Here is a 230686-nt window from a genome sequence, read left to right as displayed (position 1 = left end):
TTTTTCTTCTTTTCAGATATTCATCTCTATTGAAAAAGATTAATCTACCTTTGTATTCATGACTTTTACAGGTAGATTGCATGGAAAAATATATTTTAAAAAAAGACGAAATTGATGGCTATGAAGGGATTCAAAAAACACATTTTTTAAACTCAAATGCAAAGCGACTAAATAAATCCCTAGGTGATTTAACGGGATTAACAGGTTTTGGTTTTCATATTATTGAAATACTGCCAGGACATGAATCTACTGAAACTCATGTTCATTATCATGAGGATGAGTGTGTTTATATCCTTGAAGGTGAGGCAGAAGCCACTATAGGTAACGAGGTCTATCACGTCAGTACGGGAGATTTTATTGGTTATAGGGCAGGAGGGTCTGCGCATAATTTGCGAAATATTGGCTCATCGGTACTTAAGTGTATTGTTGTGGGGCAGCGCCTAGAGCATGATGTGGCGGATTACCCTAAGTTAGAGAAACGTATTTACCGTCAACAGGGGATGCCTTGGAACTTGGTGGATATGGATTCGATACAGGAGCCGGTAGCGGGTAAGAAAGTTTGATTTCTCACTTACCAGGAATCGATGACTATTACGGGGGGATGCGGTAGCAAGCCGTCATGATTCGGATTGCTACCGCTTATGAAGTTATTTTGTAACCGGTGTTTGATAGGCTTCTGTTCCCCATAAAGGCACAGTAGATAGGCTGTGTTTAAAGCTGCCGGAGGTTTCTTTAGTTGAATAGGATACATACATCAGTGTTTGTGAGTCTTCATCAAAAATGCGGCGGACCTTCATATTTTTAAAGAAAATACTTTTCGACTTATTAAAAATAACTTCTCCTGACTTCGAACGATCGATGTTTTTTATCATGTCTGATGTGATTTTACCGGTTTGGCGACAAGCGATTGAGGAGTCACTAGGATCAGAAAAATCTAAGTCAGCCTCAATACTGGCGACATGGCAAGTTACACCAGTCACGATGGGATCGACTAAGGTGTTGAGTTTGATGTCTTTCGTTGTTAAAAGGCCTAGGCTGACGTCTCCTACTTCATTCTTGTCGCAGGCTATTAATAGGCTTGTCAGGGCGGTGATGACGAATAATTTAACCATGAGATTATTTATCCTTTTGATCTAATAATTGGCTCAGAGCCGCAATTTGCTTTTCTAAGGCTTTTACTTGCCCTTGAGTGGCAGGAAGAGCGTCGTTGCCTGCTTCTTTTTCTCGGGCACTCTGATGTTCTTGCGTCATGATTTCTAAAATCGTACCAACCATCATATTTAAAAATACAAAAGCGGTTAGAAAAATGAAAGTTATATAGTATATCCAGCTTGTTTTGTACACCGCCATTGTCTCATACATTATGTCTGTCCAATCTTCAAACGTGGCAATCCTAAAGAGTGTAAGCATAGATATGGATACATCATCCCATAATACTGGGTTTATATGGGCAAATAACATACTGCCAATAGCGGCATAAATATAGAAGATGACAAACATTAATAAGGCAATATAACCCATCTGAGGAATGGCTTTTAGTAACGAATTTACTAAAAGTCTTAGTTCAGGAATCATGGATACCAGTCGTAGCACTCGAAATATACGCAATAGACGTGCAATCAGCATGGTTGATCCCGCGGCAGGGTATAGGCTGCCGAGAACAATAATGGTGTCAAAAATATTCCAGCCTTTTGAAAAAAAGTGCTTAATTCCTTTGCTGGCGAAATAGCGAATAATTAATTCAACTAAGAAGAATAGAGTAATGAACGAATCCATCCAGTCAAGTGCTAGCTCAACCGAAGGGTGCAGTGCATATGTATGGGCTCCAACGGTTAATGCGGAAATGATAATGACCGCAATGACGAAGGATTGGAAAAATTTACTCTGATCGATACGTTGGAACCGCTTTTGTAGCTGCGATAGCATCATATTGGGACCTTACCTATGTGACTGAATAAAAAATAAGAGAGCATTATAGGGAAAGTACGGAAGAAGAATAGCGTTATTACTGATACTTTACCTAGAGTTAAGAGAAACAATCCAGTAAGACTATGGAGAAAGTAAAAATGTAAATGGCTGAGGAAACGCAATAAAAAAACCCCAGAGATCATATCGATGATGTTCACTGAGGTTTATTGTAACGAGCGAGCCTTTTATTAACCTTTACGACGACGGAAGGCCGAAGTGGAAGCTTTAGAGGTTAAATCAATCTTAGCCATGATTTGCGCCATCTCATCAGCTTGAGCTTGTTGAGCTGATTTCAAACGCTCTTCACGTTCTAGCTTTGATTGTTTTTCCGCTTCTCTCAGAAGCTTTTGAATCGCGGCTTTACTTTTAGGTCTGGTAATAGTGGGAGTCGATGTTTTTTTCTCACTATTTTTTTGTGCAGGGCCATCTAAGCGGTCTTCGCCAATAAGTTCGCCAAAGAACGAAGTAGAAGTCGGCTTAGGTTGGTCCTTTTTTGGAAGTGCTACCGTTTTTTTTGCCGCCGTTTTACGAGTGGCTTTCTTGACGGGGGCTGTTGTTGAGACACCATTCGCATCAAACATCGCTTTCTTACCAAAATTAGCCAGCGTCGGTTTTGCTGCCGATTGGCCTATTTTGTATCCACGAAGACTGACACCGTTATAGATAGCAACATAGTCTTGCTCTAATTCGTATAGTTCTTCTTTGTCATCCGTTTCATATAATTCTTCAACGGAAAATGCATCTGCACCAAACTCACGAATTTCATCGTATAGCGGGAAGTCCAAGCCTTCATTTGCTGCTTCAACGTATTGCTCAAAGCGTTGAAAACCGCTGTTAAAGGATGTGCCGATATAGTGCTTGTTTGTTTCGTTATTAGTGATTTTAAAAACGACCAAAATCGCTGCCTCTTTGAATTTTTTGAATAGCATAAGACACAAGATACTAAAAAGGATTACTTCTTAATATCCATGTGTCTCTTGTAAATGTATTAGTGTTTAATAACTAAGTTTAGACCATCACGAATATTTAGATGGACATTTTCAACGCGACTATCTTGAAAAATACGTTGATTTAATGAATCAACAGCTATATCGCTGTTTTCATTGGGATTGAGTACTCGTCCTTGCCATAAAGAGTTATCTATGACAATCAAGCCTCCTGATCTAACTAATGGAACAACCGCTTCATAATAATTTAGATAATTACGCTTATCGGCATCAATGAAGACAAAATCCAAACCTGCCGGAATGGTTTTAATTGTTTCTAAAGCTTGACCAAAAATAGGTGTGATTTTATGCCCGTATGCACTACGGTCAAAAAATGATTGAGCAAAATCAATTGCTTTTGGATTGGTTTCACAACAGATTAGTTGTCCATCTTCAGGCATGCCTTCTGCGATAGAAAGTGCTGAATACCCCGTAAACATACCAATTTCTAGTGCACGTTTAGGTTGAGACATTGTTGCAAGCAACTTTAAGGTTCGACCAATAGTTTTACCTGACAGCTTATTTGGATACCCCATTTCAGAATAAGTCCTATCTACTAATTCAAGTAATAGTTCTGGTTCTGCTTGAGTAGTATCAATGCAGTAGTTATCAAGTGCGTTATGAGTCATAAAACCTTGTGGAGTTGATTTGCTGTGAAACAGTCGGTAATTTTACCCTGCTGAGCTAGAAAGTCCAAGGGTAATTACAGAAAAAAAATCTCTGTTGATAAAAAAGTCAATTTTTATGAGGTTCTGCTTTTTGCAAGGCTTTTCGCAAGAAAAAACAGTAAATAAATTAGCATCATAGGTGAGTAAATGTTAATTTACTTGCCTTACTTTACATGTGCTCTTTGGTATGGAGCACCACTGACTCCGAATAGGGGAAAAAAATGCCTGAAATTACTTTGCCTGATGGCAGCAAACGTTCGTTTCCAAATCCTGTTACAGTGATGCAAGTTGCTGAGGATATTGGCCCTGGATTAGCAAAAGCAACGGTTGCAGGACGTGTAAATGGCGTTCTGGTTGATGCTTGTGAACTCATCGAAACAGACTCAGAGTTGAGTTTGGTAACGGGTAAAGATGAAGATGGTTTAGAAATCATCCGTCATTCTTTTGCTCATTTGATAGGTCATGCAGTAAAACAATTGTATCCAACTGCTAAAATGGCTATCGGTCCGACTATTGATAACGGTTTTTATTACGATGTTGCCTATGAACGTCCTTTTACAAATGAGGATATGGCGGCGATCGAAAAACGTATGCAAGAGCTTGTGAAGAAAGATTATGATGTCGTTAAGGTAATGACACCTATTCAAGACGCACGAACTCAATTCGTAGAGCGCGAAGAAGACTATAAAGTTGCACTCATTGATGGAATGGATGAATCGGTCACTCATGTAGGGCTTTATAATCACGAAGAATACATGGATATGTGTCGTGGCCCTCATGTGCCAAATACAAAAGTGTTACGCCATTTCAAATTGATGAAATTGGCCGGAGCCTATTGGCGTGGCGATTCAAACAATGAAATGCTTCAACGTATTTATGGAACAGCGTGGAACGATAAGAAAGAACTAAAAGCGTATCTTACTCGTCTGGAAGAAGCGGAAAAGAGAGACCATCGTAAATTAGGTAAAAAACTGGATTTATTCCATGTGCAAGAAGAAGCACCGGGAATGGTATTTTGGCACCCTAAAGGTTGGACTTTATATCAAGTGATTGAGCAGTATCTTCGAGTTAAACAAAGAGAAAATGCTTATCATGAGATTAAAACACCCCAGATAGTTGATCGTGTTTTATGGGAAAAATCCGGACATTGGGGTAAGTTTAATAGTGGCATGTTCACGACTCATTCGGAGAATCGTGATTACGCTATTAAACCAATGAACTGTCCTTGTCATATACAGGTCTTTAATCAAGGCCTTAAGAGTTACCGTGATTTGCCGTTAAGATTTGCGGAGTTTGGCTCGTGCCATCGTAATGAGCCTTCAGGTTCTCTTCATGGCATAATGCGTGTGCGTAACTTTGTGCAAGATGATGGCCATATTTTTGTAATGGAAGATCAATTACAAGAAGAGGTTTCTGAATTTATACGCTTGTTGCATGAAGTATATGAGGACTTCGGTTTTACAGATATTATCTATCGTCTATCAACTCGTCCTGAGCAACGCGTTGGATCAGACGAAGTGTGGGATAAGTCGGAGAAAGCGTTAGCGGATGCCTTAAATGCAGCAAATTTGGATTGGCAAGAATTACCTGGTGAAGGTGCTTTTTATGGTCCAAAAATAGAATTCTCTTTAAAGGATGCTATTGGTAGGGTCTGGCAATGTGGTACTATTCAAGCCGATTTCTCAATGCCGGGCCGTCTGAGCGCTCAATTTGTATCGGAAGATGGATCTAGGCAAACGCCTGTGATGTTGCACCGAGCAATTGTTGGCTCTTTGGAACGCTTTATTGGTATTTTGATAGAAGAGACAGAAGGGAGTTTTCCAGCTTGGTTGGCTCCTGAACAAGTTGTAATTATGAATATTACCGATCGACAAGCGGATTTTTGCGAAGATTTAGCAAAAAGATTCAATTCTAATGGCTTTAGGGCCAAACTAGACTTGAGAAACGAAAAGATCGGGTTTAAAATTCGTGAGCATACAATACAACGTGTGCCTTACCTAATCGTGGTAGGGGATAAAGAAGTTGAGCAACAGCAAGTTGCTGTAAGAACCCGTACCGGCGAAGACCTCGGCGTCATGAGTGTTACTGATTTTGAGGAATTGCTTCGAAAAGAAGTCGCTCGCCGTAGTCGTAAACAAGAATTGGAGATTTCACTATAAAAGGTAATATGAACCGCGGACGTCAATCAAGTAAGCAACGTCCGCTAATCAACGAAAACATACAAGCCACCGAAGTACGTTTAATTGCGGAAAATGGTGATCAAGTAGGTGTTGTTTCGATTGAAGAAGCACTAAAAGCAGCTGAAGAGTCTAAACTAGATTTAGTGCAAATTGCAGATTCTGATCCTATTGTTTGTAAAATAATGGATTACGGTAAGCATATTTTTGAGCAAAAGAAAGCGAAAGCTGCTCAGAAGAAAAATGCTAAGCAAATTCAAGTGAAAGAAATGAAATTCCGTCCAGGGACGGAGGAAGGGGATTATCAGGTAAAACTCCGCAACCTGATACGTTTCCTTGAAGGTGGGGATAAGGCTAAAGTGTCGTTAAGATACCGCGGCCGTGAAATGGCACATCAGGAGCTTGGTATGCAACTTATGAATCGAGTCGCTTTAGACTTAGAGGAATATGGTGCAGTAGAGCAAGCTGCGAAAATGGAAGGTCGTCAATTGACTATGGTGCTAGGCCCCAAAAAGAAGAAGTGATTTTGGTTATCTAAATAGATAGCAGGAAATTACGCTAACATTAACGAATGCGAAGTGGTTTTTAATAATGAACAAAATTAAGTCACACAGTGGCGCAGCTAAGCGTTTTAGACGTACTGCGAATGGTTTTAAGCATAAACAGTCTCATACTAGTCATATCTTGACTAAGAAATCGACTAAGCGTAAGCGTCAACTTCGTGCATTGCACCAAGTTGCACAGAGCGACAAAGCGTTAATTGTACGCATGTTGCCTTACATTTAAGTATTTGGTCATTTTTTAGTTAATTAATTAGTATAAGGTTTATATTATGCCTCGCGTAAAACGTGGTGTTCAGGCTCGTCGCCGACACAAAAAGATTTTAAAGCAAGCTAAAGGTTATTACGGTGCTCGTAGCCGTGTGTTTCGTGTAGCGAAACAAGCGGTTATCAAAGCAGGTCAATATGCGTATCGTGACCGTCGTCAACGGAAGCGTCAATTCCGCGCATTGTGGATTACACGTATTAACGCTGCGGCTCGTATCAATGGTATGTCTTACAGCCGTTTCATTGCTGGTTTGAAGAAAGTAGCAATTGAGATTGACCGTAAAGTATTGGCTGACCTAGCTGTGTACGAGAAAGAAGTTTTTGCTGCAATCGTTGAAAAAGCGAAAGCAAGCTTGGCTTAATTTCTGACGTAGCATTAAAGGTTTCCTTGTTTTTGCATTGTAAAAATAAAGAAATCTGAAGCAGTCTTTAATAGGGGAAGAGCTATGCTCTTCCCCTATTTTATTTTTGGGAGTAATGAATGGAAAACCTGAAGCAAATTCTTTCGGATGCGTTGGGCGCTGTGTCTTCCTCTGAAAGTGAATCTTCCTTAGATGAGATTCGAGTTAAATATCTTGGTAAAAAAGGCGAGTTGACGGCCGTACTTAAGCAGCTTGGTAATGTTTCAGCAGAAGATAGACCTAAAATTGGTCAACTTGTGAATGAGGCAAAAGCACAGGTTCAGTTAGAAATTACAAACAAAAAAAACATACTTGCCGCCGCTGCATTGAATGCGAAGCTAGCAGGTGAGGCGATTGACGTTACCTTATCTGGTCGTGGTCAAGATGTGGGTGGTTTGCATCCAGTAACCAGAACTCAAGAAAGAATTGAGGGCTTTTTTAAAGGTATCGGTTTTGATGTTGTTGGTGGGCCTGAGATAGAAGATGACTATCATAATTTTGAGGCGCTAAATATTCCAGCTCATCACCCAGCTAGGGCGATGCAGGATACATTTTACTTTAATGCCAATACCGTATTGCGAACTCATACCTCTCCTGTTCAGGTAAGAACAATGGAGACATCGCAACCACCTATTCGGATCATATGTCCTGGTAGAGTATATCGTTGTGATTCCGATCAAACTCACACACCAATGTTTCATCAGGTGGAAGGGCTTTTGATCGATGAGAATATTTCCTTTGCTGATCTTAAGGGCACGTTACAGCAGTTTTTAAACGTCTTTTTTGAAGACGATGTGAAGACACGCTTCCGTCCAAGTTATTTCCCATTTACTGAACCGTCAATTGAAGTTGATATTTGGCGTATTAACAGCAAAGGCGAGGGGTCTTGGTTAGAGGTTCTAGGCTGCGGTATGGTGCATCCAAAAGTACTAGAAATGTCGGGTATAGATTCAGAAAGGTACACGGGTTTTGCTTTTGGAATGGGTGTTGAGCGTTTTGCAATGTTGCGCTATCGCGTAGATGATTTGCGTATGTTTTTCGAGAATGACTTGCGATTCCTTAAACAATTTAATTAATTTATAACGGCTCAAGGTACTTTCTATGAAATTTAGTGAGAATTGGCTAAGAGAGTGGGTCAATCCTGCTATTAGCAGTGAAGAGTTAATGGCTCAAATTACAATGGCTGGACTGGAAGTCGATGAAGTTTCTGGTGTGGCAAGTGAGTTTTCAGGTGTTGTGGTTGGTGAAATTACCGAGGCGGAGAAGCATCCAAATGCAGATAAATTACGTGTTTGTAAGGTGTCGGATGGTGTTGATGTTTTTCAAGTAGTATGCGGTGCGCCAAACGCACGAGCAGGGATAAAGGTTGCTTTCGCAAAAATTGGTGCTGTTTTGGGTGCTGATTTTAAAATCAAAAAAGCGAAATTACGTCAAGTAGAGTCAATGGGTATGCTTTGCTCTGCTTCTGAACTTGGCTTGAGCGATGAAAATGATGGTATTATTGAACTCTCGTTGGACGCACCTCTAGGGGAAGACTTGCGTCAGTATTTAGATCTAAATGACGTGATCATTGATGTAGATCTAACACCTAACCGCAGTGATTGCTTAAGCATCGCAGGTTTGGCGCGCGAAGTGGGTGTGTTAAATGAACTGGATACAACGCCCGTCAGCATTTCAGAAAATGCGCTCGATATTGATACCATGTTTCCAGTCAAAGTAATGGATACTGCAGCTTGCCCTCGTTATTTAGGTCGGGTAATACAAGGAGTAGATTTATCTGCAACGACACCGCTTTGGATGGTGGAAAAATTACGTCGTAGCGGTATTCGTTCTATCGATCCTATTGTTGATATTACTAATTATGTAATGATCGAGCTCGGTCAACCTATGCATGCTTTTGATTTGGATCAGTTGTCTGGATCTGTTGTGGTTCGCATGGCATCTGAATCAGAAAAAATTATTTTATTAGATGGTCAAGAAATCGCGCTTAGGCAAGATACGTTAGTGATCGCAGATGAGTCTCGACCGTTAGCTGTTGCTGGTATAATGGGTGGTGAAGGCTCAGGCGTGTCAACAACAACAACAAATGTTTTCTTGGAAAGTGCTTTTTTTGCGCCACTGGCTCTGGCGGGTAAGGCTAGATCTTATGGTCTGCATACCGACAGCTCTCATCGCTTTGAACGAGGGGTGGACTCTCAATTGCAGCGTGATGCAATGGAGCGTGCTACCGCTTTAATTGTTAGCATTGCCGGTGGTCAAGTTGGTCCTGTTGTTAATATGACCGATGAATCAAGCTTGCCAGAGTTAAATACGGTTACACTTCGTAGAAAAAAATTGGATCAGTATCTGGCTGTTACAGTAGATTCTGCTTTAGTAACTACTATTTTGCAGCGTTTAGGTTTGGACGTGGTTGACGTCACAGATGAGCATTGGACGGTTAAATCAGCCAGCCACCGTTTTGATATAGCGATCGAAGCCGACTTGATTGAAGAAATCGCCCGAATTTATGGTTATGATAATTTACCTTCGTCTATGCCGGCAGCGGCTATTGATTTTAGTCCTGTTCAAGAAGCAAAAACTCCTCTTCAGACTTTAAGGTCAACCTTGGTGGCTTATGGATATCAAGAAGCGGTAACTTACAGTTTTATCGATCCTGTCGTTTCTCAGCAGTTCTATCCTGATATTGAGGCGATTAAATTAGAAAACCCCATTTCAGTTGATATGGGTGTCATGCGCCCGGGGATCATTCCTGGTTTGGTAAAAGCGTATTTGCATAACCAAAATAGACAGCAGTCACGTGTTCGTATTTTTGAAACTGGTCGCCGCTTTATTGGGACTGTCGATGCGTTGTCCGACATGGATCAGCAAGAGCGTTTGTCTGGTCTGATAGCGGGTTCTAAGTTACCTGAATCATGGTCACAGGCAAGTGAAAAAGTTGACTTCTATGATATTAAAGCGCACTTGGATGCTCTTTTTGCTTTAAATTCAGGTGAAGTGCTGGAGTATCGCAAAGCAAATGAAGTGTACTTGCACCCAGGCCGTTCTGCAGAAGTTCTGATTGATGGTCATGTGGTTGGTGTTATTGGTGAGTTGCACCCTCAGCTGTCGAAGTCATTAGGTTGTAATCAAAGCGTTTATGTTTTTGATGTTTCCTTAGAGGCGGTACTGAAAGGGAAGTTACCTCGTTATCAGCCAATATCAAAATTCCCTGAAGTAAGGCGAGATTTGGCTTTATTGGTTGATAGAGATACAGCCGCAAGATCTTTGCAAGATGTGATTGAGTCTGTGGCTGGGGATGGCTTCAAAGCGGTTCACATTTTTGATGTGTATCAAGGTCAAGGTGTTGATGAATCGAAAAAAAGTATCGCCTTGGGCTTGACGTGGCAGCATCCTTCACACACTCTTAGTGATGAAGAGATAAACAATTCGTTAGATATTATCGTCAATGAGCTGAATTTGAAGCTAGGAGCGATGATTAGGGGGTAATTTATGGGTGCGTTGACAAAAGCAGATATTGCGGAAAATTTAGTTGACCAGCTTAGTGTCAGTAAGAAAGATGCAAAAGACTTGGTTGAGGGCTTTTTTGATGTGATTAGAGAAACTCTGGTTGCCCGGGAACAGGTTAAGTTATCTGGCTTCGGTAATTTTGAGGTTCGGGAGAAAAGTCAGCGCCCTGGTCGTAACCCGAAGACAGGTGAAGAAATACCAATAACAGCTAGAACCGTTGTGACCTTCAGGCCAGGACAGAAGCTTAAGAGCAAAGTCGATGTTTATATGAAGGATAGGTAAATCATCCCCTAACAGGTAATCCCAAAAGCCACGTAAGCCTACTTTAGATTTTCGTGGCTTTTTTCTTATTATCTTATATTTTTGGTTGTTAAATGAACGATAGCTTACTTATGGCTAACTTCTTGATGGCTATAGAAAGATTGGAAGGGTTATTTTTTAAATTAATCTAAAAAAGTTAAAAAAACTCTTCCCTTTTCAGATTGTTATAGTAATATACGCACCCGCTGGCAACGACAACGTTCGTTTCAGTAGTTATCAGGCGGGGCGTAGCGCAGTCTGGTAGCGCACTAGCATGGGGTGTTAGTGGTCGCAGGTTCAAATCCTGCCGTCCCGACCAAATAGTGTTTTTGCCGCTATAGCTCAGTTGGTAGAGCATCTGACTTGTAATCAGAGGGTCCCGAGTTCGACTCTTGGTGGCGGCACCATTATTTGTGTAGACCATTGAAATGTTTTTTTTGAATGTTTCTATGAAGCCGATATAGCTCAGTTGGTAGAGCATCTGACTTGTAATCAGAGGGTCCCGAGTTCGACTCTTGGTGTCGGCACCACTTAGGTGTAAGCGTAGAAATAAAGAAATGCCGCTATAGCTCAGTTGGTAGAGCATCTGACTTGTAATCAGAGGGTCCCGAGTTCGACTCTTGGTGGCGGCACCATTCAAGAAAACAGTAAGATTTATGAAATGCCGCTATAGCTCAGTTGGTAGAGCATCTGACTTGTAATCAGAGGGTCCCGAGTTCGACTCTTGGTGGCGGCACCATTAAATCAAATAGAAAATTAAGAAATGCCGCTATAGCTCAGTTGGTAGAGCATCTGACTTGTAATCAGAGGGTCCCGAGTTCGACTCTTGGTGGCGGCACCACTTAGTTCTAGGGTGTGTAGCTCAGTTGGGAGAGCGTCGCCCTTACAAGGCGAATGTCGGGAGTTCGAACCTCTCCACACCCACCATCTAAAGCGATGTAAAGGCTTCGTCGTCAGACGCAAAATCGACAAATGGAGCGGTAGTTCAGTTGGTTAGAATACCTGCCTGTCACGCAGGGGGTCGCGGGTTCGAGTCCCGTCCGTTCCGCCATTTATCCTAATGTGATAATTTGGCAAACTGTTTGAATGCGAAAGCATGAAAATGGGTGTGTAGCTCAGTTGGGAGAGCGTCGCCCTTACAAGGCGAATGTCGGGAGTTCGAACCTCTCCACACCCACCATCTAAAGCGATGTAAAGGCTTCGTCGTCAGACGCAAAATCGATAAATGGAGCGGTAGTTCAGTTGGTTAGAATACCTGCCTGTCACGCAGGGGGTCGCGGGTTCGAGTCCCGTCCGTTCCGCCATTTATCCTAATGTGATAATTTGGCAAACTGTTTGAATGCGAAAGCATAAAAATGGGTGTGTAGCTCAGTTGGGAGAGCGTCGCCCTTACAAGGCGAATGTCGGGAGTTCGAACCTCTCCACACCCACCATCTAAAGCGATGTAAAGGCTTCGTCGTCAGACGCAAAATCGATAAATGGAGCGGTAGTTCAGTTGGTTAGAATACCTGCCTGTCACGCAGGGGGTCGCGGGTTCGAGTCCCGTCCGTTCCGCCATTTATCCTAATGTGATAATTTGGCAAACTGTTTGAATGCGAAAGCATAAAAATGGGTGTGTAGCTCAGTTGGGAGAGCGTCGCCCTTACAAGGCGAATGTCGGGAGTTCGAACCTCTCCACACCCACCATCATTTTATCCTCAGTAATTTTCTCATAATCATCTGATTTACAAGATTTTTTCTTACCTTTATGTCACATGATATTTGTGACCAATCTGTGACCATATTTATTTTAAATATGTTGTGTGACTTCAGTGTGACCAATCTGTGCCATAAATGGCAATTTCTATTTTTTAATGCCACATTTCAAAAGCATTTCTTGTATGTTTTTGAGATTCGTACTAATGAGTCACAGATCCTCTAGTTCTGTTTTTCGAGTACCTTATTTCACCTTATTGACTCTTACTATCTCTCTGCTAATTTGTAATCTTTGTTGCTTTTTGTGTTCGCTAGGTTTTGTGTGAATGGATTTATAGTTGATGCTAGTGTGACTAGGGTTTTTGTTAGTCGGTGCTTAAAGTGTCGCTGAAGATGGGCTGTACTCGGTTTTTTCGAGAAGTGTGGGCTTATATAAACGAGAGCTATTGGGTTTTAAGGGAATATCTAACTAACAATCAAGGTACTCTCTAGGATAGAATTTATTTTAAATACGTTATGAGTATATAAAATGGACCATATCATTCGATATATCTGCATACTGGAGCAAATGCCGATTGCGCCTAAGCCTAGTATTTCAACAAAAGATATGCTCGAAAAGCTGGAAGAAAAAGGCTTTTCGGTAACCCTTCGTAGTTTGCAGAGAGATCTTGCTGCTTTAGCAAAATACTACCCTATAATCTGCAACAATAAGGTTCGCCCGAACAGGTGGTGCTTTACTGAAGACTATCAGGGGAGTTTTGCATCAATGGATGTGCCATCTGCTGTAAATACAATTTTAGTTAATGAATATCTGCAAAGCATCATGCCTGCACCGCTTCTGGCGCAATTGAATCCTCAATTAAATAGAGCGAAAAGCTTCTTAAAATCACAATCTGATAAGACGTATGCTAGTTGGATGGATAAGGTAAGAATTATTCCGGATGGTAAGTCTCTCGTTCCTGCCTCTATAGACCCCGATGTCTGGGAATTAATTTGTGATGCAATTATGTCTAATAAGGCTTTAGACGTTGCTTACTGTAGTCATAAGAAGAATGAGCTAAAATCTTTTACTCTGCATCCGTATGGGTTAATGGTTCGTAAAAGTGCCACCTATGTTCTAGGTTCTTATAATGATTATAAGGACGTTCGACAGTATGCTCTTCAGAGGTTTAGGTCTTTAGAATTTTCTCGTGAAAGCTTCCGACCCAACCCAAACTTCTCTGTTAAAAAATATATTGATAGTGGAGAATCTGGTTTTAAATACTCTGATGAGCCAATCCATTTAAGTGCTCTTATTTCTAAGGATCTGGCAAAAAGGCTTGAGGAAACCAAGCTAAGTGATTCTCAACTGATTTTGAATACTCCTAACGTTGAATGGTTTCTCTTACGTGCCGTTGTTCCTGATGACTGTGATACTCGTGTTTGGTTGCGTGGTCAGGGGGCTAGTGTTGTTGTGCATGAGCCAGCATTTTTGAGAGAGGAGATGATGAGTGAAGCAGCGAAATTATTGAAGCTTTCTGATGAATTATTAAGAAGGGGTGTTTGTATTTCATAAATGTTACTTTTAGTGAAAATTGTTAATTTATGTAAATAGGCGTCATTTTATTGTGTTTTAATTTTTATTTTTCCCCAAATCTGTGTAAATTCCAAACAATATTAATGATTTATTGTTCGAATGAAGTGGATGCCGCTTGGAGGTTTAATGATACAAACCGTTTGCAGAATTAACATAAAACTTAAAGATGTCACGTTTGATAAGAAACTGAATGCGATTGTATTTAGCAATATCAGTACGAGCGGGAATAAATCTATAGATCTGATAGGCAGCCTAGTAACTTTACTTGCAAAAGTTGCTAATGGTAAAGGCTCTCCAATAGAAGGTCGTAAGAAGGATGCTGGCTTTAAACTTGATGCGAGAAAGTTTTCAGTCGCCGCGCTTGAGGAGCATATTCAGATAAATTATGACTTTTCAGATAGCTCTCCTGATCTCCTTAATTCTGTAAATGAAATTGTTTGTGATGTGTTGAATCTACATTTCAAGGGTATGACAAAGTCCATCGAACAGCTTAATGAAGTTGACCAACCTGCGTCAGAGTCATATGAAGCATCTGGCTTTTCAAAAGTTCAAGATGCGTTTGAGGCTATTAAAATTCTTCACGAAATTGCATGCAATCAAAGAGTTAAAGAGTTTGGTATTCAAGTAGAGGGGCACGAAGAGCCTCATCAAATAGAGATCCTTAGTCCGCCTGAAAAACCCGATTTTAAACTTGATGCTAAAGAAATTTCATTTCTGAATTATGAAATAAGTGATGTGCACAAGAAAGGACCGAGTATTGAAATTATCCCTAAAAGTGGTAAAGGTAAAAAAGAAGTGCTTGTTAGTGCTGAACAATATTCAGCATTGGAGAAAAGTAAGGGTTTTTCAATTGATACTTATGTGCTGTATGACTTTGTAGTTAAACCGTTGGCTGAGAAAAAATTTGAATTGATTCATTTTTCGTTTAGTAGTACTCAGATGGAAATTACGCATTGAACCGGCATCCGCTACTAAAAAAAGCTCTTGAGAATAGTCTGCCAGAATTTGCAACTGTAAAACTTCAACGGATTGGTGGGGATTTGCTTAGCTACTATCTCGTTAAGTCCGGGAGTTCTGATGCTGAAGCCAATATTACTTTGGATGAATCATGTATCTTAAGTGAAGTTGACTTTGAGGCCACGTTGGATGAAGCCGGAAAAACATGTAAGGGCAGGATCAATCAATATCAGCTTCTTTCTCTGTTGTCTCTAAATTTAAAAATACTCTCTAACGACATTGATCCAATTATTGTTCATAAGTTAATGGCATCTATTTACTATGCTTTACTTTCTCGTGAGGCAAAGTTAAGTTTTGTTACGATTGCTGAAGCGGCTGATAATATTCGGTTAATTTTGTCACATAGGGCTAATAGTTCAAAGATAAAGCAAATCCCTAATCAGTTGACAGTAATTGAAACACTCGAGTATTTCTGTACTGAAATAACCGACCAATATGTGGTTTCGCAGGCTTATTTAAAAATGGTTCGAGATGGCTGGAACCTATGCTCAAATCATAAAGAAGAGACACCTTCAAAGGTAAAAAAAGGATACGTTCAAGACGGCCTGAACTAGGAGTGGAAGAGCCAGTCAGCGTCGAGCCATTTCCTTTTTCTGGGAATGACTTAGATATCGAAGATACCCCTGATGTTGGCAACATCGAGCTAGACCAAAATTCAATTAATCCATCAGCAAAAGCTGAACGTGACTTATTTAGAAATCAAATTCTATCGGCTAAAGAACAATTTGGCCTCACATTTGTTACTTACCGTTTAACGTCTTATGAGCTTAGCAAAGCAATTCAATGGATTAATAGTGCACAACCGACTGTTAGTTCAACACTCGCATTTTTATCTATCTTAACGTCTTTGAAATTGCATGAGGTGCTTGGTTTGCATCTTTCTGTATCAGAGGGGGATACTGATAGCTTCAAAAAAACTGATAGATCTTATGGCATTGTTGACATCGCATCAGGGATATATTGGCGCAAAGAGCTTGATATCGCTGATCGTTACGAGCCTAGTGAGAGAGATTTTAAATGGTTGTTACCGCATACTGAATGGTTGGCTTTACCAATACCAAATCCATTTCTGAAGTTGTTTCGAACTTTCTTTGCCGGATACCAAGCAGATTTAATTGAACAAATTTTACCGGATGAAATTTTACAGAAAGCGAATGATTTGTTAACGAGAGCATGTGCTGAAATAGTTCACTATGGTTGCTTAAATAGACGCCTTAGCCCAAAAGTACTTCGTTATTTGCTTTATGGTTGTGTGGTTTCCAAGTACGGTCGCCATAGAGCGGCACTTATATTCGCGAATAATGAATTTGGTTTGTCTACTTGGCATTACTACATGTCGGACACAGTCCAAAATTCTCAGCTAGCATTTATGAACACCTGTAGCGAGTCATTAGGTTTTGGTTTTGATCATCAAGTGGACCTTGCCGGAGGCAATTCCGTAATCGGTTCTAAGTTGGCGATCAATAAAGCAGCTTTTTCAGAACATTTGGCTGAAAAAGTGTCGGCTTTAAATGCATCTCTCAGAAATGTAAGAGCGAACAACTCTCTTGTTACTTTGCGAGAAATCTATAATCAGCTCGTCTCATACACTGTTTTGATGTTTTGTTCGGTTACGAGTCACCGCCGTAATAAAAGCATTTTTATTGAGCATTATTGCTGGAACGATGATTACACAAGCGTACTGGTAGCCGATAAAATTCATTTTGGTGAGAGCGCGACTCGAATTATCCCAATTCCTGAATTAATGACTAAGCAGATCAATAACACTCTTGGGTGGATTGAACAGATCATTAAAAGGGTTCGCTTACTCGATAAAAAAATGGCTGTGGTGCTGAAGGCGTCTATTCATCGTGATAGTAATGCCTCTTTTCTGGGGTTGTGGTTGGATAATGGTGTATTAGCGGCACCAAGCACTTCGCAAATTGAAGCGTTTATGGGAGGTGAGTGGACTCTACCGCAGAATGCAATGCGTCACCTTTCCTATCATACGCTATTTACTTTCGAAGAAGCCGTTCCATTCTTGGACCATCAAATGGGGCATATTTCTACTGATATGCATTCGTTTCAAAATACTTCTTTGATGCGGTACGGCGGCGCTGAGGTTGAAATACACCGAAAAGTTATTTCAAAATGCCTTGATGGACTCGGTTTTAGCTTACTTGGACGAACAAGTTTTTCTCATTCGAAGATGCACAACAAAGGGCAATTTGTCCCAAGGTCTATTCAGAAAAAGTCTCGCAATCAATCGAAAAATTCTAAGCAAAAAATACAGTCTGACTTGAAGTCTTTATTGGATAAAGCAATTAAGATAAATCAAGACTTTTACGAGCTGCTATCTGAGTATTACAGGGACGACCCATACCTGCATGAACAAGCATTGATATTACTTAAAAAGCTGGAGTTGAGCGATGGTGAGCAGATTGAAATCGACAGTGATGAATTACATTCCGCACTAGGTCACAACTTTAAAAAGTCCCCAGTAGCTAATGCTGTCTTGCCTTACGATGTGATGTTCAATGAGCGAAACTATAGTCAAATTAGCTCGACATTTTATGACTTTGCACAAGCGTTAATAACTCAGCACAAACATGTTTCTCTTGAAACTCTGAGTAACCTTTTATTTTTCTCCATGATACTAGACTGCACGGGATATCTTCGCCCACAAATGCTTCGTTCAACAGTGATCATCAAGTCAGTAAAGTATATGAGCGGTCACCTGACTGCGGTGGTAGGCAAAGAGGAGCTGATTTTCTTTGGTGGGTTATCTGCGTTGCTCCTAGCAATGTTGGTTAAGAGAGCTGACTCACAGAGTGTTTACCTTAATCCACAGAAATTAGAGCTACTAATGAATGGCAATTGCCCTGAATCCAAAGTTGATAAATCAATAGCTAATGGGTTTACAAAGCTGTTAGCTCTGTTTCGACAGATGCATGATAAAAAAATGACTCTTAGTAAGCTTTATCAACTTATTGATCATGCACCTAGGTGGTCAGAGACGGGCGCTCTTTACGGGCTACGCCAAGGAACCCTCAGAGTAAAAGGATTTTCAGAGCATACTCTATTAAGAATGCTAGATCGTAAGCATCGTTACATCATGCCATCAAATGGAGAAGCCACAATGAACGTTATTGCAGAGCGTTCATTTTTTAAGGCAAAGTCACGTACGAACGATTACTTTAAGCAGTTTATGGCAGACTTCCGTAACAAACTCAGTAAGTACCCTGGCACATCAAAAGAGAAAATCATCTGTTTTTGGCAAGAACAAATTTCGTCAAATACATTAGAAAAACTTTCTGATCTCGTAAAGGCTTCCAAGGAATTACCAGAAATTATTGTACTTGTTTTAACATGGTTGTACGTAATTTCTGGGCGAAGAGGGCAGCGTTATGGCGGTTTAGCTCCTTCAACCATTCTAACTTACTTCTCAAAAGTTGTTCCGCGTCTTTTTGAGTTTGCTGCAAACCAATCTTTGACGACATTTGACTACGAAGATTTTTCAGATCTTTATCAAGATATTATTGATGCGGGAGATATTGAAAACCGCGCTGAAAGAGCAAAGATATTGGTTCGTTTTCATTCTGTTATTCATGAGTATTTTGGTGTCGCTAAATTTGATTTTCGTGATTTGGATGTCGAGGAAGATGAAGAGAGTTCGACTGGCAGAATTATCATGCCATGGGAATACGGGCAAGCACTCTCGCTTTTGCTATTAGATAAAGATCTGAACGCAGAAGAGCGGTTTACGAATGCAGCAATTTTGATCTTATGTTGCCGTCTAGGATTGAGGCGAGAAGAAATACGGAGATTAAAGTTAAGAGATTTCTCATGTGAGGAGCAAGTGCTTTATGTGAGGACGCACCGCATATCAAAAGAAACTGTTCGGGTAAAATCGAAAAGCGGAAATCGTCGGATTCCATATTCATTGTTTTTGAACGAGGAAGAGTTGGAAATACTAGGTTCCTGTATCGAGAAAGCAAAAGGGCAGAAAAATAAGTCTGTCCCGCTTTTCTTTGACTCAGTCAACCCGAAAGAAATACGCCATATGGACAGTCAGTTTAGCCGCGTTATTGAGACACTAAAGCTCGTGACGGGTGAGCCAGATATGCGATTGCACGATGGGAGACATACTTTTATCAGCTTTACTGCCTCATCACTCGTTCTCGAGGATCGCCAACAAGATCCGATTTCAAAGGTCGTTAAAGAATGGGTGCGCACTGATACATTTTCTGGTTTTCAAAAACGTTTCATGGAAAGAGCTATCTCCATACCTTCAACGCGCCATGCTTTGTTTCCAGCATTGGCTCTCATGGTCGGCCATTCGAATGCTACAACAACATTATCATCTTATACTCATCTGATGGAGTATTGGAGGTGGCTGTCCGTTGAACTGGAATTTAAAAGAGTTAAATTATTGGATGGTACACTTTCTAAGCTTATTCGTGTTGATCGGAAGCGCTTCACAGAGATGAAGAGTGAACAAGGGCTGTCTACAAGTTATGTCGTACTAAAAAAAACGCAAAAAGAAAGTCCTCTTGAAGAGGAAGCCTATCAAATTGAGTCGTTCGATCAAAAGCCGGCATTAAGCTCTAGGTGCAAAGACGATGTGACTACTCAAGTCCTCCAGATTCAGAAAATTGAAAGAGCGCTAAGATATCTAGAGGACTCAGAAAGACAGTCTAATGAGACGCCTGATGTAGATCCTGTGGGACCGTCCGACCTGCATTACGAGTTAACACATTATTATGTTGAAACTGTAAGGCATGCTTATCAGACTGTTTTAACCAATGATGTTTCATATAGAGCATATCAAATAACATCAAATGAAGAGGGTGTAGAATTTATTGGGCAATCTCGCCTCTATGAAGCAAGAAATTACTTTAAGGATCCTGCTTTTTATAATCTACTAACCCATTTAATTAGTTTTCAACAATCAAATGAACAAGCATTTTCTGAGCTCAGAAAAGTCTGGGCACAATCATGGTATGACGCCAAAAAGAAGATGTATATTCCGCTTTCACAGGTTTGCAATGCAAAAAGTATTTTCTCTACGTGCCTACTGAGCTTTGATTTAGGGAGTGAAAGAGTAAACCGCCGTGTTGCGGGTGTTGTATATGATTCATTACCAATAATAAGGCTTAAGTTAATCGATGAACCTGTTTCAATTCAACAGTTTAGTCACTCGATGTTTCTATTGATGGTTTTGTCAAACCTTATCAACATTGGCTTGCATTTCCAAAATGAACTTCCAAATAAAAGCTAAAATCAGTGCTGACATTGCATGATTGTTGTCTGAAACAGCAGTATGTTACAGCAAATAATTACGCCCACAAATTACAAGGAGTGATTTTGGTTTGAAATTGCAGTACCAGATGATCGGCAAGCTTTATGGTGGGATCAAGGTTATGGCGTGGTTATCGATGTTTGTGAGCCAAAGTATTGGATAGAACTGGTTTAAAAGTGCATCAACCATCGCTGATGATTACCTTGAGATGGTAGAGGTCGGCGATTCGAATTCGCCTAGTCCTACCAAAATTTATACTTACTACTCAGTAAGTTACGAAAGCCGAACCCATTCATCAACTATTGTCAGTGAAAGATCGGCATTCTCTCTACCATCATAAGCCAACATAAAGCTGTATGCTATCCATCACCTACTGTCAGTGAAAGAGGTGGTGGGGAGTAACCGAAGCGGCAATGGGCTTCAAATCCGAGTCAGTAAAGGAGCCATCAAAAAGTTACATAAACAACGCTCAACTCAGCATTCACTTTACAGCCTGACAAGGTTCTTGCTCACCCGTTACCAAGAAGCACAGATCTCGGTAGAGAAGCGGGACGATTGGCTCTCACGTTCCTTCGAAGAATACAGCGTCGATAATGCTACCGTGAGAGAAATCGATGAAGTCATCAATGTGCCAAATATTGGGCCTGTCGTGGTGACTCGTCACGCGCTTGAAACGGCTTTCAGATGGTGCACCTAAGCATCCTTGGAAGGCTTTGTGCTCAAAGTTGCTATGCTCAGAGCTAACTAAAACCCAGTTGCCAGAAAAAGTTGCTACCCAAAAGGCAAAAAAGTATGCACGAGAGGCCGAGTTCTGGCAACATGTGGGAAGCAAGATGTACTTTGTTATGGTTACGGGTGACTCAATTAAAACGTTGGTTACGGTTTTTGCAGTAAAGTGAGCTAATATAGCATTCGAAATTTCTGAATATTACTTACGTGCCAAAAGTAGACCCTCCCGCATAACACGTTTCTGCGCCTTTTTTGTTTAGAGTTGTTACTCATAACATTTCTGAACAATCCCATTTGAACAAAGATTGCTAATGTCGATATAGTGCAACTAAATACATAAAGATGGTTACGTACGGATTATGAGTAACAGAAAAATCGCGGTATTAATTGATTCAGAAAATACTCCACACTCAAAGTTAAACCTGATTATTGAAGAACTGTCTAGTTTTGGGCAGATCATCGTTAAACGTGCATATGGCGATTTTTCTACTGAACAACTTAAAAACTGGAAGCAGCCTTTAAATGAGTTAGCGATTCAAGCTAAACAGCAATTTGCCTATACATCTGGAAAAAACTCGACAGACTCTTTAATGATTATTGATGCAATGGATCTCTTGTATAGCCAAAGGTTTGATGCTTTTGCTTTGATATCCAGTGATAGTGACTTTACAAGTCTTGCGACGAGATTAAGAGAGTCGGAGATACATGTCATTGGAGTAGGAAAAGCGATGACTCCGACTTCGTTTAAAAACGCTTGTGATGATTTTGTAGCGATAGAGAACTTAAACGCTGATGTTGACCTTGGGGAGTCGCAACCAAGCTCTAATCAAGACACAGAACGCGAGTTATGGCGATTAATGCATCAGGCTTGGCAGAACTATCGTGATGAATCAGGGTGGGCAAAACTAGGTGAAATAGGTAAGTACTTAAAGAGACTAAAGCCAGACTTTGACCCTCGAAACTTCGGGCTGAAGAAGTTATCTGACTTTTTTGACAAATATCCAACGCGTTATAGAACCCGTAATACTAAACGTTCTGGCATGGAGTTTCAGCTGATAACAAAGGCAAGCAAGCAAAAATGATGTGCTGCCTTCGTGCATTCGGTAACTCAAAATTGCCCCAAAACGAGTTTAGTCGAGCGCTGCAAATGAGCGAGGAGCAGATCTTCAATGATAGTAAATTTTTTTATTTGAGAGTCTCCTACCTTTCTTAAAATAGACACTGAACTTCTACTCTCTACAAACACCACTGATTGTTAGAAAGTACCCAGATTATTTGAGTCAATTAAGACCAAACTGATGCAACTGACAGCTCTGTAAGTTATTTAAAATTATCATTAAGGGATTAAGCTAATTGAACAAGATCGAAAACAGGTTGAGTTAAGTTCTTTTATAATGCATATTTATTAGCGACTTACGATAGACCGTTATTATAATTTGTCTCCGTTATTAGTGATATTATTAGATTACAAAATTGGCATATAAATCAAATGTTATAAAAAGGAATTGAACATGTGTTTTACAACCAAAATATTGCAAGCTGAACATGGGGATTGCATCCTAATACAAGGCAAATTTGACAGTGGTATCTCGAGAAATATATTAGTTGATGGTGGTACAACTAATACTTACCGTAGATCAAATCGCCCAGGGCCATTAAAAAATGAGTTAGTTAAAATTAAATCAAAAGGACATAAAATTGACTTACTGATTTTAACTCATGTTGATGATGATCACATTGCTGGCATATTAGCTGGATTCAAGCAAAATGAGTTACTAAACGAGCTAACACAGGAAGTTTGGTTTAATTCTGGAAAATTAATTTTTGAACATTTTGGTAAACAACCAGATAACTCTAATTTTGTAGAAGCATCCCAGATCAGAGATGACGTTTCTGGCTTAACTAGTATTGGCCAAGGTGTTACTTTTGAATCTATTTTAGAAAATAAAGCAATATGGCATCAAGAGCTAATATTGGCAGGTCAACAAATAGAACGGTTTGGAGCTACATTTTCCATATTATCACCCACTAAAGACAAATTAGAAAAATTACTCGTAAAATGGAAGAAAGAAACCAGTTCTAATTTGACTTCTGCCGGAAATACGGATTATTCAAAAGGTTTTGCCGAGCTATTAGAAAACGATGAATTTAAAGAAGATAAATCTATTAACAACGGTAGTTCAATTGCTTTTATTTTTGAATATCAGGGGCAAAAAATTATGCTATTAGGTGATGCGCATGATTATGTTGTCGTTGATAGTTTGAAACAGTTATTTGCAAAAGGTTTTACTAATCAATTTGATTTTGTAAAACTATCGCATCATGGCAGTCAATATAACACCAGCAGCGAATTTTTAAATTTAATTAATTGTGATAATTTTGTTGTGTCAACCAACTCATCCAAGCATGGTTTGCCAAATAAATTAACTTTAGCGCGAATTTATCAAGCGAAGCCAAACGTAACTATTTATTTTAACTACCCTGAGTTAGTTATTCCTAAAATATTCAATAATCCACAAGAAAAAATAGACCTAGAAGCTCAAGGCTTTAAGTTATCTAATCAAGGTGCAATTTTTTAATTATGGCTAACCCGCAAGATATAATAAGAAAAAATACTGTAGTAGTTGATGATGGCAGCGGTGTTATTTTGCAGCCGATGACTCAAGAATATAGTTATGTGGTTACAGCAAAGCATGTAATTCAAGTTGATAAAAATGATATTTCTAAAGGTTTTAAATCAAAGAATGATATTGAGATCTATTCGACAGATGATATTAAAATAACTCTTATTGATTTCTACTATCATAGCGATTTTGATCTAGCGTTATTGAAAATTGAATATTTAGGCTCGGATATATTAACAAAACATAATACTTGTCAGTTTGACGAAAGGTTACAATTATGGGGTTTCCCTAAATTTTCAGCAAATCATAGGAATGAAGAAAAGCCTCGTAAAGACTGGATTGAAAATTATGCAGCTACTGTCTGTAGCGTAAGTCCTGATAAACTTGAATGTAGACCTGATGGGAACGTTGAAATAACTGGGCTAGAAGGTTTTTCTGGAGGTGGGCTGTTTGATGTCGCAGATAATAAAATTTATTTGGCTGCTATAGAATATCGGGTTCACAATCCCGATACCTATGTAAATCGTATTTGCTCTGTACCAATTCAAAATTTACAGAAAATTCTAGATGAAAATAATTTATTACCCATTTGTCCTCCATATCTTGGTTCTTTGAGCGAATTAAAATCAGAAGCTTTCCAATCTCTATCTTTTTTTAACCCAAAAACCAAAGAAAAGTTAGCAAAACTATTTACTCACTTATCAAAAGATAAAATTGAACAAGCCTCGTTTACTCCTTATAGTTTAATTAACACAAATAAAAAGTTAATTAATGAGTTAAATAACGAGCCAAAATCAATTGAAGACGAAGAGTTATGGGTTTCTATTTTAGAGTTTTTACAAGTACACGAATTACTTAATCCGCAATTTCAGTGGGATGAAAACTTTGTAAATTACTTAACTCAAAACTTTAAATTTTTATATTTTATTGATGAAAGTTGGAAAAATAAATTAAAGGACATCGTCCTGTTCGATTGTGGCGATTTAGTTAATCAAGGCTACTTAATACTTATACATAATGGGGCAGAAAGACCCGATGAGCCTGATCAGTTAAATCAATATCGAGATCATGAAAAATTGCCACGTTTTATAAGCGATGGATTAGACGATCCAGATTCAATAGCTCATATTCACTCAAAAAAATCGAAAAATATATCAATTTTACACATGGCTAAATTGAATAGATATAGCTTGAGTGACAAGGAAGCTGACTTTGACAATTTAACTTTTGCACATCTAGATCAAATGAAAAATCAACTTATTGATAGTTATTCAAAGTATTTAAGCTGTGGGGAGAAAAAATGATTTCATCATTTGTACCTGAAAATTTAGAAATAAACAGCAAGTTTTTATACTCTAACCAATTTGATTTATCTAGTTTTGTATATTCAATTACACCCCAATCTAGGCTTTCATGTATTTGTATAAAGTTAAACGAAGAAGCAACATTAGATAAACACTGGGAAAGAATTACTAATGAAATCGCGATTGAATTTATTAGCAATTTAAATGACAGTTTTTCTAAATGGAACTGTTATTTAATTTTTATTTGTCCGAAACCAGTAAGTAAAGAAATTAAGTACAAAATTGAAAATGATAAGTTTGCCATTCGTAAAATTGTGATTGACGATGTTAAAGAACAATTAACGGAAGATGGAATTAGTAAGTTACTGAATGAACGAATTTTATCGAGTAATATCCGATTGGCTCAAAACATGACATCCAATAGTAAAGGTGACGTTAGCTTATCGGATGTAGCAAATCGAGTTTTAAATGTAGATATACCTTTAGATGCTAGTGATAATTCAATTAAACAACGAAAATCTTGGATCGGCGAAGAAATAGAAAGGATTCGTATAAATGAAAATCAAACAAGTTAAAATCCAAGCGTTTAAATCTTATCTTGAAGAAAAAGATGGGATATTTGATTTCTCTCATGGCAATGAAAACGATGTTGCTAATATAGTTTCCATTTATGCCCCCAATGGTTTTGGTAAAACATCCTTTTATGATGCTGTCGATTTTTGCATTACTAATAATGTCACGCGTTATATAAGAGATGACAAAGTTCAAAAGAAAAATGATAAGTTGTCTAAAAAACACCCAAACATTTTAAGAAACTCTAAAGCACCTAGTGGATTAGACACAAAGGTTGATGTTGTTACCAGCGATAATCAAGTTTTTAATAAGGTCTTAAAGCATAAAAATGGTAATCAGAGAGATTATTTATTTAGAGATTCAGACACGCCAGAAAATAAAAAGTACTTTCGTGATTTAATGTTATCACAAGAAGCCATAGACGCTTTTTTGCGTGAAACCGATCCTGCTACAAGATATGAAAAATTTGCTGAAAACCATGTAAATGAACTTTCTGAATTAAACAATAAACGTAAACAAATCCAAAAAATATTAGATGATATTAATACTTCGGTTAAAACGGATAACAAAACAAAGCAGGATAAAAATATTGCATCATTAATAGTTAATGTAGATGAAGCTATTTTAACCAAGTTGGACGCACTAATTTCTGAATGTGACAAGCTAGATTTAAATATAACAGCTATTCAAAATAGTTTTGATGAGGCTAAATATAAACTATTGAAGTTGGAAATTAGAAGTTTATTAGACACTTTAGCCCAAGACACTATAAAGAAAAACCTACTTAAAAACGCATATTTAGATTTTACTTGCAATGTTGAATTTGTTAAATCAACAATTGATAGAATCCACAATGCTAAAAAATCTATTCATTTATTTAGGATAAAACAGCAGGTTACTGTCCAAAAAGATGATTTTACAAAGCTTGAGTTCAATTTATCGACATTGGGCAAGCGTTATGAACAGTTATCGGAAATTTGCAATGATGATAATAGCTTTTATAAAACGTTATCGGATAAAAATGACTTATTAGCGAATAATAAAAAATTTAAAAAAGATATAGAGCTAAAAGAAAATGAAAAAAATTGCTTACAGTACAAGTTGAGGAAAGCGAGAAATTACTTCATCAGGCAAAACTTGAATGCAATTCATTTCTTGAAAAAGAAAAAAATAGTCAATCTCTTTTTGCTCAAAAAACGGAACTAGAAAAACGTTTGCAAAAGCTTAAAATTAAAAATGAAGAACTTGTAAAAGAATTAAATAATAAAAATCTCGCTTTTGACAAGCATAATAGCCAACGCAAGTATTTACATGATTTCGATATCAAATCCCCAATTGCAGAAATAGATAGTATTGATGTAAAAATATTAAATCAATTACATGTAGAATTTAAAGAAAATGCTCTTCGAATTGATAAGTTAAAACTAGACCTCTCGACTAAACAAAAAGAAATAGCATCTATTGAACAACACTCAAGTTCTATTGCTGAGTTGATTAAACTGGGTAGTCAAATAATAGAACATACACAAACGAATGATTGCCCTTTATGTAGTCATTCATATGAAAATTTTGAATCACTCAAATCTGTGGTTAAAAATAATAAAGCGCTTGATTCTATTACCAGCACGCTCATTCAATCCCTGTCAGAAATAAAGAATAAAATTAAAGAATTAGATAAAGATAATGAAGTCATCTCGTCTAAGTATGATGAACACAAAAATCAACAGATTCAACCGTGCTTGGATTCAATTGCTAAGTTACAAGCTAATATCGAATTATTGAATAATGATAAATATCAGCTAGATAGCGAGATTAGGTATTGTAATGATGAGTATGAGTTGTTACTAAAAAATAGCTTGTCTATGAATCATACTGATTATAGTGCTTATTTGCGTAAATCAATTAAAGATAGCGAGCGCACTATTGCAGCAACAACCGGCAAAATACAGCAAAAATTAGATGCTATTCAACAAGTAAATGATTCCTTTAAATTGCTACGTGATGAAGATCTCGTAATTTATCAAAGGATAAAAGGTATTGAAGGCTCTGAGTTATATAGACAATTTGTTGATATATGCCGCATTGAAAACATAGATTTATCTTTAAATATTGATATTTTAAGAGACAAATTTAACCAACTGAAAATAAATTATGCAATTAATGTTCAAACAGTAAAAAATAATATTAAGCAATTGGGTGAAGAAATAAAAATCAATGAAGAAAAATTGCCGGATGATTTAAAAAAATTAACAGACGAAGAGCAGCAAAAAATAATTAGTCAGGCAGAACAAATAGTAAAGTCTGAATCTGAAAAACTTAATAAGTATTCTAATATATTTCCTGAAATAGTTGAGAGTTCCGTTTTTGATGTAGAGCAACGATTTATTTATGCAAAAGCACAAAACCAATTAATTGATCAGGATATTCATAAGATTAACGAACAACTTAATTTTTTGAAAGTGTTGGAGAGCTCTGCTGATGAAGCATTAAAGTTAAGTGAATCGGTCAAATTGGAAAATGAAATAGAGCTATTATCTCTAAGAATTAGCTTATTAGAAAAATTACAAACAACTTTGAAAGCAGATATAAAGTTAATTGACAATAAAATCTCAGCTTACATAAATGACTATTTTTATTTAGATGTTATCAACGAAATATACAAGACAATAGATCCTCACCCTGAATTCAAAAAAATTGAATTTAGCTATGAGGCTTCAAATTCTAAACCCGAACTCCATATAAAAGTTAAAGATCAGGACGATAATGAAATTATTGCCCCGTCACTTTATTTTAGCTCAGCTCAAATCAACGTTCTTAGTTTGAGTATATTTTTAGCTAAGGCTTTGAATACTAAAGATTACGATGGCAATGATACACACTGTATTTTTATTGATGATCCCGTCCAGTCTATGGATTCGATTAATGTTTTAAGTGTGATTGATTTATTCAGAAATATTGCATTTAAATTTGATAAACAACTTATTATTTCAACGCATAATGAGAATTTTCATGGGTTATTAAAAAAGAAAATACCGCCTCATTTATTTAAGTCGAAGTTTTTAAAACTTGAATCATTTGGTAAAGTCGCAGTCGAACAATAAATGAAATTAGAGTCTGGTATAGTTTCTTGTTCGCCACAAAATCCGCTTATTATTCAAGTCGGATACAGGAATATTAATATTCCCAGAGTCTGCAATTGGCACTGAGCCGTCCTTCGGCTCTAAATTATTTTTGTCCAAAAACGAGCTATAACGGTGGCCGTCTGCTCTAGCTCAAAGTGGTCCAATTATAAATTTGGCTCGTTAAAGTTAGCTGTTGTTACTGGTCAAAACAGCTAGTCAGAAACACACACGATTTCTGCATCTATCTGTCCAATCGCTCTAACTGTTATCTTTATCATGTTAGCTCTATGAAATTTTCTGGAGCTGACAATGAGAACCCCTTTGTTCCCTTGGTTTATCTTATGGGTGACTATCCCAATCATTATTTTCTTTCTATTCATCTTGCCCGCCCATGCCAGCGAGGGGCCATTCTATCAACAAGGTCATGAAGGCTTCTGCTATATCTAAAGTCTGGTGTATGACTGCGGACAAAGCGTTGAAGTGCAAAACGCTCGAATGGAAACTCAATACAACTGTGAGGGGCCAGTTCGATGTATGGGCACAGATTGTATAGAGCCAGATTCAATCAAGCAGTCTAACTTTGCAGAGGCCGCTGCGATGCTTAATGCGGCGCAGTTTATGACCAATGATATGTCATGTACGGAAGCTGGTGGCCATGAATCCGTCTTCGGCAATCTATGGTTTGTGGAATACGCTTAGGGAACCGATAACGAGTACCTGGAGTGCGGTTAAAGAGCCTTTTATGTCTGCATGGGACTTCTAATGGGGGCTGGGTCATCAACGGCTGCGGCCGCGGTTCTGAGTACGGTTATGACGGCCTACATGATTTATTCATTCACCATGATCCTCATTCAGCTTATCTGGAAATGTGAGCAGAGTGAGTCAGTTAAAGCAGGTAGATTGGAGACAAGTCAATCTGGATGAATGGATAGGTATCTTGTCGATAACAGGCAACTTACCCGAAGTACCGTCACTGGATCTGGAACGACTCACAAGCTCAGGAAGTACGCTAAACGTTGATGGAAACCGTCAAAGTGCCGCAGACAGAGCAATTGAACGGCTAAACGGAATGGATGCCCAGAAACTGCGTCGGGATGCGACGGAAGAAATTTCGGGGAATAATTGATTTGATAATTCATCGTATCCGTGTGTGCTAAATTGTTGTTTGGTTCGGGATGGCCTGAAATAAGAGGCCATCCTTTTTGCTCACAGGAATAGTTACTTTACTGCTAACTAAATATCTAGCCGCAAGTTTTCTTGTATTTCATCTATCAATGTTTTTGGTACATTCCATTCCTCAGCAAGCTGACGCCAAGTTGATACGTGCTCAATCGTTGCATAAATAATATCGTCGATCTTTTTCTTGTTAAAAACAGGGCTAAGTTTCTCTAAACTATAGAAATCACTGCGTGTAAAGTTATCTCTTTTACCATTCAAGCTCATCCAATGGCTGTTCACCCATTTACTGCCTGGTTTATAGCTATAAGCTAAATCATAAGCTGGTGCGAGAGACCATTTGTCTTTTTTCAGAATAAAGGCAAAGTTCTTTGAGTGGTCGTCATGATTTCGAGCAATGATATTAAATGTCATGCGCTTGAATAGCTGCTCAGCTTCAACAGCAGAAAGCTTCAACTGTCTGGCAATGCCAAATAACTCTTCGTAAGAAAATGCCCCCGGCTTTTTATAATCAACGTGGGCAAGCCCGTTTAGCGTTTGTACGTGTACCTTGCTGTTTTTAATTCGATCAAACCGTTGTGTAATAAAGTGGCGTCGATTGCCTTCATGGAGTAAGCGGCATGGCATCATATCGACACCGCATTTGTTAGCCATTAGATGATAAACAAACTCCATTGCTCCATAGCCTAATGGGTCACCGAAGGTTTCTTGATTTTTGTTATGCTCACTAACGCCGTCAAATTTCATCAAATAATGAGTAAAACCAACTGGCACTTTGGTTTGGCCGGAGCGGACTTGAGTAAAATCTTCATTAAATGCCAATACGGCTTTCGGCCGTGCTCCTCCCGCACTCATGCCAACAGATAATAAAGACATCATTGCTTCTTTATCGTCTTGGTCATTTTGTTTGAGTTCTACTTCAAAATGACCTCGTGAATCTAAGATTTCTTGTGCAATTGAAACGAGCGATTGGATTTCTACTTGTTGTGAAGCATTTAAACTTCGTAACTTTGTAGCTGGCGCATACTCAAGAGCTCCCATGCCTCGCTTTCCCGTATATTGGAGGCGTTGAAGTGGTGTAATGTCACTCGGTGAACGACCTTGACCTGCAACCCATGCGTTGAGAACTGCGTTACCAAAATCATCCGGTAAGGAGTCAGCTATTAAACCCGGTAGTCCTTTAAAGGTATTGAAATCCAGTTCGGGAAAGCTATAAATGCGATTCGATAATGGCATTTTGATCGGGGACAGCTCTATCCCTTTTTTTATGAAGCCTGGATCATATTCAAATGACCCAAGTCCCTTTTCAGTGTCAAAACTCACCGCACCAACAACATCGTCTTGGTATGTTATTTTAATGACTTCCATTACCATTCTAGTGTTTCCTCATCTTTGTTACTGCGCTGGCCAGAGGCTCTCTGCCTTTTCTTTCCTTGCAGTTTGGCTAACTGTAAGGGAGAAATTTCTTGTTTAGGGAGAAATAGATCAATCTGTTGCGTGAGGTCTAATGCCATTAATATAGCAATCATGATGTCGAGCTGAACTTTTCCCTTTTCTGCATTTAAAACCGTTTTGCGGGCAATGCCAGCAAGCTCCGCCACTTCAGATTGTGTTAGGTCTCGATTTAGTCGAGCTTGCTTCAATCTGTCGCCGATCTCTTCTGCTAATGCTGTAGCTGTCGCGCCTTTCATTATAAAGTCCTTATTTGGTTACACTATGCGATATATTCCTACCTAATGTTCTTAATCTAGAACTTTAAAATAATATTGTCAAATTGTTCTTTAGTGTTCTTTTTTGGTGACATTAAGTGACTTTTAATCTATTAGAGTAACCATTTTGGGACTTTATGTGGTTTGTAGGAAGCCCCTTCGAGAGGGGCTCGTTGATGGGAGCCTAGTTGGCGGGGTTATCTGTTTCCTCTTCAGTGATATCGTCATCGGTTGAAGGCACCGCTTGCTCAACTTCTGCTTCTTTACCTTTACCTTTAGTTTGAGCTGATTTTCGTGCTCGAATTTCGATATCAATAATGCGTCGTGCAGGTTTGATAATGCGCTGTTGCCATGCGTAGTTGCCACCAACACGTTGCTTGTTGCTAAGCACACTAGATAACCAGAGTGTGTCCCTTGAGATCTGGTATGGACCCACTTTTGTAGGCATCTCATAGCTATATAATAATAGATAAAAATGAGGTGTTTTTTCCGATTGCGTGAGGAATCAGCTCTTTTCACCTGTCATCTTAACGATAGCTTGCAACTTTTCTCCACTAACACCGGAACGAACAATAGATAGATAATCTGTTGAAGACATGATGTCTAAGCTCGGAAATAGACTGTTGATGAGGTCAAGTTGTGATTGAGATGCTAGCGTTTTTATTTTGAACTCCAAAATCATATTCCTTTTTTTGTTAAGTTTAGGAAGTCGTAGAACAGACAGTCATAGACTCCGTTTTTACTGAGCGAGCAAATACCGAGTACTGCGTCCGCCAGATGCAGACCGAACCAAACAACCTTGTTCAACTAAAATCGCTAAATGGCGCGTTGCTGTCGGCTTACTGACTTTGGGAACATGCGATTAAGTCGGTAACATGAGATAATCTCGCCGACTTAAGACAACTACGACGCCTATCGATCATGAACCAGCTTTCCTTCGCCGACACCGAATTTACCAGCAAACGCCGCAAGACTCGCAAAGAACTCTTTCTTGGTCGCATGGATGAATTGATTCCTTGGCAGCAGCTTGAAGCCCAAATGGAACCCTTCTATCCAAAAGCAGGTAACGGACGTCGCCCATATCCTTTGTCTACCATGTTGCGCATTCACTTTATGCAGAACTGGTACAACATGGGAGACCCTGCAATGGAAGACGCTCTTTATGAGATTACCTCTATGCGGCTTTTTGCTGGATTATCCTTAGAAGGTGCGATACCTGATCACACAACTATTATGAATTTCAGGCACTTACTGGAAAAGCATAAGCTTGGACGAAAACTATTTAAAGAAGTCCACAAGTGGCTATCAGACTCAGGTATTTACTTCAAAGAAGGCACCATCGTTGACGCGACTATTATTGAAGCCGCTAGCTCGACCAAAAATAAAGCCAAATCACGTGATCCAGAAATGCACCAAACTAAGAAGGGAAACCAATGGTTCTTTGGATTAAAAGCACATATTGGAGTCGATGCTAAACGTGGCTTGGTGCATAGATTCACCACCACTTCTGCCAATGAACATGACCTAAACCAGATCACTGAGCTCATGCATGGCGATGAGACGTTTGTCTCTGCTGACTCAGGCTACCGTGGCGTAGAAAAACGTGAGGAAACCAAGAATAAGACGTTGGACTGGTTGATTGCGGAGATGCCAAGCAAGGTTCGGGAATGGAAGAAGCATCCCCGTATTAATAAAAAGTCCATTAACACTGAGTACATAAAAGCGAGCATCAGAGCAAAAGTAGAGCATCCGTTTCGGATACTGAAGTGCCAGTTTGGCTTCCGCAAAGTGGTCTATAAAGGTCTATCAAAAAATGATAATAAGCTCGCGGTGCTGTTTGCACTGGGAAACATATTGCGAGTGGATCAGATGATCAGGTCTGCACGGGGTTAATCCGTCTTGATGACGGCAGTTGGAGCTTTTAAGCCTCCAACTAGGGAATAGACACACTAAAAACCGAGGTTTTTAGTGAATTAAAGAGCGAATCAGGCCAGCTGCGACTTAGTGCTAATAATCTGACTTAATCGCACATTCCCTAAGACTTTGGCTAAGTTGGCCAACCATGCGGCGAAGAAGTATCCGGCAACCGGTTCGGTGGTGGATTTGATGGACCCTGATAGACAAAAGCGCTTGCTGGCTTTGGCGGAAGTGGGTGATGTGTGGGGTGTCGGTCGTCGAACTACAGCAAAGCTAAAGGCGAGGGGGATCCATACGGCATTGGATCTTGCTAACGCGGATGCAAAGGCGATGCGGAGCGAGTTTTCTGTGGTGTTGGAGCGAACGATTCGTGAGTTAAATGGTGTGTCTTGTTTAGACCTGGAGTGCATAAGACCAACAAAGCAGCAGATTATTTGTAGTCGATCGTTTGGGCATAAGGTGACAGAGAAACAAGAATTAAGAGAAGCGATTGCTAAATACACAACCCGCGCGGCAGAGAAGTTACGAGGGGAAAAACGCCTTTGTAGAGTCGTGAGTGTGTTTATCCGTACTAGCCCACATATTAAAAACGAACCTTTCTATTCGAAAACTTTATCAGTCGAACTGCCCAACCCAACGGATGATACGCGAGATTTATTGGAAGTTACCAACGTGATATTTAGACGTATTTGGCGTGCTGGCTATCGATACATGAAAGCCGGTGTCATGCTGGCTGATTTCTACGAACACGGTGTGTTTCAACAAGACTTATTCCGAGTCGACAATAATAAGGTCAATTCAAAAGCCTTAATGTCTGTAGTGGATAACATCAACCAAAGCGGCCTCGGCAACGTCTTCTTCGCCTCGCAAGGTGTATCGCCGCAATGGTCCATGAAGCGAGACCATCTATCGCCAGCGTATACGACGAAGTGGGAGGACTTACCCAACGTGTATTAATTGTTATGCTTCCTCTTAGCTTTTTTCATTTGGATCAATACCAGTGCCAGTGCTGCATGGAGGTATAAGTAATTTGGAACACCACTATTTAACTAGGTTCTAACGTTAATAGGTCTAGTAACATCTGGGAAGTCCAGAATGTTATATCTATAGTTTCTGACTTCTTGGGTACTTCACAACAGAAATAGTCAAATGAAGGCGAAGTAGGCTGGCTGGGTATACAAAACTTGAATAGTTAAAGCAGATCTGTATCAAAAAAATTAACTAGGATTATAATTTTTTCTAGCTTAAATTAATTATTTCAAGTTGCATTGCGCTATTTACTTGCATATAGTCTGGTGTATTCAAAGTTGAGTACATTGTACATGCCTGCATTATTTTTAAATAAAGTTAGTATTTCAGCGAGAAAACACGGTTTCGTGTGTTTGTTGCTGTTTTTGCTATCGTTATTTTCGATGGCAATGGCAACGAACAGTATGATGTCACCTTCCTCGAATATGATGTCTATGGAAATGCATGACACGTCAGAATTATCGGATCATGATATGTCTCCTGATAAGGGGGTCTCTTGTATGTCCGCTTCGATGGACGAATGTTCTAGTCTGACATCAGAGCACAATCACCAAAATTGTATGGACAATCATTGCAGTAGCTTTTCAGGCTTACTGGTCAGCTATCATTCTGATTCCGACAATATTTCTTCTGTTCACACGACTCTGTTGTCTGAATTCTACGTTTCTACCCACCCAAATACACCTTATTTCCCTCCTATAGTCATTTCTTAAATTCGCAGTTTCACTCATCGCTTTCATTTGCGTTGAGATTTTATGAATTTAAAAAATGAGTACCTTAGCCAATGTCCAAAAACAACTTTTTGGCATTCTGTTATGTATTACAGAGTGTCTATTGCCGTCAATTTTTAATCGGTAAAACGAATCGTATTGCCTCCGTTTTCCTATTGTCGTTACTGCCCTTTGTTGCGAGCGCAGAAGTGTTAAGCCTGCAACAAGCGGTGGAAAAAGCCATCAATCAAGATGATTGGTTGACTTCCAATCAACAAAAAGAGAATGCCATTCGTGCCTTAAGCCAAGGCGTGACGGCATTGCCTGATCCAAAAATCAATGTTGGTTTATTGAATATGCCAACTGACAGCTTTGATTTTAACCAAGAAGCGATGACGCAACTTAGCGTGTCGGTATCTCAGATGTTTCCGGCGGGAGATACCTTACGTTTAACAGGGGAAAAGTACGCCGTTCAAGGCGATCAAATGCCCTTGATGCGAGGTAATCGTCGTGCAATGCTGGCAATGGAAGTGTCAAATCTTTGGCTAACAGCCTACAGCTACGAAGAAAGTTTCAAACTCGTGAAGCAAAATAGAACCTTGTTCGAACAACTTCATGAGGTAGTGGAAAGTAGTTATAGCTCGGCGTACGGGCGAGCTAAACAGCAAGATTTAGTTCGCTCTGAACTGGAGTTGATTAAGTTAGATCATCGCCTTACGCAGCTTCGCCAAGCGAAAGAAAATGCACTGAAAAAATTGTCCCAATATATTCTTCCTACCATGGTTGATCAGAACACAGCTGATCAAGATATCACCCTGAAAACAACGGGTGAACCCATTAAGGTAACCCCGTCTAATATCCTTTCGTCGCTTTCATCGAATTCATTGGCATTGGCGGCTCGCCTGAGCCTGCATCCGTTGGTTCGAATTGTCGATGTTCAATCCAATACCGCGCAGATAGATAAATCGATTGCCGAGCAAAAGTACAAACCAGAATGGGGCGTTACCTTGGGTTACGGTTATCGCGGCGATGATCTAAGCGGCAAAGATCGAGCCGATCTGGCGTCGATTGCGGTGAGTGTCAGCGTGCCAATCTTTTCGTCTAGTCGACAGGATGCTCAGGTGAAAGCCGCGACCTTACAAGTCGAGTCTTTTCTTTCTGAAAAGCAGCTTGTGCTGAATGAACTCATGGCGAAATATCGTGTTCTGACATCTGATATTAACTTGCTAGATCAACGAATTCGTCTTTATCAAACCAAGTTACTTCCTAGTTACAGAGAAAGTGCGCAAGCCATGTTGAATGCTTATACCAGCAATGATGGTGTTTTCTCGGATGTAGTTCAGGCGCGCATCGCTACATTAAATGCACATATTGAATTATTAAATATTCGTATCGAGCGCTTCAAGCGCTTAGCCGAATTGAATTATGTAATGGCACAAAGTGAAGAGGTGAAACTCAAATGAAAGTAATCGGGTATATCGGTGTATTTGTACTAGGTGGCGTTCTTTCGGCTACGGGTTATCACTTTGGTATTCAAGCATTTAATACTATGAACGGGGAAATGAATGCTGGTGCATCAGTCACGAAAGATGAAAAAGCACCTTTATATTGGGTGGCGCCAATGGACCCAAATTACCGTCGTGACAAGCCGGGACAATCTCCTATGGGAATGGATTTAATCCCTTTTTATGGTGATGACCAAGGTTCCAATAATCAGGGCGCTGGTACTGTAAGCATCTCGCCTGAAGTCGTCAATAACCTTGGCGTGCGAACAGGAAAAGTGTTTGAAGGCGTGCTGAAACCAGACATTCGTACGGTGGGCTATTTGGCTTACAACGAAGACAAGATTGTTCATATTCACCCTCGTGTCGAAGGTTGGATCGAAAAGAGCTTTATTAAATTCAATGGTGATTCAGTTGAAAAAGGTCAGCCTTTGTTCGATTTGTATTCACCAACCTTAGTGAATGCGCAGGAAGAATTTGTCTTTGCGTTAGCGCGCAAAGACCAGCGCATGATCAACGCGGGTGAAGAAAGGCTAAAAGCTCTGCAAGTGTCGAGCAGTTTTATCCAAGCGTTAAAGACAAAGCGCAAAGTGTCTCAAACAGTGCGATTTTTTGCGCCACAAAGCGGCGTTATTGACAACCTTGGAATTCAAGATGGTTTCTACATTAAGCCAGGCACAACTTTGATGTCGATCGCGGATTTGAGTGAGGTGTGGTTGGATGCTGAAGTGTTTGAACGACAAGCGCATCTTGTCGCGGTGGGGCAACCGGTTGAGGCTGTTATGGACTCTCTACCGGGGGAAAACTTTGCCAGTAATGTGGATTTTATTTATCCGACTCTAAATGCGAAAAACCGCACTTTGCGTGTTCGCATTCGTTTAGATAACACTGAGCAACTTTTGAAGCCAGATATGTTTGCCCATGTTCGTATTGAAACCACGGAGCCAGGTAAAAAACGATTGATTCCAAAAGAAGCTCTAATTCGCGGCGGTGAGCAAAACCGCGTGGTACTGGCATTGGGAGAAGGGCGTTATAAATCGATTGCAGTCGAAACCGGTGCGTTCGGCGATGACTACGTGGAAATTTTAGATGGCTTGGTGCTGGGTGATGAGGTCGTTACATCGGCGCAGTTTTTGTTGGATTCTGAATCCAGCAAAAGCTCGGATTTCAAACGCTTGAATATAGGCAGTAAGCAGGTGTCAATGCCTGCCAGCAGCACTGAAACGACTAAGACATCAATGTCTAGTAATGCAATGTCAGCAGCAGAACCTACCAACAATGTTTGGGTAGCTGCACGCATTAATCGTATTGATGCGACAACGCGGATGGTGAATGTGAATCATGATGCTATTACTGATTGGAAATGGCCAAAGATGACGATGGACTTTGAGTTAGCTGATTGGTTGACGCTGGATGAATTGCCAATTGGTAGAGATATTCAGCTTGAGATTACGCGGGAAAGCAGTGTGAAATTCATGGTCACTGACTATTTTGACGCTGACACGGAGTAGGGGAATATCATGATTGAAGCGATCATTCGTTGGTCCATAAACAACCGATTCATGGTGTTATTGGCTACTTTTATTTTAGTGGGCGCTGGCTTGTATTCGTTAAAGAATACACCCGTTGATGCCATTCCTGACTTGTCTGATGTGCAGGTCATCATTAAAACCAGTTATCCAGGACAAGCGCCACAAGTTGTGGAAGATCAGGTTACGTACCCGTTGACCACGGCGATGTTGTCTGTGCCCGGTGCTCAAACAGTGCGTGGTTATTCGTTCTTTGGGGATTCGTATGTGTACGTAATTTTTGATGAAGATACCGATATGTACTGGGCGCGAAGCCGAGTGCTGGAATATTTAAGTCAGGTTGCGCCATCCTTGCCTGGTAACGCAAGGGCGCAATTGGGGCCAGATGCAACGGGTGTTGGCTGGGTGTATTTGTACGCTTTGGTCGATAGAACTGGTCAAAACGACTTGAGTCAATTGCGATCATTGCAAGACTGGTTCTTGAAGTATGAATTACAAACCGTGCCTGGCGTATCGGAAGTGGCACCCATTGGCGGTATGGTGAAGCAGTATCAGGTAAGTGTGAATCCAGATAAGTTACGCGCGTTAAACATGCCATTGAACCACATTCAAAATGCTATCAAACGCGGTAATCAGGAGGTCGGCGCGTCGGTCATTGAAATGGCTGAAGCTGAATACATGGTTCGAGCGTCTGGTTATATACAGAGCGTCGAAGATATTGAAATGATTCCGCTTGGCGTCAGTGAAAGTGGCACACCGTTGACGATCAAAGATGTTGCAGACGTTGGTATTGGCCCACAAATGCGTCGAGGGTTAGCAGATCTCAATGGTGAAGGCGAAACTGTCGGCGGCGTGGTGGTGATGCGTTTTGGTGAAAACGCACAGAAAACCATCGAAGGCGTAAAAGCGAAATTGGAAACTTTGAAATCCAGTTTGCCAAAAGGCGTTGAGGTGGTGACGGTTTATGACCGTTCTGGTTTGATTGATCGTGCCGTGGAGAATTTATGGACCAAACTGCTGGAAGAGTTCTTTGTGGTTGCATTGGTTTGTATGGTGTTTCTTTTTCATGTGCGTTCCTCTTTGGTGGCCATTATCAGTCTGCCAGTCGGTATTTTGACTGCTTTCATCGTCATGCATTTGCAGGGAATTAATGCCAATATCATGTCGCTTGGCGGTATTGCGATTGCCATCGGTGCCATGATCGATGGCGCAATCGTTATGATAGAAAACCTCCATAAGCATATGGAGAAAGTCGAAATGACCAAGGAAAACCGCTGGCAGATTGTGACCGCCGCGGCTACCGAAGTTGGCCCCGCATTATTTTTTAGCCTGTTGATTATCACCGTCAGTTTTGTGCCTGTGTTTACCTTGGAATCCCAAGAAGGGCGAATGTTTGGCCCGTTGGCCTATACCAAAACCTATGCAATGGCTGCATCGGCGGCATTAGCCATCACCCTCGTCCCTGTTTTGATGGGGTACTTTGTGCGAGGTAAGGTTTTGCCTGAGCATAAAAACCCTGTTAATCGGGCTTTGATTGCGGTGTATATGCCGGCGTTAAAAGCTGTGTTGAACTTTCCGAAAACGACCATTTTGGTAGCGATTGCTATATTCGCCATTGGTATGTGGCCGTTAAATAAGTTGGGAAGTGAGTTTATTCCTAACTTAGACGAAGGTGATTTGATGTATATGCCAACAGCGTATCCGGGGATCTCCATCGGACAAGCACGTCAGGTATTACAGCAAACCAATAAACTGATTGCGACCTTGCCAGAAGTGAAAACTGTCTTTGGGAAGGTTGGCCGTGCAGAAACCGCGACAGACCCAGCACCTTTGACGATGATCGAAACCTTTATTCAACTCAAGCCTCACTCTGAATGGCGAGACGGCATGACCAGCGACAAGATCAAGCAAGAGCTTGATCAGCTGGTCAAGATCCCTGGCATTACTAACGCTTGGGTAATGCCGATCAAAACACGAATCGACATGCTGGCAACGGGCATCAAAACCCCTGTGGGTATAAAGGTTGCAGGTCCTGATCTGAAAGTGATTCAAGAAATTGGTTTGCAGCTAGAGAAAATCTTGAAACCAGTTGAAGGCACGGCATCGGTTTATTCTGAGCGTGTGGCCGGTGGTCGTTACGTCAATATAGACATTAATCGCGCGAAGGCATCGCGTTATGGGTTGAACATTCAAGATGTTCAAGAGCTTATCTCTTCGGCGGTGGGTGGCATGAATGTCACTAATACTATTGAGGGGCTTGAGCGCTATCCCATTAATGTTCGCTATCCACAGGAATATCGTGATTCACCAGAGCAATTAGCCCTTTTGCCAATCGTGACTCCGAATGGTTTACGAATTGCTTTAGGGGATATTGCTGATGTTTATGTGGAAGAAGGTCCGCCAGGATTAAAAAGTGAAAACGCGCGTTTAAACGGTTGGACCTTTGTGGACATTGAGGGTGTAGATATTGGCCGTTATGTCGAAAACGCACAAAAAATCGTAGCAGACCAAGTGCAATTACCAGCAGGTTATTCATTAAATTGGTCTGGTCAATATGAGTATATGCAACGGGCAAAAGAAAAGCTGACCTATGTCGTGCCGCTTACATTGGCCATCATTGTTGTCCTCTTGTATATCAACTTCCGTAATTTCTTCGAGGTGGCGATCATTATGGGCACCTTGCCATTTGCTATGGTGGGCAGTATCTGGCTGATGTATTTGTCTGGCTTCAATTTCTCGGTTGCGGTGGGGGTTGGCTTCATTGCGCTGGCTGGCGTGGCCGTGGAAATCGGCGTCATTATGCTGATGTATTTGAATCAAGCTTGGACTGAGACACAAAGTAAATGCGCTGAAAAAGGCGTCTTACCTCGCGCGGACACGCTTTATCATGCGGTGCTTCACGGCGCTGGCATGCGAGTTCGTCCGGTGATGATGACGGCGGTATCTATCATTATCGGCTTGCTGCCAATTTTATATGGTACTGGAACGGGATCGGAGGTGATGAGTCGAATCGCTGCACCTATGGTTGGCGGTATGGTGAGCGCGGTCGTACTGACGTTATTAGTTTTGCCTGCGGTGTACTTTATATGGAAAAAATCTTCATTGAAATGAGTGTTTGTTTCAATCGATGTAAAACGCGGTTTTTCAGAGCCGCACAAAATGCTGGTACAGGTGGGCTCCTCTTTGTGCCAGTGCAAACAAATATTAAGCTCAAAGCAATTAAACTTTAAAGGATCATAGTATGAACAAAATCAAATTAGCGCTTTCTGTATTCGCAATGACAGCTGCTGTAAACGTATATGCACACGGCATGATGAAAATGACATACCCAGAAGATGGTTCCATGCTAATGGCACAAGCTGAGCGCGTAGAAATGCATTTTCAACAGCCCATGCAAGTAGTGAGTTTGAAAGTGATTGGGTCGGATAATAAGCCCGTGGCGATTAAATATGACCGTAAAGCCGCAGCAACGGAGCATTTTAAAGCCATGCTGCCGAAACTGACGCCAGATACGTATTCTGTTCAGTGGAAAGCCATGGGGGAAGATGGGCACATGATGAAAGGGTCGTATAGCTTTATGCAGCATTAATGGTTCGCGGCAGTTCATTTGAGTAATAGAGCAAAAAATAACGGGAGGCGGTATGGCGTTAACGAGTTGGGAGGTCGCGCAATTATTGGCACGTTGGATGTTGTACTTTGGTGTATCCAGTGTTGTTGGTGGTTTGTTTGCGTTCAATTTGCTGCGCCATCAGCCTGTTTTATTGCTCTGTATAAAAGGGTATATAAAAGTCGGCGTGCTGGTGGGAAGTGCGGCTACGGTGGCGTATTTCTTTATTCTGGTTGGCGCTGCAATGGAGGAAGGTCTTTGGTCTATGTTTGATCCAGAGATGGTTTCTATCTATTGGGATTCCGCTGCTGGCAGCATTGTGATGGTTAATTTGTCCGGCTACGTTATTGTGGCGCTGGCTCTGATTTTATTGGGGCAGGCAAGTAGCGAGAATGTTTGGCCGTATTCCCCTTTATCATTGCTGGTCGCTTCTTTTGGTATTGCTAGCTTAGTGTATTCGTTTTCTCTTTCTGGGCACTCGATGAGCCAAGCTTGGTATTATCAAGTGATATTTTTCATTCACATCTTAATCGCTGCATGGTGGTTGGGATTGTTGTTTCCATTGTGGCTAACGGTGCGCCACGCAACAGTTGAAGAGTCCAATATAGTATTAGAGAACTTTGGTAAGCTGGCGGTTATTACCGTGTCGATTTTATTACTTTGTGGCGTCTGGATGAGCTATGAATTGACAGGATGGCAAGGTTTACTGTCATCAGACTATGGCTTTTGGTTGATGGTCAAGCTTGCTCTGGTTGCCGTTATTCTTGCGATGGCAGCGTATCATAAATTGTATCTTGTGCCGCTCATTTTAGAGCGTGGCAATGCGAATGTTATTCAAAAATCCATTTTAACCGAAAAAATTGTCGCGGCTGCGATCTTGGCGGTCACTGCCATGTTTACCACCTTCGTTGGGCTTCCAATGCATTGATTGGAGTTCTATTAATTTTCGTTGTTTTAGTTGGTGAAATGGTAGAGGAAGAGTCAGACAAGAGCAGATATTAACGCCTTTTTATTGATAAGACATTTATTTCATTAGGCAGTCTAATGGCGTGACAGCTTGGATTTAAGCTTTTTTACAAGAAATAAAGGATGAGCGGTGAGGCGAAAAATAAAAGCTTCACTCGCATCACCATTAATTTCAACAATATAAAAGAAAGGACAATACCATGATGAACGAAAGTATGTTTGGTAGCACAATGTGGGCAGGACACTGGTTATGGATGTTAGTGATTGCGACCTTAGTCGTTATACCTGTCTATAGAATATGCAAGCGAGCTGGATATTCTGGCTGGCTGGGACTGCTGATACTGGTCCCAATGGTCAATCTGATTTTGTTGTATTTCATTGCTTTTTCTGACTGGCCCGCGAGTAAAAAAGGAGCACAATATGAGTGAACACACGAATCATCATGAACATAAAAGCCATGGGGTGCATGACCCTGTGTGCAAAATGTCGGTAGATACTCGAACTGCAAAATATAGTAGTCAGCATGTCGATAAGACTTGGTATTTCTGTTCTTCTGGTTGTCAGTTGAAGTTCGATAATAATCCAGAGAAGTATCTCAACGAAGAAAATGAGCAAACAGAGCCGGTTGCGGCCGGAACCATGTTTACCTGTCCTATGCATCCAGAAGTCCGTCAACATGGCCCCGGTGACTGCCCGATTTGTGGCATGTCGCTGGAACCTGAGGAAGTAAGCCTCGACGACGGCCCTTCAGTAGAGCTCGCCGACATGACTCGTCGATTCTGGATTGGTCTGGCTCTGACACTTCCGGTTTTTTTGATCGAAATGGGAGGCCATCTCTTTAAGGTTGACCATATTGTGTCGCCACAAATATCCAATTGGATTCAGTTGGCTTTAGCTACTCCAGTGGTCGTTTGGTGTGGTGGACCATTCTTTGTACGCGGTTGGAAATCTGTACTTAATAGTAATCTTAATATGTTCACACTTATTGCCATCGGTACGGGTGTTTCTCTGTTGTACAGTTTTGTCGCAACCTTGACTCCGCAGATATTTCCTGACGCTTTTCACGCTGACGATGGCTCAGTCGCAGTGTATTTCGAAGCGGCCGCTGTCATTGTTGTGCTGGTATTGTTGGGTCAGGTACTTGAACTTCGAGCTCGAGAAAAAACCTCTGGCGCTATCAAAGCTCTATTGGATCTAGCTCCGGCTACGGCAAGAAAACTGGACGATGACGGCAGTGAGTCTGATGTGGCGCTCGATCAAGTTAAGGTTGGCGATCGATTGCGAGTTAGACCTGGCGATAAGGTGCCTCTAGATGGCGAAGTGCTTGAAGGCCGTTCCAATGTTGATGAATCCATGGTCACTGGTGAACCCCTGGCAGTTAGTAAAAAGACTGGAGATCAAGTAGTTGGTGGTAGCATTAATCAGCAAGGCAGTTTTATTTTACGGGCTGACAAAGTAGGTCGTGACACAATGTTGTCCCAGATCGTCCAGATGGTTGCCAGTGCACAGCGAAGTCGTGCGCCTATTCAGGGAATGGCTGACAAAGTGGCTAGTTGGTTCGTTCCGGTGGTTCTGTTGGTCTCTATCATTGTATTCGGAGTCTGGTCTATCGTCGGTCCAACGCCACCCATGGCCTTTGGTCTGATCGCAGCTGTGAGTGTGCTGATTATTGCTTGTCCCTGTGCCTTGGGTCTGGCGACTCCTATGTCGATCATGGTCGGTGTTGGTCGTGGGGCTCAGATCGGTGTCTTGATCCGAGATGCTGAAGCATTGGAGTGGATGGAAAAAGTAGACACAGTGGTAGTGGATAAAACCGGGACCTTGACCGAAGGTAAGCCTCAGGTGACAAAACTGGTCTTGGCAAACGGTTTCAGCGATGAGGATTTGATGCGTTATTCCGGTAGTCTTGAAAAAGGCAGCGAGCATCCGTTAGCTCATGCCATTTTAGATAAAGCTAAGACCATGAATCTAACTCTGCCAGACGCCATAGATTTCGACTCACCGAACGGCAAAGGCGTTACCGGTGAAGTCGATGGAAAAAGGGTTCTGCTTGGTAATCGACTGTTAATGCAGTCAGAAAATGTTAATACTTCAACTTTTGAGGAAGAAGCTAACCAACTTCGAGAAGACGGTGCCACAGTAATCTTTGCCGCGGTTGACGGGAAGGTTTGTGGTTTGCTGGCAATTGCAGACCCTGTCAAGGATACCTCCAAAGCGGCAATAATCGCTCTGCAGAAGGAAGGAATTCGGGTGGTGATGCTGACTGGAGATAACCTTACTTCCGCTGAAGCCGTAGCCCGCAAGCTCCACATTGATGAAGTGAAAGCAGAAGTGTTGCCGGAAGATAAAGGCAAGGTTATTCAACAACTTAAGAATGAGGGGCGTGTTGTTGTTATGGCTGGAGATGGTGTAAATGATGCGTTAGCCTTGGCAACTGCTGATGTAGGTATTGCGATGGGCACAGGAACCGACGTGGCCATAGAAAGTGCGGGCATTACTTTGTTGCGTGGCGATCTGATGGGCATAGTGGAAGCGCGACGATTATCCCGAGCAACCATGCATAATATTCGGCAGAACCTGTTCTTTGCATTCATTTATAACATGGCAGGAGTACCGATTGCTGCAGGAGTACTTTATCCGTTTACAGGTATTCTCTTATCGCCTATTTTTGCCGCTGCAGCTATGTCGTTGTCCTCGGTGAGTGTCATATTAAATGCTTTAAGGCTGCGGGCGGTAAAATTATCAGATAGCCAAATTAATAGTAAATAGCTAATTTTGAAAGAGGTGAATATATGAAGGTAATAAATAAAAGCATTGCAGCTTCAATCTTAACGTTAGTCAGTGCAAGCGTGTTTGCACAACCTATAATAGATCTCTACAAGTCTCCGACATGTGGTTGTTGTGTTAAATGGGGTGAGCTAATGAAGGCAGAGGGATATACCGTTAATTATCATCACACAGAAGACTGGTCCTCTTTAAAGAAAGATGCGGGTATGCCCATGCAACTACAATCGTGTCACACCGCTGTAATCGACGGTTACTTAATTGAAGGGCATGTGCCAGAACAAGATGTGGCACGTTTAATACTTGAGAAACCTGAAAATGTATCAGGGTTGGCTGTGCCTGGAATGCCAAGGTATTCTCCTGGCATGGCTGCAAAAGGTCAGCGATACAAAGGTTTTAATGTGGTTCAGTTTAGCCAACAAGGAACGATGACTGTCTATCAACAGTATTGATAAACGATAAATCCATCAAATCCAACAGGTTATCAAGCTGAAAGGAAAAAGCCGAGCTAGTAGCTCGGCTTTTTCCTTTATTCTTTCGAGCCTGATCCAGTAAGAACTTAGGGAGGAATTTTTACTGCTAGAGTTTGAGCGCCTCAATTGCGCTTGAGTTCACGATGTTAGCCAAAAGTGTATTGAGCTTGTTTTGCTTTTTATCATGGGATTGACTGGCCATCTTACCCAATAGTATTCCTTGGTTAAGACGGGCTTCTCTTAACATTGGTTCTACAACGTTTTTATCCCATATAAAGTTAGGCAAATTTTCTTGCTGCCATATCCACATAACACACCCTATGATTTGAATAACATGATTAATCTAATCATAATTTGATGTGAATGTTGTAGGCAATCACATTCTAGTCGTTGTGAAGAGTAATTAAATGGAAGTGGCTAAGGGGAAATTGAGAGTGAATAGGCTAGTTTCCAGAAAATTATTCTGTAAATTGGTCTACAAAATAATACATTATAGGTTATTTTTTGTAGACCTTTTGTGGTGATGGGAAGATTGTAATCTCACGAAAACTCACGTTTACTACGAATCAAAGTAACAAAAATGTCCAAAATCATGCTTTGATTCAAAGAAATCAAAACCATGTATTTATGGGTGTTTTTGCCTTTAAGTCATGAACTATTTGAAATGCTTTGATTCGAAGGGTAGAGGTCATGGGCCAAGATGGGATCAAAATGGGCCAAAATCCTAGTAAATAGAGCTTTCTTGCTTAAAGTTGCTTTGATTCAAAGGGGAGGTATTTACTAAGGCATTGAATATGTTATATAAAGTCGTTGCACACCATGTAGGGGAATATTCATCATAACCTTGAGATGATAAAGATCAACTCTAAATACTTAATGGGAGTAGTAGACCGCATCAAGCACAGCCGCTTTGGTAGCTAATTCTTCGCCGCTCAAGGTACAACGCCGTAATGGTCTATGAAACGAGAGCGTTTATCATCAGCGTACACGACAAGGTGGAAAGACCTACCGAGAGTATGGTGAACTGATGTTTAAAGTAACTGAACATAAAAAACCTGTAGAGAGAAATTATTGCAGTGTTAATTTAGAAATAATTGTTAAGCGTGTTTATCAAGAGAATATTTTGATTTTCTATGGATGAATTACCACATAAAAAATACAAGAGTTTGTCACTACAAACCACCATTTAACAAGCATAAAGACGTTATACCTTCTAATAAAGTTTTATGCATTTGTTATCGACAGTGATTAGTTGACTTCAATTCAGGTATTTAGTTAAAGTAGATGAATCCAAGTTATCCTGATAGGGTTACCGAAAGACTTCTCAATCTTTCGAAACAAAAAGGCCGCAACTAAAGCGGCTTTTTTTATCTCTGCTTTTTATCATGGGATTGACTTGCCATCTTTTTGCAGGCCTCTGGTAATGCTGAGAGGTTTTTAATCCCACGAAAACTCACGTTTGCTTCGAATCAAAGTAACAAAAATGTCCAAAAGCATGCTTTGATGCAATTGAAATCATGCATTTGAGGGTGTTTTTGCCTTTAAAGCATGGGCTAATTTGAGATGCTTTGATTCGAAGAGTAGGGGGCATGGGCCAAGACGCTATCAAAATTAGCCAAAATCTTCTGTTATAGAGCTTTATTGCCTTATATTACTTTGATTCAAAGGATAAGACGTCACTAAGGCTTTGAAAATAATAGATAAAGTAATAGTTCACCATTTACAGGAATATTCGTCATAACCATGATATGGTAGCGGTCAGCAGTTCAAATCCCCCTAGTCTTACCAGATTTTACTTACTACTTTTTTGTATCTGAAATTGGCCCATTTTGCCCCATGTTATTTAATACTGGTAAAAATTCTGCTCTTTACGCTATTTTTCTAATGATGTACTTTACGGCAAACTGTAGTAGTCTCTGTTCTTATTAAGCAACTGTGTTTATTAGGGATGTGTTTATGGTTGAAAAAGTGTTGGTGTCATGGATAGGCGAAACAGATTTAAAAGCGGCTATTTCTGATGCGCCATTAGATGCTCCGATATCATCTACGTTATCTGATTTTTCCTTTGATCGCGTTATTCTTCTTTGTTCATACCCAAAAGTCAGGAGTACTCCCTACATCGAGTGGCTGAAAGGCCAAACTGTTGATCCAATAGAGAGCCATCAAGAAACATTAGTTTCTCCTGTTGATTTTGAATCCATATTTCATGCCGCCGATAAGCACCTGAGTGCTTTTAAAAAAGCAAACGCTGAGATCTCTATTTTACTGAGTCCTGGTACACCTGCCATGCAAGCCATTTGGATTTTGCTTGGGAAGACGAAGTACTCTGCTCGCTTTTATCAATCCAGCAAAGAGCAAGGAGTGCAAGAGGTACAGATACCTTTTGAAATTTCTGCTGAATACACACCGCCAGCCACCAAGTTAACCACTACACAATTCACAGAGCTTACTAATGATGGCGTAAGTTCCAATGCTGCATTTGAAAACATCATTACTCAAAATCCCGTGATGCAGCGTTTAAAGTATCAAGCTGAAATTCTTGCAAAGCGTGAAGTACCTGTATTAATTCAAGGTGAAACAGGGACGGGGAAAGAACTTTTTGCAAGAGCGATTCATAACGCAAGCTCACGATCAGACAAACCGTTTGTAGCTGTTAATTGTGGTGCGTTTCCATCAGAACTGGTGGACTCTATTTTGTTTGGTCATAAAAAAGGCGCGTTTACGGGCGCATCAGCTGATCGACGAGGGTATTTCCAGCAAGCCAATGGTGGAACACTTTTCTTAGACGAATTTGGTGAGCTAGAGCCCAGTGTGCAGGTAAGATTGCTACGGGTTCTACAAGAGGGCGTTATTACGCCTGTGGGCGCGATCAAAGAGGAAAATGTGAACGTTCGTATTATTACGGCCACACACAGAAACTTGATGCAAGCTATCCATGACGGACGTTTTCGAGAAGATCTTTTTTATCGTGTTGCTGTTGGGGTTCTTTCATTGCCACCACTTCGAGAACGACAGGGAGATATTACTTTATTAGCTGATGCATTATTAGTGGATATGGCAAAGCAAGATATTGCTCTGAGAGGTAAAGAAATTTCTGTGAATGCAAAAAATATTATCCTTTCACAATTGTGGCCGGGTAATATACGTGAGTTACGATCGACTTTATTGCGAGCTTCTCTATGGAGTAGTGAAGACGCAATATCGGCTGATGACATCAAACAAGCCATGTTTGATAGACCTCAGGATAATACCAGTTTATTAGATAAGGATATTTCACAAGGTATTGATGTTCAAAATATTATTTCTGATTTGGTAAGGCATTACATTCCTAAAGCATTAGCTCATTCAAATGGCAGTAAGTCCAAAGCGGCTGAGTTATTAGGACTTAAAAATTACCAAACACTCACCAACTGGATGGATAAATACGACGTGAAATAGAAGTTGGCACAGCTTTCGCTATAACACGAGTATGAGAACAATATTATTTATGAAATCACAAAACTTTGAGTTTCTTCGTCCTGAAAACGAGGTATTAGCCAACCTAGCAGGTTTGGCTGAGGCTGTGTTGCATATTGATCCAGGTAGTGCCTTGACTCGTCTTCGTGCCTTTGCTGAAGAGCTAACCAAGGCCATTTATAAAGAAGAGTGCCTGCCTCGTTTACCTGAATCAACCTTGAACACCATGGTACGTGACACTGTGTTCCAAAACTGTGTGACAAAACCACTGGTTCATCAGTTGAATTATCTACGTGCCCAAGGCAATGAAACGGCACATGGCGGGGAAGGGGACTTACGAACCGCGCTTATGGCACTGGGGACGGCGCATCAGCTCGCCTGCTACCTTGCCATCAAATACTACATGAAGAAAAAGGCAAGCATCCCTGCGTTTATTGACATAAAAGACAATCGTGCCGATGCCATTGCTTTGTCTGGATCCATCAATAAATACAAAGAAGAACTGGATAAGCAGAAACAGCTCAATGACGAACTGCTCGAACAGATTGAAAAAGAACGCACTAAAAACCTAAAGTACCTCGATGCGCCAGCGTTTCCTGATCAACAGAAGCGTAAGCAAGAAAGCGAAGCCGTTGCCGATAGCCTGCAATGGAACGAAGCGAAAACCCGCAAGCTGTTAATTGATGCCATGCTGGTGCAAGCTGGCTGGAACGTTTCTGATCCAGACAGTGTCGGTATTGAAGTGGAAGTCGCTTTTCCAAATAACCCATCCGGTAAGGGCTACGTCGATTATGTGTTGTGGGGCAGCGATGGCAAGCCTCTTGCTGTCGTCGAAGCGAAGCGCTCTAGCAGTAGCTCGGATCAAGAGGGACGTGAACAAGCTCGCCTGTATGCCAATTCACTTGAGCAGCAATTCGGTCAGCGCCCAGTGATTTTCTACACCAATGGCTATGAGACCTTTATTTGGGACGACGCCCAATACAATTCGCCGCGAATCGTCTATGGCTTTTACAGTAAAGACAGTCTGGATTATCTGATTTACCAACGCCAATACCGTGATAACCAGCTTGAGCAAAATAACCCAAACCTAAAGATCGCCGATCGTTTATATCAGATCAACGCCATTAAATCGGTAGCCCATACTTTCCAAGAACAGCGCCGCAAAGCCTTGATTATCCAAGCGACAGGCACAGGCAAAACCCGTGTTTCCATCGCGTTGGCGGATTTGATGTTAAACGCCGGTTGGGCCAAGCGCGTACTCTTTCTATGTGACCGCAAAGAGCTGCGTACCCAAGCGAGTGAAGCGTTCAAAACCAATTTGCCCAGCGAGCCCCGCTGTGAAATCGGCGAAACCAATAAAATCGACGAAAACGCGCGTATTTACGTGTCCACTTATCCTGGCATGATGAACCGCTTTGCTCAGCTCGATGTGGGCTTCTTTGACCTCATCATTGCCGATGAAAGTCACCGCAGTATCTACAACCGCTATCGTGATATTTTTGATTATTTTGATGCGTTACAGGTGGGTTTAACCGCCACGCCAGTAACGTTTATCAGTCGTAATACCTTTGATATGTTTGGCTGTGAAACCACGGACCCAACGTATCAGTTTGGCTTAAAAGAAGCCATCGAACATGAGCCACCTTATTTAGTGGATTTCAAAGTCAAAGACGTCACCACAGAGTTTCTTCGTGATGGTATTCACTACAACGACTTAACCGATGCTCAAAAGCGCCAGCTAGAAGACGACCTGGGTTCTGACGAAGCGCAAAATGCCTCGTACCAAGGCAAAGACATAGGTCGTAAAATCTTCAGTGAAAAAACCGACCAAGAGATTCTTGAAAACTTGATGAATTATGGCATCAAGGATGAAACTAACTCCCTAGTGGGCAAAACGATTGTCTTTGCGAATAACCAAAAACATGCAGAACATTTAGAGAAATTATTCTGCAAGCTCTACCCACAATATGGCAATAAAGTCTGCAAAGTCATTCACAACAAGGTTTCCCACGTCGAGAGCTTGATAAAAGAGTTTAAAAAAGGCGACAACGATTTTCGTATCGCCATTTCGGTCGACATGCTGGATACGGGTATCGACGTGCCTGAAGTGGTAAACCTGGTCTTTGCGAAAACCGTTAAATCATCGGTCAAATTCTGGCAGATGATTGGCCGAGGAACACGTTTATGTAAAAACTTGTTTGGTAAAGGCAAAGACAAAACGGAATTTTTGATTTTTGATCACTACGGTAATTTTGACTTTTTTGAACAAGAATACAAAGAACCTCAAGATGTGGGTGGCAAGCCCTTACTGCAAACCTGTTTCGAGGCTCGTGTCAATCTCGCGATTCAAGCCCTTAAGCATAACCACCGAGAAGGCTTTGATAGCGCGATTGAACTCATTAAAGCGGATATTGCTGACTTACCAAGAGACAGTGTGGCGGTTCGTAAAGCGTTGCGACAAGTAGATACGCTTCTGCAAACCGATAGCTTGCAGAAGCTGAATGCCACTACGCAGCATGTATTGTCTGACACCATAGCGCCACTAATGGCGGTTCGCCCCCTGAAAGATAAGCATGCAACGCAATTGGATCGTTTGATGGCGGCGGTGGAAACCAGCTTTATTGAGCAGTCGGCAAGCTTTGAAGATGGCCGCGACACCTTAATCGAGCAAATATCTACCTTAGCGGTAAATATCCAAGCGGTTCGCCAAAAGCAAGCCATCATCGACGAAGTGAACAGCGCTGAATTTTGGCAAACTCCTAGTGTCGCTAAGCTAGAAAACGCACGGACTCAGTTACGCAGTATTATGAAGTTCCGCCAAAGCGAATCCACAGCGGGCAAAGATCCACTGAAAACCCGCACTCAAGATGGCAAAGTGGTGACAGAAGTGCGCGAGCATAAACTGTACAACAAAGACGAAGTCAGTGTTTACCGTCGCCGAGCCAAAGAGCTGCTAGACAATTTAGTCGCGACGAATCCGATTTTACAAAAAATCAAAGCCCATGAGGCTGTTTCGGAAGATGACCTAAAAAATCTAACCTCAACCATTTTAACCACGCACCCGACCGTCAGTTTGGATACCCTGAACGCGTTTTATGGTCGTACAGCGGATCAACTGCACATCACTTTGCAAGAGTTGGTGGGACTTGAGCCAGAAAAAGTCAGTGAACACTTCACCGACTTTGTGCATCGCCACCCGAATCTTACCTCGCAGCAAGTGCGGTTTATGGACTTGCTCAAAACCTACATCACCAACTACGGCTTCATCGACATAGCCAAACTCTACGAAGCACCGTTTACCAGCGTTAATCCCAATGGCGTCGATGGCGTATTTAAAGACACCGACGTAGACGACCTTGTATCCGTACTACGACCCTTTATCAAACAGGATGTTCAGCATGACCGATAAAGAGCTTCTCCCCGGTAATCTTTACCAAGCTATCACCACCGTTATTCAGCTGGCGCGTCAACACGTCAAGCAAGTCGTTAACCACCAAATGGTGTCGACCTATTGGGAAATTGGTCGTTTGATAGTGGAACATGAGCAACAAGGCCAAGCGCGGGCGGTATATGGCAAACAGCAACTGCAACAGCTTTCCAAACGATTGACAGACGAGTTTGGTAAAGGTTTTGATGCTCGTAATTTAAGAAATATGCGTATGTTTTATCAGCAAAACCCAATTTGGAACGCAGTGCGTTCCAAATTGAGCTGGACGCATTGCAACGTGCTGATACGCATTGAAAATTCATCAGCGCGTATGTGGTATGCATAGACCTTACCCACTGAAGAAGAATTGCAACAAGAGCTTGAACGAGAGCGCGAGCTTGTACTACGAATCCAAGAGCAACGCGCGTCGTATCAATCGACTTCCGCTTAAAACACGATATACAAGAGAGACCTTATGTTAACTGGACCAATCCGTAACGACATCGACAAACTATGGGAAAAATTCTGGACAGGGGGCATTACTAACCCCTTGACCGTGATTGAACAGATCAGTTACCTCATGTTTGCCCGTATGCTCGATATGCAAGAAGAAGCGGAAGAACGCAAAGCCAACCGCACTGGCAAAGCCTTTGTCCGTCTTTTTCCGGATACCAAGGAAGGTCAATTACTGCGTTGGAAAAACTTCAAAAACTTATCCGGCAAAGCGCTGCACAAACACCTGAAAAACGAAGTCTACCCGTACTTTTCCAAACTGGGCGACGTGGCCGACATAGACCAAGCCGAAGAGAACTCCCCAGTCAAAGCCATGGGCCACATCAGTGACTACATGGAAGACGCTGATCTAGAAATCAAAAACGAATCCGTGCTGGTGGCCGCATTGGAAATGGTCGATTCCTTACCGCTTAACCAAAGCGACGTAAAAGGCGACATTTACGAATACCTACTTAGCAAGCTCACCACAGCGGGCATTAATGGCCAGTTTCGTACCCCGCGCCACATCATCGACGCCATGATCGAAATCATCGATCCGCAACCCTGGGACACCATTTGTGATCCGTCATGTGGTACGGCCGGGTTTTTAGCGCGCACCATGGAATACCTCAATCGCCAGCACACCAGCCCAGAAAGCATCTGGACCGACGAAGAAGGTAATAAACATTACCCAGGCGACAAGCTAGAAAATTATCGAGAACACATCAGTGATGACATGTTCTGGGGGTTTGACTTCGACACCACCATGCTGCGCGTTTCCAGCATGAACATGATGTTACACGGGGTAAACGGCTCTAATGTGGTGTATCAAGACACTTTGAATAAATCCATCCGTGAGAACTTCCCCAAACAGGAAGAAAACTACTTTGATATCATCTTAGCGAACCCGCCCTTTAAAGGCAGCCTAGATGAAACCAACACCAACCCCGAACTGCTCAGTATGGTGAAAACCAAAAAGACCGAGCTGCTGTTCGTCGCACACATTTTACGTTCCCTAAAACTTGGTGGCCGCGCCGCCGTCATCGTACCCGATGGCGTATTATTTGGCTCCTCCAAAGCCCACCAACAGCTACGCCAAGAACTGATTGAAAACAACCAACTCGAAGGCATCATCAGCTTACCCAGCGGCGTATTTAAACCCTACGCCGGCGTCAGCACCGCCATTCTACTTTTTACCAAAGGCGGCACCACCGAACGCGTCTGGTTCTACGACTTACAAGCCGACGGCTATTCCCTAGATGATAAACGCGCCCCATTAAAAGGCGAAGGCAGCAACGACCTGCCAGACGCCATCGAGAAATGGAAATCCTATCGTCAGCTGGTACTCGACAATGCCACCGTAGAACAAATAAACGAGCAATTTGGTACTAAAACAGAAAAAGCCTTCGTGGTCGATGCTGCTGACATTGCTAGCAACAAATACGACCTCTCCATCAACCGCTATAAAGAAGTGGTGTATGAAGAAGAGCAATACGAAGACCCGAAAGTCATCCTCGGCAAACTCATGGCGTTAGAAAACGACATCATGGCAGACCTGAAAGAACTGGAGGAGATGTTATGACATGGCCGATGGTGAAGTTGGGGGGGCTAGTTATCGCCCATTATGGTAAAGCTTTAAAAAAAGAAAATAGAAACGAATCCGGAATATTTGACGTATACGGAAGTTCCGGTCTGGTGGGGAAGCATGATGGTGCTCTTACTTATGAAAGCACCCTCATTGTTGGTCGTAAGGGCTCTGTAGGTAAAATAGTATGGGCTGAAAATGGTGGATGGGTAATTGATACAGCATATTATTTGCAGGTTTTACAACCTGAGAAACTGGATTTGCGCTACTTATTTTATGCATTAAAAAAAGCAGATCTAAGAAGTAGAACCATTACAACATCTATACCTGGGCTCAATCGTGATGACTTTTATGGAGCCGTAATCCCACTCCCTCCACTGGAAGAGCAAAAACGCATCGCCGCCATCCTCGACAAAGCCGACGCCATCCGCCGCAAGCGCCAGCAAGCCATCCAACTCGCCGACGACTTCCTACGCTCCGTGTTTTTAGACATGTTTGGTGATCCCGTCACCAACCCAAAGGGCTGGGAAGTTAAAAATATTGTTGAATTAGCATCAAGCGATAAATATTCACTGAAAAGAGGTCCTTTTGGTGGAGCCTTAAAGAAGGAGGCTTTCGTTGATAGCGGTTATTTAGTATATGAGCAGTACCATGCGCTAAATAATGACTTTACATTTGCTAGATACTTTATTGATGAGGAAAAATATCAAGAACTCAAGGCATTTGATGTAGGCGAGGGTGACATTATTATTAGTTGTTCAGGTGTTAATTTAGGTCGATTGGCAATTGTTCCAAAAGGAAGCCCGAAAGGAATAATAAATCAAGCATTACTTAAAGTTAAATTGGATGAGTCTAAAATGTTAAACGAAATGTTTGTCAGCATTTTTACCCATCCTAATTTTAAAAGAGAATTTTTTGGTGACAACAGAGGAAGTGGTGTACCAAACTTTCCACCAATGAGCACCTTCAAGGAGTTTGGTTTCATTGTTCCTCCATTAGAAATGCAGCAACAGTATATTTCGTTGGTACACAAAGTAGAACAATTAAAAGTTAAAGTTAAAAACTCGTGTGAGTTAAGCGACACAGAATTCAACTCACTAAGCCAAAAAGCCTTTGCAGGCGAGTTATAACGCTATTTATAAAAATAATAACAAGGACGTTTAAATGAATGTTAGTGGTTTCTCAGTTAATGAAGATTTGTGGCAAAGTCTTAGGCACTGCCAGCAAGAAAGTATTCAAACGGCGCTAAGTTACTTAAAAAAACCGCTAAATGAAAAAGCGAACTCTTGCCTGATTAGCTTACCAACAGGTGCAGGGAAATCAGGTGTAATAAGTATTGTAGCTCACAAAGCAACACAAAAACGGGTGTTGGTTTTATGTCACCGACGTGCTGTGTGTGATCAACTTTTTAAAGAAATAGACGGAAAGTTCTGCAGTGATCGTGTTGAAGGCGAGGTAATAAAACGTAAGACTGTTTACAGCGATGTGAACGATACATCTAAAAATGGTGTTTACGTTTCTACATTCCAAAAATTGCAAACCTTTGATAGCAATCAACTTGAGCGATTAAAGCAAGATATTGACCTTATTATTGATGAGGGACACGCTGAACCTTCTCCAGTATGGAGCACATTGGTGCGTGGAATTGATGCTCATAAAGTTGTTATAACAGCTACTCCTTACAGGAATGATTTATACCAATTCGATGTTACCGAAGACGCGAGTTATATTTATACCTTTGAAAGAGCACTTACAGATGGTGTTTTAAAAGAACCAACTTTTGAATCGATAGCCTTAGCTGAATTAAGCCAAAAAATCACACAGTTCTTAAAAGAGAATGACGGCACAAAGTGCATTATCAAGTGTGAAAAGTTCGAAGCTATTAATAGCTTTTACGATTTGCTAAACGACGACTTTTCAGTTTTAGCAATACATGAACAATTCACTAAAGATGAACGAGACAATGTAAGAGTTTCCGTACCAGCGAACCTTAAAGGTTCAGATTATCAAGTCATTATTCACCAGCGTAAATTGGACGAAGGAGTCGATATTCCTGAAGCTAAATTATTGGTTTTGGCTTATGCCGTGAATAGTGGAAGGGAGCTAGTTCAAACAATCGGAAGAGTAGTTCGTCTATATGGTGATATTGAGCCTATAATTTTGGAAATTGAGAGTGATGCAAATAGCCAAATGTGGCAAAACTACCGAAAGTTTGATCGCTCACTAGATAGTGCTGATTCAGTTAAAAAATTCATAGCATCACTAGACAGTAATAAATTGATTGAGCGTTATTTAGAAGCATTTCCTGATGTTAGTTATTACGGTAACCGCTTTGTAAGTAAGTTTAATCTGAATACCTTCGAGCCGGAAAGCTCTCTGAATATTCCAACGGCATCAATTTGTTTCTTGAATCAGTCTCAGGGATTCAGCATTAAGCTTTTATCAGATCATTTATATTGGCGATGTAATAATGCTGGTGAACTCGCGAGAGTGTTTTCTACAGAATCAGGTATTCATGGTGTTATATCAATCGCATTCAACAAGTCTCGGTTTTTAACCGACCAGTTTTTCTTTGAACCTTCACTTGAAATAACATTGTATAAACAGCTCTCGAACAGCGTTGTTGCAATTTATGATAGCCGAGGCCGAAGATTTAATGGTGAGAAAAAATTAAAATTCGGTTCTGCGGTGTCTCTCGATAAACTGCTTAACGTAATGTCATTAGGTGAATCATCTTCGACTAAAGAAGCGAGTAGTAAATCGATTAGCTCTGCTAGAAAACGTCCAGAAAGCATTGCAGTAAAAGGACGAAATTTAGAGCAAATGGCTGACATGCAAGCTAATGCCTCATATCGGTCAGCCACAATGCGTTGTGATACCTATGACCAATATAATAAACCGAAAGGTAGTTATTATGTAGGCGCGGATTCTGGGCGAATTTCAGATCAAAAGGAGTCATCGTTTACTTTGGATGAACTTAATGATTGGCTTACAGAAATGGATAGCGCTATATCTGCGAATATTAATATAAATAACGCCTTGGTACATTCATATGCAAAGCCAATATCTGTTGATGAAAACTTTGAAGCTCAAAGTTTGATTTTTGATTTAACAGAGTTTGAGTCTCCGATAAGTATTTTGATAAACGAAGAGCTATATACAATCGATAACTCGTTTTTGTATTTAAATTATGAAAACGGCGCTTTACTTGTTGGTGGTATTGAAGAAAGTAGAGTCTTAGTTAACTTTAAGCAAGATGAACCTTGTCTAGAAATTACACCAGAAACGGAAATACTATACTTACTTGAAGGTGAGGAATACCAAGACATAACTGACTTTCTTAACGAGCATTTACATAAAGCTCTTTTAGCCAATGGTATAAGTTTTTCAAACGGTAAGTTCTATCAATTAACGCTTCCTGTGGCTGATAGTTTTGAATTAGGTACTTCCAACCTTGCCAATGTTGTTATCGGGCTAGAGTCTCTTATTGGTGAAGGTTTAGATGAGAAAGGATATCAAAATGGTGCCCATCAAGTTGTTAATGGAGACTTTAGTCCGGACTCAATTTTCTATTTAGTGGACCAAATAAAAGCTAATGGCTTAGCCAACCCAACAAAAAATCAATTAGGTCCATTTGCTTCCTACATACCCGAAGCCGATTTATTGATTAACACGGATATGGGAACTGAGCCTGCTGACTTCATAGTTTCGTCAAAAAATAAATTGGCTTTCGTTCACGCTAAATGTGGCAAAGCTACAAAAAAACCAGAATCTTCGGCAGGTGCACTTGCAGAGGTTGGCTCCCAAGCCATTAAAAACATTGAAATGCTAATCAGTGGGAATACTGAACTGAAGCCTTCAAATTGGAGTAGGCTCCATACACCATGGCCTAGTCCAAATGATCCCCTAAATATTCCGGAAAGAATTAGAATTTTCCAAGGTGCTACGTTTACGGCTCAAAATGGGCAGGAAAGGCTAGAAAAACTAAATGACCTATGGGATACAGTTGCTGCAAGAAGGCGCTCAACAGCAGTAAAAAAAGAAATTTGGATCGTCGCTGCAAATAGCTTTTCTGCGAGTCATTTTGAGCGGCAATTAAGATTGGGCGCGCAGGCAAATGGTGAAACTTTACAAGCTTTTCAATTATTAAATAGTTGGTTGGCGACGGCACATAATAATGATGTTGAACTGAAAGTTTTCGTTTCAACGTAGCGTTAATAATTGTAAGACCCGCAGCATTTTTAATTTAAAAAATGCCGAATTAAGTCACTAAAAATAGAAACTGGAGTGAAGAACTTAATGGCTGTACAACATGGAATTTGGAAAATAGGGCAGCAACCAGAAGCATTACAGTCAGTGATACTTGAGTCGGAGGCGCTTCTAGAAGAGTTGATTGCTAAAGATATGTCCATTTTAAATACTGGCTGGCTGTTAATTGGTAAGCAGGTGTATACAGACTTTGGTAAGTACATTGATTTATTGGCAATAGATTCGTCGGGGTCTGTCATTATTATTGAATTAAAGAAACACAAAACACCACGAGATGTGGTGGCACAAACCATTGATTATGCTTCGTGGATAGAAGCATTACCTGTAGAAAAAATTGCTCAAATCTATGCGAAATTTGCAGCAGATAACGTCCTACCTCTATCTACCTTTGATCAAGCTTTTGAAGCTAAATTCGGCGTATTACCCATAGAAGAAGAGATTAATAGTTCTCACCAAATGGTTATTGTAGCAGGTGAACTAGATGCCAGTACGGAACGCATCATCAACTACCTGAACGACAAAGCGAGTGTCGCCGTTAATGCGGTGTTCTTCTCCGTCTTTCAGGATGGGGCGAACCAATACCTGAGCCGCTCATGGATGATCGACCCCCATGAAACCGAAGATCATGCCGTAAACGCCAACCAGAAAAATGACTGGAATGGCGAGTTTTATGCCAGTTTTGGTGTTTATCCAGATCGTCGTCATTGGGAGGACGCGTATAAATACGGCTTTCTATCGGCTGGCGATGGACGTTGGTATAGTCAAAAATTGTTTCAGCTTGGTTTAGGGGATCGTGTTTGGGTGAATATTCCAGGTATGGGTTATGTTGGCGTGGCTGAAGTGACAGGTAGAGCGACGATAGCGGATGAATTTATCACCGCTGAAATGCAATTATCTGGTCGTTACCCATTGGCGGAGCAGGTGGGTGAAGATGATGCGGAATATTTTGTTCCAGTGAAGTGGTTACATAAAGTGCCACTGTCTGATGCATTTGGTGAAGTCGGTTTGTTTGGGAATCAAAATATAGTTGCTCGACCTAGAACCGCAAAGTGGGAACACACAATAAAACGCTTAAAAGACGTTTGGAGAATACTTGAATAGAGGTGTAATTTTCTACGTAAATTAATTGGGTTAAGGAGAATCTAGTGGCATTTGATTTAAGTAATACCTTGGTAGTGGGAATTTCTGCTACGGCGCTTTTTGATATGAGCGAGTCAGATCGAATTTTTACAGAGGCTCGTAATGCTGATCCTGCTACCGCCATAGAGGTCTATCAACAGTACATGTTAGAACGCGAAGATGAGCCTTTAGCCCCAGGTACTGGCTATCACTTAGTCAAAGCACTATTAGCATTAAATGAACATAAGCAAAAAGGAGATGCATCGCCTTTAGTTGAAGTGGTGGTTATGTCCCGTAATAGCCCTGATACTGGCTTACGAGTACTGCAGACCATTAGACATGACAAGTTAAACATTACACGATCAGCCTTTACGGCTGGAGAATCTGTACCGGATTATTTGGATGCGTACGACGTAGATTTATTCCTAACCACCAATGTAGAAGATGCTCAAAAAGTTATCGATTCACGCCAATGTGCCGCCGCTATTTTAAGGGAACCACCTAAAGATGCGCCAAAAATTCCAGAAGGGCAGGTTCGTATCGCCTTCGATGGTGATGCCGTGCTTTTTTCCGACGAAAGTGAATTGGTTTATAAAACTAAAGGAATGGAAGAGTTCCACGCACAGGAAGATGCAAAGCAAGATATTCCAATGGAGGAAGGCCCTTACGCTAGCCTTCTAAAAAAATTATCTAAACTGCAAGACCGTCTTCCTATTCGTGTTGAATCTTCTCCTGTTCGAATCGCCATAGTGACTGCTAGAAACAGCCCTTCAGAAATGCGCGTTATTAAAACACTTCGAGCGTGGGGCGTTTATGTTGATGAGGCATTTTTTCTAGGAGGCGTTGGCAAAGGTAAGGTATTAAAAGCCTTTAACCCACATATCTTTTTTGACGATCAAGATATTCATTTGGATGCTGCTTCTCAGTTAGTACCTTCTGCAAAAGTACCTTATTTAAGCTCGTCCAAATTGAGTGAAAAGGGTAATGAAACGAAGGGCAAGAAAAAGAGAAAAGCATAATAAATTTTATAAAAGATAAAAAAAATATAAATAATAAAATAATGTTTTTTTAAGTTATTGAATTTAAAGGGTAAAATAATTGGCACGCTCTTCGCAATTCCTCCTTTAACTTATTATTAAAGAGGAGATCGATATGGGTTACGAAATAGATTTTATGGGCGTTGGTGAAGAGTCTAAAAGTGGAGATGCTATCGCTCTAAGGTTTGGTAATCTTTATGGCAGTAGAGAAGAGCAGACGGTAGTTATCATTGATGGTGGCTTTAAAAGTACTGGTGCCGAATTAGTTAATCATATTCGAAGTCATTACGGTACGGATGTGGTTGATATACTTATTAACACTCATCCAGATCAGGACCACATTAATGGCCTAGAAACAGTAATGAATGAATTAGTTGTTAAAGAACTATGGATTCATAAACCTTGGGATCATAACCAAGGTTTAGCCAGTAAATTCAAGGATGGACGAATGACAGATAACAGTGTCAGTGAACGCTTAAAGCAGAACTTGGAAAAAGCTTGGTTCCTTGTGAAGTTAGCTGAATCTAAGGGAATCGTTATTCGAGAGCCATTTACTAATCTTGTCGACTCTACTCATTCGCTTAAAGTTCTTGGCCCCTCTGTTGAGTATTATGAGTCATTGGTTCCTGATTTCGATGGCATGCCAAAGCGAGTTTCTGCTGTCGATTCTCTTGAAAATCTTTTTGAAAAGGCATCTTCAGCGATTAAGCGCTTTTTTGCCACATGGGGTGATGATCAGATTGGCGATGAGGGAGTGACATCGGCTAGGAATAATTCTAGCGTCATTACCCAATTAGTTATCGATGGAAGACGTCTATTGTTTACAGGTGATGCTGGAATAGGTGGCCTGTCGTTAGCAGCAGATCAAGTAGAGTGTTGTTCAAGTAGTGCAGAGCTTAGATTCATTCAAATCCCACACCATGGTAGCAAGAGAAATATCGGTAAAACGGTACTTAATCGTTTGGTTGGTGAGCCAGTGGATGAAGGTATATCTCGTGGTATTACCGCAATTGCTTCAACAGCGAAAGCAGGTGAGCCTAAACATCCGAGAAAGGCTGTGATGAATGCTTTTACTCATAGAGGTGTTAACGCTATAGCAACTCGAGGGGGCAATATTTGCCATCATCATGATGCTCCCGTAAGAGATGGATGGAATAGTCTCAATCCAGAACCCTATCATTATGAATATGATGAGGCTGTTTAAAATGACAACAATATCCTTAAAAACTCAAAATATAGTGCCTTTATCAATACTTATAGGGATACAGCTTATAGTTGTCTGGCTAGTTAACCAAAAAGAGCTAGATCTTAGCCAATTAAGCTCTCTAAAAGAAACCGGTATTTTAATGGGTGTTATTGGTGTGTTAGCGGGGTTCCTGAGTAGTCTTCTTCCAACAGGTCTAAAAAATACTTTGGTGTTTCTTCGGTGGCGCCATGCCTTGCCAGGACATCGTTTTATACAGCTAGCTGAAAAAGACTCCCGTATTGATAATGCCGCCCTTAAGACCGCTGTTGCAGACTACGAATTTCTTAAAACAGATCATGAGACTCAGAATGGCTATTGGTATCGGAAAATTTATAAGCCGTTATCAGACCAGAAAGATATTGCGTCGACACATAAATCTTATTTGCTATATCGAGATGCAGTAGCCATTTCATTTCTAAGCACAATAATTTTTATTATAGCTAAAATCCTGATACCAAATCTTATGGTTGATATTAACTTTGACTCCGTTTTTGTATTTTTTGTTGGAGGTGGTGGCTTTATTGTAGCGGCAAATAATTTAGGTAGAAGATTAGTAACAACTTCAATAGCTGTCTATATAAGCATGCTTTAAATGTACTCTTAAGATTAATATATTTACAATATAAGCATGCTTTAAATGTACTCTTAAGATTAATATATTTACAATATTAGAATGATTAATAAGGAATTTATCAATGTCAGAACTTAAAAAGTTTCAGGTTCAAACAGCTCGTCCACTTCCAGTTATCGTATTAACAGATACGAGTGGCAGTATGTCGGTTGATGGAAAAATCGAGGCAGTAAATAAAGCATTGAAAGATATGCTCAGTACCTTTTCAGAAGAGAGTCGATTAAGAGCAGAAATACAACTTAGTATTATTACTTTTGGTGGTGTTGCAAATTTACATTTCCCATTAACCGCTGCATATAAAGTTGAAAGTATTACTCCTTTACTTGCAAGCGGAGGTACTCCAATGGGAGCCGCATTTAAAATGGCAGCGGAAATGATCGAAGATAAAGAAGTTATTTCTTCTAGAGCTTATAAACCTGTAGTTGTTTTAGTGTCGGATGGGTACCCAACAGACGATATAACAGGATCTCTTAAACAATTAATGAATGGTGAGCGCTCTAGTAAAGTCACTCGTTTTGCTATGGGTATTGGGGCTGATGCAGATTTATCACTGTTAAATGATTTTGCTAATGATTTAGAAGCGCCAGTTTTTAGTGCTGAAAATGCGCGAGATATACATCGATTTTTTAAAGCAGTAACCATGAGCGTGACTACTCGTAGTCGTTCTACTACACCAAATCAATCAACGCCTTTGGAGCTTCCAAAGGTAAGTGATTCTGATGATGAATTTGAAGAGATTGGTTTTTAATGAAAATGACAGCAACAGGCTGCTCTGTAAAAGGACCTGCACACTTTCAAGATAATACCCCAAATCAGGATGCGGTTTTAGTTCATGGTGTTCGTAAAGGATGGTGTGTTGCGGTGTGTGATGGCTTGGGTAGCCGAGCGTTAAGTCATCAAGGCGCTCAGTTAGCCGCAAAAATTGTTCGCTTAATAATCAGAGAGCAGAAAGATAAAAATTTATACGCACCTTTATTAATTAGCCAAAAAATTCAACAGAAATGGATAAATAAAGTAGGTAAAGATTATTCATCTTATGAAACTACTTGTGTTTGGGCTTGGATTAATGAACGGGGTCAAGTTCAAGCTGCTCAAGCTGGTGATGGTTTGTTACTTATTCGAAGTAAGGGTGTATTTTCCGTTATCACACCTCAGCGAGATGGCTTTGGTAATCAAACACAAACATTAGCTAAAGCTGAGGAAGGTGATTGGTCAACTATTGAATGTACGCTGACAATGGCTGGTGATGGTGTGTTATTAATGACTGATGGCATTTCTGATGACTTGCTACCAGAGCATTTGGAGGCTTTCTTTGAGACTATTTATCAGAAGCTAAAGAATAGTAATAAACGTCATTGTAAGCGTTGGTTGACTAAAGAGTTAATCGATTGGAGCACGCCAAAACATGGCGATGACAAAAGTATTGCAGGCATATTCAAGGTTGAATAAATAATGACTACAACACAGAAAAAAAGAAAAAGCTACCTATTCTCGAAGACATTCATGGTGCGAAATACTCGCTCATTGATGAATTGGCTCGCGGTGGTCAAGGTGTTGTGTACAAAACAGAACACCCTACGGTATTGGTGAAAGGGTTTACCAACAAGGACCTCGTAGCGAAAAAAAATGGCGAGATCATATTGAATGGCTAATTCGTCAAGATATTGCGGATTTGAAGCTGGCACGACCTTTAACTTTGTTAAAAGAACCTCGTATGGGTTATGTCATGGAATTGATGGATGGTTTAGTTCCACTGCAAAGCTTAATGGATAGCTTTATTGAGGCAACGGACAATCAGTCAGAAGAAAATGAAACACCACATATTAAAGATTACATTAAACAAGGTGGTTTGCGTCGTCGTATTCGCATTCTGTGCCAACTAGCTCGTACGTTAAATCAGTTGCATAGTCGTGGTTTGCTGTATGGGGATATTTCACCGGATAATATTTTTGTGTCTGATGACTCCAACTATTCAGAAGCTTGGTTGATTGACTGCGATAATATCAGTATCGAATCTCATTGTGGTCTGACAGTACATACTCCTGACTATGGCGCTCCTGAAGTGGTTCGAGGGGAAGCAATGCTTTCCAGCTTAACGGATTGCTGGAGCTTTGCTGTTATTGCTTATCAACTACTGACTCATAACCACCCATTAAAAGGCGGTTTTGTTAATGACTCTGAGCCAGAAGTAGAGGATGAAGCGTTGTGCGGTGAACACCCTTGGATCAATGACTCTGACAACTCAGATAATGAATGTTTTACCAACTTACCAATACAGCTTATTGAGAACAGCAAATTACCTAGTTTATTTCAACAGACATTCGGTTTGGGAAAGGTGTCGGCTGTTGCTCGACCTAGTATGTCGGAATGGCTTGAAGCGTTAACAGAAGTAGATGAAAGGTTATTTGTTTGTCATGAATGTAATGGGCAAACAATATTATCACTCAGTAATTCTGATTTAGAAGGTGCTAGTTGCTTTTTCTGTGATTCCGCTATTGATGAGAACCTGGTTATATTTGAAGAATATATCAAGGTTTCAGAGCAGGAGAAACAAGACAAATATCCTGAACTTGATGGCAATATAATTTCCACAGAACGTAAGATTTGCCTTCAAATTGGCGATCAAAAGGAACTGAAACGTCTTATGCCCTCTTTTAGTTATGACAAAATACCAACAGATCATATTCAGGTTGAATATACGGACACTATGTTGATTATTACGCCTGTTGAGCCGTTAAATATTTCGCGTGGGGAAGACAAGATTAAAGAATTCAAAAAGAAAATACCTCTAAAAATTACAAATCGTGGGAATAATAATGAGCCTTACCGTATTCATTTGGGCGATCCACAGCTGACTCATACTTTTTGGCAATTTCGGTGGTGATTTATGCAGTTTAATGAATTTCCTTATTTTACAGACGATCTAATCAATCTGACATCAAATGATAGTCTGTCTCAGTTGCAAACAGACCAGCCTGTGCAAATGATGGAATACAATGGCTTGTGGTTATTACAACAAGCAGATCTACGGATTACAGTTGCTTGCGCTAAGATTGACGAGCCGCAATTAACCAGCTTAATGCGAGGTGAGCAAACGCGTTGGTTATTGACGAAAGTGCATAATAAAACCTTGCAGTTGCAATATATGTCTCCAGTTGAGGCATTGAAATTGGATTTAACACTGAGCGTAGATGCACTTATTGCGGATGATTTGTTTACTAAGAATGAAATCCGTGAAAACAGTATTGATTTGGCACGGACGTGGCTTTATGAGCACTTTGTTGTTGAGGTGATTTCTGCTAATGGAACTAATCCGAATGAAACGAAGGAAAATTGGCTGACAATTTCACGTTTTAGCAATGCTGCAGTTGGGAAGAGCTTCCAATTATTAGGCAAAGGCTGGCGCGTAGATGTTGAGCCACAGCCTGATAAAGGTTATTTGATTAAGCGCATTACTCGCCACCCTCGGCGTGACAGCAATTTCTCTCTTTTGATTGGCTCGTTTTTATTTGCTGATATAAGTGTGGCTGCGGTACTGGATAGTGGTGCTCATCGAGCGATATTGGATGCAGCGTTACGCAATAATGGTAGCTACTTAGAATTGTGGAATCTCTATAATGATAAGGAATGGGGAAATGCATTGAAGACAGCTGAAATGCTAAAGGCATTGCGCTTTACTCATGCGGAACCCTTTGAAGATGGGCGTGTTAATCGTTGGCGTATCTGGCCTAAATCAACAGAGGCGTATAAAGAATTTCGGGATCGTTGGGTGTCCCAAGAAATACCACAATCCGATCAAGTTGATTTGGCTAACCAACCGCCAGACTGGTCGGAAGAGCTGAGTACCGAGGCTGAAAAACAGCAGCAAGGATCCCGTGGTAATATTCGTTTCGAAGACGATTATCTTGTTTTTACATCTTCTTCTGATAAGAAAAGTGCGATACCTCGTTTTGATGAAAATGGCAAAGGAGGATGGCTCTATTTATCGTTGGCGGGCCAGCGTGTTGCAGGGAACAGACGGGTGACTGCGCGTCAAACGATAGACTCAGGCAAGCGCATGCCGCAATTAAAATGGCTATTGGAAGGTAGCTCTGTTCCATTTGAACGCCGCCGTACAATAAAAGGTATAACGCCTTACGCAAAAGAAACCTTTAAAGGTGGTAAGCCAACGGATAAGCAGTTACTGGCGTTGGAAACCGCTCTCAATACACCTGATATTGCTCTAATTATCGGTCCACCCGGTACAGGCAAGACTCAAGTCATTGCGGCGTTGCAGCGACGTTTAGCCGAAGAGTTTGAAAACCAAAACATCAGTGGCCAAGTATTGGTCAGCAGCTTTCAGCATGATGCGGTTGACAATGCACTTGACCGCAGTCAGGTTTTTGATCTGCCTGCTACACGTGTGGGTGGCAAAAAGGGCGCGGCCACAGAAGATGGTTTTAGCCGTTGGATAGACGATCAAGCAACGCATTTGAAAGAACAAGTCCAGTTGCAATACGAAGAGCAACCAGTATTGCAGCAACTTGATGAGGTGGTTGAAACAATGACTCTGTTACGGATGAGTCAATATTCAAGTGCCCAGCATCGTGATCAATTACAACACTTGTTAAAACAGTTACGTGCTCTTGACTCTAGTATGCGAGTGCCTGCACGTTTAATCAGCGATTTGGAGGATTATGTAAAAGAGCAGTGTGTGACAGCCGTCAGAAATGACATGGTTAATACTGTTTCTACTTTACGCGGCATTAGAGCCTTGCGTACGACCAAAATCAGTTTTTTTGACGATGGTGGTGTCAGAGCAGAGGAATTGTTAAGGCAATTGCGACGTGGGTTACACCAGTTTACAGGTAAGAGTAAAGCCTTATTGCAACAGGCCTCGAAGACGACTCTGGCAGAGGATGAGTTATTAACTGCCTTAGTTGAGCTGAAAAACCAATTGTTAGATGAGTATTTACCCGATTATCGACCACCCGAACTAAAACAGGCACTTGATGAAACGGGAATATGCTTGTTAAACAAGCTTGATCGTTCGTTGGCGCAATACAGACAAGAGCATAAGCAAGGTGTCGCTTGGGCTCTTCAAGAGCTTGCTAACAGTATAGATATGGATCGTCAGGCGGCGCTATCCACCACTGAAGAATACGCCATGGTGGTTGGCGCCACCTGCCAACAAGCTGCAGGCAATAAAATGGCCAGTTTAAAGTCAGTCGTTGGTTTGGGTAGTTCAGATATCGATTTTGATACTGTCATTATTGATGAAGCGGCTCGGGCGAACCCGCTGGATTTGTTTATTCCTATGTCGATGGCGAAACGCCGTGTGATTCTAGTAGGTGACGACCGTCAGTTACCTCATATGCTAGAACCAGATATAGAAAACCAATTGCAAGAGGAGCATTTACTTACTGAGCAGCAGTTAGCTGCGTTTAAATTGAGTCTTTTTGAACGTTTGCGATTACAACTAGAAGCACTGCGCAGTGAGGATAATAATCCACGAATCGTGATGCTGGATACACAATTCCGTATGCATCCGATTCTTGGGGATTTTATCAGCCAACAGTTTTACGAAGCTAAGGGAATGGACAAATTAAAAACCACTCGCCCAGCAAGTGACTTTGCTTTTTCTTCCGACTTTATTCAGGCACTTGGAAGTGAAGGGCAGTATTACTCTGGCAAGGTATGTCAGTGGGTTGATGTGCCCTTGTCTGAAGGGAAAAGTAGTAAACGTGGTCCTAGCCCTATTCGTAATGCAGAAGCAAAACGCATAGCCACAGAAGTTCAGCGTTTACTTGAGGCTGATGGAAAGAGTTTGTCCGTTGGGGTGATTACCTTTTATGCTGCGCAACGAGATTTGATTATGGAAGAGCTCGCCACGAGAACGGTAAAGGGGATTCCTTTGATGGTAAAACGGGAAGGGCAATACGAGCCAAGTGATGAGTTTAAATGGGCGAGTAAACAAAAGGGAGATGGCAGTACCGAACGCGAAGAAGGGTTGCGAGTTGGTACGGTTGATGCATTTCAAGGTAAGGAATTTGATATTGTGCTTTTATCTTGCGTACGAACGTGGCATCAGCCAAAGCGAAAATCTTTAGGATCAGAAAGTAAGAATATTTCGTCTAATGACCTCAAAGAAGCATCGCTTAATCGCATGTTTGGTTTTTTACGTTTACCCAATCGTATGAATGTTGCCATGAGTCGGCAAAAGCAAATGTTGATTTGTGTTGGTGATGCCGCATTAGCCACCAACAAGTATGCAAAAGAAGGCGTTCCTGCTCTGAATGCTTTTCATGCACTGTGTGGAGGTGAGCATGGCGAAGTTCGTTGATACTGGTGTGTATTTGCAATATGGCGATAAACCAAGAGACAAAGCAAGCGCGGTTCTTTGGCCTGTGTGGGTTCATCGAATAGTTTACCCAGAGGTTCAGCAAGCAAAGATGAACTTGTTTCAAAAAGCCGTGATGCGTTTGATTCGAGCCCAAACCCATGAAGCTGATGCCATTGCTAAATTAACTGGGCTGCATATCAATTTGGTTAAACTGGTACAGGCACAGCTAGTGAGTCAAGGCTGGATTAATAACAAGGCCACGGAGCTAACAAATAAAGGTGTCACGATTATTGATGAAGAAAGTGAGCAAAGTGAAAAATTAGCCGTAGGCTACCTTTTTCAAGATGGGCTTACTGGTCAGCTGTGGCCTAGAATAGACAACAGCTTAAAGGTCATAGAGCCGAGTAATCCTGAAGAAAAATTTCCGCAGTTTGTTCTCAATCGGGGCACAGGAAAGTCAATGAAGCCGTTTAAACCTTCATTTAACGCGTCGAGCTTTTCTATCCCGAGTAAGACCGATACTTTACGTGCTTGGCAAGATTACCGCAGTGATTATAGGGCTGCGCAGCAGTTGTATGGCTCTAATGAATTGTCGGAAAAGGTAGCATTATCTAGTTTACTTTATCAGTCAAAAGAGCCAGATTGTGCCTGGATGTTGGTGTGGATTACAGCCAGCCATAATGACAAATTATGGCGTATTACAGACCCTTTTGATATTCGTGATGAAGCGTGGTGGCTCACCAAATGTTTACCGACGTTACTTGAGCATAATAAAAACTTAACCAAAAGCCTTTCTACCTTAATTGGTGAGCCAGAACCTGATAATCAAACGGTTACAGAGTGGTTGGCTAGTTTGCAGGAGAACGCTAACTTACAGATTTTACTTGAATACCCTTGGGTACAAAAAGATCCGGATATAACCTCGGCGTTGACCGTAGTATTAAAGCGTCATGAGTTAATAAATCAAAGACAAAATGATAAAAACGATAAAAACGATTTAGACAATGCCATTACAGAATGTCAGAAACTATTAGAAGTAATCATGCAATGGCTGATTAAAACTTTTCCATCAGCTCAAGGGGCGTTGCCTAAAGTAGATAAAAATAATGTTGAGTTGAATAAAAAAGTGTTAGTTGCTCTGAAACTTCCAGCTTTTACAGATCATGTCATAGCCGTTTTATCAAGGCAGAGCTTGAAATCGGCAATTAAATTACAGAACAGGCCTTCAAGCTCATTAAAAGGCTTGGTGTTTGCTGCAGCGTTAGGGTCCATTGGAAATGATAGTCATCCTTTGAAGTTACTTAATAGTGATCAACTTCGACTCGATGAGTTGTTATCACTAGCTAATCTTCGTAATCAAACCAGTCATGGCGAAAGCCAACATACTGGGAATAAATACACAGAAATGACAGTGGAAATAGCGCAGCACTATATTACCTACACATTGAAATTCACGGAACAGTTTAAGGAATGGATAAATGGCGAAGCCTAAAAAAAACATTGGTAAGCAACCGCAAGGACGCAATAACACTGTGAATCATCCAAAAGACAAGGCTGAGTTAGAAAAACAAATTCCAACTTGGTCAGCTTCTTTTGAGAATGCGAGCAAAATTTATAAGGCGTTCGGTCAAGAGTTAGAGATCAATATTGAGCAGAGTCAGCTTGAAAATGTTGTAAAACACATTAGTGAAGAAGGAGCCAAAACAGTCTCTGATTGGGTGAGTCAGTTTGCCAAACTTTGTTCAGACTTGTCAAAGTATTACGATAGCCTTAATGGTGAATACGAAGAACGTTGGGATATATGTAATTTGCAAGGGCAAGTGCAAGAGGAAGAAAGATCCAAAATTAGTGCTGAACAATTAAGCCTTAAAAGCCAATCAGAAGACATGATTCAACAAAAAGAGGAGCTGGAACAGCAAGAGAAAAAACTGGGCCAGTTACAATGTGAGCTGACAGATCGGGAGAGTGACATCCGTCAGCGAGAGTTAAACGCTGAGTCGGGTTTTGAAAAAGAAAAGCGTAATAACTTGGAACAGCTTATATCTGAGCAGGATGCAGAACGTCATCAATATCGTGAAGATATCAGCAATTTGAGCCAACAGAAAGCTGAGCTTGAGCGAGCGGTGGGCGTTGCTAAGATCAAACTGACGGAGGCGGAACAGCAATGTAAAGCGGAGCTAGAGGAAAAGAACATTACGTTAATGCAGCAGGAGGCTGAGCTTAACTCTCAAAGGTCTGACCTTGAAAAAGAGCAGGAACGTCTTGAATTAGAAAAAAAGAATTTAGAAGAAGAGAAGCGTGTTTATACAAGCAATCTTGATTTGAAAAACCATTATGAACAAGAGCGAATAAAGAAACAGCACGCAGATATTCTGGAAGGCTTGAATATTGAGAAAAAACGACTTGATGACGATTGGGAAGATTTATCTCATGCCAGAAAAAATCACGACGCTTTGCTGGATGAGTCTATGGAGCAGGAGCGAGAATCTCATTGTAATCAAGTTAGTCGACTGGAGAAAAAGTGTGATACAGCTTGGGCGGAAGTGGATGTATTAAAAGAGAAGCTTGAAGATATTCGGGAGCTAGAAGCTTCTTTAGGTGACCTTTCTGTATCTGATTTCTTACAAAAATTAAAAGATCTAGAACAAGAAAATCGTGGTTTGAAGCGACAGTATTCAGAATCGGATACCGCTGGAATGGAAGAAGAAAATGCCTCGCTACGTGGCAAAGTAGATTCGTTAGAGCAAATGCTTCGAGAAATGGGTCCAGAACTGGAGCATGCTCAAGCAGAAAACAGACATAAGCGTATAGCCGCTACTGAGTTACAAGCTAGCCAACAGGAAAATAGGGTTTTAGTGCAACATAAAAATACCTTGAGCGTACATATTGATGACTTAGAAAGTCGTATCAATCAACTTACAGATGCTCATAAAACGCAAACGCCATTTCCAGCCATGTCAAAAATGGATAATGACAAAAACTTTGTTGCCTCGATTGAATTGGAATTTGTGCCAGATTTGGCTGAATTCGCCAAAGAACTCCAACAGCGAATTGCTCAAGCTGAAGATAATGTAAGACTTTACTACCCATTAGAAGATATACGGGTGTTGTTAGGCGGTTTAGCTATGAGTCAACTTCACGTATTCCAAGGTATTAGTGGAACAGGTAAAACAAGTCTTGCTAAAGCTTTCGCAAAAGCTATGGGCGGCTTTTGTACTGATATAGCTGTTCAGGCTGGTTGGCGTGATCGTGATGACTTGCTGGGTCATTACAATGCATTTGAGCGTCGTTATTATGAAAAAGATTGTCTGCAAGCATTGTATCAAGCGCAAACACCGAGGTGGAATGACACTTGTAACGTCATTCTATTAGATGAGATGAACTTATCTCGTCCTGAGCAATATTTTTCTGAGTTTTTATCCGCGTTAGAGAAAAATGATGCTAAGGAACGCTTAATTAGTCTTTCAGAAACGGCGTTACCCAATGCACCTAAAGGGCTGAAAGAAGAGCGAAAAATTCTTGTGCCTAATAATGTTTGGTTTATTGGTACGGCCAACCACGATGAAACGACAAACGAACTGGCCGATAAAACCTATGATCGCTCGCATGTGATGACGTTACCAAAGCAAGAAGAAAGCTTTGAGATTAAAGACCTAGATAAAACAAGTTATTCTTATGAGTCTCTTCAAAAAGCATTTCAACACGCGGTTAAAAAACATGAGGAAGAGGTGGAAAAGCTACTTTACATGTTTGCCGAGCATGATATATGCAAACAACTTTCGGAAAACTTTGGGCTAGGTCTCGGTAATCGTTTTGATCGCCAAGCCAAACGTTTTATTCCTGTTATGTTGGCTACCGGGGCTACAAATGGCGAGGCATTAGATCATTTACTTTCTACAAGAGTCATGCGTAATGGCAAGGTGACAGGACGTTACGATGTTAGCTCTAATGATATTAATCAGCTTTCTATTGCATTAAAAGATTTTTGGGAAACGTCAGAACTTCAAGGTGAACCTATAAAATCGTTAGAATTATTAGAGGTAGATATTAAACGGATGGAGCATGGCTAATGTGGTTTGATCGACTGAACCAAAAAAATTATTGGAGTTGCCTAACTCCATAGAGCCTTCCCGTTATCAATGGGTAGGAAATTTTAATCATAATTTAAATGGGCATACGGAAATTAGTAAAGATGGATTGCTTTTGTGTGATGGTAGCGAACGCTGTCAATTAAATGAAAAAAATCATTCTTTTATAGTACCTATTAATTCTGAAATAGATTTATTTAATAGATCCATTGAAACGATAGGTGAGGAAGCAATTGACTCTTGTAGTTCGACATTATCACCAATGCTTCCTGCTGTAGTTATAGACTCGGAAAGTAAGTTATTACCTTTTGAAGAACTATTACTTGAGGTTCTTGATAGAGGTCATTTGCATCAAATATCTATCCGGCCAAGAATAGATATTCGCTACGATGATGAAGTTGTTGATATAGCACGAGCTAAACGTTTAGGAAAAGGCGCTTTAGTTCATTTAGCATCACACTCTGAGGATTGGCAACGCCAGACTCTTAGTGGTGTAGTTCCTAAAAAAGTATTGGCTCGGTTTAGTGAAGATGACCATAATATTTATGAAAATCGCATTTATGCGCGCTTATTAGATAAAATTGATGAGCATCTGAAAAGACGTTTATCCTCGCTCAAATCGTTACAGGTGACTCTGGATCATGCTAAAGAATTTTATCAGTCAGAGAATATTGATTATAGGTTGGCGAATGAAATATGTCGTTTATGGGGAATAACTTTTAGTGAAAGTAGTACTTCAAAAGCATCAGAATTACTAGATGGAGTACTTACTTCACTTCAGTTTTTACATAAGTCAATTCGTGGACTGAAGCAAAGCGGTTTATACCTGTTGATTAGCCGCAATACAAAAGTTGGCAATACATTATATCGAACAAATATTCTTAATCATGACGCTCATTATAGAAATTTATTAATACTTTGGGAGCAGTTAAATAAAGTGTCATTGAAAGTTTCACCTAAAGAACAGTTTGAACATAATGAAATGCTAGCTAACGCTTATTCAAATTATGTAGGACTTGTTTTAAAACATGCGTTACAGCCATATTTAAATCATGAAAATGAAAAAGAGTGGGCAGGTAGAAAAATTAAACTTCAGAAAAATAATTTAGAATGGGAATTGTTGAGCGAGTCGGATAATGGTTTAGAAAGTGAAATTTTATTTACATTAATCCCTTGGTTAGCTTATGTACCTAAGCCTGAAAATCTTATTAAAATCCCGCAAAACATATTTATTGCTTGGCCTGGTTTAGAGCAAAATATTAAAGAGGCTGCATATCATGAAAATTGGATCCCAGTCTCTCCTTTAGATATGTATTGTATAGAACGCTTGGGCTTACTGGTAGATAAAATAATGTGTGGAAAAGTAATTTCTACTTTTTCAAAACCTATCACTAAAATACCCAAGCAGTCATTAGCTTTATCGAGACGTCTATCTCATATAGCTGTTGATAGTGAATCATATCAAGTGGAAGTTCAGGGTGAAGTTCTTAAGGAAGATTTAGACAAGCTGCAGAGTACTTTAATGAGAGAAAACGCTAGCAGTCAAGCATATGATTTAATCTTAAGATCTGAGGAAATATTATTTCTTATAAAATGTCCCGTTTGTAATTCTAGAACAAAATTATATTTTCAAGAAACTGGGTTTAAAATAAATTGCAATAATTGTAAGACAGGCCGCTATTTCCGAAAAGAAAGAGAGTTCTATGAATTTGAACAGGTTTATATGAATTTATCTGAAAAAAATGATTTTTTTAAATACGGTAGGAATTCTTATTCCTTTAAATATATTGATAATGGCTTATACTTTTAGTGCTGTGTTCTGTAGTAAGAAGGCACAGTCTATTTAACTCTAAGTAGTTTGCATATTTTTTAATTCCCTCGTATTGATTAGATCTGGATTTTTAACAGAATATTACATATTAGACTGGTACGGGCGTACCACTCATCAAGTATTTTAGCTAATGATACTCAAGCGAGGTAAATATTGATTAGCTTTGACAAAAACTATCTGAAGGTGGTTGGAATACATCTAACTTTGTATTGCTGAATTATGATAGATAGCCGTTTCTTTGAGCTTCAAAGAAGCGGCTGATCTGATTACTCTCCTAATAGCTGTTGCTCCCATATTTGATAAAGCTTCGTGTTATGCAATTGGCTTAACAATATTCCAATAGAACTAATATCGTGGCTATGTATTTCGGCTAGATTGACTAGTTCAATGATCAGCTGATTGTCGTTTAAGCTAGGCAGTTTTTGCCATAATGCTTGAATGCTATAGGTTGATAGCGCATTACTGAGTTTATTGAGAATACCTAAGCACAAAGATTGTTCTGAGTTTGAAGGCAAATTTAATATTCGATTCTTTAATGTCTGTAAGTATGAATCTCGGTTGATTTGGCTGACAACAGTTCGATTCTTAGTCTTTGTACTTGATAGTTTCAATAAGCGTGTGACAGGCTCATACCAAGCAAGGTAATAAAAGTAACCATTTCTGTAGCGCTTGATAGCGGCTTCCAGTTGAACGTAGTCACCAAGGAACTGATTGAGGGATTTGAAATTATTGCCAAGTAGGCGAAGTTCTATTAAGTCATGTCCTTCTACATCTCTAATTGTCGCTACATGAATTGGCCAGCCAGTCGAACTAATCTTCTCTTCTACGGATTCTAATAAGTAACAACCTTTAAAGCGCTTTAGATTTCTTGCTTCTTCTAAATTTGGTTGAACATTTAAACTATGCATATTTCACCCCTAATTTTTTTTGTAATAATTTCTCGATTGCTGAACCGTCCATACGAGTTAAATTCGGAACATACCGTGAGTAAACTCGGAATAACATCGAGGTGTTTGCGTGCCCCATTTGACGAGCAATCCACTCTGGTGATTCGCCTGAAGCAAGCCATAAAGTTGCGGCTGTGTGACGTGTCTGATAGGGGCGTCTCTTTTCTAGGTTTAGCCGCTTTAACAGTGGATACCAAACTCGCTGAGTGACATTGTTGTGATTGATTGCTTCACCATTACGATTGCAGAAAACAAATTTACTCAAATGTGCGGAGTGCTGCTTTTGACGAATAAGAGCATGATAGACAGGCGTGCTCATGTGTATGTCGCGAACTGAAGATTCGGTTTTGGTTATATCTTCTTCACCAGCGACTATAGTTTCACGGATTTTTATCACTTTATGGTCAAAATCTACGTACTTCCACTTTAGTCCGTCAATTTCACCAGTACGCATACCTGTAAAAAATCGGATTAGGAAGTAATCACGGTAATCTATACGCATGGTATCGAGGATCAAATTTACTTCTTCGATAGTAAAGGGATTTGCATCTGTTTTTGGGCTTTTAAGTGGTTTGATACGGATGTATGGCGTGGTAAAGTTATATTCATCGGCGGCGTCCTCGAAAATACGTTTCAAAGGGTTTATTACTTTATTGATACGTGTGTTTGCTAGGCTTTCTTTGCCATTTCGACCTGGGACTTTGGCGAGTACAGTGCGAAATTTTAAGATGTCATTACGGGTGATGTCGTCGACTTTTACCTTTCCAAAAAATGGTAAGTAGTGTTTGGACACAATGCTTTCGATATTAATGAGGTGAGATCGGCGCCAAGCAACTTTATTACGCTCAATCCAGCCTGCGACGAATTCTGCAAAAGTTGGCACTTCAATATGCGCCTCTTGGCTTTTCCATTCATCCGGCTGATGCAATTGCAACTCTAAATCGGTAAATTGCTCAACAGATTTACTGTCTGGGAAATGTGATTTATAACGAAAAGTTCCTGCTATTATTTCTGATTCAATGAGAACAAGTGCTCGTTCTAATTTTTTTCGATTCGCTGAAGTTGGCTTTAAGGTTGTTTGCTCACGACAGCGTTTACCCATGTAGCGAAAATCTAGATACAGGGTGTTGGTTTCTTTACGAATATTGATACTAGCCATAATTATGCCTCCTCTGTATAAGCCATAGCTAAGTTGTCATCTTGAACCAGCATGTCTTCTTCAATTGCTTCCCAAATGAATAGAATTTTTCTTCTATTGAACGGGCGAATATAGTGGCGCCCTTCTAATAGGCATGAGTCCAATAGCTCATTTCGAATAGTGCGAGCTGTGTAATGTATTCTCTCTGATAACTGTTCTGTGCTAAGGTATGTGTTCATGTCATTGTCCTTTTATTTAGTGATTCAACTATATTGTTAAATATGTTTAACAATATACACATACTAAAATGTAGGTTGATGTCTGTCAATGTCTTTTTGTTAAACATATTTAACGTTTGAGTGGTGGTGGGTTTGCTTAGGTTTAAAATTAAAGACTTAATTTCTAAAAAGTCGTTTGACGAAGATAGAAGAATTACAATTGGAGAAGTTGCTGAAGAGACTGGAGTGAGTAGGGTCACTCTCTCTAAAATGGCAAATCAGAAAGGCTATAATACAGTTACCGATAATTTGGATAAGCTTTGTATTTATTTCGAGTGTGATATTTCAAGTTTGGTTGAATTTATTCAGATAGAGCATGAATAGTTATATAAGATGTAAACACGTTCTTCTCATGAGAAAATTCACTTTTAATCTTCGGGGTTGACCATGCCGCATCTGAGAATAAATAAGCAGCCCATCCGAATACCTAAAAGCTTGGGATAATGCGAACAAGTCATTTCAATAAGAAATCACTTGATTTATCTAATTGAAAATACAAGAAATTTTATATCCACAACTGTTGAATAGCTGACTTATTCGCACCTTCCCTAAGCTAAATACAATAGTTTAGTATGTCGCAGGATGGGGTAGTCTACTAGCTCATTGACCTTCATAAGCTGAAAACCGTTGGCTCCCTATTTATTCAAGAAAAGTGGCTCCCGCAACAAATTAAAATCAGTATAGTTTGCTCACAGTGTCGTGTTCATAGAGTCGATAAAAACCCAGTTGGGCAATGTTATCGCCTCCATCAATTAATCCAAGCGAAAGCAAAGCCAGTTGATGTGCGCCTATTGCTGCTCCCGCTAACGACGCGTTATCCGGAGCCTGACTTAATTGAATGTTTATGTTTGGTAGAGCCTTGTTAAGTTGTGCGACAATGGCAAAATAACTTGTAGGATCAGCGGCAATTGGCCCACCTAATATCAACGTTTCGGGGTGTGTTATTTGGCACGTTAAACGAATTGCCTCATTTATTTCTTCAACCAGTTGCCTGTCTAAATTTCCCGATTTTAATAGGGCGTTATTGATTGTCATCCCCTGATAGCGGCTTTCCAATAAATGCTTACCGCTTTTTAGCGTTACATAGCCAATTTCTCCTGCCATGCCGTTGTCTCCTCGAATTAGAGTGCGCTCAAAAAACAGTCCGCAGCCAATGCCTCGTCCAAGAAATACGTAGATGAAATTGTCCAATTGGGTCATCTCTCGTTCAGATAGGGTTGCCCAATTTACATCGTTGTCGATTACAACCGAACAATGAAATGCATTTTCAAGTTGCTGGATAAAATTGATATCTTGGGCAACTGGAAACGGAGAGTTGGGCATTTTCACGACACTGCCATCTTTTGGGTGAATAGGGTCGGCAACAGATAGGCCAATAGATAATAAAGGCGGTGTTGTATTTGTCATTATTCCTTTGATGGCGGTCAGTAAATCCCTTGTATATTCGGCTGAAGTTCGTCCTTCAGAGTAGGTTAAGTGGCGTGACTGACATTCATTTCCTTGCAAGTCGGACAGTGCCAATTGTATGGAAACATCGTCGAGCACAATGGCGAGTGATGCACCACGTTGTTTGTTTATTTCGTACAACACCGAGGGTCTTTTGGATGATTTGGTGTCCTTTTTGTGGCATTCGACAATCACTTGGCGTGCCAGAAGCCGTTGTGCTGACTCTGAAATGGTGGGCTTAGATATTCCTGTTTGACTAGCAATTGCGGCTCTGGACAGTATGCCTTGATGGCGAAGACAGTCAATAAAGGCGCGGTCGGTATTTATCGCTAAACTGCTAGGTTTATGTGCAATTGTCTTTGGCAATGAGGTTGTCCTTGATGTTGATAAAAAGATTTTACTTTACTTGAAGGTTACTCAAGGTTAATCTGAATTAACAAGTTAGGAAACTTTACTTATTTATTCTGAGGTTTGTCATGACAACAATAAAAAAGCTCCCATATTCCTCGCATAGCGTATTACCAAGTGATGTGCAGCAGTCCATACGAGAAATGAAAGTCAAATGGCGAGAGTCAATCGGAGATGTGCCTGCGTTGATGGCGAAAATTATGGCGGACTTAGAAAATGAGATTGAAGACATCGAACGCAGTCAGGCTCAAGGAAAGAGTGTTTGGCCAGAAATAACCTACGAACAAATTCATCGGCAAACGGTGCCAGAGTCAATAACAGCGTTGATCAAAAAACGGGGATGCGCTGTTATTCGAGGGCATTTTTCACCTGAACAAGCTAAGCAGTGGGACGAGGCTTTGGTGGAGTACGTAGAGATAAATGATTTCGACAACCAATATCGTGGCCCAGGCGATGATTTTTTTGGAACATTGAGTGCGTCGAGACCAGAGATTTTTCCCATTTATTGGTCACCTTCGCAAATGGAGGCTCGACAAAGTCCTCGCATGCATGAAGTGCAATGCTTTTTGAATGGATTTTGGAAAGTTGAATCCGAAGGGCGGCGATGGTTCGATCCAGCGGTGAGCTATATTTACCCTGACCGTGTACGTCGCCGTCCACCGGGGACAACGTCAAATGGTCTTGGGCCTCATACCGATTCTGGAGCATTGGAACGTTGGTTATTGCCCGCTTATCAGCGGGTATTTCGTCACATTCTGGCTGGTCAATACGAATTGTATGACCCTTGGGATGCAGCGTATCGTCCTGATGTTAACGAGTACGAAGGGGGGACAACTAAGTGTTCTGCGTTCCGCACCTTTCAAGGTTGGACAGCATTGTGTGACATAAAACATGATCAAGGAGTTTTGTTTACCATTCCATTGCCTGCCGCGATGGCGTATTTACTGATACGCCCTTTGCTGGATGACGTAGCAAAAGATGAATTATGTGGTGTTTCGCCACATCGAGTTCTCCCTATTGATGAAAAATGGCACAGTTTACTGTTGCGCGCTAAAGCGTTAATTCCGGATCTGACAGCGGGAGATTCAGTGTGGTGGCATTGTGACTTGATTCATGGTGTTGCCCCTGTCAAGGATCAACAAGATTGGGGGAATGTTATGTACATACCTGCAGCACCAGGTTGCGAAAAAAATCGTCGCTACGCTCAGCAGTGTGCGGAAAATTTTAAACAAGGGTATTCACCGGATGATTTTCCAGAAGAACATTACGAGGCGAATTGGCAAGGTCGTTTTCAATGGGGGAGTTGAGTGAGTTCGGTAAAGAGGGTTTTGGGTATTAAATGAAAGCAGAGGTATGAATATTTATGATGTTATATCTTCCAGTAGCTTTAGTAGTTGTTTGCCTTTTGTTGTCAGTTTTATTCGTCGGTTGCGGCCTGTGTCTGCATACTCTACTAATCCTAGGCCATCATTAGAGCGATATTTACTACCTGAAGAAAGCTTTCGAAATTGTCCTAAAGCAAATTTATATTCAGCTGAGGTTGCATCGTCAGTAGAGGCTAGGTCGAGAACGGAAAGAGCCGCTTCTTTTTCCTTGGCTATTACTAGAAAGAAAATTATCTGATTTATACTAGTAATACCGAATTCTTGGGCTATATGCAGAGCTTTTATGAGTTCCTGGTGTTCATTCATTTCTATCTAGACTCTTTCGCTTTATGAGTATTTGGATTGTCGATTGTAATAGTTTCCATTACAAAGGTTATTTCGTAAAGTTATCAATTGAGCTTAACAAATATTCAAGTTATTCAACCGGCTAATATCAGCATAATCAATAGCCCTGATGGACTGCCTGCCCCTAACTCTGGGGTATCCTGGCAGTTTTCCTAGAGCTGTTTCCCTAATTTTTCTCTTAGAGTTTGGGATTTATCTTTTTGCGAGAATTAACTTGGCTATTCGTACTCTCTAAACGTATACTGTATATATATACAGTATTTTGGTGGATTATGCGTGTAACTTATTTAGGTGTATCTGAATCGTCGGAGTTTATCGCAGCAAATAGTCTGCGAATTCCGCTTTATGTTGATTCTGTGTCAGCTGGGTTTCCTTCTCCGGCGCAAGATTTTGTTGAGCGAACGCTGGACCTTAATGACTTTTGTGTCTCTCACCCTGCATCCACGTTCTATGTTCGTGCACAAGGTGACTCCATGATTGAAGCTGGTATCTTATCGGGTGATGTTCTGCTGGTAGATAAGTCATTAACCGCTCGTCATGGTGATATCGTAATTGCCTGTATTCATGGAGAAATGACAGTAAAGACCTTGGAGTTACAGCCTAATGTACTTCTTCGTCCTAGAAATCAGGCTTATAAAGCCATTGTGATAACAGAAGAGTCAGAGTTCGAGGTTTTTGGTGTAGTAACCAGTGTGATTCGTAAGTATGAGCGTGGCTGATGCAAACAGTTTTTGCTTTGGTGGATTGCAATAACTTCTATGCGAGTTGCGAGAAACTGTTCAGACCAGATTTAAAACATACGCCTGTTGTTGTGTTGTCGAATAACGACGGTTGCGTGGTGGCGCGTTCAAAGGAGGCAAAGGTGCTGGGACTGAAAATGGGCGTGCCGATGTTTCAAGTTAAAGATGAGATAAGGCAGCACGGTATTGTGTGTTTTTCGTCGAATTATGTTTTGTATGCGGATTTGTCGAATCGGGTGATGACGATACTAGAAGAAGAGGCGCCACGGGTTGAGGTGTATTCCATTGATGAAGCGTTTATGGATTTAACCGGCGTTGATCATGTAACGGATCTGCTGGCGTTTGGTAAAAAGGTGAAAGCGAAGGTCGATCAATGGACAGGTATTACGGTCGGTATTGGTATTGCACCAACTAAGACTTTGGCTAAGTTGGCCAACCATGCGGCGAAGAAGTATCCGGCAACCGGTTCGGTGGTGGATTTGATGGAACCTGATAGACAAAAGCGCTTGTTGTCTTTGGTGGAAGTGGGCGATGTGTGGGGAGTTGGTCGTCGAACTATGGCAAAGCTAAAGGCGAGGGGGATCCATACGGCGTTGGATCTTGCTAACGCGGATGCAAAGGCGATGCGGAGCGAGTTTTCTGTGGTGTTGGAGCGAACGATTCGTGAGTTAAATGGTGTGTCTTGTTTAGACCTGGAGTGTGTACGACCAACAAAGCAGCAGATTATTTGTAGTCGATCGTTTGGGCATAAGGTGACAGAAAAACAAGAACTAAGAGAAGCAATTGCTAAATACACAACCCGCGCGGCCGAGAAATTACGAGGGGAGAAACGCCTTTGCAGAGTCGTGAGTGTGTTTATACGTACCAGTCCACATGTTAAAAACGAACCTTTCTATTCAAAAACTTTATCAGTCGAACTGCCAAACCCAACGGACGACACTCGAGATTTATTGGAAGTCACCAACGTGATATTTAGACGTATTTGGCGTGCTGGTTATCGATATATGAAAGCCGGTGTCATGTTGGCTGATTTCTACGAACATGGAGTATTTCAGCAAGACTTATTCCGAGTCGAAAATAATAAGGTTAATTCAAAAGCCTTAATGGCTGTAGTGGATCACATCAACCAAAGCGGCCTCGGCAATATCTTTTTCGCCTCGCAAGGTGTATCTCCGCAATGGTCCATGAAACGAGAACATCTATCGCCAGCTTATACGACGAAGTGGGGAGAGTTACCAAAGGTTTTTTGATTCAAGGTGTAGAAAATAGAAATCATCGATTAATTAAAAATTCAAACGACAGTGACTGAGAGGTGCTTCATGAACGATGAAGGTATCAAAGAAAATGCCAGTAATTTGCCAGCAGACAAGATAATAGCAGCGGTTGTATTGTGGCTAGATGAGCAATGTCCACAGGAGCGTTGGGACTTATCAGATGAACAGATGTGCGTTCTTCTAGGTGGTATTACGGTTTCAACTTGGAAGCAATGGAAAGAGATCGCACAGACTAATGACAGTCTTCAAGTAGACCAAGAAACTATTGATACACTGGCGATGCTGGTAAGTATATACAAGATGATTCACCTAAGTTCACCACCTGGATTTAAGTATGATTTTTTCAAAAGGTCAATAAATCATCCGACATTTAATGGCAAATCAGCTAGAGAATTTATGTTGGAAAACCCTTCACTTGACGATTTTCTCAAGGTAAGAAATCATTTTCGGAGTAAGGTTCTCATATAAAAATAACTTATCCTTAATTACGCTTTTAATGTTAGTTATACTTAACAAATATGTTGGGAGAGAAGTATGAGCACTAAACAAAAAAATCATACTGAAAAAAGTATTGATATTAATGATATCGAGAAAAATCTTGATCTCGTTATGAGTGAGTCTAAAGATGCCTCGGTTGCCGTATTGAAGAACGGCGATTCGGTATTTTACTGTGTTCCAGCTGACACCTATGCCGAAATCTTAGAGTTAGTTGAAGCATCTGAAATGAGAGAGTTGAATGAAAAGGTTCATCAAACGGGTTTAGGGCTGTTTGGTGATGAAGACAAATGGAAATCATGGATTAAAGCACCTGCATTAGCGCTAGATGGTAAGTCTCCAGAATCGATTATGTTTACCAACGAGGGAATAAATCGGGTAAGCGATCTTTTGGGCCAAATTAGCCACGGAATTGTTGTTTAAGTGAGCAGTGTTGTTGTCTGACTTAAAGGGTTGATATTTAGTTCTTAAATATTGACTAGACATCCGCTCAATCAATTTGTATCAAACCGCCCAATGTCTTCAACGATACCTTTTCGGTCTGTCATAAAGTTGGGGGCTGCTTTTGCCTAGAGCGGTTTGCTCCGCTTTCAGTGTGCCTCTTAAGTGCCTTTACGAGATCGAACAATAAAAGGTAGCTCTAATTCATTGAGTTAGTCGATTAAAGCTTCAGCGAGTTCGTAATCCACATTGAGGAATAGTTCATCTGCGTGAGCAGTGTAAGAGTCTAGCCCTTCAAGTAGTTCTGCTTCACTTAGTCGATTGTCATTTACTTGGCTTTTCGCTTGCTTAATCATAATTCTGTTTCCCTCGGCACAGACCTTGATATTTGACCAACCATTTTTAGCCGCCATATCACGGATCACACCAACTATTTCTGCTTGAGCCTTTAGGCTCTCGTTTGCAGCCATCACTTCAAATATGTTTGAAAACTTGATCGAGTTCATAATGTACTACCTTAAAATATTATTGATTTGCAGTATAGCTTAGATCTGTCTGGGATGTTGATAGCAGTCGAAAGTCGGCTTTATCAGAGTTCTCTAATTTTCTAAACCCTGTTGTTTTAGAGGACATAGTTTTATGGTCAAAGTATTAGGTTGGTATATATGTGCCAAAAATCAGCTTTTCCCTTATAAAAATCTGTATAAATCAATTATACATGCAGTTTTTAGGAGGCGTGGCTATGTTGTTGTATGCTGCTCATATAGAGGAAAGTAGCCAATTATAAGAAAAAATATAAATAACTATAGACATAGGGAATCATTGCTGTATTATCTGCGCCCGTTGTCGAGCGAAGATCATCTAGTTCGTAAAGATCTTGTTGTTCTCGCAAAGTAATTTTGTGACCATTTTTTTTCAAAAATTGGTTCAATGAAGCTATGCGAAAGCATTTAACTTTTATTTTTATTCAATAAATTTTTCACTAAGCTATTGATTTTTAATGAGAGTTGGTTAGAATCGTCATCGTGGTTAGTTGAAGTAAGTTAAAGTTCTTTTGATTTATCGCCCTTACAAGGCGAATGTCGGGAGTTCGAACCTCTCCACACCCACCATCTAAAGCGATGTAAAGGCTTCGTCGTCAGACGCAAAATCGATAAATGGAGCGGTAGTTCAGTTGGTTAGAATACCTGCCTGTCACGCAGGGGGTCGCGGGTTCGAGTCCCGTCCGTTCCGCCATTTATCCTAATGTGATAATTTGGCAAACTGTTTGAATGCGAAAGCATGAAAATGGGTGTGTAGCTCAGTTGGGAGAGCGTCGCCCTTACAAGGCGAATGTCGGGAGTTCGAACCTCTCCACACCCACCATCATTTTATCCTCAGTAATTTTCTCTTAGTCATCTGATTTACAAGGTTTTTTCTTACCTTTATATCACATGATATCTGTGACCAATCTGTGACCATATTTATTTTGAATATGTTGTGTGACTTCAGTGTGACCAATCTGTGCCATAAATGACAATTTCTTTTTTTAATGCCACTGTTTAAAATCATTTCTTATGTGTTTTTGAGATTCGTACTAATAAGTCACAAATCCTCTAGTTCTGTTTTTTCGGGTACCTTATTTCACCTTATTGACTCTTACTATCTCTCTGCTAATTTGTAATCTTTGTTGCTTTTTGTGTTCGCTAGGTTTTGTGTGTGTGGATTTATAGTTGATGCTAGTTAAGAATTGCCAATATCCTCAAATAACATTTGTAAACGCAAAATCTCTAATTCCATTTTGTTCAAGTAAGACCGTTTCAACACCATAAACTTTTTGTAATATTTGATAGCCAATTTGGTTGCTATGACCAGAGTAAGCGATTTCACCATCATGAAGTAGCAGAATGGTATCGACATGCTGCACCGCAAGATTAATTTCATGCATGGTACTAATGATGATCATACCTTCAAGTTCCTTCATACGATTAATGAAGATAAGTTGGTTGCGGACATCAAGGTGAGTACATGGTTCATCGAGCAGTAACACTTTAGGTTGTTTTATTAAGCACTGAGCAAGCAAAACTAATTGACGTTGGCCACCACTTAGCTCATTAAGTTTTTTTTGTGCTAAATTTTTAATATCTAGCTGTTTTTCAAGCTCATAAATTGTGTCTTTAACACGTAAATTCTGCTCTTTACTTATTCGCCATTTTAGTTCGTTATATAACCCAATCAATAATGTCTGTTCTACTGTTAACGCTGAATCAGCCCCTTGATTTTGGGGAAGATAGCTAAGGTTGTCCTTTATAAACTGCGCATTCAGCTGTTTTTGGTTAAAGAAGGATTCACCTTGCCAATTTAAGTCATGTTTATTACGAAGTGCATTTAGTAATGTGGATTTTCCTGCCCCGTTTTTTCCTAGGAGCCCGTAAATTCCTGGCGTGAAACTATAAGTTATTGACTTTAATATTTCTTTACCATCAAACTTAACTTTAATATCTTTTATTGTCAGTTCCATAGCTCCCCCCGGTTACGCACTAATACTACAAACATCAATGGGATGCCAACTAATGCCGTCACTATGCCGATCGGGAATATTGCTCCCGGGTTTATAATTTTGCTTAATATTGATGCAGCAAGCATCATGCTAGCACCTAATAACATAGAACCTGGGATTAAATAACGATGATCTTCTCCAAAGGTACTACGAGCAATGTGTGGAGAAATTAGTCCTATAAAGCCAATCACTCCAACGAATGCAATCGCTGTTGATGCTAACAAAGAAGTAATTAGAAAAATTGTAATCTGATTTTTTTTAGTGGTATCCCGTTAGCTTCAGCTCTTTCATCTCCTTGCCTCAACCCTGTAAGTGCCCAAACTCGTGTAATGGTAAAAATTAAGCAAAATATGATTACAGTGGATACAATTATTACTTTGCTATAGTTAGCTCTTTCTAATGAGCCAAACATCCAAAACGTAATTTGGGCTAAATCCTCTGGAGAAGCATAAAATTGAACTGCCGATAATCCAGATTGAAAAGCGAAGTTAATTAGGATTCCCACGAGTATTAAGGTTGCCCCACTGGCTCGAGTTTTAGATACAAACCAGAATAAGAGTAACGAAGATATGCAAGCCGTGATAAAAGCGCTGCTTGCAACTGTTAAATTTGCAGATAACCATGGGAGTGAAAGTGAACACAATATTGCTATTGCAGCACCAAAAGCGGCAGCAGAAGATATACCTAAGCTGAAAGGGCTAGCCATCGGGTTATTCAGTAACGTTTGTAGCAAACAGCCGGCCATTCAATTGCCATGAGAGCTTTTGGTAGCCTAATCTGATGAAGAACTAATGCTTTCTGAGCATTATCTTCGCTGCCTGTAATTGTACTCAATATATCTGACAATGAAATATCAAACGTCCCTATCTGGAGGTCCAATGAAAAGAGTACAAATAGAAGGGCGGATAAAAATAAGAGCCCATATATTGGACTGTTTATAGTTCTACTTTTGAGCATATTTTATAACTTAGAATTGAGCTTTAAACAACCAAGTACCTTGGTAGTTTACAGGTAAGAATTTTTCATGGAATTCGATGAGGTTAGCCTCTGGGTTGATTCCTTGCATTTCATCAGGATAAAACTTAGTTGCCATAAATTGAATTGCAGAGAAATCCATCAAACTGCGCGCTAGACCATGATGCATTCCATAAATTTGACCTGATTTTAATGCACTAATATCTGACCACCCTAAACGCTTTTTGTATGAAATAAGGACATTATTAACGTCATACTGGTTGATGCCATACCCCATAGATAGAGCTTCAGGATTTTTAACCCAGTGTGAACCAGTAATGAATATATACTCAGGATTACTATAGAGGACTTTCTCGACCGTTAGAGTCCCATTCTTGCCAGCTTTAATCACTCCATCCGCGATATTTTTTCCTCCGGCAGTATCTCCTATTTGTCCCCAAACAACTTTTGACCAAGTTTCATCTTGATGTAAAGCTCCTTTTTGTCCTTTTTCTATGTAGTAACTTGGTTTAGGGTGTTTGTTGTTTAATCTTGATGTAACGTCTTCGATTTGTTTTTGATAAAAAGCTACTATTTCTTGGGCTCGTTCTACTTTTCCAAGGGTATATCCGATGGCAAGTGTACTTTTAATGTGACTATCTAGATTTTGGCTAGCGTAGTCAGTGACAACGAGTTGAATGCCTAAATCATTTAGTTGTTTTTTTGTACATCACTGACAGCTTCGTATTGCCACATTGGAAGTATTATCACTTCTGGTGCAAGAGCTATTGCTTGTTCCATGTAAAAGTCACCATAACGAAATATGCCAATATCAGCAATTTTCTCTATTTCTGGACAAGCTTCGACATAGTGATTCCAAATCCCATTGCGCCATCCATGCCAGGCTTTCTTACCAATACCAACAACTCGCTCAAAACACTCATTCCCAGCAACAGCAGCGTAATCTGTATAATTGTATAAAATGGCAATTTTTTCTGCTGGCTTGCTTAAAGTGATCTCCCTATTTGCAGCATCTGTAAACATAATTGAATTTGCATTACAATTAAGACTTAGTGAGACTACAAGTAGTAGTGTTTTCTGAAACATTAAAATTCCTTCTAATTATCATTATTAATTTAGTGTCGATTACTGCTTGTTTACAAAATCTATATTTCTCTTAATTCCAGTAGAACTACTCGAATAATTTCGCTATTTCTTCCTGGAAAAAATAATAGATGAGAATATCATATCTTTAACAGTCGTAGAACAGACAGTCATATACTCCGTTTTTACTGAGCGAGCAAATACCGAGTACTGCGTCCGCCAGATTCAGATCGAACCAAACAACCTTGTTCAACTAGATTCGCTAAATGGCGCGTCGCTGTCGGCTTACTGACTTTGGCAACTCTATGATACTGAGTCGTGTTAATACCTTGTTCAAAATCTCCATCGAGCATACGATTCAAGACTTTGACCTGCTCCGACGTTAGCTTTGTTTGGTCGATTTTTCGCCAGTAGTTTGATTTCAAAATGGTCTGATCTATTTCTCTTAGCACGTCATTAAAGGTTTCGTTTAGTGTGCTAAGAAACCACTCTAACCATGCGGTGATGTTCACGCTTCCCTTTTGTGTCTGTTCAAGTATTTCATAGTAGCTTTTACGCTTTGCCAATATGCTCACTGACATGGCGTAAAATCGAACCGATTGGCTCTCAGCTTGAGCTAATGCTAGGTCTGTAAGCAATCGAGTTATACGACCGTTTCCATCATCGAGTGGGTGTATAGTGACAAACCAAATATGAGTGATGGCGGCTCTTAGTAATGGATCTAGTGAAGCGTCTTTTTTTGAGTCATTAAACCATCGGATAAAATGGTCTAATTCTGTATTAAGCACTTCTCGTGGAGGGGCTTCAAAGTGAACGGTAGGACGGTCAATACGACCAGAAACAACCTGCATTGGTTCATTTCCTCGTAATTGGCCTCCCATGATAGGGCTGATCATGCCATAGCCTTTAGGAAGTAGTTTTTCATGCCAATTTAGAACTCTCTTTAGACTTAATGCTGAATCAAGGTTCTCAATGGCATCGATCATTATCTCAGCGATTCCATCGGTTTGCTCGGTAGTAGGAAACGAGTTTTCTTCTGTCAGTCCGAGTTTATTTGCTAGTGACGAGCGTACAGAAAAGGCATTCAGTTTTTCACCTTCAATGGCGCTTGAGTTCACGATATTGGCCAAAAGTGTATCCAGCATACTTTGCTTTTTATCACGGGATTGACTGGCCATTTTACCCAATAGAACCCCTTGGTTAAGGCGTGCTTCTCTTAACATGGGCTCTATAACGTTTTTATCCCATGTGAAGTTAGGCCAATTTTCTTGCTGCCATATCCACATAACACACCCTATAATTTGAATAACATGATTAATCTACTCACACTTTAATGTGAATAGTGTGGTTAATCAAATCAAAGTTTAAGTTGAATGATGTCGATAATCATGTCATAGGTGTTGTGAAGAGTGAGTAAATGGAAGTCGCTATAAGGAAAAATTGAGCGTGAATAGGGTCGTTTCCAACAAACTTTTTTGTAGACTTTTGTGGTGATGGGAAGATTGTAATCCCACGAAAATTCAATTTTACTACGAATCAAAGCAACAAAAATGTTCAAAAGTATGCTTTGATTCAAAGCAATTGAAATCATGTATTTATGGGTGTTTTTGCCTTTAAGGTATGTGCTAATTCGAGATGCTTTGATTCGAAGGGTAGAGGTCATGGGCCAAGATGGGATCAAAATGGGCCAAAATCCCCTGCTATAGAGCTTTATTGCCTTATATTGCTTTGATTCAAAGGATGTGTGTTTACTAAGGCATTGAATACGTTATATAAAGTCGTTGCTCGCAATGTAAGGGAATATTCAAAGTAACCTTGACATGGTAGAGGTCAAAAAGAAGAAGTAAGCCTGATTTAAGGGCTAAAAATAGCAAAAGCAACGCTCATTGAGGCCAATATGAGTGTATTAGACGATTGTTGTGATATATTGACCTAAAGTTCCGGTCAAGTGGTTTTTTACAAGCTAGGTCGAGATTTCAATAAAAGTGTCACTGTAAGGAAACGTGTTGGCTTCAAAGTTAATTTTTCTACAGTCTGATTAGTTAACCTTGGGGGCTCAGGTAGTATAGATGAAATATACGAAGACGTTGTTGAACTTGAGACGTTTGATGACAATATTTTTGCTGTTCTGCACAATCCAAAAAAGTGGCCAAACTGAGGCTGGATATCGATTACCTTGGGCTAGAACTTACCTCAAAATTTCATTTGCTAATAACAAAGTTTGTGGTGCGGGTTAGTGTCGCACACAAAATAGATGACAAAGGATCTGTTCTATGAAAAAGGATTTAACCCAAATCAACCTTAAGCTTTGGCTTGCCTTAATTGTTAGTGGTTTTATCCCGCTTATTTATACAACTACACGCATTCATTTTATTGGGAGTATGCCGGATAGCTGGTCACTTAGCATTGCTGCGCAGGTTGCTTGGTTAAATATTGGCTTTGAGGTTATTAGTGAAGCTCTCATGCTCCCCTTGGCCTTTATACTTGGGCAAGCTATCCTAAACCCCATAGAGTTTAGAAAGAGGGCCGTTTCATCTTTAGTTATTATTGTTTTTATTTATGCCATCATGACGGCTTTTGTCGTTCAATTTACTCCTCAGCTCGTCACAGCCATGAAGCAAAACAATGTACTGTTGCAGGACACTATTGTTTATATCCGCTTAGAAGCACTCGCCATTTTTATTTCTAGTGGGTATATATTTATGAACTTGCTTCTAGTACTTCATAGTAATTACAAAGCACTTTATACGCTTTTGCTCATCCAAACAGTGCTTACCGTGATTTGCGATAGTTTTCTGGTTAGTCAACTACCGTTCTCTTATCAGCTTGGTGTAAATGGCATTGCGGTGACAAATATTTTGGTGAACTCAATATTAATTATTGTTGCTCTGCAGTTGCTTAAACGTAGTAGTATTAATCTGTCTTACAAAGACATACGTTTTAAAAAACAAGCCTGGTTAAGGTTGTGGTTCAACGTAGGGAGCAAATCAGGTGTAGAGTCTTTTGTTAGAAACACCGCATTTGTGGTTATGATTCTTCAGTTGATGAATCAACTTCAGCAGGCAGGGACATTTTGGGTTGCGAATGGATTTATTTGGGGGTGGTTGCTATTGCCTATATTGACCCTAGGGCAAGTAGTGAAGAGAGACACAGCAACGAACAATGGGCTTAGTGAAGAGCGTATTAATAGCTATTTAATGATTACTCTAGGTGTTGTTGCGCTGTGGTTACTGACAATACCGTTTTGGGAAATCTTTATTCATGACGTCATGGGCGTAAGCAATGCTTCCGAAGTGACTCATTTAGTGATGGTTATGATTGGTTTCTATGTTGTCTTTGCCTTCAACAATGTCATCGATAGCTACTTTTATGGTATTGGTCGAACGGACTTAATGCTCTATCAATCGTTGATCGTAAATACTCTGTTTTATGGTGCTGCATTTATCAGCTACCAGCAAGGACTGTTTATGCCTTCTTTGAACAAAATCGCGATTATGTTTGGACTAGGCATCACTCTAGATGCAGCTATAACTTGGTTTTTATATCGTATGGTAAGAAAGCAGATGAAAACAATGGATAACGCCAATGACCTTTCAGTATCTTAAGATTAACTATATATAATAGAGATACAGAATACTGTAATGGTCAATTAAAACTGGAAAGATCTTAAGCCATTTTTTTCAATTCATTATATTTCTGATGTGGTGTCATATACTCAATTCCTGAATGACGACGTTTATAATTATAAAATCGAATATGATTTTCAACTTCATTGACTACTGATTTGTTATTGATAAAACTAAGCGGGTTAAGCCTTTCCGTTTTTAAACTTCTAAAGAAACGATCCATTACGGCATTGTCCCAACAATTTCCTCGTCGGCTCATACTTTGCGTAATATTGAGTTGGGTTAATTTATCCCTAAATACTCTGGCTGAATATTGAACGCCTTGATCTGAATGAAACATTAATTTGTTCGTATTTGGTTTTTGCCTACTTATAGCATTAAGTAATGCTTTATTTACTAAGGCTGCGTCAGGTGTTTGAGATAATGCATAGCCAATTATTTCTTTGGTTGATAAATCCAATACGCAAGCAAGATAGCTCCAACCTTGATGGGTTTTTAAATAAGTAATGTCACCCACCCAATGGGTATTCACTGAAGCAGGGTTGAATTGTCGTGTGAGTAAATTAGGTGCGTATTTATGTTTTTTACCAGGCGTTGGATAATGATGACGCTTTTTAGGGCGAATAGCCTTTATATTCAATTTCTCCATCAGAGAATCTGTTTTGTGTACATCAATGACATGTCCTTGCTCAGTTAATTCAACATGCACCCGACGTCTACTGTAAGTATTACCAGAATCAACAGAAATCGATTTGATTAATGTCATCAGGTTTACCTCCTCCAAACTAGCAATAACAGGTTTGTAATAATAACTGCTGAGACTAATACCAAAGACTCTGCATAGTTCATTCACTTTATATTTAGGTACTTTCGCTTTATGAGTATTTGGACTGTGGATTGTAATAGTTTCTATTACAAAGGCTATTTCTAAACCTATCAATAGAGCTTAACGAATGCCAATCGAAGTTGTTCAAACGGCTAATATCAGCCTAATCAGTCGCCCTGATGGACTGCCTGCCTCTAACTCTGGAGTATGCTGGCAGTTTGCCTAGAGCAGATTCCCTAATTTTCCTCTTAGCGTTTGGGATTTGTCTTCTTGAAAGAATTCATTTGGCGATTCGTACCCTCTAAATATATACTGTATATGCATACAGTATTTTGGTGAATTATGCGTGTAACTTATTTAGGTGTATCTGAGTCGTCGGAGTTTATCGCGGCAAATAGTCTGCGAATTCCGCTTTATGTTGATTCTGTGTCAGCTGGGTTTCCTTCTCCGGCGCAAGATTTTGTTGAGCGAACGCTGGACCTTAATGAGTTTTGTGTCTCCCACCCTGCATCTACGTTCTATGTTCGTGCCCAAGGTGACTCCATGATTGAAGCTGGTATCTTATCGGGTGATGTTCTGCTGGTAGATAAGTCATTAACCGCTCGTCATGGTGATATCGTAATTGCCTGTATTCATGGAGAAATGACAGTAAAGACCTTGGAGTTACAACCTAATGTGCTTCTTCGTCCTAAAAATCAGGCTTATAAAGCCATTGTGATAACAGAAGAGTCAGAGTTTGAGGTGTTTGGTGTAGTAACCAGTGTGATTCGTAAGTATGAGCGTGGCTGATGCAAACAGTGTTTTCTTTAGTCGATTGCAATAACTTTTACGCAAGTTGCGAGAAGTTGTTCCGGCCAGATTTAAAACACACGCCTGTTGTAGTGTTGTCGAATAATGATGGCTGCGTTGTGGCTCGATCCAAGGAGGCAAAAGTGCTGGGACTAAAAATGGGCGTGCCGTTATTTCAGGTTCAGGACGAGATAAGAAAGCACGGTATTGTGTGTTTTTCATCGAATTACGCTTTGTATGCGGATATGTCGAATAGGGTAATGACAATCTTAGAAGAGGTAGCACCTCATCTGGAGGTGTATTCCATCGATGAAGCCTTTATGGATTTAACCGGTGTTAATCATGTGACGGATTTGCTGGAGTTTGGTAAACGAGTAAAAGCTAAGGTTGATCAGTGGACAGGCATTACAGTGGGGATTGGTATAGCTCCCACCAAAACATTGGCTAAGTTGGCCAATCACGCTGCAAAGAAATATCCCGCGACGGGCTCGGTGGTGGATTTGATGGATTCAGATAGACAAAAGCGTTTGCTTGCATTGGTCGACGTGAGTGATGTATGGGGCGTTGGCCGTCGTACTACAGCAAAGCTAAAGGCGAAGGGGGTTCATACCGCGTTGGATCTGGCGAATGCTAACCCAAAAGCCATTCGACGTGAGTTTTCTGTGGTGTTGGAAAGAACCATTCAAGAATTGAATGGGGTGTCCTGTTTGGATTTAGAATTGGTTAGGCCAACTAAACAGCAGATCATTTGTAGTCGGTCATTTGGTCATAAAGTCACTGACAAGCGAGAACTACGGGAAGCGATCGCCAAGTACACAACCAGAGCGGCCGAAAAACTACGAGGGGAAAAGCGCCTCTGCCGTGTGGTGAGCGTGTTTATTCGCACTAGCCCATTTATCCCCAACGAACCTCAATACTCGAAGACGCTCTCCGCTGAACTTCCCCATCCCACAGACGATACGCGGGATTTACTAGAAGTCGCCATTGTGCTGTTCTGTAGTATCTATCGTGCAGGCTACCGCTACGCTAAAGGCGGTGTCATGCTTACGGATTTCTATGAGCGTGGCGCTTTTCAACAAGATTTATTTCGAGCAGACAATACGAACATTAACTCAAAAGCCTTAATGAATGTCATAGATAAAATTAACCACAGCGGACTAGGTAATGTTTTTTTCGCATCACAGGGTGTATCTCCTCACTGGTCAATGAAGCGTGAGCATCTATCTCCAGCGTATACGACTAGATGGGAGGAGCTGCCCAAGGTATATTAGTTATTGGTGTAATCGCCTCGTTCTCTAAATGTAGATTACCAATGTTAAAGAGCACAAGTAAGTTGGAAGTTACAATATTTTCTATATTATATTGGTGGTAGGAGTTACTGATAATATAAGGAGATGTATTTTATGACTGCAATTGCAAAGGCTGTTGAAGTGGTTGGGAGCCAGACTGCTCTGGCAAAAGTCCTAGGAGTGAAACAAGCGTATGTATGGAATTGGCTGAAGCTACATAAGCGAGCCCCAGCAAAATATATCCGTAGAATTGCTCAAGCAACAGACTATCAAGTAACTGAAAGTGACTTATTGATAGATCACGAAGTTAAATAAAGAGTGTGCTGTGTATAGGGTTTGGCTTATCTTTATTTAGTATCACAATTAGAGAGAAATCAGTATCAAATAGCTTAGTAAGTGAGTTTGTACTTTAAAGCAATTCTCTTGATGACTTTTATAAGGCTAGGAATCACTTTCGAAGCAGAGCATCATTGAGCACAATTTTTTATGTTGGTTATAATTACACTTAATGGACGGATTAAGGAGCGATATGGGCACTGAACAAGATAAATGCATAGAAAAAAGCATCGATGTTAATGATGTTGAACAAAATCTTGAGCGAGTCTTGAAGGAATCTAAAGGTGCACCTATTGCGGTCTTGAAAGACTGTAGTCCGTTGTATTACTGTGTTCCTGCTGACACCTATGCAGCTATGTTAGAAGCAATTGAAGTATCTGAGATGGAAAAGTTGAGAGCAAGGATTCATCAATTAGGCCTGGAGGTGTTTGGTGATGAAGAAACATTCAAGTCATGGATGAAAAAACCTGCAATAGCTTTAGAAGGCAAATCGCCAGAATTAATGATGGCGACTAAAGAAGGAATTCAGCAGGTAAGTGACCTTTTAGGGAAAATTGACCACGGCTTTATATTCTAAATTGTACTAGCTCAAGCCTGATCTGTATCTGCTATCCCTGATCTAACAAGACTTTTAGTTTTGCGGTCACCGGGTTTATATCGGCCTGTCGTTTATTGAAAGCATCAAACTCCTTTGCCTCATCATCATATCTTGCAATGACATTGCTTAAAGCCTCAATAGTAATCAGGTTTTCGTCATAATTCTCTAACAAACCTTCTAAAAGTATTAGAGCTTGTTGGTGCTCATCAGAGTTTTCTATACCATTCAGAATAGGTAACTGGGCTAGGATTGCTCTGGCCATTTGTATTATCTCATTGGTAACTAGCATTTCATTTGCCTATTGAGATTGAATGAGTTGGAGTAGTATTTAAATTTAGCATCCTCGTGAGCAGTAACGCCATACAAGATACAATTAGTAACGTGTAAGGAGTTATTCTTCAGCAGTTACTGCGAGTAACTCATAGAACGATACTCATTAGAGCTTTGCGGTTTCTTTCATAGTAGACTTTCCAGCGTTGGTTATAATTGTACTTAATAGCCATGATCGGGGGGATATGAGTACATTCCAACTTGAGGTTAGATAATCAAATAAGCTAACATTAGGTTTCATACACTTTGCCCTTCTTTTTACACAAGGGCTTAATTATTTTATATTGATAAAAACTAAATATGGATATTTTACAAGAAGTTACCCAATCTAAAACTCTCATTGATGAGTTATTACACAACCTAAACTTATTAAGTTCTGACGGTGAGGGAAAAATATCTGAAGCATTGCCAGATGAAATGTGCTTAAAGCGAAATTATGTTGAAGAAACCCATAAAAAACTACTAGAAAATGATGACTTCTCGCTGTCAGAAAAAGGGTTAAATACCTTTAGAGAAGAGTCTCAATCACTTCTATATTATCTTAGAGATCAACACCAAAAACGTGAGTTATCCGATGTTGCTTCTAAAAAAAATAACAGATTATTTAATTATAAGAATCATGTTTTAACTTGGGAAGAGCCTATTGGATGGACGGCTTTACTTTTTCACGGTATATTTTTGATTGTTGCAATACTATTATCAGCTGCGTGGACGTTACTAGCTTTTGATATATCGGACAAAAATAGTTTGATATTAGTATCAAGCCTTGTTCCAATAATTTTTATATTATCTCCAAATCCTCCTGCAATTAAAGAATTAGGCATCAAGAAAAAATTCACATTGATATCTGCTAATTTTTTGTTTTGGAAATCACTTTTTCGAACTATCCCAATAATGATCATATGCATAGCAATCGCTATAAAAAACCACTATTGGAAAGACGATGCGCTAATTATTTTCTCTGTAGTGCTCTCTATCTCAATTTTATTCACTCGAAACAGAAGTCAATACTGGCTAGCTACTCCCAAAAATATTGACTTAATAGATAACCCCACTAACTCGGGTGATAGAGATGCTTAAGTTTTTTATTGCAGTTTTATTTGGGATGTCATCGAGTGTATATGCATTAAACATTGATAAAGCATGTGAAGAACACCAGGAACAAAAACAAGCATTGCTATCAAATCTGAGCACTTCGTATATCGAAGCCAATATGGCTGGACAATGCATAGGATACAGAGAAATTCAAAAGGGAAACGGAATCAAACTAAAGGAATACTGTTCTGAATTTATCGAACAGAAGGAGAACTTATTAGGCCGTATGAGCACATCTTTAACAGAAGCAAATATGGCTGGACAATGCATAGGAGCAATTTATGCAGTGTGCAAAGATATCAATTATACAAGAGCCGCAAAAAACATAATAAGTAACTCCAATGACTCACTCACAATGTCTCGCTCTAATATACAAAGCTATTTAAGATGCTATGACTAAGAGCATAAGAAAAGAAACAGCCATTGCTCTTGGGATTGACCATTCGTTAATACCTGAACGACTTAGGAACCGCTTAAATGGTTATTTAAAAAATGGGACTATTCCCAAGTCCATGATTAATGATGTGCCTGAAACATCCGAAAGCCATCAATATACACCTAGACCAATAGCCAATGGTAATCAGGTATTCCTCAGAAATCTTGTGTTTTTAGACACTCTTTTCGATGATACTAAAGCAGTAAAATGCTTCATCCATAATAGCTATACGCCTTCTCAGCGTGCTGACTTTTTGAATATCTTTCAACGGGAAAGCATTGCCAAACTAGAGCTCTTTAAATCATTAATTCCAATGTTGGACACTGTATTGGAATTTCTAAAGCAGGATAGTATCGACTGGAATGTAGATGAATTACCCTGTCCATACAAAGACTCCAAGTTGATGGTAGCCAATCTATCCCTTAGGCATGACCTCAGTATTTATGACCAAGCCTTGAAGTTTTTATTGAACCAAGACCTAAGAAATGCATACCAACTTCTTCATGACAACCCTGAGCAATTTTCAAATGCCGATGCTATGCATCTGAAGGTATTGATAGAGCAACGTTATGCCGAATATTCAGAATATGCGGAATATCTGAAAAATTTTGAGTGATTTGCCTTTTTTGTGAAATTCACAGTTTCACACTAGCTCCTGTTGCCACAATTCGTGGCTTTAAAAGGAGCAGACTATGTCATTCAATACAAACGCCAATATAAGAAATATAGAAGCATTGCTTCTGCAGCAGTATCTACGCTCAAGCAAGCTTACTCAGTCTCAAAAAAAACTCAAGCAAGAGTTAATAGGACGCATTTCACCAACATTCTATCGCAGCACCCACCACGTAACTGCCTCAAGTGCTGGAGGTATGGAATGAAAAAGCTGAGAAGAGAAATAAGGCTTGGCGAACACCAGGTACGATCGTCCATATCTCTATCAGATAAACACCTGAGTCGCCTGAAAGTATTACTTCACGCCATATCTACTGGGCAATGTAGCGCAGGTCACAAAATAAAACGATTGAACAGTGACTCAGATTGGCTTTTAGTTCGAATGGGGATAGCAATACGAGTCTTAATACTTCTGAATAGTCAGCCGCGTGAGGTTTGGGTCATTCGCAGACAAGAACTTGACCGTACTGCTAAAGCAGTAAAGCTCCACTCAAAACAAAAAGGGGGTACTCATGCATTCATTAACAAAAGCAGTTATGGTCACTTTCGACTACAGTCAGCGTGGAAAGAGCGGAACAGGTCTTGCTGCTGCTAGTTTATTAGCTGCATGTAAGCATCATAAAAGCTATAAAAGTGAATTTTCCATTAAGCACCTCGCAATCCAAATGCCGAATGAAAATATACAGCCGTTGACTTCAGAAGGTGTTTTCCAGCAACTTGATGCCGCATACAGTGTGAAGGACATAGATCGACTGATTTTAGCCTGTTATGTATGGAGCACACACTTGATTGAGCCTCTTATTAAACTCTGCAAAGAGAGTGGTTTTCGAGGTAAAACAATTCTTGGAGGCTATCAAGTTGTAGAAGAGACGTGTAAGGAGTTATACCCTAGTGCTGACTATTATATATCCAGCTACGCAGAACTAGCATTGCCCTTAGCTATATTACACAAAGAAAAAAATACCATATTAAGTACCGGTAAGGTTATAAATAAAAATATGGATAAAGATGAAGATTTTCAGAATCTACCATCGCCTTATCTTGACGGCACTTACCCATTGGGCCAAAACCAGGAAATGATCCATTGGGAAACTCATAGAGGCTGCATATTCAAGTGCAACTTCTGTCTTCATCGAGATATCAAAACCAATCGGGTTTTTGATTTAGAACAAAGCCGAATCATGCGTGAATTAGAGCTATTTAAAAAGCTGAGTATACAGAAAATCAATATACTTGACCCTGTTTTTAATCGTGGTCCACACCATAAAGAAGTATTAAAAAAAGCGATTAGCATAAAACTTAGCACTCTACTTTGCTTGCAGGTCCGTTTTGAACTTATTGATGAAGAGTTTCTCTCACTGTGTTCTCAGCTTAATGTTCATATGGAGTTCGGCTTACAAACTGCGATCAAAGAAGAGTATGTCACGATCGAACGTCCGAATAATCTGAAAAAAGTCAGCGCAGCTATCAAAATGCTCAACGAGTACAATCAATCATTCGAAGTCAGTCTTATCTATGGATTACCGAACCAGACGCTAGATAGCTTTAGAGAAAGTATTAATTTCCTGACACACCAAGGCATTACAAATATAAAAGCCTTCCCTTTGATGTTACTGGAAGGTACGGAGCTGAAAGAAAAGAAGGCTAAATTTGGTTTAAAAGAAGGTTTCATCGATAAGAGTGGTATCCCTCATGTAATCGAAAGCAACACATTTAGTCATGAGGACTGGCGCTCGATGCACCGCATCGCAACAAACCTAGGTAAACAACAAACACAAGGAGGGTCAGCGTAATGCTTATTGTCATTGAAGGTCTGGACGGCGTAGGTAAATCAACAATTGCGAAAGCTTTATCAACTCGCCTGAATGCTGAGCTTTTAAGCACACCAGACCCTGCCTTAAAAAAAGCTCGTCAAATTATTGATGAAGGGTACAGCGGCACTCCTCTTGCTAGGCAGTTGTTTTATGCATCTAGCGTAGTGCATGCATCTGAAAAAATAAAACATTTAAAGGAGCAAAGAAAGATTGTAGTAGTAGATCGCTACTGGCTATCTACTCAGGTCTATCATAACTGGAAATGCGGCGGCTCGCATTTTCAATTGCCCGAGGTTGTAAATCTGATACAACTCCCTGACTTTACTATTTATCTCTCTCTACCTTTATCTATAAGAAACGCTAGATTACGGTTACGAAAAGACAATACTATAGAGGACGATTTAACGTTATCAGATGATACAGACTGCTGGTTAGATAGCATTTATCGATCATTTAAATCAACGAAAATCGTAGGACATTGGGTAGATATTAATGCGTTTGGCGATGTTAACCAGATAGTCGATACGATAATTGAAAACTTACAAATTCAAAAATAAATAATTCACGCATTAAACTAACCGTCACGTCAGTCTTAGAAAGAGAGCCTGACCGGCTCTCTGAATCGACCAGACTTCTAAGAACACTTTATTGGTATACAGTTAAGTGTTCTTAGAAGGAACAATGGTAATCAACAATTTACTGAATAATTTAAAATCCAAGCTGTTAAGCAAGTGACTGATCTGCTAATTAAGCTGAATTATTTGAAAACCGTTTACATACTGTTCAATAGCACCATATGATTCATTGAGTCTCTATTATGATCTACCCAAATGCGTTTAGTTTTGTAACCCGGAGCAGAAACTTCAACATCATATTGACCTTGTGTCAGAGGCATTTTTTTGATAAACAGGGGCAATGTTCATGATTCTCACACTTGCATTCTCAACATTAGTTGTAATTGTAAATGGATAAAGAATGCTGCCATTCTCATCGAGAATATATGGAATTCTTGGGGGATTGCCACTCCATTTAGCTGCTATTAATGTATAGTAGCGATTATCAAAATCTTCTAGGGCATCCTTTAACTTGTCTTCAAATTGAGTTGATATACTCGTTTTACGATCAATAAACATACCAATAGGCTGTATAATCGGCTGAGTATTAAGAACCCACTGAATTGCAAGTGCTTCAGCTTTCGAGAAATGGCCATTCTCTGTATTAATAAGCTGATGAAGTGATGAGTTCTGTTGCGTAAATTTAGATGATAAAAATTGAATTGGTAGATAAAAGATTACTGTAATAAAACATAAAGAAAGCAAAACACTCATTGCTTTGCGCTTTAAAGAAGAGTGCATATGCTTGTCATAATTCAGTAGTACAAAGAACTTGAATGGTAATTTCAAGACCGTTAGTAGCACTAGAAACAAAGAAATAGCCATTGAAATAGGTGGTACTAGTATCGATCTTAAAGCCTTTTTTCCTTCCTGCTCAAGAGTCCCACCATCAGCAAATTGTACTTGCGAAGCATGTATATAATTTAACCAGTATTCACGCTCACGAATAACATTAGGTTTTATAATATAGTCATAAAACTCTTTATTGTTCCAGGTCGCTAATACAGGCTTCACATAGTAGTTGTCGCCCATTTGAGTACGTATTTTTTTTTGTATCATGGCTGATTCCTGAAAATTACTCCAAGAAAGATTAGGAGCAATATCGTACCCATTCATACGAGCATTTTTCTGCCAACTAGCATCCGCTTCATGTCTTACCTTTTTCTGAACGGCTTCTTTGAAGGAACTGATTTGATCTATTCGCCAGCTCGGAGGCAATTCGATGCCTTGTTTAGCTTTAATGTCTTGTCTCACCTTTTCTGCTGTATATGGGTGCGCTCGAAACTCTCTCACATTTGAAATGTCTGTTTCATATCCTGTTTCTTTCTTAAAATCATCAGTCATTAACGTGAAAACTTTAGTTGTGTAAAAGTTGACGTTCTTCACTCGAATATAGTGTTTCTCTATTTCGCCTGACTCCCCTGCAAGAACTTCAAGGCCTGCTACTAATGCAGAAGTACCTAAAGTAAGAGCCGTCTCTAAAATACTTGTCTTGCCTTTCTCTCTCTCTCGGACTTCTGCGAAATAAGTCATCGGAACATATGAAATACTGCTTTTTTCTAATAATCTTGCATAACGTTTATCGACGTTACGAATACAACTATTGTGACGTTCAGCGTTATTGTGATAGCGTTTGTCGCAGGAGCTGTAGTCACCCCAGTAGTCATAGATTGGTTGAGCTATTACTTGTGCTCTTGCCTCAGCCCTTGCCAAATAGTTAAGCTCAGCATTTCGGTAATCGTGATACCCTTTAGCAATGATGGACTCCACGGATTCCCATGCTTTATCAGAACGTTGCTGACTTGATGATATTAGAGAGTTATAGCTAGATACCTTCTTTTGATATGTTTTCCATGAATTTTGAACGCTATCACGAACTTTTTTATAGCGAAGATAGTGCTCTTCAAAATTCTCATTCGCTTTACTTGTAATATAGCTATCTAGAATTTTTGTTTTCTGACTCTCTAAACTGGTTAAAAAATCGCTATTTGCGTAAGCTAATCCACCAAGCATGGTTAAAAATGTCATATCAGAGGGATTTTCTGAATCATTGACATTGTAAGATAGCCCTTCAATATTAATGACATCAGACGCAAGGCTAGATTTTAATAAAGAGCTGAAAAATGCCTCTTGACGTTGACTGGGAGAACTCTGATCAATCAACAGCTTATCAACTAGTAGTTTTTGTCCAAAAAATACCAAAGGCCAGACTATCAGTGTAATAACGACCAGGCTTAACAAAGCTTTAAGCCTACTTTTTGCGATGCGTCCTTTTAGTAGGGCATCGGCAATGAGCAGGCTAAAACCGACTCCAGAAACTGAGCGACCAAACAATTCAATGAGATGCATGTTCTCGGGCGTGCTATTTGGACTGCCTGCTAACGCTACTAACCTTGCATTGAATACCGCTTCCGGAAATAGATAGATTACAGAAGCTATAAAGAAGAAAACTGCTAACCATTTTGGCTGGCTGTGTGATGTTTTGGCCCTAACTTGATGTCGAGAGTTTTCCGTTGACTTTGTCATTGCGACGTTCCTTTAGGTATTGAAATTAAGATAGGGGGTGTATTGATATAAAACTCTTCATCTTTAATATCAAATTTTACAGGTGTTGCTTTAGCTGTCTTATTTGTAACAGGGTTAATGTTAGAGGCTTTAATACTTTGAATATTACCTAGATAATTTATATACATATGATTACTGAAATAGAGTTTTTGATCCTCTAAACGATCGAAGTCAGCATCATTAGGTAATGAAGAAACTAGCTTTCCTATTGATGTGGAGGGTGTATAGCTCTGATTGGGAATATGTACTAAATCCGGATTAAGCTGACGACAAAGCTGAAATTTGGAATTATCCATAATTGCTTCATCCGGCAACGAACGATCTTGTTTGAATAAGTTCACTAGCTCCTTTTGGTGATACTCTGAGCCATTGATTGTGTAAGTGGCGACTCTAAGTCCTAGGTTATTAGCTCTACTGTATATTGTTGGATATTTAACAAAGCTCCGGATATCAACATGTAATCCACTATTCCAACCAAGCTCTTTTTTAACTGTCGCTGCCGATAGCTTGCTGTCTTTATAACGTCGTCTATAGCGGGTTTCTATGCGGTAAGCATCTTCTATACGGTCTTTATTCTTTTGATAATATAGATCCGAACTCAAACCGCGATCAACGTCTTGTTTCAGAATGTTTATTGACTTCTGATCAGGGGCCCAGACATAACCCAGATAAACATCTTTATTTAATTCCCTGATCTTCTTCAAGGAATCCATCGACATTGAACTAAAAAAGAAATTTTCTGATGGTATGTAATGCTTTGCTAAAGCATTCAATTTATATAAATCTTGAACATCAGTTTCAGACTTAACTTCGATATTCAACATTTTCTCTGGGGAACTATAACGCCCCCACATTTGAAATACTTGCCAAGCATAATTGGCATGAGTGGAGGTCAATTCACCATTGGGGCTACGAAGGTACAGCGTATTCCATTCTGATGATTTCATGTGACTGACACGATATCGTTTACTAGTTGAAGTGGCTACTGTTCGACCAGTTTGACGATCGTGGTGAATGACCCATTTTCCATCACGCAGCATCATGACATCGATTTCAACACCATCGAACTGCCCCATACCTGCGAGGATAACTGCAGGAAGTGAGTTTTCAGTGAATCGGCTACTGCCACGGTGGGCAACAACGTTTACCGGACAGGAGCCTTTGTCGTAAGCAATACTTTGATCAAAGTCTTGTTTTAAATTCCGGACTGCTAATGCAGCACTAATATTTTTTTCTTCTTCAGTTAATTCAGTTGTTTTTTTGGAGTTATTATCATTTTTTGACAGTGAGGAGCATCCAGATACAGTCAAAATTAAAAAGCCTACTAAAGCTATCTTGTTAAGCTCTTTCATATTCATGGTTATTCGACCTTACAACTACTACCATAAGTAGGTAGTCTTAGGGAGCGCTACTTTAGCGTGAGCAATTCTATTGATTTATGTGTGTGGACTTGTGGTAGGTGTAAGCTTTCTAAAAGCCAGAAACGTCCATGTCCTCATAATAAGATCACCAAAACGTGAGACCATCATTACTTTTTGGTAACAGAAAAGTAGTGACTGCCAAAGTTAATTTTTATGGTTTAAAAAAGGGTATCGCGTAAAGCTTTTGTAAGCAATAGCGTAGTCACATATTGACTCTGGGGCAGGTGGTGAGGAGAGATGCTGCATCGACAAACGGGCTTAGTGAGGAACGTGTTAATTGTTATTTAATTATTACGCTAGGTGTAGTAGTGCTTTGGTTACTTACAATCCCCCTTTGGGAAAGCTTTGTTCACAACATTTTAGGTATAAATAACGCTTCAGAAGTGATTCATTTAGTGATGATCATGATTGGTTTCTATGTTGTTTTTACTTTAAACAACGTCATCGACACCTATTTTTATGGCATCGGGCGAACTGACTTGATGCTCTACTAGTCTTTGATTGTAAATACTTTTTTTATGGTGCTGCTTTTGTTAGTTATCAGCAAGGCTTGTTTGTCCCTTCCTTAAATAAGGTGGCGATCATGTTTGGGTTAGGTATTGCACTTGATGCAGCGATAACTTGGCTTTTATATCGATTGATAAGGAAGCAGTCGAAGACGGTAATAGCGAACAGAGCTGATCATAACCCTAACCCAATTTTGCAATAAACTGTCTGGTTGGAGCGGTTCAGTGGAATGAGTTTTAAAAAAACTTATTCAGTACTAGACATATAAAATAAATAAGGTATTATCTGCGTCCGTTGTAGAGCGAAGCTCAAAAGTTGGTGTCAGCGCTAATGGGTCAAGCAAATAGAAATGTGACCGTATTTTTTTAAAAAATTGGTTGTTAGTCTAGATGCCTATATCCAGCTTCACTAAAATAAACCAATAAATTTTTTCTAAGTTATTGATTTATATTCTGATTAAGTTAAAATTCTCTGCAATGTTGGTTGAGGTGAGTTAAAGTTTTTTTGATTTTTCGCGCCTTACAAGGCGAATGTCGGGAGTTCGAACCTCTCCACACCCACCATCTAAAGCGATGTAAAGGCTTCGTCGTCAGACGCAAAATCGATAAATGGAGCGGTAGTTCAGTTGGTTAGAATACCTGCCTGTCACGCAGGGGGTCGCGGGTTCGAGTCCCGTCCGTTCCGCCATTTATCCTAATGTGATAATTTGGCAAACTGTTTGAATGCGAAAGCATGAAAATGGGTGTGTAGCTCAGTTGGGAGAGCGTCGCCCTTACAAGGCGAATGTCGGGAGTTCGAACCTCTCCACACCCACCATTCATATTGTCAAATTTGTTATTCTGTTAATTATTGTAACTCATTGATACATATGCATTTGACTGTTCTAGTCATTATTTATTCTACTAAATTCAATTCTTATTACCTACGCATTAATGTCTTAAATTATCATGTGGCGAATCTGTGACCATATGATGACCATCTTGAATATCCCATATTTTTGTTCATGCATTAAAATATCATTTAAAGCTCCTATCTCTTCATTTTTTGACCTTCGGTCTTTTTACTTATACGATAAAAATCGATATTTCTGGTCACGAAATTTTTGTGACCACATGTGATGTGCTGAAAGATATGTCATAGATATATTAAAGCGGGATTAGATGGTTTTAAGTAGGATATATCGGGAAGGATCTGTGAAACACTGATAAATAAAAGGCTGGAGCATGATCTCTGGCTTTTTTGCGTTTTGGGGGATGGAAAAATAGCGCTTCGCCTATTTAGCGCTGAAACTGGGTATTTACCGAATCGTTTGTCATAGTGTTAAAAGGATCTAACGCTCTAAGTTGCAAATTTCTAACGCTTGTAACGTCCGACCCTAATTAATGAAATCGGACGTCATGTACTAAACGTTTTTACCAATCCAAACAACTTTTCCAATCACTGCTAAATCAAGGGCTTCGTTGGGTTCTCAAGTAATACGAGACACCCATTATTTTATTGATTTATAGATGAAGGTGTCTGGCAAAATGGGTATGAAGATAAGTACCAATCGTTGGTCTCCTCTATGGTGCTGGGGGAGAAAATTGCCATTAAGTCGGCTTATAGTGTAAGTACAACTGCCGTCAAGGTACATGACATTACAGAAACAGCACACTTGCTTCATGGTGAGTTTTGGTAACTGGATTGGATTCAAAAAATGGTCAATTGGTTCAAGAGAGTGCAGTAAAGTTAAAATTTTGTTATAACAGTCTGTAAGTTACTTAATGTATTGCCGTTACGCGTTAATTTTATTCAAAGATCGAGGCTATCATTTCGTCTACTACAAAGGTGCTATGCATAATCAAACAGGTGATGAATGATTGATTCATACGAATTCCTGAAAGCTGTTATCGATACAATTACAGAGCACATTGTCGTTATAGATGATAAAGGGGACATCTTATTTGTAAATAAAACCTGGAAATCATTTGGCCAAAACAATGCTTGCCTAATTGACGAGGCGTGGAGTGTCAATTATTTAAGTGAATGCGATAAAGCGGCTAACATGGGAGATGATTTTGGTAGCAAAGCGGCCATTGGCATTAGGGCCGTAATAAGTGGCAGTAAAGAAAATTTTTATCTTGAATATCCTTGTCATAGTTTAGATAAAAAACGCTGGTTTATGATGCGTGTTACTCCTTTCACGGCATTGGGAGGTCGGTGCTTTGTTATATCCCACCAAAACATTACAGAGAGGAAACTCGCTGAAGAAGAAGTTCTCAATTTATCCCGTATTGACGGACTGACGGATATACCAAATCGTCGATATTTTAATGAGTTTTTAGATAGCGAGTGGAAACGTTGCCATCGTCTTAGAATACCAATCACTCTTGTTATTCTTGACCTTGATTATTTTAAGTTTTTAAACGATACCTATGGGCATCAGGTAGGAGATGATTGCTTAAAATTGGTTGGCAAAATTCTAAAAAAGTATATTCGAAGACCAAGTGATATCTGTGCTCGATATGGTGGAGAGGAGTTTGCTATAGTTTATGGTAATACTAGTCTAGAGCAGGCGAGTATTTTATCTGAAAAAGTATTAAATGAAATCCGTTTGCTCAATATTCCTAATGAAAATTCACCAACACTTCCTATTTTAACGGCAAGTATAGGATTGGCTACTATGCAGCCTGACAATAGAAACAATAAGGTTGATTTGATTAAAAGATCCGATGAAGCACTTTATTTAGCAAAAGAAAATGGCAGAAATAGACTGTTTTTTTGAGTTTTTGACTCCGCAATTAAGATGGAACCCTCATTATTTTATTGATGTTTTTTGTAAGTTAGCATAATCTCCAGAATAGGTTGAGGTAAGTTAAAGTTCTATCTTTTACAAGGCGAATTTCGAACCTCTCCACACCCCATCCATTTGATTTTATTTATTCATAAAATTTCTTCATTCATTACCGATTACAATGCCTCGATTATTTTAGGTCAATATTAACATAATGGTCGTACAAGGGTGTTAATCCAGCAATACACCTTTAGTAAGCGTCAGTGTCTGGGTTTTGTACTTGAGGATTTTGGGCGAGCACGACTTAAAAACGGCGAGAGGCATCAATTAGGCTTTTTTGATTAATGATGGATAAGAGGCAAACACAACCAATCTATCTTCAAGGGTCTTAAAGATCCTTATCGTATTTTAGGTAAGAGCCTGTATAGTTTATTTAGCGCTCATTAAGCTCGAGGTACCCACCATCGTCTCGGGCTTAATGATCTAAAAACGTTTACGGTAGATCTTGGAATGATCATATATCAAGACTGAGATCCGTGTTTTTAACCTGATCAACTTCGTCTAACAGCCAGGCTCGAAATAATTCGGCATGGGGATGCTCAAGCTCTCGGTTAGAGCTTACTAGATAGAACGCCTCATTAGTTGGAAGTTTTTGTTCAAATGGTGCGACTAATTGACCTGAGGCGATCATTTCTTTAATCAAAGAGCTTCTTCCTAATACGATACCTTCTCCTGATTTCGCGACTTCGAGTGCTGAAATTAATGTATCAAAATGAATGCCCTGAGAAGAGTCGATATGTTGGAGACCTGTTTTGTTTAGCCAGTAAGCCCATCCTTCGTTATAGCCATCTACATGTAGAAGAGTATGCTCGGAAAGTTGATTGGGTGAAATGAGTGGTACCGGAGCACTTAAAAGAGCAGGGCTACACACTGGAATTAGGTTGTCCCATGTGAGTCTGTGGCAATTTGCACCGGGGCGGTCATTTATTCCGTAACGAATTTCCATATCAGACTCTTTGTCTAGCTCTTCCACCCAAATATTAGTAGGTAATCGTAGCTTTACATGAGGATGCATTCGTCGAAAGTGTCCGAGCCGAGGTGCTAGCCAATTTGTAAAAAAAATCAAGCTAGAGCGAACGGTTAACGGCCGAGTCTGCCCTTGACCAAATAGTTCATCTGTCACCTCAACAAGTCGTTCAATAGATTCGTGAACTATAGGGATGTAAGCACGCCCTGATTTAGTCAGTTCTAAGCCTCTTGGTAAGCGTTTAAAAAGTACTGTGCCTAACTGGGATTCTAGCCCTTTTATTTGTTGGCTGACGGCCGCCTGGGTCATGTTAAGCTCTTGAGCCGCTTGTGTGAAGTTTAGACAGCGAGCTGAAACTTCAAATGATCTTAGCCAATTAAGGGGAGGAAGTTTTTTTTTCATTTTTATTCTTCTTAAGTTCAATAGTCTAGAGCGCCGAATGATGCTCATTACAGATCGTTTTTACCTTTAAAAAGGGTCCTTATTACCGCTTTTATTATCTTGTTCCTTGCTAAGTGATTTGAGCAATAATACTTATTTAAAGCGTCTGGTAAACCCCCGAATCAGCCATTTATTCAAGTGAGTTAAAACAAGAAATAGGTCAGTACAAATACTGACCTATTGAGCTCTAGCGAATAGGTTTCCTAGCTAGGGAAAGCAAAAGACACACCTTCACGCACACCACTAGAAGGCCAGCGTTGTGTGATCGTTTTGCGTTTAGTATAGAAGCGAACGCCATCAGGTCCATAAGCATGAAGGTCACCAAACAGAGAGCGTTTCCAACCACCAAAGCTATGGTAAGCAACCGGAACCGGGAGAGGCACATTAATACCGACCATGCCCACTTGAATATGTGTCGAGAAATAACGTGCCGCTTCTCCGTCACGAGTGAAGATACAAGTCCCGTTACCGTACTCATGATCATTAATTAGTTGCATCGCCTCTTCCATCGTTCCGACACGAACGACTTGTAGAACGGGACCGAAAATCTCTTCCTGGTAACTTTGCATAGAAGGGGTTACACCGTCTATAAGTGTTGCTCCCACAAAGAATCCATTCTCATAGCCAGAGACGGTTGGTTCTCGACCATCAACCACCACTTTAGCACCATCTTTTTCAGCACTGTTAATATAACCTACAACCTTTTGCTGATGTTCACGAGTAATCACGGGACCAAAATCATTATTTTTGTCACTGTATTCACCCACAGTTAGATTCTGCATAGCCGTTTGCATTTTGGCTACCAAAGTATCGGCTGCTTCGTCTCCTACTGCGACCGCAACGGACAAAGCCATGCATCGCTCACCTGAGGAACCAAAGGCGGCACCTAGAAGCTGGTTAACGGCATTGTCCATATCAGCATCAGGCATCACAATCGCATGGTTTTTAGCTCCTCCTAATGCCTGGCAACGCTTACCATTGGCACAGGCCGTAGAATAAATATATTCGGCAATCGGCGTTGAACCTACAAAACTAACGGCCTTAACTCGGTCATCAGTCAGTAAGACATCAACAGCTTCTTTATCCCCGTTAACAAGGTTTAGTACGCCATCTGGCAAGCCTGCTTCCTTTAACAACTGAGCAAGAAATAGAGTTGAACTAGGATCTCGTTCTGAAGGCTTTAGAATGAAAGTGTTACCACAAGCAATGGCAAGCGGAAACATCCACATAGGAACCATAGCGGGGAAATTAAAAGGGGTAATTCCGGCAACGACACCCAGAGGTTGAAACTCACTCCAAGCATCAATATTTGGTCCCACATTTTTACTAAACTCACCTTTTAGTAGTTCTGGCACGCCACAGGCAAATTCCACATTCTCAATACCTCGTTGCAGTTCACCGGCCGCATCGTGGCAAATTTTACCGTGTTCTTGACCAATCATTTTGCAAATTTTATCCGCGTTTTGTTCCAGCAATTCTTTATAGCGGAACATGACTCTGGCTCTCTTAATCGGTGGCGTATCTCGCCACGCAGGGAAGGCTGCTTGTGCGGCGGCAATGGCTTCTTCTACCGTCTCTTTAGGTGCTAAGGCAACCTGCTTTGAGACTTCGCCAGTCGCTGGATTATAAACATCTTGCATACGCTGAGCAGTCATGACTAATTGACCATTAATTAGGTGTCCGATGGTGTTCATTGTTATTCCTCAAATATAGTTGGCATTTCACTGAGTGATTCAGATGATCAAGTTATCCTGTGACAACTCACCAAAGTTGTTTATAAATGTAGATGATTTGCTCTGGAGTTGGCACGATGGGGTTATTGTTCGGAGAGCCAGACGCGAGAGCTTGCTCTGCCATAGTTGGCATTAGATCAAAGAACTGTTGTTTATCAATACCAAAGTGCGATGGTGTCGGCACCTTTAATTCTTCATTTAGCGCACGCAGTTCCGCCATCAGTTTATGATTGGACTCTTCATCTGTATCGGCTTGAGTCGCAACGCCAATCGCTCGTGCACAATCTGCGTATCGTTCAACTGCACTAGGAATGGAAAAGTCGGTAACAGCAGGTAATAACATGGCGTTAGAAAGCCCATGAGGAACATGAAAAGCGGCACCAATAGGCCGACTCATACCATGTACTAAAGCAACGGACGCGTTAGAAAAGGCGACCCCCGCTAATGTAGAGCCTAACATCATAGCTTCTCGAGCTTTGCTATCACTACCATCATGATATGCGCGACGTAGATTAGGTCCGATTAACTTCATAGCGGCAATGGCTTGACTATCACTGTATGGATTAGCTTTTTTGCTGACATAGGCTTCCATGGCATGTGTCAATGCATCAATACCTGTATCAGCGGTAATGCGCGCAGGCAAACTTAGAGTCAGTTTGTAATCGACAACAGCCGCTACGGGCATAAAACCAACCCCGACACATAGCATTTTTTCATCATTCGTTTCGTCTGTAATGATAGTGAAACGTGTCACTTCTGTGCCTGTACCCGCAGTGGTTGGCACTGCAATGATTGGTAACCCTTCTTCATTTACTATTCGAGGGAATTTATAATCGCGCATCACGCCACCAAATTTCCCTAAGATACTAATGGCCTTTGCACTATCGATTGGGCTACCGCCCCCTAGTGCGATAATACTGTCATAGTTGCCATTACGAACGGTTTCAACTCCGGCTTGAATCGAGCTAACCGTCGGTTCCGGCACAGTATCATAGAAGACTTCTGAGTTGATTTGATGATCTTGTAAGCAAGATTGAACCTGTTGAGCATAGCCAAGTTCAACCATCATTTTATCTGTGATGATGAGAGGGCGAATACACCCTAAACTTTCCAGAATGGTAGGAATCTCTAAACTGGCATTTTCTCCTACTTGTAGAATACGAGGCAGGATGATTTGGTTAGACATGTCGGCTCCACTTATTGTTATTTTCAATTTGTCCTTGATGATCTCCTAACACTTTTAATGCGGATATTTATCGTGTTAGGACACACCCTCAATTACCGCAACCTAAGGCCACGAAACTACGCCATTGTTATTAATAAGTTGCCGCCTTTAAAGCAATAAAAAACCACCCTCAGGGTTTGATTTTTTTATAGGTGTTGTCTTGGGATTTTAGGATTTATTTAATATAGTCATATATATCAATTGGTTATGGTAAAAATTTTTCTTGCTAACTTAAAGGTATAAAAAAAATTCACCCATTGGTCTTGTTTTTATTGCTAGTAGCGGACTAGGGGCAATTTTAGTATTCACCACGTGCTGATCTTTGCAGTACCTACGAAGTGGTTTTGCCCTAAAAAAATAAACATAAACATTATTCGTGCTGGTTTTCTTTATTCCGTTAGACGAAGCTTTTTACACAGGATCAATAGAGATGAATAATAATAATCAACTACCTCTTGTCGGTGTTCGGGTCGTGGACTTTGGACAACAAATTGCAGGTCCCGCTGTGGCCATGACGTTAGCTGATCTGGGGGCAACAGTGATTCATGTTGACCCACCACAAGGCCCCCAGTGGGTTAGTCCTGCAAATGCGGTTTTAAATCGTAACAAACAATGTATCAGTTTAGATCTCAAAACCTTGAAAGGACTCACTCAAGCAATGCAATTGATTGATCAAGCCGACATTGTTATAGAAAACTTTCGTCCTGGCGTTCTAGCTAGACTAGGTATTGATTTTGATAAACTTCGAGCTCAACGCCCTGAACTGATTACGTTGTCGATACCAGGTTTTGCGAGTAACGATATGCTAAGGCGTGAATGGAAGGCGACTGAAGCCATCATAGCCGCCACTTCAGGCTCTTTTACGGATATGGGGTTTAACCGTGTTCTTATGGGTATTGAACCCAGTTTTTCCCCCGTTCCATTAGGCTCATCCTATGCAATATCGCTTGCCACAAGCTCGCTTATAATGGCCCTATATGAACGCGCTCATAATGGACAGGGGGATCATATAGAAGTTCCTGTGGCCGCGGCTTTAATGGAAGGACTATCTTACAACTCTTTTGTTATTGAAGGGCTGCCTGAGCGTTATAAAACTATGCGTGAGCATGAAATTGAATATCGCCATGAAAACGACATAGAAATGGATCTGACGTATGAAGAATTGCAGGAATACTTAGACCCATTCTTTCGTACATATGATTGTGCTGACGGCAGAAAATTCTATTGTGTTTGCCCATCACATCGAAACCATGCCAAGCGAGCTCTAAAAGTCCTAGGTGTTTATGATGAGTTAATGGCCGAGGGGTTTCCTGAAGTCGAAGACCTACATGCACCTATTCATGAATGGGATGGCGAGACGTCTCTCGGTGTTTATCCACTACCGCCAAAATGGGCCAAGGTGATTTCAGGGAAAATGAAGCAAGCCTTTCTCACCAAGCCTGCCAGTGAATGGGATCGTATTTTTGGTGAAACAGGTATTCCCGGTGCTTCACAACGTACAACGAAAGAATGGTTGAATGACGAGCATACGAATAAAGCTGGACTCATTATTGAAGTATACGATCCAGAATACGGTTTGATGAAGCAGCCTGGACCATTGGTTTGGTTTGAGCACAATGCGTCTGCCTTTATGCAAGCAAAGGGTAGAGAGTTTGTTGATTTTGACACCGCATTGGATCGATTATGCGGGGCGATATCGCCACTTACACAAGACTTACCTCGAAGAAATCAAACAACGAGTCAAGAAGCGAAAGGCTGGTTAGATGGTAAAAAAGTGCTTGATCTGACCAATGTGATTGCTGGCCCACACTCAGCCGCTTTTTTAGGCAGATTCGGTGCAGAGGTTATTAAGCTTGATCCAGTTAAACCGCTTTATGATCCTCTTATTGGATGTTTTTACAGCTTTCAAACAGATATGGGCAAAAAGAAGGCACTGGTTAATATCATGACAGAGAAAGGTCGAGAGGTGTTTAATCGACTCGTTCAATCCGTAGATTTGGTCCTTATTAATGCCCCTGAACGTCAGCTTGAAACACTCGGTCTTGATTCAAAAAGTCTACTCGAGGTCAATCCGAATGTGCTCTTTTGTCGTTTGGATTGTTTTGGCGGCCCATTGAAAGGACCTAAGTCTGATTATATTGGCTATGATGATATTATTCAGGCAAATAGCGGCATCATGATGCGTTTTGGTGGAAGTGACACGCCTGAGGAGCATGCCCATGTAGGCACTCTAGACGTCAACTGTGGATTTGCAGCGGGTATGGGAATGGCACTTTCTATGTACCATCAATTAGTTACGGGTCAAGTCAGCCGGGTTAGAACGTCTCTTTCTGCCGTGACAAATATGGCGCAAATCCCCTTCATGTTTGATTATGAAGGAAGGGAACCATTTAACGAGGCATCTGGTCGCGACGCATTAGGTAATCATCCTTTGTCGCATTTTTACGAAACCATGGATGGTTGGATCTTTTTGGATTCTGATCAAAATGAGTTTGATAAATTAAAATCACTAGAGGGCTTAACGGGACTTGGTGATACAGTGGACCGGCATGAATTCTTAAAACATGCGTTTAAGCAAGCCGCTACGTCTCATTGGCTAAACCTACTGAGGATGGCCGATATTGCTGTGGCTGAGCCAAATTCGATTGAGACTTTGCGTCATGATTACAGTCGTATATATGATGGTGAAGTAGGAACGCATTTCGGTAGCTACGCATTCTCAATATATCCGGATCACCCTAGTGGACATTGTTTCACCCAAATTGATCACTACTCCATTCGGCCCAGTAGAGCGGTAATTCGAGCGATAGCCCCAACTGAAAAATTCGGTCATTCAACCAAAAAAATCTTAGCGAGTGTCGGTTACAGTGAGTCTGAAATAGCCACGATGATTGAGTCTAATGTTGCAAGCTTAGGTTGGGCCAAGGAATATTTACCCAGCTAGTCAAACAAAGATTAAAAAAGGGTATTAGTAGGGTGGATTCGATAGTCCATAATTGGTGAGCCATTAATATCATTATGAAAAGACCCTATTTTTCTAGTTTGTTATCTCTATTTTAGATTCATAGAATGACATTAAGACAATAAAAAAAATAAAGAGGTTACTAATGCTTAAAGATAAAGAGATCGATGCCCTCATTGCGCAGCGGGGAGTACTAAAAGGGCTTAATGCCACTTTGGGGATAACAGCCTTAGTTATGGTTGTTGTGTTTATTCTCTATACCGTATTGCTCGGTGAGACGGCTAGTCAGCAATTTATTGGTTTGAAAAGCTGGATAGAAGAAACGTTGGGATGGTATTACATTCTTGTTATGCTGCTTGCGTTCCTTGTTTGTACGATGTTAATGGTTAGTAAAGTGGGTGCCATTCGATTAGGGAGAGATGACGAAAGGCCAGAGTTTTCAAATTTCGCTTGGTTTTCGATGCTTTTCGGTTGTGGCACGGGTGCAGGTATGCTGTTTTTCTCCATGTCGGAACCCATGATACATTTTGCCAGTGGCTGGAGTGGTGGTAACCCTTTCATGAGTACCGAAGTGAAAGCCGCAGTGAGCAGTTTTTTCGAAGCAAAACAGGCCGCACTTGCCGCTGGCGTGCAGCCAGGGGATGCGGGTTTTCCTGTACCTAATGATTTAGTGGCTGAAGCAGCGGTGGGGGGTTAACGTTAACTGTGTTCCATTGGGGCGCTGTTGCTTGGTCCATGTATGCTATTGTTGGTCTGTCCTTGGCTTATTTTTCTTTTCGTAAAGGTCTTCCTCTTTCGATTCGTTCTGCACTGTACCCATTAATTGGTAATAGGATTTATGGCCCGATTGGTCATGCTGTTGATATATTGGCCGTTTTTGGAACCATCTTTGGTATTGCCACCACACTCGGATTGGGGGTGGAACAGATTAGCTCCGGACTCATTTCGCTAAATGTGTTAGCAGAAAAATCCACCATGGTAACGGTTCTTTCTATTGTCTTTATTACCTTAATTGCGACCTTGTCTGCCACCAGTGGTGTTGCGAAGGGTATTAATATGCTGTCTCAATTTAATAGTTACATCTGTATCGCTATTATCTTGTATTTTCTTTTTGCCACTAACGCGAATTACTTGATTGCAAGCAGTTTGACGACATTAGGAGACTATGTTTCTCAATCGCTTTCAATGACGCTTTGGACGGCTCGAAGCAGTGACGAGCAAACGTGGCAGGGTGGCTGGACTATCTTTTATTGGGGCTGGTGGATTGCGTGGTCTGCATTCGTAGGTATGTTCATCGCACGCATTTCTCGTGGCCGTACTATCCGAGAATTTGTTATGGGTGTGGTGTTTATTCCAACGCTAGTCTCCTTGGTATGGTTTAGTGTGATTGGTTCAGCGGGCATCCATGCATCCATATATGGATCAGACATGTCCATTTATAACACCTCTGTCAATAATTGGGATTATGCGGGAACCTTGTTTACCGCTTTTGAAGTACTGACTCCTGGTGTTGCCGCGACGATTGCTAAAGTCTGTGCGCTAGTGGTTGTTGTGGTCTTTTTTGTTACCGCCGCAGACTCAGGCACACTGGTATTAGGTCGACTGTTGTCATTTGGTCGTCGTCCTCCAATCCAGCAACGTATTCTTTGGGGTAGCTTACTTGGAGTTGTCACTCTGATGATTCTGTTAATGGGCGGAAATGAGGCATTAAAAGCGTTGCAAGCTGCTTCAATAGCCGGTGCATTACCTTTTACCTTTGTCATCATTGCAATGATATTTGGCTTAATTAAATCGTTACATAAAGACAGCGAAAGCTTTGTTGCGGATGAAGAGCAAGTGAGGAAAATAGTGGAAAGAGAAATAGCGGATCTTTCTTAGAAAGGATCATTACACACCTAATATTTCTGCTAGATATTTATTACATAGTTTACGTGATATTAAAGGACTACAGGAGGCCTAAAAATATTGTTTACATTCCAAGGACGGAATATAAACAATATTTTTATTTTAGTGGCATAAATTAGGTACAAAATCATTTAACACTTTTAAAAAAGAGGAACGCTATATGAAAATGTTTGCGAAATTTTTTTCGGCTCTAGTGATTGTTTTACCTTTAACGGCTCAAGCGCAAACAGTTCAACTGACAACAATGAACTGGCCTCCATTCTTCGGTGAAAGCCTAGACAAAGGGGGATTCATCACGGCCATTGTTGATGAAGCTCTGGCTCAATCTGGATACGATAGTACGATTGAGTTTACGGCCTGGCAAACCGCACTATCCACAGTTAAAATAGGTGATAAAGATGCCGTGGTCGGTGGTTACTATTCAGAAGAGCGTACTAAAGAATATTACTACTCTATTCCAATCTATACAGTACTAACTGGTCTGATTAAAAAGCCCGATTTCCCTTTAAACAACTACAGCTCATTTGAATCTATAGATCAATACAATATAGGTAAGCTAAAAGGATTTGTGGTCGGCGGGTCCTTTGATAGTTTCACCTTTTCTACGATAAAAGAGTATCAAGAAGTGTCTGATGCCGTTAAAGCATTAAATACCGGTGAAATACAACTTTACGCAGACAACCTCGCGGTAGCTAAAGAGGCGGCTAAAGCGGAAGGTATTGATGCATCTCAATTTCAAATCCTAACTCCACCACTTGAGGAAAACGATTTATTCCTTTTGATCTCTAAATCTATCCCAAATGCTGAAAAGCTTCGTGATGCATTTAACGACGGTTTGATTGAACTTCAAACATCCGGTCGTTACAACGAGATTCTTACTGAATTTAACCAGCAATAATTAAAGGGGTTTATGATTGAATCGGTTTTGAATTGTGGATGAGCCCTTTGCGGGTGAGTGAGATAGCTTAATTGTGCCCATAAATTTAAGTGAAGGTGTATTTTGTCGAATATAATTACCTCAAGGAGATAAGTTTAACAATATCCGTACAGCCATAAAAAAGCCCCTTTTGGATCAAAAAGGGGTGTTCTTTAATGGAAAGCGGCTTTATTTAACAAGGATAATGGTGGCGCAGCGCTGTATCTACCGTGCGTGATGTTAAAAATTATCTTGTTTGGTTATTCTCGTAGACTGTTGTGCAGGGCGATGACAATACAGTAAATAGCTCGGAACTATTGAACCGGTGTTTGCAAAGAGCCTATATGGTTAAACCATACCTACGACAAAGTAGGATTTTAAGCATTTTAAAAGGGTGCGACATCGTCATAATTTTCAGGGGGCAAGCTCCATCGTACATTTGGACTCACTCTCTTTAGCTGGTTTTGTGAGCTCGGTATTTGCATTCGATCTCCATATAACCAAAGTACAAAATTCGAACGTTTACCGCTTGTTATTGGTTGTGCTGCGTGTGCCACATTACCTCGATGCAGCATTGCCATGCCAGGTTTGAATGTTAGCCTATTTACTTCACCTTTATGCGGGTCGTAAAAATCAACTTCTGAGCCAGTAAACGCTTCATCCGGAAGGTTTATGTTTACGTTTAGTGTTGCGGCTGAAGCATCAGTATGAAGTCTAAGTGAGGTGTCCATTTCTGCTTGATATTGAATAGAGAAACCGAATGTTTGTGTATCATAGCCTACTATTTCTGGAAATAGGAGACGTGCAATAGGGCGCATATATTTGTTTAGCAATACACGATAGAAGGTCTGAAAGTTTGGTGCGGCAAGGTACCCCTCAGATCGAGGATCAAGCATGGCACCATGGCGATTTAATACAATTCCATAGGGTGGGCGAAGAGGTATTTCAGCATTCGCTACGTTATCTAAGTAATGGCGCAAATCCGCTAGTCGTTCAGGATCAAAAAACGGACACTGGAAAACGCCTGGGGAGACTTCCTGCCATAAATCTTGTACCGTCAACTCTTTAGATGGATCTTCCCATGCTTGTTCAACGGCATTACGCAAACGCTCATCAAGCAACGAATCATCAGGAATAAAGAAAGGATCATTGTTGCTCTCTTCCCACTCTTTCCATGCCTCTTGTAATAAAAGCTTATTGCCATCCCAAAATTGTTTTACTGAAGGAGAACGCTGTAACATGGCTTCTCTTGAAGGAAGCGTTAAGTCACGTGCACGTTGCAGCATCAAGGGAGGTTTTTCAGTTTCTGTATGTTTCATAGTGTCGTCTTCTAAGGTTGATGTAATTTGAGCCGTAAGCTTAATAGGGAGATTAATTTATTACATATCTTATTGTTAATAAACGAGGTGAATGAAGAATCAGAATCAATATTATCTATATAATGGCTCGAGATTACTCGGATAAGAAAATAGTATGGGTACGGGCTAGTATCGAAGGGGATTTGATTTCTCTTAATACACACACTTAGAGACTAAGCTTGGCTAGGTAACGCAGAGTGTTAAACAACGGGGCTCTTCCTGTTCGATATAATGGAAAAATCATAGCGCACGGGAACTCCATACCAGAGACTCCAAGTGAGTTTAAAAAATGGCCATGCTATGTATTCAAACGGTCCTATTGTTTCCTTAGAGTATCTGTTTCCGCCTACTAATAAGAAGGTGTTCACCTCTTGAATTAGTCCCAGTAAGGGGTATCCCCAAAGTGCTCGGTGAAGTAATCAATAAATGCTCTCACTTTTGGAGCCAATAGCCTAGAGCTAGGGTAAACCGCCCAAATAGCGGTGTTCGTAGCGATGGGGTATTCGCTGAGTATTTGAATAAGCTCACCACTTTCAAGATGTTTATAAACACTCCATTTAGAGCTTATGGTAATGCCTAAGCCATTAATACAAGCATCTCTTACTGCTTCTCCATTATCGATCCTTAACGGACCTTTAACTTTAATGTTTACCTGTCCTGTAGGGGTATGGAATGCCCAGTCATCTAAACCTAATAAGGTAATGCATTGATGAGAGTTCAGTGCGTCTGGAGAGTTTGGCTCGCCATGTGTGGCTAAATAGGCTGGAGATGAACATAATATTCTCGTGTCTGGTGCTAATTTTCGTGCAATTAAACTCGAGTCCTTCAATGCTGAATTACGAATGGCAATATCAAATCCCCCTTCAACCAGGTCAATAATGGTATCAGAGAGTTTTAAATCCACTTTTAAATCAGGGTATAACGCAAGAAAATCGGTTAATGCCGGCAGTATATGCATTCGGCCAAAAGAAGCCGGGGCAGCAATACGTAATGTTCCTCGGGGAAATGCGTTACCCGCACCAACTGAAGCACGCGCGGCTTCAATACTAGAGAGCACATCTTCGGCATAAGGAAGAAATGCTTTCCCCTCTTCCGTAAGCGAGACTTTTCGAGTCGTTCGATGAATTAGTCTCACTCCTAATTCTGCTTCTAATTTATTGATATGTGAACTCGCCACCGCTGGAGACAGCCTTAACTCACTTCCCGCCAAGCTAATGTTGTGAGTCCCTGCAATTCTAATAAAAAGTTTAATATGTTCAATATTCATAATTATCAATAAAAACCATAAAGTCATTCTTCTTTAAAGTCTATTATCAAAATATTAAGTAGTAAATATACTGAATGAAGATAATCAAGTGCCGCATATACATTACAAGGGAGAGGGTAAAGCTCATGACCGTCTTGCAAGTGCCCAAGACATGAGGACAGTCGTCGTAGAAATTTAAGGTTAATGAATATTCGATAGAGGAAGTTAAAACAAGTCCCTCATTCACTTAAACATTAAAAAGACGGTTATTTTTATAGTATAGCTTATTACGATTTTAAGGAGAAAGAACATGAAAAAAACAATTCTAATCACTGGAGCAACTGACGGTATTGGCTTAGAGACCGCGAAACTTTTAGCAGCCGAAGGGCATGATGTATTAATACATGGCCGTAGTATTGAAAAACTAACCTCTGTTAAAAACCTATTAGCTGCACTACCTAATTCAGGTCGTATCGAAGGCTACTTAGCGGATTTATCGATTTTTTCTGATGTGAAAAAACTGGTCGAGTGTATTAAGAGTGATAATAAAACGCTTGATATCCTCATCAATAACGCAGGCGTATTTAAGACAAGTAACTCAATCACATCTGAAGGGTTAGATGTACGCTTTGTCGTAAATACTATTTCGCCATATATATTGGCTCAAGCGTTTTTGCCTTTACTTGGTCATTCAGGGCGAATGATCAACCTTTCTTCAGCGGCTCAAGCGCCAGTTAATCTCCAAGCACTGCTGGGAAAAACACGATTGAATGACATGGACGCTTATGCTCAAAGTAAATTAGCCATTACTATGTGGAGCAAAGTGCTTGCCGACAAACTTGATGAAAAAGGGCCAACCATTATTGCCGTAAACCCTGGGTCTTTACTGGCTTCAAAAATGGTAAAAGAAGGGTTTGGTTTTGAAGGGCATGATTTAAGTATAGGCGCTAAAGTAATAGCACGCATGGCATTAGAAGAAGGTATTTCTGAATATTCAGGTCAGTACTTTGATAACGATATTGGGCAGTTTTCTCAGCCACATGTTGATGGGGTAAATCTAAAAAAATCTGCAGAGGTTGTAGAAGTGATAGAGTTTATTATAGATAAATATAGCGGTTAGTTTCTGGTCGTTAGCGGAGATGTTGCGCCCTCTCCTGATTAAGGGGAGGGCGAGAAGAGGTTAACATAGGTTATAGATGGCGAAAATTCTTTATAACCCAGAGGCATTGTTTCTTTCGGGATTAATGATTTTAACCTCACGTTGAGGGAAGGGTATTTCAATGCCATTTTCTTTCAGTGTTTCCAGAATAATAAGCATGAGATCTCCACCAACTCGGTTTTTTCCATCATCCACGCCTATCATCCAAAACTCGACAAACATATTGATACCTGAATCACCAAAGCTGTCTATTTCACAATCAGGTCTTTCTTCAAAAGGGACATCAGGGCCGCTGATAACTTGTTCATGTTCAGACACGGCGACTTTAATAAATTCCACCATACTGCGAACATCTGTTGAATATGGAACAGAGAAATCAACACGATAACGCTGCTTTGGGTCTTTATGGGTCCAGTTGATCATTAATGATGAGATGAACTTTTCATTCGGAACGAGAATGTCTTTGCCATCGTAGGTTTCTAATACCGCATAGCGCATCTTAAATTCTCGTACAAACCCCTTTTGGCCGTCATCAAGCTCAACAAAGTCACCAACGGTAAGGGATCGATCCAGTAAGATAATGATGCCAGAGATAAAGTTAGAAGCAATCGACTGTAGTCCTAAACCCAGCCCGACACCGAGTGCACCACCAAATACGGCTAAGGTAGTTAAGTTAATTCCCATCACATTTAATAATAATAAAACGATGATGCAGAATAAGCTTACTTCAAATAGCTTGCTGAACACTTCTTTCGTGGGAATATCTAAAGAGGTTTGTTTTCTGATAACGGCTTTACCAAAGTTGTTTGAAGTGCGACCTAGCCAAAATAAAAAACTTCCAAAGATAATGACTCTGGCGACGCCGTAGGCTGAAATACTGACATTTCCTACATCGAGCGAAATCTCTTCTAGTGCACCAATAACAGTCGGTAAAAAATTTAATAAGTGGAGCAATAAAATAGGTAAACCGATCCAGCGGAATAAAGAAGCGGCAAAAGCATGTTGCACAAAGGCTCGTATTAATGAGTTGAAGAATAATAAGACGGCAATGGCTAAGGCGGTTTCGATGAGCCAAGGGGTATATTCTAATGTCTCACCTGCTTTTTTTGAGACTTGCAATAGCAAGATAGCCAATAGAGGAAATAATATTCCGCCAATTCTAAAGACAAGTTTTCTTAATGGATGGGCACTGTCTAAAGGTTCATTATGAGTGAGATCAATGCTATGACGTATTTTATAAGAAACGGCAAAGGCAACTAGGTAGATAATGGCGATCGCTAAAAGTTGCAGGTAGGTACTAGGGTCGCTTAAAAGCGATTGAATTGGCGGTAAATAACCAGTTACAAAAGTGTCTGTTTGTTCTGTGTCCATAACGGCTCTCGTTCTTTTAAAATAACTATTAAATAAAAGGTGTATTTATGGGTGTGACGTTGTGGTGTTACTCGTCGCTTTGTTTTTTTTATATTGGGTAATAATAACTAAGAAAGGCGCTCTACTTAGGTTGTGTCGGCGTTGCTTTTCAATATTGTTACTTCTGTCCGATTAACTGCGTTCTATTATTAATGTCGTACTGAGAGTAGAGGTGGCGCTGCCTCGTAATCCACCAGAAACGGGCATGGTGTTTTCGGGAGTGGCACCGGAAGCAACCGAAAAGTGCGTATTTCCAGTCAAAATGCCATGGCTTGGATCAAAACCTAACCAGCCTATACCAGGTATAAAGACTTCAACCCATGCGTGTAATTCATAAATAGGCCTCTCTGTTTCAAAATAAAAATAGCCACTGACAAAGCGGCTTGCAATACCATAATGGCGAAGCATGCTAATTTGCATCCAAGATAAATCTCGGCAAGAGCCTTTCTTGATATCAAATGTTGCGTCCGGCGTCAGTGGTGGGCCATTTTCTCTGTATTCTACGATAAAGTCATTGTGTATCTGTGATGTTAAATGAGTCACAAATTCAATGGTATTGTAATGGACGTTATTTAGAATCTTTTCAGCATAATTTATTAGGTCTGGTGTAAGTGCTACTTTTTGTAAATAAGCATAGAGTATTTGATACTGGGAGTCAGAGTAGATAAAAGGAGTACGGCTGAAGGAGTCTGGGTAAATAATAAAATCAAAAGGGTTGTAGTCGCTTGTTTGTAAGTGACTTTCTACTGTTAGGGTAAGGTGAGAGGTTAATTTTTCAAACCAGCAGAAATCTACGATATTGTGTTCTTCATCTTCTATGACCTTATGACCAGCTGCTTCAGGGGTTAAATGAATAGAAAAATGGGTAAGGTTGATAAATGGTGTTTTCTTAGGACGAAACCTTAAATGATGCGGCTCTAGAAAGACTTTGTCACTGAACAAGTAGGTTGTCTCATGGACTATCTTGAAATTCATAGGGCTCTCATCATTAAAATACATGTCTGTTTCATTCATATGGCATGGTTGGCAGGGGCGAATATTGACATGATTATAGGATTGTTAGCCGCCCGCACCGTGAGTAATGCCTTAAGTCTAATGGTGATTTGCTAAAAAACAAATTAAATAAGAGTGGAATGTATGAATGTTATTGAAACAGTGGCGTGTTTAGATGTTTTGTTTTTAAGTATTGCAGTCGACACCCTAGATCATCAATATTTCTAATGATGTCGACCTTGTTTTATATTTTATCGAAGCGTCCAGTTAATCCCATTCAACATTAAAGGTCCTGACAATATTTTTTATTTGTGTTTCATCCAGCATTTTCGGATTCATGCCCCGTAACATCATAGCAAGCTTAGCGGTTTCTTCTAATTCTTCAATTGCATACACAGCGGCTTCTAGCTCTTTCGCGGCGACAACAGGGCCGTGATTCGCTAACATAATGGCACTTCGTTTTCCTGCAAGGCCTCGAATAGCGTCACCGGTGGCTGGGTCTCCTGGCTGAAAGTAAGGCAATAATTTTACTTTTCCAAGCTTCATTATTGAATACGGTGTCAGTGGTGGAAGCATGTTCTCAGGATCTACTTCGGGCAACATGGACATAGCAACAGAGCAGGTTCCATGTAGATGCACGACGGCACCGGCGGTAGAACGAGTTTCATAAAATGCTTGATGCAATGACATTTCTTTTGTTGGCTGGTGGCCGCTAATTAATAGGCCCTGTTTATCAAAGCGACTTAATGTGCCTGGATCGAGACGACCAAAGCAGCTCCCAGTAGGGGTCACTAGTAAGCCTCCGTCTTCAGTTCTTGCGGAAATATTGCCAGAAGAGCCACATGTTAGGCCTCGATCGAACATGGATTTGGCCATTAAACAGATTTGCTCTCTAAGTTGTATTTCTTCAGATGTCATGATTCTTTCCTGCATGGATACAATGGGTTTTAAGCGGGAGATGATTTTACTTTTAAATAGTAGTGTATTTTCTATGTATACGTAAATGAATAACTTATTTTTTTTGCCTATTAGGTCATTTTGTATATTAGTCTTGATGTGAATAGAAAAAAACAAGGGATATTGTTGGGTGAATTTCTTTTATTTGATTTTTTTGAAGACGCATGATTTAAAATAAACTCTTTATAATACAGTAATATAGATAGATTTTAGAAAAAATCTAATAAAATTATTGAACGTCCGAAACGTTTTGGGTAGTATTTATCCAAATCGTTTCGGATCAATTTAGAAACGTAAGAGGCCATGATGAATAAGAAGAAGAAAACAACGTTAAAATCCATTGCAGAGTATTTGAATATCTCAGTAACAACGGTATCTAGGGCCTTGTCTGGATACAACGACGTGAATGCTGAAACGCGTTTACAGATTCAAGAAGCGGCAAAAACATTGGGATACGTTCCAAATTTAGCGGCGCGTCGGTTAGTTACAGGAAAAAGTGATGCTATAGGGATTTTGTTACCTGTTCCATACGGTGATATGAGAGATCATTTTTTAAGTCATTTCTTACTGCATTTTGGTCGTTCTTTGCATGCGCATAACCCTAATTTAGATTTGATTGTTTCCTATGCGCCAGAGGGTGAAGAAGAGCTATCGACCTATCAGCGTTTTATTGATGGTCAGAGGGTAGATGCATTTGTTGTGATGAGAACAAGAAGAAATGATGTTCGTGTTGATCTTTTGCAAGAACAAAATATTCCTTTTGTCACTCATGGTCGTACCGAAACCTGCGAAAATCATAACTGGATAGATACGGATGCTGTCGCTGGTTTTGATTTGGCCACACAAAGCTTAATTGATAAAGGGCATAAGGACATTGTGTTATTAAATTTGCCTGAAAGAATGTACACCTCTCAAATGAGAACGGAAGGGTACAGTAATGCGATGGCGCGTTCCGGCTTAATTCCTGATATTCATACCACGGAAGTCATTGATGACATTCCATATAAAATTTCCTTAGATCTTTTACAGCAAAAAAATCCCCGACGGGCTTTATTTGTGCTTCTGATGTGATTGCGCACCAAGTCGTTAAAGCCGCAAAACACCTAGGAATTAATCCCTGTACAGACATTAATATTATTGGCTGTGATGACCTTCCTGTTTCCTATCTAGGTGATCCAACAATCTCTACTTTACGATCCTCATTTGAAGCCCATAGCCAGTCCATTATTAGCATTTTGCAATCTCAGTTAAATGGGCAAGTTTTTGTGCCTAGAAATAAGTTAATTGATTACGAACTCGTTGAAAGACAAACCAGTAACCAAGATTGTTTTATGCCATGAAAAAGTTTTAAAGCGCAAGCATCGCACTAATGCTTGTAATAACGAATCGTATCATTGCGATTTAAAAATAAGATAGTAGGACGTTAAACATGATAAAAAAAATAATATTGCCAATCTTATTAGGCTCTTCCATTGCTTCTGCAAGTGAAGTTGTTTTTTATTCGACTCAAGCAAACCCTCTGAAAGAAGCGGATGCGATGAGAAATGATGTGCTTATAAACTTTGACGGGGAAGTTAAATTTCTTCCTCAAGAAGCGGGCCCGTTTTTTTCTCGGATTGAGGCAGAATCAAGAGCGGGTTCGGTTACGCTCGGTGTATTAGGGGCATTGCATGGCCAATTTCCTCAAATACAAGATTCATTGGATTCCATCGATGATGTATTGGGCTCAGTGCCTGAAATTAAATCAAATAAGACCATGAGTGAATTGGGTAAGTTGGGGTCTCAAAATCAAAAGTACATTCCTTGGATGCAGGCAACTTATATCATGGCGGCAAATAAAAAAGCCTTACCATATTTGCCAGCAGGGGCCGATGTTAATGCTCTGACTTATGATGAATTAGCCGTTTGGGCCGCCAATCTTAAGGAAGCCACAGGAGATGCTAAATTGGGTTTCCCCGCAGGTGAAAAAGGCTTAATGCATCGATTCTTACAAGGATATTTATATCCCTCTTTCACTCATTCCGTGGTAACCGATTTTCGTGGCGATGATGCAAAAGCCATGTGGGCGTGGTTTCGAGATCTTTGGCAAGATGTTAACCCAAGATCGACCGCTTATAGCCTGATGCAAGAACCTCTTTTAACAGAAGAAGTATGGGTGGCATTTGATCATACAGCTCGTCTTAAAGATGCATTTGATCAAAGGCCTGATGACTTTATTGCCTTTCCAGCACCATCAGCGAAAGCCGGTCGTGGTTTTATGCCCGTTATTGCGGGGCTAGCGATTCCTGCAGGAACACCAGATAGGGCAGCGTCTGTTGAGTTGATTAAATACCTTTCTCAGCCAGAGGTGCAAGTGAAAACATTAAAAGCAACAGGCTTCTATCCTATTGCCAATGTTGAATTGCCTGCCGACCTACCAGCCAATGTGCGTATCGCAGGGAAGGCGATTTCCATGCAAGCGAATGCGGCTGATGCATTGCCATCTATGCTGCCTGTTGGTTTGGGTGATATGAGTGGGCAATTTAGCAAGGCATATAAAGATACCTTCCAACAAATTGTGTTACGCAATGCTGATATCGATCAAATTTTAGATCGACAAGCAATGGTGCTGAAAACTATTATGGTCAGTGCGAACGCGCCTTGTTGGGCTCCTGACAAGCCAAGTGATGGTGTTTGTCCAGTAAACTGATATTCGATAATGGCCTGTAACAGAGTTGCAGGCCATACGTATAATTTTTTCAGCAGTTTCAGGACGCTATATGAATATTAAATCTTACCCATATATCTTGATCGCTCCCAGTATTTTATTCCTGTTAGCGTTTTTTGTTTACCCTTTTATCGAGGTTTTCTCTCAGGCTTTCACCACTTCTAATGGTGAAATCACGTTGAAAAATTTCGATACCATTTTTAATGATTTTAATTTTTTACCTTCTTTGAAGAATACCTTGCTGCTTGCTTTGGTTGTTGTGCCTGTGCAGTTGTGCATGGCTATTGGCATGTCATTGATGATTTCCAAAATGAAGAAAGGTCGTGACACCGTTCTCTATATTTGGACTATTCCTCTTGGTATTTCAGATCTCGCGGCTGGTATTATTTGGTTAGCCTTGCTTGATCAGAATGGATTTTTAAACAGTTTTTTATTTTCGGTGGGCATTATTGATGGACCGGAGAGTTGGTTAAATTACAATAATCCCGTCGCTATTTTTGCGGCTATTGTATTTGCTGAGATTTGGCGTGCTACGGCTATTTTGTTGGTTATTTTGGTTTCTGGTATTGGCTTGATTCCCAAAGAATATTATGAAGCCGCTGAAATTTTTGGAGCCAACGCTTGGGTTCGCCTTTGGAAAGTAACACTACCCTTATTACGTCCTAGTCTGCAAACCGCCCTTATTTTACGAACCTTGTTAGCATTTGAAGTGTTCGCTGTAGTGATGATTTTAGGTGGCACCAATATGCCGGTATTAATGGGCGAAGCGTTTAACTGGGCTTTCTCCTATCGAGATGCGGGTGCTGCAGCCGCTTATGCTGTGGTTATTTTAGGCCTGTCTGTTGCTTTCACTTTATTTTATCTCAAAGTATTGCACGTACCTAAAGAGGCACAAATATGAGTAATTTAAATCAAGATGTTTCTTTAGAACAAGAAATTCAAGCGGCGGACAATAAAAACAAAGTCTGGAAATGGCTATTCATAAGCAGTGCTGCGTTCATGATTTCATGGATTCTATTTCCCATTTATTTATTGATTGTGAGCGCATTGAGCTCTGCAGAAGTGGTGAACGGTTGGCCAAAAGCATTTGTTCCTGAATTTGATATGGAAACACTGCAGTTCTTTATGAATTATTACGGTGTATTGGGGGCGTTAAAAAACTCCTTGATCGCCGCTGTCTTTACTATGGTAATTTCGATTGGCCTTGGAACGCCAGCTGGCTATGCTTTGGCTCGTTTTGAGTTTCGCGGTAAGGAAACCTTCAGAATGATGATCCTGCTGACTCGAGCCTTTCCAATGCCTTTATTGGCGCTGCCACTGGCGGTGATATTTATTAATGTTGGGTTAGACGATACTTTATTTGGCCTGTCTCTTGTGCATGCGGCTCTGGCGCTTCCTTTTGCGGTTTTAATCACTTCTAGTCTGTTTCTTGGTATCCCTGTGGAGCTGGAAGAAGCGGCTTGGGTGCTTGGCTGTAATCGTTGGCAAGCATTTATGAAAGTGGTTATGCCTTTGGCTTTACCTGGTTTAACCGCATCTGCCGTATTCGCTTTTGTTATTTCATGGAATGAAGTATTTGCCGCTGCGGTGTTGACCATCAATAACCAAACATTAACCGCTTTCTTAGTGCAGAGTCTTTCATCTTCGCCTGCAGAAGTGAAATTTGCTGGCGGTTTGATCTTAATTATGCCTGCGATTTTGTTCTTGTTTGTGGTGAGAAAATATCTATTCAGTATGTGGGGGATTGCAAACCGTTAATTTGGAAAAGTGTAAACCTACATTGATATTTATTTTTAGGAATTATTTATGACAACTATTTCAATTGAAAATGTTAAAAAATCTTTCGGTGATGCCCACATACTAAAATCGGTTTCTTTAGACATTAAACATCAAGAATTTACCGTACTTTTAGGCCCATCTGGTTGCGGTAAATCGACTCTGTTAAGAATTATTGCTGGTTTAGAAACTCAAGATACGGGAGTGATTAAAATAGGTGATAGGACAGTGTCTCACTTGCCGCCAAAAGAACGCAATGTGGCAATGGTGTTTCAAAACTATGCGGTGTTCCCTCATATGACCGTATTTGAAAACATTGCTTTTGGCTTACGAATGAAAAAAGCGCCAGAGCAAAAAATAAAAGAAAATGTTGAGCGTACAGCGACCTTGATGCATATAGATCATTTGTTACATCGTTATTCAGGGCAACTGTCCGGCGGTCAAAGACAGCGTGTAGCGGTGGCTCGTGCTTTAGCGGTAGAACCAGATGTATTGTTAATGGATGAACCCTTGTCTAATTTGGATGCGCTCTTACGTTTGCAGATGAGGGCTGAGCTGAAAGCGGTCCTGGAAGCCTCGAAAACAACCACTGTGTATGTGACCCATGATCAAGTTGAGGCGATGAGTTTAGCTGACCGAATAGCTGTGATGAATGCAGGTCGAATTGATCAATACGATTTACCGGATGAAATTTACAATAATCCTGCTACTGAGTATGTGGGCAGTTTTATTGGAAACCCTCCAATGAACTTTATTTCTCCTACCTTTCAGAGAGGCGATATTCCTGAAGGAGCCACTCAGTTAGGGATTCGCCCAGAAGACTTCGATGTGTCTACTGAGGCTAGAGAGGATTACTGGCCAATTACTATATTGACCAGAGAAAGGTTGGGTTCTCATCAACAGCTTTCTGCTGAATTAAATGGTCAATTATTTCGTGTAAACATAGCAAACGAAATTGATGTAAGCAGCGGTAATACCCTTTATTTAAAACCTAAAGACGATAAAAAGCGTTGGTATAGTGAAAGTGGGAAAATTATTTTATGAGTCAGTCTGAGCGTTTAATTACAGAAGCTAAAAAAGTTCTGCGGGACAATGATCTAGGAGGATATACGGTACCAACAAAAGGTTTATACCCTTTTCAATGGAATTGGGATGCCGGCATTACGGCACTGGGGTGGTTGTATATAGATGAATTGAGGGCTTGGACTGAGTTTGACACCTTATTTAAAGGGCAGTGGGAAAATGGCATGGTACCTCATGTGGTTTTTCATCAGAATTCAGATGATTATTTTCCTGGTCCGGATCAATGGGGGGTTACAGGCACACCGCCGACGACCTCTATATCTCAGCCGCCCTTATTGGCAACCATGATTAGAATTATTTATGAGCAATGTCAAAACAAAGCATTGGCTCAAGATAAATTGGATGAGTTGTTTCCAAAGTTGGTAGCCTACCATGAATGGTGGTATCGAGAGCGAGATCCAGAAGCAACTGGTTTGGTATCAAGTTACCACCCTTGGGAGTCTGGCATGGATAATAGTCCAGCTTGGGATGACATTTTAGCTAGAGTTCCTCAAGTTACGAGAGCCTATCAGAGACGTGACTTGAATCATGTGGATAGTGATCAACGCCCTTTAAAAGAGCAATATGATCGTTATATCTATTTGGTGGACTTTTTCGTAGTAACGAATTTGATTATCAAAAAATTTATGAAAATTGTCCTTTCCATACGCAGGACATTAGTTTAAATGCCGTCTTGCAACGAGCCACTAAAGATTTGATTTATCTGAATACCTTAGTGTCGCAGCCAATGGATCTAGGGTCATTAGACGCATCTGTAATTAACGCCGAGTCCGCCTTTACAGGGCAGTGGGATCAGAATTTAAAGGTGTTCTTGAATCGAGATCATGCTCTGGCAAAAAATATTCCTGTAAAAATTTCAGGTGGACTGATGCCTCTGTATAGCCATTCAGCGACTGTTGAGCAGGCCAAAATCATGGCTGATGAAATTGTGGAGTGGATAAGGTTGGGGCCAAAAGGTTTAGCATCAACACATCCATTAGAAGATCGTTTTGATGCAAAACGTTATTGGAGAGGACCTTCCTGGCTGCATATTAACTGGATGATAGCCGATGGGTTAAGTCACTATGGTCATGACGATGTAGCAGAACTATTAAGGCAGACATCTCGTTCAATTGTTGATCAATCGGGTTATTGGGAGTATTTTGATCCCATAACGGGTGAAGGTTGTGGTGGCCCACATTTCTCTTGGACGGCGGCGATTGCATTGCATTGGTTGCTTTAAACGTAAAAAAAACGCCATTTAAAAGACCAAATGGCGTTTTTCTTTTAATACAAACTTGAAGGTAGAACGTGTTGAACCCAGAAAATTTTTTAAAAGAATTATTTAATGTGGCCGTGCAGAAGGCGCATCCAGATGATGGGTTACTGACGGCTCTATCAGTTGTGGCTAAGAAAATTAATGGGCGGACCATTATTCTTGGCGCGGGTAAAGGGGCGGCGGCAATGGCAGCCGTGGCTGAAAGCTATTTTGAAGGGGACATTGAAGGAGTTGTGGTGACGCCTTATAAACATGGGTGTCCCACAAAAACGATTGAGGTCATCGAAGCCGCTCATCCGGTTCCTGATCATGCTGGGCAAGTTGTGGCCAGAAAAATGCTTGCTATGGTAGAAGATTTAACGGCGAATGATAGGGTGATTTTCTTAGTGTCAGGAGGCGGCTCTTCATTATTGGTGCTACCTCCAGAGGTGATCGAATTGTCTGAAAAGCAATTCATTAATAAGCAACTGCTGCGATCTGGCGCTAGCATAGATGAAATTAACTGTGTTCGTAAAAAACTCTCTCAAATTAAAGGTGGGCGTTTGGCTTTACGTTGCGCTCCTGCAACAGTTCATACCTTTGCGATTTCTGATGTGCCAGGAGATTCTCCGAGTGTTATTGCGTCGGGCCCAACGGTTCCTGATGATACCCGCATTGATGATGCCCGCGAAATTTTAGCCCGTTACAATATTCAAGTGTCTGATTCGGTAGATTTGTATTTGGACGAACAAAGCTGCCGTCAACCGGATTGGGCGACGCTACCTGAAACAAATACATTCACCACGATTAGAACACCACAGATGTCATTGGATGCGGCGGCGGAGTATGCACTATCAAAAGGCATTAGGCCGATTATTTTGGGTGACCTTGAGGGAGAGTCTCGGGAAGTGGCAAAAGTACATGCCGGTATTACTCGACAAATAATCAAATATGATCAACCCTGCAAAGCGCCTTGTGTGATTCTATCAGGAGGGGAAACGACCGTGACAGTCAAAGGGAATGGTCGAGGTGGTAGGAATGTAGAGTTCTTACTTAGTCTGACCTTAGAACTTAAAGGGTTGAAGGGCGTTTCCGCCATAGCTTGTGATACAGATGGCATTGATGGAACCGAAGATAATGCTGGGGCCATTATGCTGGAAAATACCTATCAAAGAGCATTGCTGAAACAGATGAATCCAAGAGACTACCTAGAGAATAATGATGGATACTGTTTTTTTAATGGATTAGACGCTTTGATTTTTACCGGCCCAACACGAACTAATGTGAACGATTTTAGAGCGATTTTCATTCAGGTATGAATTTGCTTAGTTGAAAAAAGCGAATCTGATAAATATTAGATTAGAGATGAATATAGAAAAGAATCGAATAAATGCTGTTTAATTTTGTAAAAAGGTTGCGTCGATGAAAGGGATTCTATAGAATGCCTTTCATCGAGTGAGGGCGGTCGTTTGTTAACGCAAGTGATTGATCTTGTTGATAAATGGAGCGGTAGTTCAGTTGGTTAGAATACCTGCCTGTCACGCAGGGGGTCGCGGGTTCGAGTCCCGTCCGTTCCGCCATTTTTCACTTTGAAGTATTCTCTTCTAGTTCAAATATATGATTTATATATCATCATGTGATGAATGTTATTCATCGTATTCTCTAATACTTTTTCAGCATTTCAGCATTTCAGCATTTCAGCATTTCAGCATTTCAGCATTTCAGCATTTCAGCATTTCAGCATTTCAGCATTTCAGCATTTCATTGCTCAAGTTACAACAAATGACATGAATGCTACACTCATTGCAGCCTGATTTAAATTAATGCGTATTTAGGGATAGAGATGAGTGTAAGATGATGAAAGACAAGATGGCATCGGTTCTGAAAGTATTAAATTATACTAAGGCGGATGAAGTGGGGGTTGATGAAGCAAGCTTTGTTGCAGATTATAATGCCGCTTGTATTCAAGACGAGACCTTTTTATGGCATCGAAGCCCACAAGTAGACTTGCTGCCGATACGCTATGACTTTTCAGGTAAGAGGGCTTTAGATCTCGGCTGCTTAAATGGAGACTTGTTGCATAGGTTAACCCATACATTATCGTTCGGTGTTGGCGTTGATGCTAATTCACGTCGTATAAATGCCGCGAATGCATTGAAAGCGGTTAGTCAAGCTGAAAATATTCATTTTTATACTTTTGATCTAAATACCGAAGACTTATCAATGTTAACTTCCTTTGCATTAGGTGAGTCGTTTGATATTTGTCTTTGTGCCAATGTGCTGCTAGATGTAAATCGTTGGAAGGAATTGTTGCTGTTTTGTTCTACTAATTCGGCGGCATTGTTTGTTGAAACGTATGGAAACGCAGATGAACAAGAAAAACAATTTAATTTTATTGAATCTCTTTACCAAAATATTAAATTGATTGCTTATTTCCAGAATAGTGAGTCAATGGATCTGGATCGCAAAATGTACTTTTGTGAGGATCCTGTTGAAAGTCATCTCATTCCTATAAAGTTTGATTGTGAAAAGTTCTTTGATGCACAGGATGAACTGTCTATCAAAAATGTATATGAAAATACTTTTCTTGATTTAATCGTTAGTCCCATTCTTTTTTTATCTCATAATAAAGATCATATTGTTGTAGAGATTAATAATAAATACATCCTCAAAATGCCTAGATCAAGTAAAGGGTCTAAAGCTTTAGCATCAGAGCGGGCTATTACTGATCTTATGCGTGATCAGGTGGCGCTAACTTTGCCAAAATTCGATATTAAAACGCATCCAGCGTTAATTGGACGTTATCAAAAAATATCAGGTGGTGGCTTTAATTTAGAGCGTTTTGAGGCGCTTTCGACTCAGGATAGAGTGTCTTTTGTTACCCAGATAGTCGATTTTTATTTTGCATTTCATTCTATCAATCTTAATGAGCTGGCAATAAAAACAATACCCCTCGTTTCTACATCTTCTATTGCAGTGGACTTAATTAAAGAACGGCTTTCACATGAGCGTAGCACCAGTGTTGTCTCTTTATTAAATGAACTGTCTTCTATTTCTTTTGCTCTATCGGTTCCAGAAAAAAATAAGGTCTTTGGGCATTTTGATCTTCAGGGTGATAACTTTATCCTCAGTTCCGATCATAAAAATATTATCTCAGTCATCAGTTTTGGCAAATGTAAGCTGGGTGATATTCATCAAGACTTTTCAGTGCTGAATTTGAGCTCTACAGATCTCGCTGAGGAAGTGTTTTTAAAGTATGAAGTTAAGACAGGTCGACCTTTAAACCGTCACTTGATTCGACAATATACTACATTGCATTATCTGAATTTATTGGTAGAGCTAAAGCAGAGTAATTCGAATCATTACGACGATGTGCTAACGAGAATTGAGAGTTGGTATTATTATGCTTTACGTGAGGATGCAAGAGAGGATTTATTGTCAAGCAAGGGTGAGTCTTTGCTTCCTGATGTTTGGAGGCGTTGGTTGGCGTCGAACCTTATCAAGGGCGTTAAGGCGGGTGATTTACAACGAATACTCATTGAGCAGGGTTTTCCACCAAAAGAAAGTGCAATGGATGTATTGGTTGCAGAGAATCATCCTTATATTCTTGCTGGAAAAGATATTTTTCATTCTCTAAATAAGAGGAATTGGTTGTTACAGGTATGTGATGAACTCGCTTCATTGGATCATCGTTATAATGCTTTGATAGAAAGGCGTCATGTCCCTGAGTTTAGTGTGTTTATAAGAGAATATTATAGTAAACATTTACCTGTAATATTAACTGGGGGAATAGATCATTGGCCTGCTTTAGGTAAATGGTCGCCAGAGTTTTTCCTAGAGAGCCTTGGTGATGAGGCAATTGAAATACAGCAAAATCGTGAGCAGGACCCTTTATTTGAAAGAAACTCTGTGAGGCACAAGAAAAAAATTCTCATGAGAGAGTTTATTCAACTTATTAATAAAGGGGAAAGTAATGATCATTATATGACAGCAAATAATATGAAAAGCAGTTTTTCTAGTCTTGCTCCCTTATTTAAAGATATCGCTGATTTTGGTAAGGGTTATCGTCAAACACATTCAATTGAGTCAGGAAATTTACTTTGGTTTGGGCCAAAAGGCACTTTTACACCTCTGCATCATGACTTAACAAATAATATGTTGGTGCAGATATATGGGAGAAAAAAGGTGACTCTTATTCCCGCAATGCAAGTCCCTAATTTATATAACGATAGAGGTGTATATAGCAAAGCAGATTATCCTCATTTTGACCCTTTGCGCTATCCTGAAATGAAGAAAATCACACCAGTTGATCTTATTTTAAATCCAGGGGACGCTCTTTTTATCCCATTAGGTTGGTGGCATTGTGTGGAAAGTTTGGATGTCTCTATTAGTGTCAGTTTTACTAATTTCAATGCACCTAATATGTTCTTTAAACGATTCCCACGAAACTAAATATAGAGTCTTAATCCTATTGGGGTAAGTGATACTAAAGTTGGTTTTGATTTTATTCTATGAGTTTTTTATCTAGTGCGTATTTGATCAGTCCAGCGGAAGTGTGAATCTCTAGCTTATTTTTTATGTTTTGTCTGTGGGTTTCAACAGTGCGCACGCTAATATTGAGGGACTGGGCAATTTCTTTATTGGATAATCCTGTGGCCACTTCTTTTAAAACGGCGGTTTCTCTTTTTGTAAGAGGCTCTTTTTGATTCGCCGCGGGCATGTTTCCTGTGAAAAGAGAGGCCGATGCTCCCGAACTGAAATAGGTGCCTCCTTGGTGGACGGTTGAGATAGCGTGAATTAATTCTTCTGACGACACATCTTTTAACACATACCCATTGGCTCCTGATTGAATTAAAGACAGAATATACTCTTTTTCATTGTGCATGCTTAACATGAGAATCTTTACTAAAGGTTGCTCATCACGAAAGCGTTTTGTTGCTTCTAACCCATTCAGGATTGGCATAGAGACATCCATCAGAACGACATCGGGTGACAGCGCTTTGGCTTTGTTTAATGCTTCAAGACCGTTGCAAGCCGTTCCTATGACTTCTATATGATCTTCTAGCTCTAGGCGGGCTTGTAGGCCGTCTAACACTAATACATGATCATCAACGAGTAACAGTTTTATGGTATTGGCTAGATTAGACATAGATGGCCTTTTATTGTTGTTATTTGATTAAAGGGTTTGCTCAAGAGGAAGCTTTGCATAGATTTTTGTGCCGGCCCCTTTGTGAGACTCTAGGGTAAAATCGCCTCCTATCAGTTCCATTCTTTCTCTCATATTGATAAGGCCAATGCCTGGTAACAGCTCTGTGTTTTGAGAGAATCCTTTGCCGTTATCAAGGCATTCCAGTTTGACGGTAGTTTTGTCTTGCCAGATATTAATGGTGACTTTATTGGCCTGTGCGTGTTTTTCGATATTGCTAAGGGCTTCTTGAATCAATCGATAAATGGTAATTTCGATCTCATCTGGTAAGTCATTGATCAGTTTCCCTGAATAAAAAATTTCTATACCAGTACGCTCGCTAAATTGACTGGTTAGGGATTGAATAGCGGCATCCAAACCTAAGTCATCTAACAGTGTAGGGCGTAAGTTATGGGAGATTTGTCTGACCTCATTAATGGTTTGATTAATCAGTTCTTCAGCTTTATCTAGCTCTCCTTCGATAACCTTAACGTCATGGTTACGCTTTAGCTTATTTGTTGCCAGCTCAACCCGAAATTTACAAGAAACTAACAGTTGATTGATGCCATCGTGTAGCTCTCTAGAGAAGCGACGGCGTTCGTTTACCTGAATACGCATAAAGCGCTGAACTAATTCTTTTAGTCGTGAGTCGGCTAGTCTGTGTTCATGGAGGTTAATGGCTAAGCCCAGTAATATCACCAAAATAACGGTGACAATGACAATAACAATCACGCTAAAGAAGCTTTTTTGAATATTAGAGTTCATTATTGCTTGGGTTTTGGCTAGCTCATCGTATATGTCATCTAAATACAGGCCCGTCCCAAGCATCCAGTCCCAGCGTTCAATCATAATGGAATAGCCAATTTTGTCTTCTTGAATCATATAAGGTGGCTTTTCCCAGATGTAGCGATGAAAGCCGCCACCTTGTCGTGCAGCCGATATAAGGTGCTGTATTAAGTAATTACCTGATCTATCTTGAAAGTTCCAGAGATTTTGGCCAACAAAAATTGGTTGGGTAGGGTGAACAAGGTTAACACCATCCATGGTATAAACAAAAAAGTAGCCATCATCGTCATAGGTTAAGCGAGTCAGAATTTTTTTTACTTGTTCTTGAGCGACTTTGTCATCTAGGGAGTAATCATCCAAGATGGGTTTGATGGCCGACATGGCAATGCCAACATGACTTTTTAATGCTTGCTTTTTAACGTTGATTAAATTGAATTCGTAAATGGCCAATTCTTGTGCGGCAAGGTCTTTGGCTGATTGTAAACTTAAATAGGTGATAATGGCGGTCGCCACAATGAGCGGCACAACGGCGAGTAAGATGATTTTACTTTTTAAATTCATGTGGCCACCAGTGATATTGTAAAGATAAAAAAGCAGGACTCAATCCTGCTTTTTTATCATGTATTACTAATTATTGAAGATAATACAAGGTTAGTCCATACCATAAAGTTCAGGGAAGGTAATAATGCTAATTAACACAAGAACTTGTATCAAGATAAAGGGCAATACACCTTTGTAGATGTCTGTGGTCCTGATGGATCTTGGGGCCACCCCTTTAAGGTAGAATAGACTAAACCCAAACGGTGGAGTTAAGAAAGACGTTTGTAAATTCATGGCAATCAGGATGGCAAACCAAACCATATTGATACCAAGCGCTTCAGCAACAGGTGCTAAAATGGGGACGATAATGAAGGCTATTTCGATAAAGTCGATGAAGAAGCCAAGAATTAAAATGGCCAACATCGCTAAGGCAATGAACCCCCATTTCTCTCCAGGTAAATCCAACAGGATTTCTTCTACTATGTAATCTCCGCCAGTATAGCTAAATGCCATAGAGAAAGCGGTTGCCCCCATTAGAATGGCAAATACCATCGCGGTTACCTTGACGGTTTCAACGCTGCTGTCAAACAGCATTTTCCAACTAAATTGACGATAAAGCAGAGCCAGGATGATGGCGCCAACGCCACCAAGTGCAGATGATTCAGTCGGTGTCGCGATGCCAGTAAAAATAGAGCCTAATACCACTAATACGAGTGTGAGTGGCGGCAAAATGGCTTTTAAAGCGCTGCGAATTTGCTCACCACGAGTTTCAGTTAAATCATCTTGAGGGATAGGTGGTGCCATCTCAGGATTCATGTAAGTTAAAATGAGAATGTAAATAATATAACAAACAATCAGAACGATGCCAGGTAGTAAAGCGGCTTGGAAAAGGTCGCCTACAGGAATTCCAAGTACATCACCTAATATGATTAAGATGATTGAAGGGGGATGATCTGTCCCAAGGTGCCAGAAGCACAAATGGTTCCGCATGCTAAAGATTTATTGTAATTGTATTTGAGCATTACAGGTAATGAGATTAATCCCATTGCGACAACGCTGGCTCCGACAACCCCTGTTGATGCGGCAAGTAAGGCACCAACTAGAATAGTGGAGATGGCTAGCCCGCCTCTCACTCCACCAAATAATTTCCCCATGGCTTCTAATAACTGCTCAGCCAATTGTGTTTTTTGTAACACAATACCCATAAAAACAAATAAAGGAACGGCCATCATGACCGTGTTTTCCATGTAGCTCTGTATGCGGAAGGGCATAAAGGCAAACATGTCAAAACCTTCTGCGAAAACACCAAAAATTAGTGCTACGCCACCGAATGTAAATGCAACTGGAAAGCCTAATAAAAGCATAAACAGTGCAACAAAGAACATTATGATACCAATCATAAAAAACCTACTCTAAAACGTTAAATAAATTGAGGTTAGTGTTGTATTGGAGGGTGGTTGAAACCTTCCTCACTCACACCGCGAATGGCGTTAATAGAGCGCAAAAGCATCCCCACACCTGCGATTGCCATAGAAAAGAAGGCAAAAGGAATGACGGCTTTTATAATCCAACGATAAGGTAGTCCACCCGGGTCGCCACTGGTTTCGCCTAATAAAAAAGCTTCGTGAGAGAAGAAAACTCCGTAATAAGCAACCAGTAAGGTAAAAGGTAAAAGAAAAAAATGCTGCCGAATAAATCAATCCATGCTTTACCTTTGATGGATAGATTTTCATAAATTAAATCGACACGAACATGGCCACCGTTTTGAATGCCATAAGGAATACCAATTAAAAATATGGATGCGTATAAATGCCATTCTAACTCTTGCATACCAATAGAGACGTCGTTAAAGGCATAACGCATCAATACGTCATAAAACACATTAAAAAGTAGCAGAATGAAAAGAACAGCAGAAAGCATGCCTAATAGATTGGTAAAACGAGCAATGCCGCGTTCTAGGCGAATTAATAACATAAGGAACTCCTAGACATTAAGGCATGGCAGGCAAGAGGGGGCCTGCCATGATAGAGGGTTATTCTGAAATGGTTTCTAAGCTGTCTAGATACGCTCTATCAGAAATGTTGGTCCATACACGTGCTGTTTTTAGGTATTCAGCTTGAGAGTCTAGGATCTCTTTTGCTAATGGATCAGCAGCGGCTTTCTCTTCAAGTAGCTCTTGATTGGCTTTTTTCATTGCTGCAAGAACGTCTTTCGGGAAGGTCTTCACCTGAACATTTGGGTATTCAGATTTCATGGTTACCCAGTTTGTACCACTTTCATGATATGACTGCACATACATTTCATAAGACGCCAGTTTCATTGATGTGGTCAGTATTCGTTGTAGGTCTTCAGGTAGACGATCGAATGAACGTTTGTTGACTAGGAACTGCAGTTCTGTTGCAGGTTCATGCCAACCAGTGTAGTAGTAGGGCGCAATTTTGTGGAAGCCCATACGTAAATCAAGTGACGGTCCAACCCACTCAAGTGCATCAATGGTGTTACGCTCTAGAGCTGTATAAAGTTCGCCAGAAGCGATATTTGTTGGTTTAGCACCGAGTTTTGCCAGTACTTCACCAGCGAACCCAGGAATACGCATTTTTAGACCTTGAAGGTCATCAAGAGAATTGATTTCTTTTTGGAACCAGCCCCCCATTTGGTTACCCGTATTGCCACCAGGGAAAGACATCAAGCCAAAAGGTTGGTAGACTTTTTCCATTAACTCCATGCCGCCGCCGTGATAGAACCAACCGTATTGTTCAGGCGTAATCATGCCAAATGGCATGGTGGTAAAATAAAGCGTGTTAGGTACTTTACCTTTCCAATAATAAGAGGCGGAATGACCCATGTCATATTGGCCTGAGCGAACCATATCGAAAATACCCAGTGGGGCTTTGTGTTTGTTAGAAGAATCGATTGTGATTTTTAGACGGCCGCCGGACATTTCTTCAGCCATTTTTGCCATATTTCGTGGCGCTTCACCAAAAATAGGGAAGTTGGAGGCCCAAGTCTCAGCCATTTTTAAGCGGTACACTTTGTCTGCCGCCATGGATGGCATGGAAAAAGCGGTAAGAGTCACTGCGGTCGCAGCAAGTAACGTCGTTGTTTTAAAGGACATCATTGTTTTTATCATCCTGCATTGTTGATTATTATTGTTTGTTGTTAAAGCCCTTACATAATCGCGTGTAAAGCCCTTGTAAACTATTCGTATGAATACCGAAGTTTTGCTCGGGAATTACGTAGTTGGCATACGTATTACTACGTACGGCAGGATGAAAAAAACCAGCGATAAGGCTGGTTTTTTGTGAGTAGTGATCTTTAGGTTGATTTGAAAATCTTAGAAAGTCATATTCATACCTACTGAGAAGACATCTGCAGAGGTTTCATAATCAGCATCTAACCGGCCTCGAACTGAGTCTTCAGGCGCGCCATTACGGTTTACTTTCACATCATCGATACTAACGTTAGTATAGGCGGCGGTAAGAGTCATCTCTTGATTAACTTGATAGCTTGCACCAAGTGAAATCCAAGTACGGTCACCGTCCGGTGTTCTCGCTGAACGATATTGATCTGTTATTGGAGAGTTATCAACGGCATAGCCTGTTCTAAGGGTGAGTTTCTTAGAGGCTTTATAGGTTGCGCCAATGGAGTATAGCCATTGGTCTTCAAAGCCAAAAGTAAGTACCGAATTAGGCTGCTTCACATTGTCGTCGCCTAGATCAAAGGCGATGTCTAAGCCATCCATTGTCCCCCAGCCTGTTCGTATTGCGCTGGCCCCAAGGGTTAGTTTGTCGTTAATATCTTGCTCGAAGCCAAAGGATAGAACGTCAGGGAAGGAGATCTCATCAAAAACATAGGCATTATCAATGCCTTTGCTGAGAAGAGTTGAATTGACATTGTTGTATTTAACATCCCCTTCAAAGCTAAAGTCTATTTCTGAGCGATAGCCAATACCGATACGAGTACCTTTTTGAGGTTCAAATTTGATACCAAGAGCATAGCCAACAGCCAAATCATCTGCTTGGATGTTACCGAAGCCATCTCCCTTGGCACTGTTACCACCTTGGAAATCCGTTAACGCTGAATCTAAGATAACTTCCGCGCTATGTAATTGAACACTGGCGCCAACAGAGAGTTTGTCGGAGTACTTGTGAGCAACAGAAAATGCAAAAGCAATGTCAGACACTTCTGATTTAGATGAGTGGTAACGCCCCGCCCAGTTAGGTCCATATTCTCCTGAAAGTCCAAAAGGAACATTAAGTGACGCCCCCAGTACGGTTTTCTTTGATATCGGGTGTGCATACACAATAGAAGGAACAAGAGTCGTATCTACAATGTCACCCGGAGAACTTGCGCCCGTTAAGTCGTTGCCTGTTGCATCCGTGGCTGAGTTTACGGTCACTTTCATATCCGGAATGACCAGGGCTCCGGAAATATAAAGCGTCGGTTTATCTGTATTTGCGAGATTCGCAGGGTTCCAAAAACTGGTAGAGATATCTTCATTGCTTGCAGCAACACCTGCAAGCGCGTTGCCTGATGCTGTCGCACTGTGATCATTTAAAGCAAAGCCGGCTGCATTTACAGTTTGAGATGTTATAACCAAAGAGGCTAAAGCAATACCAGTGCTCAATTTTGTATATTTAAACATATTGTTCTCCTAAGTCGTTGAGTGGTAAGGCTATTATTGGATTGTACTTGATGGATCTGAGGTTGCCGATTGAACTAGACGACCTTCAGATTTCAAGAAACTAATCACTTGAGATTGCATCTCAGTAGTGGCACGTGCAGCGGCTTCAACGGTGAGTCCAAATTTAGCTTGCTCTGTGTCGCTAGCCGTATTACTTAAAATACTGGTGTGCTTACCAACTAGGAAATTAGTATAGACTCTTTGTCCGGCTGCAGAAGCGGCTGTACCGGATATTTTTGTAAGATTTAGTGACTCAATAACCCCTTTGGTGCCTGCTAATGGAAATCCATCTTCAGTTAAGTTATTTGGTATTGTTTGATCGCTTAGATTAACACCATTACCTACAATTTGAGTAACCAAGGTTGGTGTCGTCGTTGTTTTAGCGGCCCAAGCAATAGAGTCTCCGCCATCAACAACCGTTTGTGCGCCATTGACGAAAGCTGAAATAAAGCTGCTGTAGGACAAATTAACGATTTGATTAAAGGTTTCATTAGCCACAGGATCTGTGCTGTCTCTAAAACCAATCACTTCGGCAGGTGTATAGCCTACTGCTGAAGCAACCGATCCAGCGAAACCATTAGTTTGCGTTAGTGTGCTTTTAACAATGGGTCCAAAGGTAGGAGAATATCCCATTATTGCGGCAGTCTGTGCTCCATTAACCGTAAGCGCTGATGCGGTATAAAGGAATGGGTTTTCTGTGCCAGTCACAGGGGTTGAGCCTGAGCCATTATAAATTTCGGACATCCCTTGAACCATGGTTCCGATAATCGAGCCTAAAGAAACACCTAGTAAACTGGTTTTGTCTTTATTAACGGTTAATCCTGTTGCCGTGTTAAGGGCAGACAGATCTGAATTGCGAATAGCATATTTTAGTGCGAGCTGATCACTGGCGGCTTGTCTTAAGTTGTCACGGGCCGTTAACAAGCTAGCTAAGTTACCAAAGACGGCTGCGCTGCCGTTTTGGTAAAGACTGCCGTAGCTTGGGTCTGTTGCTGTTACTTCATATTCAGAGTCTGCATCGACATTGGCAGAACGCGAACCGTGTAACGGTTGATCTATGGCAATGGTTATCATGCCTTGACTTGCAAATGCAGGAGCAATAGGGAAGACCGTTTCTTTGATTGCGGTGATTCCATGAACGAATTGTACAATCGGAATTTCAGTAATAGGAGCGCTTGGATTTTGAGCATTCATCGCAGCAATCAATGTTGCGCTTGGAACAGTAATTTGTACTTTTACAAGATTAGGTTGGCCAATTACTTGAGTTGGTTCAACCGGTTCTGGGCCGCCTTTCCAAACAGCTTGTCCAGCGCTGTTCTGCCAGTTGCCACATAAAGTGATGCCAGTTGCACAAGTGTTTAGTCCAGGAATTGTCACTCCAGGATAAGGTAAGAAGTAAGGCAGATCTAATTCAGCCTGATAAACAAGGGTGTTATCTGCGACAAAAGCGGCAGACGAATTGTCATCTAGAGTAACACCAAAATTGGCGGCTAATATTTGTCTAGCCGTTAAACCGGTATTGACAAGGTTTGTTAATAAACCATTGTCCGCAACAATTTTGTCCATTACAGCTTGAGCAACCGGTTCAATAGACTGGGTTGTGAATGTGGCAGAATAGGTAATGTCGGCCGCTTCTATTTGAGCTAAGAAAGCGCCCGTTGTATTCATACCTTGAATCAATGTACCTAGCGCTGCATTAGCACCAAGGTTTGCCACGGGTGTTTCACTTAACGCATTAAATGTATCAGAACGAGTAACGGCTTGGCCGAAATTGTCTTTGGTTTTATTAGTGACTAAATAGAAGTAACTGGTATTGCTTTTTAATGGTTTTAATGGGGTTACAACAATGCCAGAAGTGCTGGCAGATGTTGAGTAATCTGTACCATGAACCAACTGCGTTATCGATGCGGGATTTGCGGTACAGGTGCCTGATGCAAAGCTGGTTCCTTGTGCGCATTCAAATAGTAATACGGAATCACTTTGGCTAACGGAGCTTGCATCTAGTGTAGAAAGCGTTTTTTCTTGGTCTGGTAGTTCTATCGCAATGGTAAATGGGCTACTTATACCCCAGCCATCAAGTTGAGCGGTAGAGGAATAAACATCAGCGGAAGCTTGGTTTGGTATGCGTGATAGTCGACCGGCGGTTACTGGGTCTAATGACCCATCTTCCATTAATATATCATTCGGCGTAGATAGGACGCCATTTGTAGGATTAAAGCTAACAATAGGGTCATCAACTGTTGCAGCAGTAGGGTTAGCGGTCTTTGAAATATCATCATTATCAACCAATTTTTCCGCTTGGTTACACCCAGTTAAAGCTACTGTTGTTGCAATTAAGGTAGCGAGTACGGTTTTATTCATCTTAATCTCACTCTTTTTTTGTTTTCGAGTTAAAGCGTTATTTTTAAACTTAGTATCTTGATATTACCGATATGCATTATGTATAACTTACTTTATGTTTATTTGGTATAAAAATAAATAGCAAAATCACATTAAAAACAGGTTTTCAGAAGATTAAATGGATATTTTACTGAAATGGGTTCGTCATATTTGGAAGGGATATATATGGTATAAACTTGGAGAATAAAATTTCGGTATTTTACAAAACTGTCCATTGTTTATTTTCCCTATTTAGACTTAGTATACCATTCTTAATTCTTTTGCTTTAGCGTGATTGTTGTCAGTCCACTCTTGGCTAGGAGTAGGCTTTCCATAGTAGTACCCTTGAAGAGTAAGGCAACCTAGTGAAATGAGCAAGTTAGCTTGTTCTTTTGTTTCAATTCCTTCGGCAATAACTTTCATATTAAGGGAGTCCGCCAACTGTATGGTTGATTTTACAATATCAAGATGACGGGCATCATCTGGTAAGGGCGAAATAAAGCGTCGATCAATTTTTAAGATGTTGGCAGGGATATCCACCAGTTGCCCTAATGAAGCTTGTCCTGTGCCAAAGTCATCAATGGCTATGGAGAAACCATATTGAGATAAGGCTCTTAATCTCTTATGGATTAATGGATGTGTCATGACTTCACTGGTTTCAGTTATTTCAAGTTCAAGCATTTTTGACAGCCAGGGATAATCGGCGTTCATTGACATAAGTAGAGCAAAGAAAGAGTCATTCATTAGCTCTTGTCCTGCTAGATTAAAGGCAACAGGCGTATTAATTTTCTCGCGATGCCAAACTTGCAAAATAGAAAAAAGTTCACGAAGCAAATTTTCGGCTAATTGGGGGAGCAAACCCAATGTTTCAGCAATACGGATGAATATCATTGGAGAAACAAATGTGCCATCTTTTTTCTGCCATCGAGCTAGCGCTTCGAAGGATACAATTTGACCAGTCGGAGAAACCTGAGGTTGTAACCAAATTCGAATGTCATTTCTTTTAATGGCGGCATTTAATTCCATGCCTAGCTGGTGTTCTTCAAATAATTTTTCTTCCAGAGCATGATCAAAGTAGGAAACCCGTTCCGCCTCGTTGGTATACTCTAAAGCCATTTCGCAATGCTCTAACAAGTCTTCGGCGCTTTTTCCATCCGCCGGGAAATAGGTTACACCGATTTGATATTGCATCGTTAACAGATCATTCTTGATTTTTAGCTGTTCAGGTAAAATAGATTGAATTAAGGAAGAAAGATTACGTTGTATAAAATAAGTATGGCTAAGAGGAACAAAGCAGGCAAATTTCACCCCTCTTAAGCGACCAATAATGGCTTGATCAGACATTTTATTCTGCAATGATTTTGCAAAAGCCAGAATGATTCGATTAGCTTGATCTTTACCATAGCGCTTATTCAGTAGTTTAAATTGGCTAATACGAATAATAAACATGGCACCCGTACCCATTTGGTTTGATGCAGAAAGGCGTTTATTGACTTGAGAGCAAAAATGACCGTGGTTCGCAAATTGAGTTAACGCATCAAAACGCACAATACGGCTATTGGTTTCTTGTGTATTAACCAGCTCTAACTTCAATGCTTTTAAGTGAGTGATGTTTTGTAAGTGCAATACATAATGATCATGGGTCGTTAGGTTGGATCGATGCAATTCTAAATGTGTATCTGGAGAAAGCTTAATAGAACACTCTGTTGAGTTAGACTCCCAAAAGTAATGACCTGATGAGTTTTTACCAAGCGGTGACATCCAAGTGTTGATCATAGAGTTTTCAATAGAATTGGTGTTATTTTTATCAAGCAACTCTTTTGCTTCTTTATTGGCCTTGAGAATCTTGCCATGACGATTACACAAAAGAGTAGGTGTTCCTGTATGCTCAAAAATCTCCTCATAAAGAGCCGAGTTATGATTTAGGCGTCGATAAAGTGATTGAACGTGACGTGAATTAGACTCTAATGCAAAGAAAACACGAGATACCGCGAACGGTAATGCCACATTGAAGGCGACGAATATGAGTATATGTAAATAATGAGATGAAAACGGCAGTGAAATATCGACAGTAGGGAAAAAGTTAAAGTTTGTCTTCGTTAGAATGACGGCAAGGGTTATTAAGTTGAAAAAACTGGCGTAAATGGCGTATTTATAATTAAAGAAGATTCCTGTAAAGGTTGGCAATATATACATGAGTATTAACGCAACTTGCAGTATGCCTTCATTTTTTATAGTGGCGGCAAACACGAACCCACTGGAGCCAACGATAAATAGACAGTAGCGTGCCGTGTTTTTAGGGAGCATTTTATTAAAAACGAGGGGAAGCAATGCGCCAACTAAATAAAAGGCATTAACAAGTAAGGCCGCTTGGTTGCCTTCTTGGATCGCATACCAAGAATTATGTATGACTATACCTGAAATCGATACAAATCCACATACCACCATAATGCGTAGAGCACTCAGTTGGAAGGTCTTTGTGTCGTATCGAGACAATTGTTTAGAACTGATTAAAAAAAAATCTTTTATAAAATTTTTAAACATATAGTCGCTTTACTTATAAAAAGATCGCGAAAAATAGACAGAAGCGATCACGAGTGACTTCAACAGTAACGAAAAAAATCGAATTAGCCAATACGATTTCGAGTGAAAGTGATACTTTTCTTACGTTAAATGGTTATCCCACTGTAGGTCGTTGAATTTTTGTACTAGTTGCGCCTTTTTTTCCAGTGCGTTGATATGAAAAAACTTTCCTCTCCCAGTTGAAACCATAAACTCGAAAGCCTTAGAGGTTTCTTTTAAACCACACACGTCCATTAAGACGGTGTTATTTAAAAAGGCTTGTTGTTCCATTGACCAAAATGCAACCAAACCTCCTCTTGGTGTTGTTACGGCTAATACTTTTCCTGACGCATCGAAGCGAACGCTGCCGCAATATTGTTTGAAGCGCTGACGAATGGGTTCGGGCATGGTGAGGTATTGGATGTGATCCGACTTAATATCTGTAATGCCTACTAAGGGAACCGTATCCCATTTTGGACCTTGATACTGAAAAGCAACAGCTACTTGACCCTGTTGGTTGACATGCAAATGACGAATGCTCAGTTGATGCAGCTCTGGTGGGTGGGTAACTTGGTGCATAAGGCGACCGTCTTTTAAGGAGATAAAAGAGACGTTGGGTTGCATACTGTCAATGTTTTCTATTTTACGATCATTATCCGGGTGTGTCTTGAGTCCTCCGTTGGCGATAACAAGCGTGGTTTTATCCATTAAGCAGGACTGATGAGGGCCGATACCATAACTTGGCCACTCGTGAAGGACAGTGCCAGTTTCCCAATCGCGGACAAATATTTTCCCGTCACCAGAGGCATAATGATTTTCCTGAGTGATTAATGTCTTACCGTCTATGGAAAATAGAGCATGACCATAGAAATGATGCCCAGAAGTCGGTTGTAATTGTTTTAGTCGCTCACCTGTATCTGTATCGAAAAGGTCCAGGTAAAAACCAGGTCGTCGGGCTACAATCGCGACTATGGGCTTGTTCGGATGGAAAACGGGGGCATGAGCGCGTGCCTCAAGAACGTGTTTCCAAACAAGAGTGCCATTATTTTTAAGCAATGCTAGGTGATGTTGTTGATGTTTATCAGTAAAGGCCGACGCAAAGTGCTCTTGATGAAGACTACTCACAGCGGGTGCCGTAGCCGTTGCAAGGGCTTTCGTAGACCATAAAGGTGAGTTAACCATACCCAATAGTGACATATTGAGTCCGGTCAATTTAAGAAAGGATCGACGATTCACCGCGATTAATCTCCATCCCGGCTGTTAAAGCCAATGTTAAATCCAAGTTTCACAATGAGTTGTTGCAGTTGTGACTGGCTTTGGGAGATGGATTTTACTAATAGAGCCACCTGATGCTTACTGGCTTCCGTATTCGCGACGGTTTTATTCATAAATAGATCAGACGGTAACGTTTGTGCAATATTGAGGCTTGTTAAAAACTGATCGTCTAATGCTTGAGACTGTTCTGGATATAACTTGTATGATAAATCATATAAAGACGGTGTACCTGAATGATACAGATCAATATACGTTTGTAGGTTCTGCTTAATAGCATTCAATGACTGCTTACTTTGATAAAACTCGGCCATTTTTGGTTTGGCTCTATCGTTATATCCCAGAGGCACTTCGATCTTACTGTCTTTTAAGACGGACAAATGTTCTAGCCATTGCTGCAACAGCTGTTCAAGAGCCAAGGTATGTAAGTCGGTATCACTGTCTTCTTCCGCAAAAACCCATTCTTCAACTGTGTGGTTTTGCCATTCTCCGGCAATATCCCCTGTTGTGTCCGCATGATGTTGAGCAATTTGGTAAAGCAGATTGCAGTTGACGCTATCGTTTATAGGATTGAAACTGTCGCGATAGAGTATGGCTTCTATCGCTGTTAACCCTTTGACAGCAATACTGGCTTTTTTCCAAAAACCGTCTTTATAAGTTGAATCAATATTTTGTTTTAACGTGCGTAGCTGCCTAGTGGTGATACTTTTCTTATCTGGCCAGAATTGAAACCCATAGAAACGCATAAAATAACTGACTGGACCAAAGTTAAGCCATTGCACTTCTTGCCAGTCAAGCATGTTGTGTTCAAACGCCGTACGAGTGGAGGAGAGCTGCTGTTCATTTGGTACGGCGCACAATTGTTGGATTTCATGAGACAGGGTTTCTGCGGACTCATGATATTCTTGATATTTTGGTTTTAGAAAGGTGTTTTGAATACCTTCAAGAGGCCCTTGCCATTGGGCTGCGCTGGATACAGAAGAAAACAGCAAAGAGGAAATAAGCAAACCAGAAGAGTAAAGTAGATGTGTAGTATGAGCCATTTATAAAGATTCCAAAAAATAAAGTAATGCGTTGCGATCCTTTAATGATGAAGACAAATAAGCCGCTTGCGACGCTGAGGCTTCACCTCCATGCCATAGGATGGCTTCATTTATCGTTTTTGCACGTCCGTCATGTAAAAATCCTCCTTGAGGGTTTTTCGCTAGACGCTTGCTCATTCCCCATAAAGGCGCTGTACGCCATTCACGGGCAGAGGCTGAGTATTCAGTAAAGCCGCTGGCTAATGCGTCTCCCATGTCGTGTAACAGGAAATCACTAAACGGGAGAATAACGCGATTCTCGAGCGTAGAAGACAGAGTGCTGGTGGCCGTTGTGTATTTAGGTACATGACATGCTATGCAATTCAACGCGATAAATTGTTGTTTCCCCTGTTCAAACGCCGCGGTTGCGGTATTTTGAATTCGTACCACAGGTAATGTGCCAAGATAAATATTAACCCAATTTACTTGTTTTTGGTTAATTTCAAGGTTGTCTAAATGAGGAGAATTACCATTAGGTGCGTTTAAACAGGTGATTTGTTGTTGGGTACAATCCCCAGAAGCAGTTTGAAAAAGCGGTGTTGATAAGCCTATGTCTCCATTAAAGGCACTTTGATTCTGTTGATCTAATGTTGGCTGAGTGGCTTTATAACCAAAGCGGCCAATTTTCCAACTGGCTGTTTTTCTATCCCAAACAACGTTAGCTCTACCGCTTATACCGTCTTTGTCTTGATCATCTGGATCGGCATTCGCCAAAATAGCCTCGTCAGAAAGTGCATCAATTAGCCCCATCCCTGTTAAATGAGGTGATAGACGGGCTGATAAGCCGGTATGCTGATGGATACTTGAAATGCCCTTGTTTAACTCTTCGTTCATTTCCAACTTATAGCTAGGAACGGACAGCTCTATTATCGTCCCATCATCAAAACGTACGTTTTTAGAAGCGTACATAATGGCAAAGCTGGGCTCTGCGATGAGCCCTTGCACGCTTCGGGTTTGCAGCTGATGACCATAAATGGGATCAGGCCACACGGAGTGTTCAGACTTGAGTTCGTCAGGCGCTTGAGTTAAACCTAAGCGTATAAAAAAGGTGCTGGTATTGCGAGTGGACTCTCCTGCATTCGGTCTTTTGCCTCCCCCTTCATTTAAATGGCAGGTATGGCAGGAGCGAGCATTGAACAGTGGCCCCAACCCATCGCTTGCTAACGTTGACGATGGGGAACTTGCCCATAGTTTTTCAAAAATGGCTTCTCCTAATACAGATGAAAAATCAGCGTCTTGATTAGATGCATCAGATATAGGTGAGGAGGAAGAGGGGCTGGCAGCAGTTAAAACGGGTATAAAAAGAAGGCTGGCACAGATGCCAGCCTTTAACTGTGTGTTAAAACAGAAATGTGATGTCATTTTAGATCGAATTCTCAATAAATGGTTCGATTTAATGGATCTTTATATTAAAAAACGCTGTCTGGGTTATCAAGGCTATCAGATCCTTCAAGGCTGATTCCCTGTAAATCCAATAGGCGAATAATTTCTTCAGTTGTACGCGTTTCACTTACTAAAGAATCAATGAAATTATTCACAACTTGATTGCCAGCCGTATTGTTCATACCAATTAGGACATCAAAAGTGTTGCCCTGCATTGCTTGGTCAACCATGACTTGAGCGGCCGCTTCAGTCGCCATTAAGCGCGCTTTCATTGTCACGTCAAGGCTTGGTTGCGCTTGTTGAACGAGAGTAGACAAAGACGGTCCTTTTACTAATGTGCCATCTATGCGAGTGTATTCACCTAAGTAGGCGTTTTTAATACCTTTTGCATCGTAGTAATGTGAGTAGTGGGTATTATCAGAGAAGCAATCATGCTCTTCTTCTGGGTCATGTAACAATAAGCCTAATTTGGTTCTTTCGCCACCCAGCTCGCCATAAGCTAAGCTGCCCATGCCAGTTAAAATAGTCGATAAACCTTGATCACTGGATTGTTCTAACAATGCCACACGAGCTGCACCGGCGTGTTTCCAATTTTGGGCCATTTCTTCTAAATCACTGATCAATAGATCCGTCGCTGCGAGTAAATATTCTCTACGGCGTTCGCAGTGACCGTTTGAGCAATTTTGCAGATCGTAATCGGATGCTGGACGTTCACCCGCACCCTTGTTTGTGCCATTTAAATCTTGACCCCATAGTAGAAACTCAATGGCATGATAGCCACTGGCCACATTTGCTTCTACACCATCGGCCTCGTGTAAATGTTCGGCAATCAACTCTGGCGTTATCTTGCTTGCATCAAGCGTGGAGCCGCCGATAGTTAAAGTTTTATTGGCAATGATATTCGCGCTGTAAAGAGAGTTAACATCGGACTCTTCGCCATAAGCGCTCGTATCCACATAATCGATTAAACCTTCATCAAGAGGCCACGCATTTACTTTACCTTCCCAATCATCAACGATGGCATTACCAAAGCGGTAAACTTCACTTTGTTGATAAGGGACACGAGCGGCAATCCACGCTTCTTTCGCTTTTGCTAGGTTGCTTTCAGTCGGATGATCTAAAAAGACCTGAATTTGATCACGCAATGCCATCGCGGTGATAAGAGAATCTTCATATACGGCTTCAGCAATATCGGCATATTGAACAACAACCGCACTTTTTAAGCTCTCTATAGGTACGGCTGTGTGTTCTTGAGTTGGGTTCTGGCTACAGGCAGACAGTAATGCTGCAGCCACTATAGATACTGCAAAAATCGGTGCGGAAGAAAGTTTCATTTTATGGGCTCCTTTAAAAGTTAAAGGATACAATAATGTAAATGATAATGCTTATCAATAATTTAAGTGAAATTATTCCACCTATTTTGAAAAAAAGTCTTTAAGAAGTGAGTTTTTGATTATATTGCGAGTGCGTATAAATATTGCTTATAGAAGGTAAGGGGGCTTTGAAAATAATGCCATATTAAGATAAAGCTAGGGTTGTCTACATAAAGGAGGGGCGAAAGTATTTCGAATATAAACGATGCGGTCGCGTACCTTATCGCTGTACGTATCTCATAGCCGTGCTTACCTCGTCATATACAAGGCAAGCATTGATACGAAACCGACATCAGTGAACAGTATTAGAGGCAGGTTTTAGAAAAAGAGTTCAAGCTTGAATTGCTTACACTGTAATTACACGCAGAGTTTCTCAATAAGTTTTCTCCTTCCCATGAGACAGTCACACTTTTAGGGGTGCTGTTTGGGTAACTAGGAATAAAGCGATAAGAGGCTAAGACACTTATTGAGCTATTAGGACCTAATTCAATAGAGCGGCCAACCAAACGAGACCGTGTTGTCATATCGTAGAGGTTGTAGTCAGTCGTATATTCAAGTGCGCCATTTTCGTGCTCGAAGTTAAGCCAGATATCACGATAAATGACGGTTTTGTTCGTCGGATTAGTAAACTTTAACTTGGTATAAATAAGTTGCGGTGTACTTAAGGTGTTGGTCGTTGATACTTTTTGGTAAGCACTCTTAGACAGGCTTTCTTGCCAAGGTAAGACTCCGCCAAATGAAATATTTGTCAGCTCTATAGTGTGCTGTTTAAGAGAGTCACTAATGAGGTTAATAATGTCTTTCATCGGTGCATAAAGAGCCACAATTAAAAGCAGTCCTATTATATGCTTCATCGAATTAGGTACAGCGCGATTAATCAAAGAGGTCATAAGGGTGTCCTTGGTCAATTTTCAGTGTATGGATATACAGTACTGTACAAAACAACAGTAGTCAATAAAAAGATATCCACAGCGTACTTTCGAAATGCGTGTTTATTTCTGAATAAGTGATATTCATTATGACAAGCGAGGAAATTTAGTTCGCACTATCGTTGAATAAGACTTGTTTTATAAAATTACATAAAAAATTTAAGCGTAAAGAATGTAAATTTTTCTTGTAGTCCTATTGACATGGTTGCTAAAAAAATAAGAAAGTAATTGTATCGGCTTTGTAACTTATTGTTTTAAAAGTAAAAATTGACAGTTCCCACAGTGTTTTTCACGGTTTTTGTGGACAGAATCAAAGTCAATATCTTTTCTCATTTAGTTTGGTCGGGATCAAAAAAATATTTCTCAGAAAGAATCTGTTTAGCGTATTGACAAATTTAGCACATGAAAAAATTGAGGTAGAAGACAGGTTTTTTTAACAGAAAATCAAAAAAGCATTTTTTTAACAGGGATTCAACGGTTTATAATGCAGCCTTATTTTTAGATGTGAATGATTGTGAATAAAGTTGACGTAGTAATTATTGGTGCCGGTGCTTCTGGTTTAATGTGTGCCGCCACAGCAGGTTATCGAGGTAAATCTGTGTTGGTTTTAGACCACGCAAATAAGGCCGGTAAAAAAATCCTGATGTCTGGAGGAGGGCGTTGTAACTTCACTAATATGGACGCCTCGCCAAAACACTTTTTATCCTCCAACGCGCATTTTTGCATCTCTGCGCTGAGGCGTTATTCACCGCAAGATTTTGTTGACCTTGTTGATCGACACGGACTGGAGTATGTGGAAAAAACACCCGGTCAGTTATTCTGTGAACACTCGGCTAAAGATCTATTGGCTATCTTACTGACCGAATGTGAATGGGCGGGTGTGACCATTCAGTTGAACACGAATATTGAACAGGTCGAAGACATTCCAACCGATACCAATTCAGAGCAAGACAGTCTCCATTCCGTCAAACGCATTCACACTTCCAACGGAATAATAGAATGCGATTCCTTGGTGATAGCCACCGGTGGGTTATCTATACCTACTATGGGTGCTACGGGTTTTGGTTATAAAGTAGCGGAGCAATTTGGACTAACCGTGTTGCCGACTCGTGCAGGCCTAGTGCCATTAACCTTGCAACCTAGTGACAAAGAGCGTTTTGCTGAGCTTTCTGGTGTCAGTAGTGATGTCACCGCTTCCTTTAACGATACTCACTTTACTGAACCCATGTTATTTACCCATAGAGGACTCAGTGGCCCTGCTATATTGCAAATCTCCAATTTTTGGACACCCGGTCACCCGATATTCATCAACTTAATACCACAACAAGATATCAAAGCTCAGTTAATACAACTACGCCAGGATTCACCCAAAGCCACATTAGAAAAATGGCTAACGAAACAGCTTCCAAAGCGCTTAGTACAAGTATTAGTCGAAGAAAATGAGTGGCAGGGGTCTTTCAGTGAGTTAAGTAACGCTAAAATAGACCGTATCTCTGAACAACTCAGTAACTGGATCATCAAGCCCAACGGTACAGAAGGCTACCGCACCGCTGAAGTGACGCTAGGAGGAGTCGATACCGAATTTGTCTCCTCAAAAACCTTTGAAGCCAAAAATGTACCAGGCTTGTACTTTATTGGTGAAGTACTGGACGTCACCGGTTGGCTTGGCGGCTATAACTTCCAATGGGCATGGGCCAGTGGCTACGCCGCCGGGCAGTTTGTTTGATTTCATTAATAAAAGGGGTCAGTGGTTAAGGGTTCTGACCCCTTTTTATAAATATTGCAGGCTTCGGGTTATCAATGGAACTAATGGAACCCGCATAAGTTGCAATAAAGGCATAAGGCACGGTACTCGCTAGCCAAGTGCTTAAAAAGGTTCTAAATCGAAGCCTCATCATGCCAGCCAGACACGCAGAGACCTCTGGTAAAATAGGAATGGCTCTGGATAGAAGTATGGTCACCAAACCGTGTTTTTGAAACAGGGTAATCGCTTCCATAAAAGGGGTCAGAACCCTTAAAAATACTATAGCGTTTAGCATCTCAGCGGTGTGAGTGTTTAAGGGTTCTGACCCCTTTTTAAATCGTGTGGATGCGATTAGTTTTTTGGTTCCCAAGTATTCAGAACGTCTTTACGCATTTGAGATTTCTCAGCAGGTGATGCGCCCCAGTTGCCTTTGTACACTTTGCCTTCCCAGTCGCCATAAGAAGGGTTTGGTAATACGATGAATTTAGTACCAAACAAATCTTTGTTTTTCTCAACGGCTGCGTGGCTTTCTTCAATCGTTTCTACGCGGAAGTCGCTTGAGAAATCGTTTAAGTTATCACCAATAAACAAGGCGATGTCGTGGTGTTCTGCGATGATTTCACGACGAGGTTCTTTGTTGCTGGTGGAGGTTCTTAGCATTAGGTGTGTATCGTCAACATATGGAAAACCTAGTTCAATAAGGTTTTTACGAGTGCCTTCTAAGCCAACGATTTTGCGGTTCGTCACGTAAAACACTTCACCGCCATTGTTTGCCACGTAATTTAGGAAGTCTTTTGCGCCTGGCATGGCTTTGGCTTCGCTGGCGTCCATCCATTTCGCCCACGTTTTGCTTGAGTAACCGAAGTCTTTATCGATTAACCAAGTTTGGTACGCGCTGTTGTCGATAACCGCTTCATCTGCATCGACGACAACGGCAATTTTTTTGCTACCTGTGTAAGAATCGGAGAAAGTGTCGAATTGCATTTTCGCAAGGTTAAAGGCTTGGTAAGACAAGGCTTTAAATTCGCCAGAGGCTTGCATCCAAGTGGCGGCTAAAACGGACTGCTCATTTAAGTTTTTCTGAGAGTACTCGGCATCATGAGCTTGTACAGATAAGGAAAAGCTGCCGGCTATAAATACGGCTGATAAAGCCAAAGTACGTAAGCTAGAGTGACGCATTTTAGAACTCCTAACATATTAAGATTTGGGGTTATCGAACTTACAAAAAACATCCGCAATCAGATGATTAGCCGATGATAAGTGCATGATCTGCTTGGGAATATAATATCAGGTTTTCTCCTAATAAAGGGAAAGAAACACTGTAAATGTAAGGCGATATTGAAGGAAAAAGCGTCATTGCTCGTCTTTATTTTTTAGGAGTGTTTTCCCCTTAAAAAGGCTTGAATACAGCAAGGACAATAATAGAGATGACAACACTCAATAAAGTCGTACAGGCTTTGCTCATATTGAATGACACCTTGTTTTCAGATGAATGAGTCATACGTTTGATCTTCCCTGAATGCATTCCGTGTATGGTGACTAGGATAACGATTAAAGGTATTTTAACGTGTAACCAAGCATGATCGAGCCAACCAAAATTCATTGCCATGAATAGGCCACTTCCTATGGCCATGAACATCGCCGGCGCAACCATAAATCGATCATAAATAGTGAGAAGACGCAGTCTTGCCACTTCTTGCGGTAAAAGTGTCCCAGGTAACATCTTACCCAAATGCAAGGACAAGATTTGCATGGTCATGCCAGATAACCACATAAACAAACAGATTAAGTGTAAGGATTTAACGAGAGAATAGATCAATTCTATAACTCCTTTTTAGCGTTGGCGGATTGGCGTGCAAGGCGACTGACAATAAAACCCCCAAATGGAACAAAGGCGGCGCAACAGATTTTGATCAAATACTTTTTACTCCAGTTTTCTTCCGCGGCCGCATTGAACGATGACCAGAGATATAAAATAAACGTCATTCCATGAATAGGGCCCAATAACTGAACCATGAGAGGCATGTGAGCCAAGTGTTTCAATGGTACGGCAATACCAATAAGTAAGAGTAAAGTAATTCCTTCGATCATCGCGATTCTCTGAAGGGAAGTAAAATGATCAGTACTTTTATTGTTTATCATCGCGGCACCGGATTTAAGTGGATTAAAAAGGTGTTCATTATGATGAGTCGTATTGATTACACCTATAGGCTAAAATATCTATAATCGAAAGAAAACGGCCAAAATCATTTAAAACCCATTATTGAAAAAACCTATGCCTACTATAAAGCCTCATAAAGTTGTCATCCTTGCCTTTGATGGGATGATCGCCGTAGACCTCACAACCGCGTATGAATTATTTCAATCAGTGGAACTAGAATCTGACCGTCCTGGTTATGAAAATTATGTCTGTGCGCTCACTCCAGTGGTTAAAACACAAGGCTTTGACCTAAAGGTAAAGTGGGGAGTAGATCAATTAAAAGATGCACAGACGTTGATTATTCCAGGCTTAGTCGACCCAAGTGAGAAAATACCCGATGCCCTTTGCGCCGTGATTCATAACGCGTTTTTGTCAGGGATGAGAATTGTCTCTATCTGCACGGGTGCATTCGTTTTGGCTGCTAGTGGTGTGCTTGAAGAGATGGAAGTCACGACACATTGGAAAGCGGTCTCGTTATTTTCATCTCTTTATCCCAACATCACTCTGCTTCCCAATGTGCTGTACACAGATAATGGTCAAATATTAACGTCAGCTGGTGCCTCAGCAGGCATCGATTTGTGTTTGCATATAATTCGACGAGATTATGGCGCAGCCATTGCTGCTAATTCCGCACGCCAAGCGGTTGTGCCATTAGAACGAGCGGGTGGACAAGCTCAATATATACGCCACAAAACACCCTCTTTATCGATCAGCTTAGCCCCTTTATTACAATGGATAGAAGAAAGGTTAGATCAGACGATCACGCTCAAAAACATGGCGGACTTTGCGTCCATTAGCGTTCGCACTTTGAATCGTCGATTCCAAGAACAACTTCAAATGAGCCCATTACAATGGATCATCCAAGCGAGATTAAAACGCGCCCAATGCCTACTTGAAACCACAGACCAATCGATTGAATGCGTCGCTGAAAACGTTGGGTTCGGCTCATCAACATCACTCAGAGAACACTTCAGTAAAACCTTCGGCAACAGCCCCAAAGGGTATCGCCAGCTATTTCGTAGAAAATAAACCTTATCTGTCGGTCAAGAGGCGGGAGGGAAAAGATGTTGCATATCACTAAAATGGTAACTGCGTTAAGCGAACAAGCGTTGTAAACAGATAAAAGGAGTTTGAACCCCTTTTATCTTATCATCAATTACTGGATTCAATATTAGATACTAGATTTTCAACCTTATTATAGCCCTGTTGCATGTGCTCTGTAACGTGTTCAAGCATGTCTTCCAAACTGTCTCCTGATGCCAGGTTAACATATTTGTCATATCCGCATTTTTTGTTTATCTTCCCTGTGCGTTGTTAATTAGCTTTATTGCCTTGTATCAAAGGAAGCGCAAATCGCTAACGGCTTAATATGATTATAAAAACATCATGAAAACAGTATTAGTTGGGGATGACCCAACTTAAAGTTTATGTCCGTATTAAAATCCGTTCGACTCTTGAAGTTGGAATGCACTCTTTTGAGCATCAGCTTGAGGCGGACGTTTCGCAGATGGAACTTAATGGGCTTGTTGTCGCTCTGAACGAGAATCCAGAAGTTCACGATATCTTAGTGCAGTTACCATTACCCGTTCATTTAAATGAAAGCGAAATTATTAAAGCCATTGACCCAAGTAAAGATGTTGATGGTTTTCATTTATTGAATGTGAGGGGCTCTAACGTCAGGAAAGCCAAGGCTAGACTTTGTACTCCGCAAGGTTGCATGATGATGTTGAGGCAAACGTAAGATGATTTGACTGGGAAGTATGCGGTTGCTTTTATAAACTCGCTTAATTTCTTCTTCGTTTAAACCGCTCCCATGTCTGGAGTCAGTAACATGGCACTGCTATACTTGAGTGCCGTTCTTATCGGGTGATTAATAAAATAGGGTAATATTTGAACTGAGTATTTATCGTGCCCTGATTAATTATTTCATTTTTAAGTCATACTGAAGGACATGTTCGTAAATCTTAGTGTTGCTTCGGTTTCATTTCGTGTATCTATTCAAAGTGCGATTAGCTAGATAGAGGTTTACCGTGATTTCAAAATTGCCCCGCTGGGTAGAGTATGGTTCATTTTTGCTGGCATTAGTGGCTGGACTGGTAAATTCCATCGGCCTATTGGGATTTAAGCATCAATCCATTTCCCATTTGTCCGGTACGGCGACATTGCTTGGCACTGGTATTATTAACTCAACATTGACAGATACATTGCATTTAGCCGCGATTCTAATGAGCTTTTTAGTGGGAGCGTCTGTTTCTGGTTATTTCTTGCGTAGCGGGTCTTTGAAATTAGGTCATAATTACAGCGGCTTACTTTCTTTGGAGGCGGTGTTTCTTTTAATTGCGCTGTATTTTTTATCAACAGATTCTTTTAGCGGCCATTATTTTGCCTCGGCCGCGTGTGGCTTGCAGAATGCTTTGGCGACGACCTTTAGTGGGGCGGTTGTCAGAACGACTCATGTCACGGGGATTTTTACGGATTTAGGTATCATGTTGGGCTCGAAACTAAGAGGTGTGCCGTTTGATAATCGCAAAGCATTATTGTTTATGTTAATCATCACTGGATTTATCTGTGGTGGCGCATTTGGAGCGTATTTCTTCAGTCTCTTCCAGTTTCAGGCGTTATTTATACCCGCCGCTATATGTTTTCTATTAGCCTTTTCTTATTCCATGTACATCGCGAGATATGCTAATAAGACCAATAAAGTGGAAGTGTAGTCATTACTCTTTCCATTCTATTTGTTTGAAATCACTCATCTTCCCATCGCTGTTAAGTCGATAAGCTAGAGCAACTAATAAAGTTTGAGCCAATGTCATTGAAGAGGTGAGGGAGCGAAATCCCATTACTTCTGCTTCTTTAATATCAAAGTACACATCGGACAGTGCTGTTAATGGACTAATTTTACTGTCGGTAATCGCGATGACTTTTGCCCCTGCTTTGAATGCATAGTCACTGACATTAACGGTTTCTTTTGCATAGGGACTAAACGTGGTGGCAATAATAACATCGTTTTTACGAATGTTGCTGGCTTGCTCAACAAGCATGCCACCACCACCATCAATGAGGTGAGTGGTTTTATTTAAGTGACGTAAACTGTAGGCGAAGTAACTTGAAATGGGGTAGGCTCGACGTAAACCAATTAAATAGATATTCTGCGCATTTTCAAGCAAATCAACCGCTTTATTTAGCAACTCTTGAGAGAACTGATGATTCATTTGTCCCATAGAGAAAGCGTTTCCACTGGTAAACTCTTCTAATATATAAGACGCATCAACTTTGGTATTGGTGTTGCTTTTGCTGAGTTTGACACGCTCACTGTAACTAGACGTTTGTTCGACTAGCGACTGGCGAAATAAATTTTGCATTTCGCTAAAGCCATTGTATTCAAAGGCCGCCGCAAACCGAACCAGTGTAGAAGGTGGGACGTCACATTGCTCTGCAAGACTGGCCACGGTTTCTAGAGCGACCGTATTCGGGTGTTCCAGTAAAAAACGAGCAACTTGTTGTAAACGTTTACTTAAGCCGTTGTAGTTTCGGCTAATGGTTTGTTGTAATTGATCAAGAGAAGTAGGTGCGCCCAAAAAATGGCTCCAGATATCGTAATTTAAAGATGGCATTAACTCTGATTATTATAGCGATATTTTGTTAAAAATACTTGTATGTATCTTCCTAAAGGTAAAGAAGGCAAGACCAAAAGAGGTATTGCCTTCGAATGTAGAAACCATGTTTTTCTATGGCCTCCAAGGATGCGTTTTTTAACGCCGCTAATAATGTCGTTGATTAACGGAATTCACCGGCGTATTTTTCAACTAATTCGATGTTATCTTTAGTAATAAAGCCTGGACCTGAATTGACATTATTACTTGGGATCAAACCGTAGCGCGAGTACAGGGTTAAAAAGCTGACAGGTAAATAACCTTGTAAGTAGGGTTGTTGGTCAATGGCAAAATCAATACGACCATCTTTAATAGCCTCAGAAATTTCTCCACTTAAATCAAACGTACCAAAGTAAACATCGCTTAAGTTTCTGTTTTTCTTAATAGCACGCAATGTCGGGTGAGCAGAGGTTGGCCCCAAGGTTAGGATGGCTTGAGTATCTGGGTGCTTACGTAAATAAGCGGATACTTTTGTTTCTACGTTGGTCGGATCCGATCCTGAGTCAATCATTTGGCTACCAAGCTCTACACCTAAGCCTTTTGCAAATCCCATACAGCGCTCTACAGAAGCTGGGTTGGTAATATAATGGTTCACACAAAGGAAAGACTTAACCCCTTCTTTTTTCGCACGCTCACCGGCGCCAAGACCCGCTGCAAATTCAGGTTGACCAATATGCATTAATGCTCCTAGCGCTTTTGACTGGGCTTCAGTACCTGAGTTCATGGTAATGAATGGGATACCCTTGCGAGAAGCCTTTTCCAAAGGACCCTCTAATGTATCGAAGTCGGCTATAGACAAAACGATACCGTCGGGGTTCGTCGCTACGGCCTGTTCAACAATACGTGCCATATCGGCCAAGTCACCTGTTGGTGGATTACGGTATTCCACAGTGACATCCATATCATCGCCAGCTTGCTTAACGGCATTCTTAATGACATTCCACCATGAATCCGAATCCGGTGCATGGGAGATGAATACAAAACGTTCGCCCTCAGCGTGTGCTGTTGTGGCAACAGACATGGCGCCTAAAGTGGCTGCGCTTGCGACTAATATGGCGGTACTTTTCTTAAGAAATTTTTTCATTAAAACTATCTCCGCTTTGCTTAATTATTTTTGTTATGACTTTTTTGGATTTAGTAAACACTTCTTCTGATTCATTATTGATCAGAACGAAATCGATAATAGAATGTATGTTTCATAATTGCAAGGTTTTGGAATTTTTCATTCCAATTGAATTTTGTTTATTTAATTTATTGTTTTTTAAAGGATTTTTAAGGTTTTTATACCTTATAAAGAGATGTTTTGTTAAAAAATTAATAAAAAAATAAAAAATATTTATTTTATTTCTTGAATAAAATGAAATAAATATTCTATTATGGTTTCATTGTTGAAACGAAGAGATGTAAAGCTCTGTTACGTTAATTGGTTTGCTCTAATGTTTGTTTGTGCAAATACGTTATAAGGCTAGAAGGTAGTCTAACGTACCGCTATCGCAATATTAGGGTTCACAAAAATAAATATAATAAGTAAAGGTGAGATGTTATGACTGAACCAACTCAATTAGTTGAGAAGCCAGAGTCGGCAAGCAATGTGTCTTCAGGGGATGAGCGGGTTCGAAAAGTGCCCGCTTGGAAGCGAATGTTGCATCGACCTGAGCTTGGAGCTATGTCGGGTGCATTATTAGTATTTGTATTTTTCTTCTTAACGGCAGGGGACTCCGGTATGTTTGCCTCTGATGGCATCATGAACTGGACAACCGTTTCGGCGCAATTAGGGTTGATCGCTATCAGTGCCTGTTTATTGATGATTGCGGGTGAGTTTGATTTGTCGATTGGTTCCATGATTGGTTTCGCTGGCATGATGATGACTATCCCTGCGGTGTATTGGGGCTGGCCAATATGGTCGGCTATTATCTTTGCTTTTGCGGGGGCATTATTAATAGGTTATCTAAATGGCTATATCGTGGTGAAAACAGGCTTACCTTCTTTTATTGTCAGTCTGGCCTTTCTCTTTATTTTAAGAGGGTTAACAATTGCATTATCCATCTTATTCACTAACCGTACGATTGTTGGTGGTGTAGACAAATTTGCTGAAGGTGATTGGTTAGCGGCAGCGTTTGGCGGAACAATCGGTAAATGGTTGTTCGTATGGCTGGCGGATGTTGGCATTATAAGCAGCTATAAAGATGGTACGCCTGTTGTTGAAGGGTTACCTATGGTGGTTGTTTGGTGTTTTCTTCTTGCGGTCGTGGCGAGTTGGGTTCTCTTGCGCACATCTTATGGTAACTGGATATTTGCTACTGGGGGCGATGATAAAGCCGCACGTAATGTCGGTGTACCAGTGGATAAGGTTAAAATCTCTCTTTTCATGTTTACGGCTTTTACAGCTACTGTATACGCCGCTTGTCAGGTCTTTGAATTTGGTTCTGCGTCCGCTGATCGTGGTGTTCTAAAAGAATTTGAAGCGATTATTGCTGTGGTAATAGGTGGTGCTTTGCTTACCGGCGGTTATGGTTCTGTCATTGGTGCTTGTTTCGGTGCATTGATTTTCGGTGTAGTGCAAATGGGGATCTTCTTTACTGGTATTGACTCAGATTGGTTCCGTGTTTTCTTAGGCGCCATGTTGTTAATTGCTGTTTTGTTCAACAACTACATTCGTAAAAAGGTCACAGAAGCTCGACATTAGTCCTGCTTTTTGAATACGAATTTACTTTTTATATTAAGAATTTAGGAGAACAAAATGAGCGAATTTATTATTGAATTAAAAAATGTGAGCCGCTACTTTGGTTCAGTTATTGCCCTACAAGGTATTAATATGCAGGTGAAACTAGGAGAAGTTCACTGCCTATTAGGGGATAACGGCGCGGGTAAATCCACACTGATTAAAACCTTAGCTGGTGTACATGTTCCAAGTGAAGGTGAATACCATTTGGAAGGCAAACCAGTTGTGTTTAAATCACCTGTTCAAGCGTTAGATGCGGGTATTGCCACCGTGTATCAAGACCTTGCGCTAGTGCCTTTGATGAGTGTGACACGAAACTTTTTTATGGGGCGCGAGCTTACAAAAGGTCGAGGTCTTTTTAAACGTTTTGACCTAGAGAAAGCCAATGACATTGCCCAAGCGGGCATGGCTGAAATGGGTATTAATGTTCGTGATCCTTCTCAAGCAATCGGCACTATGTCCGGTGGTGAGAAACAATGTTTGGCCATTGCTCGAGCGATTCATTTTGGCGCTAAAGTTCTAATATTGGATGAACCCACTGCGGCGCTAGGGGTGAAACAGTCTGCGAATGTCTTAAAGGTTGTTGCTAAAGCGAAGGCTCGTGGCTTGGCCGTTATCCTGATTACCCATAATGTTCACCATGCTTATCCAATTGCAGACCGCTTTACCTTATTAAATCGTGGTCAAAGCTTAGGTTCTTTCTTGAAATCAGAAGTGAGCCGTGAAGATGTGCTGGAAATGATGGCTGGTGGTCAGGAGCTGGATGCATTAACGGCTGAACTAGAAGAGTTTAGTCGCTTAGATGCAACAGCCTAAGAATGACATACCATTGTGGCCTGATTTTAGCGCCGCTACACAGATAAATATCTTCCTTGACAGCGTAGTAGAATCTTACGAAAAAAGTACGTGGGTTGAGGTGGAGCAGTACGATGGGGAACGAGAATGAATAATAAAACATTAGATGTTATTTGCTTAGGACGCGCAGCAGTCGATTTATATTCAGAGCAGATTGGTGCACCCTTAGAAGACGTAAGCAGTTTTAAAAAATACCTAGGTGGGTCTTCTTGTAATATTGCTTTTGGTGCCGCTCGTATGGGCTTGAAATCAGCCATGTTAACGCGAGTGGGTGATGAGCACATGGGACGTTTTGTACGTAAGGAATTAGCCCGAGTCGGTGTGGATGTTTCACATGTGGTTACTGATGAGGAGCGCTTGACTGGATTGGTTCTATTGGGAATTAAAGATAAAGACACCTTTCCATTGATTTTCTATCGTGAAAATTGTGCCGATATGGCCATCCGAGAAAACGATTTTGATGAGGCTTTTATTACCTCCTCGAAAGCCTTACTTATTACGGGAACGCATTTCTCTACCGAAGGCACAGACTTAGCGGCAAGAACGGCGATTCAATATGCCAAGGCCAATAATACAAAAGTCGTCGTTGATATTGATTATCGTCCTGTTTTGTGGGGCTTAACGGGGCGAGGTGAAGGCGAAAATCGTTTTGTTTCAAATGAATCAGTAACTCAGCATCTTCTTTCTATCATGCCTTTATGTGACTTAGTAGTAGGTACAGAAGAAGAATTCCACATTGCTGGTGGCTGTGAAGATACGATTGAGTGTCTAAAGCGTATTCGTAAAGTATCAGCCGCTGAACTGGTGGTTAAGCGTGGGGCCTTAGGTTGTTCAGTGTTTAAAGAGGCGATTCCAGAAACCTTGGATGAAGGCGTTACTCGATATGGGGTAACCGTTGACGTGCTTAATGTACTGGGCGCAGGGGATGCATTTTTAAGTGGCTATTTACGTGGTTGGATTCAAGGGGAAACGACAGAAAATGCCTGTGATTACGCCAACGCCTGTGGCGCTATAGTGGTCTCTCGTCATGGTTGTGCTCCAGCAATGCCGAGCCGTGAAGAGTTGGATTATTACTTAATTCATAGAAATGAGATTCCAAGACCGGATCTTGATCCCGTTCTCAATTATCTGCATCGAGTAACGACACAGCGATTAGGGCGTCAAGAAAATACTAAAGAATGGCAGGATATGTGTATTTTAGCCTTTGACCATAGGCGCCAATTTGTGGATATGTGTCGTGAAGCAGGTGCACCATTGTCAGAAATCGCTAAAGCGAAAAACTTGATATTAGAAGCGGCTTATCAAGGTGCCGATGAATTAGGTGATCAAGTCGGAGGGACGGGGATTTTAGCCGATGGCACCTTTGCGCAAGATGTCTTGAATGATATTACCGGCAAAGATCATTGGATTGCCCGCCCAGTAGAAATGCCGAGCAGTCGTCCGTTGCGCTTTGAATTAGGCAATAATGTGGGTCAGGCAATAGCGACTTGGCCTGCTAATCATATTGTTAAATGCTTGGTTTTCTACCATCCAGATGATGAAATTTCTTTACGTAATGAGCAAGAACAAAAAGTGATGGATCTCTATCGAGCTTGTTGCACCACTGGCCATGAATTGCTTGTCGAGATTATTCCTCCAGTAGGTACCAAGATTGCGGATGATACCTTGTCCCGTTCGATCGAGCGTTTCTATAACCTAGGTATTTTCCCTGATTGGTGGAAATTGCCATCACCAAGTAAAGCCGCTTGGAAGCAGATTGGAGATCTTATTTCGATGCGCGCGCCATCTTGCCGTGGTGTGGTGTTGCTGGGACTAGATGCATCGGTTGAAGATCTCAAAGCGGGTTTTAATGCGGCCGCTGGAGAAGATATTTGTAAAGGCTTTGCGATTGGCCGGACCATTTTTTCGGAACCCACTAAAGCGTGGTTAAGAAAAGAGATTGATGACGTTGAATACATTGCTAGGGTGAAAGCGAATTATTTGGAAATGAGTAGCTTATGGCAACAGCGTCATTGTGAGAGTCAAAACGATAGCTCAGCTAAGCTGATGGAGGCATAGAGATGGAGACATTACGTTTAACCATGGCACAAGCTCTAGTCAAGCATCTGCAAATGCAATTTACCCTAGTTGACGGTGAAGAAGTGCCGTTGTTTGGTGGTGCATGGGCTATTTTTGGTCATGGTAATGTGGCTGGAATAGGAGAAGCCCTAGCCCAGGTAAAAAATGAGTTCACAACCTTTCGAGCACACAATGAACAAGGGATGGGGTTAGCGGCTTGTGCCTATGCAAAGCAACATAGGCGTCAACGTATTATGGCCTGTACCTCTTCCATTGGGCCTGGTGCTATAAATATGGTAACGGCGGCAGGGCTTGCAATGGCTAACCGTTTACCTGTGTTGTTCTTACCTGGTGATGTGTTTGCTACTCGTGCACCTGATCCAGTACTGCAGCAAGTGGAACATTTTAATGACCCAACCATGTCGGTGAATGATTGCTTTCGTCCAGTGTCGCGCTATTTTGATCGTATTAATCGTCCTGAGCAGTTGATTACTAGCTTGCCCGCGGCGATTAATACTATGCTGGATCCCATCACTTGTGGCCCCGCTACCTTGGCATTACCACAGGATGTTCAAACCATGGCGTTTGATTTTCCTGTGAGTTTCTTTACTAAAAGAGTGCATAAATTACGTCGTAATCGAACGGATCTAAATCAGTTAACAGCCGCCGTTGAAGCGATTAAACAAGCTAAAAAACCATTGATCTTACTTGGCGGTGGTGTGCATTACAGTCTGGCTGTTGCTGAAGCAAAAGCGTTTATTGAGCTCTTTCAAATTCCAGCCTGTGAGACGCAAGCCGGTAAAGGCGTGCTTTCTTGGGATCATTCATTAAATATTGGGGCTGTGGGTGTGACGGGTTCAAGTGCCGCGAATGGTGCCGCACAAGAAGCGGATTTAATCATTGCTATTGGTACCCGTCTGCAAGACTTTACCTCTGCATCACGTACCTTATTCACGAATCCAGAACATACCTTATTAAGTATCAATGTGACGCCATTTGATGCGGAAAAACACAATGCAATGCCCTTAGTAGGGGATGCAAAATCGACCTTAAAAGAGTTAGCAGGGGTATTGACTAATTCAACCGTGCCTAGCTGGAAAGCACCTTCTGTTTGGGTGAAGCAGGTACAAACCTTAAATCGACAATGGTTAGCGGCGGTAGATAATGCAATCGCGTTGCCTGAACAAGCGAGTGACGTGAATTACTTGCCGACTGATGCCAATGTGATTGGTGTGGTGAATCGCTTTGCATCGGCTAACACTACTATAGTGCAGGCCGCGGGTGGTTTACCGGGTGAGTTGCACAAGTTATGGCGGACATCATCGGATTTAGGTTATCACGTTGAATATGGCTTTTCCTGTATGGGGTACGAACTTGCGGGTGGTCTGGGGGTGAAAATGGCCACGCCAGAGCGTGATGTGATTGTAATGGTAGGGGATGGCAGCTATTTAATGCTGAACTCTGAAATTGCGACTTCGGTGATGTTGGGGTTAAAAATGACAGTGGTTGTTCTCGATAACCGTGGTTATGCCTGTATCAACCGTTTGCAACAAGCATGCGGAGGCGAGCCCTTTAATAACTTACTAGATAACTGCCATACAGTGGAAGCTGGCGCACCTAAGACGGATTTTGCCGCGCATGCAAAAGCGTTAGGAGCTGAGTCGGAGCAGGTAAATTGTTTAGCTGGTTTAGAAGCGGCTTTAGCAAGAGCCAAAGCCAGTAAACAGACTTATGTTATTGCGATGGATACCGATCCTATGCCAAGTACACAAGATGGTGGTGCTTGGTGGGATGTGGCGGTGCCAGAAGTATCGATTCGTGACGAAGTCGTGCAGGCCGAGCGTCAGTACAAGGTGTCAAAACAACAACAACCTTATTAATTTTTAGATCAGAGCTTGGAGCCATCCTATGAATGAAAATAACACTATGACACCGATCGCTAAGGTTCAAATCGGTATTAATCCATTAACTTGGACCAACGATGATTTGCCTTCTTTAGGCGCGGACACCCCACTTGAAGTATGTTTAAGTGAAGCACGTCAGGCAGGCTACAGTGGCATTGAACTGGGGAATAAATTCCCTAGAGAGGCTTCAGTATTAGGACCGATTTTACAACAACACGATATTTCACTTGTTTCTGGTTGGTATAGCGCACGTTTGCTAGAACGCAGTGTAGAAGATGAAATAGAAGCTATGCAAGATCATCTCAATTTGTTGAGAGCATTAGGTTCAAGTGTAATGGTGGTCGCCGAGGTGAGTGGTTGTATCCATGGAGATCAGTCTGCCCCTTTATCTCAACGTCCACGTATGACAGAGGCTCAATGGGTGGAATACGCCGCCCGTATGACGCAGCTAGCTGACTATATGGCAGGAGAAGGCGTAAAAATGGCGTATCACCATCACATGGGGACCGTGATTGAAACGGAAGCGGAAGTAGACAAGTTAATGGCTATGACAGGAGATAATGTCGGTTTACTACTGGATACGGGGCACATTACGTTTGCTGGCGGTGATGCGCTGGCTGTAGCGAAAAAACACGCTCAGCGAATTAAGCACGTGCATTGCAAAGACATTCGTCCAGGGGTTTTAAAAGACAACCTAAATCGTGATAGCGCTTTTTTGAATGCCGTTTTAGAGGGGGTCTATACGGTTCCTGGTGATGGCAGCATTGATTACTTGCCCATCTTTGAAGTATTGAAAACGGTAAATTATAGCGGTTGGATAGTGGTAGAAGCAGAACAGGATCCAGCCATCGCGAATCCATTAACCTACGCTAAAATGGGTTACGAGTATTTATCTTCGAACCTTACGAAAGCCGGTTTTGCGTTTTAATTTCACGTGAATACTATCCTACTATATTGAAGAGAGAATAAAATGTCAGATTTGAATAAAGTGATGGGCAATTTTGTTGATAACCAGCTTGTTGCTAGCCATTCTACTCGTACCGCAAAGGTGTTTAATCCAGCAACAGGAGAGGTGTCTTTGTCGGTATCGTTAAGTACCATTGAAGAAACACAAGCCGCAATTACGTCAGCACAAACCGCGTTTGTAACCTGGTCAAAAGTGACTCCATTAAATCGTGCTCGTGTGCTATTTAAATTTAAAGCGCTGGTTGAAGAAAATCGTCATGAGTTAGCGGAATTGATTGCTAGCGAGCATGGCAAAGTGTATTCCGATGCCATGGGCGAATTGACTCGAGGTCTTGAAGTCGTTGAGTTTGCTTGTGGTATTCCACATCTACAAAAAGGTGAGCATAGCTTAAATGTTGGTCGTGGTGTTGATAGCTATAGCCTCATGCAACCCCTTGGTGTGTGCGCAGGTATCAGCCCATTCAATTTCCCTGCTATGGTGCCCATGTGGATGTTTCCAGTATCCATTGCCTGCGGTAATACTTTCGTAATGAAACCTTCTGAAAAAGACCCAAGCACCATTATGCGTCTTGCTGAATTATTGAAAGAAGCGGGTTTACCAGATGGTGTTTTCAATGTGATTAATGGCGACAAAGAGTCAGTAGATGTCTTGTTAACCGACGAGCGAGTACAAGCGGTGAGTTTTGTTGGCTCCACACCAATAGCGCAATACATTTACGCAACCGCAAGTGCTCATGGCAAGCGAGTACAAGCACTTGGTGGTGCGAAAAATCATATGTTGGTGATGCCTGATGCTGACCCTAATCAAGTGGTTAACTCCCTGATGGGAGCGGCATACGGTTCGGCAGGTGAACGTTGCATGGCGATTTCTGTAGCCGTTTGTGTTGGAGATGAGGTGGCTGACAATTTGATTGCTAAAATTCAGAGTGAAATAACGACTATGACCGTTGGGCCAGGACTTTATAAGCAGTATGGCATTGAAAATGAACCTCATATGGGGCCGTTAGTAAGTAAAGAACACGCTCAAAAAGTACGTGACTACATTACCTCTGGTGTAGACGAAGGGGCCACTTTGGTGGTTGATGGACGTGACTTTGTCGTAAAAAATCATGAACAAGGTTACTTTGTTGGTCCAACACTTTTTGACCAAGTGAAAGCGGGCATGAGAATTTATGACGAAGAAATTTTTGGGCCTGTATTATGTGTGGTTCGAGTTGACTCTTATGAAGAAGGTTTGGCATTAATCAATCAGCACGAATACGGGAATGGTACAGCGATCTTTACCCGTGATGGTGACAGTGCACGTCAGTTTACCGAAAATGTTCAGGTGGGTATGGTTGGTGTAAATGTGCCCATTCCAGTACCAATGGCATTCCATAGTTTTGGTGGCTGGAAGCGTTCTTTATTTGGGCCTTTGCATATGCATGGACCCGATGGTGTGCGTTTTTATACGCGTATGAAAACGGTGACTGCCCGTTGGCCAACCGGTTTACGTGCTGGCCCTGAGTTCTCAATGCCCACTATGAAGTAATTGGTTACGAGGTTTTTGAACATGTCACATTTACTAAGTAAAAATGGTCTAAGTAAAAACAAACAGGCTGGACAGACTAAAGTCCAGCATGTCACACCTGAAAGTGCGAATTGGAAGTATGTTGGCTTTGAAGCACATGACTTAACGGCAGGTGAATCTATTACTATTGCGACAGGAACCGATGAGGTTTGTGCGGTGATTCTATCCGGTAAAGCCAATGCCAGTACCCAGCATGAAGCTTGGTCGGATATTGGAGATCGTATGAGTGTCTTTGAACAGAAAGCCCCATATTCTGTTTATGCGCCAGCACAGGACGAGATTCGTATCGAAGCCATTACGGATGTAGAAGTGGCGTTCTGTAAAGCACCTGGGAAGGGGGGTTGCAGCAAAACTGATTACACCAGGGCAGTGCCAATATGAAACCCGTGGTGTTACCAGTAATACACGCCATGTGTGTAATATTTTATTCGGCAATGAACCGGCCGATAGCCTATTGGTATGTGAAGTAATTACCCCAAGTGGTGGTTGGTCGAGTTATCCGCCCCATAAACATGATACCGATGCGGCCCCATCTGAAACTCAGTTGGAAGAGACCTACTATCATAAAGTAGATCCACCACAAGGGTTTGCCTTTCAACGTGTTTACACAGATGATCGCAGCCTTGATGAAACCATGGCGGTGGAAAATGGTGACCTTGTTATGGTGCCGAAAGGTTATCACCCTGTCGGTGTACCTCATGGTTATCAATCTTATTATTTAAATGTAATGGCGGGCCCAAGCCGAAACTGGATATTCCATAATGACCCTGATCATGAATGGATTATTGAGCGTGATAAAAAAGGGTAAAATTCATATATTTTAATCAAAAAAATTGCTGTTATTAAAAGCACTATTGATGATGTATCACCAAATGCCTACTCCCTCCTTTTAAAGATAAAGGGTGGGAGCCAAGTGCCAGACCTTTCCTGCTATGAGAGAGGGTTGGATGAGGACATAAGGAGAGTAGGTCAATACTGTATGCGAGAACAGTTAAAAATAACATTGAAAGGATAAATCATGCTTAATTTTGCTTTATTTGGTGCGGGTCGAATTGGAAAAATGCACGCACAAAATATTCAAGCGTTTGCTCAATCGAATCTTAAATACGTATTTGATGTATATGCACCGGCCGCGGAAGAGGTGGCTAAATCCACAGGTGCTCAAGTGGTTGCCAGTGTTGAAGAAGCCTTGTCTGATCCGGATGTGCATGCGGTATTAATCGCAACCAGTACCGACACGCATGTTGATCTGATTGTAAAAGCCGCAAAGGCAGGCAAAGCGATTCTTTGTGAAAAGCCGATTGATTTGGATACCGCGACGGTTAATGCGTGTATGGAACAGATTAAAGGTTGTAATGTGCCTATCCAAATTGGTTTTAATCGTCGTTATGATCCTAGTCATGCTGCGATTGCCAAAGCAGCTCAAGATGGCAGTATTGGTAAACTAGAACAAGTGATCATTACGAGTCGCGACCCTGGAATGGCGCCAGTGGAGTACCTAAAATCCTCAGGTGGTATCTTTCGTGACATGATTATCCATGATTTTGATATGGCGCGTTTTGTCTTGAGCGAAGAAATTGTTGAATTACAAGCTTTTGGCGGAGCCATGGTCGATGAAAAAATCACTGAAATTGGCGATGTTGACAGTGTTATGTTGATCATGAAAAGCCAATCTGGCCGCTTAATTCACATAAATGGCTCTCGTCGTGCGATTTACGGCTATGATCAGCGTGTGGAGGCGTTTGGTTCAGAAGGTATGGTGATTTCAAACAATCAGACACCGACTTCTGTTAGCCGTTTTACGAAAGCAACAACGCAAGTACAAGATCCTCTTTATAACTTCTTTATTGATCGTTATGTTGACGCTTATAACTTGCAATTAACGTCTTTCATCGAAAATGTGATTGCCAAACAGCCTGTTACACCAAGTTTTGAAGATGGGCGTCGTGCTCAAATATTGGCTGATGCGGCGCAGCAATCGCTAGAGACTGGTAAGAAAGTGACCCTCAATTGGTAAGGCTTAATTGAAACGCTTCGACGCTAGCTATCGAACAAAGGGGGTTGTTAATCAAGTCCTGAAGATCGAAGTACCCTTCAATAGTTGGATTATCCAAGTATTGAAGGGTTTTTATTTGTAATCCCGTGCTCTATAAGAGGATTAAAGTTCGACAGCAAGAGACTCATCAAACCCTAACATGATATTGAGGTTTTGGACGGCCGCGCCAGACGCTCCTTTACCTAGGTTGTCGAACTTAGCTGCCAATAAGCAAGATTTGCCATCTGCGGAACCAAATACAGACAATTCCACACGGTTGCTGTTATCGATGTTATGGGGGGTTAGGAAAGGCGCGGCATCATCGGCAATCACATTGTAGTCATTCACCGAAATAAAGGCCTCTTTTCCATACACTTCTGCCAATTTTGCATGCAGCTGTTGGGCGCTAACATCTTCGCTTAATTCAACGGGGACAAAGGTCAACATGCCTTGACGGAAATTGCCAACACTCGGAATGAAAATGGGTTTTTTCGACAGGCCAGACCACTTTTCAAGTTCAGGTAAATGTTTATGGGCAAAGTTTAATCCATAAACACCGTATACCGGTGCGTTTGGTTCTTTCTCGTAACTATCGATCAGTGCATTACCGCCTCCACTGTAACCTGAAATGGCATTGATCGCATAATTGCCATCGACTGGTAATAAGCCGGCTTCAATCAAAGGTTTCAATACAAGAATCACACCAGTAGGGTAACAACCTGGATTGGATACAAACTGAGCTTTAGCAATCTTGTCACGCTGAGACACATCTAATTCTGGCAAGCCATAAGACCAACCTTCTGCAACACGATGAACTGAGCTGGCATCTAGGATACGGCAATCCTCTTCTTTTGCTAGAATAACGCTCGCTTTCGCGGCATCATCGGGAAGGCAAAGCACTGTTACATCCGCCGCTTTCATTAGGCGACGTTTTTCCGACTCGTCGCGTTTTTTCTCTGGATCAATACTAATGATCTTAATGTGCGGATGATTAAGCAGGCGCTCTCTTACTTGAAGGCCTGTTGTGCCTGTTTCGCCATCAATGAATACGTTTTTCACGGCCTAGCTCCTTAACTTTGGGTCGTAAAACAAAGTAGGTAAACGATTTTGTTATACTACTTTGTATGATTAGATGGCCGATAGTTTAAAGCATACAGTGTCAGCTGAATAGTTGAAATCTCTGAGGGGAACCGGAATTTTTTAGACCCTAACGTGTATTTTACTAGATGGCGAATTCAGAATCGAGACCGGTAGAATAGAATCGCCCCTAGTTTTTGAGTCAAGGGGCGAGGGTTTCTGATAACTCAATGATAAATTAAGAATGGCTCATCCTAGGAAAGTAATTTAATTCACTGGCCTATTTTAACTAAAGTGTTAAGGACAATTAAACAATAGCCGCTTCTATTTTTTGTCTGTAATCATCCGGTAAAGGGACCGCGGCTTTTAATTCTTTGGAAAAACAAACATAAGTCACGTCTGCTTCTGCCACTACGTTTTGGTTTTGCGTATTAATAATGCGTTGTTTCATGGTAATACTACGGTTACCAAGCTTAGAAAAGTGTGTCTGTACGGCTAATACATCACCAAAATTTGCTTCTGATTTGAAATCAATATTAATATTCACTACCGCCCATGCGATTCCCTGTTGCATTAGCTCTGTCCCTGAACCGAAATCGTCAAAAAAAGCCCAGCGACCTTCTTCTAAAAATTCTAAATAACGAGCGTTATTTACATGTTGGAAAATATCGACATGGAAACCTCTGACTTTGATTAGAACGGAGTTGATCATTGCCTTTCCTTCTGTAATAAATTAAGTGAAAAAGGTTACGATGCTTTAGAAGAGATGCATATAACAAAAACGCTCGAGTTTACTGACATTCCTATAAAGAGAATCTATGTTTAGGGGCTTACTAGGTTTACATTCTACTTTTTATAGGCTTTTTACTGTATAAAATGAATGCTGAAAATAGTGAGGTGATTAAAAAATGCATAAACTTCCTGCCCGTGCACTTGAGTATCTTAATGCCATTGCTCGTTATAAGACCCTACGAAAAGCGGCGGCAAGGCTCAATGTTGATCCTTCTGCAGTGAGCCGGTTGCTTTCTCAATTAGAGGAAAATTTATTGATACCAATATGGGACAGGACCAATAATCGCAATCCTATTACCCCGGCGGGTGAAGAGTTGTTGCAATACTATCGTAAAATGCATGCAAGCGAACAGGCAACGTTGTCTAGGATAGATGACTTGTTAAATTTGCGTACAGGAGAAGTACGTATTGCGGTTGGAGAAGGTATTATCGGCGACCTTATCTCATCCTCCCTACAGTCCTTTTTAGAAAAACATAAAGATATCCAACTCACCGTTGAGATGGCAGGGGCTCAAGATGCCGTAAATTTATTGCAAGAAGAACATATAGATTTTGCATTAACATATGCCTCAGCTAACCACCCTAAGCTTCATTGTCATTTAGAAACGACACACCCTTTAGAGTTGATTGTGCCTCCAGGGCATGATCTTACTAACTATAAAACTCCTATTACTTTTGATTCTGTAGCGGAGTATCCGATTGCACTAATTGATAAATCAACGGGAATGGGGCGTCTAGTAACTTTAGCTGAAGAAGTAAATCACCTTAAACTGACTCCTAGGTTACGAACTAACTCTGTTGCGGCACTAAAGAACTTTGTGGTGTCAGGTCTCGGAGTCACTTTTATGCCTTTACTGACGGTATGGGAAGAGATCGAAAATAAAAAAATCATGGTTGTGAAAATGGATAATTTCATTTTTTCTCAAGCGAAAGTACGTGTATTAAGCATAGAGGGCCGAGAGCTGACGCTGGCTGCACAAGCGCTTTTGGACCATCTTTCAGAAACCATGACTTTTTTAGCGCCCAACTCACCCTACACTAGATAGAGTCTATATTGACGATTGCGCTATGGTAAAACCTGGGTGTTGACTATAATGCAACGCTTTGCCTATTGTGATGTCAACATCTCAAGTATAGCTTGGTAGGTGTTAAGAAAAAACAATTACAATATTTAATAAAAACGTTAACTCATAAAGGAAACACATCATGAACCTTGTTAATAAAATGTTTGCCACAACTCGCTTATTTAAGGCATTGGCTCTTGGAACCGTATTGTCATCAGCGTCTTTAGCTATTAATGCTCAGACGATTAACCTTAGTTACAATGGGGCTCCTGATGCTGATAAAAATGCGGTGCATTTATTTGCAGAGAATCTTAAAAAGTTAGTTTCTGAAAAAACGGGTGGTGAACTAAACCTTAAACTTTACCCAAACAGTATGTTAGGTGAAGAAGAAGAGCGTATGGAACAAGTATTAAATACTCCCAGTTTAAATGTGGCCTCGTTCGGAGGTATTTCTCCTTTATTCCCTGAGATTTTTGTAAGTGCGATCCCTTTTTTATTCGCCGACTTTGATGAAGCACGAACTTTTTTTGACGAAGGTGAGTACTGGAAAAAAGCGCAAAGTGCTTTTTACGAAAGAACCGGAGGTCATTTATTAGCCGTGGTTGAAGAAGGTGGTTTCTTAGCCTTTACTAATAATAAATTGCCGATTAAGTCCCCAAAAGATTTTGATGGTTTACGCTTCCGTGCAATGGATAAAAGTCAAGTTGCTCTTTATAACGCCTTTGGAGCATCAGGAACGCCTATTCCATGGACAGAAGTTTACCTTGCTCTAAAAACCGGAGTGGCGGATGGTCAAATGAATCCCCCAATGTACATTATTTTGGGCAGTTTGTTTGAGGTTCAAAAATATGCAACTTTAGCTAATATTCAATACTCTGATCAGTTCCTAGTAGCGAATGATGAATTATTAAAAGATTTGTCTGCGAGTGATAAAGCCGCACTTTTGGAAGCAGTTAAAGAAGCGAATGCACTTAATCGCCGTGCAGTAGAAAGCCAGGTTGAGTCACGTATTACGTATTTAGAAAACAATGGCATGGAAATATATCGCCCAACTGCAGCTGAATTAGAAGAATTCCGTCAAGTTGGACAACCTTCTTACTTCTCTTGGTTACAAGAAGAAGGTATTGGCCAGGAGTGGGTGGACCTTGCCCTAAAAGACGCCGCGTTTAAAAAATAAATAAAACGTAATCTGTTTGGCGCCCTCGGGCGCCTTTTCGGGGCTATCTATGACTCTAAATCAAATTCGTACGGCCTTGTATCGCGCCATGCTATGCATTTCTGCGTCGATACTGGCTTTAAATGTACTGCTTATTCTCTATAGTGTTTTTACTCGCTATATATTAAATCATTCTCCTATTTGGTCTGACGAGCTTTCTCGTTACGCAATTATCGCCTGTGTCATGCAAGTTATGTCCTGTGCTTACATGGATTCTCGACATATGAAAGTGTCCTTTGTCGAGCAAATTGTCAGCGCACGATTGAGAAATATGATTCAAATGTATCAATGGTTAGTGGTATTAGGGGTGTCACTATTTTTTGTGTATGTCAGTGCGCGCTATTCACTTTCAATGGGGAAATTTTCCAGTATGGGGTTAGGCATAAGTAAAACCATTCCTTTGTTAGCTATTCCCATTGGTTTTACTGCCTTGTTCTTTATGGCTCTGACTAAAGGTCCTTATTCATCACCTGAGCAAGTAAGGGGAGACTTATGTTAGCCGCTATTATTGGGACTTTTTTAGTCAATATATTATTGGGTGTACCACTATTTATCTGTTTGTTGTTAGCCGCATTGATAGGGTTTGTTTTTGTCGACTTTTCGTTGGCATACCGGATGATACCGCAGCAATTTTATGGAGGAATTAATTCTTTCGCGTTGATGGCTATCCCTCTATTTATTTTAGCGGGTAACTTGATGAATACATCAGGACTTACATCTCAGTTGATTCGACTAGCCAATTCTTTGGTAGGTCATTTACGAGGTGGTTTAGGGTACGTCAATGTTGTATCCAGTGTGTTTTTTGCCGGTGTTAATGGTTCTGCGGTAGCGGATACGTCAGCATTAGGTTCCTTACTTGTACCCGCGATGAAAAAAGAAGGCTATGCAACCAGTTATGCCGCGGGGTTGACGGCTGCCAGTTCGTTGATAGGGCCCATTATACCACCTAGTATTTTTATGATTCTATATGCGTCATTAACGAATACCTCTGTTGGCGATTTGTTTTTAGCCGGTGTGATACCTGGATTATTACTGGGCGGTGCTTTTCTTGTTATGAATTATTTATATGTGAGAAAAGTGGGCATTCAAAGTCAACATGCGCGGGCGAGTCTGAAAGGGGTGTTATCGGCATTTTGGTATTCTGCACCAGCATTAATTGCGCCTTTTATTATTGTATCCAGTATTGTGTTTGGTTTTGTTACACCGACAGAATCGGGCGCTTTAATTGTTGCTTATGCTCTTATCTTAGGGTTGCTTAATCGAACCCTTAGTGTGCGTAAACTCATTGAAGCGCTAACGGATACCGCTATTTTGACGGGAACAATTTTTGTCATTATAGCCGCCTCATCCGTGGTTAGTTGGTTGTTAGCGTATGCACAGCTGCCGGCACAATTAGTCGTTTATTTAGAGCCATTTAAAAATAATCCAACGATTGTGTTGTTGATCTTGAGTGCGATCACTTTCTTCATTGGGATGTTGATGGAAGAAGTATCTGCATTGATGTTATTAACGCCAGTATTCTTTCCTGTAGCGATCGCCTCTGGGGTAGATCCCATTCATCTTGGCGTGGTGATTACTGTGAACATTACAATTGCCCTAATTACACCGCCGATGGGGGCGTGCGTTTTCGTTGCCGCAGCTGTGAGTAAGTTGGAAATTACGGAAATGTTTAAAAGTATTTGGCCGTTTGTGTTGGTGGCAATCGTTGCGCAAATTTTTGTAATTTGTTATCCCAATTTAACGTTATTCTTACCAGGTATCTTTAAGTGATATGAAAAGCTTACATCAAGTGTTAATTCCAAAATGTGATGAGTTTTCTTGGGATAAATACAAAACAATTCCTATTGTAGAAAGTGGTGAGGCACTGATTCCACTCAGCACATCGAATCTATTAGTAACGTATCCATTTTACGCAAAGATGGGTATTGCTAATGCGATTCCAGAGTGTTTTGTTAGGGAAGGGGTGTTTGAGAAATTACATCAAGTGACCAAATTAATACCAGAAGGAAAAAAGCTGGTTGTGCTGGATGGTTGGCGCCCCTTTTCGGTACAACAGCATCTATTTGATACCTTGATCAATATTTTGAAAAAGTCTTTCCCAACTCACTCAGAGCAACATTTGCATCACAAGGCGAAAAGTTTGGTTTCGCCACCAAGCAGTGATGTAGGGGCTCCAAGCCCACATTTGACTGGGGGCTCTGTGGACGTGACCTTATGCGATGATATGGGGCGGTTTCTTGATATGGGGACCCATTTTGATGAGGCTAGCCAGTTATCTTGGACAGCCGCGTTGGAAGGCCGTTCTTTAGAGTATACTCAGGCAATAGAAAATCGCCGGATTCTCTATAATGCCATGAGTGAAGTGGGTTTTACGAATCTACCAAGTGAGTGGTGGCATTATGATTTTGGTAATCAATTGTGGGCCTATAGAACGTCTTCTCAACGGGCGCAATATGGGGTAACTCGCCCAAGAGATATAATTAAGCAGTGGGAAAGTGAAATTTTAGAAAATAAATTTATTTAGTTAACATCGATTGAAGTGTTAGTGGAATCCATTCTTATTGAGTGATGTTCTTTATGAAAAGCAGATGTTAACCTTGCTGATTTATGGCTTTTAGAAAGAGGATGTCCGTTGAAACATGAACTTATGAATGAGTCGTCATTTTATAACAGAGATTTTAACGACCTTTTTTTAGAGCAAGAAACGCTTAGTGATAAGGTATTTGAATCCTGTGTGTTTAAATCGTGTGATTTTACTGAGTCTTTATTTGATGCTTGTGTTTTTAAAGAGTGTCAGTTTATCAAATGTAAATTGACGGCTGTGAACATCAGAAACAGTAAGTTTTCTGATGTTCAGTTTCATGCCTCTAAAGTATTAGGTGTTGACTGGACTAAAGCGTATTGGCGAGGAATGGACTTGGGCGCTCCATTGTTGTTTAAAGAATGTTTACTGGATGCGTCTTCTTTTTATGGACTAAAGTTACCCGGTATTCTATTTGAAGACTGCCGAGCGCGAGACGTAGATTTTAGAGAGTCAACACTGACAGGGGCTCAGTTTACAGGGACAGACCTAATGAACAGTTTGTTTGTAAATTGCGATCTTTCTAAAGCGGACTTTAATGGTGCTTTTAATTATAATATCAACGTAAAGAGAAATAACCTTAAAGACGCCATTTTTTGTCGATATGAGGCGGTGAGTTTACTGTCATCATTAGGTATTAAACTGGTTTGATTTGTTTTCTTTAAGTTTTTAGAAGACGATGGTTTTAGTCGAGCATTTTTTTGAGCTTGACAAGGGATGGTGGATATCTGAATAAAATAAGGGACTGACTGCTTATAATCTGCCCCTTATGATGGATTTTTTACCAGCTACCAGCTACCAGCTACCAGTGTTTTCCATTGATGCCCAAGGTTCTTGAGGTGGCAGATTGTCACCTTCTTGAAGCAGTTCAATTGAGATGCCGTTTGGATCCTTGATGAATGCCATATGACCATCTCTTGGAGGGCGTAAGATGGTCACTCCTTGATCACTTAGTGTTTGGCATACTTGATAAATATCACTTACTCTAAATGCTAAATGACCGAATTGGTCTCCATTTGAATAATCTCTATGGTCCCAGTTATGTGTAAGTTCTACTTCTGGTGCGCCCGCTTCTACAGCGTAATAAATTAAAGAGAAACGACCATTCTCACTGTCGTATTGGCGAGTTTTGATTAAACCGAGTCCTTTAGTATAGAAATCGTGACTTTCTTCAGGCTTGTTGGTACGTATCATTGCGTGTAAATAACTAATAGACATGGTTCTCTCCCTATATTAAGTACTGAATATGGTAGCGTACTTTCAAGGAAAGCTGAATTTTCAAAGAAGGAAAAAGTTAGGTGATTTTTGGGCAGGGGTGAATGCTGGCGAATAGTGAGCCGTTTTTTTAAAAATTGAAGGTTATCTAAAAGAGTCAGCGAGACTTTTGAACTAATCTTCCCAGACCCAACGAATTGGGTCGCCGAAATCATCGTATATGATTTTTTCCTTGGACCGCTTCGAGTGGGTTTGGTTGGCGGTTTAACGTGTTTCTGTTGCTTGCGTTGCTCTAAGGTAGCGACAATGTAATTTAGCGGTGTTCTTGTTTGTTTTGGTTCATTAAATCCAACATGGCTCGTGTTATACTTACCGTCCACTAATCCAGATTCACCCATTTCAGCTTGAGTGATCTCTCCTTTAGATTTTAAATACGCTTCGATTTGAGAGTTTATTTCATCGCGTGTTTCTCTTTTGGTTGTTGGTAGTTTAGTCATAGTGTCTTTGCTTGTTATTCCAAAATTAGTTAAGAGTGTTGGGGTAACGTTTAACAATACAGCAAGATTTTAGAAATTTGTACATATTTTATTCGCTTTTTTAGAGGGCTCCCATGTCAATTGCAAACTTAATCGTACATGAAGTACAAAAAAATATAGGTTCAACGAAAGCCGTATTAGTCGCAAGACCTACAGAAAATGCGGTTGATGAGCAGGCAGAGAAATTGGCGGAGCAAATAGGTAACTTATTTAATCGATCAGGAATGAATACAGGGCAGTTCTCTAACCCTGAAGGCAGTGAGACTGGGGCTAAGTTACCAGGTTTATTAACACAGTTTTATGGTAATGATGGTTTTAACGATTTTGCGGCATTTTCAAAAGCATGTGCTTCTGATTTCGTTACCTGCATTGGGGAAGTTGAGGATGCTGAAGGGGGGTTGTTATGGTTTAACCATTATGAATTGCATGATACGCATTTTTTGTTTATTGCCCTGTTAAAACGTAAGCACGGCATGGTACTGAATGCTGATCTAAGTTTGTCACAAATTGAGCAGATAGAGCTCGAAAAGTTGCACATGGCAATGCGCATTAATCTAACGGCTTGGGCTGAACGTGATGAAAGCCGCTATATCTCTTTTCGCTTTGGGCGAGCGGCAAAAGTAGAAAGTGATTATTTTACTCGTTTTATTGGCTGTGATGAACCAAAAGTAACCTCTAAAGAGACGCGAAAGCTGGTGGATGTGACGTCGGCTTATTGTGATGTGAAAAAATTATCCGTACCGAAAGCCAATGAGTTAAAGCGAGTAGTGGCGGAACACTGTTTGGAAAAAGCGGAAGAAAATGAGCGCATTGATCTCGTTCAAATAGCAAAAGAAGTGGAAGAGCGTTTTTCACCTGATGAAGCTGGGCTTTTTATGGAAATTGCGGAATCGGAGAGCTTTGCTTTAGATAGAGACATGTTTGTTGAAAAAGCCGCGTTAAAAAAATTAACTCGTTATTCCGGTAGTACTCGAGCATTAACATTGAGTTTTGACAGTAGCTTACTGGGTAATGAAATTCGCTTTGATGAAGAAACAAATTCACTCATTATTAGTGACCTTCCTAAGACATTGCTGAAGCAGTTGAAGAAATAACATTTTTTAAAACTGGATTCAGCCTATCTGTATAGAGTGTCTACTCGTGAACTTTTCAGGGACACATTGGTTTTATAGATTCAGCAAAGATTCCAGTTCTTTCATCGTATTGAAGGTGAGAGTTGCTCCGGCATTTAATTGTGTTTTGGAATCGACAGATGCACTGTATGCATACACCGTCATGCCGGCAGCAACCGCCGCTGTGATGCCGGCAACAGAATCTTCAATTGCAATGCATTTACTAGGATCAATGTTTAGTGCGTTTGCGGCTTTAAGGTATAAATCTGGTTTAGGTTTTGGATTTTCCACATCTTCAACACAGAAGCGAGTGTGGAAAGTTTCGAGTAAACCAATTTTAGTAAGTTTAAATTTTAGAGACTCTGTTCTTGAGTTGGTGGCCATGGCAATAGGGTGCTTTATTTTGTTGAGTACATCTACGATGCCTTCAATTGGAACTAGGTTGTCTTCCATGGCTTTTCGAAAGCGGAGATCAACCGTTTTGCTGAAGTGTGAAGGGACTGGTTTTTTTAACATTTTTTCAATAGTAATCAAATTTTCAGAGGCGGCATAACCGCTAAAATAGTGATCCAGCTCTTCGTGGGAGAATTCTAATCCAAGTTTGGATAGTTCTTCTTTAAAGATCTTGTTCATCATATTTTCGGTATCGACAATTACGCCATCGCAGTCGAAGATTATGGCTTCGTACATAATACACTCTCTGAATATTCGAATTACACATTAGGAAAATTTCATAGTAAGTGACTAATGTTACGTTAATTGTATTGGAAGTTGAAAGGGAATCTAGATTAAGTATGTGGTTTTTTTACAAAACCATAATAGAAAATGATGTAGATGAGGGGCGATAGGATGAGAGAGCTTATTTTGGGGCACTTAAGTGGATTGAAAAAGGGTGTGTTATTTTTTTCTACCCTATCAATAAGAATAATCGTTAGAATTGTGTTGTAAAACGGTTTGTTACGGTATTTTCAGTGGCTGATGCACGGGCTTTTACTAACCATTGGATCGCTGTTTTACTGATTTTAACAATAACAGCATACGCTTTTTTGGTATATTTAAATTCAGTACCGTCATAGCCCCATTGAGCTAATAATGCATCATATTTGTCTTGAGTATCCATGATTTTCTCCTAAAAAATTGTTTTAAAATAAAATGTTGTTTTATTACAACAAGTAAATCATAGGTGATGTGTTTCTAAGGAACAAACGATGCTTTCTCACCTAATAGATTAGATTAATTCACCTATTATTTATGGTGCTATGTGAAGAGTAACTAGGTGGTTATCGATAGTGTAGGGCGGCTCGTTTGATAGTTAATGTTGCATTCTGTATGGTTGCAGCAACTCAATGCTTTAAAGGTAAATGATTGGCGTCTTAACAGTGCCGTTCGATAAGCGCTTTAAGGTAAGATAAAAAATTAATATAGTGAAGTATAAAAGTTTTATGCAGTATTCTGATTTTAATGGGTTTAAAAAAGCGTGGGCCTTTAAGCGAGAAGACCCTAGCATCCCTTCTGAAGCGTTAGAAGAAATTCGTGTGTTATCTCCTGACTTTGCAAACAATATATGGCGTGACTATGTCAGTAAGAAGCAACTTCATCCAGACAATTTTACTCAAGATGATTGGCTTACTCAAGAAAGTCATCAGCAAGGTTGCGTTCATTGGGAGAAAAGTTGGGATTCTGAAGAAGCCGCTTTACCGGATGAAGTGTTAGATCACGTCGGTCATTGGGGGGGATACAGTAATTTATTTTTGTTATCACAGTGATGAAGTTATCGAAACTACCTGGTTTGTGTTTTCTAATTATTGGAAGAATTTTTTATTTTTTGATAATGGCCCCATTCTTTTTGGCAAGAAAAAAAGCAAGCTGTACAATTTTTTAGTGATGGTCAATGTCAGTTATTAACGCGCGCTTAAGCGATTTCATACAAGGTGTGCGTGTCATTATTCTTGGGTGATTCTGATTGAGTTGTTGCATTCATACTTCTAATTAATTTAGATAATGCCAATTAAATAAGTGAAATAAATCAAGATTATGGCAGATATTGATACGAGCAAAATAAGTGCATGGATGCACTATAATTATGCTCTATTGGTTTATCTTCTTGTTAATTATGCAAATAACAAGGAATCAAAGTCAAACCACAGTGCTAGTACTTTTAAGTGTCTCACTGCGGGTATATTGTGGAGTTATTCTTATTAATAATGAGTTGAATATGAGTCGATATATCTCTCCGATATTATATATTTCGTTATTGTTGCTTGGTTGCTTGGTGTTTGCATCCATAGCAGGAGTACGTGTCGGTTTTCTTGAACCTGTTACAGGCTTTTCGTTGTTAATGAAAAGTGTGTTCGCATCTATTGTTTTATCCTTAGCGGCTTTCCTTTCTGTTTTTCGTTGTCCATGCGAAAAAGGATCGAATAGTAAGTTTGTATTTTGCCTCGCTGCTTTTATCCCGCTTCTGTATGGTTTGTTTTGGATTGGTTTCTACTTTTCGAAATCCGGGTTACCACAGCTGTCCGATATTTCAACGGATATCGAAACACCTCCAAGTTACATCCACGTTCCTATGATTCGAACTTTATCTGAAAACTCAACTTTTTATGATGAGAAGACCATTCGAACACAGCTAAAGCATTACCCAAATGTTAAGCCTGCTTTTTCTGTACTACCATCAGCTGAAATTTTTCAAGAAGTACTGCTTTTGATAGAGGAAAAGGGTTGGGAGTTAGTTGAAGCGTATCCTGAGGCCGGAGTGGTGGAAGCGACGGCCAGAACCCCTGTTTTTGGTTTTAGAGATGATGTGGTGTTGCGTATTAGAGAGGAGCATAACTTAACGCGTATTGATATGCGTTCAAGCTCTCGAGTGGGTAAAGGCGATTGGGGGATGAATGCAGAACGTATAAAGACATTTATGCTGGAACTTGAAACTCGATTACATGCTCGAGTAGAAGATAAGTTTAACTAAATTGTTCCGTGATAAGGGGGGATTTAGCTTGCCTTGGTAAGAGACTTTTCTGTCGGCTCTTTTAAGGATACACTTTGATCTAAGTTTAATGATGAGCTTGGTCTATGAATAGTTTGCGGCAAAAGAAGAAACTGGTTACTCGAGAGCGAATTAAATCGACGGCTAAAAAATTCTTTATTGAAAAAGGGGTGGCTGCGACTAATACACGAGCTATTAGTAAAGAGTGTGGTGTTGCAGTAGGCACCTTTTTTAGTCATTTTCCAGATAAGTTATCTCTTATCAAGGAACTGTTTTTTGAAGAAATGGATCTGGCGTTACAAAATTCAGCGGATGAATCGTATATAGAGAGCCGCCACCCAGTTACCTTTTTTGAGTTTTATACAGACATACTTTTTAGCTTTTATGGAAATAATATTGAGTCTACCCACTTAGTATTAATGGACAGCTTAATTAATGGCGGTTTCTTTACTCAGCAGATGCAGGTATTGCAAGGTAAATCTATTGATAAATTTTGCAAAGTTGGGGTGGATAGGAGTGTTGCTCAAGTCTTTTGTGAGAATATGGCTGCGAATTTTCTCCATGTTTTATTGGGAGAGTTATCAAGCTCTCATTATTCCGCGCAAAATGCGCAACAGCGGTTAACTGAGTTAAATAAGCCTTTTTTCGTCTCTTATCAAAGTGCGCTTTCTTCATTCAATCGACAAAAGTTAAGAATAGATTAATTGAGTTGGTTGGCTTTTCTATAGGGACCTTCGTAATCAAATAAACGTTCTGTTACTTTCCAAAATTGCCCTTTTTTTCTGGCGATCACGAAATCAGGGTGGGGCAAAAAAACTAGAAAGGGTTTAACCTCGTCTATATGGTTAAAGCTAATAGGACGAGTGCCTTGCGCTAGCCTTCTAGCAAAGTATTCATTAAAACGTACTAATGCCGCTTTTTTGCTAAAATCAAAGTGTTCTTTTAAATCATTGCCATCTTCATCGAAATATCGTACCGAGAGGATGCTTTGCTTTATTGACGATTCCATTCCCGCGCAACGAATAACCTTCGAGTCTTTTAGGTTGAGGGCTTTTTTTAATAAATCGTCTGGATCAATTAGACGGCCTTCGCAAGCTTGGCAATGTCGAGCTGCGATATCATTTTCTTCATTACAAAGGGGGCATACTTTGAAGCGAAAGCGGTAATCACACTGTACCTCACCTGTTTCGAAACTTTGCCTTAGGTGTGTTGATCTTGAGAGTGTATTAGGAACTAATCCATGGCAGCGTCGCCCAAAATGTTCAATAATATCGCCATCATTATCGACCTTTCCCCAAAATACATTTGCAAACTCACAGATTGGGCATTCAACTTGGACAGGGATCGAGTCGCTTGTCGGTTTTTTCTCACCAATTTCCGGCATAAATAGATCGTAACCATTATTGGCATAATCCAGTATCAAGCAGTCTTGTTTATTGTCACTCAGCCGCAAGCCTCGCCCCACAATTTGTTGGAAAAGGCTGATGGATTGTGTCGGTCTTAAAATGGCGATGACATCTACATGTGGCGCGTCGAATCCAGTGGTTAGCACTGATACATTTACTAGATATTTAATGGACTTAGCTTTGAATTGTTGAATGATGTCATCTCTTTGAGAAAGAGGTGTACCACCATGAACCAGTTTTACTTCATTGTCTGGGTCTTGGTTTTCTATGTATTGGGTAATTTCTTGGGCATGTTGTACTGTAGAGGCAAAAATCATGATGCCTTGCCTGTCTTGTGAAAGCGCTATTATTTGTTCAACGATCGCTTGTGTGACACGGGGGTATTTACCTATTAATGTGTTGAGGGATTTTTCCTGATTGGTGGTTTCTTCATTGGCAATAGAATTGGCTTCCAATTTTGAAAAGTCATAATGGGCGATGGCGGCATCAAATAAAATGGGTTTGGTTAGGTAGCCTTCTTTTATCATTTGTCTAAGGGGTAATTCATAAATGCACTTTTTAAAAAACTTCGTTTCTGCTGAGCGTACAAACCCATAGTAGTGTTGTTCATAAATCCAGCCAGACCCTAAGCGAAAGGGGGTTGCAGTGAGCCCTAAGATTTTTATAGATGGGTTCATTGTTTGCAGGTGTTGGATAACTTGTTGATATTGGGTGTCTGTATTATCAGAAATTCGATGGCATTCATCGATAATCAAGAGGCTGACCTTCTCAGAGAATTTGTCTAAGTTAGGGGCGAGAGATTGTACACTGGCAAACGTGACCTGTGCCGATGAGCACTTTTCTCCTAGGCCAGCTGAAAAAATGCCCGCTTTCCTGCCGGTCATTTCAAACTTAGAGTGATTTTGTTCAACCAATTCTTTTACGTGCGCTAAACAAAGTACTCTCCCCTTAGCAAGGCGACTGAGCTCTGCAATTACAAGACTTTTACCGGCGCCAGTGGGTAATACTATCGCAGCAGGAGTGAGCGAGGTACGAAAATGAGAGAGCGTTGCCTGAACGGCTTTTATTTGATAGTCGCGGAGTTTGAATTGAGTCATATTTTCGAAAATAAGTGATTTAATCGTACGTCAAATGGGTTTATTACAGTATCATGCCGCACGCTTTATTTGTGGGTTTTTGAGAAGTTTTATATGAACGCATTGACTGATCTAGATAATTTTTTTACTGCTTCTTCTTTGATGATCCTTACTAATTCCCTTCGAGACAAGGGGTGGTGTGTTTTAGATGATTTTTTCTCTATAGAACTAGTGAATTCCTTGATGAACGAAGCGAATAGCTTGCCTGATGTCGTTCTACAGCAGGCAGGAGTAGGGCGTAAATTGAGTCATCAAGTTAAGTTGGATACTCGAAGAGATTGTATTTTTTGGATTGATGGTGATACTCAAGCGAGACGAGATTTTTTGATCGTGATGGGGGCATTAAAAATAATTCTTAATCGGTCCTTACTTCTGGGGTTGTTTGATTTTGAGGCTCACTTTGCCCGTTATTATGAAAATGGGTTTTATGATAAGCATTTTGATGCCTTTGTCGGTGAAAGCAATAGAGTGCTATCGACCGTGTTGTATCTCAATGATACTTGGTTATCAAGTGATGGCGGTGAGTTGGTTATTTTTGATGAGTATGACTCAGAAAGGGAATTGATAAGGGTTCTTCCTGAAAAAGGTCGCTTTGTTGTATTTTTAAGTGAAAGCTTTGCACACCAAGTAAATGCATCGAAAGCTTGTCGGCATAGTATCGCTGGCTGGTTTCGTGTAAATGCGACGAATGGCACGGTAATTGATCCAGATCGTTAAATCGATCTCATTAAGGTAATGTTATTTGATTAGGCTCAATGAAAAAAAGAAACGGGAAGGTCGAAATCCGGCTTGATTTTTTTTATAATGCTCAAGCAAAGTTTGTGGCCAAAAAGGTGTTCTTATGTGGCCAGTTAATAAATGTGTAATTAATGCTCTGGTTTTACGTTCCAGACCGCAGAGGAGATATTTGTGTCCGTTGTTGTATGTGCTTTATATAAATTTGTTACCTTAGAAAATTATCAAGAGTTGCGTGAACCGTTACAAAAAATGCTTGAAAATAATGGTATTCGTGGCACCTTATTGCTGGCCACGGAAGGTATTAATGGTACGGTGGCAGGCAGTAGGGAGGCCATTGATACTATGTTGGAGTGGTTGTCTAAGGTTCCCGGCTTGGATAATTTGTCATACAAAGAATCCTTTGATGAAGATATGCCTTTTTATCGCACCAAGGTAAAATTAAAGAAAGAAATCGTGACTATGGGGGTTGAAGGTATTGACCCTAAAGAAGTAGTGGGTACATATGTGAAACCAAAGGATTGGAATGCATTGATTTCTGATCCTGATGTGGTCTTGGTCGATACTCGTAATGATTATGAAGTTCAAATCGGTACTTTTAAAAATGCGGTTAACCCAAAAACAGATACTTTCCGTCAATTTCCCGATTTCGTAAAAGAAAACATGGATCCCACTAAGCAAAAGAAAGTCGCTATGTTTTGTACTGGTGGGATTCGTTGTGAAAAGTCTACCGCTTATATGAAAGAGCAGGGTTTTGAAGAAGTCTATCACCTTGAAGGTGGGATTCTGAAATACCTTGAAGAAGTGCCTTCTGAGGAGACGATGTGGGAAGGCGAATGTTTTGTGTTTGATAATCGAGTATCGGTTAATCATAATTTAGAGAAGGGCGAATACGATCAATGCCATGCTTGTCGTATGCCAATTACGGCAGAAGAGAAGCAAGACGAGCGTTTTCAACAAGGCGTTAGCTGTGTCCATTGTTTTGATAAGGTGTCCGATCAGCAGCGTCAGCGTTTTATTGAACGTGAAAGGCAAGTTCAATTAGCTCGTGAGCGTGGTGAAGAACATATTGGTGCAGATGTGTCTCAGGCGGTTGATAAGCACCGACAAGAAAAACAGCAAGAAAAAGAACGTCAAAGAGCATTGAGAGCCACCAAATAGGTGCGGCTCTTGTAAGCTGTTTTCAAAGAAAGACACTTGGTTAATCTTCTATTTGATGGTTGGTTAGGTGTCGAATTCCATTATTTTCAAGTATTTGCGGTGTTTAGTTTAAGATACTCTTTGGTAAATTGTTCCCTAAAGGGTATCTGTGCCGTACAATAACTCATCTCACATAAATAGCCAGTGCGGATTATGAGTTATCAAGTTTTAGCCCGTAAGTGGCGACCACAAACCTTTATCGAAATGGCTGGGCAAGATCATGTCTTGCAAGCCTTAGTCAATGCGCTACGTCAGCAACGTTTGCATCATGCCTATTTGTTTACCGGAACACGTGGGGTCGGTAAAACGACGATTGCGCGGATTTTTGCGAAATGCCTAAATTGCGAAACAAACGGTATTTCTCCTGAACCTTGCGGTACTTGTTCAAGTTGTACTGAAATTACGGAAGGGCGTTTTGTCGATTTGATTGAGGTAGATGCGGCATCTCGGACAAAAGTAGAAGATACCCGTGAATTATTAGAAAATGTACAATATGCACCAACACGAGGCCGTTTTAAAGTGTATCTCATTGATGAGATCCACATGTTATCAACGCATTCATTTAATGCCTTGTTGAAGACGCTTGAAGAGCCTCCTGCACATGTAAAATTTTTATTAGCAACTACGGACCCACAAAAACTGCCAGTTACTGTGCTGTCTCGTTGCTTGCAATTTAACTTAAAAAACATGTCTTCCGCTAGAGTGGTCAGTTACTTAACTAAGATATTGGGTGAAGAGAAGCTTTCGTTTGAAGAAGCGGCCTTATGGCAAATAGGGCAAGCGGCTAACGGCAGTATGCGTGATGCATTAAGCTTAACCGATCAAGCCATTGCGTTTGGTGACGGGATTATTTCAGAAACGGGTGTGACCTCCATGTTGGGCTTGGTCAATCAAAGCCAGGTGTTAACCTTGTTAGAACAGATTGCCAGTAATGACGCTCTTGCAGTCTTAAATAAAGTCAATGAACTGGCTGATTATCAACCCGATTTCGTGTCGATTTGCGCCAGCCTGATGGATGCTCTGCATCGTATTGCTATAGAGCAGCAAGTGCCAAATGTGTTAGAAGATCAGATGGGTGATTTGGCGCGTATCAAGACATTAGGTCAGCGTATTGCACCTCAAGAAGTCCAATTATTGTATCAAAGTTTATTAATTGGTCGCCGAGACTTGCATTTAGCTCACTCGCCAAAATCCGGGTTTGAGATGCTGATGTTACGGCTTATTGCTTTTAGACCAGCCCCTCCGGTGACAATCGAGATGTCTTCGGAACCTTTAGTGCCAGTTTCTGTACCAACGGCTACGGCTCAAAAACCGTCTTATCATGAAGAAAATACCGAACTAGACAAAGATAACACGGCAGAGGTTCAGTCTCAGAGTGTACCACAAGAAATGCCTAGGCCCCTTGTGTCTTCAGAAGTGCAAATCGCTTCAAAATCACGCCCTTTAGAGTCTCAATCTGCCGATGTGTTACACGACAGTGCACAGGTTAACAAGAGGCAAGTTGGCAAGGGCTGTCAATCTTCACAGGAGAATGTGAAGATTGATAATGTGGTGACTAGTGCGAATGTTTCTGCGGAGCGACCTCCTTGGGAAGATCCTGTTGTTGAAGCGGCCCTCTCAGAACTGGATGATACCTCTATAAATGCGAATGGTTTAAATGCGTCTTTAGGTCGTGATGGGCTCAACCCTGACCCGGATAAAACGCTCTTGGTTGGCGTTCTGAGTGCTGTTGATAATATTATAGATGGGCGCAATTCTTTGGATTCTACAACCGCCCGTGAATCAGGTAATGAAACAATTCAACAGGTTGAGAGTGAAGTATTAGTACCTTCTCAAGAATCTCAGCCGCAAGGGATTCAGCATGAGGTTGAAGACGAACCTGAAAATGAGTCGGATGAAGAAGAGCAAGCTATAAATGAATCATTAGACCCTCATTTTTCGATATCGGATATGGTCGCGGCCCTGTCAGATAATGAGAGTAACAGCGAGCACTCAGAAACGAATAAACCAGAAGTTCAGTTATCACAAGCTCAAAAACAAGTGATCGATACGGTTGCTCAGCCGGCTCTAGGAATGCCGTTGCCTTCAATTGTGCATTATTCAGAATTGACAATGCAAACTTGGTGGTTAGTCGCACCAAGACTTGAATTAACAGGATTAGTCCAAAATATATTAATGAATTCAAGTTTAATCGAGGCGACGCATGCCGGCCTTAAAATCCAAGTACCATTAGAATATGGTCATATGCTAAACCAGGTTCGTTATGAACAAATAAAGCAAGCATTAGGCGATTTTTTTGATATTGATGTGCCTCTCATTATTGAGACTGTTGAAGACGTTTCTGGTGTGACAGCTGAAGAATTTGCCGCCAGTAAACGTGCGGAGGCTTTACAAGCCGCAATCAACCACTTAAATACTCATCCGGTTGTTAAAGGCTTAGGAGAGCGTCTTGGTGGGCAACTAATTTATGAATCAGTAAAAGTAAAAGCGTAACGGAGAGAGAGATGTTTAAAGGTGGTATGGGCAACATGATGCGCCAAGCGCAGAAAATGCAAGAGAACGTACAAAAGGTACAAGAAGAAATTGCCAATATGGAAGTTGAAGGCCAATCCGGTGCTGGTTTGGTGAAAGTGACTATGACAGGGCGTCATGATGTAAAACGCGTTCATATAGATCCAAGCCTTTTTGAAGATGACAAAGAGATGCTTGAAGACTTAATTGCCGCTGCTGTAAATGATGCAGTACGTAACATAGAGTCAACTCAGAAAGAAAAAATGGATCAAGCCACGGCGGGTATGCAATTACCACCAGGCTTCAAAATGCCGTTTTAGGAGATAATACGTGTTCAGTCCGCTCATTGATGAATTAATAGAATCGTTGCGCTGCTTACCTGGGGTTGGCCCAAAATCGGCGCAGAAAATGGCATTGTATTTACTTGAGCGTGAGCATAAGGGCGCTGACCGTTTGGCTGGCGCTTTGCGTTCTGCATTAGATAAGGTGGGCCGCTGCTCTTCGTGTCGTACACTAACGGAAGAGCCTGAATGCAGTATTTGTAGAAGCGAAAAACGCAATAATGGTGTTATGTGTATTGTTGAGACTCCAGCAGATGTGATTGCAATTGAATCATCTGGTTGTTTTTCTGGGCGTTACTTTGTATTAATGGGGCATTTATCTCCTATTGATGGTATTGGTCCGGATGAATTGGGTTTGGATAAGTTAAAGAACATTGTTGAATATAATAACATAACAGAAGTTATTATTGCGACGAACTCCACTGTTGAAGGTGAGGCAACCAGTTATTTTATTGCCGAGTTATTGAAAGACTTACATATTGATGTCAGTCGTATTGCTCATGGCGTCCCTATGGGTGGAGAATTAGAATATGTCGATGGAAATACCTTGGCATTAGCATTAGATGGGCGGAAAAAACTCTAGTATGGAACCCTCAATAGAAAACTTAGACATCGTTTGGGTAGAAGACAATTCACATTTACAAGAATGGTGTGACTATTGGGCTGACCTGCCAGTAATAGCTGTCGATACTGAATTTATTCGACGTACTACTTATTTTCCTATCACTGGCTTGATTCAAGTAAGTGAAGGTGAGAAAGCCGTATTGATTGATCCGTTACAGATCAGTGATTGGTCCGCCTTTTCTGCGTTGATGGTAAACACCAATGTTATGAAGGTTTTTCATGCTTGTTCAGAAGATCTGGATGTGTTTGAGCAATTAATTGGCGTGCTGCCAGCGCCATTTTTTGATACCCAAATAGGGGAGGCTTACGCAAGCGGGCAATGGTCATTAAGCTACGTTAAGTTGGTTCATGCTTACACGGGGATTGAAGTGGCAAAAGATGAAACTCGTTCAGATTGGGTAAAACGGCCATTAACGGATGCTCAAAAGCGTTATGCAGCGTTAGATGTTGTGTATCTGGCGCAGGTTTACCCAAAGCAAAAACAGATTTTGGAAGACAAAAAAATACTCGATTGGGCTATTGAGGACTGTGAAGCGTTGAAGCAGCAGTATCGTATTAATACAGACCCTGAGCAAAATTGGGATGGAATAAAGTCGGCTTGGCGTTTGTCGCAACGAAGCCTAACCTTTTTGCGATTAATCTTTATTTGGAGAGATCAGCAAGCTCGTAAAGAGGATATACCTAAAGGTCAGGTGTTAAAAGATCGAACCTTATGGTGTTTGGCCAAAATAATGCCTGAAAGTGCCCATGTTATTTCAAGTGCGGAAGAAATTACGCATAAACAGCAACGTTTATATGGCGACGTTATTTTAGAGTTGGTGTCTGTTGTAAATTCTCTTTCTACTGATGAGCTTGTGGAGGCATTACCAATACCGCTTCCATCCAGTGCTGGAGACTTATCAAAAGCGGTTAGAGCTTATGTCAAGCAACGTGCAAGTGAGCTGAAAGTGGCACCAGAAGCGGTTTTAAAAAGAAAATTGCTTGAACCTATTTTGAGTCATTTGTTTAATGGCTCACCATTGGATTATAGTTCGATATCTATGTCAGGGTGGCGCAAAGACGTCATTATTAACCCTATTATTGAAAAGTTTGGTAAGTCATAAACTCACCATCAAGAGAATTTTATGGAACATTTAATTATTGAAATTTTTCGCTCATCTAATAATGATGACATGTACCTTTATGTAAAAAAGGCCGATGGATTGAAAGTCGTCCCCGATGCTCTTATGGCGCGTTTTGGTTCTGGCGTAAGTGTTATGACTATGTTGTTGAAAGAAGGGCAGAAGCTTGCGAGGGCTGATGCAACCACAGTTATTCAATCATTGAAGACACAGGGCTTTTACTTGCAAATGCCAGCAGCTAAAGATGAATGTTTTTTAAACCTTTATAAAACACCAACAGAAGCGGCGTATTAATGATAGCTAAACGTTATGAACCTTTTTGGGTAACAACTAAATTGGAAGATATGTCTCCAGAAGAATGGGAGTCGGTTTGTGACGGTTGTGGTAAATGTTGTTTACAAAAAATTGAAGATATCGAAACAAGGGAGATATTCTTCACGACCTTGTCTTGTTCTCAGCTTAATACGAAAACGTGTCAATGTAAGGTTTATGACACTCGTCAAGAGGCGGTGCCAAACTGTATCACACTAACACCTAAGAGCATTGATGAGTTTGAATGGTTGCCTGATACGTGTAGTTATCGAGTGCTCCAATCTACAGGAACGTTGCCTAACTGGCATCCCTTAATTGTGGGAAGTCAAAAAGAGATGATACGTCAGGGATTAACTGTTTCTAAATATGCTGAAAATGAGTCGACAGTGAACGAAGATGACTGGGATTTGCATGTGATTCGCTGGGTGCATGGATTGCCCCAATCCTATCAAATAGATTGATTCTTTCTTGTCTTCGAGTGAGTGTAAATTAACCAGAACGGTCACCCTAGGATGAGTGTTTCTAGTGTTAAGTGCTTTTGATCTAAAGTGATAGAGTGAATTCATACATCAAACATAATGGAGTGGATTTTTGTGTATATCAAGTTAGCTTTTAAGTCTTTTATTTTATTGCTCGCTTTTGTTATTAGTGGGCCTATGTATGCGGCCACGCAATTTAGAGTCATCGTTGATGCTTCTGGAAGCATGGTGATCAGCGATCCTGATAAGCTAACGGCAGAATCATTACGGCTGATTGCCGATTTGGCTCCAGAAAAAGAAACGACTCTGGGTATTTGGTTATTTGGTGAAAAGCCTAGAGTGTTATTGCCTGATGCGGCTATTACTCCCGACAATCGAAAAAAACTCGCTTCCTATGTTGATTCTTATGTTACGTCTGATGTAAAAACGGATTTAGAAGCGATTATAACTTTGTTGCTGCAAGAGGAAGAAGTTGGTGACAATGTTCAGCAGCATTGGATTCTAGTAACTGACGGTATGGTTGACATCAGTTTGGATGAGAAAATTAATGAAGCATCTAGGCAGAGAATTAAAGGGGATTTACTGGATGCATTAGTTGAAAGAGGCATTCATCTCCACACAGTTTCTATGACGGGCTATACCGATAAAGCACTGCTTGAGTCCTTATCCAGTAAAACGGATGCAAGTCATACAGAAGTGGCTCTTCCAGAAGATTTATTGCCAACCTTCAATAAGATTTTTTCACTTAGTTCTGAGTCTGATCAAATTCCATTTGAAGGGAATACATTTTTTGTTGATGAAAGTATCGATGAATTTACTTTGTTGGTATTTCATGCTCCTGGACAAGAACCTATCCTAATAAACTCTAAAAATATACAAATAGATCTAAATGATGCGACTCAAGCACGCCGAGTTAATGGTTCGCATTACTCGTTAATCACTGTGACAAATCCACTCGCAGGTACATGGAAGGTTGATAATATTAATATCGATCAAAGTACGATAAGAGTCATTACCGATTTAAGTGCTAAGGCCAGTAAAGTGCCTGCTGTGTTATTTCAAAATGAACCTTTTTTCACGGATATCGGTTTATATCAAGAAGGAGAGTTGATACAGGACACCGATTTTTTGAATTTAGTCAGGGTTAAAAAAACATTAAATAAAAATAATGGCGAAGTGAATGAGTTGATTCAACAGTTTGAAAGTGTGCCTTTATTAGATTCTAAATATAAAAGTCAATTTAATGGCTTATTAACGATTGGTAATTATGAATTGGATAGCTTTGTGGATGGTGGTAGTTTTGCTCGTAAGCTGATTCAACATTTTTCTGTTGTCAGCCCTGTTAGCTTGGAAATCCAAGTGAGTGATGTAGGTATCATGACTTACTCGGTAAAGCCCACAAACTTACGTTTAAACGTTTTGCGCAGCCGATTGATGTTAGAGGTGACTTCCTCTGACGGTGTAATTAGTGAAGAAGAACTGCCTGTCATTGGTCAGGGTTACTGGCAAAAAGTGGATTTTAATCCTGAGAAAGTGTTTTCTGCCCGTGTTAGGTTAGAAGCGATTACGCAAACGGGAGTAAACTTTACTTACTGGTCGAATTACTGGGATATTGACAGTACGAATACGGAAACCCGTATTGTAGAGCGCTTAGATGAATTAGGTAAGCAAATATCCATTGCGCAATTTGAATCAGACAGCCGTGATGTGATGTCTGTTTTTTCGCCTTCAGAGCTTATAGTAAGTGAGACAGTGGTCGATGATAATGAAAAAGAGATCATTCCTGTAGAAAATGAACTTACCGAGCCAGATAAGGATAAGAAGCAATCCGATAATCAAAACTCAGAAACAGACGAGTTGATAACAGAAAAAGATGTTATGTTTTATGCAGGCATCAACCTGGTTGTTATCGTTTTGATTGGGCTCGGGTATTTTGTTTATCGTAGAAGAAAAAATGCGAAAACAGCAAATGCACAAGATGGAAACCATTAATTTAAAAGTGTTGTAACCTATGTGTGAATTACTAGGAATGAGTGCAAATGTTCCGACTGATATTTGTTTTAGTTTTGCTGGCTTAATGGCAAGAGGTGGTCGTACTGGTCCACATAAAGATGGCTGGGGTGTGGCTATGTATCGACATGGTCAAGTGTGGTCTATCCATGACCCTAGGCCTAGCGCAAACTCCGATATGGCGGATGTGATTAGTCGAACTTCTTTAAAATGTGATGTTGTAATTAGCCATATACGTCAAGCCAATGTGGGAGAGGTATGTCTTCCTAATACGCATCCTTTTTCCAGACAGCTATGGGGGAAAACGTGGAGTTATGCACATAATGGTCAATTAGAAAGCTCGGATTCTTTGCCTTTAATATCTTTTATTCCTGTTGGAACAACGGATTCTGAGCGTTCTTTTTGTTGGATCTTAGAGAGTCTTGCCAATGAATTTGGTGATACTATGCCAGATGAAGCTACTTTGTCTAAAGCTCTATGTCGTTTAGCGCAACAGCTTAAGTCAATGGGCGTTTTTAATATGATGCTATCGGAAGGGGAGTTCCTCTTTTGTTACTGCAGTACTAAATTGCATTGGATTACGCGCCGCGCCCCCTTTAAAAAAGCGACGCTTTCAGATGAAGATATCACGATTAATTTCTCTGAAGTAACGACAGATAAAGACGTTGTTACTGTTATTGCGACTCAGCCTTTGACGACGAATGAGACATGGCAACAAATGCAAGAAGGGGAGTTTATTGGCTTTCGTTCAGGGGAAGTTATTTATAAATCAATGCATTAAAATGATATATGAATGCATTAAAATGATATATGAATGCATTTTAGTTGTATAAAACGTAAGAGAGAGATGTCTATGCCACATTTTGTTATTGATTGTTCCGAGCGTATTTTATTGACACATTGTGAAGAAAAGATTAATCAAGAGATTCATAAGGTTGCGCATTTAACAGGCTTATTTGATGAAAAGGATATTAAAGTAAGAGTTAATCCCTTTAAACATTACAGCGTCGCTAATAGAAAAGAAGACTTTATTCATGTTTTTGCGAATGTAATGGAAGGCAGAACCACCACTCAAAAGGCTGAGCTTTCAAAGGCCGTTGTGGCGAAATTGAATGACTTATTCCCAAGTGTTGAGAATATTGCCATGAACGTTAGGGGTTTTGAAAAAGCCACATACTGTAATAAGTCGATGCTTTAACAGCAATAAATAAGCCTCTCTTGTGATGAAGTCTGCTATAGCCATAATAGCTACGTTTAAACTCTCCTATGATTATTGCGTTTGTTACGATTGCCAAAAGTATCGTTGTTGGTGGAGCGTTTTAATCTAGGCAAAAAGACTCTCGGGCTTTAAAGCTCAAGAGTCTTTAGAAGGTTTAAGTTGGTTGACAAATAAAAAAAGAGAAAAGTAAATAAAATAAATTATTTACTGAACAGTTTCGTTTTCTGAAAACTCACCTTCAAAAAGTGCTGTAGACAAGTAACGTTCTCCTGAATCAGGTAGTACAACAACAATTTTCTTATCTGCAAACTCGTCTAACTGAGAAAGTCTTTCCGCGGCGGCAACGGCTGCACCACAAGAAATACCGCATAAAATGCCTTCTTCACGCATTAAGCGTTTCGCCATTGAGATAGCGTCTTCATTGGTGACTTGTTCAACACGATCGACCATATCAAGGTCAAGGTTTTTAGGAATGAAACCTGCACCAATGCCTTGGATTTTGTGTGGTGACGGTGTTAAATCTTCGTTATTCATCGCTTGCGTAATAACAGGAGAAGCTGTCGGTTCTACAGCAACACTCAAAATGGCTTTTTTCTGGGTGTTTTTAATGTAGCGACTGACTCCTGTAATGGTGCCGCCAGTACCCACGCCCGCAACAAAAATATCGATTTCACCGTTGGTATCATTCCAAATTTCTGGCCCGGTTGTTTGTTCATGAATTTCAGGGTTAGCAGGGTTTTCAAATTGTTGTAAAAGAATAAAGTTTGGGTCTTCTGCAATTTCTTTCGCTTTTTCAATGGCGCCTTTCATGCCTTTTGCCGGTTCAGTTAACACAATCGTTGCGCCCAGTGCTTTCATTACTTGGCGTCTTTCTAAACTCATACTGGCAGGCATAGTAATAGTGATTGGGTACCCACGGGCTGCAGCAACAAAACAAAGGGCAATGCCAGTATTACCACTTGTAGGTTCAACTAATGACTTGCCTTTAGTTAAGATACCCTTTTTCTCCGCATCCCAAACCATGTTAGCACCGATACGGCATTTTACTGAGAAGGCTGGGTTTCTTGATTCCAGTTTTGCCCAGATATTGCCATTACCGATACGGTTTAATCTAACAAGAGGTGTATTACCAATGGTTAGGGAATTATCGTCAAAAATATTATGTGACATGTTCTTTTATCCTTAAGGTAATTGTATTGATTGTTTATGAAATAAATTGAGGCCAGCGTTTTGTAATGCTAAAACAGCAGTCCAAATAGGGTTATTTCAAGGATCTTAGTTCCTTGTTTTTCTACACTATAACCTCTTGGTTGGGTTTAGTGATAGAATTTGCAACCATATCCATATAAGAATGCTCCATAACAAGACTATTTTATTTATCAGTCAATATGTTATGACGTCAAATTGAGCGCAAGTACACACAGGATTCCATTTTGTTAAACCATGAAATAGAAAATTTGATGACACGTGACCGTCATTTTATAAAGCGTAAACAACAGAACCTTGAGAAACGAAAACAAACAGGAGCGCCTTGTGATAAGTTAGAAAAGGAGCTACAAGGACTGATTGAGAAATCCCAAACGACTTTTTTACAAAGACAATCTTTTTTACCCACCATTAAGTACGATAATGATTTACCCGTGGCTGAGCGGTCAGAGGAAATCATTGAGGCCATTTCTAATAACCAAGTGGTGATTATTGCCGGTGAAACGGGATCGGGTAAAACCACACAGTTACCTAAGATGTGTTTGCAGGCGGGTTTGGGTGTTGCTGGGCTCATTGGTCATACACAACCAAGACGAATTGCCGCGAGAAGTGTGGCAGATAGAATCAGTGAAGAGTTAGGTGTTAATTTAGGCGAGCAAGTCGGCTTTCAAATTCGTTTTAATGACGAAAGTAGTGATAAAACCTTAATTAAATTGATGACGGACGGTATTTTACTGGCCGAAATTCAAAAAGATCGATTTTTACAAAAATACGATACCATTATTATCGATGAGGCCCATGAACGTAGCTTAAACATTGACTTTCTATTAGGTTATTTGAGTCGTATTTTACCTTCTCGTCCTGATTTAAAAGTAATAGTAACATCGGCGACGATTGATGTTGAACGTTTCTCAAAGCATTTCAATAATGCGCCAATTATTGAGGTGTCAGGCAGAACCTACCCGGTTGAGATTCGTTACCAGCCTTTATTAAGCAAGGGCGATACCGAAGAATTAGATGCAGACCAAAGTATGGAGCAGGGCATACTTGATGCGGTCGAAATGCTAATTCAAGAAGAAAGAGCATCGTCTTATCGGGGCGCTGGAGATATTTTGGTCTTTTTACCCGGCGAAAGGGAAATTCGAGAAACGGCTGAGATTCTTCGCAAAGCAGAATTAAGGAATACTGAGGTATTGCCTTTGTACGCTCGATTATCCAGTAGTGAACAGCAGCGAATATTTAAACCCCATTCTGGGCGTCGAATTGTGCTTTCAACTAACGTCGCTGAAACCTCTCTGACTGTGCCTGGTATTCGGTATGTTATTGATCCTGGGTTGGCTCGAATCAGTCGCTACAGTGTGCGTTCAAAAGTCCAGCAGTTACCTATAGAGAAAATTAGTCAAGCCAGTGCGAATCAAAGAGCGGGTCGTTGTGGTCGGGTGGCGGAAGGTATTTGCGTTCGTTTATATGATGAAGAAGATTTCGCTAATCGTAGTGAATTTACCGACCCTGAAATTTTCCGTACTAACCTGTCGTCAGTTATCTTAAAAATGGCCAGTTTGAAACTGGGGGAAGTAGAAAAATTTCCTTTTGTTGAAATGCCAGATCAAAGATTAATTAATGATGGTTATCAAGCTCTGGTCGAGTTGGGGGCCTTACAAGGTGATAAGTTAACCCATATTGGTCGTCAGTTGGCCACATTACCCATTGATCCAAAATTAGGTCGAATGTTGATCGCCGCCGCTGAAAAAAATGTACTTAAAGAAGTCGCTATTATTGTGAGTGCTCTTTCCGTGCAAGACCCTCGCGAGCGCCCGCAGGATAAAAAAACGCAATCTGATCAAGCCCATGCGCAAGATAAAGATGCCGATTCGGATTTTATTGTGCTGCTGAATGTTTGGGAGCGCTATGAAAGTCAGAGAATTGAGTTGTCACAGAATCAATTGCGCCAATATTGCCGTAAGCAGTTTCTCAATTTCATGCGTATGAGGGAGTGGCGTGATATTCATCGACAGATCCATTTAGCCTGTAAGGCATTGGGTTTCAAAGAAGTTACGCGTGAGGAGAGAGATTATGAATCGATACACCGCTCCTTATTGGCTGGTCTTTTTACCCAAGTGGCTCAAAAACTGGATGAAACCAAAGAATTTCTAGCTTGTCGTGGGCGTAAGTTGCATTTATTCCCTGGTTCTATGTTGTTTAAAAAACCACCTCAATGGGTCATGTTGGCTGAAATGGTGGAAACATCTAAACTATTTGGACGTGTTGTCGCCAAGATTGATCCAAAGTGGATAGAAGAATATGCGGCTCCATTTGTGAAGAGGCAGTACTTTGATCCGCATTGGGAAAAGAATCAGGGCCGAGTTGTGGCGAACGAACAAGTGTCTCTTTATGGTTTGATTTTGATTGCCAAGCGCCGCATAGATTATGGCCAAGTGGTGCAGCATGAAGCACGTGAGATCATGATTCGATCAGGGTTGGTTGAAGGAGAAATGCGAACTAAGGCCGCTTTCTTTAAGCACAATCAACGTTTGATTGAATCCGTAGAAAATCAAGAGGCAAAACTAAGAACTCGAGATATTCTGGTGGATGACGAAGTGTTATTTAACTTTTATAACCGTCGTGTGCCAGAAACGTATTTTAATCAGAAAGGGTTAGAGTATTGGATTAAAAAGCACCCAGATGAATTGAAATTAACCCGTGAAGATTTAATTAATCAAAACATGGAAGTCGATGCATTTGCTTTTCCGGATGCGTTTAAACTGAACGATGTCAAGCTGCCGATCGATTACGCTTTTGAACCTGGCCAAGAGAAGGATGGGGCGACGTTAAAAGTGCCTGTAGGGCTATTAAGGCAATTAAATATTGATGAATTAAGTTGGGCTGTACCTGGTTTTATTAGGGAAAAGTGTGAAGCGTATTTGAGGGCTTTACCAAAAGCACTACGACGACGCTTTGTGCCTATTCCTCAATTTGTGGACCGTATTTACCCAAATCTATCTCAAGATAAGGGAGACTTGCTTGATCAATTAACATTGCAGATAAAGCGTGAAACCCTAATTGAAATCCCCTTGAGTGAATGGAATGCTGAAAGGCTTGATAAGCACCTCACATTGAATGTTGAAGTGATTTCTGAAAAAGGCAAAGTGCTGGGTAGCGGAAAAGATCTGGCAAGCTTACAAGAGCAGTTCGCGAAAGAGGTGGATGCCAGTTTTGCTAAATTTGGAACTAAGGCTCATGAGTCCGAAGGGCTAACCCGTTGGCCTGAACAGAATGTGCCTGAAGAGCAAAAACTTTCGCAAGCTGGCATTAAAGTTGTTGCTTACCCTGCATTAGTTGCTCAAGGTGAAAGCGTATCTGTCAAGATGTTTGACGATAAGTACACGGCCCAAGATGAGCATCGAAAAGGGGTAATTTGTTTACTTGGTTTGTATTTACACAAAGAATTGAAGTATCTTCAAAAAAACATGCCTAATTTGCAAAAATCGTTATTAATTTTTGCACCAATTGGGAAAAAAGAGGTCTTATTGAATGATTTACTTCAGGCTGTATTAGATAAAGTGTTTCTTGATGGTTTACCTTTGCCGAGAACTGAGGCGGAATTTTTATTTCGAATTGAAGATAAGAAAAATAGCTTGATTACTGAAGCAAATGAGATGGCCAAGCAACTTTTTGACGTACTTTCATCCTATCAAAAAGTAGCAAAACGTATGAAGGGAAATATTCCTTTACCTTGGACGCGCATATACGGCGATATTCGAGTGCAATTAGGGCATCTAATTTATCCTGGGTTTATCAGTGAAACCCCCTTGTTTTGGTTGGCACAATTTCCTCGCTACTTCAAAGGCATTGAAACACGACTGGAGCGATTCCAGAATCATTTAGCTAAAGAAAATGCGGGTGTTACCGAACTAGAAACGTTGTGGGATCGTTATACAAAGCAGAAAAATGCCCATTTAGCGAAAAATCTTTATGACCCTGAATTGATGAAGTATCGTTGGATGATGGAAGAATATCGAATTTCATTATTTGCGCAAACAGTAGGAACCTTAGAGCCAATATCAGATAAACGTTTATCTAAACAGTGGCATCTTGTGAAAAAATTAGTTTAAAGAGGTTTTATGAATCCCCATTTTAGGTCTCGCTATCGGTTGCTATGTGGTGCCGCTATATTATCTTTGACATGCTCACTGGCGACAGCGGAGACGCCAGAAGATCCTTGGGAGGGTTACAACCGGGCGATGTTTAGTTTTAATTCCGGACTAGACAGTGTCTTGTTAAAACCCATTGCAAAAGGTTATGAAAAAATTGTTCCTAATCCAGTTCAGCGAGGTGTGGGCAACTTCTTTTCGAATTTAGGTGAATTAGGTAATTTAACCAATAACTTACTCCAAGGTAAGCCCGATGGTGTAGCGACGTCATTTTTTCGATTTGTGATTAATAGTACTGCCGGCTGGGGGGCTTTTCGATATTGCCACTGAGCTTGGTCTAACCGAAAAAGAAGAAGACTTTGGTCAGACATTAGGTTACTGGGGCGTAGGGTCTGGGCCTTATGTTGTATTGCCACTTTTTGGTCCTTCAACTGTTCGGGATACTGGTGGTTTAGTTTTAGATTTTTATGATTATGATTCTGTTGAGTTGCTCGAGTTAAGTAGCCATGGTGAGCTTGGTTTAACGGCCTTAGAAATCATTGATTTGCGGGCCAGTTTTTTAGCCGCAGAGTCACTGATATTTGGTGATCATTATACTTTTATTCGTGATGTGTATTTACAAACTCGGGAACGTGCCATCCGCGATGGCGCACAAAGTAAGATGAAATCAGAAAAAAGCGCGGATGATGCTAGTTGGGGAGAGGAGAGTGATAGTTGGGGAGAAGAAACGGACACGGATAGTTGGGGTGAGATTGATGAAGAGCCCGAGACCATCTAGTTAATATTTTCTATACAACAGTAGATCTTCAAATCATAAGACCATTTAGATTGAGCTTATTTTGAATAGGTTGCAATAACTAAATGGTTTTTTTACTTACAGTAGGGATTTTCGATAAGCACTGGGTGTCGTTTGCTCAATGCGGGTAAATTCCCGATGAAAATTAGATTTTGTTTGAAACCCTGAATTGAGGTAAATCTGCGTAATAGGGTCCTGTGTATTTTTCAATAATTCCTTCGCTCGTTCGATCCGATACTCATTGATGACTTGTGAGATATTCCTCCCGTAGACATGATTAATGGCTGCTGATATCTGACGAGAAGGGATAATCAGCTTTCTAGCAAGCCGATCAAGTGTTAGGTCTGGATCAAGAAATACTTCTTTTGTTTTCATTAATTCATCCAATTTATGCACAATATTGGTAGCCTCATTATGATCAATCGATGACTTATTTAATGCACTATTTCTATCCTTGCTTGATATCTGAGAGGAGAAGTCAGGAGTATTTTCTTCTCTGAGAGTCATGCTTTGATTATCGGTCGTGTCCTTAAACATGTCATCTTCATTATCGTATTGGCGAATGCTTAAACTTAGCATAATGACCGCAAGAGACAGTACGGGTAGTAACACAGCATGCCCTATCATAAGGATATGGATCGCGTGGGAGCCATCATAGAAGGCAAAATCGAGAGCAAGAGAACCATCAATGGCAGCCGCGAATATTAACATACTACCGGCAACGCGCTTTGCTTTGAGTGCCTTGTCTATTTCAGAAAGGCTAACTTTTTCAGGAATGTTATTATTTAATGAACTTTTAATTAAGGCGATTCCATACCCTAAATACAACAATGTCAAAATGGGATCGATCGGTAAACGCCAGATAGGGTAACTAAAAGCGGCCAGTAAAATAAATACTGGAGCGATAAAATGAGCGAGGTGAAAGCGTTTTTTTGAATGCGCCTGAGAGAAGCAATACCAAGCAGCTAAGGGGATAAATGAGGCACTTAATGGTTGCAAAAAACGTAATAAAGTGAAGTCAAATGTCCATCTCATACCTACAATGGTGGTTGTAAGAGTACACAAGGCTAAAAAAATAAACGCCGGCTTTTCTTTTTTTCACGACGTATATAAAGCAAGGTTGCCAATATACCAAGGAGTAAAGAGATAACAAAAGGTAGAGGGATTGATATCATGATGATTCCATTTTTTGTTTAAGCCAGCTTTTATTGAAACCCTACTTATTACCAGCAGAATAAATTAAATAGATGTCGTAAGTATGTCCTAAATGAGGATTTAAGACATCCTATATCCTGTTTGAGGACGCTATATCACTGAAACTAAAGCATATTAGACGAACTTTCATTAGCCAAGCGCTAATTGAAAGACAATGTCTATTATTTATATGAGCTCGAAAAGCTCTTAAGGTGAAGTGTATGTTTTGGTATTTAGATGCGCTGAAAAAGTTCTTCGTATTCTCTGAAAGATCGTCAAGAGAGGCGTTTTGGACTTTTTTTATGATCAATTTTTTGATTTCCATTTTTCTTATTGGTCTTGAAGTGTTATTAGGCCTTCCTGGGATTTTAGAAGGGGGTTACAGTCTCATCATTTTGTTGCCTATGATTGCGATTACAGTACGTCGGTTACACGATACGAATCGATCTGGCTGGTGGCTAGCTATAATCTGCATTCCTATTTTTGGGTGGTTTCTGCTTTTGTTTCTTTTGCTTCAGGAAGGTGAGTCGAGTCAAAAAGCTCGTGGTTACGTATTTTCAAGCAGCCAGAAAAGGGAGAGATAAGATGTCAAAAATCATATTTCATCCAAAAATATACTTACACAATATAATCATTATTTTAGGCGCTTGGAGCTTAGTTGCTTGCGCGAATGTTGATAAAGATGGTGTGATTAATGAATTAACATTAAGCGACAGTCGAGAGTCGTCTCTTTATTTGTTACCCGATCAGGCCTATGGCGTCATTTATGTGGAATCACCGAAAAGCGGTAATTTGTTTCAACTCCATGGGACGGTAGGTAAAGGGGTAGCGGTTCTTCGAAAGCGCAATCAAACACGCTGTTTTGTGAAAACCATCAAAATTGCGGCGGGAGGATTTGATGGTAAAGGCATATCGATTAATAAAAGTGAACCAATTCGATTGATTGTTTATAGTGAAAACCTTGCCGAAACTTTGCTATCAGGGGAAGAAGTAGTGAGTGATACGATAACAGTAAAGAACAGGTTAACGTTATCGGATCCTGGTGATATCCTAATTGAATCTGGGTTAGGGGAAGAGCAAGGATTTGTACTGAATCCTAGCGAGTGGTCTTTATTTAACCTCTTTGGAACGGCGGACAATAGTACTGTATCTTGTGTTGCAGAAAATGAAATACAAAGTTGATAATATATCAATATACACAAAATGAAACTTATTATAGAGTGGTGTCCAAGTTAGCCGCTGAGTCAGGGTGACTCAGCGAATATTATTTGTATTTGCCTTTTTTGCAATTACCCTTAATCAAAGTGGAATCAATTTATTATGTCTCAAAACTATTTCAATACTTTACCTTTACGTGAGCAACTAGCTCAATTAGCAAAATGTCGTTTCATGCATATGGATGAATTTAGTGACGGCGTTGAAGCGCTTAAAGGCAAAAAAATTGTGGTAATCGGCTGTGGTGCTCAAGGCCTTAACCAAGGTTTAAACTTACGTGATAGTGGCTTAGATGTTTCCTACACTTTACGTGCAGCGGCTATTGCTGAAAAACGTCAGTCTTGGAAAAATGCGACTGAAAATGGTTTTGTTGTCGGTACTTATGACGAACTTATTCCAACGGCTGACGTTGTATTAAACTTAACGCCTGATAAGCAACACACGCCTGTTGTTAAAGAAATTATGCCTCTAATGAAAGAAGGCGCTTGTCTTTCTTATTCTCATGGTTTCAATATCGTAGAAGAAGGCATGCAGATTCGCGAAGATTTAACGGTAATCATGGTTGCGCCTAAGTGCCCAGGTTCTGAAGTTCGTGCTGAATATGTTCGTGGTTTTGGTGTTCCAACGCTTATCGCGGTTCACGAAGACAACGATCCTAAAGGTGAAGGTCTTGCTCTAGCAAAAGCCTACGCGGTTGGTACTGGTGGTCATAAAGCCGGCGTACTTATGTCGTCTTTTGTTGCTGAAGTGAAATCTGACCTTATGGGTGAGCAAACAATCCTTTGTGGTATGTTGCAAACAGGCTCTATTCTTTGCTTCGATAAAATGATCGAAGAAGGCATTGATGCAGGTTATGCGTCTCGCTTAATTCAGTACGGTTGGGAAACCATCACTGAAGCATTGAAATACGGCGGCGTGACTAACATGCTAGATCGTCTTTCAAACCCTGCTAAGATCAAAGCATTTGATCTTTCTGAAGAGCTAAAAGTTATCATGCGTCCGCTTTATAACAAGCACCAAGATGACATCATGAATGGTACTTTTTCCCGTGTAATGATGGAAGACTGGGCTAATGATGACAAAAACCTGTTAGGTTGGAGAGCAGAAACAGCTGAAACAAACTTTGAAAAAACACCAGCAGGTGACGTTGAAATTTCTGAACAAGAATTTTTCGATAACGGTATCTTGATGGTAGCGATGGTAAAAGCGGGTGTTGAACTTGCATTCGAAACGATGACCGCGGCGGGTATCATCGCTGAATCGGCTTACTATGAGTCATTACACGAAACACCGTTAATTGCTAACACTATTGCCCGTAAGAAGCTTTACGAAATGAACGCTACTATCTCTGATACGGCTGAGTACGGTTGCTACCTATACAACCACGCTTGTCTACCATTGTTAGCGGACTTCATGAAAGACATCAAAACGGATGTAATTGGTAAAGGCCTATCAACAGACGACAATGGCGTTGATAACGCTCGTTTGATTGAAGTAAATGCAGCACTACGTAATCATCCAGTTGAAGCGATCGGTGGTGTGCTACGTGGTCACATGGCCGACATGAAAAAAATTGTTTAATTAACATTGTCGTTAACACGACCCGATTAAACTTTTTAAAAACCGAGATCATTTTTAACAGAAGGTCTCGGTTTTTTTGCATTTATATTTTGATTTATTAGGAAGAAACGAAATGGGCAAAAAACTTCACTTAGACCGTATTCATTTAGACAAGTTGACCGTTAACTTTGATGATCGATTCACTCTGAGTGATGTAGATTGGACCATAGAGCCCCAGCAGCATTGGGTGATTACCGGTACTAATGGATCGGGAAAATCGGCTCTTGCTGCGGTACTTTCCGGTGTCGGAAAAATAGAAAAAGGAGGTATATCATCTCTTCCTGACAATGTGGGATTGGTGTCTTTTGAAGCTCAAGCTGAATTAATTGCTAAAGAGTTAAAAAAAGACGATGCAGATATCATGGATGTAATTTCAATTGGCACACCGGTCCAGGAAATGATTTTTGCCGACTGCAAAGACCCTGAACTGGCGACGAGACTGATTGAAAAATTTGGGCTTACAAAATTGCTCGAGCGTGCATTTCGTAAGCTTTCTACAGGAGAAACTCGAAAAGTTATGCTAATTAGGGCGCTCTCTAGTAAGCCAGAGTTGTTGATTTTAGATGAGCCCTTTGACGGGTTGGATGTGGATACGTTGGCCATGTTACAAGAGCATTTAATCTCGATTAAAGAGGTTACTCCAATGATAATGGTGCTTAATCGTTTTGATGAAATGCCAAGCTTCATTACACATGTGGCTTATATGGATAAAGTCGGCATGCATGAAGGCCGTTTGTCCTTAACGGTTGATCGTCAAAACGAAGGCGCTTTTAATGAGCTGTATCAGTTGCTACATTTAAAGACATCGGATTTGAGTATTCCTGCAGCGGACCCTTCATCGGCGTTACCTGATCTTGACCCAAGCCAGCCGTTAGTGAATTTGAAAGCCGCTACCATTCAATATGGTGAAACAGTGATTGTTGATAAGCTTAACTGGGTGATTCAGCCTGGAGAGCATTGGCAATTGAGTGGTCCTAACGGCAGCGGTAAAACCTGTGTTCTATCCTTGATTACTGGAGATCACCCTCAATGCTACACCAATGATATTTTTGTTTTTGGCTATCAGAGGGGGCAGGGGGAAAGCATTTGGCAAATCAAACAATTTATCGGCTATGTCTCTACTGCATTGCAATGGGAGTATCGTGTCAGTACGAGTTGTCGTAATGTTATTATCTCTGGTTTTTATGACAGTATCGGAATGTACACTAAATCAACTGATCAGCAAAAGAAAATAGCCGATGATTGGCTACATTTGTTGGGTATGAAAGATCGTGCGAACCAGCCGTTTAATAAACTGTCTTATGGTGACCAGCGCTTATTGCTTATTGCCCGTGCTATGGTAAAACATCCGCCACTTTTGATTCTTGATGAACCTTGTCTTGGCCTAGACGACATGAATCGCCAATTGGTGCTCGCTCTCATTGAGAAAATCTGCGCAGGCTCCGAAACGACGGTTCTTTATGTCAATCATCATGCTGAAGATAAAATTAAAGGTATAGAAAACTATTTGAGACTTGAAAAGAATAATTAGTGGAGGTCAGCGCCTTATTGTTGTGTCTCTACATGCTTCAGTAGTGCGACGATAAGAAAAATAGCCTATATAAAGATAGGCTATTTTTTGGAGGAGTGACGGCTTAGTTGCGGTTCATATCGGCTATAAATTGGTTCGATTCATCAATGGATTTATTCATGTCCGTTAATAGAATCTGAATGTCTCGTTTGAGATTAGAAAATTCCCCTTTTATTGCCGCGACAGCTTGCGCATTTAAGTTATGTTTTAAATACAGAACATTGTCTTGTAGAGAAGCCAGAACAGGCTCCATTTTGCTTTCAGAGCTGCGCATAGAGCGAAGCAGCTTACTAAATTGACGTTTTGTTTCTGTAAGTTTTTTGGCACTTTCTCGTTTTAGTGAAGCGTTTTTATACAGATCTAATTCTTCCGTCCACTCAGCAAATAAGGCTTCGGCGACATCTTCTACTTTATTAATATTATTCGTGACGTTATTTGCTGATTCTAAACTGGCTTCGTAATCATCATTTAACTGTTCATATACCTCTTTCAGCTCGCCACCATTAAAATTAACGAGTGTGGTTAAGCGTTCCAAAGCCGATTGAAATTCTTCTTGTGATGTTTCTTGCGCCTCTTTGGTTTCTTCAACACGGTCGACCAGAATATCACGTTTATGGATACCAACGGACTCCATGGCTGAATAGTAAGCGGTTTGGCAACCCGTTAATGCCAGGGTCAATGCTATTATTGAGGCATTCAGGAAAGTACGTTTATTCATTGAAAGTCCTATGTTATCAATGTCAAATAGAGGAGATTAGCTCAATTTTAGCATTACTAAAGGGATTTATCAGGTCATGTTTGTTAAGTGATGTTAAGTAGCATGTCTTTAGCTGATGTCTTTTAATATCATAATATGATTAAAGTAATATCGAGAGATACTAATTCTGATACTCCATTAGACATGTCTCAACATGTTGGTGCAATGTTCATCGTCAATCTATTGAAGCAAGGTATAGACATTAGGGAGGCTGTCTATAATAAATGGACGGGGGAACAATTCGGTGATGGTCCGCGCTTTTTTAAAGTGATTACAAAAAATCAATATGAAGAAAATGTAACTGAATGTATGTCTTTCTTGATTGCGAGAGCAACGGTATTTGAAAAATTTAGTACTCCAATTACGAGGTTAGAGGTCGATTTACACCCATACTTCAATCGTCTTAAAACAGTAAGCAATATTGTAATAGATTGTTATAGATGATTGCTCTGCTAGAAAATTAACGCTATGTTTAAGCCTGTACAGCAATAATACTGACTTGGGGTCAGCTGTGTTTGCTTTGCATTAGCATGATATAAGGCTAATTTTTCATTACTATTGATTGTAAGAGTTTGATTGGATTAGAAAAGTGCTTGAACGGCTTGGAGATCTAGAGCACCATTTGGTTTTCTATGGACTGTGCGGATTCCCGATATTGCAGGGTTAAATTATGAATAACATCAGGAGTATTTAAAGGCAGAGAAGTGTCATAGTATGTTCTCTTCTCTTGTTCAAGGAGCTTTTCTTGAAGGGTTGAACTGTTTAATGGATCATAAATACTAGTGTCGCAACGGTTAATTATAGATTCCATTTTCTTTCTCTAGAGCTAAGTGTTTTGTATAAGAGTCGCCGAGGTATTGTTTTTAATTTTGCTGCACGTTGCGTCTATAATAAAAAAATGTGTTATTACACCTCTGTAGGTTTCAAATGAAAAAAATAGTTGTTTTCCTGAGCGTTACCATGGTTCTGTTTTCTTCGTCTTTATTTGCGAAAGATTTAATTTTTACACCGAAGGATATTAGTAAGTGGTCGGTAAGATATTTTCTAGATAAAACACATTATTCGATAGTGAATTCTGAAAACGAAACGTTTGATGATATTCCTAGTGATGGGGCCTTGCTGGCGAGCAGTAATGGGGCTTCTTCAGCGTTATTTTATAAGTCTAAAATTGATTTATCCAAGACTCCTTGGCTTTCTTGGTCATGGAAGGTAGAGCAATTTCCAACAATAAATAATGAAAGAAGTAAAGGCGGGGATGACTTCGCTGGACGTGTTTACATTGTATTTAATCAAGGTACAGTCTTTTCAACAAAGGGTGTGAGCTATGTTTGGACTCAACAAGCAGAAAAAGGCGATGTTTGGGAAAACCCATTTGCAGGTGAAAAAATGTATATGTTCTCCATTGAAACAAGTGAAGACACTGGTGTTTGGAGAAATGGACAGCGTAATATAAGGGAAGATCTGAAAGCGATATTTGGAGAGGATATACGTCATTTAGCGGCGATTGCGATTATGACAGATGCAGACAATAGCTCATCAAAAGCGCAGGCGCTATATGGCAACATTCGTCTAACTAAAGAAAAATATGTATTCCCCAGTAAGTAATATGGCCTTAAGAATCATTTATGCACTGATAATTTGAGTTGGAGTGATGAAGTAATGTCCCGTTTAGAACTGAAAGAGCCAGATCAATGGGTCTTGTTTATCGCCATGACCATTGCAACAATTAATGGCGTAGTAACTGGTAATTTTTTTATATTACTAATAGGCGTACCTTTTATACTGTTGTCGATTTTAGTCGTAACTAAACTCACGTTACTGTTATGGATCTTGTTTATTAGTGGGGCTATTATTAATGTGATTTTACCCATTGTTTCCGTACAGGATTATTTTTCAGCCGCGGTTTATTTATTGTTAGTGGCTTATGGCGGCTACGAATTAGTGAAAATGGTGAATACAGGGAATCGATAATAAAAAACCATTCTGTTGGTCGTGAAATCAAGTATAAAAAGCAATGCGTGTTCATTGCTTTTTATAATGTATCTATTCCTAGCTAAACCACTAAATGTTGTTGCAGGTAGTCTTTCATATATGAATTCGCTTTCCAAATATCCGTTAAATGGGTCTGAGTGATAGGGGTGGTATGGGCATAAGGGAAGGGACCAAATTCAGGTGTAATGGTAAAGGATTTTTGGTTCCGAAGCTGGGCTTGTTGGATAACTTGTTGCCAAATACGAGTGTGATTTTCTAAATGAGTCTTCCAGATCGGATCGCTTGGATCGGTCACTTGCGGACCTTCTTCGTAACCCACACGAGCATGTATGTGATGCACGCTCTCTGCTAACGCATTGACTCTTACCATTTGATCACTTAGGTCAGATTCATGTACAACCATCCAATGGCTAACATCTAAATTGAGCTTAAGTTCGGCTCGTCTTCTCAGAATCTGTTCTGTTGTTAAGGTGTTAAAGGTTGGTCGGAAACGGTGAGTTTCATGAGTCACTTTGATGCCATGTTTTGCTTCAAATTCCAACGCCATATCGTAAAGCGCCAAATTTTCTTCCAGGCTAAAAATGTCTCTTCCAGTATGGCTATTTATCAGTACAGGATTGAACTCAAGAGCATATTCTAGTTGGCTCTTCATGCTTTCTAAATGCTCTTCTAGTGTATTGCCTTGTGTTCCTATGCCCGTAATGATGGCTAAATTAACTTGATCATGTGCTTTGAGAGTTTGCTCTGGAGAAATGCCATAGAAAGGTAGAAAAAGTTCAGTGCCCTGATAGCCTTCTGATTTTACTTGCTCAGTAAGACTGACCAACTTTTTTTCATTGCTGCAGTCTGTTTCCCAAAAAGATTTATGGAAATGTAGTTTCATATCGTCCTCTAAAATTTTTGTTTCAAGTGGGTACAAAGTGCCACAAGGATACGTATGCTTTACATGAATACAAGTAGATATTCCAATTTGGAAAATTATATTTTATAAATATTCATTATCGGAAATCGATTGTTTTCTTTATAGTGTTTGAAGTGAATTAGATAAATAACTTCAATCAGTAAGGGTTTTATATGCTAACGAAAGAACAGGTTCAGCAGTATCATAAATTAGGCTATTTGGTTTTAGATGAGCTGTTTGATGCAACAGAAATTGAAAAAGTAAAAGCGAGAGCCGATAAAATCATTCGTGAATGGGATGAAGGTTCAACAGATCATATTTTTACGACTAAAGATAATGACCGTACGGGTAATGATTTCTTTTTGGATTCTGCAGAAAAAATCCGTTGCTTCTTTGAAGAGGAAGCGTTTAATGAAGCGGGGGAACTTAGTCAAGAACGAGCGCTTTGTATCAATAAAATTGGTCATGCTTTACATGAGCTAGATCCTATTTTTGAGCGTTTTAGTCATTTGCCTGTATTAGGCGAAATTGCACAAGCCATTGGCTTATCACAGCCTCAGATACGACAGTCCATGTACATTTTTAAGCAACCCAAAATAGGGGGAAGTGCATTGGCATCAAGATGCCAGTTTCTTTTACACAAGTCCTCAGAGTGTCGTCACCTATTGGTTTGCAATGGAAGATGCGACTTTGCAAAATGGCTGCTTATGGGTTGAAGACGAAGGGCATAAGGGGCCACTTAGGGAGCGTTTTAATCGTGATGGTGATGTTACCACTATGGTGACATTGGACGAAACGCCTTGGCCTACAGAAGTTAGCGGTACGCCGGTGGAAGTAAAAGCTGGAAGCTTAGTGGTCTTTCATGGCTATCTGCCTCACTACAGTGCCCCAAATCGCTCAGATAAATCTCGTCAGGCGTATACCTTGCATGTCACTGATGGTACAACAGACTATGCAAAAGAGAATTGGCTACAATCAGTAGAATTGCCATTACGCGGTTTTAATGGATGATATGAGAGAGATGCTTGAAAAAATAAGCGTGTTATTATGCTGTCGCTACAAGATTAGTGGCGGCATAAATAATTTGCTCTTTCAACCAAGTATGTGCCTTATCGGATTCGCTTCTCTGATGCCAAATAAGAGAATATACAACGTCTGAACTGGGTAATGGCATAGATAGCTCGGTCAAGTGTCGCACTTTACAACTATAAGCCGCCCAAGTTGATGACGTTGTGAAGACTAGGTCTGATTGACTACACAAGCTTGATGCAGAGTGAAAATCGGGCACTTGTACCGCAATGTCTCTTTCTAACCCTCTCCTGGCCAATGTTTGATCGAATATTGGTGTTCCAAGTTCATTGTCTCTAACGTGTATATGGCGGCAGTTGAGGTAGCTTTCTTGATCCCATTTTTCTTTTAGGACAGGGTGATTGTCTTTCACCAAGCATACTAGGTGATCTCTGTAGAGCTCATGGCTATTTAGATAATTACCAAGATTCGGTGTCTGTCCTACATCATGTGGCAGGATAACAAAGTCCAATAACCCTTGATTTAGATGCTCTAGACTTAAAGTGTCTTTGAACCAAGTATCTAGGCGAATTCCTGGTGCCTGAGTGAGTAAATTATTTAAAAGCTTCGCAGTAATAAATTCAAAAGCACTTTCCTGCATGGATAATCGAAACGCGCCTTTATACTCAGATAAATGAAAGTCATTTTGTGTAAACAGAGACTCAATAGCTTCGATGGCGGTAGACAGTTTGGGCTCAATAGAGAGAGCGAATGCGGTTGGCGTTAAGCCATGTGCCGTTCGATGAAAAAGAGGATCTTTAAAAATATGCCTTAATTGAGATAGGTTTTTACTGATACTAGATTGGCTCAAATTTAATCGTTCTGCGGCCATCGAAGCACTTCGCTCTTTAAGGAGTGCCTGCAAAGTAACCAAAAGGTTAATGTTAACACGGGATAATTTTGCAAAATCCATTTTTAGCCTTAAACTATTGTTTTGATTATGTTTAGTCTGTGAGAGTATAGCTGTAAATAGGTTTTTGTAATTACTCTCAACGCGGACCTTGTTTAAATGCAAGATAACAAACTATGCTATATAGTATGTCACAAAGTTATCTTGTTAGTGCTATAAATTGTTGATTCTAACAGTATAAAGGGAAGGGCGAATGCAAAAGGTTGCACTGTTTCTATTGTTGGGTTGGTTTTCTTCATTGGCCCTTGCTGAAAAAGCGATTACCTTCCATATTGGAGAGTGGCCACCTTATACATCAGAAAATATTCTAATGCATCGTTTGGCTGAGAAACTAGTAGAAGAATCTTTTGCTAGTCAAGGTTATAAAACACTATTTGAATACCATCCCTGGAAAAGAAGTTTCACTAATGTGAAGTTTGGTAATGCAGATGCGACTTTCCCATGGTATGAGACAGATCAAAGAAATAAAAATTTTGTCATCTCTAAAGAGGCGTTGTTTCGAGAGAATCAGGTCTTCTTCTATCTAAAGAAAAAGGCGTTTGATTGGAATACTTTTGAAGATCTAAAGAAATACCAAATTGGTGGTACTATTGGGTATAACAATGTCAATCTCCTTGAAAAGAATGATATTCGTGTGTTTGTTGTGAGTGAGGAAAGCTTTAATTTTAGAATGCTGTTGGCTGGCCGAATTGATGCCTATCCAGCGGGGGCTTTAGTAGGCTATGAAATAATTCATTCATTATTTACACCAGAGCAGGCGGCTCTTTTTACAACGCATCCAAAGACCCTTAAAGAAGGTGATATGCACGTGTTGTTTTCTAAAAAAGTTAAGAGGGCTCAGGAATATGCGGATGCTTTCGATCGCGGGCTGCTGACTTTGAAATCTTCAGGGCGATATGAAGAAATTATGAATTCATATATGGATTAATGCCTTACTGTAAAAAGTGCTAAAAGTCTCCCCTCAATACCAGAAAAATCAATTGTAGTTACTTGTATTGGCAACTTCGGGTGAGTTGCTATCACGAAGAAAGCATCAGCAACTAATCAATACTATAGTCCCAGATGATACAGTTCAGTTGAAATATTTATTTTACTATTTAAGAACAATTAGGCAGCGGATGGAAAACGAAACTTCAGCCACCACTGTAGTAATAATAAATAAAACAAAATTTTCTTCTGCGCCAATTCGTTTACCACCTGCAATATAAGAACAAATGCGCATTGTTGATAAATTGGGTTCAGTATTAGCCAAAGTCGAAGTGGCACTAGCATGTCTCGACAAAACCCCAACCTTCTTAAAACGCTTCCGCCAATCTGTCCTCGCTGCCGCTACTTCCGATGAACTCGCCAAATACTGACGTGAGGGAAACAGCTTTGTTTCATCATATCTAGGAAATATTGATTGGAGTGTGCTTGATGGAGAGGTAGCACCATATTCAATTCCATCAAATTGGACGTGGCAACAGGTTGAAAATGAGCTTGAACAGTCTCAATGCGAGACAGCTGCAATTTCTGGTATGCAAAGCAGAAAATTAATTTAACCAATGTTCACTCGGTAGACTTTGTTGTGGTATAAGCTGATATCTCCACTGAAAATAATTGCGTTGTTTCAGCTAATACAAAAAAACGAGCCATTTGGCTCGTTTTTAGTTTTAGTTACAACGTTTTAATCTTCATAGCTCTCAATAGGAGGGCATGAACAAATTAAGTTACGATCACCATAAACGTTATCAACACGAGCAACTGGTGGCCAGTATTTACGCTCAGTAATCCAGCTTAATGGGTAAGCCGCTTCTTTACGTGTATAGCTGTGAGGCCATTCGTCAACGAGTAAGCTATCCGCTGTATGTGGCGCGTGTACAACAGGGTTGTCTTCAAGCGTCCATTCACCATTTTGAACTTTACTGATTTCTTTGCGTATTTGGATCATAGCATCACAGAAGCGGTCAATTTCTTCCTGATTTTCTGATTCTGTCGGCTCTATCATCAAGGTTCCGGCAACAGGGAACGACATGGTTGGAGAATGGAAACCAAAATCAATTAATCGTTTCGCTATGTCTTCTTCAGAAATGCCAGATTCCGCTTTTAAAGGACGAATATCAATAATGCATTCGTGAGCTACGGTATTGTTAGCACCCGTGAACAGAATTGGATAATGATTTTCTAATCGTTTCGCAACATAGTTAGCGTTCAATATAGCGTGGAAGGTGGCTGATTTTAATCCTTCGTCTCCCATCATTTTCATGTACATCCAGGTGATCACTAGGATGCTGGCACTACCATAAGGAGCGGCAGAAACCGCGCCATTTTGCACGCCACTGACTAAATCGAGAGCCGCTACTGATTTTACAGAGTGACCAGGTAAAAATGGTGCTAAATGAGATTTGACGCCGATAGGGCCCATACCTGGACCACCACCACCATGAGGGATGCAGAATGTTTTATGTAGGTTAAGGTGTGAAACGTCGCCGCCAAACAATCCTGGAGGAGCAATACCTACCACCGCATTTAGGTTGGCTCCGTCGATGTAAACTTGACCGCCAAACTTATGAACAATGTCGCATACTTCACGAATGGCTTCTTCGAAAACACCATGTGTTGAAGGGTAGGTTGCCATGATACAGCTTAATTGATCGGCATGCTTTTCTGCTTTTGCTGCTAAGTCAGCAATGTCAATGTTGCCTTCACTATCGCATTTCACAATAATGACTTTCATTCCTGCAAGTGCCGCGGATGCTGGGTTAGTACCATGAGCAGAGCTTGGGATTAAGCAGATATTGCGGTTATGGTCACCACGTGATTTGTGATAACGATCAATAGCAATTAGACCTGCATACTCACCTTGAGCGCCTGAGTTAGGTTGTAATGACATGGTGTCATACCCAGTCGCCTTAGACAGCATTGCAACCAGGTCATCCAATAATGCTTGATAACCCGTGACTTGATTTTCAGGAGCGAATGGGTGGATGCGACCAAATTCAGGCCAAGTAACAGGCAGCATTTCAGATGCGGCGTTCAGTTTCATTGTACAAGAGCCTAAAGCAATCATACTTTGATTTAAGGCGATATCTTTCACTTCTAGGTGGCGCATGTAGCGCATTAGTTCCGTTTCGCTGTGATGTGTATTGAAAACGGGGTGAGACAGTATGTCGTCTTTTCTCAACAATTCAGCATCAAATCCAGCGCCACCAGTAAAGCTTTCAACCTCTACTTGGGTAAGAGAGAAGCCAAAACAACTGGCTAGATCAACAAGGTCTTTTGTTTCTGTGGTTTCACTGAATGAAATCGACACTTCTGTATCTGACATGCGATAGAAGTTCATTAGTTTATCGACACCAGCTTGCATAACCTTGTCAGTGTTTGCACGGGTTTCAATCACCAAGGTATCAAAGTGAGAATTATTCAGTGTAAAGCCGTTCTTCTTAGCGGCCTCTGCAAAGCAATGAGTTAAGCTGGCAACTCGATTTGCAATGCGTTTTAACCCTTTTGGACCATGATAAATAGCATAGAATCCTGCCATCATTGCAAGTAGTGCTTGAGCGGTACAAATGTTAGACGTCGCTTTTTCACGGCGAATGTGCTGTTCGCGTGTTTGCATTGCCATACGTAACGCTTTGTTACCGTGTCTATCAATGGATACACCGATAATGCGGCCAGGCATTGAACGTTTGAACGCATCTTTAGTGGCTAAGAATGCCGCATGAGGACCACCAAAGCCCATTGGAACACCAAAACGCTGGCTTGAGCCAAATACAATATCCGCACCCATTTCGCCAGGTGACTTTAATAACACAAGAGATAAAAGATCAACCGCCACACTTACTAGCGCTTTTTGTTCATGGCATTTAGCAATAATTGGCGTTAAATCTTGAATGACACCATCTGTACCTGGATATTGAATGATGGCACCAAAAACATCGTGCTTATCTATGTTTTCAAGACTGTCGACAACAAAATCAATTTCAAGCATTTCAGCTCGTGTTTTGATGACATCAATCGTTTGTGGAAGGCAATTATTTGCAACAAAAAGTAAGTTAGATTTCTTTTTGTTCGATCTAGCCATCAAGGTCATGGCTTCAGCCGCCGCCGTGGCTTCATCTAGCAAGGAGGCATTTGAAATTTCCATGCCTGTTAAATCGATTATAACCTGTTGGAAATTTAGCAAGGCTTCTAATCGACCTTGAGATATCTCAGGTTGATAAGGTGTGTAGGAGGTGTACCAACCTGGATTTTCTAACAAATTGCGTAGAATAGGAGAGGGAACTAAAGTGTCGTGATAACCCAGTCCAATAAATGACTTCGCGATTTTGTTCTTGGACGCAATGGCTTTTAATTGTGACAGCGCTTCGTTTTCTGTTACCGGCTGTTGACTCATATCTAATGTGTTTTGACGTATTGCTTGAGGAATCGTTTTCTCAATTAAAGCGTCTAAGCTATCAGCGCCTATGGTATTCAGCATAGACTGTTTTTCTGCCTCATCAGGGCCGATATGGCGAGCAATAAACTCATCAGTTCCAAGAAAATCACGAATGCACGAAGTCATGGTAATTAAACACCTTTATATATAAATGGGGGAAGAACCTTACTTAACAGAAGTCGTTAAGTAAGGTTTATACTCGCTAGAAGTTGATGGGTTCAAACTAGAAACCATCTGACTTCAAATTTATTCAATGATGGCTTCATAGCCAGCGGCATCTAATAGGCCGTCTAATTCAGATACTTCACTTAATTTTATTTTGGCAATCCATGCACCTTCAAAAGGGACATCATTGATCATTTCTGGTTCATCAGAAAGGGCTTCATTTACTTCAACAACTTCACCTGACACGGGTGCATAAATGTCAGAAGCGGCTTTTACTGACTCAACAAGAGAGAATTGTTCAGTAGCATTTACTTCAGAGCCTACTTCAGGAAGCTCAACGTAAACAACGTCGCCTAATAGCTCTTGAGCGTGATCTGTAATGCCGACAGTTACTGTGCCGTCACCATTATCTAGAACCCATTCATGTGATTCAGCGTATTTTAAGTTTGCTGGGATATTGCTCATAATTTAGCCTCATTCAAGGTGCCTAGAGAGCGGTAGAGTACAGCGCTCTAGGCAGTGTTTTATTTAACGGTAAAGTGGGAAACGTTTGCATAGGTCCATAACTTCGCTACGTACACGAGCTTCAACTTCTGCGTTACCTTCTGGTTTTTCGATCAAGCCGTCCAAGACGTCACTGATTAAGTGACCAACTTGACGGAATTCTTCTTCACCGAATCCACGAGTTGTGGCCGCTGGTGTTCCTAAGCGAATACCAGAAGTTACCATTGGTTTTTCAGTATCGAATGGAATACCATTTTTGTTACAAGTAATGCCTGCACGTTCCAGTGCTTGGTCAACAACATTACCTTTTAATCCTTTTGGACGAAGGTCAACAAGCATTAAATGTGTATCTGTACCGCCAGTAACAACATCACAGCCACGCTCAATCATAACGGCGGCTAAAGTTTGGGCGTTTTTAACGACTTGCTTAATGTAATCAGTAAATTCAGGGCGGAGCGCTTCACCAAATGCTACTGCTTTACCAGCAATAACGTGCATTAATGGGCCACCTTGGTAGCCAGGGAATACCGCTGAATTGATTTTCTTACCTAGATCTAAGTCATTCGTTAAGATCATGCCACCACGAGGTCCACGTAGTGTTTTGTGAGTAGTAGTGGTAACCACATGAGCATGCTCAAGTGGTGAAGGGTGTACGCCAGTAGCAACTAAGCCTGCAATGTGAGCCATATCAACCATTAGGTAAGCGCCAACTTTATCGGCAATCTCACGGAAGCGTTTGAAATCAATTGTGCGAGGAATGGCTGAACCACCAGCGATGATTAGCTTTGGCTTGCATTCGATTGCTTGTGCTTCAACGGCATCATAATCGATATTCAATGTTTCTTTTGATACACCATATTGAACTGCATTAAACCATTTGCCAGATTGAGCTGGTGGCGCGCCATGAGTTAAGTGGCCACCGGCAGAAAGAGACATACCTAGGATGGTATCACCAGGTTGTAATAGAGCTAAAAAGACCGCGCCGTTTGCTTGAGCTCCAGAGTGTGGTTGAACATTTACGAATTCACAATTAAACAATTGTTTTGCTCGGTCAATGGCAAGTTGTTCTGTAACATCAACTTCTTCACAGCCGCCGTAGTAACGTTTTTCAGGATAACCTTCAGCGTATTTGTTTGTTAATACAGAGCCTTGAGCTTGTAAGACAGCTTTTGAAACAATGTTTTCAGAAGCGATTAGCTCAATACCAGTTTCTTGACGTTCATTTTCTTTTACTAAAGTCGAAAATAACTCAGCATCGCTTTGGGATAAGTCTTGGCTGAAAAAGATATCAGTATTAGACATTCGTAAATTTCCTCTCTATTTATTCAAGTACGCACAAGTGTGCAAAATTGCCGTGTATATAATATCACTTGCTTTACTTTAAATAATGAAAAAAGATCAAGTTTCTAATTAGTTCTAGTCATTATTAAACCGTGCTGCAATGAACAAATAGTAAAACAAAAGTTTCCGATTGGAAACAAGCTTTTTTTGAAATATTTTTTTCTTTTAGAAATTTATGTTCTTGAGTTGTGGCTTTTCCCACCTTTACTGTAGCGTTATTGGGCTTGATGCTTAATGTGAAAAAAGTCACTTTAGGTCAAGCTTTACTGCCTAGAGGATATTTTTTTCTTGTAATTTGGTGTCGAAAATAGTTACTCTGTTTCCGATTGGAAACAAAACTAAAGTTTATGAGGCAATATCATGAAAAAAACACCGTTATTTGATTTACATCTAGAAGCTGGCGCTAGAATGGTTGAGTTTGCGGGGTATGAAATGCCTGTTCAATACCCATTAGGTGTAAAAAAAGAGCACTTATGGGTGAGAGAGCATGCGGGTTTGTTTGATGTATCTCATATGGGACAAGTGATGTTGTCAGGAAATAACGTCAAACAGAAACTGGAAGAAATTTTACCTGTTGATGTGCTGGGGTTAGCGGAAGAAACGCAACGATATGGTATGTTCACTACGCCTGAGGGCGGTATTTCGGATGATTTAATGTTCGCTAATTGGGGCGAGCGGGTTTTTGTTGTCGTGAACGCAGGTTGTAAAGAACAAGACATTGCTCATATGCAATCTTCTCTAGAAGGATGCACGGTTGAGCCGATTGAAGACAGAGCCTTGTTAGCGCTTCAAGGGCCTTCTGCCAGAAAGGTAATGTCAAATTTAGTGCCAGAAGTGGCTGATATGGTATTTATGCAAAGCAAAAGATTTGCTTGGAATGGCGTAGAGCTATGGGTAAGTTGTTCTGGTTATACTGGTGAAGATGGGTACGAAATTTCTGTACCAGCGGATCAAGCCTCCGTACTATCGAATGCATTGTTGTCTTCTGAAGAGGTTGAGTGGATTGGATTAGGTGCTCGTGATTCTTTGCGTTTAGAGGCTGGATTATGCCTTTATGGTCATGATATTGATGAGTCAACATCTCCTGTTAGTGCGTCATTGAATTGGGCGATACAAAAAGTGCGTCGACTCGGTGGTGAACGTGCGGGTGGTTTCTTAGGTGCCGATAAAATTTTACCTGAATTCGATCAAAAGCCAGCTCAAAAACGCGTTGGTTTCATTGTGGATGGTAAAGCACCGGTAAGAGAAGGTGTTGAAATTGTGAATGCAGACGGCATGGTTGTTGGAAATGTGACGAGTGGCGGTTTTGCTCCTTCTTTATCTGTTCCTATTGTGATGGCTTATGTTCAATCTGAATTATTGGATGCTGAATTGTATGCTGTTGTGAGAGGGAAAAATATCCCATTGAAAAAAACGGCAATGCCTTTTGTGCCGAGCCGTTATTTTAGAGGTTGATATTTATACAAATCGTGGCTTCTGCTGGGATTATAGTGAATGCATAGAAAGCCCTAAGTGAAATCACTTGGGGTTTTTTTATAGGTAAATTCTATGAGTTATGGAATAATTACCGTTTTTGAGCGTGGGGAAGTGTGCTGACCGTTAATGATTTAATTGCTTGTTTTAATGGATGCTTTAAAGATGAGTATCATGTTGTTTTGGTTGGCGGTGCGTTGGAGCCTCTTTACACCCCTATTCAATATGATGAAGCTCCTGCAAAAATACATTTTCGCTTAGACTATATTTCTAGTGCTCTACATGAAATAAGTCATTGGTGTATTGCGGGCCTTGAGAGGTTGAAGCTGGAAGATTATGGGTACTGGTATGAAACCGATAGTAGAACGCTGGAATTGCAGAAGAAATTTGAAGTGGTCGAAATTAAACCCCAAGCTATCGAGATGGCGTTCCATAAGGTGTTAGGTCTGCCATTTAGAGTCAGTGCAGATAACCTAAGTTTATTAGACTATGACACATCAAATTTTGAGCGTGCGGTAAATTCGCAATTTCATACGTATTTAAAAGTGGGTTTTCCGGCAAGAGCGCAAGCATTTTGTGAGTGTTTACTCAAGTATCAAGGGATTAATAGATCGTTATATGACTACCTTAAATAAAAAATTACGCATCGTTGCCGATGAAAATATGCCAAAAGTAAGAGCGCTGTTTGCTGATTTTGGAGATGTTTCTCTTGTTGATGGACGTAGTTTAACTAATAAACAAGTTATTGATGCAGATGTGTTGTTGGTAAGGTCTGTAACAAAAGTGAATGAATCCCTATTAAAAGGGGCGTCTGTGCAATTTGTAGGCACGGCGACCATAGGAGTGGATCATATTGATCAGGATTATCTGCAAACAAAGGGCATTGGCTTCTCTAGTGCTCCTGGTTGTAATGCGAATGCGGTTGCTGACTATGTCGTGAGCTCTTTATGCTACTTGCATTCAAGCAAGGGTGTGGATTGGTTAACTAAAAAAATTGGAGTGATCGGCTTTGGTAATGTAGGTAGTACGGTTTATAAACGTTTGAGTTCCGCTGGTTGTGATGTAAGCGTATTTGATCCATTCAAACAGGCGGAGGTCGAAGGGCCATTTGTCTCATTTGAAGAAATTATGCAGAGCGAGATTATCTGCTTACACGCACCCTTGACGAAAGAAGGAAGTCATCCAACGTATCATATGATCAATTCGAAAATGCTATCTTATTTAAAACCTAACGTCAGTATTATTTCTGCGGGGCGTGGGGGAGTTATTGATGAGGTTGCATTGGCAAAGCGTTATTCCGAATTAGATGAGCAACTGAATTTGATTTTCGATGTTTGGGAGGGTGAACCTGAAATTTCCCCTACAACGTTATCAATAGTCGATATCGCGACACCTCATATTGCTGGATACAGTAAGCAAGGTAGAGAAATTGGTACCTTCATGATATATGAGGCCTTTTTATCACATTTTGGCTTAGATTCTTCTAAATTTTACAAAGATTGTGTTTCAAAAGGGTATATTTCATCTATAGTATCGGGGCATGATAGTACTCAGTTAGATGTCTTATCAAAAATTGTTCATTCAATATACGATGTGATGCGAGATGACAGTTATATGCGGTCAGCTTATAAGCGTTGTTCTCAAAAGAAAGTGCCATTTGATGATTTACGGAAAAACTACATTGAGCGCGATGAGCTAAATACATGTTATGTTAGTGAAAAAAACATTTTTACGGCTTTAGGTTTTTCTTGCCGTACTTAAGAAAGAAGGTGTCATGGCTGAGCTAATTGAGTCTCAATTAAACGATTTAAGTATAAACCTCGGGGAAAAGGCTCAGATAGAGTTTATATCTCCACCATCTCGACATATGGTAAAGATAATAGGGTTTATTCCTAGTCGATCTTTAATTGTGTCTTGCCCAAAAGTAAATGGTAAAAATATTATCGTCCGTGACAGTCAAGTTGTTAATGTGCGGCTAATGTTAAATACCTCTGTCTCTGCTTTTTCAAGCAAAATTGCCAAAAGTTATTTAGAACCTGCTCCTCATTTACATATAGCCTACCCTAGGCAGGTTGAAACGTCTGTTGTACGTCAGGCTATGAGGATAGAGACAAAGCTAATTTGTGCCTTGGATGTTTTAGCCGATAACGAAAATAGCATTGCAACAGCTGCAAATGGTATCGTGATAGATTTAAGTGTTGGCGGAATAAAGCTTATTTCAAGGGAAGATATTGGCTCAGTAAATTCGGTCATGAAAATGGCTGTTAATATAAAAGTGGCAGGCTATCCACAGTTATTAAAGCTTGATTGTGAAATACGTTCTCAAGAAATACAAATGCTTGATCAAGTACAAGCAAGTATTGTTGATAATGACTTTCTTGCGAGAATGGGGGCGGAGTACTTTTTTGTTTATGGTGTTAGATTCATTAACATGACGAAGGAATCGGCTATCATTTTAACGGCCTTTATTCTTGAAAAGCAGAAATATAATTTATAGTGTTTGCAGTCCATAGATAGATTTTAATAAAACGGCCGCTTAGGATCATGGAGCGGCCGTTTTTTTTGATGTTAAAGTGCTTGAAGTGCTTTAATGCGATCATCAAGGTCAGGGTGGCTTGATAGTAATTGACCGAAGGTTGGTTTGCGCCCTTGTCTAATGCCAAAGGCCATCATGGATTCTGGCATTTGGGATTCTTCTTGCTCTTGTTTTAGTCGCAGTAGAGCCGCGATCATTGCGTTTTTACTGGATAATTCAGCGCCCGCCTTGTCTGCTTTAAACTCTCTGTAGCGCGAAAACCACATTACAATCATAGAAGCTAAGATTCCAAATAGAATCTCAAATATAAATGTGGCGATATAGTAACCCCAGCTAGGTGAACTGTCTTCGTCATTGCGCCTTAGGAACTGATCAACGGCATAACCTGCTATCCGAGCAAAGAACATGACGAAGGTATTAACCACCCCTTGAATGAGTGACAGAGTTACCATGTCGCCGTTGGCAATATGACCTATTTCATGTCCTAGTACGGCTTCAATCTCATCTGGAGAAAAACGTTCTAACATTCCACTGGAGACAGCGACTAAGGCGGCGTTTTTATTCCAGCCTGTGGCGAAAGCGTTTGCTCCATAACTTGGAAAGACAGCCACTTCAGGCATGCTTATACCTGCCTTTGTAGAGAGTTTTTCAACCGTACTTAAAAGCCAAGCTTCTTTATGATTGCTGGGAGAGGTAATGACTTTGGCTTTAGAGCCCATTTTCGCCATCATTTTTGACAAAAATAGCGAGATGAAGCTGCCAACAAAACCGAACACAGCACAGAAAATAAGTAGGGATGTAAGGTTGAGTCCAGAGCTTGATAGGTATCTTTCAACACCGAGCAGATTTAGAACAAGGCTAGCGACAATAATGACAGCTATATTTGTAGCCAAGAAAAGTAGTATACGCATAATGGTTATCCCATGAGTTGATTAATTAAATGCATCATGGTGCTTCTTCAAAAAGATTCAAGTGATGGGGGTGTTTTATTAATAGGGGTAGGGCACGATTACAATAAAGAGTCTATCGTGCCCGCAATACTTAAGCGTTTTTCTATTCTAGAAGAGGTTTTTATCTTAATAGCGCGCGAATATTTGAATCATTTAGTAAACGATTAACCGTTTCCCCTGCAAGCTTGTTAAGTGATGCTTCAACTTCTTCTTGGTCTGGAAGAGAGCCATATTCATCAGTAACCTCTGATCCATAATTGGCTGAGTAAGTTTGATTGTTGCTTTTAAGGGTTGCTTTTAAGTTAAATTTTAACTTTGCAATTGTTTTGAGTGCTTGAGTAGATGTTGTGTAACTAAGCTGGGTAACATCGACGGTGAGAATGTTGGCTGGTGGTGTTCCGTTTTCTAGATCGTAGCCTAGTTCAGTGAGCCCCTCGGCAATTTTTAATTTGATGCTTTCGGCGACTTCATTGCTGATAAATACATCAGCGTGCTCATGTATGGCTGTATCAATAGATCCAATTTTATTATCAAGGTAATGGGTCACCTTTATTTTAATAGGGTGTGTGTTGCTAAGTTGAGCGGATTGCAATTCAATAGAAGGGTCAAGGTTGATGTAATGCGTAGTATTAGCGCAACCGGTGGTTGTGATGAGGGCGACAGCGCAAGCAGTACAATAAATGATCTTTTTAAGCATATTATGACTCCATAAAGCCTATTCATTAAGATAATTAGTAAAAAACACAATTACTTTAACAGAAAATTAAAAAAACTGTTGATTTTCAGGCTAGTAACAGTAATATACGCACCCGCTCACACAGCAATATTTGTTTGTGTCCCATTCGTCTAGAGGTCTAGGACACCGCCCTTTCACGGCGGTAACAGGGGTTCGAACCCCCTATGGGACGCCATTGTTTTTAATGGCTTATATAGAATGAACAAATAATTGTGTGAATGCAATGCGGGAATAGCTCAGTGGTAGAGCACAACCTTGCCAAGGTTGGGGTCGCGAGTTCGAGCCTCGTTTCCCGCTCCAATTTTTATTGATAATGTTAGGCATTGGCTTGAGATTATTGAAACCTAGGAATAGGTTGTTGTGTCCCATTCGTCTAGAGGTCTAGGACACCGCCCTTTCACGGCGGTAACAGGGGTTCGAACCCCCTATGGGACGCCATTTTTACTGGTTTATTTTGTTGCAAGCGTTATAGGGCAGCGGATAAATGTGCGGGAATAGCTCAGTGGTAGAGCACAACCTTGCCAAGGTTGGGGTCGCGAGTTCGAGCCTCGTTTCCCGCTCCAATTTTTATTGATAATGTTAGGCATTGGCTTAAGATTATTGAAACCTAGAAATAGGTTGTTGCGTCCCATTCGTCTAGAGGTCTAGG

General features: G+C 40.6%; 192 protein-coding genes, 23 tRNA genes and 7 pseudogenes (1 of these 222 running past the window's edge). 154 read left to right on the top strand and 68 right to left on the bottom strand.

Going from position 1 to position 230686, the window contains the following annotated elements:
- The first annotated feature begins 80 nt into the window (after nt 1-80).
- The gene (locus O1D97_RS12650) at nt 81-563 is read left to right on the top strand and encodes a cupin domain-containing protein (protein ID WP_269126062.1); all 483 of its coding nucleotides are present in this window, start codon (nt 81-83) and stop codon (nt 561-563) included.
- 84 nt (nt 564-647) lie between these two features.
- Here the strand turns inward: O1D97_RS12650 and O1D97_RS12645 are convergent, their stop codons facing one another.
- The 4 genes from O1D97_RS12645 to O1D97_RS12630 all read right to left on the bottom strand — a co-directional run bounded on the left by O1D97_RS12645 (nt 648) and on the right by O1D97_RS12630 (nt 3583).
- On the bottom strand, nt 648-1112 hold the full coding sequence (locus O1D97_RS12645; RefSeq protein WP_269126060.1) for a CreA family protein: 465 nt from the start codon (nt 1110-1112) through the stop codon (nt 648-650).
- Nucleotides 1113-1116: 4 nt separating this feature from the next.
- Nucleotides 1117-1929: an ion transporter gene (locus O1D97_RS12640; protein ID WP_269126058.1), complete on the bottom strand. Its 813-nt coding sequence runs from the start codon at nt 1927-1929 to the stop codon at nt 1117-1119.
- A 227-nt stretch (nt 1930-2156) separates the two neighbouring features.
- A complete protein-coding gene (locus O1D97_RS12635) occupies nt 2157-2864 on the bottom strand; it encodes a GIY-YIG nuclease family protein (protein WP_269126056.1) in 708 nt (235 codons plus the stop codon).
- A 92-nt stretch (nt 2865-2956) separates the two neighbouring features.
- Nucleotides 2957-3583, bottom strand: a complete 627-nt coding sequence (locus O1D97_RS12630; RefSeq protein ID WP_269126054.1) for an O-methyltransferase — start codon at nt 3581-3583, stop codon at nt 2957-2959.
- Nucleotides 3584-3843: 260 nt separating this feature from the next.
- Here O1D97_RS12630 and thrS point away from each other — a divergent pair, with 260 nt between their 5' ends.
- The 32 genes from thrS to O1D97_RS19925 all read left to right on the top strand — a co-directional run bounded on the left by thrS (nt 3844) and on the right by O1D97_RS19925 (nt 29881).
- On the top strand, nt 3844-5781 hold the full coding sequence (gene thrS, locus O1D97_RS12625; protein WP_269126053.1) for a threonine--tRNA ligase: 1938 nt from the start codon (nt 3844-3846) through the stop codon (nt 5779-5781).
- Between the two features lie 8 nt (nt 5782-5789).
- The gene (gene infC, locus O1D97_RS12620) at nt 5790-6323 is read left to right on the top strand and encodes a translation initiation factor IF-3 (RefSeq protein ID WP_269126051.1); all 534 of its coding nucleotides are present in this window, start codon (nt 5790-5792) and stop codon (nt 6321-6323) included.
- A 67-nt stretch (nt 6324-6390) separates the two neighbouring features.
- Nucleotides 6391-6585 carry a 50S ribosomal protein L35 gene (gene rpmI / locus O1D97_RS12615; RefSeq protein WP_269126049.1) on the top strand — a complete coding sequence of 65 codons (195 nt, stop codon included), beginning with the start codon at nt 6391-6393 and terminating at the stop codon, nt 6583-6585.
- 46 nt (nt 6586-6631) lie between these two features.
- Complete coding sequence (gene rplT / locus O1D97_RS12610; RefSeq protein ID WP_269126047.1) at nt 6632-6988, top strand: 50S ribosomal protein L20; 357 nt, start codon at nt 6632-6634, stop codon at nt 6986-6988.
- Nucleotides 6989-7107: 119 nt separating this feature from the next.
- Complete coding sequence (gene pheS / locus O1D97_RS12605) at nt 7108-8103, top strand: phenylalanine--tRNA ligase subunit alpha (RefSeq protein WP_269126046.1); 996 nt, start codon at nt 7108-7110, stop codon at nt 8101-8103.
- Between the two features lie 25 nt (nt 8104-8128).
- Nucleotides 8129-10513, top strand: coding sequence for a phenylalanine--tRNA ligase subunit beta (pheT, locus tag O1D97_RS12600; RefSeq protein WP_269126044.1), 2385 nt, complete (start codon nt 8129-8131; stop codon nt 10511-10513).
- 3 nt (nt 10514-10516) lie between these two features.
- Complete coding sequence (locus O1D97_RS12595) at nt 10517-10816, top strand: integration host factor subunit alpha (RefSeq protein WP_269126042.1); 300 nt, start codon at nt 10517-10519, stop codon at nt 10814-10816.
- Nucleotides 10817-11076: 260 nt separating this feature from the next.
- Nucleotides 11077-11153: transfer RNA gene (locus O1D97_RS12590), tRNA-Pro, on the top strand.
- Between the two features lie 12 nt (nt 11154-11165).
- Nucleotides 11166-11241: transfer RNA gene (locus tag O1D97_RS12585), tRNA-Thr, on the top strand.
- A 47-nt stretch (nt 11242-11288) separates the two neighbouring features.
- Nucleotides 11289-11364, top strand: a tRNA-Thr gene (locus tag O1D97_RS12580).
- Between the two features lie 29 nt (nt 11365-11393).
- Nucleotides 11394-11469, top strand: a tRNA-Thr gene (locus O1D97_RS12575).
- Between the two features lie 28 nt (nt 11470-11497).
- A tRNA-Thr gene (locus O1D97_RS12570) sits at nt 11498-11573 on the top strand.
- A gap of 26 nt (nt 11574-11599) precedes the next feature.
- Nucleotides 11600-11675 (top strand) — tRNA-Thr (locus tag O1D97_RS12565).
- A gap of 10 nt (nt 11676-11685) precedes the next feature.
- Nucleotides 11686-11761: transfer RNA gene (locus O1D97_RS12560), tRNA-Val, on the top strand.
- A 47-nt stretch (nt 11762-11808) separates the two neighbouring features.
- Nucleotides 11809-11885, top strand: a tRNA-Asp gene (locus tag O1D97_RS12555).
- 53 nt (nt 11886-11938) lie between these two features.
- Nucleotides 11939-12014 (top strand) — tRNA-Val (locus O1D97_RS12550).
- Between the two features lie 47 nt (nt 12015-12061).
- Nucleotides 12062-12138 (top strand) — tRNA-Asp (locus O1D97_RS12545).
- Between the two features lie 53 nt (nt 12139-12191).
- Nucleotides 12192-12267: transfer RNA gene (locus O1D97_RS12540), tRNA-Val, on the top strand.
- Nucleotides 12268-12314: 47 nt separating this feature from the next.
- Nucleotides 12315-12391, top strand: a tRNA-Asp gene (locus tag O1D97_RS12535).
- A gap of 53 nt (nt 12392-12444) precedes the next feature.
- A tRNA-Val gene (locus O1D97_RS12530) sits at nt 12445-12520 on the top strand.
- Nucleotides 12521-13058: 538 nt separating this feature from the next.
- Nucleotides 13059-14084 carry a helix-turn-helix transcriptional regulator gene (locus O1D97_RS12525; RefSeq protein ID WP_269126040.1) on the top strand — a complete coding sequence of 342 codons (1026 nt, stop codon included), beginning with the start codon at nt 13059-13061 and terminating at the stop codon, nt 14082-14084.
- A 147-nt stretch (nt 14085-14231) separates the two neighbouring features.
- Nucleotides 14232-15062 carry a hypothetical protein gene (locus O1D97_RS12520; protein ID WP_269126038.1) on the top strand — a complete coding sequence of 277 codons (831 nt, stop codon included), beginning with the start codon at nt 14232-14234 and terminating at the stop codon, nt 15060-15062.
- Nucleotides 15059-15676: a hypothetical protein gene (locus tag O1D97_RS12515; RefSeq protein WP_269126036.1), complete on the top strand. Its 618-nt coding sequence runs from the start codon at nt 15059-15061 to the stop codon at nt 15674-15676. The genes O1D97_RS12520 and O1D97_RS12515 overlap by 4 nt, the downstream gene beginning before the upstream one ends.
- 2 nt (nt 15677-15678) lie before the next feature.
- On the top strand, nt 15679-20382 hold the full coding sequence (locus O1D97_RS12510) for a tyrosine-type recombinase/integrase (protein WP_269126034.1): 4704 nt from the start codon (nt 15679-15681) through the stop codon (nt 20380-20382).
- A gap of 412 nt (nt 20383-20794) precedes the next feature.
- Complete coding sequence (locus O1D97_RS19940; RefSeq protein WP_428981123.1) at nt 20795-21100, top strand: hypothetical protein; 306 nt, start codon at nt 20795-20797, stop codon at nt 21098-21100.
- Nucleotides 21101-21491: 391 nt separating this feature from the next.
- Nucleotides 21492-22214 carry an NYN domain-containing protein gene (locus tag O1D97_RS12500; protein ID WP_191603174.1) on the top strand — a complete coding sequence of 241 codons (723 nt, stop codon included), beginning with the start codon at nt 21492-21494 and terminating at the stop codon, nt 22212-22214.
- 429 nt (nt 22215-22643) lie between these two features.
- Nucleotides 22644-23711 (top strand): ComEC/Rec2 family competence protein, encoded by a 1068-nt coding sequence (locus O1D97_RS12495; RefSeq protein ID WP_269126031.1) that lies wholly within the window; start codon nt 22644-22646, stop codon nt 23709-23711.
- 2 nt (nt 23712-23713) lie between these two features.
- Entirely contained in the window at nt 23714-25060 is a 1347-nt protein-coding gene (locus O1D97_RS12490; RefSeq protein WP_269126029.1) for an ABC-three component system protein, read from the top strand.
- Complete coding sequence (locus tag O1D97_RS12485; protein WP_269126027.1) at nt 25057-25635, top strand: ABC-three component system middle component 1; 579 nt, start codon at nt 25057-25059, stop codon at nt 25633-25635. The genes O1D97_RS12490 and O1D97_RS12485 overlap by 4 nt, the downstream gene beginning before the upstream one ends.
- Entirely contained in the window at nt 25616-26839 is a 1224-nt protein-coding gene (locus O1D97_RS20010) for an AAA family ATPase (RefSeq protein WP_330221478.1), read from the top strand. The genes O1D97_RS12485 and O1D97_RS20010 overlap by 20 nt, the downstream gene beginning before the upstream one ends.
- Nucleotides 26840-29289: 2450 nt before the next feature.
- A complete protein-coding gene (locus O1D97_RS19930; RefSeq protein ID WP_428981122.1) occupies nt 29290-29454 on the top strand; it encodes a hypothetical protein in 165 nt (54 codons plus the stop codon).
- 178 nt (nt 29455-29632) lie between these two features.
- The gene (locus O1D97_RS19925; RefSeq protein ID WP_428981121.1) at nt 29633-29881 is read left to right on the top strand and encodes a hypothetical protein; all 249 of its coding nucleotides are present in this window, start codon (nt 29633-29635) and stop codon (nt 29879-29881) included.
- 107 nt (nt 29882-29988) lie between these two features.
- On the opposite strand, the gene O1D97_RS12465 is transcribed toward O1D97_RS19925, so the two are convergent.
- The 4 genes from O1D97_RS12465 to O1D97_RS12450 all read right to left on the bottom strand — a co-directional run bounded on the left by O1D97_RS12465 (nt 29989) and on the right by O1D97_RS12450 (nt 32316).
- Nucleotides 29989-31305, bottom strand: a complete 1317-nt coding sequence (locus O1D97_RS12465) for a type II toxin-antitoxin system HipA family toxin (protein WP_269126024.1) — start codon at nt 31303-31305, stop codon at nt 29989-29991.
- A complete protein-coding gene (locus tag O1D97_RS12460; RefSeq protein WP_269126022.1) occupies nt 31299-31622 on the bottom strand; it encodes a helix-turn-helix transcriptional regulator in 324 nt (107 codons plus the stop codon). The genes O1D97_RS12465 and O1D97_RS12460 overlap by 7 nt, the downstream gene beginning before the upstream one ends.
- Nucleotides 31623-31824: 202 nt before the next feature.
- Nucleotides 31825-32088, bottom strand: coding sequence for a hypothetical protein (locus O1D97_RS12455; protein ID WP_428981120.1), 264 nt, complete (start codon nt 32086-32088; stop codon nt 31825-31827).
- Nucleotides 32089-32145: 57 nt separating this feature from the next.
- Nucleotides 32146-32316, bottom strand: coding sequence for a hypothetical protein (locus tag O1D97_RS12450; protein ID WP_269126020.1), 171 nt, complete (start codon nt 32314-32316; stop codon nt 32146-32148).
- 242 nt (nt 32317-32558) lie between these two features.
- On the opposite strand from O1D97_RS12450, the gene O1D97_RS12445 reads away from it, so the two are divergent.
- From O1D97_RS12445 to O1D97_RS12395, 11 genes are all read left to right on the top strand, one after another.
- On the top strand, nt 32559-33533 hold the full coding sequence (locus tag O1D97_RS12445; RefSeq protein ID WP_269126116.1) for an IS5 family transposase: 975 nt from the start codon (nt 32559-32561) through the stop codon (nt 33531-33533).
- A 159-nt stretch (nt 33534-33692) separates the two neighbouring features.
- Nucleotides 33693-34514 carry a DinB/UmuC family translesion DNA polymerase gene (locus O1D97_RS12440; protein ID WP_269126019.1) on the top strand — a complete coding sequence of 274 codons (822 nt, stop codon included), beginning with the start codon at nt 33693-33695 and terminating at the stop codon, nt 34512-34514.
- Nucleotides 34515-34864: 350 nt separating this feature from the next.
- Entirely contained in the window at nt 34865-35299 is a 435-nt protein-coding gene (locus O1D97_RS12435) for a hypothetical protein (protein ID WP_191600081.1), read from the top strand.
- A gap of 71 nt (nt 35300-35370) precedes the next feature.
- Nucleotides 35371-36759, top strand: coding sequence for a TolC family protein (locus tag O1D97_RS12430; protein ID WP_269126016.1), 1389 nt, complete (start codon nt 35371-35373; stop codon nt 36757-36759).
- Complete coding sequence (locus O1D97_RS12425; protein WP_269126014.1) at nt 36756-38309, top strand: efflux RND transporter periplasmic adaptor subunit; 1554 nt, start codon at nt 36756-36758, stop codon at nt 38307-38309. Before O1D97_RS12430 ends, O1D97_RS12425 begins: the two co-directional genes overlap by 4 nt.
- A gap of 9 nt (nt 38310-38318) precedes the next feature.
- Nucleotides 38319-41438 carry an efflux RND transporter permease subunit gene (locus O1D97_RS12420; protein WP_269126013.1) on the top strand — a complete coding sequence of 1040 codons (3120 nt, stop codon included), beginning with the start codon at nt 38319-38321 and terminating at the stop codon, nt 41436-41438.
- Between the two features lie 130 nt (nt 41439-41568).
- Complete coding sequence (locus tag O1D97_RS12415; protein WP_191600077.1) at nt 41569-41916, top strand: copper resistance CopC family protein; 348 nt, start codon at nt 41569-41571, stop codon at nt 41914-41916.
- 52 nt (nt 41917-41968) lie between these two features.
- Nucleotides 41969-42862: a copper resistance D family protein gene (locus tag O1D97_RS12410; RefSeq protein ID WP_269126010.1), complete on the top strand. Its 894-nt coding sequence runs from the start codon at nt 41969-41971 to the stop codon at nt 42860-42862.
- 238 nt (nt 42863-43100) lie between these two features.
- Nucleotides 43101-43328, top strand: coding sequence for a hypothetical protein (locus O1D97_RS12405; protein ID WP_191600075.1), 228 nt, complete (start codon nt 43101-43103; stop codon nt 43326-43328).
- Entirely contained in the window at nt 43321-45669 is a 2349-nt protein-coding gene (locus O1D97_RS12400) for a heavy metal translocating P-type ATPase (protein WP_269126008.1), read from the top strand. The genes O1D97_RS12405 and O1D97_RS12400 overlap by 8 nt, the downstream gene beginning before the upstream one ends.
- Nucleotides 45670-45692: 23 nt before the next feature.
- The gene (locus O1D97_RS12395; RefSeq protein WP_067102616.1) at nt 45693-46136 is read left to right on the top strand and encodes a DUF411 domain-containing protein; all 444 of its coding nucleotides are present in this window, start codon (nt 45693-45695) and stop codon (nt 46134-46136) included.
- A gap of 127 nt (nt 46137-46263) precedes the next feature.
- On the opposite strand, the gene O1D97_RS12390 is transcribed toward O1D97_RS12395, so the two are convergent.
- Complete coding sequence (locus tag O1D97_RS12390; RefSeq protein WP_191600072.1) at nt 46264-46467, bottom strand: DUF4172 domain-containing protein; 204 nt, start codon at nt 46465-46467, stop codon at nt 46264-46266.
- A 647-nt stretch (nt 46468-47114) separates the two neighbouring features.
- Between O1D97_RS12390 and O1D97_RS19635 the strand changes: the two genes are divergently transcribed.
- The 18 genes from O1D97_RS19635 to O1D97_RS12305 all read left to right on the top strand — a co-directional run bounded on the left by O1D97_RS19635 (nt 47115) and on the right by O1D97_RS12305 (nt 75639).
- On the top strand, nt 47115-47180 hold the full coding sequence (locus O1D97_RS19635) for a DUF4113 domain-containing protein (protein WP_330221485.1): 66 nt from the start codon (nt 47115-47117) through the stop codon (nt 47178-47180).
- Nucleotides 47181-48113: 933 nt separating this feature from the next.
- The gene (locus O1D97_RS12385) at nt 48114-49595 is read left to right on the top strand and encodes a sigma-54 interaction domain-containing protein (RefSeq protein ID WP_269126004.1); all 1482 of its coding nucleotides are present in this window, start codon (nt 48114-48116) and stop codon (nt 49593-49595) included.
- 31 nt (nt 49596-49626) lie between these two features.
- Nucleotides 49627-53022, top strand: coding sequence for a DEAD/DEAH box helicase family protein (locus O1D97_RS12380; protein ID WP_269126002.1), 3396 nt, complete (start codon nt 49627-49629; stop codon nt 53020-53022).
- A complete protein-coding gene (locus O1D97_RS12375; protein ID WP_269126000.1) occupies nt 53012-53386 on the top strand; it encodes a DUF1016 N-terminal domain-containing protein in 375 nt (124 codons plus the stop codon). Before O1D97_RS12380 ends, O1D97_RS12375 begins: the two co-directional genes overlap by 11 nt.
- A 129-nt stretch (nt 53387-53515) precedes the next feature.
- Nucleotides 53516-55114 carry a type I restriction-modification system subunit M gene (locus O1D97_RS12370; protein ID WP_269125998.1) on the top strand — a complete coding sequence of 533 codons (1599 nt, stop codon included), beginning with the start codon at nt 53516-53518 and terminating at the stop codon, nt 55112-55114.
- Entirely contained in the window at nt 55111-56247 is a 1137-nt protein-coding gene (locus O1D97_RS12365) for a restriction endonuclease subunit S (protein WP_269125996.1), read from the top strand. Before O1D97_RS12370 ends, O1D97_RS12365 begins: the two co-directional genes overlap by 4 nt.
- A gap of 34 nt (nt 56248-56281) precedes the next feature.
- Nucleotides 56282-59329 (top strand): DEAD/DEAH box helicase, encoded by a 3048-nt coding sequence (locus O1D97_RS12360; RefSeq protein ID WP_269125994.1) that lies wholly within the window; start codon nt 56282-56284, stop codon nt 59327-59329.
- Nucleotides 59330-59416: 87 nt separating this feature from the next.
- Nucleotides 59417-60487, top strand: coding sequence for an endonuclease NucS domain-containing protein (locus O1D97_RS12355; protein WP_269125993.1), 1071 nt, complete (start codon nt 59417-59419; stop codon nt 60485-60487).
- A 44-nt stretch (nt 60488-60531) separates the two neighbouring features.
- Nucleotides 60532-61524 carry a 5'-nucleotidase gene (locus O1D97_RS12350; RefSeq protein ID WP_269125991.1) on the top strand — a complete coding sequence of 331 codons (993 nt, stop codon included), beginning with the start codon at nt 60532-60534 and terminating at the stop codon, nt 61522-61524.
- A gap of 133 nt (nt 61525-61657) precedes the next feature.
- The gene (locus tag O1D97_RS12345) at nt 61658-62746 is read left to right on the top strand and encodes an MBL fold metallo-hydrolase (protein ID WP_269125990.1); all 1089 of its coding nucleotides are present in this window, start codon (nt 61658-61660) and stop codon (nt 62744-62746) included.
- 1 nt (nt 62747) lies between these two features.
- Nucleotides 62748-63380, top strand: coding sequence for a hypothetical protein (locus tag O1D97_RS12340; RefSeq protein ID WP_269125989.1), 633 nt, complete (start codon nt 62748-62750; stop codon nt 63378-63380).
- A gap of 103 nt (nt 63381-63483) precedes the next feature.
- Nucleotides 63484-64167 carry a vWA domain-containing protein gene (locus O1D97_RS12335; protein WP_269125987.1) on the top strand — a complete coding sequence of 228 codons (684 nt, stop codon included), beginning with the start codon at nt 63484-63486 and terminating at the stop codon, nt 64165-64167.
- A complete protein-coding gene (locus tag O1D97_RS12330; RefSeq protein ID WP_269125985.1) occupies nt 64167-64868 on the top strand; it encodes a PP2C family serine/threonine-protein phosphatase in 702 nt (233 codons plus the stop codon). The genes O1D97_RS12335 and O1D97_RS12330 overlap by 1 nt, the downstream gene beginning before the upstream one ends.
- Nucleotides 64869-65133: 265 nt before the next feature.
- Nucleotides 65134-66303, top strand: coding sequence for a protein kinase domain-containing protein (locus O1D97_RS12325; RefSeq protein WP_269125983.1), 1170 nt, complete (start codon nt 65134-65136; stop codon nt 66301-66303).
- 3 nt (nt 66304-66306) lie between these two features.
- Complete coding sequence (locus O1D97_RS12320; RefSeq protein ID WP_269125982.1) at nt 66307-69741, top strand: DEAD/DEAH box helicase; 3435 nt, start codon at nt 66307-66309, stop codon at nt 69739-69741.
- Nucleotides 69725-71233, top strand: coding sequence for a hypothetical protein (locus tag O1D97_RS12315; protein WP_269125980.1), 1509 nt, complete (start codon nt 69725-69727; stop codon nt 71231-71233). The genes O1D97_RS12320 and O1D97_RS12315 overlap by 17 nt, the downstream gene beginning before the upstream one ends.
- Nucleotides 71220-73811, top strand: a complete 2592-nt coding sequence (locus tag O1D97_RS12310; RefSeq protein WP_269125978.1) for an AAA family ATPase — start codon at nt 71220-71222, stop codon at nt 73809-73811. The genes O1D97_RS12315 and O1D97_RS12310 overlap by 14 nt, the downstream gene beginning before the upstream one ends.
- Nucleotides 73812-73848: 37 nt before the next feature.
- Complete coding sequence (locus O1D97_RS12305; RefSeq protein ID WP_269125977.1) at nt 73849-75639, top strand: hypothetical protein; 1791 nt, start codon at nt 73849-73851, stop codon at nt 75637-75639.
- 287 nt (nt 75640-75926) lie between these two features.
- Here the strand turns inward: O1D97_RS12305 and O1D97_RS12300 are convergent, their stop codons facing one another.
- The 3 genes from O1D97_RS12300 to O1D97_RS12290 are packed head-to-tail and all read right to left on the bottom strand — an operon-like array spanning nt 75927 to nt 77984.
- A complete protein-coding gene (locus tag O1D97_RS12300; RefSeq protein ID WP_269125975.1) occupies nt 75927-76568 on the bottom strand; it encodes a hypothetical protein in 642 nt (213 codons plus the stop codon).
- Nucleotides 76561-77766, bottom strand: a complete 1206-nt coding sequence (locus O1D97_RS12295; RefSeq protein ID WP_269125973.1) for an Arm DNA-binding domain-containing protein — start codon at nt 77764-77766, stop codon at nt 76561-76563. Before O1D97_RS12295 ends, O1D97_RS12300 begins: the two co-directional genes overlap by 8 nt.
- A gap of 2 nt (nt 77767-77768) precedes the next feature.
- Nucleotides 77769-77984 carry a hypothetical protein gene (locus tag O1D97_RS12290; protein WP_191600067.1) on the bottom strand — a complete coding sequence of 72 codons (216 nt, stop codon included), beginning with the start codon at nt 77982-77984 and terminating at the stop codon, nt 77769-77771.
- Nucleotides 77985-78116: 132 nt separating this feature from the next.
- On the opposite strand from O1D97_RS12290, the gene O1D97_RS12285 reads away from it, so the two are divergent.
- On the top strand, nt 78117-78347 hold the full coding sequence (locus O1D97_RS12285) for a helix-turn-helix domain-containing protein (protein ID WP_191600066.1): 231 nt from the start codon (nt 78117-78119) through the stop codon (nt 78345-78347).
- A gap of 351 nt (nt 78348-78698) precedes the next feature.
- On the opposite strand, the gene O1D97_RS12280 is transcribed toward O1D97_RS12285, so the two are convergent.
- A complete protein-coding gene (locus O1D97_RS12280; protein ID WP_269125971.1) occupies nt 78699-79835 on the bottom strand; it encodes an ROK family transcriptional regulator in 1137 nt (378 codons plus the stop codon).
- Between the two features lie 110 nt (nt 79836-79945).
- Here O1D97_RS12280 and O1D97_RS12275 point away from each other — a divergent pair, with 110 nt between their 5' ends.
- On the top strand, nt 79946-81184 hold the full coding sequence (locus tag O1D97_RS12275; protein WP_269125969.1) for a YbiU family protein: 1239 nt from the start codon (nt 79946-79948) through the stop codon (nt 81182-81184).
- A gap of 54 nt (nt 81185-81238) precedes the next feature.
- On the opposite strand, the gene O1D97_RS12270 is transcribed toward O1D97_RS12275, so the two are convergent.
- Nucleotides 81239-81568 (bottom strand): hypothetical protein, encoded by a 330-nt coding sequence (locus O1D97_RS12270; protein ID WP_191600064.1) that lies wholly within the window; start codon nt 81566-81568, stop codon nt 81239-81241.
- A 311-nt stretch (nt 81569-81879) separates the two neighbouring features.
- Here O1D97_RS12270 and umuD (O1D97_RS12265) point away from each other — a divergent pair, with 311 nt between their 5' ends.
- The 4 genes from umuD (O1D97_RS12265) (at nt 81880) to O1D97_RS12250 (ending at nt 84539) form a co-directional block, all read left to right on the top strand.
- The gene (gene umuD / locus O1D97_RS12265) at nt 81880-82326 is read left to right on the top strand and encodes a translesion error-prone DNA polymerase V autoproteolytic subunit (RefSeq protein WP_191600063.1); all 447 of its coding nucleotides are present in this window, start codon (nt 81880-81882) and stop codon (nt 82324-82326) included.
- Nucleotides 82326-83597: a translesion error-prone DNA polymerase V subunit UmuC gene (gene umuC, locus O1D97_RS12260; protein WP_269125966.1), complete on the top strand. Its 1272-nt coding sequence runs from the start codon at nt 82326-82328 to the stop codon at nt 83595-83597. The genes umuD (O1D97_RS12265) and umuC (O1D97_RS12260) overlap by 1 nt, the downstream gene beginning before the upstream one ends.
- A 69-nt stretch (nt 83598-83666) precedes the next feature.
- On the top strand, nt 83667-84089 hold the full coding sequence (locus tag O1D97_RS12255) for a hypothetical protein (protein ID WP_191600061.1): 423 nt from the start codon (nt 83667-83669) through the stop codon (nt 84087-84089).
- Nucleotides 84090-84155: 66 nt separating this feature from the next.
- Nucleotides 84156-84539, top strand: coding sequence for an antitoxin Xre/MbcA/ParS toxin-binding domain-containing protein (locus O1D97_RS12250; RefSeq protein WP_191600060.1), 384 nt, complete (start codon nt 84156-84158; stop codon nt 84537-84539).
- 230 nt (nt 84540-84769) lie between these two features.
- Here O1D97_RS12250 and O1D97_RS12245 read toward each other — a convergent pair whose 3' ends face one another.
- Nucleotides 84770-85063: a hypothetical protein gene (locus O1D97_RS12245; RefSeq protein WP_269125963.1), complete on the bottom strand. Its 294-nt coding sequence runs from the start codon at nt 85061-85063 to the stop codon at nt 84770-84772.
- Nucleotides 85064-85716: 653 nt separating this feature from the next.
- On the opposite strand from O1D97_RS12245, the gene O1D97_RS12240 reads away from it, so the two are divergent.
- Together O1D97_RS12240 and O1D97_RS12235 are read left to right on the top strand one after the other, a co-directional pair.
- Nucleotides 85717-85793: transfer RNA gene (locus tag O1D97_RS12240), tRNA-Asp, on the top strand.
- A 53-nt stretch (nt 85794-85846) separates the two neighbouring features.
- Nucleotides 85847-85922 (top strand) — tRNA-Val (locus tag O1D97_RS12235).
- 376 nt (nt 85923-86298) lie between these two features.
- Here O1D97_RS12235 and O1D97_RS12230 read toward each other — a convergent pair.
- The 5 genes and pseudogenes from O1D97_RS12230 to O1D97_RS12210 all read right to left on the bottom strand — a co-directional run bounded on the left by O1D97_RS12230 (nt 86299) and on the right by O1D97_RS12210 (nt 90440).
- The gene (locus tag O1D97_RS12230; RefSeq protein ID WP_269125961.1) at nt 86299-87057 is read right to left on the bottom strand and encodes an ABC transporter ATP-binding protein; all 759 of its coding nucleotides are present in this window, start codon (nt 87055-87057) and stop codon (nt 86299-86301) included.
- Nucleotides 87048-87802: pseudogene (locus tag O1D97_RS12225) on the bottom strand (FecCD family ABC transporter permease). The gene O1D97_RS12230 and the pseudogene O1D97_RS12225 overlap by 10 nt, the downstream one beginning before the upstream one ends.
- A 261-nt stretch (nt 87803-88063) precedes the next feature.
- A complete protein-coding gene (locus tag O1D97_RS12220) occupies nt 88064-88750 on the bottom strand; it encodes an ABC transporter substrate-binding protein (RefSeq protein ID WP_269126114.1) in 687 nt (228 codons plus the stop codon).
- An 11-nt stretch (nt 88751-88761) separates the two neighbouring features.
- A complete protein-coding gene (locus O1D97_RS12215; RefSeq protein ID WP_269125960.1) occupies nt 88762-89157 on the bottom strand; it encodes a TroA family protein in 396 nt (131 codons plus the stop codon).
- A 182-nt stretch (nt 89158-89339) separates the two neighbouring features.
- Entirely contained in the window at nt 89340-90440 is a 1101-nt protein-coding gene (locus O1D97_RS12210) for a Fic family protein (RefSeq protein ID WP_269125958.1), read from the bottom strand.
- A 987-nt stretch (nt 90441-91427) separates the two neighbouring features.
- Between O1D97_RS12210 and O1D97_RS12205 the strand changes: the two genes are divergently transcribed.
- Nucleotides 91428-92759 carry an MATE family Na+-driven efflux transporter gene (locus O1D97_RS12205; RefSeq protein WP_269125956.1) on the top strand — a complete coding sequence of 444 codons (1332 nt, stop codon included), beginning with the start codon at nt 91428-91430 and terminating at the stop codon, nt 92757-92759.
- 61 nt (nt 92760-92820) lie between these two features.
- Here the strand turns inward: O1D97_RS12205 and O1D97_RS12200 are convergent.
- Nucleotides 92821-93645 (bottom strand): annotated as a pseudogene (locus O1D97_RS12200) (IS3 family transposase); the annotation flags it as partial.
- Nucleotides 93646-93948: 303 nt separating this feature from the next.
- Between O1D97_RS12200 and umuD (O1D97_RS12195) the strand changes: the two are divergent.
- The 4 genes from umuD (O1D97_RS12195) (at nt 93949) to O1D97_RS12180 (ending at nt 96597) form a co-directional block, all read left to right on the top strand.
- On the top strand, nt 93949-94395 hold the full coding sequence (gene umuD, locus O1D97_RS12195) for a translesion error-prone DNA polymerase V autoproteolytic subunit (RefSeq protein WP_269125954.1): 447 nt from the start codon (nt 93949-93951) through the stop codon (nt 94393-94395).
- Nucleotides 94395-95666 carry a translesion error-prone DNA polymerase V subunit UmuC gene (umuC, locus tag O1D97_RS12190; RefSeq protein WP_330221477.1) on the top strand — a complete coding sequence of 424 codons (1272 nt, stop codon included), beginning with the start codon at nt 94395-94397 and terminating at the stop codon, nt 95664-95666. The genes umuD (O1D97_RS12195) and umuC (O1D97_RS12190) overlap by 1 nt, the downstream gene beginning before the upstream one ends.
- A gap of 132 nt (nt 95667-95798) precedes the next feature.
- On the top strand, nt 95799-95999 hold the full coding sequence (locus O1D97_RS12185) for a YdaS family helix-turn-helix protein (RefSeq protein ID WP_269125952.1): 201 nt from the start codon (nt 95799-95801) through the stop codon (nt 95997-95999).
- Nucleotides 96000-96213: 214 nt separating this feature from the next.
- Nucleotides 96214-96597 carry an MbcA/ParS/Xre antitoxin family protein gene (locus tag O1D97_RS12180; protein WP_269125950.1) on the top strand — a complete coding sequence of 128 codons (384 nt, stop codon included), beginning with the start codon at nt 96214-96216 and terminating at the stop codon, nt 96595-96597.
- A gap of 31 nt (nt 96598-96628) precedes the next feature.
- On the opposite strand, the gene O1D97_RS12175 is transcribed toward O1D97_RS12180, so the two are convergent.
- Nucleotides 96629-96907 carry a hypothetical protein gene (locus tag O1D97_RS12175; RefSeq protein ID WP_269125948.1) on the bottom strand — a complete coding sequence of 93 codons (279 nt, stop codon included), beginning with the start codon at nt 96905-96907 and terminating at the stop codon, nt 96629-96631.
- 341 nt (nt 96908-97248) lie between these two features.
- Here O1D97_RS12175 and O1D97_RS12170 point away from each other — a divergent pair, with 341 nt between their 5' ends.
- The 6 genes from O1D97_RS12170 to O1D97_RS12145 all read left to right on the top strand — a co-directional run bounded on the left by O1D97_RS12170 (nt 97249) and on the right by O1D97_RS12145 (nt 101522).
- Nucleotides 97249-98028 carry a hypothetical protein gene (locus tag O1D97_RS12170; protein ID WP_269125946.1) on the top strand — a complete coding sequence of 260 codons (780 nt, stop codon included), beginning with the start codon at nt 97249-97251 and terminating at the stop codon, nt 98026-98028.
- Complete coding sequence (locus tag O1D97_RS12165) at nt 98021-98443, top strand: hypothetical protein (protein ID WP_269125945.1); 423 nt, start codon at nt 98021-98023, stop codon at nt 98441-98443. Before O1D97_RS12170 ends, O1D97_RS12165 begins: the two co-directional genes overlap by 8 nt.
- Nucleotides 98436-99095: a hypothetical protein gene (locus O1D97_RS12160; protein ID WP_269125943.1), complete on the top strand. Its 660-nt coding sequence runs from the start codon at nt 98436-98438 to the stop codon at nt 99093-99095. Before O1D97_RS12165 ends, O1D97_RS12160 begins: the two co-directional genes overlap by 8 nt.
- Nucleotides 99096-99171: 76 nt before the next feature.
- Complete coding sequence (locus O1D97_RS12155) at nt 99172-99357, top strand: hypothetical protein (RefSeq protein ID WP_269125941.1); 186 nt, start codon at nt 99172-99174, stop codon at nt 99355-99357.
- Between the two features lie 306 nt (nt 99358-99663).
- Nucleotides 99664-100944 (top strand): B12-binding domain-containing radical SAM protein, encoded by a 1281-nt coding sequence (locus O1D97_RS12150; protein ID WP_269125940.1) that lies wholly within the window; start codon nt 99664-99666, stop codon nt 100942-100944.
- Nucleotides 100944-101522 carry an AAA family ATPase gene (locus O1D97_RS12145; protein WP_269125938.1) on the top strand — a complete coding sequence of 193 codons (579 nt, stop codon included), beginning with the start codon at nt 100944-100946 and terminating at the stop codon, nt 101520-101522. Before O1D97_RS12150 ends, O1D97_RS12145 begins: the two co-directional genes overlap by 1 nt.
- Nucleotides 101523-101834: 312 nt before the next feature.
- Here the strand turns inward: O1D97_RS12145 and O1D97_RS12140 are convergent, their stop codons facing one another.
- Together O1D97_RS12140 and O1D97_RS12135 are read right to left on the bottom strand one after the other, a co-directional pair.
- Entirely contained in the window at nt 101835-104105 is a 2271-nt protein-coding gene (locus O1D97_RS12140) for a hypothetical protein (protein WP_269125936.1), read from the bottom strand.
- Nucleotides 104102-105502, bottom strand: coding sequence for a glycerophosphodiester phosphodiesterase (locus tag O1D97_RS12135; RefSeq protein ID WP_269125934.1), 1401 nt, complete (start codon nt 105500-105502; stop codon nt 104102-104104). Before O1D97_RS12135 ends, O1D97_RS12140 begins: the two co-directional genes overlap by 4 nt.
- A gap of 371 nt (nt 105503-105873) precedes the next feature.
- On the opposite strand from O1D97_RS12135, the gene O1D97_RS12130 reads away from it, so the two are divergent.
- The 4 genes from O1D97_RS12130 (at nt 105874) to O1D97_RS12115 (ending at nt 108836) form a co-directional block, all read left to right on the top strand.
- Nucleotides 105874-106059: a hypothetical protein gene (locus O1D97_RS12130; RefSeq protein ID WP_269125932.1), complete on the top strand. Its 186-nt coding sequence runs from the start codon at nt 105874-105876 to the stop codon at nt 106057-106059.
- A gap of 623 nt (nt 106060-106682) precedes the next feature.
- Nucleotides 106683-106759, top strand: a tRNA-Asp gene (locus tag O1D97_RS12125).
- Nucleotides 106760-106812: 53 nt separating this feature from the next.
- Nucleotides 106813-106888, top strand: a tRNA-Val gene (locus O1D97_RS12120).
- Nucleotides 106889-107927: 1039 nt separating this feature from the next.
- Entirely contained in the window at nt 107928-108836 is a 909-nt protein-coding gene (locus O1D97_RS12115; RefSeq protein ID WP_269125930.1) for a sensor domain-containing diguanylate cyclase, read from the top strand.
- 523 nt (nt 108837-109359) lie between these two features.
- On the opposite strand, the gene O1D97_RS12110 is transcribed toward O1D97_RS12115, so the two are convergent.
- The 3 genes from O1D97_RS12110 to O1D97_RS12100 all read right to left on the bottom strand — a co-directional run bounded on the left by O1D97_RS12110 (nt 109360) and on the right by O1D97_RS12100 (nt 113232).
- Complete coding sequence (locus tag O1D97_RS12110; RefSeq protein ID WP_269125928.1) at nt 109360-110274, bottom strand: LysR substrate-binding domain-containing protein; 915 nt, start codon at nt 110272-110274, stop codon at nt 109360-109362.
- Nucleotides 110275-110516: 242 nt separating this feature from the next.
- On the bottom strand, nt 110517-112007 hold the full coding sequence (locus O1D97_RS12105) for a CoA-acylating methylmalonate-semialdehyde dehydrogenase (protein WP_269125926.1): 1491 nt from the start codon (nt 112005-112007) through the stop codon (nt 110517-110519).
- 67 nt (nt 112008-112074) lie between these two features.
- A complete protein-coding gene (locus tag O1D97_RS12100) occupies nt 112075-113232 on the bottom strand; it encodes an iron-containing alcohol dehydrogenase (RefSeq protein WP_269125925.1) in 1158 nt (385 codons plus the stop codon).
- Between the two features lie 469 nt (nt 113233-113701).
- Between O1D97_RS12100 and O1D97_RS12095 the strand changes: the two genes are divergently transcribed.
- The 4 genes from O1D97_RS12095 (at nt 113702) to O1D97_RS12080 (ending at nt 119036) form a co-directional block, all read left to right on the top strand.
- Entirely contained in the window at nt 113702-116215 is a 2514-nt protein-coding gene (locus O1D97_RS12095) for a CoA transferase (protein WP_269125923.1), read from the top strand.
- A gap of 163 nt (nt 116216-116378) precedes the next feature.
- On the top strand, nt 116379-116930 hold the full coding sequence (locus O1D97_RS12090; protein WP_269125921.1) for a BCCT family transporter: 552 nt from the start codon (nt 116379-116381) through the stop codon (nt 116928-116930).
- An 8-nt stretch (nt 116931-116938) separates the two neighbouring features.
- Nucleotides 116939-118111 (top strand): BCCT family transporter, encoded by a 1173-nt coding sequence (locus O1D97_RS12085; protein WP_269125919.1) that lies wholly within the window; start codon nt 116939-116941, stop codon nt 118109-118111.
- A 187-nt stretch (nt 118112-118298) separates the two neighbouring features.
- Nucleotides 118299-119036, top strand: a complete 738-nt coding sequence (locus O1D97_RS12080; protein WP_269125917.1) for a substrate-binding periplasmic protein — start codon at nt 118299-118301, stop codon at nt 119034-119036.
- Between the two features lie 404 nt (nt 119037-119440).
- On the opposite strand, the gene O1D97_RS12075 is transcribed toward O1D97_RS12080, so the two are convergent.
- Nucleotides 119441-120373, bottom strand: a complete 933-nt coding sequence (locus tag O1D97_RS12075) for a 2OG-Fe(II) oxygenase family protein (protein ID WP_269125915.1) — start codon at nt 120371-120373, stop codon at nt 119441-119443.
- A 415-nt stretch (nt 120374-120788) separates the two neighbouring features.
- Complete coding sequence (locus O1D97_RS12070) at nt 120789-121679, bottom strand: LysR family transcriptional regulator (protein WP_269125913.1); 891 nt, start codon at nt 121677-121679, stop codon at nt 120789-120791.
- 289 nt (nt 121680-121968) lie between these two features.
- Here O1D97_RS12070 and O1D97_RS12065 point away from each other — a divergent pair, with 289 nt between their 5' ends.
- Nucleotides 121969-122778 (top strand): SDR family NAD(P)-dependent oxidoreductase, encoded by an 810-nt coding sequence (locus O1D97_RS12065; RefSeq protein WP_269125911.1) that lies wholly within the window; start codon nt 121969-121971, stop codon nt 122776-122778.
- A gap of 90 nt (nt 122779-122868) precedes the next feature.
- Here O1D97_RS12065 and O1D97_RS12060 read toward each other — a convergent pair whose 3' ends face one another.
- From O1D97_RS12060 to otnC, 3 genes are all read right to left on the bottom strand, one after another.
- Nucleotides 122869-124188: a mechanosensitive ion channel family protein gene (locus O1D97_RS12060; RefSeq protein WP_269125909.1), complete on the bottom strand. Its 1320-nt coding sequence runs from the start codon at nt 124186-124188 to the stop codon at nt 122869-122871.
- A gap of 171 nt (nt 124189-124359) precedes the next feature.
- On the bottom strand, nt 124360-125202 hold the full coding sequence (locus O1D97_RS12055) for a transglutaminase family protein (protein WP_269125907.1): 843 nt from the start codon (nt 125200-125202) through the stop codon (nt 124360-124362).
- Between the two features lie 285 nt (nt 125203-125487).
- Complete coding sequence (otnC, locus tag O1D97_RS12050) at nt 125488-126138, bottom strand: 3-oxo-tetronate 4-phosphate decarboxylase (RefSeq protein WP_269125905.1); 651 nt, start codon at nt 126136-126138, stop codon at nt 125488-125490.
- Between the two features lie 345 nt (nt 126139-126483).
- Between otnC and O1D97_RS12045 the strand changes: the two genes are divergently transcribed.
- From O1D97_RS12045 to O1D97_RS11995, 11 genes are all read left to right on the top strand, one after another.
- Nucleotides 126484-127248, top strand: a complete 765-nt coding sequence (locus O1D97_RS12045; protein WP_269125903.1) for a LacI family DNA-binding transcriptional regulator — start codon at nt 126484-126486, stop codon at nt 127246-127248.
- On the top strand, nt 127245-127517 hold the full coding sequence (locus O1D97_RS12040) for a substrate-binding domain-containing protein (protein ID WP_269125901.1): 273 nt from the start codon (nt 127245-127247) through the stop codon (nt 127515-127517). The genes O1D97_RS12045 and O1D97_RS12040 overlap by 4 nt, the downstream gene beginning before the upstream one ends.
- Nucleotides 127518-127606: 89 nt before the next feature.
- The gene (locus tag O1D97_RS12035) at nt 127607-128866 is read left to right on the top strand and encodes an ABC transporter substrate-binding protein (protein ID WP_269125899.1); all 1260 of its coding nucleotides are present in this window, start codon (nt 127607-127609) and stop codon (nt 128864-128866) included.
- Nucleotides 128867-128936: 70 nt separating this feature from the next.
- Nucleotides 128937-129785 carry a carbohydrate ABC transporter permease gene (locus O1D97_RS12030; RefSeq protein ID WP_269125897.1) on the top strand — a complete coding sequence of 283 codons (849 nt, stop codon included), beginning with the start codon at nt 128937-128939 and terminating at the stop codon, nt 129783-129785.
- Nucleotides 129782-130642, top strand: a complete 861-nt coding sequence (locus O1D97_RS12025) for a carbohydrate ABC transporter permease (protein ID WP_269125895.1) — start codon at nt 129782-129784, stop codon at nt 130640-130642. The genes O1D97_RS12030 and O1D97_RS12025 overlap by 4 nt, the downstream gene beginning before the upstream one ends.
- Before the next feature lie 48 nt (nt 130643-130690).
- The gene (locus O1D97_RS12020) at nt 130691-131704 is read left to right on the top strand and encodes an ABC transporter ATP-binding protein (protein ID WP_269125893.1); all 1014 of its coding nucleotides are present in this window, start codon (nt 130691-130693) and stop codon (nt 131702-131704) included.
- Nucleotides 131701-132408, top strand: a complete 708-nt coding sequence (locus tag O1D97_RS12015; protein ID WP_269125891.1) for an MGH1-like glycoside hydrolase domain-containing protein — start codon at nt 131701-131703, stop codon at nt 132406-132408. The genes O1D97_RS12020 and O1D97_RS12015 overlap by 4 nt, the downstream gene beginning before the upstream one ends.
- Nucleotides 132366-132965: an MGH1-like glycoside hydrolase domain-containing protein gene (locus O1D97_RS12010; protein WP_428981124.1), complete on the top strand. Its 600-nt coding sequence runs from the start codon at nt 132366-132368 to the stop codon at nt 132963-132965. The genes O1D97_RS12015 and O1D97_RS12010 overlap by 43 nt, the downstream gene beginning before the upstream one ends.
- A 71-nt stretch (nt 132966-133036) precedes the next feature.
- Complete coding sequence (locus O1D97_RS12005; protein ID WP_428981119.1) at nt 133037-134299, top strand: glycerate kinase type-2 family protein; 1263 nt, start codon at nt 133037-133039, stop codon at nt 134297-134299.
- Between the two features lie 184 nt (nt 134300-134483).
- Nucleotides 134484-134560: transfer RNA gene (locus O1D97_RS12000), tRNA-Asp, on the top strand.
- A gap of 274 nt (nt 134561-134834) precedes the next feature.
- Nucleotides 134835-137432, top strand: coding sequence for a cupin-like domain-containing protein (locus O1D97_RS11995; RefSeq protein WP_269125887.1), 2598 nt, complete (start codon nt 134835-134837; stop codon nt 137430-137432).
- A 52-nt stretch (nt 137433-137484) separates the two neighbouring features.
- Here O1D97_RS11995 and O1D97_RS11990 read toward each other — a convergent pair whose 3' ends face one another.
- The 13 genes and pseudogenes from O1D97_RS11990 to O1D97_RS11930 all read right to left on the bottom strand — a co-directional run bounded on the left by O1D97_RS11990 (nt 137485) and on the right by O1D97_RS11930 (nt 155116).
- Nucleotides 137485-138129: a response regulator transcription factor gene (locus O1D97_RS11990; protein WP_269125885.1), complete on the bottom strand. Its 645-nt coding sequence runs from the start codon at nt 138127-138129 to the stop codon at nt 137485-137487.
- 27 nt (nt 138130-138156) lie between these two features.
- A complete protein-coding gene (locus tag O1D97_RS11985; protein ID WP_269125883.1) occupies nt 138157-139512 on the bottom strand; it encodes a cache domain-containing protein in 1356 nt (451 codons plus the stop codon).
- A gap of 90 nt (nt 139513-139602) precedes the next feature.
- Nucleotides 139603-140891 (bottom strand): annotated as a pseudogene (locus O1D97_RS11980) (TRAP transporter large permease).
- 208 nt (nt 140892-141099) lie between these two features.
- On the bottom strand, nt 141100-141465 hold the full coding sequence (locus O1D97_RS11975) for a TRAP transporter small permease subunit (RefSeq protein ID WP_330221476.1): 366 nt from the start codon (nt 141463-141465) through the stop codon (nt 141100-141102).
- Nucleotides 141466-141523: 58 nt separating this feature from the next.
- Nucleotides 141524-142609: a TRAP transporter substrate-binding protein gene (locus O1D97_RS11970; RefSeq protein WP_269125882.1), complete on the bottom strand. Its 1086-nt coding sequence runs from the start codon at nt 142607-142609 to the stop codon at nt 141524-141526.
- A gap of 216 nt (nt 142610-142825) precedes the next feature.
- Nucleotides 142826-144136, bottom strand: a complete 1311-nt coding sequence (locus O1D97_RS11965) for an OmpP1/FadL family transporter (protein ID WP_269125880.1) — start codon at nt 144134-144136, stop codon at nt 142826-142828.
- Nucleotides 144137-144169: 33 nt separating this feature from the next.
- Nucleotides 144170-146536 carry a hypothetical protein gene (locus O1D97_RS11960; protein WP_269125878.1) on the bottom strand — a complete coding sequence of 789 codons (2367 nt, stop codon included), beginning with the start codon at nt 146534-146536 and terminating at the stop codon, nt 144170-144172.
- A 276-nt stretch (nt 146537-146812) separates the two neighbouring features.
- The gene (locus tag O1D97_RS11955) at nt 146813-149098 is read right to left on the bottom strand and encodes a GGDEF domain-containing phosphodiesterase (protein WP_269125876.1); all 2286 of its coding nucleotides are present in this window, start codon (nt 149096-149098) and stop codon (nt 146813-146815) included.
- A gap of 120 nt (nt 149099-149218) precedes the next feature.
- Nucleotides 149219-150352 carry a DUF1513 domain-containing protein gene (locus O1D97_RS11950; protein WP_269125874.1) on the bottom strand — a complete coding sequence of 378 codons (1134 nt, stop codon included), beginning with the start codon at nt 150350-150352 and terminating at the stop codon, nt 149219-149221.
- A gap of 5 nt (nt 150353-150357) precedes the next feature.
- Nucleotides 150358-151431 carry an imelysin family protein gene (locus O1D97_RS11945; RefSeq protein ID WP_269125873.1) on the bottom strand — a complete coding sequence of 358 codons (1074 nt, stop codon included), beginning with the start codon at nt 151429-151431 and terminating at the stop codon, nt 150358-150360.
- Nucleotides 151432-152832: a di-heme oxidoredictase family protein gene (locus tag O1D97_RS11940; RefSeq protein WP_269125871.1), complete on the bottom strand. Its 1401-nt coding sequence runs from the start codon at nt 152830-152832 to the stop codon at nt 151432-151434. It abuts the gene before it with no gap.
- Nucleotides 152833-152879: 47 nt separating this feature from the next.
- Nucleotides 152880-154187, bottom strand: coding sequence for an imelysin family protein (locus O1D97_RS11935; RefSeq protein ID WP_269125869.1), 1308 nt, complete (start codon nt 154185-154187; stop codon nt 152880-152882).
- A 344-nt stretch (nt 154188-154531) separates the two neighbouring features.
- On the bottom strand, nt 154532-155116 hold the full coding sequence (locus O1D97_RS11930; RefSeq protein WP_269125867.1) for a hypothetical protein: 585 nt from the start codon (nt 155114-155116) through the stop codon (nt 154532-154534).
- A gap of 547 nt (nt 155117-155663) precedes the next feature.
- On the opposite strand from O1D97_RS11930, the gene O1D97_RS11925 reads away from it, so the two are divergent.
- Nucleotides 155664-156881, top strand: coding sequence for a BaiN/RdsA family NAD(P)/FAD-dependent oxidoreductase (locus O1D97_RS11925; protein ID WP_269125865.1), 1218 nt, complete (start codon nt 155664-155666; stop codon nt 156879-156881).
- Nucleotides 156882-156906: 25 nt separating this feature from the next.
- Here O1D97_RS11925 and O1D97_RS11920 read toward each other — a convergent pair whose 3' ends face one another.
- From O1D97_RS11920 to O1D97_RS11905, 4 genes are all read right to left on the bottom strand, one after another.
- Nucleotides 156907-157152 carry a VTT domain-containing protein gene (locus O1D97_RS11920; RefSeq protein ID WP_269125863.1) on the bottom strand — a complete coding sequence of 82 codons (246 nt, stop codon included), beginning with the start codon at nt 157150-157152 and terminating at the stop codon, nt 156907-156909.
- Between the two features lie 98 nt (nt 157153-157250).
- Nucleotides 157251-158078, bottom strand: coding sequence for a 5'-nucleotidase, lipoprotein e(P4) family (locus O1D97_RS11915; RefSeq protein WP_269125860.1), 828 nt, complete (start codon nt 158076-158078; stop codon nt 157251-157253).
- Between the two features lie 211 nt (nt 158079-158289).
- Entirely contained in the window at nt 158290-158718 is a 429-nt protein-coding gene (locus O1D97_RS11910; RefSeq protein ID WP_269125858.1) for a CopD family protein, read from the bottom strand.
- 2 nt (nt 158719-158720) lie between these two features.
- Entirely contained in the window at nt 158721-159041 is a 321-nt protein-coding gene (locus O1D97_RS11905; RefSeq protein WP_269125856.1) for a DUF3817 domain-containing protein, read from the bottom strand.
- 133 nt (nt 159042-159174) lie between these two features.
- Here O1D97_RS11905 and O1D97_RS11900 point away from each other — a divergent pair, with 133 nt between their 5' ends.
- From O1D97_RS11900 to O1D97_RS11890, 3 genes are all read left to right on the top strand, one after another.
- Nucleotides 159175-160128 carry a GlxA family transcriptional regulator gene (locus tag O1D97_RS11900; RefSeq protein WP_269125854.1) on the top strand — a complete coding sequence of 318 codons (954 nt, stop codon included), beginning with the start codon at nt 159175-159177 and terminating at the stop codon, nt 160126-160128.
- Nucleotides 160129-160507: 379 nt separating this feature from the next.
- Complete coding sequence (locus tag O1D97_RS11895) at nt 160508-160840, top strand: tetrahydrofolate dehydrogenase/cyclohydrolase catalytic domain-containing protein (protein ID WP_269125852.1); 333 nt, start codon at nt 160508-160510, stop codon at nt 160838-160840.
- A 289-nt stretch (nt 160841-161129) separates the two neighbouring features.
- Nucleotides 161130-161813, top strand: coding sequence for a YoaK family protein (locus O1D97_RS11890; protein ID WP_269125850.1), 684 nt, complete (start codon nt 161130-161132; stop codon nt 161811-161813).
- A 3-nt stretch (nt 161814-161816) separates the two neighbouring features.
- Here O1D97_RS11890 and O1D97_RS11885 read toward each other — a convergent pair whose 3' ends face one another.
- Together O1D97_RS11885 and O1D97_RS11880 are read right to left on the bottom strand one after the other, a co-directional pair.
- Nucleotides 161817-162677 (bottom strand): MurR/RpiR family transcriptional regulator, encoded by an 861-nt coding sequence (locus O1D97_RS11885; protein WP_269125848.1) that lies wholly within the window; start codon nt 162675-162677, stop codon nt 161817-161819.
- Between the two features lie 199 nt (nt 162678-162876).
- Nucleotides 162877-163836 carry a sugar ABC transporter substrate-binding protein gene (locus O1D97_RS11880; protein ID WP_269125846.1) on the bottom strand — a complete coding sequence of 320 codons (960 nt, stop codon included), beginning with the start codon at nt 163834-163836 and terminating at the stop codon, nt 162877-162879.
- A gap of 459 nt (nt 163837-164295) precedes the next feature.
- On the opposite strand from O1D97_RS11880, the gene O1D97_RS11875 reads away from it, so the two are divergent.
- From O1D97_RS11875 to iolG, 8 genes and pseudogenes are all read left to right on the top strand, one after another.
- Nucleotides 164296-165438 carry an ABC transporter permease gene (locus O1D97_RS11875; RefSeq protein WP_269125844.1) on the top strand — a complete coding sequence of 381 codons (1143 nt, stop codon included), beginning with the start codon at nt 164296-164298 and terminating at the stop codon, nt 165436-165438.
- 54 nt (nt 165439-165492) lie between these two features.
- Entirely contained in the window at nt 165493-166290 is a 798-nt protein-coding gene (locus tag O1D97_RS11870; protein ID WP_269125842.1) for an ATP-binding cassette domain-containing protein, read from the top strand.
- Between the two features lie 126 nt (nt 166291-166416).
- Entirely contained in the window at nt 166417-168387 is a 1971-nt protein-coding gene (locus O1D97_RS11865; RefSeq protein WP_269125840.1) for a bifunctional 5-dehydro-2-deoxygluconokinase/5-dehydro-2-deoxyphosphogluconate aldolase, read from the top strand.
- A gap of 2 nt (nt 168388-168389) precedes the next feature.
- The gene (gene iolD, locus O1D97_RS11860) at nt 168390-170267 is read left to right on the top strand and encodes a 3D-(3,5/4)-trihydroxycyclohexane-1,2-dione acylhydrolase (decyclizing) (protein WP_269125838.1); all 1878 of its coding nucleotides are present in this window, start codon (nt 168390-168392) and stop codon (nt 170265-170267) included.
- A gap of 28 nt (nt 170268-170295) precedes the next feature.
- A complete protein-coding gene (iolE, locus tag O1D97_RS11855) occupies nt 170296-171219 on the top strand; it encodes a myo-inosose-2 dehydratase (RefSeq protein WP_269125836.1) in 924 nt (307 codons plus the stop codon).
- Nucleotides 171220-171261: 42 nt separating this feature from the next.
- Nucleotides 171262-172788 carry a CoA-acylating methylmalonate-semialdehyde dehydrogenase gene (locus O1D97_RS11850; protein WP_330221475.1) on the top strand — a complete coding sequence of 509 codons (1527 nt, stop codon included), beginning with the start codon at nt 171262-171264 and terminating at the stop codon, nt 172786-172788.
- Nucleotides 172789-172809: 21 nt separating this feature from the next.
- A pseudogene (gene iolB / locus O1D97_RS11845) lies at nt 172810-173635 on the top strand (5-deoxy-glucuronate isomerase).
- A 210-nt stretch (nt 173636-173845) separates the two neighbouring features.
- Nucleotides 173846-174844, top strand: coding sequence for an inositol 2-dehydrogenase (iolG, locus tag O1D97_RS11840; RefSeq protein WP_269125834.1), 999 nt, complete (start codon nt 173846-173848; stop codon nt 174842-174844).
- Between the two features lie 141 nt (nt 174845-174985).
- Here iolG and argC read toward each other — a convergent pair whose 3' ends face one another.
- Both argC and O1D97_RS11830 read right to left on the bottom strand, forming a co-directional pair.
- Nucleotides 174986-175921 carry an N-acetyl-gamma-glutamyl-phosphate reductase gene (argC, locus tag O1D97_RS11835; protein WP_269125832.1) on the bottom strand — a complete coding sequence of 312 codons (936 nt, stop codon included), beginning with the start codon at nt 175919-175921 and terminating at the stop codon, nt 174986-174988.
- Nucleotides 175922-176246: 325 nt separating this feature from the next.
- Nucleotides 176247-176651, bottom strand: a complete 405-nt coding sequence (locus tag O1D97_RS11830; protein ID WP_269125830.1) for an acyl-CoA thioesterase — start codon at nt 176649-176651, stop codon at nt 176247-176249.
- A gap of 196 nt (nt 176652-176847) precedes the next feature.
- On the opposite strand from O1D97_RS11830, the gene O1D97_RS11825 reads away from it, so the two are divergent.
- From O1D97_RS11825 to O1D97_RS11800, 6 genes are all read left to right on the top strand, one after another.
- Nucleotides 176848-177777, top strand: coding sequence for a LysR family transcriptional regulator (locus O1D97_RS11825; protein WP_269125828.1), 930 nt, complete (start codon nt 176848-176850; stop codon nt 177775-177777).
- A 160-nt stretch (nt 177778-177937) separates the two neighbouring features.
- Nucleotides 177938-178972, top strand: coding sequence for a TRAP transporter substrate-binding protein DctP (dctP, locus tag O1D97_RS11820; RefSeq protein ID WP_269125826.1), 1035 nt, complete (start codon nt 177938-177940; stop codon nt 178970-178972).
- A 49-nt stretch (nt 178973-179021) separates the two neighbouring features.
- Complete coding sequence (locus tag O1D97_RS11815; RefSeq protein ID WP_269125824.1) at nt 179022-179510, top strand: TRAP transporter small permease; 489 nt, start codon at nt 179022-179024, stop codon at nt 179508-179510.
- Nucleotides 179504-180781 carry a TRAP transporter large permease gene (locus O1D97_RS11810; RefSeq protein ID WP_269125822.1) on the top strand — a complete coding sequence of 426 codons (1278 nt, stop codon included), beginning with the start codon at nt 179504-179506 and terminating at the stop codon, nt 180779-180781. The genes O1D97_RS11815 and O1D97_RS11810 overlap by 7 nt, the downstream gene beginning before the upstream one ends.
- A 1-nt stretch (nt 180782) precedes the next feature.
- Nucleotides 180783-181535, top strand: a complete 753-nt coding sequence (locus O1D97_RS11805; RefSeq protein ID WP_269125820.1) for a M15 family metallopeptidase — start codon at nt 180783-180785, stop codon at nt 181533-181535.
- A 108-nt stretch (nt 181536-181643) separates the two neighbouring features.
- Nucleotides 181644-182243 (top strand): pentapeptide repeat-containing protein, encoded by a 600-nt coding sequence (locus tag O1D97_RS11800; RefSeq protein WP_269125818.1) that lies wholly within the window; start codon nt 181644-181646, stop codon nt 182241-182243.
- Between the two features lie 144 nt (nt 182244-182387).
- On the opposite strand, the gene O1D97_RS11795 is transcribed toward O1D97_RS11800, so the two are convergent.
- Complete coding sequence (locus tag O1D97_RS11795; RefSeq protein ID WP_269125816.1) at nt 182388-182810, bottom strand: VOC family protein; 423 nt, start codon at nt 182808-182810, stop codon at nt 182388-182390.
- Nucleotides 182783-183304 carry a hypothetical protein gene (locus O1D97_RS11790; protein ID WP_269125814.1) on the bottom strand — a complete coding sequence of 174 codons (522 nt, stop codon included), beginning with the start codon at nt 183302-183304 and terminating at the stop codon, nt 182783-182785. Before O1D97_RS11790 ends, O1D97_RS11795 begins: the two co-directional genes overlap by 28 nt.
- A gap of 113 nt (nt 183305-183417) precedes the next feature.
- Here O1D97_RS11790 and O1D97_RS11785 point away from each other — a divergent pair, with 113 nt between their 5' ends.
- Nucleotides 183418-184437, top strand: a complete 1020-nt coding sequence (locus tag O1D97_RS11785; protein WP_269125812.1) for a nucleoid-associated protein — start codon at nt 183418-183420, stop codon at nt 184435-184437.
- A 72-nt stretch (nt 184438-184509) separates the two neighbouring features.
- Here the strand turns inward: O1D97_RS11785 and O1D97_RS11780 are convergent, their stop codons facing one another.
- Together O1D97_RS11780 and O1D97_RS11775 are read right to left on the bottom strand one after the other, a co-directional pair.
- Nucleotides 184510-185145 (bottom strand): HAD family hydrolase, encoded by a 636-nt coding sequence (locus O1D97_RS11780; protein ID WP_269125810.1) that lies wholly within the window; start codon nt 185143-185145, stop codon nt 184510-184512.
- A 241-nt stretch (nt 185146-185386) separates the two neighbouring features.
- Nucleotides 185387-185575, bottom strand: coding sequence for a hypothetical protein (locus O1D97_RS11775; RefSeq protein ID WP_269125808.1), 189 nt, complete (start codon nt 185573-185575; stop codon nt 185387-185389).
- A 322-nt stretch (nt 185576-185897) separates the two neighbouring features.
- On the opposite strand from O1D97_RS11775, the pseudogene O1D97_RS11770 reads away from it, so the two are divergent.
- The 3 genes and pseudogenes from O1D97_RS11770 (at nt 185898) to O1D97_RS11760 (ending at nt 188145) form a co-directional block, all read left to right on the top strand.
- Nucleotides 185898-186360: pseudogene (locus O1D97_RS11770) on the top strand (DUF2947 family protein).
- A 310-nt stretch (nt 186361-186670) separates the two neighbouring features.
- Nucleotides 186671-187423, top strand: a complete 753-nt coding sequence (locus O1D97_RS11765; RefSeq protein ID WP_269125806.1) for a DUF1499 domain-containing protein — start codon at nt 186671-186673, stop codon at nt 187421-187423.
- Nucleotides 187424-187527: 104 nt separating this feature from the next.
- Entirely contained in the window at nt 187528-188145 is a 618-nt protein-coding gene (locus tag O1D97_RS11760; protein ID WP_269125804.1) for a TetR/AcrR family transcriptional regulator, read from the top strand.
- Here the strand turns inward: O1D97_RS11760 and radD are convergent.
- Complete coding sequence (gene radD / locus O1D97_RS11755) at nt 188142-189944, bottom strand: DNA repair helicase RadD (RefSeq protein ID WP_269125803.1); 1803 nt, start codon at nt 189942-189944, stop codon at nt 188142-188144. The two genes, O1D97_RS11760 and radD, sit on opposite strands and share 4 nt — an antisense overlap.
- A gap of 93 nt (nt 189945-190037) precedes the next feature.
- Between radD and O1D97_RS11750 the strand changes: the two genes are divergently transcribed.
- The 11 genes from O1D97_RS11750 to O1D97_RS11700 all read left to right on the top strand — a co-directional run bounded on the left by O1D97_RS11750 (nt 190038) and on the right by O1D97_RS11700 (nt 200514).
- Entirely contained in the window at nt 190038-190700 is a 663-nt protein-coding gene (locus O1D97_RS11750; RefSeq protein ID WP_269125801.1) for a 2OG-Fe(II) oxygenase, read from the top strand.
- 192 nt (nt 190701-190892) lie between these two features.
- Nucleotides 190893-191879, top strand: a complete 987-nt coding sequence (trhO, locus tag O1D97_RS11745; protein WP_428981118.1) for an oxygen-dependent tRNA uridine(34) hydroxylase TrhO — start codon at nt 190893-190895, stop codon at nt 191877-191879.
- 192 nt (nt 191880-192071) lie between these two features.
- Complete coding sequence (dnaX, locus tag O1D97_RS11740; RefSeq protein ID WP_269125799.1) at nt 192072-194411, top strand: DNA polymerase III subunit gamma/tau; 2340 nt, start codon at nt 192072-192074, stop codon at nt 194409-194411.
- 11 nt (nt 194412-194422) lie between these two features.
- Nucleotides 194423-194749 (top strand): YbaB/EbfC family nucleoid-associated protein, encoded by a 327-nt coding sequence (locus tag O1D97_RS11735; protein WP_269125796.1) that lies wholly within the window; start codon nt 194423-194425, stop codon nt 194747-194749.
- Between the two features lie 10 nt (nt 194750-194759).
- Entirely contained in the window at nt 194760-195353 is a 594-nt protein-coding gene (gene recR / locus O1D97_RS11730; protein WP_269125794.1) for a recombination mediator RecR, read from the top strand.
- 1 nt (nt 195354) lies between these two features.
- Nucleotides 195355-196497, top strand: coding sequence for a ribonuclease D (gene rnd / locus O1D97_RS11725; protein ID WP_269125792.1), 1143 nt, complete (start codon nt 195355-195357; stop codon nt 196495-196497).
- 21 nt (nt 196498-196518) lie between these two features.
- Complete coding sequence (locus tag O1D97_RS11720) at nt 196519-196809, top strand: YcgL domain-containing protein (protein ID WP_269125790.1); 291 nt, start codon at nt 196519-196521, stop codon at nt 196807-196809.
- Entirely contained in the window at nt 196809-197288 is a 480-nt protein-coding gene (locus O1D97_RS11715) for a YcgN family cysteine cluster protein (RefSeq protein WP_269125788.1), read from the top strand. The genes O1D97_RS11720 and O1D97_RS11715 overlap by 1 nt, the downstream gene beginning before the upstream one ends.
- Nucleotides 197289-197420: 132 nt before the next feature.
- Nucleotides 197421-199298 (top strand): vWA domain-containing protein, encoded by a 1878-nt coding sequence (locus O1D97_RS11710; protein ID WP_269125786.1) that lies wholly within the window; start codon nt 197421-197423, stop codon nt 199296-199298.
- A 19-nt stretch (nt 199299-199317) separates the two neighbouring features.
- Complete coding sequence (locus O1D97_RS11705) at nt 199318-200097, top strand: class II glutamine amidotransferase (RefSeq protein ID WP_269125784.1); 780 nt, start codon at nt 199318-199320, stop codon at nt 200095-200097.
- Nucleotides 200098-200169: 72 nt separating this feature from the next.
- Nucleotides 200170-200514, top strand: a complete 345-nt coding sequence (locus tag O1D97_RS11700) for a 5-carboxymethyl-2-hydroxymuconate Delta-isomerase (protein ID WP_269125782.1) — start codon at nt 200170-200172, stop codon at nt 200512-200514.
- A 225-nt stretch (nt 200515-200739) separates the two neighbouring features.
- Here O1D97_RS11700 and cysK read toward each other — a convergent pair whose 3' ends face one another.
- A complete protein-coding gene (cysK, locus tag O1D97_RS11695; protein WP_269125780.1) occupies nt 200740-201705 on the bottom strand; it encodes a cysteine synthase A in 966 nt (321 codons plus the stop codon).
- A gap of 263 nt (nt 201706-201968) precedes the next feature.
- On the opposite strand from cysK, the gene hrpA reads away from it, so the two are divergent.
- Both hrpA and O1D97_RS19920 read left to right on the top strand, forming a co-directional pair.
- Nucleotides 201969-205853 (top strand): ATP-dependent RNA helicase HrpA, encoded by a 3885-nt coding sequence (gene hrpA / locus O1D97_RS11690; RefSeq protein ID WP_269125778.1) that lies wholly within the window; start codon nt 201969-201971, stop codon nt 205851-205853.
- Nucleotides 205854-205862: 9 nt separating this feature from the next.
- Nucleotides 205863-206670: pseudogene (locus tag O1D97_RS19920) on the top strand (MlaA family lipoprotein).
- 96 nt (nt 206671-206766) lie between these two features.
- Here O1D97_RS19920 and O1D97_RS11675 read toward each other — a convergent pair.
- Complete coding sequence (locus O1D97_RS11675) at nt 206767-207723, bottom strand: helix-turn-helix domain-containing protein (RefSeq protein ID WP_269125773.1); 957 nt, start codon at nt 207721-207723, stop codon at nt 206767-206769.
- 380 nt (nt 207724-208103) lie between these two features.
- Here O1D97_RS11675 and O1D97_RS11670 point away from each other — a divergent pair, with 380 nt between their 5' ends.
- The 4 genes from O1D97_RS11670 to modF all read left to right on the top strand — a co-directional run bounded on the left by O1D97_RS11670 (nt 208104) and on the right by modF (nt 212248).
- Nucleotides 208104-208466 carry a DUF805 domain-containing protein gene (locus O1D97_RS11670; protein ID WP_269125771.1) on the top strand — a complete coding sequence of 121 codons (363 nt, stop codon included), beginning with the start codon at nt 208104-208106 and terminating at the stop codon, nt 208464-208466.
- 1 nt (nt 208467) lies between these two features.
- Nucleotides 208468-209064, top strand: coding sequence for a hypothetical protein (locus tag O1D97_RS11665; protein ID WP_269125769.1), 597 nt, complete (start codon nt 208468-208470; stop codon nt 209062-209064).
- A gap of 138 nt (nt 209065-209202) precedes the next feature.
- Complete coding sequence (gene ilvC / locus O1D97_RS11660; protein ID WP_269125767.1) at nt 209203-210678, top strand: ketol-acid reductoisomerase; 1476 nt, start codon at nt 209203-209205, stop codon at nt 210676-210678.
- A 112-nt stretch (nt 210679-210790) separates the two neighbouring features.
- Nucleotides 210791-212248, top strand: coding sequence for a molybdate ABC transporter ATP-binding protein ModF (gene modF / locus O1D97_RS11655; protein ID WP_269125765.1), 1458 nt, complete (start codon nt 210791-210793; stop codon nt 212246-212248).
- Nucleotides 212249-212351: 103 nt separating this feature from the next.
- On the opposite strand, the gene O1D97_RS11650 is transcribed toward modF, so the two are convergent.
- Complete coding sequence (locus O1D97_RS11650; RefSeq protein ID WP_269125763.1) at nt 212352-213005, bottom strand: DUF2959 domain-containing protein; 654 nt, start codon at nt 213003-213005, stop codon at nt 212352-212354.
- A 966-nt stretch (nt 213006-213971) separates the two neighbouring features.
- On the opposite strand from O1D97_RS11650, the gene O1D97_RS11645 reads away from it, so the two are divergent.
- Together O1D97_RS11645 and O1D97_RS11640 are read left to right on the top strand one after the other, a co-directional pair.
- Nucleotides 213972-214649: a DUF3047 domain-containing protein gene (locus O1D97_RS11645; protein ID WP_269125761.1), complete on the top strand. Its 678-nt coding sequence runs from the start codon at nt 213972-213974 to the stop codon at nt 214647-214649.
- Nucleotides 214650-214703: 54 nt separating this feature from the next.
- Nucleotides 214704-215015: a hypothetical protein gene (locus tag O1D97_RS11640; RefSeq protein ID WP_269125759.1), complete on the top strand. Its 312-nt coding sequence runs from the start codon at nt 214704-214706 to the stop codon at nt 215013-215015.
- A gap of 82 nt (nt 215016-215097) precedes the next feature.
- Here the strand turns inward: O1D97_RS11640 and O1D97_RS11635 are convergent, their stop codons facing one another.
- Entirely contained in the window at nt 215098-215919 is an 822-nt protein-coding gene (locus tag O1D97_RS11635; RefSeq protein ID WP_269125757.1) for a sugar phosphate isomerase/epimerase family protein, read from the bottom strand.
- 191 nt (nt 215920-216110) lie between these two features.
- Here O1D97_RS11635 and O1D97_RS19915 point away from each other — a divergent pair.
- Nucleotides 216111-216948 (top strand): annotated as a pseudogene (locus O1D97_RS19915) (phytanoyl-CoA dioxygenase family protein).
- Between the two features lie 34 nt (nt 216949-216982).
- On the opposite strand, the gene O1D97_RS11620 reads toward O1D97_RS19915, so the two are convergent.
- On the bottom strand, nt 216983-217918 hold the full coding sequence (locus tag O1D97_RS11620; protein WP_269125751.1) for a LysR family transcriptional regulator: 936 nt from the start codon (nt 217916-217918) through the stop codon (nt 216983-216985).
- A gap of 190 nt (nt 217919-218108) precedes the next feature.
- On the opposite strand from O1D97_RS11620, the gene O1D97_RS11615 reads away from it, so the two are divergent.
- Both O1D97_RS11615 and O1D97_RS19910 read left to right on the top strand, forming a co-directional pair.
- Nucleotides 218109-218843: a substrate-binding periplasmic protein gene (locus tag O1D97_RS11615; RefSeq protein WP_269125749.1), complete on the top strand. Its 735-nt coding sequence runs from the start codon at nt 218109-218111 to the stop codon at nt 218841-218843.
- A 67-nt stretch (nt 218844-218910) separates the two neighbouring features.
- Complete coding sequence (locus O1D97_RS19910) at nt 218911-219123, top strand: restriction endonuclease subunit S (protein WP_428981117.1); 213 nt, start codon at nt 218911-218913, stop codon at nt 219121-219123.
- 458 nt (nt 219124-219581) lie between these two features.
- Here O1D97_RS19910 and gcvP read toward each other — a convergent pair whose 3' ends face one another.
- The 3 genes from gcvP to glyA form a co-directional block, all read right to left on the bottom strand.
- Complete coding sequence (gcvP, locus tag O1D97_RS11605; RefSeq protein ID WP_269125746.1) at nt 219582-222458, bottom strand: aminomethyl-transferring glycine dehydrogenase; 2877 nt, start codon at nt 222456-222458, stop codon at nt 219582-219584.
- Nucleotides 222459-222578: 120 nt separating this feature from the next.
- Nucleotides 222579-222962, bottom strand: coding sequence for a glycine cleavage system protein GcvH (gcvH, locus tag O1D97_RS11600; protein ID WP_269125743.1), 384 nt, complete (start codon nt 222960-222962; stop codon nt 222579-222581).
- 63 nt (nt 222963-223025) lie between these two features.
- Nucleotides 223026-224303, bottom strand: coding sequence for a serine hydroxymethyltransferase (gene glyA, locus O1D97_RS11595; protein ID WP_269125741.1), 1278 nt, complete (start codon nt 224301-224303; stop codon nt 223026-223028).
- Nucleotides 224304-224702: 399 nt separating this feature from the next.
- Between glyA and gcvT the strand changes: the two genes are divergently transcribed.
- From gcvT to O1D97_RS11575, 4 genes are all read left to right on the top strand, one after another.
- Entirely contained in the window at nt 224703-225797 is a 1095-nt protein-coding gene (gcvT, locus tag O1D97_RS11590) for a glycine cleavage system aminomethyltransferase GcvT (protein ID WP_269125739.1), read from the top strand.
- Nucleotides 225798-225931: 134 nt separating this feature from the next.
- Nucleotides 225932-226450 (top strand): elongation factor P hydroxylase, encoded by a 519-nt coding sequence (locus tag O1D97_RS11585; RefSeq protein ID WP_269125737.1) that lies wholly within the window; start codon nt 225932-225934, stop codon nt 226448-226450.
- Nucleotides 226434-227576, top strand: coding sequence for a 4-phosphoerythronate dehydrogenase (locus O1D97_RS11580; protein WP_269125735.1), 1143 nt, complete (start codon nt 226434-226436; stop codon nt 227574-227576). Before O1D97_RS11585 ends, O1D97_RS11580 begins: the two co-directional genes overlap by 17 nt.
- Nucleotides 227577-227589: 13 nt before the next feature.
- On the top strand, nt 227590-228312 hold the full coding sequence (locus O1D97_RS11575) for a flagellar brake protein (protein WP_269125733.1): 723 nt from the start codon (nt 227590-227592) through the stop codon (nt 228310-228312).
- Nucleotides 228313-228383: 71 nt separating this feature from the next.
- Here the strand turns inward: O1D97_RS11575 and htpX are convergent, their stop codons facing one another.
- Nucleotides 228384-229262 carry a protease HtpX gene (gene htpX, locus O1D97_RS11570; protein WP_269125731.1) on the bottom strand — a complete coding sequence of 293 codons (879 nt, stop codon included), beginning with the start codon at nt 229260-229262 and terminating at the stop codon, nt 228384-228386.
- 160 nt (nt 229263-229422) lie between these two features.
- The gene (locus O1D97_RS11565; RefSeq protein ID WP_269125729.1) at nt 229423-229998 is read right to left on the bottom strand and encodes a YajG family lipoprotein; all 576 of its coding nucleotides are present in this window, start codon (nt 229996-229998) and stop codon (nt 229423-229425) included.
- A 138-nt stretch (nt 229999-230136) separates the two neighbouring features.
- Between O1D97_RS11565 and O1D97_RS11560 the strand changes: the two genes are divergently transcribed.
- The 5 genes from O1D97_RS11560 to O1D97_RS11540 form a co-directional block, all read left to right on the top strand.
- Nucleotides 230137-230212, top strand: a tRNA-Glu gene (locus tag O1D97_RS11560).
- Nucleotides 230213-230262: 50 nt separating this feature from the next.
- Nucleotides 230263-230337 (top strand) — tRNA-Gly (locus O1D97_RS11555).
- 62 nt (nt 230338-230399) lie between these two features.
- Nucleotides 230400-230475, top strand: a tRNA-Glu gene (locus O1D97_RS11550).
- 50 nt (nt 230476-230525) lie between these two features.
- Nucleotides 230526-230600 (top strand) — tRNA-Gly (locus O1D97_RS11545).
- A gap of 62 nt (nt 230601-230662) precedes the next feature.
- A tRNA-Glu gene (locus tag O1D97_RS11540) sits at nt 230663-230686 on the top strand; it runs 52 nt beyond the window's last position.

The organism is Marinomonas phaeophyticola, from assembly GCF_026966905.1.
Lineage (GTDB): Bacteria > Pseudomonadota > Gammaproteobacteria > Pseudomonadales > Marinomonadaceae > Marinomonas > Marinomonas phaeophyticola.
Note: the sequence above shows the minus strand (reverse complement) of the source record. Positions and strands in the feature narration are given on the sequence as shown.

What these genes read in the sequence shown, in the direction of transcription:
- O1D97_RS19930 (WP_428981122.1), top strand. Translation starts at nt 29,290, where the DNA reads ATGGGCACAGATTGTATAGAGCCAGATTCAATCAAGCAGTCTAACTTT.
- O1D97_RS12640 (WP_269126058.1), bottom strand. Translation starts at nt 1,929, where the DNA reads ATGATGCTATCGCAGCTACAAAAGCGGTTCCAACGTATCGATCAGAGT.
- O1D97_RS12035 (WP_269125899.1), top strand. Translation starts at nt 127,607, where the DNA reads ATGATAAAAAAAATAATATTGCCAATCTTATTAGGCTCTTCCATTGCT.
- O1D97_RS11925 (WP_269125865.1), top strand. Translation starts at nt 155,664, where the DNA reads ATGATTGTGAATAAAGTTGACGTAGTAATTATTGGTGCCGGTGCTTCT.
- dnaX (WP_269125799.1), top strand. Translation starts at nt 192,072, where the DNA reads ATGAGTTATCAAGTTTTAGCCCGTAAGTGGCGACCACAAACCTTTATC.
- O1D97_RS11635 (WP_269125757.1), bottom strand. Translation starts at nt 215,919, where the DNA reads ATGAAACTACATTTCCATAAATCTTTTTGGGAAACAGACTGCAGCAAT.
- pheT (WP_269126044.1), top strand. Translation starts at nt 8,129, where the DNA reads ATGAAATTTAGTGAGAATTGGCTAAGAGAGTGGGTCAATCCTGCTATT.
- O1D97_RS11960 (WP_269125878.1), bottom strand. Translation starts at nt 146,536, where the DNA reads ATGAATAAAACCGTACTCGCTACCTTAATTGCAACAACAGTAGCTTTA.
- O1D97_RS11935 (WP_269125869.1), bottom strand. Translation starts at nt 154,187, where the DNA reads ATGAAACTTTCTTCCGCACCGATTTTTGCAGTATCTATAGTGGCTGCA.
- O1D97_RS11735 (WP_269125796.1), top strand. Translation starts at nt 194,423, where the DNA reads ATGTTTAAAGGTGGTATGGGCAACATGATGCGCCAAGCGCAGAAAATG.
- O1D97_RS12380 (WP_269126002.1), top strand. Translation starts at nt 49,627, where the DNA reads ATGAGAACAATATTATTTATGAAATCACAAAACTTTGAGTTTCTTCGT.
- O1D97_RS12065 (WP_269125911.1), top strand. Translation starts at nt 121,969, where the DNA reads ATGAAAAAAACAATTCTAATCACTGGAGCAACTGACGGTATTGGCTTA.
- O1D97_RS11705 (WP_269125784.1), top strand. Translation starts at nt 199,318, where the DNA reads ATGTGTGAATTACTAGGAATGAGTGCAAATGTTCCGACTGATATTTGT.
- O1D97_RS12135 (WP_269125934.1), bottom strand. Translation starts at nt 105,502, where the DNA reads ATGAATATGAAAGAGCTTAACAAGATAGCTTTAGTAGGCTTTTTAATT.
- O1D97_RS12595 (WP_269126042.1), top strand. Translation starts at nt 10,517, where the DNA reads ATGGGTGCGTTGACAAAAGCAGATATTGCGGAAAATTTAGTTGACCAG.
- O1D97_RS12360 (WP_269125994.1), top strand. Translation starts at nt 56,282, where the DNA reads ATGAATGTTAGTGGTTTCTCAGTTAATGAAGATTTGTGGCAAAGTCTT.
- iolD (WP_269125838.1), top strand. Translation starts at nt 168,390, where the DNA reads ATGGAGACATTACGTTTAACCATGGCACAAGCTCTAGTCAAGCATCTG.
- O1D97_RS12175 (WP_269125948.1), bottom strand. Translation starts at nt 96,907, where the DNA reads ATGCTAGTTACCAATGAGATAATACAAATGGCCAGAGCAATCCTAGCC.
- O1D97_RS11850 (WP_330221475.1), top strand. Translation starts at nt 171,262, where the DNA reads ATGTCAGATTTGAATAAAGTGATGGGCAATTTTGTTGATAACCAGCTT.
- O1D97_RS11645 (WP_269125761.1), top strand. Translation starts at nt 213,972, where the DNA reads ATGAAAAAAATAGTTGTTTTCCTGAGCGTTACCATGGTTCTGTTTTCT.
- otnC (WP_269125905.1), bottom strand. Translation starts at nt 126,138, where the DNA reads ATGACATCTGAAGAAATACAACTTAGAGAGCAAATCTGTTTAATGGCC.
- O1D97_RS12060 (WP_269125909.1), bottom strand. Translation starts at nt 124,188, where the DNA reads ATGGACACAGAACAAACAGACACTTTTGTAACTGGTTATTTACCGCCA.
- O1D97_RS12455 (WP_428981120.1), bottom strand. Translation starts at nt 32,088, where the DNA reads ATGCCTACAAAAGTGGGTCCATACCAGATCTCAAGGGACACACTCTGG.
- O1D97_RS12425 (WP_269126014.1), top strand. Translation starts at nt 36,756, where the DNA reads ATGAAAGTAATCGGGTATATCGGTGTATTTGTACTAGGTGGCGTTCTT.
- O1D97_RS11750 (WP_269125801.1), top strand. Translation starts at nt 190,038, where the DNA reads ATGAACGCATTGACTGATCTAGATAATTTTTTTACTGCTTCTTCTTTG.
- O1D97_RS12410 (WP_269126010.1), top strand. Translation starts at nt 41,969, where the DNA reads ATGGCGTTAACGAGTTGGGAGGTCGCGCAATTATTGGCACGTTGGATG.
- O1D97_RS12105 (WP_269125926.1), bottom strand. Translation starts at nt 112,007, where the DNA reads ATGAACACCATCGGACACCTAATTAATGGTCAATTAGTCATGACTGCT.
- O1D97_RS11975 (WP_330221476.1), bottom strand. Translation starts at nt 141,465, where the DNA reads ATGTTATTAATTCGCCTAGAACGCGGCATTGCTCGTTTTACCAATCTA.
- O1D97_RS12320 (WP_269125982.1), top strand. Translation starts at nt 66,307, where the DNA reads ATGCAGTTTAATGAATTTCCTTATTTTACAGACGATCTAATCAATCTG.
- ilvC (WP_269125767.1), top strand. Translation starts at nt 209,203, where the DNA reads ATGTCTCAAAACTATTTCAATACTTTACCTTTACGTGAGCAACTAGCT.
- O1D97_RS12420 (WP_269126013.1), top strand. Translation starts at nt 38,319, where the DNA reads ATGATTGAAGCGATCATTCGTTGGTCCATAAACAACCGATTCATGGTG.
- rplT (WP_269126047.1), top strand. Translation starts at nt 6,632, where the DNA reads ATGCCTCGCGTAAAACGTGGTGTTCAGGCTCGTCGCCGACACAAAAAG.
- O1D97_RS12460 (WP_269126022.1), bottom strand. Translation starts at nt 31,622, where the DNA reads ATGAAAGGCGCGACAGCTACAGCATTAGCAGAAGAGATCGGCGACAGA.
- O1D97_RS12180 (WP_269125950.1), top strand. Translation starts at nt 96,214, where the DNA reads ATGGGCACTGAACAAGATAAATGCATAGAAAAAAGCATCGATGTTAAT.
- pheS (WP_269126046.1), top strand. Translation starts at nt 7,108, where the DNA reads ATGGAAAACCTGAAGCAAATTCTTTCGGATGCGTTGGGCGCTGTGTCT.
- O1D97_RS11920 (WP_269125863.1), bottom strand. Translation starts at nt 157,152, where the DNA reads ATGGAAGCGATTACCCTGTTTCAAAAACACGGTTTGGTGACCATACTT.
- O1D97_RS11905 (WP_269125856.1), bottom strand. Translation starts at nt 159,041, where the DNA reads ATGATAAACAATAAAAGTACTGATCATTTTACTTCCCTTCAGAGAATC.
- O1D97_RS11865 (WP_269125840.1), top strand. Translation starts at nt 166,417, where the DNA reads ATGAATAATAAAACATTAGATGTTATTTGCTTAGGACGCGCAGCAGTC.
- O1D97_RS12030 (WP_269125897.1), top strand. Translation starts at nt 128,937, where the DNA reads ATGAATATTAAATCTTACCCATATATCTTGATCGCTCCCAGTATTTTA.
- O1D97_RS12335 (WP_269125987.1), top strand. Translation starts at nt 63,484, where the DNA reads ATGTCAGAACTTAAAAAGTTTCAGGTTCAAACAGCTCGTCCACTTCCA.
- O1D97_RS12250 (WP_191600060.1), top strand. Translation starts at nt 84,156, where the DNA reads ATGAGCACTAAACAAAAAAATCATACTGAAAAAAGTATTGATATTAAT.
- O1D97_RS12315 (WP_269125980.1), top strand. Translation starts at nt 69,725, where the DNA reads ATGGCGAAGTTCGTTGATACTGGTGTGTATTTGCAATATGGCGATAAA.
- O1D97_RS11675 (WP_269125773.1), bottom strand. Translation starts at nt 207,723, where the DNA reads ATGAGATGGACATTTGACTTCACTTTATTACGTTTTTTGCAACCATTA.
- O1D97_RS12245 (WP_269125963.1), bottom strand. Translation starts at nt 85,063, where the DNA reads ATGAACTCGATCAAGTTTTCAAACATATTTGAAGTGATGGCTGCAAAC.
- O1D97_RS11930 (WP_269125867.1), bottom strand. Translation starts at nt 155,116, where the DNA reads ATGACCTCTTTGATTAATCGCGCTGTACCTAATTCGATGAAGCATATA.
- O1D97_RS12630 (WP_269126054.1), bottom strand. Translation starts at nt 3,583, where the DNA reads ATGACTCATAACGCACTTGATAACTACTGCATTGATACTACTCAAGCA.
- O1D97_RS12155 (WP_269125941.1), top strand. Translation starts at nt 99,172, where the DNA reads ATGTCATTCAATACAAACGCCAATATAAGAAATATAGAAGCATTGCTT.
- O1D97_RS11805 (WP_269125820.1), top strand. Translation starts at nt 180,783, where the DNA reads ATGAAAAGCTTACATCAAGTGTTAATTCCAAAATGTGATGAGTTTTCT.
- O1D97_RS12080 (WP_269125917.1), top strand. Translation starts at nt 118,299, where the DNA reads ATGAAAATGTTTGCGAAATTTTTTTCGGCTCTAGTGATTGTTTTACCT.
- O1D97_RS11790 (WP_269125814.1), bottom strand. Translation starts at nt 183,304, where the DNA reads ATGACTAAACTACCAACAACCAAAAGAGAAACACGCGATGAAATAAAC.
- rpmI (WP_269126049.1), top strand. Translation starts at nt 6,391, where the DNA reads ATGAACAAAATTAAGTCACACAGTGGCGCAGCTAAGCGTTTTAGACGT.
- umuC (WP_269125966.1), top strand. Translation starts at nt 82,326, where the DNA reads ATGCAAACAGTTTTTGCTTTGGTGGATTGCAATAACTTCTATGCGAGT.
- umuC (WP_330221477.1), top strand. Translation starts at nt 94,395, where the DNA reads ATGCAAACAGTGTTTTCTTTAGTCGATTGCAATAACTTTTACGCAAGT.
- O1D97_RS12020 (WP_269125893.1), top strand. Translation starts at nt 130,691, where the DNA reads ATGACAACTATTTCAATTGAAAATGTTAAAAAATCTTTCGGTGATGCC.
- O1D97_RS12365 (WP_269125996.1), top strand. Translation starts at nt 55,111, where the DNA reads ATGACATGGCCGATGGTGAAGTTGGGGGGGCTAGTTATCGCCCATTAT.
- O1D97_RS12430 (WP_269126016.1), top strand. Translation starts at nt 35,371, where the DNA reads ATGTCCAAAAACAACTTTTTGGCATTCTGTTATGTATTACAGAGTGTC.
- O1D97_RS11870 (WP_269125842.1), top strand. Translation starts at nt 165,493, where the DNA reads ATGAGCGAATTTATTATTGAATTAAAAAATGTGAGCCGCTACTTTGGT.
- O1D97_RS12215 (WP_269125960.1), bottom strand. Translation starts at nt 89,157, where the DNA reads ATGTTTCAGAAAACACTACTACTTGTAGTCTCACTAAGTCTTAATTGT.
- O1D97_RS12170 (WP_269125946.1), top strand. Translation starts at nt 97,249, where the DNA reads ATGGATATTTTACAAGAAGTTACCCAATCTAAAACTCTCATTGATGAG.
- O1D97_RS12465 (WP_269126024.1), bottom strand. Translation starts at nt 31,305, where the DNA reads ATGGTAATGGAAGTCATTAAAATAACATACCAAGACGATGTTGTTGGT.
- O1D97_RS12270 (WP_191600064.1), bottom strand. Translation starts at nt 81,568, where the DNA reads ATGAATGAACACCAGGAACTCATAAAAGCTCTGCATATAGCCCAAGAA.
- infC (WP_269126051.1), top strand. Translation starts at nt 5,790, where the DNA reads ATGAACCGCGGACGTCAATCAAGTAAGCAACGTCCGCTAATCAACGAA.
- O1D97_RS11620 (WP_269125751.1), bottom strand. Translation starts at nt 217,918, where the DNA reads ATGGATTTTGCAAAATTATCCCGTGTTAACATTAACCTTTTGGTTACT.
- O1D97_RS11720 (WP_269125790.1), top strand. Translation starts at nt 196,519, where the DNA reads ATGGAACATTTAATTATTGAAATTTTTCGCTCATCTAATAATGATGAC.
- O1D97_RS12375 (WP_269126000.1), top strand. Translation starts at nt 53,012, where the DNA reads ATGACCGATAAAGAGCTTCTCCCCGGTAATCTTTACCAAGCTATCACC.
- O1D97_RS12490 (WP_269126029.1), top strand. Translation starts at nt 23,714, where the DNA reads ATGGCTAACCCGCAAGATATAATAAGAAAAAATACTGTAGTAGTTGAT.
- O1D97_RS12370 (WP_269125998.1), top strand. Translation starts at nt 53,516, where the DNA reads ATGTTAACTGGACCAATCCGTAACGACATCGACAAACTATGGGAAAAA.
- O1D97_RS12230 (WP_269125961.1), bottom strand. Translation starts at nt 87,057, where the DNA reads ATGGAACTGACAATAAAAGATATTAAAGTTAAGTTTGATGGTAAAGAA.
- gcvT (WP_269125739.1), top strand. Translation starts at nt 224,703, where the DNA reads ATGAAAAAAACACCGTTATTTGATTTACATCTAGAAGCTGGCGCTAGA.
- O1D97_RS11990 (WP_269125885.1), bottom strand. Translation starts at nt 138,129, where the DNA reads ATGTCTAATCTAGCCAATACCATAAAACTGTTACTCGTTGATGATCAT.
- O1D97_RS12650 (WP_269126062.1), top strand. Translation starts at nt 81, where the DNA reads ATGGAAAAATATATTTTAAAAAAAGACGAAATTGATGGCTATGAAGGG.
- O1D97_RS11895 (WP_269125852.1), top strand. Translation starts at nt 160,508, where the DNA reads ATGACCCAACTTAAAGTTTATGTCCGTATTAAAATCCGTTCGACTCTT.
- O1D97_RS11670 (WP_269125771.1), top strand. Translation starts at nt 208,104, where the DNA reads ATGTTTTGGTATTTAGATGCGCTGAAAAAGTTCTTCGTATTCTCTGAA.
- O1D97_RS12525 (WP_269126040.1), top strand. Translation starts at nt 13,059, where the DNA reads ATGGACCATATCATTCGATATATCTGCATACTGGAGCAAATGCCGATT.
- O1D97_RS12300 (WP_269125975.1), bottom strand. Translation starts at nt 76,568, where the DNA reads ATGCATAGTTTAAATGTTCAACCAAATTTAGAAGAAGCAAGAAATCTA.
- O1D97_RS11970 (WP_269125882.1), bottom strand. Translation starts at nt 142,609, where the DNA reads ATGATGTCCTTTAAAACAACGACGTTACTTGCTGCGACCGCAGTGACT.
- O1D97_RS11575 (WP_269125733.1), top strand. Translation starts at nt 227,590, where the DNA reads ATGGCTGAGCTAATTGAGTCTCAATTAAACGATTTAAGTATAAACCTC.
- glyA (WP_269125741.1), bottom strand. Translation starts at nt 224,303, where the DNA reads ATGTCTAATACTGATATCTTTTTCAGCCAAGACTTATCCCAAAGCGAT.
- iolE (WP_269125836.1), top strand. Translation starts at nt 170,296, where the DNA reads ATGAATGAAAATAACACTATGACACCGATCGCTAAGGTTCAAATCGGT.
- O1D97_RS12500 (WP_191603174.1), top strand. Translation starts at nt 21,492, where the DNA reads ATGAGTAACAGAAAAATCGCGGTATTAATTGATTCAGAAAATACTCCA.
- modF (WP_269125765.1), top strand. Translation starts at nt 210,791, where the DNA reads ATGGGCAAAAAACTTCACTTAGACCGTATTCATTTAGACAAGTTGACC.
- O1D97_RS11640 (WP_269125759.1), top strand. Translation starts at nt 214,704, where the DNA reads ATGTCCCGTTTAGAACTGAAAGAGCCAGATCAATGGGTCTTGTTTATC.
- O1D97_RS12145 (WP_269125938.1), top strand. Translation starts at nt 100,944, where the DNA reads ATGCTTATTGTCATTGAAGGTCTGGACGGCGTAGGTAAATCAACAATT.
- O1D97_RS12045 (WP_269125903.1), top strand. Translation starts at nt 126,484, where the DNA reads ATGAATAAGAAGAAGAAAACAACGTTAAAATCCATTGCAGAGTATTTG.
- thrS (WP_269126053.1), top strand. Translation starts at nt 3,844, where the DNA reads ATGCCTGAAATTACTTTGCCTGATGGCAGCAAACGTTCGTTTCCAAAT.
- rnd (WP_269125792.1), top strand. Translation starts at nt 195,355, where the DNA reads ATGGAACCCTCAATAGAAAACTTAGACATCGTTTGGGTAGAAGACAAT.
- O1D97_RS11665 (WP_269125769.1), top strand. Translation starts at nt 208,468, where the DNA reads ATGTCAAAAATCATATTTCATCCAAAAATATACTTACACAATATAATC.
- gcvH (WP_269125743.1), bottom strand. Translation starts at nt 222,962, where the DNA reads ATGAGCAATATCCCAGCAAACTTAAAATACGCTGAATCACATGAATGG.
- O1D97_RS11965 (WP_269125880.1), bottom strand. Translation starts at nt 144,136, where the DNA reads ATGTTTAAATATACAAAATTGAGCACTGGTATTGCTTTAGCCTCTTTG.
- O1D97_RS12385 (WP_269126004.1), top strand. Translation starts at nt 48,114, where the DNA reads ATGGTTGAAAAAGTGTTGGTGTCATGGATAGGCGAAACAGATTTAAAA.
- O1D97_RS12325 (WP_269125983.1), top strand. Translation starts at nt 65,134, where the DNA reads ATGGGTTATGTCATGGAATTGATGGATGGTTTAGTTCCACTGCAAAGC.
- O1D97_RS12355 (WP_269125993.1), top strand. Translation starts at nt 59,417, where the DNA reads ATGGCTGTACAACATGGAATTTGGAAAATAGGGCAGCAACCAGAAGCA.
- O1D97_RS11880 (WP_269125846.1), bottom strand. Translation starts at nt 163,836, where the DNA reads ATGAAAAAATTTCTTAAGAAAAGTACCGCCATATTAGTCGCAAGCGCA.
- O1D97_RS12185 (WP_269125952.1), top strand. Translation starts at nt 95,799, where the DNA reads ATGACTGCAATTGCAAAGGCTGTTGAAGTGGTTGGGAGCCAGACTGCT.
- O1D97_RS11760 (WP_269125804.1), top strand. Translation starts at nt 187,528, where the DNA reads ATGAATAGTTTGCGGCAAAAGAAGAAACTGGTTACTCGAGAGCGAATT.
- O1D97_RS11825 (WP_269125828.1), top strand. Translation starts at nt 176,848, where the DNA reads ATGCATAAACTTCCTGCCCGTGCACTTGAGTATCTTAATGCCATTGCT.
- O1D97_RS11565 (WP_269125729.1), bottom strand. Translation starts at nt 229,998, where the DNA reads ATGCTTAAAAAGATCATTTATTGTACTGCTTGCGCTGTCGCCCTCATC.
- O1D97_RS12645 (WP_269126060.1), bottom strand. Translation starts at nt 1,112, where the DNA reads ATGGTTAAATTATTCGTCATCACCGCCCTGACAAGCCTATTAATAGCC.
- O1D97_RS11795 (WP_269125816.1), bottom strand. Translation starts at nt 182,810, where the DNA reads ATGTCTATTAGTTATTTACACGCAATGATACGTACCAACAAGCCTGAA.
- htpX (WP_269125731.1), bottom strand. Translation starts at nt 229,262, where the DNA reads ATGCGTATACTACTTTTCTTGGCTACAAATATAGCTGTCATTATTGTC.
- O1D97_RS12395 (WP_067102616.1), top strand. Translation starts at nt 45,693, where the DNA reads ATGAAGGTAATAAATAAAAGCATTGCAGCTTCAATCTTAACGTTAGTC.
- O1D97_RS11875 (WP_269125844.1), top strand. Translation starts at nt 164,296, where the DNA reads ATGACTGAACCAACTCAATTAGTTGAGAAGCCAGAGTCGGCAAGCAAT.
- cysK (WP_269125780.1), bottom strand. Translation starts at nt 201,705, where the DNA reads ATGTCACATAATATTTTTGACGATAATTCCCTAACCATTGGTAATACA.
- O1D97_RS11580 (WP_269125735.1), top strand. Translation starts at nt 226,434, where the DNA reads ATGACTACCTTAAATAAAAAATTACGCATCGTTGCCGATGAAAATATG.
- O1D97_RS12055 (WP_269125907.1), bottom strand. Translation starts at nt 125,202, where the DNA reads ATGAATTTCAAGATAGTCCATGAGACAACCTACTTGTTCAGTGACAAA.
- O1D97_RS11615 (WP_269125749.1), top strand. Translation starts at nt 218,109, where the DNA reads ATGCAAAAGGTTGCACTGTTTCTATTGTTGGGTTGGTTTTCTTCATTG.
- O1D97_RS12160 (WP_269125943.1), top strand. Translation starts at nt 98,436, where the DNA reads ATGACTAAGAGCATAAGAAAAGAAACAGCCATTGCTCTTGGGATTGAC.
- O1D97_RS12205 (WP_269125956.1), top strand. Translation starts at nt 91,428, where the DNA reads ATGAAAAAGGATTTAACCCAAATCAACCTTAAGCTTTGGCTTGCCTTA.
- O1D97_RS12210 (WP_269125958.1), bottom strand. Translation starts at nt 90,440, where the DNA reads ATGTGGATATGGCAGCAAGAAAATTGGCCTAACTTCACATGGGATAAA.
- O1D97_RS12075 (WP_269125915.1), bottom strand. Translation starts at nt 120,373, where the DNA reads ATGAAACATACAGAAACTGAAAAACCTCCCTTGATGCTGCAACGTGCA.
- O1D97_RS11995 (WP_269125887.1), top strand. Translation starts at nt 134,835, where the DNA reads ATGATGAAAGACAAGATGGCATCGGTTCTGAAAGTATTAAATTATACT.
- O1D97_RS11775 (WP_269125808.1), bottom strand. Translation starts at nt 185,575, where the DNA reads ATGGATACTCAAGACAAATATGATGCATTATTAGCTCAATGGGGCTAT.
- O1D97_RS12290 (WP_191600067.1), bottom strand. Translation starts at nt 77,984, where the DNA reads ATGAACACATACCTTAGCACAGAACAGTTATCAGAGAGAATACATTAC.
- O1D97_RS12110 (WP_269125928.1), bottom strand. Translation starts at nt 110,274, where the DNA reads ATGAAAAAAAAACTTCCTCCCCTTAATTGGCTAAGATCATTTGAAGTT.
- O1D97_RS12115 (WP_269125930.1), top strand. Translation starts at nt 107,928, where the DNA reads ATGATTGATTCATACGAATTCCTGAAAGCTGTTATCGATACAATTACA.
- gcvP (WP_269125746.1), bottom strand. Translation starts at nt 222,458, where the DNA reads ATGACTTCGTGCATTCGTGATTTTCTTGGAACTGATGAGTTTATTGCT.
- O1D97_RS12345 (WP_269125990.1), top strand. Translation starts at nt 61,658, where the DNA reads ATGGGTTACGAAATAGATTTTATGGGCGTTGGTGAAGAGTCTAAAAGT.
- O1D97_RS11940 (WP_269125871.1), bottom strand. Translation starts at nt 152,832, where the DNA reads ATGACATCACATTTCTGTTTTAACACACAGTTAAAGGCTGGCATCTGT.
- O1D97_RS12485 (WP_269126027.1), top strand. Translation starts at nt 25,057, where the DNA reads ATGATTTCATCATTTGTACCTGAAAATTTAGAAATAAACAGCAAGTTT.
- O1D97_RS20010 (WP_330221478.1), top strand. Translation starts at nt 25,616, where the DNA reads ATGAAAATCAAACAAGTTAAAATCCAAGCGTTTAAATCTTATCTTGAA.
- radD (WP_269125803.1), bottom strand. Translation starts at nt 189,944, where the DNA reads ATGACTCAATTCAAACTCCGCGACTATCAAATAAAAGCCGTTCAGGCA.
- O1D97_RS12140 (WP_269125936.1), bottom strand. Translation starts at nt 104,105, where the DNA reads ATGACAAAGTCAACGGAAAACTCTCGACATCAAGTTAGGGCCAAAACA.
- O1D97_RS11765 (WP_269125806.1), top strand. Translation starts at nt 186,671, where the DNA reads ATGAGTCGATATATCTCTCCGATATTATATATTTCGTTATTGTTGCTT.
- O1D97_RS12070 (WP_269125913.1), bottom strand. Translation starts at nt 121,679, where the DNA reads ATGAATATTGAACATATTAAACTTTTTATTAGAATTGCAGGGACTCAC.
- O1D97_RS12090 (WP_269125921.1), top strand. Translation starts at nt 116,379, where the DNA reads ATGCTTAAAGATAAAGAGATCGATGCCCTCATTGCGCAGCGGGGAGTA.
- O1D97_RS12405 (WP_191600075.1), top strand. Translation starts at nt 43,101, where the DNA reads ATGATGAACGAAAGTATGTTTGGTAGCACAATGTGGGCAGGACACTGG.
- O1D97_RS12100 (WP_269125925.1), bottom strand. Translation starts at nt 113,232, where the DNA reads ATGTCTAACCAAATCATCCTGCCTCGTATTCTACAAGTAGGAGAAAAT.
- O1D97_RS12275 (WP_269125969.1), top strand. Translation starts at nt 79,946, where the DNA reads ATGACAACAATAAAAAAGCTCCCATATTCCTCGCATAGCGTATTACCA.
- O1D97_RS12495 (WP_269126031.1), top strand. Translation starts at nt 22,644, where the DNA reads ATGTGTTTTACAACCAAAATATTGCAAGCTGAACATGGGGATTGCATC.
- umuD (WP_191600063.1), top strand. Translation starts at nt 81,880, where the DNA reads ATGCGTGTAACTTATTTAGGTGTATCTGAATCGTCGGAGTTTATCGCA.
- O1D97_RS11915 (WP_269125860.1), bottom strand. Translation starts at nt 158,078, where the DNA reads ATGCGTCACTCTAGCTTACGTACTTTGGCTTTATCAGCCGTATTTATA.
- O1D97_RS12520 (WP_269126038.1), top strand. Translation starts at nt 14,232, where the DNA reads ATGATACAAACCGTTTGCAGAATTAACATAAAACTTAAAGATGTCACG.
- O1D97_RS12340 (WP_269125989.1), top strand. Translation starts at nt 62,748, where the DNA reads ATGACAACAATATCCTTAAAAACTCAAAATATAGTGCCTTTATCAATA.
- iolG (WP_269125834.1), top strand. Translation starts at nt 173,846, where the DNA reads ATGCTTAATTTTGCTTTATTTGGTGCGGGTCGAATTGGAAAAATGCAC.
- O1D97_RS11650 (WP_269125763.1), bottom strand. Translation starts at nt 213,005, where the DNA reads ATGAATAAACGTACTTTCCTGAATGCCTCAATAATAGCATTGACCCTG.
- dctP (WP_269125826.1), top strand. Translation starts at nt 177,938, where the DNA reads ATGAACCTTGTTAATAAAATGTTTGCCACAACTCGCTTATTTAAGGCA.
- O1D97_RS11900 (WP_269125854.1), top strand. Translation starts at nt 159,175, where the DNA reads ATGCCTACTATAAAGCCTCATAAAGTTGTCATCCTTGCCTTTGATGGG.
- umuD (WP_269125954.1), top strand. Translation starts at nt 93,949, where the DNA reads ATGCGTGTAACTTATTTAGGTGTATCTGAGTCGTCGGAGTTTATCGCG.
- O1D97_RS12330 (WP_269125985.1), top strand. Translation starts at nt 64,167, where the DNA reads ATGAAAATGACAGCAACAGGCTGCTCTGTAAAAGGACCTGCACACTTT.
- O1D97_RS11810 (WP_269125822.1), top strand. Translation starts at nt 179,504, where the DNA reads ATGTTAGCCGCTATTATTGGGACTTTTTTAGTCAATATATTATTGGGT.
- O1D97_RS11815 (WP_269125824.1), top strand. Translation starts at nt 179,022, where the DNA reads ATGACTCTAAATCAAATTCGTACGGCCTTGTATCGCGCCATGCTATGC.
- O1D97_RS12295 (WP_269125973.1), bottom strand. Translation starts at nt 77,766, where the DNA reads ATGGCTAGTATCAATATTCGTAAAGAAACCAACACCCTGTATCTAGAT.
- O1D97_RS12310 (WP_269125978.1), top strand. Translation starts at nt 71,220, where the DNA reads ATGGCGAAGCCTAAAAAAAACATTGGTAAGCAACCGCAAGGACGCAAT.
- O1D97_RS12165 (WP_269125945.1), top strand. Translation starts at nt 98,021, where the DNA reads ATGCTTAAGTTTTTTATTGCAGTTTTATTTGGGATGTCATCGAGTGTA.
- O1D97_RS11780 (WP_269125810.1), bottom strand. Translation starts at nt 185,145, where the DNA reads ATGTACGAAGCCATAATCTTCGACTGCGATGGCGTAATTGTCGATACC.
- O1D97_RS12150 (WP_269125940.1), top strand. Translation starts at nt 99,664, where the DNA reads ATGCATTCATTAACAAAAGCAGTTATGGTCACTTTCGACTACAGTCAG.
- O1D97_RS11715 (WP_269125788.1), top strand. Translation starts at nt 196,809, where the DNA reads ATGATAGCTAAACGTTATGAACCTTTTTGGGTAACAACTAAATTGGAA.
- O1D97_RS12415 (WP_191600077.1), top strand. Translation starts at nt 41,569, where the DNA reads ATGAACAAAATCAAATTAGCGCTTTCTGTATTCGCAATGACAGCTGCT.
- O1D97_RS11830 (WP_269125830.1), bottom strand. Translation starts at nt 176,651, where the DNA reads ATGATCAACTCCGTTCTAATCAAAGTCAGAGGTTTCCATGTCGATATT.
- O1D97_RS11945 (WP_269125873.1), bottom strand. Translation starts at nt 151,431, where the DNA reads ATGGCTCATACTACACATCTACTTTACTCTTCTGGTTTGCTTATTTCC.
- O1D97_RS12255 (WP_191600061.1), top strand. Translation starts at nt 83,667, where the DNA reads ATGAACGATGAAGGTATCAAAGAAAATGCCAGTAATTTGCCAGCAGAC.
- O1D97_RS11785 (WP_269125812.1), top strand. Translation starts at nt 183,418, where the DNA reads ATGTCAATTGCAAACTTAATCGTACATGAAGTACAAAAAAATATAGGT.
- O1D97_RS12095 (WP_269125923.1), top strand. Translation starts at nt 113,702, where the DNA reads ATGAATAATAATAATCAACTACCTCTTGTCGGTGTTCGGGTCGTGGAC.
- O1D97_RS11700 (WP_269125782.1), top strand. Translation starts at nt 200,170, where the DNA reads ATGCCACATTTTGTTATTGATTGTTCCGAGCGTATTTTATTGACACAT.
- O1D97_RS12400 (WP_269126008.1), top strand. Translation starts at nt 43,321, where the DNA reads ATGAGTGAACACACGAATCATCATGAACATAAAAGCCATGGGGTGCAT.
- O1D97_RS12390 (WP_191600072.1), bottom strand. Translation starts at nt 46,467, where the DNA reads ATGTGGATATGGCAGCAAGAAAATTTGCCTAACTTTATATGGGATAAA.
- O1D97_RS12015 (WP_269125891.1), top strand. Translation starts at nt 131,701, where the DNA reads ATGAGTCAGTCTGAGCGTTTAATTACAGAAGCTAAAAAAGTTCTGCGG.
- O1D97_RS11985 (WP_269125883.1), bottom strand. Translation starts at nt 139,512, where the DNA reads ATGAATTTAAAAAGTAAAATCATCTTACTCGCCGTTGTGCCGCTCATT.
- O1D97_RS12025 (WP_269125895.1), top strand. Translation starts at nt 129,782, where the DNA reads ATGAGTAATTTAAATCAAGATGTTTCTTTAGAACAAGAAATTCAAGCG.
- O1D97_RS11955 (WP_269125876.1), bottom strand. Translation starts at nt 149,098, where the DNA reads ATGTTTAAAAATTTTATAAAAGATTTTTTTTTAATCAGTTCTAAACAA.